This is a genomic window from Candidatus Aquiluna sp. IMCC13023, from assembly GCF_000257665.1.
Taxonomy (GTDB): Bacteria; Actinomycetota; Actinomycetes; order Actinomycetales; family Microbacteriaceae; genus Aquiluna.
Map to the genome: position 1 here is coordinate 1 of NZ_AJKR01000001.1, position 172,269 is coordinate 172,269.

Below are 172,269 nucleotides of genomic sequence, written 5' to 3' on the forward strand. Positions count from 1 at the left end.
GGCATCCGCAGCCTCCGAAGCAGCCAGGGCATCCGCAGCCTCCGAAGCAGCCAGGGCATCCGCAGCCTCCGAAGCAGCCAGGGCATCCGCAGCCTCGAGCGCAGCCAAATCCAAATCCAACGCATCCTGAGCCGCCTGAGCGGCAGCAGCTAGCGCCGCAGCCCGACTAGCGGCATCCGCGGCGTCCGCGGCATCCGAAGACCGACTAGCTGCATCCGCTGCATCCAACGCATCCTGAGCCGCCTGAGCGGCAGCGGCTATCGCGGCAAGCTCGAGCGATGAATCTACCCGAGTCACGCTATTGGAGGATAGGGCGACAGTTCCTCCTAGGGCCAGGAGGCGACCTGTAACGGTCGCTCCCGCAGCCACGTTGATGGCGTCTTTTGCTAACACCGTTCCCGCGAAGACTGACCCAGCGGCCAGGTTTGTTGCACCGGTTACCTGCCAAAAGACGTTGCCAATGTTGCCACCATTGATCACAGTAACGTTGCCGCCAGCTGCAACGTTAAGTGCGCCGGAGACTTGAATCAAAAACATCGCGTCTGAATTTCCCTCGGCGTCAAAAATTAGATTTCCTGTCAACGACAAAGCGCCTGCTGACTTATAAGCGCCAGCGGTCAAGGTAAGACCGATCAAATCTCCGCTAATTGGCGTGGTCGTCGAGACTGATTTGGCTGCGTCGTAAGCAACCTGAAGATCAACCTTGGCCTGAACTGCGGCCGCATCAGCTAGGTGGAGATTACCCGTGTGAGTAAGGGTGTCCTGCCCGGTGAAGGTGGCCGCCGGGTTCGAACCAATGTCGCCAAGCACGCTGCTAACACCGGCAGCGTTTGTAATTCCTGTGCCCGCCAGGATCGCATAAGTGCCGGCGGTTGCAAGATCTATTGTTGAGGTGCTCAGGGTTACGACGGGCGCGTCATAGCTGTAGACATTGTTGTTGGAAAGAGTGACGGTCCCCCCAATGGCCAGGAGCCTCCCTCTAACCGAGGCTCCTGCCGCCACGGCTATGGCTGTGTTGACCAGAGCAGTTCCCATGAAGCTGGAGCCCGCAGCGAGATTTGCGGCTCCGGTTACTCGCCAGTAAACATTGTCAGCTGACCCACCGTTGATCACGGTTACGTTTCCACCGGCGGCGACATTCAGCGCGCCCTCTACTCGGAAAAGAAACACTGCATTGGCGTCCCCACCTGCGTCAAGGACTAGGTTGCCTGTGAGCGAGATGGCTCCAACCGACTCATAGGCCCCGGGAGTAATGGTCATACCGATTAGGTCGCCCGAAATAGGGGATACGACGGAAACCGACTTTGCAGAGTCGTATGCAGCCTGAAGGTCCGTTTTGGCCTGAATGGCGGCAGCATCGGCTAGATGAACCTCACCAGTTTGCGTTATCGAAGCTTGACCGGTGAGGGTGGCCGTAGGGTTCGTGCCAATGTGGCCCAGAACGTTGGTTTCGCCTGCGTTGGTAATTCCGCCGCCAGCAAGAACTGCGTAGCCTGCGGCTGTCGCTAGATCAACTGTGCTTGCGGTCAGAGTCACTATCGGCGGATCGTACTTGTGCACGTTGTTAGAGGAGAGAGTCACTGAACCGTTGATAGCAAGTAGTCTTCCCCGAACAGAGGAACCGGCAGCCATGGCAATTGTGGTCTGGGCAAGCACTGTGCCCAGGAGTTTTGCGTTGGCTGCGATATTGGCTGTGCTGCCAACCTTCCAGTAAACATGGTCCAACGAACCGCCATTAATCAGCGTGATTTCACTCGAGGCCGCCACGTCAAGAGTCGAGCCGGCCTGGAAAACAAAAACTGCGTTTGCGTCGCCACCCGCATCCAATATCAAGTTGCCAGTTATGGCAATGGTCGCTGCCGATGTGTAGACACCGGGACTAAGGGTGAGCCCGCCGAGATTACCTGCAATGGTGTTTGTTGAAGTCAGGGCGGAAGCCGCATCAAAAGCTGCTTGCAAATCCGATTTTGCCTGGATGGAAGTATCGTCCCCCAAGTGCAAGCTTCCGGTCTGAGTGATCGTTGCTTGACCGGATACTGTCACGGTTGGATTGCTTCCGATGTGACCTAGGACGTTTGTCTCCCCTGCGTTAGTGACCCCTGCGCCAGCAAGAATCGCGAAGTCATCCGCTACGCCGAGTGAAATCGGTTCGACCGCTTGACTCGAATCCGAGATCAAAAAAGTGGCAGGCATAACCAGAGTGAGAGCAACGACTGTGAACATTGCCAGCTTGGAGGACTTGCTTCTGCCCGGTAGGGCGTGAATTCTGATGAATTCTTTCTAGGTACATATGGCTAACTCGCGTAATTCGCGAATATCGACCTTGTTTGAAACCCTACAGTGTTTATCCCCACTTAAGGGGATATTTATCCCCCAACCAGTTGACAACTATCCCCCAACCAGTTGACGCCTGTCCCCCAAGTGTGGAAAAGGTCCATCTAGTCATCGGTTCGGCGGCGGCAAATAGCCCTGAAATTCCATGGTTTGTCCGATGGGGATTTTCCTATAAACTTTCCCCGCAACGCATTTGCCTCCACGCAAGTGCGTTGCACTGGCAAGTTACCCAAGCGGCCAAAGGGATCTGACTGTAAATCAGCTGTCATCGACTTCGTGGGTTCGAATCCCTCACTTGCCACCAAGGCCCAGTCTTGAATGACTGGGCCTTTGCCATGTTCCTAGCGGGCTTTAGGTCCGATGAATCCTCACATTTGAAGTACAAGCTTCCCTTTAATTAGAGGGGCTCAGGATCATCCAATGGAGGCTGTGGATTGGAAAAACGCATCCAGTTTTAGTGGATGTTATTGTTCATTTCACGCGTTCTGGTGTCGAAAGGGGTCCCAGTGAAAGCGACTAGGATCGGCGCACTCCGCGTTATCAGAGTGACCATTATTTCTGCACTCGCTCTTGCAGGTTGCTCACCTAGCGAACCAGCTGCAGTTGTTTCTGAAGTCGACTCAGAGGTCACAACCCAAGGCGAGGTTCTTACCGTTTGGTTAGACGAGTTCGAGGCGCTTGGTCTCGAATCAGTAGCACTGCAGTTTGAGGCCGATACCGGCACGCGGGTTGACCTTGTAATAAAAACAGACATAGTCAACGAGTTTTTGGGCGCTAGTGACAATGCCCCTGACATAGTGCTTGGCCCTCACGGTCTGCAGCGAGGATTTTTAGCTGGAGGCCTGATTGCACCATTTAGCTTGGAAGGTGCTGAGACAGGGTTCAACTCCGGAGCAGTTCAAGCCTTCAGCCATGTCGGGAAGCAGTATGGTTTGCCCTACGCCCAAGAGAGCATTGCGCTTGTGTGCACAGAGTCCGCGATGCCCAAAGCGCCCGAAACTTTTCAAGACGTAGTTGATGTCGGACTTGCGATTTCTCTAAACGATGGAACCGGCGACCCGTATCACCTGTACCCGCTTCAAACGTCTTTTGGCTCAAGTGTTTTCGAGGTCGATCCGACCAACTCTGGAATTTTGAATTTAGCTTTGGGCAATGAAGAGGGACTTGCCTTTGCAAATTGGCTGTCCAAAAATGCTTCTCTTTTTGATCTTGAGAGCAATACCGCCCTTATTCAGCAGCAGCTTATCGATGGCGAAAAGGGCTGCTGGATCACCGGTCCCTGGAGTGGATTGTGGTTCTCCGAGGTCTTCGGTGAGGAGGGCTGGAACGCTTATGAAGTTCCTTCTGCCGGCGGACAAGTAGCCAGGCCATTTCTAGAGGTTCGGGGAGCAATGCTGAGTGCCCGAGCCGGTGACCCAAGTGCGGCGACCAAATTCATTGTCGAATACCTAGGAAGCGACCCTGGTCAAATCGCCATGTTTCAAGCAACCGGGCGCACGCCTTCTAATTTGAAAGCTCTAGAAAGCGCCAAGGATTTCAAGATTCCCTATCAATTCGGCTTGAGCGGTTCTAGTGCGGTGCCGAGGCCGGTGTCATCAAAAATAGACTCCGTGTGGTTTCCGTTGGGAGAGGCCCAGATGGCAATTTTGCGCAAAGACGATGACCCAAACCTGCTTTGGAGAAAAATGTCTGACGAAATAGCGGAAGCAATCCGAGACTAAATACCGATTCCTTTGTGGGATTATCCCCACATTTTGGCACTTTCATTGTGCATATCCTCACGTCCGTTAGGCATTAGGCAGGGTAGCTTGTAGGCATGCCCGATCTAGATTTGCAGCCGCACCACGATGGCTCGGCACTTTATGTTGCAAATCAGCGCCCAAAGCTCGGCGACAAAATTAAGATTCGAATCCGGATTCACAATTCGATTGGAAAACTGAAGCAGGTACTTATTCGCCAAAGCGAATCAGGCCAATCGACATTCAGTCCGGCGCTCAAGCCTCTTATTCACCGTCACGGCTGGGATTGGTACGAGGGCTTACTTGTTATTCCGAACCAGGAAGTTAGCTACAGGTTTTTTCTAGAAACCACTGGCGGCGAGAGCTTTTGGCTAAACGCCACCGGACTACATGAGCTAGATCAACCGGACCGCGATGATTTCAGAATCAATGTTCACAACAAGGTCCCCAAGTGGGCTACCGGGGGCGTTCTATATCAGGTCATGCCAGACCGATTTTCTCGTTCGACCAAAGCAGATGAGCGCGAGATGCCGGCATGGGCGGAGCCTAAAACTTGGAATAGTGCCGTGAAGACCAGAGGCAGCGGAGTAAACGAACAGTTTTTTGGCGGTGACCTAAAGGGTATTGAAGATCGCCTGAGCCACCTGAAAAAAGTTGGCGTAACGATTTTGCAGCTCACACCTTTTTTCCCGGCTGGCTCCAGTCATCGGCTAGATGCGACGAGCTTCGACCAAGTTGACCCGGTGCTGGGTGGAAATGGAGCTCTTGCCAGCCTGGTTTCCAAGGCTCACGAAGCAGGCATCAAGGTAGTTGGCGATTTGAATTTGAATCACTCTGGCGAGACCCACGAGTGGTTTGCATCCGCGTTCAAGAAGCCAACTGCTCTAGAGAGTGAGCTTTATTACTTCTCCGAGGGCAACCTCAGCTATGACTCCTCGCGCGCAAACGAAACCCAACCTAAGTTCAACTGGGGTTCAGAGGAAATTAGAAAACGCCTCGTTGAGGGCAAGGCATCGATTATTGCAAAGGGCCTTTCGACACCGTTTCAGCTTGACGGCTGGAGACTGGCAGCGGCAGGAGCAATTGGTAAAAACCGAATGGATGACTACAACCATGAGGTTCTAAATCTTGTTCGAGACACCATGGACAACTCGAACCCAGATAGCTTGTTGATAGGCGATTTCGGCTCGGATTCGGTAGTCCAGGTTCAGGGGGATAACTTTTCATCGATCTTGAGTTATTCCAATTTCACCAAGCCAACCTGGAGCTGGCTTTGGAACACCAAGCAGAATAAAGAAGAAGCAAAGATGGGTCTTGGTCGCAAGTCGATTTCAGGAGACCAGTTTCGTCAAGCGCATAACTGCCAGTCAGGAACTACCCCTTGGCATTTGAGAATGCACGCTCTAAACGCTCTTGATACTTATGAGACCGGAAGGTTTAAGACCTTCGCCATTTCTGGTTCGCAGCGGGTTGCTGCAGGCTTGCAGTTCACCTTTCCTGGAATTCCGCATGTTTACGCGGGAGATGAACTGGGACTAGACGCCGAAACCGGTGAGGGCTCAAGAACTCCAATGCCCTGGAATGGCGAGCGGGAAACTGACCCTCACATGATTGAAACCTACGCCAAGCTTTCTCAAGTAAGAAAGCACCATCGGGCCTTGGCCGAAGGCTCAATGCGTTGGCTTTACTCGTCGGATGAAGCAATTGCTTTTGTTCGAGAATCAAAGACTGAGTCGGTGCTGGTAATTGCCTCCAGGGGCAGGGACCGGAAGCTTCAATTCTCGAGGGATGCCATCAGTGGTGCCGAAGGTGCCACCAATCTTTTTGGCAATGGTTTGCTTCGAGTAGTGGGCGGAAAAATACGCTACGACGCCGCAGAATTGGATTTACAGATTTGGCGTTTGCCTAGCGCTGTTCGCTAGTGCTAATCTTCTTCGGTTGCAGTTATGGCAGCGCCCCGATAGCTCAGTGGTAGAGCACTTCCATGGTAAGGAAGGGGTCGACAGTTCAAACCTGTCTCGGGGCTCGGTCTTCGGATCAAACGCGGCGGGGTAGCTCAGGTGGTTAGAGCGCACGACTCATAATCGTGAGGTCGCGGGTTCGAGTCCCGCTCCCGCTACCAAGGCATTACCCTTGTATCCATGGTTAACCCAAACATTCAAGGCAAGCGATATCCTAGGTCTGCCGCCTACCTAGTGGGACGAGAAAAAATTCGCGAGTTTGCAAGAGCAACGTTCGCATCCGAGGAATCAATCGATCTGGCCGCAGCCAAAGCCTCCGGTCACAGCGACTTAGTCGCTCCTCCAACTTTCCCGATAGTCCTGCAAGAGTTTGGCCTGAAGCTTGTTATAGCCGACCCGGAAGCCGGGCTTGATTTTTCTAGGGTTGTCCACGGCGAACAGAAGTTTGTTTTCCAGCGGCCGATTGTTGCAGGAGATCTTTTGACGAGCGAATTATCCGTTGCAAGCGTCAAGTCCCTTGGGGGCAACCACATGGTGGTTTTCGACACTGAAATTTTCGATGACAGCAATTCGCTTGTCTGCACGGCGATTTCAACGCTTGTGGTTAGGGGTGAAGATGCCTGAAATCAGTGAATTAACTATTGGCGATGTGATAGCTGAAAAAAACTTCAACCTAGACCGAGATTCCCTGGTTCGATATGCGGGGGCCTCAGGCGATTTCAACCCAATTCATTACCGCGACGATATCGCAGCAGGCGTTGGATTACCAGGGGTATTGGCTCATGGAATGCTCACCATGGGCCTGTCAATTGACCCGGTGGTTAGTTGGCTTGGAGATGCTGGGAAAATTCTCGAATACGGCGTGAGGTTTACCAAGCCGGTCGTGGTTCCAGCAAAAGGGCGGGCCGTAATTACGGTCATTGCCAAGGTTGCCGAACTGGATTCAGAGGCTAAAAAGGCAAGAATTGATTTGCAAACAAGCTTCGATGGCAACAATGTTCTTGGCAAATCACAAGTTTGGGTTCAGCTTTGAGTAACGCTCCGGTAAGTCTTTCCACGCTCACCACGATGCAGGTTGGTGGAGTGCCAAGTCGGATTATTAGCTGCGGCAATACCCAGCAGTTATACGACGCAGCTATTGAGCTCTGGAGTAGCGACGAGCAATTTCATGTTCTGGCAGGCGGCTCTAACACCGTATTTGCGGAAGATCTAGAAGGTCTAACCATCCTTCACGTGACTAACCGCGGTGTGGAAATTGTCTCCGAGGATGCACAGTTTGTGACGGTTCAGGTTCAGGCAGGTCACTCTTGGGATGAGTTCGTGGCTTGGGCGGTAGCTAATGACTACGCCGGGATTGAAGCCATGAGCGGAATACCGGGTAGCGTCGGTGCCACCCCTGTTCAAAACGTCGGCGGTTACGGCCAGGAAGTATCTGACGTGATTACCCAGGTTGAGTTTCTAGAAAAAGGCTCAGATGAGTCCGTAATAAGGCCAGCCAGCTATTTCGAATTTTCCTATCGAGACAGCGCTTTGAAGCATGGGCTTGAGGGCTTAGTGGGCTGGGTCGAATTCAGATTGCAAAAACTAGCTGGCATGAGTGTCCCCATGAAGTCCGGTCAGATTACCGAGCACTTAGGCGCTGAATACGGATCTGCATTGCCCTTGGAGCAAGTTCGAAAAACAGTCTTAGAGCTTCGCGCCTCCAAAGGGATGGTCATAAGCGCTAACGACCCAGACAGCGTCGGATGCGGCAGCTTTTTTACCAACCCGGTGATTAGTGTCGAAAAGAGCCTTGAGTTTCCCGAGGAGATGCAGCGCTGGAGAATGCCAAATGAAGACCAGGTGAAAATCTCTGCTGGTTGGCTAATTGAGAATGCCGGCTTCCCCAAGGGTTACTCGATTCCTGGCTCGAAGGCCGCAATCTCCAATAAGCATGCGCTGGCAATCACCAACCGAGGTGGAGCAAGTAGTTCTGAAATTCTAGAATTAGCAAGACTGATTCAAGAGCGCGTTGCTGCCAGGTGGGGAATTAACTTGATTCCAGAACCTAATTTGGTTGGTTTTTAGAGTTAACTAAAAAGCTTTTGCATGCGCTGGATACCCTCTAGCAGTTGATCGTCACTAAGCGCGTAGCTCAATCGCAGGTAACCACTAGGACCAAACGCTTCCCCTGGAACTAAGGCCACTTCGGCCTGCTCCAGAATCATGTCTGCAAGCTCCAGGGAGCTTGTGATTTGTTTCCCAGCCCAAGTCTTACCAAGTAACCCACTGACATCTGGGTAAACATAGAACGCACCCTCAGGATTCGGTGTCATCATCCCCGGGATTTTGTTCAGTTCGGCGACGGCAAGTTTTCGCCTGCGGTCAAAGGCTGCCAGCATCTTTTGTATTGGCTCTTGATCGCCGGTTATGGCAGCGATAGCTGCACGCTGTGAGATGTTTGAAACATTCGAGGTCAGGTGTGACTGCAGGTTGCCCGCGGCCTTAGCGGCGTCGTCCGGGGCAATCATCCACCCGAGTCGCCAGCCGGTCATGGCGTAACTCTTAGCAACGCCATTGACCATGATGGTGCGGTCTTGAATCTGGGGCACTAGCTCAGTTATTGAGTAAGCACGAATGCCGTCGTAGACCACGTTTTGATAAATCTCGTCACTTATTACCCAAAGATTGGGCTTGGTCGCGACCCAGTTGCCAATGTCTGTCAGCTCTTGCTTGGAGAACACTGCTCCAGTTGGGTTTGACGGTGAGCAAATTAGCAACGCTTTGGTCTTCGGCGTGTAGGCCGCCTCTAGCTGCTCGACGGTTACTTTGTAACCCTGGTCAGATCCTGCGAAGACATCGACCTGCTTGCCCCCGGCAAGCTTGATGGCCTCCGGGTATGTCGTCCAGTAAGGAGCAGGCACCAATACTTCGTCACCGTCATCGAGGATGACTTGAAATGCCTGGTAGACAGCCTGCTTGCCACCGTTAGTGACAATGACTTGGCTCGGAGTTATTTTCGTGCCACTGTCCTCAAGCGTTTTTTGAACAATTGCTTCTTTCATTTCCGGAAGTCCTGCTGCCGGGGTGTAGCGATGATTTTTCGGGTCTCGAACCGCAATTGCGGCGGCCTCAACAATGTGCGTGGGAGTCGGGAAATCGGGCTCGCCGGCAGCGTATGAGATGACCGGGCGTCCGTTGGCAATTAGGGCCTTGGCCTTGCTGTCGACCTTCAGGGTCGCAGATTCTGCAATGGCGCTAATTCGCTTTGAAATTCTAGAGTCAGACATCCTTCAAGAATAGTTGCGGAATGTGAAGACGGTGGCTGATTCCCCGTTGCAATGCTTGAAATAACCCTCTAGACTTACTCAAGTTGACATCTGCCGATAACTATTCTGGCGAAATTCACTTAAATAGATTCAATCTATAAGTGTGTCTTTCCCAGATGGCACTTGAAACCAAGCCTTGTGCCAAGTAACGGTTGGTGGCGATGTCACACACAGGGCGGTGGCTCAATTGGTAGAGCAGCGGTCTCCAAAACCGCAGGTTGCAGGTTCGAGTCCTGTCCGCCCTGCGAAGAAAGAAGGTTAAGTTGGCAGAAGAGAACGAGAAGGCTTCAGAGGACTTAGTAGAGAAGGCGCAAGCCGACGCTGCCAAGGCCAAGAACCCTATCCAGAAGGCGACGCTATTTATTCGCCAGGTACTTTCTGAGCTAGGCAAAGTAACAACGCCTACTCGCAAAGAGTTGATCAACTACACCGGAGTCGTTCTTGGCTTCGTAGCGGTGGTAATGGTCATCATCTCCGCTCTTGACTGGGTTTTCCTAAACGTCGTGACCTTCATGTTCGCAGGATAAGAGGTACAAAATGTCAGATCTAAATTTCAGTGACGTCTCAAGCGACGCCAAAGCCTCAGAAGAAGTCGAAGCGGTTGAAGCGGTCGACAGCCAGAACGTTGAAACCGACGAAGCCGACTTGAACGAAGTTTCTGTAGAGCCAACTGATGATGCTCTAGAGGCAGAAGCCGAGGTTGTCGAAGCCGAAGCAGTCGAAGAGGCAGCAGTCGCAGTTGAAGAAGAGCCTGTCGTTGAAGAGGCCGACCCTTACTTGAAGTTCCGCGAAGAGCTTCGCGGTCTTGATGGCAAATGGTACGTTGTCCACTCTTACGCCGGTTACGAGCGCCGCGTGAAGCAAAACATCGAAACCCGTAAGGCAGCTCTTGCCGGTGGCGATGACATTCTGCAGATCGAAGTTCCAATGGAAGAGTCCATTGAGATCAAAAACGGTCAGCGCAAATTAGTTTCTAAGGTCCGCATTCCCGGTTACGTGCTAGTTCGCATGGAGCTCAATGAGGACAGCTGGACCCTGGTTCGTCACACACCAGCCGTTACCGGCTTTGTTGGCAACTCCCAGCACCCAACCCCACTTCGTCCGGCAGAGGCATTTGAAATGCTAAAGCCACTCTTCACTCCAGAAGAGACCGAAGAGGTAAAGAACTCCAAGGCTGCTGGAAACGGCCCTGGCGGCAAGGCAAAGTCAAGGTCTATCCCGGTCAACATCGACTTCAAGATCGGCGAAAGCATTTTGATCAAGGACGGTTCTTTTGCCGGCCTTCCCGGCACAATCTCCGAAATCAAGCCAGAAAGCGGCAAGGTTACGGTTTTGGTTTCACTATTCGAACGCGAGACTCCAGTGGAACTGGCCTTTGACCAGGTCGGTCCGCTGAACTAAGGAAAGATAGAAAAATGGCACCCAAAAAGAAAATCACCGGTCTGATTAAGTTGCAGATCCAGGCAGGCGCTGCTAACCCAGCTCCACCTATCGGACCTGCATTAGGTCAGCACGGTGTAAACATTATGGAGTTCTGTACTGCATACAACAACGCAACCGCAGACCAGCGCGGAAACGTTGTTCCAGTAGAGATCACCGTTTATGAAGACCGTAGCTTCACATTCATCCTGAAGACACCTCCAGCCGCCGAGCTAATCAAGAAGGCAGCCGGAGTTCCAAAGGGTAGTGGCACACCTCACACCGTGAAGGTTGGCAAGCTAACCAAGGAGCAGGTTCACTCCATCGCCGAAGTAAAGATGGCAGACCTGAACGCTAACGATATCGACGCAGCTGCGAAGATCATCGCCGGCACCGCCCGCTCAATGGGAATCACCACTGAGCTATAAGCAACAAAACAACTAGATAGTCGTGGGAGGGGTAGCACCCCATAAACCACTACTGTGACCGAAAGGAATAGCAGCATGGCAAAACGCTCGAAGGCCTACACAGAGGCCAAAGCAAAGATCCAAGAGGGCAAGTTCTACTCCACTGCGGAGGCTTCCGCCCTAGCAATCGACACCGCCGGCAAGAAGACCAACTCAACAATTGAGGTTGGACTGAAGCTAGGTGTTGACCCAAGAAAAGCCGATCAGATGATCCGTGGCACCGTCTCGCTGCCACACGGAACCGGCAAGATCGCCCGAGTAATCGTGTTCGCTAACGGAGCAGCAGCAGATGCTGCTCGCGAAGCTGGCGCTGACGAGGTTGGCTCCGACGAGCTAATCGCAAGGGTTGAAGCTGGCTGGACTGACTTCGATGCTGCGGTTGCAACCCCAGATCTAATGGGTAAAGTTGGCCGCCTTGGTAAGGTCTTGGGTCCTCGTAACCTGATGCCAAACCCTAAGACCGGAACAGTAACCATGGACACCGCCAAAGCTGTCACAGACATCAAGGCTGGTCGTATTGAGTTCCGCATCGACAAGCAGTCAAACCTTCACTTCATCGTTGGCAAGGCAAACTTCTCAGCTGAGAAGCTAACCGAAAACCTAAACGTTGCAATGGAAGAAGTTGTTCGCCTGAGGCCATCGACGGCCAAGGGTAAGTACCTACTAAAGGGTTCTGTCGCAACTACTTTCGGTCCGGGGATTCCATTGGATCTGTCGGACTACTAAAGAGTTCTTAACCACCTGGTCAGCGCCAGCGTGCTCACGCAATCGTCTTGGTTGTAGTCGAGCACCTGGCGCTTCAGTGTTTCTGCGGCAGTTGGGTCTGACTCGAGCTTCTCGAGGTAGGACTCGTAAGTGTCCATCGAACCCATCGCCTCTTTGACCGAGGATTTTCTTTCAAACTCGTAGTAATTCTCAAGTTTCTTTATTGAGTAACTTTCTTGAGACAGGACAAGCGAAGACTTCACGAGTAGATAAAGATCGACAAATACCCCATCGTTGATCAGTTGCTCCACCTCGTCGATAAAGCTATCGAAGCGCTTGGCAAGTCTGCGTAGGGCAGCCAGCTCGTAGTTCGCATAGTGGTAGACATTGAGATCGGGGTAGGTGGCTAGCCTGGCAAACAAATACCGAATAAATCCCTCAAAAGATTCTTTCTCGGCATCTCGATCATCAGCCCAGGACCAGTGAAATTGTGATCCGGAATCGATAGTCAAATACCCAAATAGGTACTCGAGGCCTCCGGCTGGTCCCGAAAACACGAACCCCTCAAGATCGAAAAACAGGTCTCCCTTGTTTTCTTGTGGCAGCGCTGTCAGCGGTGCGCGGTTCTTTACTTCGTAGACGTGCTCGCCAGAGTCATAAGTGTGCTGCTGAAGCCTGGCTTGTCTCGAGAGCACCGCAACTTTTTCCTGACCCATGGTTTCAGTGTTTCCCTCAAATGCACCAAGCTCCCGAACTGTGTTTACGCCGGTTGCCCGAAGGGACACAACCTGAGCCTTCGAGATTCCAGCAACCAGCTGCAGGCTATTAGTTTCGTATCTTTGGTGACTACAGAGCTTGGGGTATTCGCAAATACCGCAGTAACTGGTAGCGGTGCAAATCAGCTCTCCGCAGTCGGCAATTGAGGTTGGGCCGGAGTCTATAAAAGTGGCTACTTCATCGAGGTATTCACTGCGCTTCGATTTCATGTTTGCCACAAGCACATCGGCAGCAAACTCGTTGATTTCCCGGCTTCCTTGGATTAGACCATGCGTCCCGGGAGCATTTAGACCCATTGTTTCTAGGACATCAACATAGAGACCCACTTGCACCTGGTATTCAGGCTTTGGGGTTTTTGAAAGCTTGGCATCCCAGGCTGTGTAGCCGGCAGTTAGGTTGCCAGACTGTATTGCTGTCAGGCCAGTTTCGGTAAATTCAAATCGGTAGTCGGATCGCAAAAGGAAATCCGGGCGACCGGAAAACACCATGCTTCCTGAGCCTCCTTTGAGGCTTCCTTGGTAAATCACTGGAACATTTGCGAGCATGAGCTTCCGAGTATCGGCCGGATCGTAGCTCTCGGGTTTCTGGAGTAGATCGCCGAGATTCACAAGCAGCTCTCGCTCGAGAGCTTCCTCAAATTGATTTCCATATCGGATTGGAAGGTTATCGGGTCTCTCGTAAAAAGAATCGAGCAAAGTCTGTAGCTGGGGCAGCTTGAGTTCTCTGGCAACCGAGAGCTTCGTGCAGTGCGGGCACTGAGCTCGCATCAAATCTCTTGAGTCGAAACTCCAGGCTCCCTCGCGTAACTTCATTAGAACAAAGATTGCCACATTTTACGAATCAAGGAGTCACCCTGTGAAGGGTTCACGCCTGAAGCCGCGCTTCAACCTCGGCTCTTGTCGGAGGCTGGCAGCCAACCCTCTCACACACGATGGCAGCAGCAGCCGTGGCATACTCAGCGGCGCTGCGCATTTCATCCGGGGTTAGTTCGTTCAGTTTTGCCACAGGTTCGCTTCCGAGGGCGTCTAGGTCACTGAGTTTTGCCAAGAAATTTGCCATGAAAGTATCACCAGCACCAACTGTGTCCACCAGCATAATTTCCTGGGCTGGGACTTCGATGACCTGATCGTTTCGATAGACGAGCACTCCGTCGCCACCCATGGTTACGATCAACACCTTGCCGCCTCTGGTCCACTGCTCGGCGATGTTAGTCAGGTCGGCTCCAGCCTCCAGGTCAAATAGCCACTCGATGTCGGCATCAGAGGCTTTGATTATGTGGCTTGCCTTGTTCAGCGCCAGAACGCGGTCCAGCTCGACTGTTCGTTCAAAACCCAGTGACGGTCGAATGTTTAGATCATGCGAGAGCGTGATTTGCCTTGAAGCCGATAGCGTTGCAAGCCAATCCGCCATAACCCCACTTCCCGGCTCAATCGCGGCAGTTAGGCAACCAAATTGAACGGCCTTGGCACCGAGCTGGTTCACCGCCTCGATGGTTGGGAGCTCTTTAGGCTCCCAAGCCCAGTCCGCAGTTCCGTTTATATAAAACGAGTAGTTGGCGACTCCGGCAGAATCGATTGTTGCAATCGCCAGGGTTGTTTGCTCTGTGGCAGCAATCGAAAGCGATAGGTCAACCGTGTATGACTCGAGGTGGCCTCTAATCTTGTGGCCGAAGGAATCACCTGAGATCCTCGCCAAAAACCGGTGTGGAACATCTACCCTTGCAAGCGCCATGGCAACGTTGGCATTGGCTCCGCCAACGACCGGGTTGTAGCCCTGACTAGAACCTTCGTGTCCGATCAGGTCAATTAGTGCTTCACCTATAACTAGAATCATGGCGCTAAGTCTAGGCTTTAGCCATGAAGACCGCCTCGAGCATACAGACCGCAATTCGGCTTCCACTCATTGGCCTAGTAGCCACTTGGATTTTGTTTATGATTGCCGCCTACTCACAGTTGCTGGTGCAGCGGACCGTTTACCTTGACGACGGAACTTCGGTTTATCCGGACCCAAGATTTCAGCTGGAAATCTATCTTTTCTTCCTAGGAATTACCGCATTTGCCCTTGCGGCGCTGGCTGGACAAAAACTGGCGTTGAGAATCAGGACCGAATCTGATTCCGGGTTAGCCATAAGTGCTCACCGCCTAAATAACTTAGGTGTCGTGCTTTCCTTGGTTGCTGGAGCCGTCTTTGCCATCGCAAGCTTCTTCGGGGCTTGGGACTCTTATAACCCCTCGGACGATCCAGTCGGATTGCGATTCCTAAATGTCTATCTGCCAATAATCCTTGCAACAGCGCTGGTGGTATTTGTGATTTTGGCCGCATTCGTGTTTAGAAAAGATGCGCCCGATATCCCGGCGGGCGAAAAGGACGAAGATCGTAAAAAGTTACAGCGCGCAATTGGCCTTGCTTACGCAAGCCCCATTATCGGAACGGCAATAGCGATTATCTTTGGCCTGGTCGTTTACGATGTGACTCGTACGAGCCTTGATGTCTGGATCTGGGTGATCATTCAGGCGGTTATTGCGGTTTCCATAATCACCGGAACCCGCTTCGCTGCCCAAGCTAGGTCTTCAAAGCCACTACCCGTTAAAGAGCGCACTATTGGTTTAGCCGCTGTGAAGCTAAACCTTGTCTTGGCAATTGTGTTTGGTGCTGTCGTCACACTTATGGCTTTCACGATGGGCTTTCAAGCTATCTCTAGCCTTGAAATTTTCCCGGACTGGAGAGAAAACATGACCGCGGTGGAGCAGCAGTCAAGAATTATCGCTCCTTCAATCAGCTGGTTCTTCCGGCTCATGCTTCCGGCGCTAGTGTTACTTGCGCTGGCTGCTTTCGGTATTTACCGAACCACTACTTCTCGCCACGCTGATAAGGACTAGAAAGCGCATGCAAACACCTCTTAAAGGCTTGCTCTTCGATAATGATGGAGTCCTTGTCGACTCCATGCCCGGCGCATTGCAGGCATGGGTGTTGTGGGGCGAGCGTTACCATCCCGGATTCGATCTCAGTGCCGAATATCACGGCCGGCGAGCAAGCGACATCGTTGCTGAACTAGTTTCGGAAGACAAATTTCATGACGCGCTCGATTACATAAATCAACTTGAACTTGATCAGGCTCACTCAACTACCGCTCTTGTCGGAACCCTTGAGCTTTTGGTGTCACTGCCCGATGGCGCTTGGAACATTGTCACCGGAGCCAATCCGGAACTTGCCAGAGCCAGATTGTCTGCGGCGGGGATTGTGCCGCCTCAGGCTCTAGTGACCGCAGCAGATGGACAAAAGGGCAAGCCAGATCCGGAGCCTTATTTACTGGGAGCCCAAAAAATCGGCATCCCAATAGCCGAATGCGCAGTATTCGAAGATGCCCCCGCGGGCCTTACGGCCGGCAAGCTGGCAGGGGCGTCATTGCTGGTGGGAATCGGTGAACAGACCCTGGACTCGGTTGCCGATTTGGTCATTGTTTCACTTGCGGGATTGAATTACTCACAAGGTTTGTTGGAGATACCAGATGAAGTTAGGTTGAGGTAATGGCAGAAATAGAATTTTACTCCGCTGATTGGTGCAGCGACTGCAGGCGTTCAAAGTCACTGATGGACACTCTCGGGGTTGAGTACGAATTGTTTGATGTTGAACAGAGCAAAGAGAATGCCGATAAGTCACAGGCTATTTCCGGTCGTCACAACATACCGGTGATCAAATTCGCAGACGGCAATTTCCTAGTTGAGCCAAGTGATGCCATACTCCATGCAGAGCTTAAAATCCGCGGAATCATAGCCTAGGTCTATCTTTTTTTGCGTTCGGGTCGTAGGCTTTGAATATTGTGAGCTCGGGGTCTCCGGATTCACCAGATAAGGACTTCCCCGACGATGCCAAATAATAACTATTCGCCTGCGCCGACCAAATCAAATGGTCGAAAGGGCTACGCCTCAAAAAAAGGCGATTACCAATCAACCGATGGAGCTCGAAAGCCCCGTCATTCACAGCGACCTGACCGAGTTCAGCGCGAGGATTCTCGCGACAAGGACTTTTCAAATGCACGTGCCAAGACCGGCAAAACCTTCCAGGGCGACAAGAAGCTAGACAGGCTTGAGGCGACAGAGGTTGGCGAGAGCTTTGCAACTTTCCAAGAGATGGACCTTCCTGAGCGTCTGACCCAAGAGCTAGCGAAGATGGGTGCGGCAACACCGTTCCCAATTCAGTCCGCAACTATCCCTGCAGCAATGGCTGGTCGACACGTATTGGGCCGCGGAAAAACCGGTTCCGGTAAGACAATTGCTTTTGGTGTTCCGCTAGTTGCCTTCCTGGCAAAAGCTGGAAACCAGCCGAGAGTGCCGCTAAAGCCAAAGGCTTTGGTTCTTGCGCCAACACGCGAGTTGGCTCAGCAGATCGACCGCACTCTTTCGCAGCTTGCAAAATCAGTAGGTTTCTACACCACCACTATTTATGGTGGTGTGCCTCAGCACCGTCAGGTCGAAGCGCTAAAGCGCGGCGTGGACATTGCTATTGCTACCCCGGGTCGCTTGGAAGACCTAATGGCCCAGGGCAAAATTGACCTGTCTGGTCTAGAAAGAGTTGTAGTTGACGAGGCTGACCACATGTGTGAATTGGGCTTTGTTGAGCCAGTGAACCGCATTTTGGAGGCAGCAGGAGACAGCCAGAAGCTTCTTTTCTCTGCGACTTTGGACTCTGAGGTAGCTCAGCTTGTCAAGAAGTTCATGCCGTCGCCTTACGTGTACGAGGTACCGGGCGAAGTAAACGAGTCTTCAGACATCGAGCACCGCGTGCTAGTAATGGATCCAAAAGATCGCTCAGCAATCTTCCATCGCCTAGTTCAGGGCTCTGGCAAGTCAATCGTGTTCGTTCGCACCAAGCTAACGGCTGAGGCTTTGTCTTCCAGCCTGAATGACGCTGGTGTTCCAACCGCAAGATTGCACGGAGACCTAAACCAGGCTCAGCGAACCAAGAACCTAGAGCGATTCATCAAGGGGTCTGCTCGAGTTATGGTCGCGACCGACGTTGCAGCTCGCGGTATCCACGTCGACGACGTGAAACTAGTAATTCAGCTGGATTTGCCTGAAGAGTACAAGACCTACCTCCACCGAGCTGGCCGCACCGGCCGAGCTGGTCGCAGCGGAACAGTAATCTGCATGGTGCCATCGGGTCGCTCAAGAAAAGTAGAAGACCTACTCCAAAGAGCTGACCGCGAGGCCATTTACAGCAATGTGAGCCCGGGTCACGAGTTGCTTGAAGAGCTAGCTGGACCGATTGCACCACCAATGGTCATGGACTCAATTGACTTCGGTGATTCAAGATTTGCGACTGTAAACAAGAACAAAGTCAGAACTGACTTGCGGGCACGCCACACGCCTAATAAGATGGGCGGAGCCAAAGACCGCCGGTACAAGTCGCGCTAAAACCTAGAACTAGTTCTAGATCCGCCGCGACTGACGAAGGTTCACGAAAGTGAAAACCAGCGCAGGTGTATGAAGAGATTCTCTTTTTGAGTATTGCTCCGTGCGCCTAGCGCCGGAGCATTTTTTTTGATCCTCTTGTCACCGGCACTAAACAAACAAGGAGCGCCATGGCAGACAAGAAGGAAAAGGTAGCCGAGCTAACCGAAAGGTTTACAAGCTCGAACACCGTTATTCTGACTGAATACCGCGGACTCAGTGTGACGAAGATGAAAGAGCTTCGTCGTGCAATGGTTAATGACGCAACATACGTGGTTGCAAAGAACACCCTTCTGAGAATTGCTGCGAAAAATGCAGGAGTTACCACTTTCGACGACCAGCTGGTTGGACCATCAGCCCTGGCTTTCGTACACGGTGACCCAGTAACAACCGCCAAGGCTCTGAAGGACTTCGCAAAGGCTAATCCACTGCTTCTTATCAAGTCCGCCGTTATGGATGGAATTGACCTCGATGCAGCTGAGATTAATAAGCTCGCTGATCTCGAAACCCGTGAGGTGCTATTGGCTAAGGTCGCTAGCGCAATCAAGGCAACGATGTTCAAGGCCGCCTACACCTTCAACGCACTTCCTTCCGGGGCAGTTCGCGTTGTCGACGCATTGCGTCAAAAGCAAGAGTCCAACTAATTACCCAAACCAAATAGGAGATCAAAATGGCAAAGATGACTGCCGACCAGCTCATTGAAGCTTTCAAGGAGCTAACCCTTATTGAGCTTTCAGACTTCGTAAAGAAGTTCGAAGAAGTATTCGAAGTATCAGCAGCAGCACCAGTTGCTGTTGCAGCAGCCGGTGGCGCTGCCGCTGAAGCAGTAGAAGAGAAGGACGAATTCGACGTCATTCTTGACGCTGCTGGCGACCAGAAGATCCAGGTTATCAAGGAGGTTCGTGCTATCACTAACCTAGGCCTAGGCGAAGCCAAAGCCCTTGTTGACGCAGCCCCAGCAACCATTCTTGAGGGTGCAAAGAAGGATGTTGCTGAAGACGCCAAGGCAAAGCTTGAGGCCGCTGGTGGAAAAGTAACCCTAAAGTAATTTTCTTTACTTAGAAATTAACCCCCGCAGTCTGACTGCGGGGGTTTTTTCATAGCCTGAGCAAGACCAAGCTGGTTGCCATTACTGCCATGCCGGCAATCAGGCCGTAAACAGTCAGGTGACCACGGGCCGAGTTCTTGGCGGTCGGCAAGAGCGTATCTATGGCAAGAAATACCATCACGCCGGCGACCATGGAGAACACAAAGCCCAGTGAGAAATCTGTGAGGAATGGCCTCAAAATCAGGTAGCCAATAATCGCACCCGCTGGCTCAGCAAGCCCCGAAAGAAAACTTAGTTTGAAGGCTTTGCTTCTTGACTTTGTTGCGTAGTAAACCGGCACCGAAACCGCAATGCCTTCTGGGATGTTGTGAAGGGCCACTGCTACCGCCATCGCGATTCCAACTTCTGGGTCATCGAGTACCAGCAAGAACGTTGCGAGCCCCTCGGGAAAGTTGTGGATAGCAATTGCCAAAGCCACGAAAAGCCCCATTCGAAGCAGTGCCTTATTACTGGCAGTCTCCAGCATGTCGAGTTGGGTTTGGTCGTTGCCTATTAGTTCGATCTGTGTGTTCTCGTGGGGGTTTGCTGAGGAAGGCACCAGCGCATCTATGATCGCCATAACCACCATGCCAAGAACCAATGCGAAGGCCGCGTAGCCGGCGGCCTCAACGCTCGATACCGTGCTGGCCATGTAGGCGGTGGCCTTCGGAATGATTTCAACGAAGCTCAGGTAAATCATTACCCCCGCGGAAAACCCCATTGATATTGCAAAGAAGGTCTTATTCGTGGTCTTGGTGAAAAAGGCAAGGGCTGAGCCAATTCCTGTGGATAGCCCAGCCGCCAGTGTGACCCCGAAGGCCAATAGCAGCGTGCTGTCCATCTTGTTCCTTAGTGAGGTGACGAAAAAGCCGGGTAACTTATGTCACCCGGCCTGATCAATTTATCTAGTGCTTACCGTTGCAGTTGCAGCTATCTTTTGAGCAGTTGCAGTCCATTTTCGCCTCCTTAGAAGTCCCAGTCGTCATCAGTTGTCGACTCGTGCTTACCAATTACGTAAGAGGAGCCGGAGCCTGAGAAGAAGTCGTGGTTCTCATCAGCGTTGGGGGATAGTGCAGCAAGGATTGCTGGGTTCACGTCACACTCATCCTTGGGGAAAAGTGGGTCGTAACCTAAGTTCATCAGTGCCTTGTTGCCGTTATAGCGAAGGAACTTCTTTACGTCTTCGGTAAGTCCCATTCCGTCGTATAGGTCGGCCGTGTACTTGATTTCATTGTCATAAAGCTCAAGTAGTAGATCGTAGGTGTAGCTCTTCATCTCTGCTTGACGAGCTTCTGACTCTTCTGCAAGCGCAAGCTGGTACTTGTAACCAATGTAGTAACCGTGAATGGCTTCATCACGAATGATTAGGCGAATCAGATCAGCTGTGTTGGTTAGCTTTGCTCTGGATGACCAGTACATCGGCAGATAGAAACCGGAGTAGAACAAGAAGCTTTCAAGCAGAGTCGAAGCAACCTTGCGCTTTAGTGGGTCATCACCGTTGTAGTAACCAAGGATTATTTCAGCCTTTTTCTGCAAGTGAGGATTGTCCTCACTCCAGCGGAAAGCTTCGTCAATGTCGGCTGTTGAGCAAAGTGTTGAGAACACTGAAGAGTAGCTCTTGGCGTGAACTGACTCCATGAAAGCAATGTTGGTGATAACTGCCTCTTCGTGAGGAGTTCGGGCGTCTGGAAGCAACGCAGCGGCTCCGATGGTGCCCTGAATGGTGTCGAGCATCGTCAAGCCGGTGAAGACGTGCATGGTTAGCGTCTTCTCGTGTGGCTTTAGGGTTTCCCAGGACTGAATGTCATTGGAAATGGGGACTTTCTCTGGCAACCAAAAGTTGGAGGTCAGTCGGTTCCATACGTCCATGTCAATTGGGTCTTCAATCTTGTTCCAGTTGACGGGTCGGCTTACTAGCTTGATCTTTTCCATAGTTTTCTTTCCTGATTCCTAGAGCATGCAGCTGACGCAGCTATCAACCTCTGTACCTAACAGGGCCTGCTGACGAATGCGGATGTAATAAATGGTTTTGATGCCCTTGCGCCAAGCGTTTATCTGCGCACGGTTTACGTCTCTTGTGGTGGCGGTGTCTTTAAAGAACAAAGTAAGCGACAAGCCCTGATCTACGTGCTGGGTTGCAACAGCGTAGGTTTCAATGGTCTTATCTGGACCGAGGTCATAAGCGTCTTCGTAGTAGTCCCAGGTGTCTTCCGATAAGAACGGCGCTGGATAGTAAACCCGGCCCAATTTACCTTCTTTGCGAATCTCAATGCGAGATGCAATTGGGTGGATTGAGCTTGTTGAGTTGTTGATGTAGGAAATCGATCCGGTCGGTGGCACCGCCTGGAGGTTCTGGTTGTAAATACCGTGAGCCATGACCGAGGTCTTTAGTTTCTTCCAGTCAGCCTGAGTAGGAATCCTCGCTCCCGATTTTGCAAAGAGCTCCTTTACCTTCTCGGTTTTAGGCTCCCACACCTGGGTTACGTACTTCTCGAAGTACTCGCCACTTGCGTAGGTGGAGTTTTCAAAGTTACCAAAAGTGCTGCCTCGTTCGATAGCGATCTTGTTTGAGGCCTGGATTGCGTTGAACACCACGGTGTAGAAGTAGATGTTTGTGAAATCAAGGGCTTCTTCGCTGCCGTAGTGAATGTGCTCGCGGGCTAGGTAGCCGTGGAGGTTCATCTGTCCTAGACCAATCGCGTGACTCTTGTGGTTACCGTCGGAAATCGAGCGAACGCTAACGATGTCGGACTGGTCGCTCACAGAGGTCAATGCGCGGATTGAGGTCTCGATAGTTTTTGCAAGATCCGGACCGTCCATTGCCATGGCAATGTTTAGTGAACCCAAGTTGCAGGAGATGTCCTTACCAATCTGGTCATATGACAAATCAGCGTTGTAGGTGGTTGGTGTGTTCACCTGGAGGATCTCAGAGCAGAGGTTTGACATGTTGATGCGACCCTGGATTGGGTTGGCCTTGTTTACGGTGTCTTCATACATGATGTATGGGTAGCCAGACTCAAACTGAAGCTCTGCTATGCGCTCAAACAAGGTGCGAGCCTTGATCTTCTGCTTCTTGATTCTTGGGTCATCAACCATCTCCTGGTACTTCTCAGTAACTGAGATGTCACCAAATGGCACTCCGTAAACCTTTTCGACATCGTAGGGCGAGAACAGGTACATGTCTTCGTTGTCTTTTGCCAAGTGCATTGTGATGTCTGGAACTACTACGCCGATTGAAAGAGTCTTGATGCGAGTCTTCTCATCAGCGTTCTCACGCTTGGTGTCTAGGAAGCGAAGGATGTCTGGGTGGTGAGCGTTTAGGTAAACCGCGCCAGCACCCTGACGAGCACCAAGCTGGTTTGCATAGGAGAAGCTGTCTTCCAAAAGCTTCATCACCGGGATGATTCCGGATGACTGGCCTTCAATCTTCTTGATTGGAGCTCCATACTCACGAACGTTAGAAAGGTTAAGGGCAACGCCACCGCCACGCTTTGAAAGCTGGAGGGCTGAGTTGATGGCCCTAGAAATCGACTCCATGTTGTCTTCGATTCGAAGGAGGAAGCACGAGACAAACTCGCCACGCTGCTTCTTGCCGCAGTTTAGGAAAGTAGGAGTGGCTGGCTGGAAGCGTCCCGAAATGATTTCTTCAACCATTGAGATCGCAATGTCTTCTTTACCCTCGGCTAGCGCCAAGGCAACCATTACTACGCGATCTTCGAATCGCTCTAGGTAGCGCTCACCATCAAAAGTCTTTAGTGCGTATCCGGTGTAGAACTTGTAGGCACCCATGAAAGCGTCAAAGCGGAACTTCTTGGAGTAAGCAAGCTTCTCTAGTTCTTCAATGAACTCGAAGCGGTACTGGTCCAAAATCTCTTTTTCGTAGTACTCATTCTCAACCAGGTAGTCCAAGCGCTCTTTCAGAGAGTGGAAGAACACCGTGTTTTGGTTTACGTGGTCCAAGAAGTACTTGCGAACAGCGAGCTTGTCTTTTGCAAGCTGCATCTTTCCGTCTTTGTCCCAAAGGTTGATCATGGCGTTGAGCTCGTGATAGCTCATGGCACTTTCGATGCCAGTCTTGCCGGTTTCAACTCCGTTGTCGTCTAGTTCTATTACCTGGTTAGCCACAGCTTCTCCAGCCTCTCTTTTACTTGCTCGATATCGTCCGGGGTGCCCAGCAGTTCCGCTTTATAAATCATTGGAACTCCAAGCTTGGCGGCTACCAGGTCTCCAGCTAATCCATAGGAAGAGCCGAAGTTGGTGTTCCCAGTTGCAATCACGGCACGCACGTGTTTGCGGTTTGCAGGATTGTTCAAGAACTTTATTACCTGCTTGGGAACAGTGTTGTTGTCATCTCCAGAACCATAGGTTGGGACCACTAAAACACTTTCGCCCTCATGAATAAAGCTTGCAGCTTCATCGGTTTTGAGGGGGATTCGAATACTTGAGTATCCGAGTTTCTCGACAAATCGCTTAGTGTTCTCCGAAACCGAAGAAAAGTAAACGACGTCGAACATTTCTGGCTCCGCTCAGGCGCTAAGTGACTGAATGCGGTCCATGCGGAAACCACTCCAGTGGTCCTCGCCTGAAACAACTACCGGAGCTGCCGTGTAACCCAAGGTCTTCACCATGTCTAGAGCCACTGGATCCTGGCTCATGTCAACCTCGTCATACTCGATTTGGTTGCGCTGCATCATGCGCTTGGTGCTATCGCACTGCACGCAGGCTGGAAGTGTGTAAACGGTAACCGCCATGGTTGCCTCCTTAGGTTCCTGAAAGGGCCGAAATTAGCCCTTTTTTGACAAAGTTTTAGTGAATTTCTTACGAATTTCAGATTTCCTATAATAGCACTAAACCACTACATCTAGTGATGAATCGCTAAAAAATCCACTTATTTAGTTATTTCTCAAACATTAACCCACAACTTGAACTTTAGGGCGTTTGATTTGTCAGCGTGTCGCAGGAAGTTTTCAATATTGGTCTAATTCTTAGTTGTACGAGATGTACCCTTATCTCGTAACTGCACAAGAAAGTATGACTTCGGTCACTGACATCTAAGGAAAACCTTGCGCAAGTTGGCACTAATTCTTTCTAGCCTGCTGGTTTTAACCGGATGTTCGACCAAGACCGAAGTCTTAGCTACTGACATGTGGGTCAAATCCTCCGAGATTTCGACCGCTCAGGGCATGACCGCCGTCTACGGAACGCTCACAAACGACTCCGGTGATGACATCGTGCTAACCGGAGGTAGGACAGATTTAGCTGAAATCGTAGAGATTCACGAAATGGCAATGATCAGTGGCGAAATGAAAATGCAAGAAATTGACGGCGGCTTAGCGATTCCGGCCGGACAGAGCATTCAATTGGAGCCGGGCGGCAATCACCTAATGCTTATGGGCCTCACTCAGGACTTGTTAGCCGGCGACCAGATCACCGTGACCTTTAGTTTTAGAGGTGCGCCGGACCTTGTCGTCGAAGGGGTTCTTGCTAAGCCGGCCGAGGGCGGCGACGAGGAATACCACTCAACAAAAACAGACATGGAAAACTGACTTGGTTAGTCGCAGAGGGTTTCTTGGCGGCGGAGCGGCGGCAGCTGCCTCCGGCGTGCTTGGTGCTACCGGCGGAGCCTATGCAGCCGGCGCCGTTGGTGCAGAAAACCTCGAGACCTTTGCTGCCAAACGAGAGCTGGCTTTTCACGGCGACCACCAAATGGGCATCGAAGCGGATTTGCAATCCGTAACCAATTTCATCTCGCTTGATATCAAACCAGGCAGCAACCGAGCTTCAATGCTCAGATTTATGAGCCTGCTAACCGATGACATCTTCCGGTTATCCCGCGGCGAACCTGTGCTGGCGGACCCGGCACCGGAACTGGCAATTGGTGCGGCAAGATTCTCGGCCTACGTTGGTTTTGGCCCCAGTTTCTTTGAAAAACTAGGCCTGGAATCCAAGATGCCAACCGGCTTTGGAAAACTACCAAAATTTAAGGTTGACCAACTTCAAGATAAGCACTCCTCCGGAGATGTTTTGATTCACATAGCCGCCGATGATCCAGTCGTACTGGCCCACGGGACCAGAGGGCTTGTGAGAGATGCGATGCCATTTGCCTCGGTTCGCTGGGTCCAGTCTGGTTTTGCTCACACGCCGGGCATGGTTCCTCCCGGAATAACCCACCGAAACCTGATGGGTCAGGTTGATGGTACGGCTAATCCGAAGCTGGGTACAGCAGATTTTGACAAGGTCGTTTGGATAGAAGATGGTCCATCCTGGATTCAGGGCGGCACGCTATTAGCCTTTCGTCGCATAGCAATGCAGCTTGATACTTGGGATCAGCTTGGAACTTCTAGTAAAGAAGAAGTTATTGGCCGAAAGCTATCCAACGGCGCGCCACTAACCGGAGATATTGAAAGCGACATTCCGGACCTTGGGGCCAGGCACCCAAATGGACTGAGCGTGATTCCAGAATTCGCTCACATTAGAAGGGCTGCTCCAGAAAACCTTGACGAACGCATCTTCCGCAGGCCGTTCTCCTACGAAGCTGGTATTTCAAGTGCCGGATCAGTGGACGTTGGGTTGCTTTGGACTGCGTATCAGCGGAACATGGAGAACCAGTTCATCCCAATTCAAAGACGCTTAGACGAGCTAGACCTTTTGAATGAGTGGACTGTTCCAATTGGCTCCGCGGAATTTGCGATTGCTGGAGGAGTAAGGCCGGGCGAAGTCATCGCAGAGGCGCTATTCTCTTATGGTGTCAGAACCTAAGCCAAACCGGATTCGCGGCAGGGTTATAGATTCTGGAGATCAGCTTTCTAAAAGAATGCTGATTGGCTACGTTGTAATTTTGGCTCTGTCAATGAGCTTGGTGCCCTACGCAATTGACCCCTTCCTTCCGGCCTTCCCCGAAATAGCCACTTACTTTGGCGTTCCAAACGGAACCGTGCAAGCTTCGCTAACCGGTGTCACGGTGGGTATTGCGCTTGGGCAGCTGGTTATCGGGCCACTCTCTGACGCCTTTGGTCGAAGACCTCTGATCCTGCTTGCAACCGCTGGCTTTGGTTTGAGCGCGCTACTGGCATTTTTCGCACCGAACTTCGAAACCTTCTTGGGTCTTCGGTTTGCAATGGGGTTCTTTGCTGCTGGCGCTGACGTGGTGAGCCGAGCAATTGCTAGAGACCTCTACCGTGGGCATCGCATGCAGACAATGCTGGCAAAAATCTTTTTGATTCAATCGCTTTCACCGATTATCGGACCGATAGTCGGAGCCCAAGTTACTCAAGCAGGCAACTGGCAAGCCATATTTCTGATCTTCGGATTCGGCGGCATTATCTTGGCGCTTTTCTCATCTGGATTACTTGTTGAGACTTTGCCGGTCGCAAGGCGAAGAAGTAGCACGCCCATGGGGTTGGCGCGAGGTTACCGTGCGGTTTTGAAGGACCGGGTTTACATCGGCCTCATGATATTTGGAGCCTTCCAGATTTCAGCGCTGTTCGCCTATCTAAACAACGTCCCGTTTTTGTTTCAAGACAGTTTTGGTCTAAGCCCGAGTGACTTTGGGTTTTGGATTGCGGCTAATTCGCTGGCGTCATATGTTGGCGTTCAAGTCGGTGCTTATGCCGCAAGGCATATTAAGGGCCAGTGGCTACTGGCGATTTACTCAAGCATCGGAATATTTATAGGTGCCGGGTTATTCGCAACCGCCGGATCTGGGTTGGTTGTTGCAGAAGCCTTTTTTATGCTTCAGCTATTTATCTTTGGCGCTGGAATTACAACCATCCCGACCATCGCGCTTTATAACCACGGCTCCGAGGCCGGAACAGCAGCTTCTTTGCTTGGAGTGGTGAACTTCACAACAGCCAGCGTGGTTTCGATTGCCTATGGGTTCATGAATAATCAAGACACCCAAGACATTGGAATCTTGATTGGGCTGTTATTCGTTGTTTCACTTTCCAGCCTGATGTTTATTACGAGACCGTGGAAAGTTCCGGATCTAAGAAGCGGCAGTTAGCTAAGTCTTTTGACGCTTTAGTTTCAGTCGGCGCCCTTGAGCAAAGAAAGCGCCGGTTAGCACCAATATTGCCCCCGCCGGTTCATACCAGTGCAGTCCTTCTCCCAGTAAAAGCACTCCCCAAACGGTTGCAATTACCGGGTTTGTGTAGGTGACGGTTGCCGCCACTGCACTTCCGGCAGTTGCCACCACCTGATGAAACAGCCAGTAGGAAATTCCAGAGCCTAAGACCCCAAGCAGTACCAGTGCACCTGCGCTCTGAACGGTTGGTTCTGCGACGAACAACGGACCGGTAAACAGGTAAACCGGCAAGAGAATTACCGCACTGGTCAACACCTGGACGCTTGCCGTGACAGTTGCAGGCAGCTTCATCGGAGTTACATATTTTCTGATGTAGGGCGTTCCGATTCCGTAGGAAATTGAAGCGGCTATCAAAGCCAAGATTGCTATCGGCTCGCTCTCACCAAACCCTCTCCAAATCCCAAGAGTGATCCCCACGCCAACTAGGCCAACCAATAAACCGATGATGGCTGTCGGATTTTGCTTTTGGGCCCTAAAAAGAGTGAAGGTGGCTAGCAAGGTAAACATCGGTGTCGTGGCGTTCAGAATGGCCGCCAAGATACTCGTCGTGTATTGCTGGGCAAAGGCATACATGGTGAAGGGAAAGGCGGACATAAAAAAGCCCGCAACTAAAAGATGCAGCCACTGCTTAGCCTTGCCCGGAAGCCTGAGACCGAGGCTGTAGGTGATGATGATCATGGCAAGTGCACCCAGTGCTGTTCGCCAGAACGCGACACCAACGGCAGTTGTCCACTCGAGCGAAAGCTCAATAAAGAAAAAGCTAGAACCCCAAATTAGCGCTAGCGGAATGAACTTGATAACCCAGTTATCTCGCATCACTGGTTAGTCGGTCTGAATCTCGGATTTGTCTCCGGACCAAAGGGTATGGAAGGTTCCCGGCATATCCACTCGCTTATAAGTGTGGGCTCCGAAGAAGTCACGCTGGCCTTGCACAAGTGCCGCCGGCAAACGCTCGGCGCGCAATCCATCAAAATAGCTCAGCGAAGAAGCAAAGGCTGGAATCGGAATGCCGGCAAGTGAAGCTTTAGAGACAACTTGACGCCAGGCAGCAGCTGCATCTTCGATCGCCTGTATAAAGTAGCCGTCAAACAAGAGAGAAAGTAGCTTCGCGTCTTGCTTATAGGCATCAGAAATTCGGTTTAGGAACTGAGCTCGGATTATGCAGCCACCGCGCCAGATCTTTGCTACTTCTCCTAGGTTGATGTCCCAGTTGTTCTCGATTGCCCCGGCTCGAATTGCATCGAAGCCTTGGGCATAGGCCACGATCTTGGAGGCATAAAGTGCTTGCCTGACATCTTCGATAAAGGCGTCCTGGTCGGCAATCTCCCAGACGGTATCACCGGCTGAATATTCTGGCGCTCCAGCACGCTGAGCTGCTTGCGAGGAAAGCGAACGAGCGAAAACTGCCTCGGCAATACCAGAAACCGGGGTTCCCAGATCCAGCGCACTCTGAACAGTCCAAACGCCGGTGCCCTTGGAACCGGCTGCATCCAAAATCACATCGACCAGTGGTTCACCAGTTGTTTGATCGACCTGGGCCAACACCTCGGCGGTGATTTCAATCAAGTAGCTTTCAAGTTCCCCGGCATTCCATTCGGTTAGAACACTTGAAATCTCAATCGGGTTTAGACCGCCGGCTTGACGCAGGATGTCGTACGCCTCGGCTATCAGTTGCATGTCGGCATACTCGATGCCGTTGTGAATCATTTTCACAAAGTGTCCGGCTCCGTCGCTGCCAATGTGGGTAACGCATGCCTCACCCTCGGCAACGGCTGCGATTGATCTAAGAATCGGACCTAAGTGCTCATAAGCCTCTTTTGAGCCGCCGGGCATAATGGAAGGTCCGTTCAGTGCCCCTTCTTCGCCGCCCGAGATACCGGCGCCCACAAAGTGAATGTTTTTGGCCGAAACTTCTTTTTCTCGGCGAATAGTGTCTGTGTATAGAGCGTTCCCGCCGTCCACGATGATGTCGTCTTTTTCAAAGCGGTCGCTCAGGGCTGTAATCACAGCGTCTGTGGCAAAGCCTGCCTGCACCATGATGATCGCGATACGGGGCTTAGCCAAGGAGGCCACAAACTCATCTATTGAATCGCTGGCGATGAAGTTTGCCTCTGGGTGGTTAGCGACTAAATCATTAGTCTTTTCAACCGAACGGTTATAAATGGCAACCTTGTTGCCGGATCTGGAAGCCAGGTTTCTGGCGAGGTTTGAACCCATTACTGCCAAACCAACCACGCCGATGTTTGCAGTTGCACTCATGCTTAGATTTCCTGGTTCTCTAGATCTAGTTGACTAGATGCGATGCGAGGGCTTCTTTGGCCTGCGGAATTTCCCTTTAGATTAGCGCAAGGTGCAAATCTTTAGGGTTTTAGGGCCTCACTGATGAGCCCAACAAAACGCTCAACATCAGCCTCGGTAGTGTCAAATGCACACATCCAGCGCACTTCGTTTGTCTTCAGGTCCCAGTCGTAAAAGTGAACCTGCTCGCGAATCTTTGCGATCGCTTCAGCGGGAAGGCAGGCAAATACCGCGTTGGCATCGGTGGGGTTGGTAAACCTGAGTCCAGTTATTTCACCTTTTTCTACCTTGGCTTCAAGCAGGTGACGCAGGTGACTGGCCATCTTGTTAGCGTGAGCCGCGGAACGCATCCCCAGACCATTTTCCATCAGCGCCAATAACTGAGCCGAAGCAAAGCGCATCTTTGACATAAGTTGCATCGACAGCTTTCTTAGGAAAATCAAACCATCTACTGCCTCGGGGTTTATTACGACAACCGCCTCGGCGGCAATAACGCCGTTTTTGGTTCCGCCGAAACTAACGACGTCTACCCCGGTATCGGTAATCATTTCCTTGAACGTGACACCGAGCGACGCAGCCGCATTCCAGATTCTTGCGCCATCCAGATGAAGGAGCAGTTTATTTTCGTGGCAGTAGTCAGCTATCGCTTTAATTTCCGCGACAGAGTAGACGGTCCCGACCTCTGTGCTTTGGGTAATAGAAACCACCAAGGGCTGTGCTCGATGCTCAAAGTCAATGTCGTAAACCTGAGTGGCTATTGATTCCGGGGTCAGCTTGCCGTGCACGTGCTGAACATTGAATAGCTTCAATCCACTGACGCGCTCTGGAGCGCCACCCTCATCGGTTTCAATGTGGGCAAGGTTTGAACAAATGACAGCACCCCAGCGCGGCATCATTGCGGTTAGCGCCAGCACGTTAGCACCGGTTCCATTGAAAACCACAAACGTTTCGGCCTGCTGACCAAACTCATCACGCATCTTTTGCTGCAGGGCTTTGGTGTAATCGTCGTAACCGTAGGCGCTCTGATGCCCATCATTTGCACTAGCAATTGCGGTAAGCACCTCCGGGTGCACTCCGGCGTAGTTATCGCTCGCGAAACTGCGAAGCGATTGATCGTGAGTTACCAAGGAAGCTCCCAAAATTGCGTGTACTTGATTGAACCACATTTTGTTTATCGACAGTTAGATCCGGCCACCTTGGCAAGGCTATCCTTGAGCCATGGCCCGAAGTATATATCTTGCCTCAGTTGAAGGCCACACCGCCAAATCCGTCGTCGCGCTCGGAGTTTTAGAGGCGCTGAAGACAAAGCACAAAACCATTGGTGTTTTTCGTGCAGTTGTGCCATCCAGAGATAGTAAAGATCGCGTTCTAGAGCTTTTGCTGTCCCACCTTCCGAACAAGCTGGATTATCAGGCTTGCATCGGCGTGGGCTACCAAGAACTTCACGAGTCATCGGAGCGTGCGCTCGAGGTAATTTCGCAGCGCTACCAAAAGCTTGCCGCCAAGTGCGACGCGGTTCTGGTCATTGGTTCTGACTACACCGATGAGGCTGCACCTGCCGAACTGTCCTTCAATGCTCGGGTTGCTGCAAACATTGGTGCACCATTACTAATGGTCTTCAGCGGTCGAGAACTAGATGGGTCCGACACCCACCTAGGGCAAGCACCGGCAAGAACCCCAAAGAAATTAGCCCAGATTGCTGAGGTGGCCCTTCGGGAAATAAGGGACTATCACGCAACCCTTCTGGGCATTGTGGTGAACCGTGCTGAAACCCAGGACATGGCAAGGATTGAATCGGCTGTCATGATCGCCACAAAGACCAAAAACGTCTTTGTGGTTCCAGAGGATCCCTATCTAATGGCGCCAACGCTTAGTGAAATCCAAACCGCAATTAGAGGAAAGCTCGTACTTGGCTCCAAAGATCGGCTTGATTCAGCTGCTCTAGATGTTGTGGTGGCTTCGATGTCGGTACCAAACGTATTGACTCAGTTGATGCCGGGTGCAGTAGTTGCGGCCCCGAGCGACAGAACAGATGTGTTGCTAGCACTCCTAATGGCGGATAGCTCGGAGACGTTCCCCAAGCTTGCCGGCGTGGTAATAAACGGCGGCTTCGAGATGCCGGAGCCAATAACAAGGTTGATCAAAGGCTTGAAGTCAACCCTGCCGGTGATTTCGGTTCCTACCGGAAGCTTTGACAGCATGATGGGAATCATCCAAACCCGTGGAAACGTGTCCCTGAAGGACACTGAAAAAACCGCTAGGGCCCTGAGGCTCATTACCAAGCACCTGCCAAAGGCGGCGCTCGCAAAACTAGTGGAGGACTGCGTCATCAAGGTGGTGACCCCGCTGATGTTTGAGCAGCAGTTGGTGCTGAGGGCGTCACAGAACCTTCAGACCATAGTCTTGCCAGAGGGCTCCGATGACCGCATTCTTAGGGCGGCCGCCGAGGTGCTAGAACGAAAAGCAGCCAAGTTGATCATCCTTGGCTCCAAAGAGGACATCAAAAACCGAGCAGCGCAGATGAAACTGAATCTTTCAGCAGCAAAAATAATTGACATTGAGACTTCGCCCGAGAAAAAGCGTTTTGCGGAAAGTTATGCAAAATTGCGCAAGCACAAAGGCGTTACCAGTCAGCAGGCGCTTGAAACCATGAGCGATCTTTCATATTTTGGAACGATGTTGGTCCACGCGGGTCTCGCAGATGGAATGGTATCGGGCGCTGCACACACCACTGCCCACACAATCACGCCGGCCTTCGAGATCATCAAAACAACCCCCGGAGTAATGTCGGTTTCCAGCGTCTTCTTGATGGCTCTGGAAGATCGGGTAGTTGTTTACGGCGATTGCGCGGTCATCCCAGAACCGACCGTTGAGCAGCTTGCCGACATTGCAATTTCTTCGTCGGAGACAGCGAAACAGTTCGGGATCGAACCGCAGGTTGCGATGCTTTCTTATTCGACCGGTGAGTCCGGCTCCGGAGCTGAAGTTGATCGAGTCAGGCAGGCCACCAAGCTAGCAAAAAAGCTTGCTCCCAAGTTGCCGATAGAAGGACCCATTCAGTTTGACGCCGCCGTGGATGCCGCGATCGCTCTGGCTAAGCTTCCGGGGTCCTCGGTTGCGGGCCGCGCCACAGTGTTTGTGTTCCCAGATCTAAACACCGGCAACAACACTTACAAAGCTGTTCAGCGAACCTCCGGTGCTCTAGCTATAGGTCCGGTGCTGCAGGGTCTTAGAAAGCCAGTGAACGATTTATCCAGGGGCGCGACCGTGAAGGACATAGTCAACACCATCGCGATCACCGCAATCCAGGCTCAGGGTAAAAACCAATGATGCCAATCCTGGTTGTGAATTCCGGTTCAAGCTCGGTGAAGTACCAGGTTCAAGATGTCGATTCTGGCGATTCCTTGCTAGAAGGCCTTATTGAACGAGTTACGGATCACGATGAAGCCTTCAAGAAAATGCTTGCGGAGATAGCCGACTCCAAAATTGAACTAAGCGCTGTTGGTCACCGGGTCGTTCACGGCGGAGCAAAGTTTTCAAGCCCAACGGTCATCAGTGAAGAAGTATTGGCCGAGATCGAAGCCTTGGTTCCACTCGCACCACTCCACAATCCTGGGAACCTGGCTGGGATTCGTGCCGCCCGAGCAGCTTTCCCGGGGTTGTTACAGGTCGCGGTATTTGACACGGCTTTTCACCAGACCATGCCCGCCAGCTCCTATCGCTACGCAATTGATCAAAAGCTAGAAAAACGCTACGGGGTCAGAAAATATGGCTTTCACGGGACCTCTTATGCTTTCGTTGCAAACCAAAGCGCCAAGTTCCTAGGCATCGAACAGCAGGATCTCAATGCTGTTATTTTGCACCTGGGCAATGGAGCGTCCGCTTGTGCGGTGAAGTCCGGTAGATCCTTCAATACTTCGATGGGCATGACACCGCTTCAAGGTCTTGTGATGGGGACAAGGTCGGGAGACATTGACCCCGGCATTATTTTTTATTTAGGCAATGAAGCAGGGTTGTCAAATGCTGAAATCGACGAAATGCTCAATGCCAAATCTGGCCTCAAGGGCCTAACCGGGATCAGCGACATGCGAGACATTAGTGCTCTGGCAGCGGCTAAAGATCCTTTAGCCCAGGAAGCCTTAGAAATTTACACCCAGAGAGTTAGGCACTATTTAGGAGCCTATTTCGCAGAGCTCGGTCAGTTGGATGCGATTGTTTTCACAGCGGGTGTCGGCGAGAATTCGGCGGAAATTCGAAGCATGGTTTGTGCGAACCTCAAGGCACTCGGCATTGAGATAGACGATGATCTGAATCAGGCCAAAGCGAAAAATAATCGCGATATTTCCCTATTAGGGTCGAGGGTTAGAGTGTTAGTGATTCCCACTAACGAAGAGCTAGAAATAGCGAGTCAAACCGCAGCACTTCTCAGGTAAGGCAGGGCACGATTATGAGCGAACCGACTCCGTGGGTGATAGGCGCACCGGTTGCTGGCTATCACTGGAAGGCCAAGAATCCAAAGGCTCAGCTGTTATTGCAGCACGGCCTCGGTGAATACTCCGAGCGCTATGTGACTCAGTACTCCCAATTGATACCAAAGCTTGTTGCGAACGGTTTTGATGTTTATGCAATAGACCTTGAGGGTCACGGCAACACCGCCGGTATTCGCGGACTAGTAGATGTTGTGGCGGCGGTTGACGACCATTTGGCTGCTCGGGCTGCGATGCCAAAGAAGCTGCCAACTTTTTTGCTTGGTCACTCACTCGGAGGGATAGTTACTGCGGGCAGTATCCTTCGAGATCAAACCAATATTGAAGCCGCCATAATTTCAAGCTCTGCGATGCAGGCGCCCTCCAGTGCTGGTTTGAGGGTTCTGACCAAAGTGCTAGCCAGGGTTGCTCCCGAGGCTCCGGTGCCAGTTCCAAGGCCAGGCATCGAAGCTTTTACTAGAGATCAAGAGCTACTAAAAGTAATCGCCAAAGATCCTGAAATGTTTTTGGGCAAAGCAAGAAACCTAGTTGGCAGAACCACGCTGTTACTTTCCGATGAGGTTTGGTCCAAGGCCAGCCGCTGGAGTGTCCCAACGCTGTTTATTCACGGCGACAAAGACACATCAACAGAGTTTGAAAACTCCGTAAAGCTTCACGCGGCCATTTCTTCCAAAGACAAAACATTGAACGTTTACCCTGGCGGCTACCACGAGCTACTAAACGACATCGTTAGCCAAGAGGTTTTGACTGATCTTTTAGCTTGGTTGGATAAGCGCAATCCAGTTTCGAAATAATCCGAAACAATCCATGTCAAATCGATGATCGACTTGACATGGCGATTCTCTGCCTGCATACTTCTCAGCAATGAGTACTCGACCAGCATTGAACGCGCAGCCAAGCTGCGCAATGTTCTGCTGCTCGATGGCAATGTGCATGGGCTCGTGCCTTCGCTAATTAGCAACCCAATTAGCTCTTAGGCACCAGCACCCCGACAAACGCACGTGATTCGTGCACTAATCGATCGCAAACTTGCCAACTAAGGACTCATAAAATGACCGCAATTAAAACCAAATCAACAACCGTCGCAAAAGGATTCGCCCTCTACGTAGGCATCTCGGAACAAGACGCACAAGATGCTGGCCTCACACTTGCCCAGATCGCTCAGGCTTTGAAACAAACAATCGCCAGTCTGGTTCCAGAAAAAGCAAACGAGACATATGCCGCCATCGCTCTTGCTCCAGAGGGTTCGACCGGCAGAAATCTAGACATCACCAGGCTTGCTCTTCGGGAACCACGAGCTACAAATACTCCAACTAAACCTGAGGCTGACGAGAAGACTGCTGCCAAAGGGCTAGTGGTCGACTTGACCAGAAAACGACTCTTCGTTGACGGAGCCAATGCTCAGCTGACCTGCAAAGAATTCGAACTTTTCGCGTTTTTGATCGAGAACACCGGTCAGACCGTGAGTCGCAAGCAAATTGCAGATATTTCCGATCGTTGCGGAGAATCAACACCAAATGCTAGGACCATCGATGTTCATGTCCGCAGGCTGCGCGCCAAAATCGCAGGCTACGAAGACGTAATTCGAACCTCTCGGGGAGTCGGTTACCGCTTTGACAGACACCCGGATGTCCTAGTGCAGCAGTTCTAGATTTGTGGAGGCGCCCAGTTGTCGCAACTATCGTTTTATAACGACCATTGAGGCGCCGAACACCACCAGCACCGCACCCAGGTAAGTCAACGGGCCAAAGTTAGATTCAGTTATTGGTGCTACTAGATCAAGCACCAGTGACGCTACTACTTGCCCCAAAAGCAATGAGAGCCCCAGGGCTAGGACTCCGATCTGTCTGACCACCATCACCTGAATAAAAATGAATATTCCACCCACTAACCCACCCAGATAAAGAACTGGGTTCGTGGGCCAGCCGTTAGAAAGGTCTGGCACTCCCTCGAATGCGAGCACTACAACCGCGATAAGCGCGGTTCCGGTCACAAAGTTTATGAAGGTGGATATCAGAACCGAGTCGGTCTTGGTCGCCAGTCTTCCGTTGATTGCCTGCTGGAAACCGGAACCAAAGCCTGCGAGGAACGGCAGCACTATAAGGCCACTAACAGCTTGGATACCAAGGCCAGAGGAGAGAACCAGACCGATAATTGCGATGCCAGCGCCCGCTAAGCGCGCCAGGGATAGCTTTCGCTTTGCCAAACCAAGCATTCCAAAAGAATCAACCATTAGCGCGGCTGCTGCTTGGCCCGAAACGATAGCGAGCGTGAAAAGAGTCACTCCTATTACGGGCGCAACTAAACCCTGCATCATTACAAAGAAGCCACCGAAGAACCCACCCAGGGTCATCCAAATTGGCAACTGACGGCCAAGCGCCTTGGTCGAAACCAGAAGCTTGCTGCGCTCGCTTCGGCTGATGAAAAAAGGTATTGCCACCAGCACGGTTCCGATTCCAAAAGAAACTAGCGCTGCAAACAGGCCATCCTGAAGAGCAATCGCGAGCTCACCGTTTACACGGGACTGAACCGCGATTAGCGCTCCGGCAATCACGCTGAGCGAAATTGCGAGGGGTCTTGGCGTTGTTAGCTGCACTGTTATCCGGGCCTTAGGTTCATTGATTCGAAAAATTCTGCAACTGACAATTAATTCTTGTCGCAATCGCAATCGCAATCGCAATCGCAGTCTATGGCTGCTGGCGTGACTACACCATCAGTAACGAGGCGACTAACTCAATGCTGGACTAACCTTGAAGCACTATGACAAAACAATCTGAAGCCTTTTCCCCGAAGAATCTGTTTTCTTATTTCGCACTTGGCGAAGCCATCACCTGGGGTCTACTGATCGCAGGCTTGCTGGCAAGGGAGTTATTGCAGGCTCCGGGTATGGTCATCACGGTTGCTGGTGCCACCCACGGGTTTATGTTTCTAAGCTATGCGACAACGGCAGCTCTGGTCGGGATAAACAATCGCTGGAGCTTGGCAAAAACCGCCATTGGCGTCATTCTGGCAATAGTGCCGTTTGCGACAATACCTTTTGAGAAGTGGCTGCTAAAGCGCAAGATGTTAGATGGCCTCTGGCGCAGACAGACATCAAAAAACCCTAAAGATAAGACCCGTTCGGACCGACTATTCCGCTGGTTTATCAATCGCCCACGCACTTTGATTCTTGTCATAATCGCTTTTGTCGTGACGCTATTTTCAGTTTTGCTTTACCTAGGACCGCCGGATCAATGGGGCAACTAGAGCCACGTAGAGCCTGACTGGCTTTTTTTAGAAACACGCCTAAGCTAAGAGGCATCTGAATTGGGCAACAACTTAGTTGCTGACAGAAATCAAGGAGCGATACCCGTGCCCGCGACATTGACGTCAAAGCATGATTCCGCCGGATGGCGAAAAATACCAACATCATCAAAACCCATAAATCAAGATCGAGTCCAAGAACTTCTAGTTCAAGAGTGGGCCAGATTCGAGGAGAGCACCAGGGCCTCGGGTGTTCACAACAAAAAGGCTATGAAATCTCTGCCCATGGGCGTGACTTCTAGCTTTCAACACTGGGACCCATACCCAATTTCTATTGTTTCGGCAAAGGGTGCTTATCTCACCGACGTTGACGGTCGCAAGCTCTTGGATCTTTCCATGGGCTTCGGCGCAATGCTGGTCGGGCACCTTCATCCCAAGATAATTAAAAGAGTAAAAAAGGCGCTTCGCTCAACTGGAACGCTGTTTGTGACACCGTCGCCTACTGCGACCGATGTTGCCGAGAGGTTCAAGGCGAGATTCGGTCTTGAAATGCTTCGATTCACAAACTCCGGCACCGAGTCGACTATGTATGCCATAAGAACCGCAAGAGCGGTGAAAAAGAAAAATGGTGTTATCAAAATCGAGGGCGGCTACCACGGCGGCTACGACCCTTTGCAGGTATCGGTAAAGCCTGATTTGAAAGACATTGGGTCGCCAGATCACCCAACTGCGCAAGTGCCACCCGAGGTTGAGGCCGGCGATGTTTATGTCGTTCCCTACAACAACTTAGAACTCCTCGAAGAGATCATGAAAGATCACGGGCACAACATCGCTTGTTTCATGATTGAACCGGTAATCGAGAACCTGTCGATTATTTTGCCCGATGCTGGATATTTGCAATCGGTTAGGGACCTTTGTGACGAGTACAACATTTGCTTGATTTTTGACGAAGTCAAGACGGGCCTTACCGCCGGAGTCGCCGGAGCTGCAGCAAGAGTCGGCGTGAAGCCTGACTTGATCACCCTTGCAAAAAGTATCGGTGGTGGATTCCCGCTCGCTGCATTTGGTGGCAAGCTGGAGTATATGGAAGCCGTCGTCGACGGTCGTATGGCTCACTTTGGAACCTATAACGGTAACCCTCTAGTGATGGCAGCAGCGCTCGCCGTTGACGAAATCTGTACTCCAGCAGCCTTGGCGAAAGCAGAGGCAATCAACAATGCAACGCTTGCCAAGTTGGATGCGATTATCAACGAGTTTGAACTGCCAGCCCACACCATTGGGTTGGGGGTAAAGGGCGCAATGATTTGGTCACCGGATCCGGTTAGAAACTACCGGGACTACAAGGCAACCGACTTTGAAACAGCAGAGCTGTCATGGCTCTGGGGTATCAATAGAGGCGTGCTAACTCCTCCAGGCCTGGATGAGCAGTGGCTTGTGTCACTCGCGCACAACCAGAAGGATATGGACAAAATGGTCGAGAGCACCAGGCAGCTAGCAATGGCACTTCGGGCTTAAGGGCAATTTTTCAAACCAAGCAACGCAAGCCTGAATTTTTGCGCTTTTCTAAATAGATGAACTAAAGTTCATAGAAGTAATGTTCTGTAATTTAGATTACTTTGTTGGAGGAGAACGATGAGCGAACGATGGACCTTTCTAACTCATCATGCCCATCTAATGCTGATGCTACAAAGAGACCAAAGCGCCAAAATCGAGGACCTTGCCCAGGTGCTGGGAGTCACCCCGAGATATGTAGTCAGCATTTTGAATGACCTCACAGAAGGTGGTTATCTCACCAAGGAAAGAGTTGGCAGACGCAATCACTACTCAATAAATCGTGAAGCGGAGCTTCGGCACGAAACAAGTTTGCATAAGTCGGTTGGGGATCTAATCGATTCACTCGGAGTGGTAGGCAGGTAGGGCAATGGACATTTTGTCGGTGGCAGTTCAAAACCTAACCAGCGCCCCGGTGCTCGCTTTCGCTCTTGGCTTGCTCGCAGCAGCGATAAAGACTGATCTTCGGTTGCCCGAGCCGATTTACCAAGTAATTTCTATTTACCTATTGCTGGGAATCGGAATCAAGGGTGGTGTTGCCCTTTCAAATGCGGAGTTCCAAGAAGTAGGCCTGCCTATTCTGGGAACCTTGCTACTTGGCTTAACAGTTCCAGTGCTGGCTTTTTTCTTGCTGAAGTTTCTAAAAAAGCTCTCGGTGGTTGACCGGGGAGCACTTGCTGCCCATTACGGGTCAACATCGTTGGTGACCTTTACCGCAGCGGTTATCTTTTACGAATCAGTTTCGATTTCAGTCGAGGGTTACCTCACCACCTTGCTGGCAATTTTGGAAATCCCTGGAATTATCGTCGGTTTAATGCTGGCCTCTAGGGGGCTTCGCAGGGAAGTTTCCTGGGGCGAATCCTTCCGAGAGATTTTGACCGGCAGATCAATCTTCTTGCTTGCCGGCGGCCTAGTAATAGGCTTCCTGACAAAATCAACTGGATTCGCTGGAATCGAGTTTTTCTTCGTCGCGCTGTTCCCAGGAGTACTGACGCTGTTCTTGCTTGAGCTTGGAATTGTCGCCGGTAGAAGACTCAAGGATCTAAAAAAGGCCGGGATTGGAATAGTCGTATTTGGGATCGCATTCCCTCTTATTTCTGGCACCCTAGGAGTAATGACAGGACAACTAACGGGGCTTGGTATAGGCGGCGCTGCGACATTGGGCGTTCTAAGTGCTTCTGCTTCTTATATTGCCGCCCCAGCGGCGGTTCGACTGGCCCTACCTGAGGCGAGCCCAGGAATCTACCTGACTGCGAGCCTTGGAATCACGTTCCCGTTCAACCTAACCCTGGGTATCCCTATCATGTTGGAAATAAGTAAGTTCCTAGAAAGCGCAGGCCTTTGATGCTGAAAGATCGAAAACTAATTGTTGTCGTGGTCGAAGCTGCTCTCGAGCAGCGACTCTCAAAGGACATACTTTCCCAAGGCGCTAAGGGCTTCACGATTACTCACGCCAATGGACTAGGTCCGAGAAACCAGCGTGCGGGTGATTTGGAAGGCGGCAATATTCGTCTGGAGACAGTAGTGCCAGAAGAGACCTCAATGAAGATTCTGGAGCTACTAAAGACGAGCTATTTCCCGCACTATGCCTGCAGCGCTTGGGTGTCAGATGTCCAGATATTGCGTGAGGACAGGTACTAGTTCGATCCGGTAGCTGAGACAATTGCTATTGAGCAAACTTTAGAACGGATGGCTTGGGGTGAGTGAGCTACAGATCAACTATCCTCCAGACCTTCCGGTTGCAGCTAGACGAGAAGACATCCTTGAGGCCATAACCAACAATCAAGTATTGATTGTTGCCGGTGCTACCGGTTCCGGCAAGACCACGCAGCTTCCAAAAATGTGCTTAGAGCTTGGACGAAAATCCATAGCTCATACTCAGCCCAGAAGAATTGCTGCTCGGTCTGTAGCCGAGCGCATCTCCGAAGAGCTGAAGGTTGAATTGGGTGGCCTGGTTGGTTACCAGGTTCGCTTCACCGATCAGGCAAGCAAGGCGACCAGGGTGAAAGTCATGACTGACGGCATCTTGCTAAATGCTCTGCAGCGAGATCGAATGCTCAAACAGTACGACACCATAATCATCGATGAAGCCCACGAGCGAAGTCTAAATATTGACTTCCTGCTTGGCTTTTTGAAGCAACTATTGCCAAAGCGTCCTGAGCTCAAGCTAATAATCACTTCGGCGACAATTGACCCCGGCTCCTTTTCGAAGCACTTCAACGACGCTCCAATTATCGAGGTTTCGGGAAGAACCTTTCCAATTGAGATTCGCTATCGCCCCGTGACAAGAGACGGATCACAGGATGCTGACCCGGATGTTGAAACCACCGCAGCCGACTACCTGGACGGAGTGATTTCAGCGCTCAAAGAACTCGAGACTGAACAAGATGGAGACGTGCTGGTCTTTCTTTCTGGAGAATCAGAGATCAAAGATGCTCAGGATGCAATCGAGGGCAGCATCACTCAGGGCGCACTCAAGGGAAACTCCGAAGTATTGCCGCTTTATGGCCGACTGAGCTCCGCCGAGCAACATCGAGTGTTTGAAGTTAGCAAAGTTGCCGGACTGCGAAAGCGCGTGATTCTTGCCACCAACGTTGCGGAGACCAGCCTCACAATCCCGAATATCAAGTACGTGATAGACGCCGGCACCGCCAGGATTTCGCGCTACAGCCCCAAGGCAAAGGTTCAGCGGCTTCCGATTGAAGCAATTTCCCAGGCAAGTGCTAATCAACGAGCCGGGCGTGCTGGGCGAACCAGCCCGGGAGTAGCGATCAGACTTTATTCAAAAGAGGACTTTCAATCTCGGCCAGAGTTCACCGATCCAGAGATTCTAAGAACCAACTTGGCCTCGGTTATTTTGCAGGCCGCAACTATCGGACTTGGAGACCTAACCAAGTTTCCATTTCTTCAGGCTCCTGAACCCAGGGGAGTCAAAGATGGCATTGGGCTTCTCAAAGAGCTTGGGGCAATTGACCAGGATTCCAACGAGGTTGAGCTCACCAAGCTTGGTAAGCAGCTGGCTAGGCTTCCAATCGAGCCTCGATTCGCAAGAATGCTGCTGGAATCAAAACGGCATAATGTGGTGCGCGAGGTAATGGTTATCGTTGCAGGACTAACGATTCAGGACCCCAGAGAGCGCCCCCTTGAAAAGCGCGAGAAGGCAGATCTCCTGCATGCTCGCTTTCTAGACCCAGGCAGCGATTTTCTTTCACTAGTGAATCTTTGGAACCACGTTGAGGATCAGCAAGAAAAGCTGTCATCCTCTGCATTCCGCAGGCTTTGCAAACAAGAGTTTCTAAACTACCTTCGGGTCCGTGAGTGGCAGGATTTGGTCCGGCAACTAAAGAGCGTTAGCAAGCCGTTGAATCTTAATTTTGGTAATCGTAGGGTCGACCCCGAAGGAATCCACAAGGCATTGCTGTCTGGTCTGCTCAGTCAAATCGGGTTGCAGCAAGAAAATGAAAAAAAGGTTTTCAAAAACGGCAAGCTGCAGAAACAAAAGCGAGTGCAGAGTGAGTATTTGGGTTCCGGTGGCAAGAAGTTTGTAATCTTTCCAGGTTCTGCCCTGGCCAAGAAACCCCCCGAAGCTCTCATGAGCGCGGAGCTTGTCGAAACCAGTCGGCTGTTTGCCCGCATGAATGCTGCGGTCGATCCAGCATGGGCCGAAGAGCTTGCCGGCGATCTTGTTCGAAGAAGTGTTTCAGAACCTCACTGGGAAAAGAAGCTTGGAGCAGTCATCGGGCTCGAACGAGTAATGCTGTTTGGGCTGACATTAGTTGCAAACCGCAAGGTTCAGTACTCGCGCATTGACCCGATGCTATGCCGGGAGTTATTTATCAGGCATGCCTTGGTTTATGGAGAGTGGGACTCAAAGCAGGTCTTTGACCAAAAAAATAAGGACTTACTGTCCGACATGGAAGCTGCCGCCGATAGGGCACGCTCACCCCAGCTTGCAGCCGGTGAAGACGACGTCTTCCGCTTCTACAACAATCGGATTCCACTGGATGTTTTTTCTACCGGCAGCTTTGAGGGTTGGTGGAAAAAGGCCAAGCACGAAAAGCCGGAGTTTCTAACCATGACCAAGGCCGAGTTGCTGGGTGCCGATGAGACTCAACTTGATGAAGACGATTACCCCGGTCAAGTGGTTATCGACGGTCAAGAATTTGGCCTCAGTTACTTATTCGACCCCGGTAACGAACACGACGGGGTTTCGGTGGAGGTCCCGATTTCACTGTTGGCAAGCATCAAGCCGGAGGGCTTCGAGTGGCTGATTCCAGCGATGCGACTGGAGCTGATTACCGAGTTGATCCGGAGCCTGCCAAAGGCGGTTCGCAAAAACGTAGTTCCCGCCAAAGACTGGGCGGCAAAGGTTATGAGAAATCTACCCGCGGAGCCCACCGGCAAGATTACTGAAGTGTTGGCCACTCAGCTGCAGTCCTTGAGTGGCGTCAGGGTTACCCCAGAAGATTTCAGTCCTGAGGTGTTACCTGCCCAACTAAAGGTTTCTTATCGAGTTCTAGATTCCAAGGCGAAGCAGCTAGAAATCGGCAACGATCTAGCGGCACTTCAACAAAAACTTGCCCAAAGCTCGATCGACGCGGTGTCGAACATGATTCAGTTCGAGGGACCCTCGATAGAGCGAAGCAATCTACAAACCTGGGACTTTGACGAACTACCTAAACAGCTAGATACGAAGCAGGGCAGCAATAAAGTAAGCGCGTTTCCGGCACTGGTTTTAGATGAAAAAACAAACACCGTCGATTTGAAACTCCACTCCTCGGAAGCCACACAAGCGCTAGAGCATCCAGTGGGTGTGGTGGAACTTGTTCAGCTGAGCATTCCATCGCCGGTGAAGTACATTGAGGCGCATCTGACTCAAGCCGAAAAGCTCGCCATTGCAAGCCTGCCCTATCCAAGCCTCAGTGCTTTTGTTGCAGATGTCATCAGGGCGGGTGCTAAAAAACAGCTCTTCATTCTTGATCCACAGGGTCTAATTTTTACCGCCAAAGAATTTGAAAATCTCAGGCAGCTCGTTGAGGCCATTTCGATTGAGCTGATTTTTGACGTCGCCAAAATAATGCTGAAGATTTCGCAAGCGGCCAGTGAAGCCAATAAGGCAATTTCTAATGCCAAGGCGATTGACTTTCTAACGGTGCTTGCCAGTGAGAAGCTCCACATCCAACAACTGTTGATTCCAAAGCTCGTTTCCTCAACCGGTCTTGATCGGCTGTCGCGAATCGAAATCTACTTACGCGCTATCACGCAACGAGTGGTGAAGCTGCAGGAGAGCCCGGAGCGCGATCGAATTAGCGCGATCGAATTAGCAAAAGCAATCGAGGTCTTCGAAGTCGCAGGCGGAAGGTTGCCGTTGCCTCAAAAATCCAGCGAGAAACTTACTTCAGCAAGATGGTTGCTTGAGGAACTAAGAGTGAGCCTGTTCGCTCAATCGCTTGGAACTCAAGAGGCGGTTTCTCTAAAGCGAATACAAAAGCAGCTGTCTTAGTTTTGTGGAAAGCCTAGGTTCACGCCACCGTGGCTGGGGTCTAGCCAGCGCGAGGTGATCACCTTGGTTCTTGTGAAGAACCTAAAGCCTTCTTCGCCGTGTGCTCGGCTGTCGCCAAAGAGTGAGTTTTTCCATCCTCCGAAGGAGAAGTAAGCAACTGGAACTGGAATTGGCACATTCACACCAATCATTCCGGCTTCAACCTCGTTTTGGAATCGTCTTGCCGCGCCTCCGTCGTTGGTGAAAACAGCGGTGCCGTTGCCGTAGATTCCTCCGTTAATAAGTTCCAGCCCCTCTTCAAAGGAACTGACTCGAATCACGCTTAGCACCGGTCCGAATATCTCGTCCTGGTAGGCCTTGGAGCTTGTTGGCACCTGATCCAAGAGTGTTGGTCCAAGCCAAAAACCGTTCTTGTCGCCGTCTGGCACAACTGATCTACCGTCAACTACAACCTTGGCTCCGTCAGCCTCCGCGATTTCTATGTAGCCGGCAACTTTGTCGCGGTGTTCCTTGGTTACAAGGGGCCCCATGTCACAGGCGCGACGACCATCGCCCACTTTGATCTGAGAGATTCGAGACACAATCTTTTCGATCATTTCATCGGCTACGGGCTCCACGGCAACAACCACTGAGATTGCCATGCAGCGCTCTCCGGCGGAGCCGAAGCCGGCGTTTATTGCTGAGTCTGCAACAAGGTCTAGGTCAGCGTCTGGAAGCACGAGCATGTGGTTCTTTGCCCCACCTAGAGCCTGAACACGCTTGCCTTTTTTGGCGCAGTTCTCATAAATGTATTTAGCAATCGGGGTTGAGCCGACGAAGCTTATAGCCGCTACATCGTCGCTATTAATCAGGCCGTCGACCGACTCCTTGTCGCCTTGCAGGACATTGAAAACTCCAGCTGGCAAGCCAGCCTCAGTCCAAAGTTTTGCCATCCAAAGGGCCGCGGAAGGATCTTTTTCGCTCGGTTTTAGAATCACGGTGTTGCCGGCGGCAATAGCTATTGGAAAAAACCACATCGGCACCATTGCTGGAAAATTAAATGGGCTAATGATTCCAACGACTCCAAGGGGTTGCTTGGTGGAGTAGACGTCAACATTGGTTGATGCGTTTTCCGAGTACTCACCTTTTAGAAGATGAGGCATGCCGCAGGCAAACTCAACAACTTCTTGGCCTCTGGTTATCTCTCCGAGGGCATCGGATAAAACTTTGCCGTGCTCGGCAGTAATTATTGCTGCAAGCTCAGGCTTCCGCTCATTTAGTAGTTCACGAAATTTGAAAATTATCTGTTGGCGCTTAGCCAATGAAGAGTCGCGCCAGGCCGGGTAGGCAAGCTTTGCAGAGTCGATGGCAGCTTTGATATCTGTCTCATCAGCCAGAGCCACTCGGCCGGACTCTGTTCCAAGTGCTGGGTCATAAACCGGAGCCGTCCTTGTCGAAGAGGGCCTATGTTCGGCACCAGAAATGTAGTGGGAGATCAGGTTCATTTTGCATCCTTACTTTGATGCTGGTTGCAGGGCCTAGATGGCTTCAAAATTGACTTTCGAAATCAAGCTAACACTATTTATAGTCGCCCAGTTGCCCTTTTGATTAGCTCGACGATTCGAGCCTGAGCCATTTTGTCAATCTTTTTCAATGCGTATGAGGTTGGCCACATTTCACCGTCGTCCAGAGTGGCATGCTCGCTAAACCCAAGAGTTGCAAACCTCACCCTGAACTTGCCCGCGCTCTGGAAAAACAAAATGGTTTTGCCGTTGTGCCCCCAAGAAGGCATGCCGTACCAGGTCTTGGCATCAAGATCTGGGGCATGTGTCTTCACGAGCGCATGGACCGTTGATGCCATTTCCTTGTCACTGGCATCCATCTGTCCGATTTTGAGCATGACATCCGCCTCTGCGGCAATCTTGTCATCCTTACTCTTTAGCTCCTTGGCCCTCTCTCGCATCGCTTTTCGCTCATCCGCGGTGAAGGCAGTCATGTTGTCACTCATAGTTCTCCAGTCGATGCATCCTCGCCAAAAAGACTAGTGACAAAGGTCTCATGGGCGCGGGATGAATTTTGGTTACTGGGCTGTTGACCAGGGGGGCTCAGTTCGATGCCCAGCCATCTATCAGGCTGGACTTCTAACCTTAGGAAGCCCTCATATCCCGCACGTAGGCGTGCACCAAATGATTTAGGAACTAAATGGCCCAGCTGTTATACCGCCTTGGAAAATTCTCCGCTAAACGAGCGTTCGCTGTCATCGCCATCTGGGTGCTACTGATTGGAGCTGCAGGAGCCGCGGCGTTGCTCTCCGGAGGCAAGCTCGGAACCACAATGACTCTAGATGGCATTCCATCCCAGGACCTTGCGACCTCACTTCAGGAAACATTCCCCGAGGCCGCAAGAGCCGCCGGACAAGTTGTATTCCACAAAGCTGACGGCGTCGAATTTTCAGCGGCGGAGATTTCGGGTATTTCTAATGTCCTAGACAGAGTCAAAACTCTGATCACTGTGGACGATGTCGCTGATCCGTTTATTACTCAGGCAACCCTTGACAGTCAGCGTGCTGACTTGGCGGCTGGCCTAGTGGCCATTTCGGACGGCAAGGCTGAAATCAATAAAGGTCAAGCTTCGTTGGACGCCGGACAAGATCAACTTGATGCCGCTAAGTCTGATCTCGAGGCCCAGGCTGAAACATTGCAGCAAACTCTCGATGCGATGGTTGCCAATAATGCTCCCGGAACCGAGCAGGTCTTAGCCGGGCTAGCGCAGATTCAAGCTGGACTCGATCAGATTGCACTCCAGCAGACCGAGCTAACCAACGGGCAATCGAAACTTGATGAGGGCAAGACCGAGCTTGCAAGCAATGAAGTTCAGCTGGTAGCGGGCGAAAAGCTTCTTGGCACCGCAAATAACTTCCGCACGGTGTCAGTTGATGGTCAGACGGCTTTTGCCACAATTTACTTTGATCAGCCGACTGGTCAGCTAGACGAGGTGGCAGCCGCTGAAGTTGTGGACCTTATAGAAGCTCAGACTCCAGCTGGAATTCAGGTCGAGTACTCACAATCCCTAGTGTTCTCACTAGACGGCCTTCTGGGAATTGGAGAGATCGTTGGTTTGGCAATCGCAGCCCTGGTGCTTGCAATAATGCTTCGAACCTTTATTGGCGCCGGCCTTCCAGTGATTGCTGCAATCACCGGAGTCGCTATCTCTGCGGCTATAACTTTTGCTCTGTCCTCCGTGATTGAAATGACCAGCACTACTCCGCTGCTGGGAATCATGCTGGGTCTTGCAGTTGGAATCGATTACTCGTTATTTATCTTGAATCGTCACCGACGTCAGCTAAAAGCTGGAGTTGAACTTCAAGAATCAATCGGCCTTGCCAATGGCACCAGTGGCAACGCTGTTGTCTTTGCAGGGATCACGGTAGTTATTGCTCTTTTGGCCCTGAACCTAACCGGCGTGGGCTTCCTTGGCTTGATGGGTAGCGCTGGAGCGCTTGCAATTGTGGTTGCAGTTTCAGTTGCGCTGACTTTGGTGCCTGCGGTGCTGGGCCTAGCTAAGGAAAAAGTTCTTACTCAAAAAGAGCGCTTAGTGCGCGAGGCAACAGGCCTTTCGAGCACGCCAGAGCAGGTTTATGCCCTCGAAGAGGCAAACGCTAGCCATAAGCCTGTGTTTGCGAACAAACGTCCTTGGGTTGTCATCATTGGAGTAGTAACAGTTTTGATGATCGTGGCGGTGCCCGCCCTGAGCATGCGTCTGGCTCTGCCAGACGGTGGGGCTGAGGCCAGTGACTCAACCGCATTCAAGTCTTACACGTTGATTTCCGAAGCCTTTGGACCTGGCAGCAACGGAAGCTTGGTTGCAATAGTCGACGTTCCGGAAAACCTTGACGAGATTGCAGAGCTTCAGCTGCAAGCTGATGTTTCCGAGCGACTATTCGCTTTGGACAATGTTTCGGCAGTGCTGCCCGGAGGAGTTTCCACTTCGGGACTGGACCTGATGTTTGTGCTGGTTCCGGAATTTGGACCGACCAGTGCTGAGACCGAGCAATTGGTGTTCGATATTCGAGAACTTGAAAAAGTATTTCCAGCTGAGCTAAATGCAAACATTGAGGTCACCGGCATTGCGGCTGTGAATATAGATATTTCTCAGAAACTGGCAGATGTGTTGCCGCTCTACTTGGGCACAGTGGTTATTTTGTCGTTCTTGCTTTTGATTCTTGTATTTAGGTCACTCATTGTTCCTTTGGTTGCAACCGGTGGCTTCCTGCTAACCGTTGGGGCGACTCTGGGTGCGGTCGTTGCGGTCTATCAGTTTGGTTGGTTATCCGAGGTTTTGGGCGTAACTCAAGCCGGTCCAATACTTAGCTTCTTGCCAATTCTTTTGATCGGAATTCTGTTCGGTCTTGCGATGGATTACCAGCTCTTCGTGGTTTCCGGTATGCGCGAGGCATTTGTGCACGGCAAGAGTGCAAAGGACTCCATTGACTCCGGTATCCACTTGGGAAGGCCGGTCGTTATCGCTGCAGCCATCATCATGGTTTCGGTGTTCGGTGGTTTCGCCTTCTCCCACATCACAATGATTAAGCCGATGGGCTTTGGGTTAGCAATCGGCGTCCTTATTGATGCGTTCCTGGTTCGACTGTTGCTGGTCCCGGCCTTGATGAGCGTTATTGGAAAAGCAGCTTGGTATTTGCCCAAGTGGCTTGACAGGTTATTACCTGATGTCGATGTCGAGGGAGCAAAGCTCGAGCGTTTGCGTTCGCAGGCCTAGACTGAAGGCAACTTAGAACTAGGGAGTTCTCATAATGGCAAAAACAATAAAGCCGGCTAAAACACCGGACCAGCAAATTGGGGGACTACGAAAGTACAACGTAGTCGCAGGTTTCTTGCACCTAATCCAAGCGGTCGGGTTCTCATATGTTTTGACAATGCTCGACTACCAGATTCTGTATCCGGTAAAAATTGAATACCCAACGGGTCCTCCGGGAGTGGCCAGTCCAGTTGACGTGGTGACTCTATTTGACATCAACATCGGTGCTGGAATTGTTGGCTTCTTGGCGCTATCTGCGCTGTTCCACTTCATTATTTCTTCGCCGATGTTCTTCCAGCGCTATAAAGCTGGCCTGAAGGTAAACCACAACTATTTCCGCTGGGTTGAGTATTCACTTAGCTCCTCGGTAATGATCTTCTGCATCGCATTGCTAAACGGTATTACCGATATTGCCGCGCTGGTGGCAATCTTCGCGGTGAACGCATCCATGATCATGTTCGGAGCTCTTCAGGAGAAGTACGAAACTCCTGGCAGCGGCAAGGGACTGCCATTTATCTTCGGATCAATGACAGGAATCATTCCTTGGCTAATTCTCGTTCTCTACATCTGGCAGCCGGGTGCAACAAACGCATCAGAGATTCCAGGCTTTGTCTACGGCATCGTTGTTGCGCTGTTTTTGTTCTTCAACACCTTTGGTTTCAACCAGGCATTCCAGTACAAGAAAATTGGACCTTGGAAGAACTACCTATTCGGCGAGAAGAGCTACATCACTCTTAGCCTCGTTGCTAAGACCGTCTTGGCATGGCAGATATTCTCCGGAGCTATCATTCCGGCTTTGGTCAGCTAACCAATAATTACGCAAATAGCCCCGCTGGCCCCCTGGGGCCAGCGGGGCTATTTGCGTCTCTAGGCATCAGGCCTCCCTGCGCCGGATGAACTGCATGTGCGACGGCGAGAAACCGCTCGGACCAGGGAACAAAATATGGATGAGACAAGTTTTCTTTCTCTACTAATCAAAGGAAACTTTCATGCCCCAAGTCGCGACTAATCGCCTTGCCTTATCCGCGCTTTTATTGCTGTCAGCTCTTACTTTGGCAGGCTGCGCCGGAGTCTCTATGGCAACCATGAATCATGGCGGCACTCAAATTGAGTCTGCTAGCGGAGTGAACACGTCCGACTTTTCTGGGATGGACATAATGTTCGCCCAGATGATGATTCCGCATCACCAGCAGGCGATCGACATGTCCGCACTTGCGCAATCCAGGGCCTTGAGTCCGGAGGTGAAGGCGCTAGCCTCGAAGATTAGCGCTGAGCAAGGCCCTGAGATTGAGCAAATGCGCTCTTGGCTCAAGGCTGCAAATGCGCCGACCGAGATGGGTCATCAAATGTCCATGGATGGAATGCTCTCGGCTGCCGAAATGGAGCGGCTATCTAGCGCCAGCGGCGCAGAGTTTGATGAGCTGTTTCTCCTCGGAATGATTGCCCACCACGAAGGAGCCATCGAGATGGCTCAAATGGTGGTGGACTCTAAAAATCTTGAAGCTCGCGAACTTGGCGCTGCCGTTATCAAAGTGCAGACTCTAGAAATTGCGGAATTACAGGTCTTGCTAACCAATTAGTTGTGGATTGTGACTGGGTTATGGATTCCGCTTAGCAGGAGTGGCGAATTTTGTCGGGTCAGCAATTGCCTCTTGAAAAACCAACTCAGATGCGCCGATGGCCATTGAATTGGCTCCAAGTTCATTGACAAAAATCCGCATGCCTTCCAACGATGCTGGAATCGCGTGTTTTTTGATTACTCGGTGGAAGTAGTTCTGGTCGAATCGGTACAAGAATCTAAGGAAACCGGCCAGCACGAAGACCTCTGGATTAAAGATGTTCGCAAGGTTTGCTGTTGCGATTCCCAGCGCTTCGAGTTGCCTTCTGGCAAGGGCGGTTGATTCGGGAGTTCGGTTGTTTAGTAGCGCGATCTCGAGATCTTCATCGGAAACATTCTTCAATCCCAAGACAGCCTCCAGGTCATCTCTTCTGACCAGGGCCTCAAGGGTTCCTTGAATTCCCGAGTAGTCCAGCTCTTTGCCTGAACTGATTCTCATGTGCCCAAGCTCTGCTGCGTAACCGCGAAAACCCTTCAGCTCGGTGCCGTTCATGAACACACCCCCTCCGATACCGGAAGTGCCGTGCATATAGACAACATCTGTGGCGCCCTTGGCTGCCCCGTAGGCCATCTCGGCCTTACAGCCTAAAGACGCATCGTTTGCGACAAAAACCGGCATTGATAGCCGCTCCGTTAGTAAGTCACGAATCGGGAATTCGGACCATTGCAAATTCGGAGCCTGCCTAACAATGCCGGTCAGGGAGTTAATCTGCCCCGGCACAATTACACCAATTCCGAGAATTCGGTAGGGAGTGTCACTGGTTTCAAGCTGAGTTACGAGGCTGTCAATAACCTGAACCATGTCCTCGAGTGCTTGGTCTTGGCCGATTGGGTCATCGTAGAGCAGCTTTTCCGAGTGAACGATGGTTCCGTCGAAGGCAACGGCCTTGACTTCGAGGTAGTCAACTTCAGGGTGTACTGAGATTGCGAGCACTTCCTTGGAGGCGTCGACGCCCAAGCTGGGTCTGCCAACTCGGTCAAGTTGTTCGGCTCCGGTGTCCGAGGCAAATCCCAAATTAACTAACGTCGTTACAAGCTTGGCAACAGTGGATCGACTTAGGCCAGTGAAACTGCAAATCTCAGAACGAGTAATTGCGCGGTGCTCGTGAATCAAACCAAGAACAGTTGACAGGCTCGATCGTCCTGAGGCTCGGGCTTCAAACATTGGGGTCGCTTTGGAGGTCATCTTCAGAGCCTAATACTTTCATTTAGTTTGTCTAGGTAGTCTACAAAAAAGCCCATTAAATAAAGAGAGTGGCAGAAAATTCACTCGGATCGGCCCTGAAGAACCCAATTAAAAGCTAATTGTTACCAAATCTTGATAAAAATTATCCATTTTTATTTGTTTCGTGTGGAAACATAATGAAACCTACTTCAGCCGACTTGGCTCAAGCCGGGTAGAAACAAACTACTTAGAAAAATAAGGGGAAATATGAAGAAGTTCAGAATTGCTTCTCTAGCTGCAGTTGCAGCCGCATCTTTGGTGCTGGCCGGCTGTGCAGCAGACACTGCAACCGAAGAGACCTCCACTGCAGCTGCTGGCGAGACCGTGGCGGAAGCGCTACGCGCTTGCGTTATCCTCCCGGATGCTGACGCCGGAACTCGCTGGGAGCCGGGCGACCGTCCAGCTCTAGAGACCGGACTAACCGCTGCTGGCTACGACGCTGACATTCAGAACGCGCAGTCAGACACCGCAAAGTACGCAACCATTGCTGACGCTCAGCTAACCAAGGGTTGCGATGTAATGCTTCTAGTTGACTACCAGGGTGCTGGTGCAGCTGTTGCCGAGAAGGCAAAGGCTGCTGGAGTTCCAGTTATCGCCTATGACCGTCCAATTGCTGGAGCGGACTACTACGTATCATTCGACAACTTCACAGTTGGTGCCCTTCAGGGACAGATGATCGTTGACGGACTTGTGGCAGCGGGCAAAGACCCAGCAACCGCTAGCATCATTTACTCATCGGGTGACCCATCCGACGGTAACGCAGCTATGTTCTTCGATGGTGCCAAGAGCGTTCTTGACGCCGCTGGTGCATCACCTGCGTTCACCATGGAGGGAACCTGGGACGGCGCAAAAGCTGGAACATTGTTCGAGCAGGCTTTCACCGCAGTTGGTGGAAACGTTGACGCAGTTCTAGCTCCAAACGACAACAACGCAGCCTCGATCATCTCAATCCTGGACAAGAACGGCCTAACCGTTCCAGTATCAGGTCAGGATGCATCAACAGCTGGTCTTCAGAACGTTCTTTTGGGCAAGCAGTACGGAACGGTTTACAAGCCATTCCAGCTTCAGGTTGCCGCGGCTCTAGAGATCATTGCAGCGATCCTTTCGGGCGAAACCGTCACAGCTAACAAGACCCTTGACGACGGAACCCCATTCATCGCAATCGATCCAATCATCACAACCGCCGAGTTGGTCAAGGACGTCGTCGCCGACGGCCAGGCCACCGCAGCGGATCTTTGCACCGCAGAAGTGGCAGCAGCTTGCGCCACCTTCGGCGTAGAGTAATTAGCAACTAGTAATTAGTAACTAGCTCATTCCCGGGCGGTTTCCGCCCGGGAATGAGCTTCTAATAAGAGCAAGAGGCCCCACCATGTCGCAGGCACTCGTTCAGCTCAAGAACGTTAAAAAGAGCTTTGGTCCAGTAGACGTTCTAAAGGGCGTCGACCTAGAAGTTTTTGCAGGAAAAGTAACAGCCCTTGTCGGAGACAACGGAGCCGGCAAGTCAACTCTCATCAAAGGTCTGGCTGGAGTTCAGCCCTATGACGCCGGAGAAGTTAGATTTGATGGCGAACTGCAGGAGCTCCACTCACCCCGGCAGGCATCGGCACTCGGCATCGAAGTCGTGTATCAGGACCTAGCGCTCTGCGAAAATCTTGACATCGTTCAAAATATGTTTTTAGGTCGTGAGACCCTGAAGTCTGGAACCCTAAGCGAAGCCGAAATGGAAGCTGCCGCTGCAAGAGCTCTGCAGTCACTTTCAGTAAAAACCGTTAGGTCTGTTAGACAGACTGTTTCTTCGCTGTCCGGTGGTCAACGCCAAACCGTGGCTATCGCAAGAACTGTCTTGCGCGATGCCAGGCTGGTAATCCTCGATGAGCCGACCGCCGCTTTAGGTGTCGCTCAAACCGAGCAGGTTTTGAATCTAGTCCGCCGTTTGGCAGATCAGGGCTATGGCGTTCTAATGATCAGCCACAATCTCTACGACGTTTTCAAGGTAGCGGACGACATTGCCGTGCTGTATTTAGGAAACATGGTTGCACAGCTGGAAACCGCAAAGACCACCAGCAATGAGGTCATCGGTTACATCACGGGCATTGCAACAGATGTTAAGGAAGGCTAATCGTGGCTGAGAAGGTAACACTGCAAACCGGTCACGAGGGTGGAGTGAAAGGGCAGGTTTCTGCTTATTTCTCCAGGCTCAAAGGCGGCGACATGGGCGCGCTACCCGCGATGGCAGCAGTTATCGTCCTGATGGCGCTATTTGCTAACCTATCTCCTTATTTTTTGACTGAGATAAACATTGCAAACCTGTTTGTTCAGTCGGCAGTGCTGATGGTTACTGCCATGGCACTTGTGTTTGTTCTACTGCTTGGAGAGATTGATCTAAGCGCCGGCGTGACCGCTGCTACCGGGATGGCTCTGTTTGTGAAACTAACAAACACCGGCTGGGACTGGCCAGTGGCGTTAGCGCTTGGATTCTTGGTTGGGCTAGTAACTGGCTGGGTGCTAGGTATGTTCGTGGCCAAGATCGGTGTTCCATCTTTTGTGATTTCACTTGCTTTTTATCTTGGTTTTCCAGGTGTGATGTTGATCATCTTGGGTTCTGGTGGAATTCTTCGACTAGAGGTTGAGCCAATCAAGGCAATCATGAACGTGAACCTTCCGGTGTGGGGCGGTTGGGCCGTTCTGGCCGTCACCGTCATCGTTGCACTTGTGCTATCAGTTTGGGATAGGTCCCGCAGGCTAAGAGTCGACCTTCCGGTTCGACCAATGATTTTCCTGGTCGCCAAAATTGCGGCCTATCTGGTTGTTGGCGGTGGAATAATATTTATGCTCAACTTGCCTCGCAGCTTGGTTGCGGCTAATCCAATTCGTGGTGTTCCCATCGTGGTTCCTATCGTGATTCTCTTGATGTTCGCCGGAACCTTCGTACTGAACAGAACACGGTTCGGCCGATATTTGTATGCGGTGGGTGGAAACCCAGAGGCTGCAAGACGTGCCGGAATCAATGTTGCTCGCATCCGCATCTACGCCTTCATGATCACCTCGACACTCGCCACAATGGGTGGGCTGATGCACATCAGTCGAATCGGAGCCGTTGAGGCAGCTGCCGGAAAGATTATCGTTCTATCGGCTGTCGCGGCAGCTGTGGTGGGTGGCGTTAGCCTCTTTGGTGGCAGAGGAAAACTATTCAATGCGGCCATTGGAGCCATTGTGATTTCAATAATTGATAATGGCTTGGGCCTAATGGGCTTCCCTGCTGGAGTTAGCTTTATTGTGACCGGAGTAGTGCTTGCACTGGCCGCGACCGTGGATGCTTTGGCCAGAAAACGAGCCCCTGGGATGCGAATCTAATAGCCATAAAGTTGGATTTGGTTTTGCAGTCTGACTAAGTGGGTTTCCTTTTTTTATAGCCCGCGCTTATTGCTAGAAACCGGCCTTATTGAAGAATTTTATGATTAGCCTTTATAAATGAATGCAACCCTAAAGCTAGGCAGCTTGGATGACCTAAGGGCTTTTAGGCGCCTGCTTTTGGTTCCTTTCGACCATCTAAATTTCGACCGCGGAGTCCTCAAGGACGCTGACCCGGCAACCGATATCGTGCTTTTTGTTCAGAGCGAACGAATGGTCACCGGTCGGCCATTTCATAAAGAGCGGCTATTTTTCTTGATCTCTTCCGCCAGGCACTTCGCGGCGGAACTTGAAAAGTCTGGATTCACTGTTTTGTTTATCGAGGCAGAGACAACAACCGCTGGAATCACTGAGGCAAGAAAGGCCGTTGGGGAATTACCGGTCTTGTGTGCAGAGCCGTCTTCTTTTAGGCAGCGATCTCAGCTTGCTAATTTCGGTGTCGAGTTTGTGGAGAATGATTTCTTCTTGACGCCAAGAAGGTTATTTCAAGAGTGGGCCGGTGGCCAAAAAAGCTTTGTAATGGAGAACTTCTATAGGGCCCAAAGAGTTCGTCTTGACCTGTTAGTTACGGACGGTAAGCCGGAACAGGGTCGCTGGAACTTTGATGCCGATAACCGGCTGCCACCACCTAAGAATTACACCTGGCCAGAAAGGCTCACCCACGCTCGCGACAAAATCGATACTGATGTAGCAAAGAGCCTGAATTACGAACCGACTGACAGTTGGGCCACCACTCGGGATGGAGCACTTAGGCAGCTTGAACACTTTTTGAATAATCACCTTGCGGGCTTCGGGCCATACGAAGATGCCGTGACACTCGATGAATGGTCTCTGCACCACAGTCTTTTGAGTCCCTACCTAAATAATGGCCTGATCACACCTGCCGAAGTGGTGGCTGCCGCCATCGAGCGCTACAACGAGGGCCACGCTCCGATTGAGTCAGTGGAGGCCTTTGTTCGGCAAATTATTGGCTGGCGCGAATACATAAATGGCATGTACTGGTTTTTGGGCGAAGACTACAAAGAGCTAAATGGCCTTAGTGCGACCCGAAAGCTACTGCCACTGTTTGCGGATTCATCGAAAACCAAAATGAACTGCGTTAGCCAAGTCGTTTCACACGTGGAGACGCGAGCTTGGACCCACCACATCCCAAGGCTCATGATTCTTAGTAACTTGGCCCTTGTCACCGGCACCAATCCACAGGAGTTTTTAGATTGGATGCGAGAGCAGTTTGTCGATGCAGCCGAATGGGTAATGGTGCCGAACATCATCGGCATGGGAGTTCATGCCGATAGCGGCCGCCTTATGACCAAGCCCTATGCGGCCGGTGGGGCCTATATCAATCGGATGACGCAATACTGCAAGGGCTGCGCATACGACCCTAAGAAGCGAGTGGGCGACGATGCCTGTCCATTCACCACTTTGTATTGGGATTTTCTTGACCGACACAAAGAAGAATTCAAGAAAAATCACCGCATGAGTCAGCAGGTGTTTGGGTTGAATCGACTATCGGACTTGCCCGAGCTCAAAACTCGTGCCGCGGAGGTTCTAAGTGGCTTGAGTGAAGGAAAAATCTAGGCCCAGGGATCGAGCAATTAGATGGCTGGAATGGCTCTCAAATCTCCCGACAAGGCCGCTGACTTGCTGCCTTGCTACTTTGCGCTGAGTTTCAAAAGAAACTGGCCGGCACCGGGGGTTATTTCGGTGAAGAACTTGGTGGTTGGCGCGAGCCTTGACAAGCGGTCCAATAGCCAGATGGACGCCTGTTCGGCATCTTCGTTGGTTGCGCAACGGCCGACGGCTTCCCTGCCGCCTTTTTTTGCGAGGCGTTCGACCGATTCAAATATTGCTGCTGGGTCAAAGACAAACAGCTCCTTTGACCAAGGAACAACCGGCGCAATCTTGCCGCGCATAGTGTTGCAGGAACGGTGGGCCAGTCGTTCAACGGTCGTGGCTCCCTTTTTGGCCTTTGAGGCTGCGTAGCTGTCGGCACTTGGTCCTTGGTCAGAATTCACAGAACCATCTGGGTCTACTGGCTCATCGCATAGCCAACAGCGCCAGTTATCATTTTGGCCAATTTGATTTAGATCGCTCATTATTACCGCCCTCAAAGTGAACTTTAGTCAGGCTAAGAACAGGCCGCTGAGATAACAGGAACGTGATTGATATTCTTGTTGAAATTTAATTAGTTTTTGCTTGGTTTGATTGAATCCGGGCAAGTGCGATTGGATAAAAAAGTGAGTAATCAGAAAACTACGAGGCTTGACCTGAGCCTGATTGTTGAGGCTGCCAGATGCCAGTAATGCCAATGTTTCCGTTGGGCCTAGTTCTTATGCCCCACCTGCCGCTTGACCTAAGAATCTTCGAGGAGCGCTATCTAAAACTGCTTGGCGATTTGCTCGGAGATGAAAACCCAGAGTTTGGTGTTGTTCTCAACGGTCGTGGTGAGGATGAGCGTGGCAAGGAAAAGCGCTTTGACATGGGCACGGTGGCTCTCGTGACAGACATTGGCACCACCGAGGAGTTTTATGGTTTGCAATCAGTTGGGGGATCTAGGTTCAAGGTGAATGCTTGGCTTCCGGATGACCCATATCCGATCGCCGATATCGATTTCTTGCCTGATCTAGTTTGGGACAATGGTCTTGAACCACTTCGGCAGGAACTCGAGACAAAGGTCCGAAAGCTATTGTCTTTCGCAAGCGAGTTTGCTGATTTACAGTATGGGGCGGACACGATTTTGAGTGATGACCCCATGGAGGCCTCCTGGCAACTTGCGGGAGTATTACCGGTTGGTCAGTTAGATCAGATTGACTTGCTGCAGTCGCAGTCCACCGAAGAGCTATTGACGAGGGCACAGCACATCGTGGATAACGCCGATGACACCCTCCACGCCATGATCACGGACCAAGAAGGCGTTGGCCTGACTGACGATGAGGACTAGATCGTAGGTGAGGTGAGTGCCTTGGCACCGTTTTTACGCTGCGGTAGATAAAGTTCAAATCAGAAAGATTTTGACGAATCGACTCATTATTGGGCGACCGAAAATCATTTCGCCTAGTCGGATCGGGAACTCTTCGATTCATTGCCATCAGTCGGACAGGCATCACTGGTTCCAAAACGCGAGCTAAGACCCATAAAAACCGATAATGTGATGGGGAATTATGAGCAATTTATCTGAGTTGGCTAGAAGATTCGATAGGGAAGACTTATGTCAGTAATTGGAGTAGTGACCGAGCAGTCACAAGAATCTAGAGTTTCGGCCACCCCAGAAACCGTAAAGAAGCTTCTTGCACTGGGATATGAGGTCCTAGTTGAAAAGGGCGCGGGAGCCAAGGCAGCATTCCCGGATTCCGCCTATAAAGAGGCAGGCGCCAAGGTAGTTGCAGGAGCCTCCGCATGGAAAGCAAACATCGTCTTGAAGGTCGATGCACCCACAGACTCCGAAGTAAAGAAACTCCAGGCTGGAACGGTTCTTGTCGGCCTGTTGAGCCCTGCTTTTAAGCCTGAGCTCCTCGAAGCTCTTGCCAAGCGGAAGGTTACCGCGTTAGCAATGGACGCAGTGCCAAGAATTTCCAGAGCTCAGTCCATGGATGTGCTCAGCTCAATGGCGAACATTGCTGGTTACCGTGCGGTGGTTGAAGCCGCTCACGAATTTGGTCGCTTCTTCACCGGTCAGGTTACTGCCGCCGGAAAAGTGCCTCCGGCGAAGGTTTTGGTTGCCGGTGCTGGAGTGGCGGGGCTTGCAGCAATTGGTTCTGCATCGAGTCTCGGAGCTATCGTCCGAGCAACCGATCCGCGCCCAGAGGTTTCCGACCAGGTTCGCTCAATCGGAGGCGTCTACTTGCCCGTTGAGGTTGAAGAGAAGATGGAGACCGGCGACGGTTACGCGAAGGCCACAAGTGACGCTTATAACAAGCGCGCTGCAGAGATGTATTCGGAGCAGGCTGCGGACGTTGACATTATTATCACCACCGCTTTGATCCCAGGACGACTCGCTCCAAAGCTAATAACTGCAAAAGACGTCGCCCTTATGAAATCCGGAAGCGTGATTGTGGACATGGCTGCGGCCCAGGGCGGCAACGTGGCGGGTTCAGTAGCGGGAAAAAAGGTCGTCACCAAAAACGGTGTCACCATCCTTGGTTACACCGATCTACCAAGCAGGCTTCCAGCTCAGTCTTCACAGCTCTATGGCACCAACCTGGTAAACCTTTTGAAGCTGCTAACCCCAGCGGCAGATGGCAAGCTAGTGCTTGATTTCGAGGATGTTGTTCAACGTGCCGTGACAGTAGTCAAGGCCGGTGAGATAACTTGGCCGCCACCACCAATTCAAGTTTCTGCAGCCCCACAGGCTGCAGCTCCTGTTGAAGCTGTTGTTGAGAAAAAGAAGATGTCGGCGCAGACCAAGAGCATCTTGATTGGTTTGGGCTTCGCTGCAGCTTTTGCCGTAATTTCATTCGCACCTCCCTTGTTGCAGCAGCACTTTCTAGTCTTATCCCTGGCCGTAGTGGTCGGGTTCTATGTCATCGGCAAGGTTCACCACGCTCTTCACACTCCGTTGATGAGCGTTACCAACGCAATCTCTGGAATCGTGGTGGTTGCAGCCATCTTGCAGGTCACCGATTCCAATGGTTTGATTCAGATACTCGCTGCAATTGGTGTGACGCTTGCGAGCATAAATGTCTTTGGAGGCTTCGCGGTTACCCGCCGAATGCTCAAGATGTTCACGAAGGGTGAGAGCCGATGAGCGCCGTCGCACTAGCAAACTCCGCATACATTGTTTCAGCACTGCTTTTCATCATGAGCCTTGCAGGTCTCAGCAAGCATGAGACCGCAAGAACCGGTTTGGTTTATGGAATGGCAGGTATGGCCATTGCCATCTCTGCAACCATTTGGCTCACGTTGTCAGGCGAGTGGAACGACTCAACCTCCACCGGCTTTGTGCTTTTGGTTGCAGCCCTGTTGGTGGGAGCTCTAATTGGGCTCTGGCGGGCCCGAGTGGTCGCAATGACAGGCATGCCTGAACTCATTGCCCTTTTCCACAGCTTCGTTGGTCTAACGGCCGTGTTGGTTGGTTGGAACGGTGCTCTACACACAGCAGATGTCACAGCTGAGATGATCGGTGTTCACCGTGCAGAAGTGTTCATCGGAGTCTTTATTGGTGCCGTTACCTTTACTGGTTCGATCGTTGCCTACCTAAAGCTCTCGGCAAAGATTTCCTCCAAGCCACTTATGCTCCCGGGCAAGAACCTGCTAAATCTCTCGGCATTGGTTGGCTTTTTAGTTCTAACGGTTTGGTATGTAATCACACCGGATCTGTGGCTTTTGATATCAGTAACAATCCTTGCACTGGCTCTTGGTTGGCACTTGGTTGCATCAATTGGTGGTGGGGACATGCCAGTGGTTGTCTCGATGCTAAACAGCTATTCCGGTTGGGCAGCAGCTGCAACTGGATTCTTACTAAGCAACAACTTGCTTATTGTTACCGGTGCCCTAGTCGGTTCCTCCGGTGCTTACCTTTCTTACATCATGTGCAAGGCAATGAACCGTTCCTTCATTTCGGTGATCGCCGGTGGCTTCGGTATTGAAGCCCCTTCCTCTGAAGAGGAAGAGCAGGGTGTTCACACCGAGATAGATGCTGGATCCGTGGCTGAACTTCTTAGCAATGCCAGCAGCGTGGTTATTACTCCCGGCTACGGCATGGCAGTAGCTCAAGCTCAGTATCCGGTTGCAGATCTTGCAAAGCGCCTGCGCGACAAAGGTGTGAATGTTCGATTTGGAATTCACCCGGTCGCAGGGCGTCTTCCAGGACACATGAACGTGCTTCTTGCTGAAGCAAAGGTTCCCTACGACATCGTGCTTGAGATGGACGAGATCAACGACGAACTTTCTCAGACCTCAGTGGTTCTAGTCATAGGCGCCAATGACACCGTGAACCCAGCCGCCACCGACAACCCAGGCAGCCCAATCGCCGGCATGCCGGTGCTGAAGGTCTGGGAGGCTGAGAGCGTGATTGTCTTCAAGCGCTCAATGGCCTCTGGTTACGCAGGTGTTGCAAACCCACTGTTCTACAAGGACAACGCCAGAATGCTCTTTGGCGATGCCAAAGATCGGGTTGAGGACATTCTCAGAGCTCTTTGATGTTGCGCTGGCTTATTGCTCTGCCTGAGCCACTGTCTGAAGCTCACTCCTAAGGTTTGGGCAACATCCAATGGCGCAATTATCGGCCCACGGACCTAAGGGTGAGAGCGCCTTCTTGTCAGATCCCTTGATGCGCTCGAGTATCAAATCAGCAATGCCGTCGACGAATGCGTGATGATCAGAAGCGGTAGCGGCTCTTAAGAAGTGCATACCTAGCTCCTCTGCGGTTTCCTTGGCCTCATTGTCTAGATCCCAGACAACCTCTACGTGGTCACTCACAAAGCCAATAGGCACGACCATAACTGCGGTTTTTCCAGACTCATGGGCAGAGCGGATTGCATCGTTCACATCTGGCTCAAGCCAGGGCGTCTGCGGACTGCCGGACCTGGACTGGTAGACAACTTCCCAATTTGGAGATTCTTGCTCAAGTCGCTTGGTGACGGCATCGATTACTAGCCCGCCGGCAACTAGGTGTTGTGCCTCGTAGGCACCACCGGGAGCGGTGAACTCATCCCGTCTTGTTGGAGGGCCACTGGTTTCGCCCATGGTGTTCGGGATTGAGTGAGTGGCAAACATGATTTGGATGTCTTTGTCTTCGATGCCCTCGCCGCGGAATTGAGTTAGCTTTCTAGCAACATCTTCAATCACTGGCTCCAGGAAGCCGGGGTGGTCAAAGTAGTGGCGAACCTTATCGATCTTCATCTTGCCAACCAGGTCATTATCATCGAGAGCTTTATAAAGGTTCTCTCGATACTGGCGGCAGCCTGAGTAGGAGGAGTAAGCGCTCGTCACCCACGCCAAAACAGTGCGGTGGCCATCCTCGTACATTTGCTTCACAACATCTGCGAAATACGGCTCACTGTTTCGGTTCCCCCAGTAAACCGGGATGTCTATGCCGCGATTTGGAAAGTGCTCTTTTAGCTTGGCAAGCAACGCACGGTTCTGGTCATTGATTGGGCTCACGCCACCAAGTGCCATGTAATGGTGAGAGACCTCAACCAGGCGCTCCTGTGGGATACCGCGACCAGCTGTTACGCGCTCAAGGTATGGCATTACTTCTTCCGGGCCTTCCGGGCCTCCGAACGAGGTCAATAAAATTGCATCGTAGGACATTTAGTTTGTTCCGATCTGGCTAAGTTGTATTTTTCTTCCTGTGTAAAACGGGACCTCTTCGCGCACGTGCAGTCGGGCCTTGGTGTACCGAAGCTCGCGCATCATATCCACGATCTCGTGTAAATCATCTGACTCAAGCGCCAACAGCCACTCGTAGTCACCTAGAGCAAAGGCCGCGACTGTGCTCGAGAGAATGCCCGGGAACTCTTGGCCGGCTTTACCGTGCCCAATCAGCATCTCGCGACGTTCTGCCTCCGGCAGCAGGTACCAGTCGTAAGACCTTACGAATGGGTAGAAGCAAAGCCAGTCTTTGGGTTCCTTACCCAGCATGAAACCGGGCACGTGGCTTCGGTTGAACTCCGCTGGCCTGTGAAGCCCCATTGCACTGAAAACGCTCTCGTAGTAAGCGCCTAGGTCGGTTGCTAGAAACGACTTGATCGCACCCTGCACCTCTTCAGCAGTCTCAGCGTGAATCCAAAGCAGTAGGTCTGCATCACCCCTGAAACCTGTTAGGTCATAGGAGCCGCGAAGCTCAATCCCTTCTTTGGTCAGAGTCTCCTCGAATTCCGCGACCGGAGTGCCGGCGTTTGTCCTTGGCACGCTTAGTCTTCTAAGTGCGGTCCAGTTCGTGTAGCGAACCGTTCTGTTGATTTCCTCTACCTTAGTTTCCTGTTCCAATGAGATCTCCTTCTCTAGTTGCTAGCTCGTGTTTTAAAATTCCCAACAGGCCATTTCCTGACATGTATGCGCCGCGCAGCTCTACGCCCAAAGGTTCAACAAGGCGTCTAATCCGCTCAATTCTTCTGAGGTGCCCGGCGGATGCTTTGACTAGAGAGTCTTCCCAAAGCACTTCGACTTGACCAAGCAGCTTTGGACTTTTCACTCCGTAGATCAAGTCGAATGCCGCGAGGATGGCGGATTTTTGTTGGGCGCTGTCTAACCGCGTTGGACTTCTAAAACTAAATCGGACTAGATGCTGATCTTTTTTTAAATTGCCGTTTAGCCATTCCCACTTTGCATTTAGGTGGGTGGTCGCCTTTACTGCAAGCCCTAAATCTTCTGCTACAAGAGCGCCGGTGCCAATCGGAAAACTATTGAGCTCCGGTGACTCAACCAGCACTGTCACCAAAAGTGTTTCTAAGGACTCGATCTCCTGAAGGGCTATCGACAGCTCATGAAATTCGAACAACATTCTTGCTGCAGCGCTTGCCGTTGTTGCGATAACTAAGTCATTTGCGTAAATGGTTTCTCCCGCTTCAATCTCAAATTGGCCATTGCTCAACTTTGATACCCGAGTGACGTCGGTGCCTAGGCGCAAGGTGCCACCAGATTGCACAAACTCGTGGACCAGCTTTTCGATGAGCACATGCATGCCACCCTCAAAGCTCGCAACTGCTGATCCAGGGGCAGGCTTATCTCCTCGAAGCGTCTTGGCGGCTTCAACTATCGAACCTTTTGCCTTGAGTTCTTTTACAAGACCGCCAAGCACGGACCTGGCCTCGAGATGCTCTGGTAAAGATCCATGAACCCCTGAGATCACGGGACCCACAAGTGAATTTGTAAATGCTGGGCCGAGTCTCATGTCGATTAGCTCCCGCACTGAAAGCTCATCGAGGTTTTCAGGAAGTGGTTTGGCGTCAAGCGTTCTGGCAAGTGCAAGCGCTGGAGCACCAAGAAACTCAAGGTCCGAGTCAGCAAGGCTCACTGGAACACCAAATACACCTTGGGGTATTGGGTGGACGCCTATTTTCGAGACAATAACCGGAGCTTTGATATTCGGCTTAACAACGAAAGAATCAAGACCAAAATCTGACAACCAATTTTCAAACTCAGGGGTCACATTCGAGAAAGCTTCTGCTCCGGAGTCGAACTTGACGCCGTCAATTTCCTCAGACTGAATCAAACCGCCAGGTGTTTGGTTTTTCTCAAGTAGCAGGACTTGCTGACCGGCTCGAATAGAACTCAGTCCGTGCAACAGACCTGAAAACCCAGCACCAATGATCACCTTGTCGATGCTCATTTTGTTAGCTCGTGCACTAGCGAGACAATCTTGGTGAGAATTTCTGGGTCAGTGTCCTTCGGAACCCCGTGGCCCAGGTTCACGATGTGTCCCGGTGCTCCCTGGCCAGAAGCAATGACATTTTTAACTTCTTGCTCTATTACTTCCCAGGCTTCGGTCAACAGCTCTGGGTTGATATTGCCCTGAAGTGGAACCGATGGCCCCAAGACTTCAGTAGCAAAAGAAAGTGTCGTGAAGTGATCGACCCCCATCACCGTTGCACCGGTCTGATGCATTTCAGACAACATCTCTTTGGTCCCAAGACCAAAGAGGGTCCTAGGAACTGCAATACCCGCCTCGTCTTTGAGGTCTTCGAGAAGAGAAAATAAGGTCTTGGTGTGCGGGGCAGCAAACTGTTCGTACTCGGAAACTGTAAGTTTCCCGGCCCAGCTGTCAAAGACCTGCAGGGCACTTGCGCCCGCCAAAACCTGGGCCCTGATGAATTCCGCAGTGATCTCTGCGCACCAGCCAAGAACACTGTTCCAAAGCTTGGGATCGCCATGCATTATTGCTCTGGACTTTGGGAGATCCTTGGAGGGGCCACCCTCAAATAAGTAAGACGCCAGCGTAAATGGAGCCCCACCAAATCCAATTAGGGGTGTGCTTCCAAGTTCTGCAACAACCTTTTGTACTGCTAACCGGATTGGTTCAAGACTCTCGGGCGTTATTCGCTTGAGTCTGGCAAGGTCTTGAGTTGTTGCGATTGGATCCTTAATCACTGGACCCACTCCGGCCACAATCTCAACGTCTATGCCCGCAAGTTTGAGTGGGATCACAATGTCTGAAAACAGGATTGCAGCGTCCGTTTGGTGCCTACGAACTGGCTGCATTGTGATCTCAAAAACCATGTCCGGGTTGAGGCAGCTTTCCAGCATTGTTGTGCCCAGACGAATCTCGCGATACTCAGGTAATGACCTGCCTGCCTGACGCATGAACCAAACTGGAAGCGGTGCCGTGCGCTCGCCACGCAAGGAGCTGACCAGTGCAGATTTTGCAGTCAGGCCGGTGTTCAAGGGATGGCTCGCGCTTAGGATCACCTCAATATCCTCCGGAGCGCGCTCTTAGATCCTCTGACAAAGTGTCAGGAGGTCGGTTGATACCTTTTGAGTTGTGGGACTTGTATTTATTGGTTCAAACTTTAGAGATAGCGAACTGAGCTGGCTTGAGAGGCTTGAGGCTGCCAGCTCGGCTATAAGAGCCAGGCTTGACGACGAGTCAAGCCTGATTGACTCACATGTTTCTTTGGCCACCTGCAACCGCTTTGAGCTTTATTTCGAAACCGATGATTTTCACCGCAGTTTAGATACTGTCGTTGACGCCATTGCAGAAGAGACGAATGAAAACAGGGATTCTGTCTCTCAGTCTCTTCAAATTCTCTCCGGCGACAAAGTTGCACAGCATCTTTTTAGCGTCACCTCTGGACTGGACTCGATGATAGTCGGCGAGAGTGAGGTCACCGGACAGGTTCGCAGGGCACTCTCCCGCGCTCAACTAAGTGGTCCCTTAGCCCCATCTGTTCAACAGCTATTTCAAACTGCGCTTCGGGTCTCAAAGAAGGTTAGCCAGACCACTGGAATTGGCTCTTCCGGCAAGTCCGTTATTACAACGGCCCTAAAACTCTCTGAGCCGATGATGCCTCAGGGTGGACCAAAGCAGGTGCTCATCATCGGCACCGGTGCCTATGCACGAGTGGTGACAGCCTTCTTCAAAAAAACCGAGGCAGGTGACATAGCTGTTTACTCGGGCTCGGGACGTGCGGAAATGTTTGCCGAGACTCATTCAGTCAGGGCCGTCACTAATCAAGACCTAGTGGCAGAGCTGTCCCGGGCAGATATCGTCATCAGTGCAAGTGGCTCGATGGGCCACCTTCTAAACGAGGCCTTGGTGTCAAAGGCTCTTGAGCTAAGAAACGGAGAGCATGATTTGGTCATCGTTGATGTCGCTCTTTCCAAAGATGTAGCACCCGCCGTCCACGAATTGGCGGGTTGCTTCGTGTTGGATCTGGAACGCCTAAAAGAACTCACCCCGGAGGAGCATTCAATCTCGATTGACATTGCTCGTGAAATTGTGAAGGCGGCGTCTGAGGAATTTGAGCTAGAGCAACGCGCCAAAAGCATGGGCCCAATGATCACTGCGCTCCGAGACCACATCGGACTGAGGGTTGATCAAGAGATTGATTCTGTAAAGCACAGACTTGACCCTCAAACAGTGACTGAGATTCGAAAATCACTCTCCAGAGTGAAGGATTCGATTTTGCACACACCAAGTCTTAACGCGAGGAATTTAGCTGGGACGGGAAATCAAGCGGAATATGTCAACGCCATCAGGGTGCTGTTTGACATAGAAATCGGTGAAAATGGCTAAATTTCGCATTGGTACTAGGTCCAGTCTGCTTGCCCTAACTCAAACCAGGTGGGTTGTGTCTCAGCTGCAGCTCCACTTCCCCGGGCTTTCTATTGAAGAGGTGTTGATCACCACCGAGGGCGACCTCACAACCACACCGCTCTCGGAATCTAAAACACCCGGAGTTTTTGTTTCGGCACTGCGTAATGCACTTCACGACCGTGAGGTGGATTTCGTTGTTCACTCGATGAAGGATCTACCGGCAAAACTGGAGCCGGGAATCAGTTTGGCTGCAGTCCCGAAGCGCGAAGATGTCAGAGACGTCTTGGTGTCAAAGGGAAACCTGCAACTCTCAGAGCTGAAAAGCGGCGCCAGGGTTGGAACCTCTTCGCCTAGAAGGGCTGCGACTCTGAGGCAACTGCGACCAGACCTGGAGTTGGTATCAATTCGAGGCAATGTAGACACCAGAATCGCCAAGGTGCGAGAGGGTGATTATGACGCCACCATTTTGGCTCTGGCAGGACTCAACCGCATTGGTAGATCAGCGGAGGTCAGCGAGATCTTTTCAACGGAGGTAATGATTCCTGCTCCTGGTCAAGGTGCACTGGCAATCGAACTTAGGACTCAGGACAAAGAATTAGCTGCGGTATTAGGTGCAATCAATAACGCATCGGATCTGCTGGTAACCACAGCTGAGCGGTCGGTCCTGCGCGGTCTCGGCGCTTCTTGCGCAACCCCCATTGGGGCTAGCGCGCGTTTTGAAAACGGTGAGCTAATCCTGATTGCGGAACTAGCAATTGAGTCAACTGGCCAAGCCATAAGGGTTTCAAGGTCAATTGAATCTGATCTCCACAACCTTGAGCAGGCTGAGGAGATGGGTCTAAGTGTCGCGGCCGAAATGCTCAATAGCGAAATTGCGGATCGGGCGGCACTCAAGTGAAGATTTTGCTGATTAGGCCAAATCGTAACGAGGCCGACGCGGCGGCGCTCGCAGAATTTGGAATAGAAACCGGGATTGATCCGTATCTTGCGATTTCTCAGGTGAACAATGTTTTGGGTGCCCAAAAAATGCTAGACGCGTTGAGGTCTAAGAACGAAAAGTGGCTCATCTTAACCTCCTCAAACGGCCTGCAGTATTGGCAAAATCTTTTGGATCCGGGTGAGCTTGAGAAAGTGGTTTTTGAATCGGAGTCAATTCAATTTGCCGCCATCGGACAGCAGACCAGGAGGCAGCTTTTCGCACTGGGTGCCAATGAAGTTGCGGTTGCAGATCGGTTTGATTCTGCCTCTTTGGCTGAGACGCTTTCTGGAGGCAACCCAATACCCGTCGTGATTCCGGCCGGCTCAATCGCGATGCAGACCCTGGATAATTCGCTGTCAGGACTTGGATTTGATGTCATCTCGGAAGTTGTTTATCAAACCAACCCTGTCGTCACTTCTCCCAATTCTGTTGGCCAAATTGCCGCTGGCGTTTTTGATGCGGTTTTGTTGAGATCGCCAAGTGCCGCGAGAACGTTTTTGTCCATGAACCCAAGCCCCCGATTGAGCATCATCTGCGGCGGTAACACCACAGCCAAAGCCGTTCAGTCTCTGGGTGTGAAGCCCGATTTGATCTCGGCTGATCCCAGCCCCGAGGCGATCGCCAAGGCAGTTTCTGCATATTTTTTGGACAGGAGAAACTAATGCTAAAGCGTCCCAGAAGGTTGCGTTCCAGCGCTGCAATGCGGGAGCTGGTCGCCGAGGTGCGGCTTAGTCCGGAGAATCTTATGCTTCCACTTTTTTTGCGTGAAGGGCTAGTTCAGCCAAAGCCAATCGAAGGTATGTATTCAGTTCACCAGCACTCTCAAGAGACCTTTCTCCAGGAGCTCGATCGAGCACTTGCTGTCGGGATCAAATCAGTTATGGTTTTTGCCGTTCCAGAAAAAAGGGATGAGACAGGATCCGAAGCTTGCAATAGCGAAGGTGTGCTTTCAAGAGCCATCCGAAGTGCGCGAGCGCACGTCGGAGACAAACTGGTGCTGGTTGCAGACCTCTGCCTAGATGAATTTACTGACCATGGCCACTGTGGGGTTTTGGATGAAAAGGGCGAGGTTGATAACGACGAAACCCTGAAGCACTACCAGGAGATGGCCCTAGTTCTTGCTGATGCCGGTGCTGACCTTTTGGGCACAAGCGGCATGATGGATGGCCAGGTTCAGGCCATAAGGGAAGCGCTTGATGAGGCAGGTTTTATAAACGTCGGCATTCTTGCCTATGCGGCTAAGTACGCCTCTAGTTTCTATGGTCCTTTTAGGAATGCAGTTGAGTCAAAACTTGAAACTGACAGAAAGACATACCAGCAGGATTGGCGAAACGTCGTTGAGGCGCAGCGTGAGATTCAGCTGGATCTTGAACAGGGAGCGGACATAGTCATGGTTAAACCGGCCATGAGCTATCTAGATGTGGTGCGAGCCGCTGTTGAGATTAGCGATGTTCCGGTGGCGGCCTATCAGGTTTCAGGAGAGTATTCCATGATCGAGGCTGCCGCGAGCCTCGGGCATCTAGATAGAAAACACGCGATTTTGGAAAGCCTTCACTCCATCAGGCGAGCGGGCGCGACCATTATCTGTAGCTATTTTGCAATTGAGGCAGCCACTTGGCTAGGAGAGAAGAAATGATCACCACAGGTTCAAACAGTTGGCACGAGAGAGCAAAGCTCTCAATTCCGGGCGGCGTGAGCAGTCCGGTTCGGGCTTTTCAGTCCGTTGGGTCGCATCCGAGGTATTTTGTGCGCGGCAGTGGTTCAAAGGTCTTTGACATCGACGGAAACCAGTACGTTGACCTGGTTGGCTCCTGGGGTCCCATGATTTTGGGTCATGCGCACCCGGCAGTCGTGGAGGCTGTGGTAAAAACCTCAAGAGATTCCTTCTCGTTTGGAGCCCCTGGGCCTAACGAGGTTTTGCTGGCGGAGGAAATCATCGCCCGCGTTATGCCTGCCGAGCAGGTTAGGTTCGTATCCTCCGGCACCGAGGCCGTGATGACCGCTGTTCGACTGGCAAGAGCGGCTACCGGGCGCGATTTGATTGTGAAATTTGCAGGTTGCTACCACGGTCACAGCGATGCACTTTTGGTGGAGGCGGGATCTGGAATTGCCACTCTTGGACTTCCTAACTCCCCAGGCGTGACTGTTGGTGCGACAAAGGACACTCTAGTTTTGCCCTACAACGACGAAGCAGCGCTCCGAGAGCTATTTGCAACCCGGGGCCATGAGGTCGCCGCCATCATCACTGAAGCTGCCGCGGCTAACATGGGCGCAGTTCCTCCAGAGCCAGGCTTCAACAGACTGTTGGCTGATTTGACCAAGAGTCACGGCGCGCTTCTAATTCTTGACGAGGTAATGACCGGTTTTAGAATTTCTGCCGGTGGTTGGTGGCAGGCATTCGGAAAACCAGAAGGCTGGGAACCGGACTTATTTACCTTTGGCAAGGTCATCGGTGGGGGCTTCCCGCTCGCGGCAATCGCGGGTAAAAAAGAGGTGATGCAGCTCCTTGCACCAGTCGGAAGCGTTTATCAGGCTGGAACTTTGAGTGGAAATCCGGTTGCAACCGCATCTGGTCTTGCGACCTTGGAAAACTGCACTCTAGCGGTTTACGAAACCCTAAATCTAAGGGCAGCACAAATAGGGGAGGGCATAAGTCAGGCTCTCTCTGGTGCCGGACTAGAGCACAGTTATCAAACAGCGGGAAATCTATTTTCTTTCTTTTTTGCACCAGGTAGGGTGACCAATTACGCAGAGGCCAAGCTTCAAGACACCGCCCGCTTTGCAAGGTTCTTCCACGGTCTTTTAGAAAAAGGCGTATCGGTACCACCGTCTGCTTTCGAGGCCTGGTTTGTTTCTGCTGCCATCACTGATGCGGACGTCGACCAGGTTCTCTCCGCAGCTGAATATGCGGCAAAGATTACCTGAGAACTCTCAGGAGCCGAGAAAAAAACTACGTACAATTAAGGCAGATGAGATCTCAAACCCTTGATGCACGCCTAGAGGCGATACTTGGCGCAGCCGCTGAACTCATTACAGCCAATGGCGTGGAGTCCGTAACGATGGCAACGCTGGGAAAAAGAACCGGTCTGTCTCGACCCGCCATCTATCAGTACTTTGCCTCTCGAGATCACGTCTTGGGTGAGCTGTTGATCAATGAAATGGCTGACCTGAGCAACGAGATAGATCGTTTGATTTCAGAAATCGAAGATCCTCTCGAACGGGTCCGGGTTTGGATTCACTACTCCCTTGCTCACCTGGCCAGCGCGGAGCACCGAGTGGTGAGGCAGATCTCTATCGAGAACCTTCCTGCTGACCAACGCGGCATGCTCAAGGCAATGCACGGTTACTTCATGATAAGTCTGATCACTTCTCTGAAGGACCTAGGGGTTGATGAGCCAAGTACCTTGTCAGGCATGATTTTTGGTTCAATTGCCTCAGCCGCCAAGAGAATTGACGACGACGGCAATTTTGCCGCCGAAGCCAGGGCGGTTGAGAAATTTGTAATGGCCGGAATTCAGTCGGAAATTAGCTAGCTGGTTTCAGATTTAGTTACCCTAAAGCCTTCCAAAACAGTGCCCTTGTCTTCGCGAGATACTGACCGCCTTTGGTTTTTATTCCAAGTCCCTAGCTTCATTTGCATGAACGGGTAGAGATTAGGTGCGTAGCGAAGCTTTTCGCCTTTTTTACTCTGGAAATTTCGCGTCAACGATTACGGTTGGCATGTAGTCATGAGCGCAAAGAATGAGCAAGAGTCGGTCTGGGACTATCCCAGGCCTCCAAGAGTCGAGCCTGTGTCAGAGCACATAACCGTCACTCACCGAGGCAAGGAACTGGTTTCAACAAACCAGTCGGTAAGGGTGTTAGAGACTTCACACCCTCCCACCTACTACATACCGATTGCCGACTTTGCTACCGGGGTGTTGGTGCCTGTGGAGGGGCAGACCTATTGCGAGTTCAAGGGAGCCGCCAGCTACTTCGACCTTGTTGTTGGCAACAAACGCATCCCAAGGGCCGCGTGGACCTTCGAAAATCCAACCAAGGGTTTTGAATCGCTCTCAGGCAGGGTAGCTCTATACGCCAGCAGGGTCGATCGCTGCACAGTTGGTGAAGAAGTGGTTCAGGCTCAAGAGGGCGACTTTTATGGTGGCTGGATAACCAGCAAAATCGTTGGCCCCTTCAAGGGTGCTCCCGGAACCTGGGGCTGGTAGGACACTCTTACTTAGTCTCTAAATCAAGCAAGTAACTGGCGGAGAATAGGGGATTCGAACCCCTGAGGGCTTGCACCCAACACGCTTTCCAAGCGTGCGCCATAGGCCACTAGGCGAATTCTCCAGAACCCCGATTCTAGCTGCATTTTATGTGGTCTGGAAATTGGCTGTTTCTGGGTTTAGAATTGAGAACGACTCCTCGTGTGGCGTCACCTTGGCTAAATCCCCCAGGATCGAAAGATAGCAAGGGTAACTGAGCTCTGATGGGTGCACGGGGGGTCCTTTTTTATCAACCGCAGGCTTGCAGTGCTTTTTTTTGGCTGCGTACCGCTTCAATGAGCCAAGGATTTTCGAGTAATGGATGAACTGTTTTTGCGATTTGGGGACTTGCCGCTCCACCCGCTAGCCGTGCACTTTGCAGTGGTGCTTCTGCCGCTTAGCGCGATTGTTTTTATAGTCGCAGTTTGCTGGCCAAAATTTAGAGGCAAGTTTCTAGTTAGCTCGCTCGTCGGGCTGGGGGTTTCACTCCCAGCTGTCTATGTTGCTTCCCAGTCGGGCAAGGCATTCCAGGAGGTCGTTGGCAGCCCCGGCGTGCACGCTGAGCTGGGCGATTCGATGATGGCGCTTTCGATTGGCATGTTTGTGGTCGCATTTGCGTACTGGCTTGCCGTAAAGAGAGATCTAGCAAAGCCGATTGTCTACGCACTTAGTTTTATCGGCATCTCAGTTGCGATTGCCTCGATAGTAATGATTGTCCTTATTGGCCACTCTGGCGCTGCAGCGACCTGGTCCTCGGTCCTCGGCTAGCAAATGCCCGCAAGGCTGTGGAATTGTCCTTGCTTGTCTGCTGGCTCGGTTAGGCTTGGCGCGTGACCACAGCCCTATATAGACGCTATCGACCAGAGAGTTTTGCCGAGCTAATTGGCCAGTCTCAGGTGACCGATCCGTTGCGCTCCGCCTTGAGGGCGGACAGGGTGAATCATGCTTATTTGTTCTCCGGCCCAAGAGGCTGTGGAAAGACAACAAGCGCCAGAATTTTAGCCAGGTGCCTGAACTGCAAAGAGGGTCCCACCGACACTCCTTGCGGTAAGTGCGATAGCTGCATCGAGCTTTCACGAGGTGGACCTGGTTCTTTAGACGTAGTAGAAATTGATGCGGCCAGCCACAACGGTGTTGATGATGCAAGAGACCTTCGAGAGCGGGCCATTTTTGCTCCGGCGCGTGACCGCTACAAGATTTTCATTCTTGACGAGGCTCACATGGTTACCCCGCAGGGCTTCAATGCCCTGCTAAAGATTGTTGAAGAGCCACCAGAGCACGTGAAGTTTATTTTCGCAACCACAGAGCCTGAGAAAGTTATTGGAACCATTCGGTCCAGAACTCACCACTACCCCTTCCGGTTGGTGCCTCCGGGCGAGCTACTGGAATATCTAGGAACCGTTTTGACAGCCGAGGGTTTCAGCGCTGAGGCTGGTGTAATGCCGCTTGTGGTTCGGGCGTCGGGCGGCAGTGTTCGAGACGCTTTGTCCCTGCTTGACCAGCTGATCGCTGGCAGCGACACCAAAGAGGTTGCCTATCAGCGCGCGGTAAACCTGTTGGGCTTCACCCACGATGAACTTATGAGCGAGGTTATAGACGCCTTTGCTGAGATTGATGCGGCCAAAGCTTTTAGTGCGGTTGACAAGGTAATCCAGTCCGGCCAAGACGCAAGAAGATTCCTTGAGGACCTGCTTGAGCGCATCAGAGATCTAATGCTTGTCAGCTCTCTTGGAAACGATGCTAAGGCCATCTTGCGAGGTATTGGGCCCGAGCAGTTCGACATTCTTACGATTCAAGCGAACAGATTCGGTCTTTCTGATTTGACCGCAGCTGCGGAAGCCACTTCTAAGGCGCTCTCAGACACCAGTGCGGCCTCAAACCCAAGGTTGCAGCTCGAACTTCTTTGCGCAAGAGTGCTAGCGCCAGTTAGCCAGCGATCCATCGCTTCAATTCACCAGGAGCCAGTTGCGGCAGTTGCTGCTCCGGTAGCTGCGCCAGTAAAGACTCAGGTCACGCCAGCCAAGACCACAACTTCCGCACCAGCCACTCCAGCTACCCCGGACAAAAAGGAAGCCAAACCAGAGGCTGCAAAGTCAGTAGCTCCAGCAGTAGAACAGAGCCCGGAGCCTGAGGCAAAGTCCATTATTACTGCTCCAAAGCAGCCGGTTGTGCCTGCTCAAGACATCACCACGGCAACCGTCAAGTCAGCTTGGCCGATGATTCTAGAAACATTGGCAAAGCAATCCCGGTCTGCTTGGGCTGTTGCATTCACCACCAAAGTGATCGATTTCAAAGACGAAGTTCTAACCCTGTTGTTTCAAAGCCAGAACGATGTTGATGCCTTCAAGAGTTCGCAGGGAGCATCTGAAGTACTGCGCCAAGTTATTCGCGAGCAATTGGGCGTTGTTGTCAAATATCGGGCCAAGGTTGCCGAGGCGCCGGTGAAGCCCGAGACAAAAAATACGGTTGAACCAACGGCACCCGAAGAGTTCACGACCGAAGAAGAGATCGAAGCACAAGACGCCCCAGTTGAAGTTATTCAGGCTTCTGAACCAGAAGCCGAGCAAGCAGGAGAGTTTGTCCTCAGAGAGGTGCTTGGAGCCAAGCCGATAAAGGGTGAGCCTAACTAATGTATGACGGAGTGATTCAAGAACTAATTGATCAGCTTGGTCGGCTTCCAGGTGTGGGACCCAAGTCTGCCCAACGCATAGCCTTTCACCTGATTGAAACCGACAGCGAAGTTGCCCTTGAGCTTGCGGATGTGCTTCGAGAGGCCAAGGAAAAAGTTCGTTTTTGCATTACCTGCGGAAACGTTTCAGAAACCGAGCAGTGCTCTATTTGTTTAGACCCAAAGCGAGAGCTAACTTCCATTTGCGTTGTGGAGGATTCCAAGGACATCAACTCCATCGAACGAACAAGAGAGTTCAGGGGTAAGTACCACGTCCTTGGAGGAGCAATTTCTCCAATTATTGGAATTGGCCCAGACCAGCTGAGAATCAAGGATTTGCTAAAGCGCCTAAGCGACCCGGAAATTACAGAAGTTATCCTTGCGACCAATCCAAATCTGGAGGGTGAGGCGACCGCCACCTACCTGATTAGGCTCTTGGGATCAATGGAAATCACCGTTTCCAAACTCGCCTCCGGCTTGCCAGTCGGCGGCGATTTGGAATATGCAGATGACATGACTTTGGGTCGCGCCTTTGAGGGGCGCAAAAGAGTCAACTAGAATTGGCAAGATGCCAATGAGGGCATGATTCCCCAAATCCAGGAGCCTAAATTGGCAGTTATTGTGCAGAAATATGGAGGATCTTCCGTCCAAGACGCTGAGAAGATCAAACATATTGCTGCGCGCGTTTTACAGACTCAAGCCGAGGGAAACCAGGTTTGCGTTGTGGTTTCTGCCATGGGCGACACCACCGATGACCTAATCGATCTTGCAAATTCAGTTTCTTCCTCGCCCGCAGGTGGTCGTGAGATGGACGTATTACTAACCGCCGGTGAGCGCATATCCATGTCGCTACTGGCAATGGCTATAAAAGAGCAGGGTGGTCAGGCAAAGTCTTTCACCGGCTACCAGGCCGGTATTTCCACTGATTCGGCTCACGGATCAGCGAGAATCTGGAAACTAGAACCAATTCGCATCCAAGAGTCTTTGGCAAAGGGTGAGGTCGCCATTGTTGCCGGTTTTCAGGGCTTTAGTTTTGAAAATGGTGACACCACAACCTTAGGTAGGGGCGGGTCCGACACCACTGCCGTGGCATTGGCAGCAGCTCTTAAGGCAGATGTCTGTGAGATCTACTCAGATGTGGATGGCATTTATACCGCTGACCCAAGAGTTGTTCCTCGGGCTCATAAGTTAGCTCAGATAGACATCGAATCGATGCTGGAACTTTCATCCTCCGGAGCTAAAATCCTTTACATCCGTGCGGTTGAATTCGCACGCCGCCACAAGGTCCCAATCCGCGTTAGGTCCTCGTTTAGTACTGACCCCGGAACCCTCGTTTACACAGCTAGTGCAGGAGATGACATGGAAGAGCCAATCGTTTCAGGTGTTGCAACTGATGACACTCAATCAAAGGTGACCGTCGTTGGACTGCCCGACCGACCGGGTAAGGCAGCGGAAGTGTTTCAGATAGTGTCCGAAGCCGGTGCGAACATCGACATGATCGTGCAGAACGTCTCGACCGATGAAGATAAGCGCAGCGACATTTCAATGACGCTGCCTCACTCCGATCGACACAAGGTGGTTCAGGCCCTCAAGGACCGCCAAGAAGAGGTCGGCTTCGAGAACATTACCTACGATGACGAAATCGGAAAGCTATCGGTCGTTGGCGCTGGAATGAAGACCTCATCCGGAGTATCGGCAAGGCTTTTTGGAGCGTTAGCAAAAGCCGGAATCAACATCGAGATGATCTCCACCTCGGAAATCAGAATCTCAGTTGTAACTCGCGCCGACCAGCTAAAAGAAGCCACCAGAATCGTTCACTCCGCTTTCGAGCTGGACGCCGCCGATACCGCAATCATCTACTCCGGAACCGGTAGGTAAATAATGTCTAAGCCAAATCTTGCCCTTGTTGGAGCAACCGGTGCCGTTGGCACCGTAATGATTGAAATCATCAATGCACGGACAAACATTTGGGGTGAAATAAGGCTTATTGCATCTGCTAGGAGTGCCGGAAAGCAGATCATTGTTCACGGTCAGCCACTGACAGTTGTGGAGCTTTCCGAAGAGGCCTTTGATGGCATGGATATCGCATTGTTTGATGTTCCAGACGAGGTATCGGAAATTTGGGCACCAATCGCGGCTGCCAAGGGAGTTGTTGCGGTTGACAACTCAGCTGCCTTCCGCATGAACCCTGAGGTTCCTTTGGTGGTTCCTGAAGTAAACCCTCACATGGCTAAATCAAGGCCCATCGGCATTATCGCAAACCCAAACTGCACCACATTGACAATGATGGCAGCGCTTGGCGCCCTGCATCACAAGTGGGAACTGAGAGAGCTAGTCGTCTCTAGTTACCAGGCTGTTTCTGGAGCCGGCACGCCTGGCATTGACCGCCTCGCCAACGAAATCAAGGCTGCAGCCACGAACCCGGAAGCCGGACTTAGTTCTGACAGCGTTTCAAAGACCCTGGAGGCTCAATCAGTGCACCAGGCCGATTCGCCCTGGCCGCATCCGATTGCTTTGAACGTCATTCCTGCAGCCGGCGGCTTCAAAGATGGCGGACACACCTCCGAGGAGCTAAAGGTCAGAAATGAGTCACGCAAGATTCTTGGCATTCCTGGCCTCAAGGTTGCTGCAACTTGCGTTCGAGTCCCAGTCCAGGTTGGTCACTCCTTGGCCGTCCATGCGACTTTCGCCTCTTCGGTTTCTGCCGATGAGGTTAGAGATCTACTTTCCAAGCAGCCAAGCGTCGTTGTGATGGATGATCCAGAAAATGATCTATACCCAACCCCGCAACATGTTGCCGGACAGGACCCGACCTTTGTTGGTCGGATCCGCCAGTCTGAAGATTTCCCAAACACAATTGATCTTTTTGTGGTGGGGGACAATCTTAGAAAAGGCGCTGCCCTAAACACCTACGAAATAGCGGAGCTTGTAGCTCAAGAACTGGCTTAGTAGAAAACTAGCTGAGTGTAATAAGCGTTGCACTTGGTGGGCAAAAGATCCTAAGAGGCGCGTAGATAGAGCAGCCGATCCCATTTGACACATGCAACATTGCTTGATGGTTGTCATCTGACCAAGCCGACAATCCACTTGCGTACTTCGTAGGCAAATCACAGTTGGTAATCAATGCTTTTTGCCCCGGCAAGCACAGCTGACCGCCGTGAGTGTGGCCGGCAAACATGATTTCAACGCGCTGCTCCAAGAAGGCGTCTATGACCTCCAAGTATGGGGCGTGAGCCACTCCGATTGTGATGTCCACCTCTTTTAGTGAGGCGGTTTGCTTTGGTAGGCCAGCGAAATCCTCAAGACCTTCGTGGGCGTCATTGAGCCCAAGAAAACCAATGCGAGTGCTGTTGATTTCTAATTGACCTGCTTTGTTGTTGAGATTTAGCCATCCGGAGCCAATGAGCTCGTCTTCAAATCTTTTAGTATCTAGTCGAACCCCGGGTGTTGAGTTTTTTGAGGGCCCCATGAAGTAACGAAGTGGGTTCCTTGGTTTCGGTGCCCGGTAGTCATTGCTTCCGTTTACAAAAACCCCCGGAAACTGTCTGAGGGGTTCCAGGGCTAACAAGGCCGGGTTGATGGCATCTTTGTGTCCCAAGTTATCACCGGTGTTGATAACAAAATCCGGCTCCAGTTCAGCTAGTTTCGCAATGAAGTCAGCCTTGGCGGTTTGTCCCGGGGCAAAGTGCAAGTCTGAAATGTGAAGAATGCGTAAGCCCTTGCCGGCCGAGCTAGCGATCTCTATTTCATGAATCTTAAACGGGCCAGAGTTCCCAGTTATCCACATGCGTTGGGCTGCACAATCACTGCGGATGCGACGATCACTGATTCGCCGGCGGCAGGAATGGTCGAGTGAGCCGAACCTTCTGGAAGATTCGGATCACAAAGATTTAGCATCCAGTATTGACTTGGCTGAGGTGGGGTTGGAAAGAAGCCCATCACTTCAAGCGTGGTGTATGCGGCCTGAAGCTCTAGGCCCGAAACATCAGGCATTATTAGCTGACCACCGGATGAAATAAAGACTTCAATAATGGATCCCCTAGGCACTGACTCTCCTGCGGCGGGGAAAGTGTAGGCAACGGTGCCTACCTGTTGGGCCGAGGCCACTGGGGTTTCGACAAATTTGATGTTCAAATCGCTGGTGATTAACTGAACCTTCGCGCTATCGACGCTAAGCCCAGTTATTTCCGGAACGCTCAGCATGGTGGCATCGACATACCTGGGGTTTGCAGTTGGGAACTGGACTTCTTCGTAGTGCTTATTTACCTCGAGCATCACATCTTTCCAGACGGCATGACGAATGGTTGAAACTGCTCTATTGTTTACAGACTTGCCAGTTTGAGGGGTGAGTCCAACTACGTTTCCAACCCAAGTTGCGGTTGCCACCTCAGAAGAGAAACCTGCCATCCAGGTGTGTATACGGTCGTCTGTGGTACCGGTCTTGCCGGCCAAAGGTGTTCCGTCATTGGTATTTGCAGCCGAACCGGTTCCTCCGGAAACAACGCCCTTCATGGCGTAAATCATCGCTGCTGAAACTTCAGGAGACACCGACTGGTTACACAAACTCTGTGGAACGGTGAGTTCCTCGTTGGTGAGTCTCACAAGCACTCTGTCAATTGCAATAGGGGAGCAGTAGACACCAGCGTTTGCGATTCCGGCGTAGGCGGCGGCCATGGTCAGTGGTGCAATTTCGTTGGTTCCCAGGATTGCGGATGGGACATACAAAAGCTCATCGCCATCTGCTCTGTGGACACCAAAATCCTTGGCTGTGTCTCTGATTGCGCAGAGGTCTAATTGAGATGCCATTGCTGCAAAGGCAGTGTTCTGTGAGGTTACAACTGCCTGCTGAACACTTATGTCATCGATGGTTTGATCTCCGGAGTTGTTTACCTCCCAGAGTCCAACCACACCGCCACAACTAGCTTGGAAATCGTTGGAAACATCCCAAATCTTAACTTCGTCGGCTTCCCCATCAAGGTCGACATCCTCTCCGGTAAAGATTCGGCCGTCAACGTGGTCACCGAGGGTGTAACCATTTTTTAGCCATTCGGCCAAAGTGAAAACCTTGTATGTGGAGCCGGGCTGGAAGCCAGAAGATCCACCGTATGGCTTATCGCTGTTGAAGTTCACGCTGGTGCCACCCTCAACCGGGTTATCGCTCTGATCAAAGTAGCGGTTCTGAGCCATTGCAACTATTCGGCCGGTGCCAACTTCAACTGATACCGATGCGGTGCCAAAGCCCCACTCGTTTTCAGGAGGCAGGTTTGTCATTACCGCATCCCAGGCTGCCTGCTGAATGTCTAAGTCGATTGTGGTGAAGATCTCCAGCCCACCGCGTCGAAGTAGCATTTCCCGGTCCTCAGGCGCAACTCCAAATTCCGGAGAGTTTCTTATGGTCCAGACGGTGTAGTCGCAGAAGAAAGCGGTTACTTGGTTCTCTTCGCAGCCCTGCTTGTTCTTAGTAATTTTGGTCTGGATTGGAGATTTTTTGTAGGCGTCAGCCTGTTCCTGAGTTATGTAGCCCTCACTAGCCATGTTTTGAATGACGTAGTTTCTTCGGCTCAAGCCGCGCTCGTGATTTGCGGCCTCATCGGGCTTGTAATCATTCGGAGACTTGAGCATTCCAGCCAAGTAGGCTGCTTGCGGAACGGTCAGCTTGCTAGCTGAGGTTCCAAAGTAGTACTGGGAGGCAGTCTCGACACCGTTTATTTGGTTACCCAAGAACACCAAGTTCAGATAGCCGGCAAGAATCTCTTTTTTGGTAACTTCCTGCTCCAAAGCGATGGCGAGTCTAATTTCTCTAAGTTTTCTGGCAACGCTGACTTCGGTAGCGGCCTGAATGGCTCCCGTGTCATTCGAGATGCTTGCTGCTTCAACCATTGACTGCCGGACATACTGCATTGTGATCGTCGAGGCACCTGGTCCGTCACCGAAAGTGGCAAGGTTTGTAAGCGTCGCACGGATCAAAGAAATGATGTCCACTCCGCCGTGCTCGTAAAACCTAGGGTCCTCAGTTGCTACAACTGCGTTCACGAGGTTTTCGGAGATGTTCTCGAAAGGAACCTCGACTCGGTTTTCGTGGAAGAAGGTCGCAATCTGCTCTGGTTTTCCGTCTCGAAGCGCGTAAATCGCAGAGGACTGCGAGGAGTTCACGGGCTTGATATAAGAAGGTATTCCTTCAAACATTCCAATCGAAGTGGTCGTAACCACTCCGGCCACTGCGACCGCCGGCGCCAGCAGCGCCACCGACAATAGGCCGGCGACAACGCTCAGTAGGCCGAATTTTAGAAGGCTTACGAACGTGGAGGATTTAGAGCTGCCAGACATAGGCTCTAGGATACTCGCAATAGGCTGAAATGGAGCTGTGAAATGACCAAGTGGGAGTACATAACAACGCCGCTATTGATACACAAGGAAACTCAAATTCTAAACACCTGGGGTAACCAGGGTTGGGAACTAGTTCAGGTCACTAACGGCCCGCAGGGCGGACTCATAGCGTTCTTCAAGAAAGCTGTTGCCGAATGAGCAAGGTCGAACAAAGACTCAGCGAGCTGGGTCTTACTCTGCCTCAGGTTGCAACTCCTGCCGGCTCGTATCTGCCAGCGATGATCTCGGGAAACCTAGTGTTTACCGCTGGGCAAATACCGCTAGTTGAGGGCAAGCTCATGGCCACCGGCAAGCTTGGCGCGGAGATAACGGTCGAGTACGGAGCAGAGATTGCTCAGCGCTGCGCATTAAATGCCCTTGCAGCTGTTAAGTCTGTTATTGGGGATCTAGATCGAGTAAAGCAGATAGTCAAGATCGTTGGTTTTGTGTCATCGGTTCCGGAATTCACCAGTCAGCCTGCGGTCATCAATGGCGCAAGTGAATTTTTGCAGCAGATTTTTGGAGACGCGGGTCAACACGCCAGAAGTGCAGTTGGTGTGTCGGTGCTACCTCTTGACGCGCCAGTTGAAATCGAGCTGATTGTGGAGTTTTCCTAGAGGGCTTTTCGCATCCAAACCGAGTCTTCGGTTTCAAAGCCAAGGTGTTGGTAAAGCTTTCTAGAATTAGGGTTTTGGGCTTCAGTCTCGAGAAACACAGCCTTGGTGTTGTGTCTTCCTAGTTGAGTCATCACCTCGGACAGCATTTTTGCGCCGATTCCTTGGTTGCGGTGGTTCTTCAGGACAAAAACCTCATCAATCAGTGCCTCTTTGCCACCGGATTCAATTCCCCAACCCCAGCCGATGACCGCGTAACCGACTAGCACGATGTCTAATTCGGCTACAAACACAAGTCCCAGACCCTGGTTACTTAGCAATGGCTCAAGTCCAGCAAGCAAGTGCTCGCGACCGAAGTTAGTACCTGCCTCTTCAGAGAAGTTAGTCAATAGCCAGAGCAGTGCCTCTAAATCAGCGGGAACTGCTTGTCTAATCATTTAGTCGTTGGCACCAGAGTCGAGCTTTCGGCCGATGGTGTCCATAACCGAAGTGTCCGCAAGTGTGGTTACATCGCCTATAGGTCGATCCTCGGCAACATCTTTTAGAAGCCTACGCATGATCTTTCCGGAACGAGTTTTAGGTAGTTCGCTCACCACAAAGATTGACCTGGGCTTTGCAATCGGGCCTATCTGACTTGCAACGTGATCGCGCAGAATCTTTGAGGTGTCGGCTTCGCTACCTAGTTTGTTCAGTTCTTCTTGCATCAGAATCACAAACGCGACAATTGCCTGACCGGTGGTGTCATCGGCAGCGCCCACCACAGCAGCTTCTGCCACATATGGGTGAGACACCAGGGCCGACTCAATCTCTGTCGTGCTGAGTCGGTGGCCGGAGACGTTCATAACATCGTCCACGCGGCCAAGTAGCCAAAGGTCACCATCATCATCAAGTTTTGCGCCGTCGCCGGCAAAATAAACTCCTGGAAATCTGGACCAATAAGTTTCCTTAAATCGTTCCGGATCGCCCCATATGCCACGCAGCATCGAGGGCCAAGGCTCAGTGATCGCCAGGTAACCTGCGTGACCGGGACCAAGTTTTTCGCCGTCCTCATTGATCACCGCAATCTCGATTCCTGGAAGTGGCACTTGCGCACTACCGGGCTTGGTTTTGGTAATCCCAGGTAGCGGAGAAACCATAATGGCTCCGGTTTCGGTTTGCCACCAGGTATCGACAATCGGGGCTCGGTCATAACCAATCGCCTTTCGATACCAAAGCCAAGCCGCCGGGTTTATCGGTTCACCAACCGAACCAAGAACCCTTATCGAGCTCAGGTCGTAGTGGCTCACTACCGAGTCACCCAGCTTCATAAAGCTTCGAATTGCAGTAGGAGCGGTGTAGAAGATGCTGACATGGTACTTCTGAATGATGTCCCACCAGCGGCCCCAGTCTGGGGTATCTGGTGTGCCCTCGTAAATTACTTGCGTCGCACCGTTGGCAAGTGGCCCGTAGACAACATATGAGTGGCCGGTTATCCAGCCGACATCGGCCGTGCACCAATAAACATCCTGACCCTCGTGGAGATCAAAGACGTTTTTGTGGGTGAAGCTTGATTGAGTCAGATAGCCACCGGTTGTGTGCAGAATCCCCTTGGGCGTTCCGGTAGTTCCGGAAGTGTAGAGAATAAACAGCGGGTGCTCGGCGTTGAATCCCTTGGCAACATGCTCATTGTCAACGCTCTGCATTTGCTCTTCCCACCAAACATCGCGGGCCGAATCCCAGTCGACTTCTTGGCCGGTTCGTTTGACCACCAGCACGTGTTCGACGCTCGGGCAGTTTCCATCTTTGAGTGCCTGATCAACAGCCGGCTTCAGAGCGCTGGCTTTGCCTTTTCGATAACCACCGTCTGCCGTGATGACGACCTTGGCACCGGCATCTTGAATCCTGGAGGCCAGTGAGTCGGCGCTAAAGCCACCGAAGACAACCGAGTGCACAGCCCCGATTCTGGCGACTGCCTGCATAGCGATTATCGCTTCCGGAATCATCGGCATGTAGATAGCCACCCGGTCACCTGGCTCAACGCCCATTCTTATTAGGACGTTCGCTGCTTTTTTTACAGCCTTGAGCAAGTCTAAATAGGTATAAACCTGAGTGTCGCCCGGTTCTCCTTCAAAAAATAGCGCCACTCGCTTGCCCCAGCCGGCTTCAACGTGACGGTCAAGGCAGTTGTAGCTGACATTTAGCTCGCCGTCGGCAAACCATTTTGCAAACGGTGCGTTAGTAAAATCAAGGGTCTCAGTGAAAGGCTTGTGCCAGTGCAGCTCCCTGGCTTTCTCAGCCCAGAACTCCAAACGGTCTACCTTGGCTTGGTCGTAGATCCCAGGCTTAGCTATTGCGGCTTTAGCGAATTCCTTAGAAGGCGCAAATGAGTCAGTATCGGTCAGCAGGGACTCTATTTCGTGCTGTTCAGACAACTTTGCCCTCCAGGTGGTTTCTAGTTTGGTACCTAATCTTATTATCGGTTTTCGTTGCTGTTTCGGCTATCACGCTAGCGCTTTTCGTTATCGGCCATGTCGATACCTAAAGCGATCTAAATGTACTTACAGACAAAAAATATTCGTATTTTGCCCATTGTCCCGAAATGGGGGACAAATCTACAAAATCTTCTATAAGATTAAAGAGCTGATTAGTCAGTCGCGATGCCACATCCCCCATGTCGGCATCGCCGGCAGCAGGTTTCCCCAAACCTGCTGCCACCCTAATTTTCCCCAGCTTCGTCTTTTTTGACACGAAGCTTCCGGCCCACGAACGAACATGGGTTTGTGGAGATCAATCAACTGAGCATCTGGCAAGTGATTCAGACCCCTGGGGTCACTGACCTAGTTATCGATGGCGCCAGTTTTGCTCGGGCGGATTATGGGTCCGGCTTTCAGGATGTTGAATCGCCATTTATTACAGACCAGGATCTTTCCGAAGCTATCATCCAGCTCGCGCTAGATGCCGGATCAAGAATCGATATCGCAAAGCCGGTTGCCGATTTCGTTTATCGCGGAGCAAGGTTTCACGCCATCTTGCCATTCGGGTTATCTGCCAAGCCGTTGCTGAGCATTCGGGTTCACCCCAGTAAGCCCCAACCTCTTGAGTCGCTGCAGGCAGCTGGAATGTTCTCCAATCAACAGCTCGGTTGGCTTAGGCGGCAAATGTTTCATAAAAAGAACATCGTCTTTAGTGGTCCAACCGGTGTAGGCAAAACCACCTTGTTGCGTTCGCTCTTGAGTGAAGTCACTGAGCGAGTGATCTGTATTGAGCAAACACCAGAACTGTTTCTTGCGCCCCCTGCGATTGCCCTTACAGAGAGGGAAGCAAACCAAGAAGGTGTCGGTCAAATCGAGCTGGATGAACTAATAGTTCACGCCCTTCGCATGCGACCAGATCGCATAGTGGTCGGCGAAGTGCGCTCAAAAGAGTTCAGAGTGATGTTGCAAGCTATCAACAATGGGCACGAGGGCACCCTAACGACTCTGCATGCAAATAACTTGGAAAGTGTCGCGGAGCGACTATTAGTCCTTGGGTTGCTCGGGAACCTCACTTCCGAGCTCACCTCGAGGCTCGTTTCCCAATCGATCGATTACGTGGTTCAGCTGGGGAAAAAAGGAAACCAAAGAGTCATTTCGGGGATTGGTCAACCGATCATGACCCCAACTGGGCTAGTGGTTCAGAGGGTGGCAATCTAATGCGGCCTGCAATGTTGGCGGGGCTGTTGTCAGCGGGGGTTCCGTTTCCAAAGGCCATTGAGCTGGCGGACCCCAAGGATTTACCGGATAAGTTTCGAGATTTTATAGTTCTCGCTTTCGAACTGGGTGCCCCATTGGTTCCAACCTTGAGTCAACTTGAAGTGCAGATGCGGCACGAGGAGCGAACCAGTCAAGAAATCGACCAAGCACAGGCAGTTCCTCAGGCAACTAGAACACTCTTGATTTGGCTGCCCGTGGTTAGTTTCGTCCTGGCGCAAATAATGGGGCTTGGAACCTTCAGTGGAATTTTGCATCCTGTGGGAGCCTTGGCCGCATTGCTGGCAGGAGCGCTGCTGTTCGCGGGTTACAAAATTTCCGGGCGAATGCTCAACAGCTTTCTTGCCCCAAAACCAGACCCAACCTTGTCGCTGATGGTTTTGCGTATTTGCCTGTCCGCCGGAGAACCGTTGGAAAAAATTCGAAAAAGACTTGAAGGCTACCCAGACGGCGGAGCAAGTCAGCTGGTTGAAATTTCAAAACGCACTGGAGCAAGGCTGTCCTTTCTCATTGACTCTGAACTCGAGCAACTCAATCAAAAGCTTTTGTCCAGCCGGATTGAGGAGGCCAGAAAGCTTTCGGTTCGATTGCTTATTCCGTTGTCGTTGACAACCCTTCCTGCGTTCTTACTTCTCACCCTGCCGCCGATAATTATCGGCTTCACCCAATAAGAAAGGATAAAAAATGCAACTACTAAAATCCGAAGACGGTGCCATTACCGCCGAATATGCCATTGCGACCCTTGCCGGGGTCGCCTTCGCTGGGCTCATGCTGCTGGTGCTGAAATCCGAAGAGGTCAGGTCGCTGCTATTCAAGTTGATTGCAGGAGCAATTGGCCTTGGCTAGTAAAAGCCTGGCTAGTGATCAAGGGGCGGTAACAGCAGAGCTCATGCTGCTGTTACCGGCTCTGATAATGCTGTTTGCCACGGTGCTCGGCTCAGTGACTTTTGCAACTGATCGAATAGCGCTTGAGGCAAAGGGTTTTGAGGCAGCCAGGTCGCTCGCCATTGGGCTTGATCTTGTGTCCGAAGAAGGAATCGAAATTGAGAAATCTGTAGAAGGGGCTCTAACTTGCGCCAAAATTACCAAGCAGTCGCTCATGCCCATGAGCACCAAGCTCTGCGTAATGCAGGTTGGTCAGTAGATGCAGGATCCACGGCAGTGGTCTCACTGACATTCATGGGCACGCTCATGTTGTTGTTGTCGGCGGTCTCAATAGCAACGTCATTGGCTCTTGAGCGCACTAGGTTGCAGGTGGTCGCTGATCTTGGTTCGCTGACCGCTGCCGACACACTTCGGGGTCTGATTTCTGGAATTCCTTGCGAAAATGCGGAACTGATTGCGGTTTCGAATGGTAGTTTCCTAGATTCATGTCGTATTGTCGGAAGCGACGCGAGCGTCGAGCTAACTAAGCACTCCGGATTTGTAGAACTTTTTGCATTTTCGGACGCAGGTTCGCCAACTGACTAAATAGGAGTATTTTCTTGACGAAGAAACTGGTAATTGTTGAGTCGCCTGCAAAGGCGAAGACGATTTCCAAATACCTAGGAAACGATTACGAAGTATTGGCATCGGTTGGTCACATCCGAGATTTGGCCCAAGCCAAAGAAATTCCAGCAGAAAAGAAAAAAGGCTCGCTCGGCAAGTTCTCAATTGACGTAGAGAACGACTTCGAACCCTTTTATGTGGTTTCCCCTGGCAAAGCCAAGACCGTCAGTGATCTAAAAAAGGCGCTAAAAAACGCCGATGAGCTCTACCTTGCTACTGATGAGGACCGCGAGGGCGAGGCAATCGCTTGGCACCTTTTGGAAGTCTTGAAGCCAAAGGTCCCTGTTCACCGAATGGTCTTCAACGAAATCACAAAAGATGCAATCAATGCTGCCGCAAACAACACCAGGGAGCTGAACACCAACTTGGTTCAGGCTCAGGAAACCCGGCGGGTAGTTGATCGCTTAGTTGGCTATGAAATTTCTCCGGTGCTTTGGCGAAAGATAAATCGTGGACTGTCTGCCGGAAGAGTCCAGTCGCCTGCAATGCGAATGATCGTTCAGCGCGAGCGCGAGCGTATCGCCTTTGTCTCCGCTAGCTATTCCTCCATCACGGCAAGTCTTGAGGCCGACTCAATTGGCTTTGAGGCGAAACTCACAATCCTGGATGGACAAAAGCTTGCTGGAACCAAGAGCTTCGACTCTAAGGGCATACTGGTTCAAGAGGCCTTGGTGCTCTCGCCCGAACAGGCTGCAGGTTATGCGGCAAAACTCAAAGGACAAGCTCTTAAGGTTTCAGCCGTTGAAGCAAAGCCTTCGACCAGAAAGCCATTCGCGCCCTTCACCACTTCCACCTTGCAGCAGGAAGCATCTAAAAAGCTCGGCATGAGTGCCAAGCAGGCGATGGACACAGCCCAGATGCTTTACCAAGATGGTCACATTACCTATATGCGAACGGATTCACCTTCGCTATCTGGCCAGGCAAGCTCAGCGGCCATTGCTGCTGCCAAGGAGCTCTTTGGTGAGGAGTCGGTTGCTTCGGCGCCGCGTATGTATGGAGCTAAGTCGAAAAATGCTCAGGAGGCCCACGAGGCTATTCGTCCTTCCGGAGAAAAATTCGTTCACCCAGATGACCTGAAAAAGGTTTTGCAGGGAAAATCACAACTTTTATACGAGCTAATTTGGAGAAGGACAGTCGCTTCTCAAATGGCGGATGCCAAGCTTTCAACCACGACAGCCAAGCTGCAAACTGAGGTTGACACCAAGGTTGCTGAATTCTCAGCATCAGGAACCGTGGTGCTGTTCAAGGGTTTCATGGCTGTTTACCAAGAAGCCCAAGAAGAAGGCAAAGAACCAGAGAGTGCCAAGCTTCCGGCTCTTGAGGTCGGAACAACTATTAAAATTGATGAAATTGCATCCAAGGACCACTCGACTTCGCCACCAGCCAGATACACCGAAGCTTCATTGGTCAAGGCTTTGGAGGAGCAGGGTATTGGGCGGCCTTCAACTTACGCTGCCATTATTTCCACCATCATTACCAAGGGCTATGTAGTCAAGCGCGGTAGCGCACTGGTTCCCGAGTGGATCGCGTTTACCGTGACTAGGTTCTTGGAAGATAACTTTGGAGACCTGGTTGACTACGCTTTCACGGCCAAGATGGAGTCGGATCTCGACCGAATAGCCCTCGGCGAACTTGATCGCTCTGGTTGGCTCAAGAATTTTTACTTCGGGGAAACCGGATTGCAGTCAACCGTTGAGGGTCTTGGCGAAAGCGACCCCAGATCGATCAACACGTTCGAGATTTCCGAAGACATCAATCTTCGAACCGGCAAGTTCGGCCCCTACCTTGAAGTCGTGGAGAACGAAGAACGCAGAATTGTGAACATCCCTGCGGACCTAAGCCCAGACGAACTGACTGAAGCCAAAGCCATTGAACTTGTAAATGCTCCGCCGGCAAGCGACCGAGTCCTGGGCCAAGAGCCGGAATCGGGTTTGGACATCATCGTGAAAGATGGTCGCTTTGGTCCTTACCTAACGTTGGTTGATGAGGGCAATCCAAAGCCAAAGACTGCCTCTTTGTTCAAGACCATGGCCGTTGACACCGTCACTTACGAAGACGCCCTGAAGCTTATGTCCCTGCCAAGAGCCATCGGCATCGATCCTGAAACTGAAACTGAAATCACCGCTCAAAACGGGAAGTTTGGTCCGTATCTAAAGCGTGGAACAGACTCTCGCTCGCTTGATACCGAGGAGCAGATTTTCTCACTTGATTTGGCTTCAGCGTTGGAGATCTACAAACAGCCAAAGTATGGCGGGCGCCGCACAGCGGCTACTCCGCTTCGGGAGTTCGGCGAAGACCCAGCCTCCAAGCTGAATGTTGTGGCCAAGACCGGACAGTTTGGAACATACGTTTCCGACGGAATTGTCAACGCAACCGTGCCAACCGATGAGCCATTAGACGAGCTAGCCAACGACCGCGCCTTCGAGCTTTTGGCCATTAGGCGTGAAAAGCTAGGGGTAGAACCAGGCGAAACACCAAAGACTCAGAAAAAGACGACCAGAAAAAAGCGGTAGCCGTGTTTATTACTTTTGAAGGAATCGACGGAGTTGGCAAGTCCACTCAGTTGGATCTACTCGAGACCTGGCTAAAAGCCAGGGGGCATGGAGTGCTGCGCACAATGGAGCCCGGCGGCACGGAACTCGGTCAAGAAATAAGGCACTTACTTCTCCACCGCAAGGGAGATGTCGCTCCAAGGGCAGAGGCGCTTTTATATGCCGCAGACCGAGCCCATCACGTTGCCACGAAGATTAGGCCGGCCCTAGAACTTGGCACGATAGTGCTTGGGGACCGCTACTACGATTCTTCGATTGCCTATCAGGGTGCTGCACGGGAGCTCTCCGTAAAGGAAGTCCAGGACATCTCGCTCTGGGCTGTTGCAGGCCTCGAGCCTGACCTTACGTTTTTACTTGACATGCCAGCCGAGCAGGCGCTCGCAAGACGTGATGACACTGGAACTGCTCCGGATCGCCTAGAAAGTGAGCAGGTTGAGTTTTTTGCAAGGGCCAGGGATCAATATCTGAAGCTTGCGACCCAACCTCGTTTTGAAGTTATTGACGCGACCATGGCCATTCCCGAGATACATTCAGCGGTGATTGCCCGTATTGAAAAAGCGGGGCTCGGCAAATGACCTCCGGGGTCTTCGATCAGCTTTTAGGTCAGCCAGAAGCAATTGAGCAACTTCAGCGTACGGTTGCCGGCAAGCTAGAAGGTGTTCACCACGCGTGGCTATTTACCGGCCCGGCAGGTTCTGGCCGGTCTTTATTAGCCAAGGCCTTCGCTGCTGCGCTTCAGTGTGACAATGCTGGCTGTGGGCGCTGCCAGCAGTGCTCCTTAACAATTGCCGGAGCTCACCCGGATGTATTGACCCTTGCCACCGAGCGGGTATTGATCAGAATCGATGAGGTTCGTGAGCTGGTGCAAAAATCCGGGATGAATAGCACCATTGGTGATTATCGAATCGTGATTATCGAAGACAGCGATCGAATGACCGAGCGCACCTCAAACGTTTTACTAAAAGCACTTGAAGAGCCCCAAGACAAAACAATTTGGATTCTCTGCGCACCAAGTGTTGCCGACCTGTTGCCAACAATCCGTTCCAGAACTATGAATGTGCTGCTTCGACTCCCAAGTGTCGAGGAAGTTGCTGAGCTATTGGTCCAGCGGGACAAGGTTGATAGAGATCTTGCAATTAGATCCGCACGCCAAGCCCAGAACCACGTTGGCATGGCAAGAAGGCTGGCGGTTTCTCAGGACGCAAGATCCAGAAGGGCTGAAACCCTGCGGGAGATCGCGGGCATCACAAACCTTAGCCGGGCCATGGTTGCCGCTGAAAAGCTACTCGGCGTTGCCAAACGCGATGCCGAGGCGCTAGCTCAGGAACGAGATAAGTCCGAAAAGGAACACTTGATGCTCGCCTACGGGCTTGCGATTGACGAGAAGATCCCACCGAACTTGAGGCCGCAGTTCAAGGGCTTAGAGGAAAACCAGAAGCGAAGAAACACCAGAGCTCTTAGAGACGGTATCGATCGAATTTTCACCGACGCCGAGTCCTTTTTTAGAGATGTGCTTGCCCTACAGCTTGGTGCGAATGTGGAAATGACTAATCCTGAGCTCGCCGATGACCTTCAGCTGAGGCAGCTGGGCACAAACGCGGTTGCAAGCATCGCTGTTTTAGACGCAATCACCGAATCTAGAAAGCGCTTGGCTTCAAACGTTAGAGACCTGCTGGTCCTCGAATCGCTTTGCACATTGATGATCCTGAGACGCGACCTTGCGGCTTAGGGCAGCTGTCATCGCTGGCGTTTTGTTGCTTGCCGGCTGCACTCCCACTCCAGCTCCCGATCCTGTTGCTGAAATCGAAAGCGGAGCCTTATCTCTTTATGAGCAGGTAATCATTTGGGAAGACTGCGAAGACGGTTTTGAGTGCTCGGTTGTCGCTGCACCGCTTGACTGGCAAGCGCCCAACGGATCGTTGATCAGAGTCGCCCTTATGCGCAAGGCCGGAACCTCTTCGTTAGAACCGCTGCTTGTAAACCCAGGTGGACCGGGCTCCAGCTCGATCGAATGGTTGCTGGCTTCTTACGAGAGCCTCGGAAGTGATTACCTGCGATCAAATTTTCAAGTCATAGCCTTTGACCCAAGGGGGGTTGGGCAGACTTCACCGGTTGAGTGCAGCAACCTAGGCCTAAAGGATCAGCTTTTATACGGAAGCTCTCCCTACCGATTCGGAACCGAAGAAGACATTCAGTATTCGGCCGACTTGTCGTATCGCTTCGCACAGAGCTGCCAAGGGGAAATGAGCACCGGTTATTACAACACTCAGCAGACCGCCAAGGATATGGAGCTACTGAGAATTCTTCTTGGCAGCGAGAGGCTAAATTATCTTGGTTACAGCTACGGCACCGAGCTAGGAGCCACCTTTGCCGTTTTGTTCCCGGATCAAGTTGGTCTGTTTGTGTTGGATGGTGCAGTTGACCCAACAATTGATCCTGATCTGGCCCTACTGGGCCAGATAAAGGGCTTTGATAAGGCCCTCAGCGCCTATCTAGTCGACTGCTTCACCAGAGTCAGCTGCCCACTACCAAATGATATGGCTGAAGCTAAGGACACCATTGCTGGACTCTTGAGCTCGCTAGAAAATAGTTCGATGCCAACTGATTTTGATAGGGACCTGTCGCTATCGGCAGCCATCGCAGGAATGATTGTGACTCTTTACTCGCAAGACAGTTGGGAGTTCCTATCGATTGGGCTTGAAGAAGGTCTTGCAGGAGATGGAACGACCCTGTTACTACTGGCAGATTTTTATAACGACCGCGATGCCGAAGGCGGATATCTAACCAACTTGGTTGAGGCAAACTATGCCATTGCGTGTGCTGATGAAATTACTTACCCATTGCCAACCGCTGATCTGACAAAAGAAATAAGGGCTGCAAGCAAGGTATTCGGAAAGTACTTTGCCTATGGCGAGAGTTCTTGCGATGGTTGGGCAGCCGGTATTGGAAACCAGAAGCTCGATTACAGGGTTGATTTACCAAATCCAGTAATGATCGTAGGTACTACCGGTGACCCGGCTACCCCCTACGAGCAGGCCGTTACCCTGAGCTCGCTGATGCAGGGCTCTTACCTACTTACATTCGAAGGTGAGGGTCACACTGCTTATGGTTCCAGCGACTGCGTTGGCAGTGTCGTAGATGACTACCTTGCCGGCAAAGCGATTTCAGTAGATTCTCTTTACTGCAGGTAGTGCGCCTAAAGCCTTCTATCTGGCCCTCTATAGGTAAAGAGCTGCCATCAGTACTGCAAATATCACGATAAAGATTGCAGGGGTCACAAACTTCACAACCTCTAGCCATGGGCGAAAGCTGATTATCCGCGATCGAAGAGCCGACTGACCTGGTAGCGCAGCTAGGTCGTCAATGACGGCCTGGGCCTGGGACGCAGCTGAGTACTCGGCTAAAGCACCGAGAATCCCTGAGGCTAGTAAAATTAGGGCAAATCCATGAACCAAAAACATTTCGTATCCGGAAATGGTCGGAGTCGCAAAGGCGGCAAAGGCCAGCAGGGCCGTCGGCGCGAGCTGAGCCAAAATAATGTGGAGTCGGTTTTTTTGGAACTCGCGGATTAGTTCGGCTTCTGTCATGGTTAGTTCCTTTGATCGTATCTATAAGGTTAGGCAACACATTGAAAAATAATGCCCTGCAGGAGAGCCTGTCGCGCAGATTCCGGAAACTCCTGTCTGGTGCACCCGATGGCATTCCTCCGTGGCTAGAAGTTGTTGCTAAGGGCGATGAGCCGGGTTTTTATTTGCCTACCGATGCGCCCTGGGTAGTACACGGAAATTTTTCAACGTTGGTTGGCGGCGTCAGAGCACTACTCATGCAGGCTCTTCACCCGGGTTCCCTTACCGGGGTGTCAGAGCACTCTCGCTATGAGCAAGACCCGCTCGGCAGGCTCTCTGGAACAATTAGGTGGCTAACGGTTACCACCTTTGGTTCGATCGAAGCCATCAACGGTGAGGCCGGCAGAGTAAACCGCATGCACAAGACCGTGAGCGGCGAGTACCAGACTTCCACTGGCGAAACCAAAGGTTACCGGGCAGGAGACAAGGATCTGCTGCTTTGGGTTCACGTGGCTTTCATGGACTCATTCCTAAGAGCCCACCAGAACTACTCAAAGACCCCAATTCCTGGTGGAGCAGATTCTTACGTTGCACTGTGGTCAAAATCGGTTCAGCCTCTCGGGCTAAAAACAGCTCCGATGAGTGAAGCCGAACTTCTGGAAACCCTCGAAGATTTCAAGTCAAAGCTCACCGTCACCGATGACACTAAAGCAGTTATCAGCTGGATAAGAAAGGCACCGCTACCGCTTGTTGCAAAGCCGGTTTACGCGCTGTTGTTTCAGTCGGCGCTCGCCTCGATGCCGAAGGAGTACCAGTTGATGATTGGTATTAAACCTTTGCCACTTTGGTTCTTGAGGCCCGTCACTACATCGTTATTGAGTTTTATGCGGTTCGCTATCGGGCCAGAGTCTCCAATAGAAGACGCAGCTCTTGCCAGGCTCAGGCGAGCAGGCGCAATTACCGACTAAACTTTTGAAACGACACGCCACCCTAGCTCAGTTGGTAGAGCAGCTCACTCGTAACGAGCAGGTCAGGAGTTCGATTCTCCTGGGTGGCTCTCTACGAGATTCGCACCGCTAGGCGGATTTGAGACCAGGCCCCTCAACTACTGAGGGGCAAAATGTGTAGCTCAAGCAAAAACTCAAGCAAGCCGACATAGTCTGAACCACTGTGACAAATCAGTGCACAGTCTTTACCTGTGCTGCCAACAAAACAAAAACTACTTGTCGTCCCACTGTGGATTGTCGGCGTCGGGTTTGCTGCTCTCTTCCGGTTGATGCTTTTTGGATCTCACAACAAAAAGACTGAGCACAGTTGCGACCACCGCGCCCAGTACCAGTAGCACTAAAAGCGTTTCCAATACCATGGGCATTCTCCTTGTTTTAGACCTTACCAACTCAAGCAAAAAACTCAAGTAATTTAGCTGACACAACCTAACAAACTGGGACACATCAGGACACAGTATTTACTTATGCTTTTCGGGAAAACACTTTGTTCTCGGGGGTGTGAATCTCTTTCGTTGCGAGCAGCTCAGGAGTTCGATTCTCCTGGGTGGCCCTGCAGGGGCCCAAACCCTAGGCAAAACTTACTCAAGTGCTTGCCCCAATAGACTCGAGTCATGAAAAGGCCATTAGTCAAAGTCACTGCAACGGATTACCACACTGCTGGCGAGCCATTTCGAATCGTGAGTGTAGGGCTTCCTGACATTGCGGGAGCAACGGTCCTAGACAAGCGGGCAGGGGCTTCCTCAAACCAGAAACTAGAACAAATTAGAAAGCTACTTGTCAATGAACCCCGGGGTCATGCGGATATGTATGGCGGGTTTATCGTGGAGCCAAACGATGATGGCGCTGATTTTGGTGTGCTGTTTTGGCACGGAGATGGCTATTCAACCGCTTGTGGGCACGGCACCATTGCACTGGGCGCCTGGGCCGTAGACACCGGGTTAGTTGCTGCAGAACCCAATGGTGAAACAGCAGTCACAATCGATGTTCCCTCCGGCAGAGTGCAGGCTCTGGTCACTCAAGAAAATGGAATTACAACGAAGATTTCCTTTAGGAACGTGTTTTCCCACGCCATCGCCGAGGCGGTGCCAGTGGCTCTGGACGATGGCAGGACTGTCTTGGTGGACATTGGTTACGGTGGTGCCAACTACGCAAGCATTGAGGCCAGCAAGCTTGGCCTATCGGTAGAACCGAAGCATTTAGACGAGCTAATTCGAATCGGTAGGCAGATCAAATGGAAGTTGAATGAGACTCCAGAATCTAATTCGCAGGTCGATGAGCGCCTCAACGGCATCTACGGAACCATTATTTTTGATGAGGTCAATTCAACCGATTCCGAGCTGCATCAACGAAATGTAACCATCTATGCCGATGGCCGGGTCGACAGGTCACCTTGTGGTTCTGGAACCGCATCAAGAATTGCTCAGCTGGCCCATTCCGGCAAGCTAACTAAGTCAATGACGCTGATTCACGACTCAATTATCGGAACTAGGTTCTTAGGCCGAATTGAAGAAGCCCAAACCCACGGCCAAAGTTCCGGTGTTATCCCGGTGATTACCGGGAGCGCCTTCCATGTCGCAAATGTAGAGTTTTTGCTGTTCGAAAACGATGAACTTGATACGGGGTTCTCACTTCGATGAGTGCCCTAAGCCCGGCAAAGTGGATAAGTGACCAAGAGTTATTTATAAAGTTTGGTTATGGCAAGGCAATCGAAGCAATAAGCCAAGCTTTGACCGAAGGGTTTGACCCTGCAACGGACAAATCGCGCTCATTTGTCGAGTTTGCCTCTGGCCAAGGGCTTGTGATGCCCAGCGAGAATGCTGAGTTTGTAGGGCTGAAGTTCGTCACCGTCGCACCCAAGAACCCGGCTAAAAACATTCCAAGAATCCAAGGCATCTACACACTCTTTGATGCCAAAACTCTTACCCCTTTGGCTCAGTGCGATGGCGCTGCTTTGACGCTTCTTCGGACTTCCTGCGTAACGGTAGCCATGGTGCAAAAGTTAGCTTTGCCAGAAAGCCCAAAGCTGGTTGTCTTTGGCTCTGGGCCGCAAGCCCTTGCCCATATTCTTGCAATTTCAGCCGTGTCGACGCCAGATTCAATTCGAATCTTGGCCAGGAACACATCAGGTGTTGAGAAGCTGATTGTTGACCTGAGGGGCCATGGCATTGAAGCGGCTGCAGGTTCAACCAAGGCTCTTGCCGAGGCAGACCTAGTTATTACTGCAACCACAGCAAGAGAGCCCCTGTTTGCTCTAGAGCAAGTTCAGAAGGCCGTAATTGTTGCGGCTGTTGGTTCCCACGAACCAAACGCTAGAGAACTGCCCGGAAACCTCATGGGCATTGGAACGGTGTTCATCGAAGATCAATCGGCTGCGCTTAGAGAAGCAGGCGATGTCATCATGGCAATCAACGAAGGCTTTGTTGCCGTGGAAGATTTAGTGGAGGTAAAAAAGCTATTTACCTCTGAATACAAGATAGATAGTCAGGCATTGAGAATTTATAAGTCATCCGGAATGCCCTGGCAGGATCTTGCGATCTTTGGCGCGGCTTATAAGGCTCTGATCTAAGTTTTTATTTCGCGCGCAATGCGCTTATGAGCGCCAAGCCCCCGGCAATCAGGACCATGGCCGGCGGGATGAAGTTTAGAGGCGAGTACCAGTCGGTGGCGCTGTTGGCAATTACGAAAACTACTCCAGCCACACCAAGCGCAAGCAACAGCCATGCAATGACCTTGGTTGACTGAGGGTCGATCTTCTGAAGATCTTCCCTTGATTGGGCGGTGGTTTTACCGCAGCTTGGACAATTGAAATCAGACTCGGAAATATCACTCTGGCAGTTTTTGCATTTCATGCCTTTAGGTTATTGGTTATCTGAAGTCTGGGTTCACTAAATCAATAATCTGAGGACCCGCCACCAAGACGATTGCCAGCACAAAAAGCGCTAGACCAATTCGTTTCCACATTTTTTCTAGCTGGCTGGAATCCCTAGGTTCTTTTGGGTTCTGTTTATCAGTCATGTCCTCAGCCTACTTCTAGCCAGTAGCACGGGCGGGCTTTGACCTGCTGGCAGATACAATTGCAAAAAATGGGCAGTAGCAATTTAGCTGGAGTTTTATCCAGCGTCACTTTCTTTACTTAGATCGGAAAACCTTGAAGAACAATCTCGTGGCACTGGAGCCCAAGCAGTTTCCAGAATACGCTCAGGCGATCACCGATGCCGGCGGTCAGATGACTTCGGTAACTACCTCCACAAAGGCCCTTATCTGGACTGACTACTCGTCCCCTGAGGCTTTGCAAGCGATGCTCAATGCAAACCCGCAGCTCGAGTGGGTGCAGCTGCCATTTGCTGGGGTCGATGCTTTTGCTGAGATTTTGAAGAGTCCAATTATCTTTACAAGCGCCAAGCGGTCGTACTCTGAACCGGTAGCTGAGCACGCTCTCGCTCTTTGCTTGGCTTTGGCAAGAATCATTCCGGAGCGAGTAAGAACCAAGAGCTGGGGTAGGCAGTTTGCCGATTCTCTTTACGATCAGGATGTTTTGATTGTTGGAGGAGGCGGCATTGCCGAGGAACTTGCGTCCCTGCTTGCTCCTTTTCGTTCCAAAGTCACGGTTGTTAGGAACAGACCCAACGAGCCCTTTCTAGAGGGCTTCACGGGCAGGGTTGTTTCATTTAACGACTTTGACAAGGAGCTAGCCAAAGCAAAGTTTGTGATTCTGGCCTGCGCATTGACAGAGACCACGAGGTTCTTGTTTGATGCTCGAGTATTTGGGCTGATGCGCACCGATTCTTATCTAGTGAACATCGCAAGGGGAGAAGTTGTAAACCAAGAGGACTTGGTTCACGCCTTGAAATCAGGCAGCATTGCAGCAGCAGCAACCGATGTTACTTATCCAGAGCCTTTGCCAGCAGATCACGCAATGTGGCAGGTGGATAATTTGCTCATCACCCCTCACACCGCAGACACCAAGGAAATAGTTACGAAGTTATTTTCAGATCGACTTCGGGTGAACGTGGCAGCTTGGCTTGCAGACAAGCCGCTAGTCGGCGTTGTCGATGCTGAGCTGGGTTATTAGGTCAGGGTGGAGCTCTAGCCCCAAAGCTTTGGGCTAAACACTTCTACTTTTCCACCGGGCAGGTAGTTCAAGCCGTTTGGAATATCCTGGGCTATCAATAGCGGCCCATCGATATCTACAAACTCAGAATGCTGACCGATCACATAGGCCGGGGCCATCGACAGTGAGGTGCCGGTCATATTTCCAACCATTATCGACTTACCGTCTTTTTGGGCAACCTCAACAATTTGCAAGGCTTCGGTCAGGCCGCCGCATTTGTCCAGCTTTATGTTTATCACCTGGAAGTTTTTTGAATTGGCTTCGTATTCGCTGAGGTTTAGGACGCTTTCGTCCCCACCCAAAGGAATTGGAGAAACAAAGCCATCAAGTTCGGAGTCTTGGCCTCGAGCCAGCGGTTGCTCGATCATTTTTATGCCTAGATCGCTAAGGGCTGGAATGAACTTTATTAGCTGTTCAAATTGCCAGCCTTGATTCACATCGACAACCAGGTTTGCATCAGGCCTTGCTTCTCTTATCGCGGTTAGTTTTTCGACCGGCTGGTGATCATCGAGCTTGATTTTCAAGTTTGAAAAATCACTTAGTTCTTTTGCCCTTGTGGCCATCTGGCCTTCTGTGCCGATGCCTATGGTCGCAACGGTATTTAGTTGTTTGGGTTTTAGCCCAACCAGCTCCCAGATGCTGGCATCTCTAATTTTGCATTCCAAATCCCACATCGCCGAGTCAAGCGCGTTGCGGGCCCCATTGGGCGGCATGATTTCGTTGATGTCTTGACGTGTAGCACCTTGCTGAACCTGTGGTTTTATCTCTTCGAGATCTCTTAGCATCTTGGCTTGGTCGTCGCCCAAGTAATAAGCACCAACACCTTCGCCCCTGCCGGTAAAGCCGTCTTTTTCAAGAGTGACCCAAACCGCATTTAGCTCCAGAAAGGTGTAGCCGGTGATAACAAAGGGTGAGTGCAGCGGGAAATCCTTGCGCTCAATCGTCATCCTCATTTTTGGCCCAGAAGATTATCAATTACATCGTCGAGTCCAGTTACCAATGGGTCCATGGTGGGAAGGCCGTAGAGGGCGCTCAAGTTTGCAAGGTAGGCGGCTCGCTCATGATCTGGGATTGCGCTTGTGTTAACGCTTATTCCAACGCATCTAATTCCGGGGTTCACGCTTTTTGCAATCTCAATGGTCCGATCGATGACCGCTGGGATGCTCGGCAATTCAAAATCGGGCCAGCCTTTGATATGGGTGCGAAGTGCTTCGGTACAAACCACAAAGGCATCTGGCTGGGAGCCCACCAGTAGACCGGTGCTTACGGATGAGTAGCCTGGGTGAAACAAGCTTCCCTGACCCTCGATTATGTCCCAGTGATCCGGGTGGTTGTCCGGAGAAATCATTTCTGCCGCACCCGAAAGAAAGTCGGCAACAACGGCATCAATCGGGATACCGCTTCCGGCAATCATGATGCCGGTTTGGCCTGAGGCACGGAAGTCGGCATCCATGCCTCGTTCTTGCAGTCTGTTAGCGATTGCTAAAGCAGTGTATTTCTTGCCTAGTGCACAATCGGTTCCCACTGTCAAAAGTCTTTTTCCAGCTCGTTTTTTACCGGTTCCAACAGGGATGTCCTTTGGTGGCACCCGAATATCAACCAGCTTTGCCCCGGACTCGTTAGCTACCGAAACCAGCGCTGGAATATCATTCAACTTTGTGTGAACTCCTGCGACGATATCCATGCCTGCCTGCAAGGCGGCAACCAAGGTTGGCATCCAAGCCTCCGGAATCGCACCGCCCACAGCCGATGTTCCAATTACCAGTGATTTAGCCCCGGCTTCGGCGGCACTTGCCACGCTGTGCTTGGCAAGACCTAAATCAATTGTGCCGCCCGGAAGGCTCAGTTGGCCCATGCAGCTTTCCGGCCGCCACTTTGCAAGCCCTGCAGCGGTTTTGGCGTAGATTGGCTCAGTTTCGCTGCCAATGAATAAGAGGTAGGGGGTGCGCAGTGTGATTGTTGTCAATTGATCCTCGCCGGATTAGATATCCATATGATTCTTCACTCTAGCTAGGTTTGAGACTTGAAGTTTTGCTTGTTAGCTCTGCGGCAGCTGGCACTCTGGGGTACCTCCTGGGAGTCGATGCCGATTAGCCGCAACTAAGTAATAAATGGGCTTCGCTATGTTTCTTATAACCGGGAGCTTTAGGAACCAGCCAGCTAGAGCCCAAATGGTTTTGGATTGGATTAGTGCCTGGGCAATAGCTGCCGCCGCAACGAATCTCGTGCTGCCAGAAACAAAGTAGACCGCCTTTGAGGTGAGCTCAGTGGTTAGCCCCAACGATTCAAGATCTAATTTTTGGTAGGGCTCAATCGGAATTTTGTGTCGGGTCATCTTGCGAAGCAGCCTGGCACTTGAGCTGCAGAAAGCGCAGTCTCCGTCGAAGATAAGAACTTGTTTGCTTGCGCACATCGGTTAAGCCTAATGCGGTGTAATGTTTTGGGGTTGTATTGGTTTTACTACAGGAGGCGTAGGCTAAAAGCGTGAACCAATTAGGTCGCAAGCGATCCATGCACCCAACACAGATCGTAGTTATTGCGTTCGGTGCGGCAGCAATTGTTGGCACCCTGTTGCTTTTGCTGCCCATATCAACATCCGCCGGCAATAGCACAACACTGGTCACCGCATTTTTCACTGCCGTTTCGGCCGTTAGTATTACCGGCTTGACCGTTGTAGACACCGCAATCCACTGGTCTGGTTTTGGCCAATTCGTGATTTTGATTTTGATTCAACTCGGTGGTCTTGGAATCGTTGCCTTTGCGACTTTGCTTGGTTTGCTAATTTCTGGTCGTATCAGCCTTAGAGATCGAATGAACACCTTGTCCGAGGCCAAGATTGTTGGTGCAGACAACGTTTCTAAATTGCTCGGCCGAATTCTGCTGGTTTACTTTGGTTTTGAGCTAGTCCTAGCTACTTACCTAAGCATTCGATTGCACTTCAGCTACGGCGAGGAAGTCCTTCGTTCAATTTGGCACGGTACTTTTCACGCGATTTCAGCTTTCAATAATGGCGGTTTTTCGCTATACACCGACAGCATGATGGGCTTTAGTCAGGACATGTTCTTCATCGCACCGGTGATGTTGGCTGTGATTGTTGGAGGACTTGGGTTCCCGGTTCTAATTGAGCTTCATGAGCGGCTATGGCGCTTGCGATTGCAGCCGGGCGGAAAGGCAAAGCGCTTTAGCCTCCACACCAGGCTTACTCTCTGGATGACCATTTGCTTGATCGGCCTAGGGGCACTTTTCATCGGGCTACTTGAGTGGAATAACCCTGGAACCTTGGGAGGCTTGAACACCTGGGACAAAGTGGTCAACACCTTGTTTTCGGCCGTCATGCCGCGCTCGGGGGGCTTCAACTCGATTGACATTTCTATGATGGACCCAGCCACCTGGCTGGGTATTGACCTATTGATGGTTATCGGCGGTGGTTCAGCATCTACCGCCGGAGGCCTCAAGGTGACCACGATTGCCGTTTTGATCTTTATTGTTTACACCGAAATTCGCGGTGAGACTGCGGTGAACGTTGGAAACCGCCGGTTGCCCCGCTCGATTCAGCGTCAAGCTCTTACTTTGGTGGCACTGAGCACGACGGCGATTTTGGGCACGACCTTACTCTTTGCCGCGACGACTGACTTCTCACTCGACGAGATACTTTTCGATGTGGTGTCCGCTGCCGCGACGGTGGGACTTTCAACCGGTATCACCGCTGAGTTACCGGCCTTCCACCAGTTCTGGTTAGCATTTTTGATGTTTATTGGTCGGTTGGGACCGGTTGTTGTTGCGTCAGCACTTGCTCTTCGAATCACAAAGAGGCACTATGAATTACCAAAGGAAAGGCCCCTAATTGGCTAAAGAGAAAGCAAAGCGACGTATTCTGCACACAAACGTCATCGTTATCGGCCTGGGTCGGTTCGGGTCTTCGTTAGCAAGAGAGCTAGTCCGAACCGGACACGAAGTTCTAGGTGTTGATACCGACGAGAAGCTGGTTCAACAAATGGCGCAAGAACTTACTCACACCGTCAAGGCCGACTGCACCGATGAAGCCGTATTGTCCGAGCTTGGCATTCAGGAGTTTGACGCTGCCGTCGTGGCAATCGGCGCAGATATCGAGGCCAGCATTTTGACCACCTCGTTGCTGTTGCAGCTCGGTGTTCCAAACGTCTGGGCGAAAGCTAACTCAAAATCTCACGGTCGCATCTTGGAACAACTGGGTGCTCACCACGTTGTCTTCCCAGAGTATGAGATGGGCAAGCGCGTCGCACACATGGTTTCTGGAGAGTCCCTTGACTATGTCCCCATCGACAATGATTTTGTGATGATCAAGTCGAAGGTTCCGGAGTCATTTCACAACAAAAACTTGGCGGAGCTCAAAATCAGAACTAACTACGAAGTGACAGTGGTTGCGGTGACAAAGGGCGATGGTAAATATGCTCCAGCATTCCCCGAAACAGTTCTTGAGTCAGGCGATCAAATAGTTGTTGCCGGCCAGGTGGAGCCGTTGAACAAGTTCTGCCGGGTTATTTAGGCAGCGCTTGAATTCGTCAAAAGCTCTCAAAAGCTCACTTTTTTGGCTGTCCTTGTTGCTTGCCATGCTGGTCAGTAACTTTTTTTACCAGACTACTTACCCACTAATTTTCGTAGGGGCCGCACTGGCGCTTGGGCTTTCCGGGCTGACTATTTGGAGTGGTTCTAGAATCTCCGGCAGCGTCGTGCCGGTAAAGCTAATGGTGGTTGCCGGCGTTGCTGCGTTCATGTATGCGCAGGCTCTTGATGTTGCCTACTCCTTGGCCTTTGCACCGATGGGTAATCGCTTTGATATGCCAATTGAAGTACTAGTTTTTGGTCTTCTTTTCTGGGTCTTTGCGGTTATTGCCAGAACCTTTGTTTTTAGACCTCAGCAACAAAAATAGTCCGACTGCGGCCAGAGGTATTGATGCCCAGAGCAACCAATACAAATACCCAGGCGTCTTAGTCTCAACCGCTAGCAATTCTGGATCGTAGGGGTTGGCGCACTCCGTAAATAGATAGTCCGGGTCAGCGATGTAGCCGGAATTATTTTCAACTACGAAGCTGAAACTTCCCGAAATTGGATGCCCGTCCCCGGAGACTACTCGCCAGCCAACTTCGTAGGTGCCAGGGGTGTCAATATCGGCCCGGGCAATCGCGGTGCGGGCATCTATTACTGCGCAGCCGTTATTTACTGGATTCTGATTCGAATCAAGAATCACAATTTCGGAGCCTGCTGAGTTATCTAGAGATATCAGATCATCGCTGAAGGACAGCTTTACTTCAGCTATACCGGCTTCCAGAATCTGTCCGGGCTTGGGCTCTTGATCCACAAGCTGCTCGTGAGCGTTTGCCGGAAGAGCTGTCAAGGTGAGAGTGGTTGCTAGGGCCAACATGGAGGCTGCGAACAATCTAAACTTCATGGGTAAAGCTTAGGCGGTTGAGATGAAGCAAGCACTAATCGGGATCGGTTCGGGCCTAGTTGCAGGTTCCCTGGCGCTGGGTCTTATGTTTTTGGGTCCGCTTAGCCAGCCCAATGAGGAATCTGAGCGGATAGCCAGCCAAACTAACGCGCCAGAGGCGACGGTTTCTGCTATGCCAGTTGAAAGCGAGCCAGAACCCACTGTTCCTGAAATCATCCAGTGCTCGGTGTCGGAACTGGAGGATGCCGCTGAAATTTTGTTGCTACAGGCTCAGGTGATTGATGCTTCAACCGGTGAGGTGTTATTCGACCGCGGAAGCGGTTCTGCTGCTAGGCCCGCATCGGTTATGAAACTTTTTACAGCGGCTGCCGCCCTCGAAACTCTAGGCCCGGACTATCAAGTTACGACCAGGGTCTATCAGGACATCTCGGAGCCTGGAAAAATTTACCTGGTTGGAGCTGGCGACCCGACTCTTTCTAGGACAGGAATCAACCAAAATTCGGTTTATAAAAAAGCTCCAAAGCTTGTCGATCTTGCCGCCCAGATATTGAAGGTTTTGGGTCAGGAGCCAATAACGGAAATAGTGCTTGACGCCTCTTTGTATGGGGGAGCGAAGGGTGAATACCAAAGCGTTTGGGATTCTCGCGGCATCACCAATGGCTACATGTCGCCGGTTTCCGCTCTTCAGGTGGACGGCGATAGAGCGAACCCAGCCGCCAAGGAGTCTCAGCGCTCAATGGACCCGGTCATTAGGGCCGGAACTTGGTTTCAAGAAGCCCTTGGCGTAGCTGCGACAGATGCAGTGATTACCAAGGGGCTGGCACCAGCAGATTCAATACAAATTGCGGCCGTAAAATCTAGGCCAATCAGCGAGTGGATCGACTACATGCTAATTGTTAGCGACAACACCTTGGCGGAGGCACTTGCAAGATTGGTTTCTCTTGATGTCGGTCTAGATGGAACTTTTGATTCTTTGACTGAAAGCTACAAGCGAGCCCTCAGGGGCACCGAGCTGAATCTTCAAGGCTTAATAATTGAGGACGGATCAGGGTTGTCCAAGTACAACCAAGCCTCTCCCGAACAAGTAAATAATCTTCTAAAGCTCATTGATGCCGGCTACGGAGACTTTGAGATAATTCTCGACGGAATGCCAGTGTCCGGAACACCTGGATCATTAAGCTACCGATTTGAAGATGCGGTCGGATCAATCACGGCAAAGACCGGTTGGATCAGAACGGGGTATACGCTCGCTGGCTTCCTGGACACCCCGGATAAGTCGAGGCTTATCTTCACTGTCTACAACTTGGGTGATGTGACCGCCAGCAACCGTGAGGCCATGGACGATTTGGTCATGGGCTTTTATGATTGTGGCTCAACGCTAGTAAATAGATAGCTGGTGACAGATGTCCTCCGAACAGAGAAAAAGGTGACAAGAAAGCAAGATGGCTAAAGCATTATTGGTAATCGACGTTCAAGTCGATTTTTGTGAGGGCGGTGTCTTGGCCTGTGCCGGCGGGGCAATAACCGCCAAGAGAATTACCGAACACCTAGAAAGCAATAAAGGTGCTTACGACTATGTAATTGCCTCAAGAGATTGGCACAAAGCCAACAATGAAAACGGTGGCCACTTTGCGGCAAAAGACGAATCTCCTGATTTCAAAACCAGCTGGCCGGAGCACTGTGTTGAAGATGAACTGGGAAGTCAGTACCACGCGAACCTAGACACCAGCCTTATCGACATCCACATAAAAAAAGGCCAAGGAGCAAACGGTTACTCAATCTTCGAGGGCATCGATGATGCCGGCACCAGCTTCCCTGATCTGGTCAATGACCTTCAGATTACTCAGGTCGATGTTGTGGGGATAGCTACCGACTACTGCGTGCTCGCGTCCTCGATGGATGCAAAGAAATTTGGGCTAGCAGTCAGGGTCATTACCGGCCTCACCGCTGGGGTTTCTCAAGACTCCACTGAAAATGCGATCGATGACATGGTCGATCGGGGAATCGAAGTAAATCCCGTCTACGAAGCAAATTAGCTTTCTCTGGTTGCTCCGGCGCTCGCGGAGACCGTAAATACGTTTGGTAGGCCAAACCCAGCACCGGTGAAGGCAGCCTTGACAGCCCTTTCTAGGCTGGGTAACAGGTCTTTATTGATGGCTGCAATCGCAGCGCCTCCAAAGCCGCCACCGGTCATTCTGGAGGCGATTGCGCCAGTTTTTAGGGCAGTTTGAGCTGCCAGGTCTAGTTCTGGGATGGAAATCTCGAAATCACCTTGCATTAAGACGCGGCTTGCTTCAAAAATTGGGCCGATCTTGACAATCCTGCCCAGAGAATCCAAAAGCTACAGCTATGAAATTAGAAGTCGCTAGAGGCCAGATCTTTCTCGTCGGCTTCTAGGGCGGCAATCAACCTTGCAACCACGTGTTCAGTGGTCATTCCAGCTGGAAAGTTCGGAGCCTGTCCAGCAATCGCTCTTGATGCCAAACCGGTTTCGGTGTGACCGGGCCTTGCAGAAATTACTCGGATTCCTTCGCGACGCCATTCTTTACCGAGTGCGGTTAAGAATCCATGAACGGCGGTCTTTGAGCCGCAGTAAGCCGCCATGCCCATCATCGGGGTTTCTGCGACCACTCCGGTGATGTTCAGTACGAAAGGTTCGTTGCCAGCCTCCGAGGATTCTTTGAGTTTTCCAAACAGCTGAGAGATTAGCTGAATAGGCCCTTGGGAGTTCACAGCCGTTAGTCGCTTGCTGGTCTCGACTGTCAATTCACTGACTGGACCAAACGCAACCACACCACTGGCATTGATGATTCCGTCAACTTGGCTGGCAGCAACCAGGTAATCGGTCAAAGTTTGAATTGAGTCTGGCTCTTGATAATCAAGCAGCAATCTAACTTCAGCCTTGGCAGGGATAGCGCCCGCAGACTCGTTGTTAGTGGCAGTGCCAAGCACTTTTGCGCCCTTTGATGAAAGCACGTTTGTGAGTTCTGAACCAAGTGCACCTGAGGCACCGGTCACCAATATAGTTTTTCCTGAAAGTTCCATAGGGAAAGCTAACACCAATGCGGCTCGCGGTATTTCGATGAACCAGATGAATTTCTCACAGGGGCCTAAACTTGGGCGTCGTAGCACCGTTTCTAAAAAATCCTGAAGGGGATTTCATGTACAAATCAGTTTCGCTGATGGTGATAGCAGCACTTGCCTTGACTGGCTGTGCAGCGGCATCGGCATCGGAATTTGCGGCAGACGGCAGTTGCGATGGCGCTCGGGTGACGGTGAATTTTGCTGGCCTTGGCCAAGATGTTTCTAGCTGCGTCTTAATCAGTGGCGATGCGGCCACCGCTAAAGAAGTATTGTCCGCTGCAGGTGTCTCCACCGAGGGCACTAAGGCTTATGGCGATATGGTTCTTTGTCGCGTGAACGGTGTTCCAGGTAAGAACCAGCAGATTGTGATTTCAGGTGGCGAGCCATACGTGGAAACTTGCCAGGAGCTACCGGCAGCATTTGCCTACTGGGGTTTTTATCTCCGAGCATCAGGAACTACCGACTGGGTATTTGCTCCGGAGGCAGTGACAGATCTTTTGGTTAGACCTGGAGACTCGATTGGCTTGGCCTTTTCATTAGGTGGAACAGCGCTAAAGCCGACAGACTAGCAAGCACGGTCAAGTAAAGGAGTCACACATTGAGGCGAATCGGCATTTGGGCTTTGGTGGCAGCAACACTTGGTCCAATTCAAAACGTTCTTGGCTGGACCATTTCAGGTTCACTGGTTCCTGGCTACGACCCAATTGCCAAAACAATAAGCGACCTTGCGGCAGACGATTCTCCCGTGCAGATTATTCAGTCGAGTTTCTTTCTGTTTGGTTCGATGCTGACGCTCGTCGGTGCGTGGCATGCTAAAGCTTTTTCTTTGCCCGGACGGCTCGCTCTTGCCGCAGCTGGGCTTGCCGGCTTCGGTTACACATTCTTCTCAACCCCTTCCCAAGACAGCTCCTCTTATTTGCACGTGTTGTTTGCAACTTTTGCCTTTGTTTTATTTTCGGCGTGGCCACTTTTGGCAATGCGCTTTGACAAGCGATACCACTGGAGCATTAGACCGGTTGGTGCGATTCCAGCGACTCTAATTATGGGGATCACCACTTTGTGGTTCCTGCTTACGTGGCTGGAACCGGGGCAACCGATTGTTGGCTTATCGGAGCGTGTCATAGCAGTCATGCAGGTGCTGTGGTTGTCAGCTGCTATTTGGTTGCAGTGGTTGCACCAAAAAAAGGCTGACGCGCAGCTTGCCACAAGCTAGTTCTAATTGATTGAAAGCTGGCCTTAGTCTTTTACTGTGATAACCGCAGGAATCGACCTAGCCGCAGAACCAAAGGGCACCGCCTTGGCTCTCATTGAATGGAGCGAAGGCTCTGGCAAGCTACTAGACCTTCAGGTCGGTGTTGATGACAGAGTCATAGTTCAGGGCATTTCTAATGCCGAGAAAATTGGCATCGACTGCGCACTGGGGTGGCCAATGGAATTCGTAGATTTCGTCTCGAACCATAATGACCCAAACGCTAAAAGCCACCAGGTAGAGGGCGGCATGGATTGGCGTCGACGCCTTTCTTACCGAGAGACCGACAGAGCGGTTCGCGCTAGAACAGGCAGATGGCCACTGAGTGTTTCTACCGACCGACTGGGGCTCACTGCGATGAGGTGTGCGGGTCTTTTAGGCAGACTTGAAAAAACTGGAATACAGATTGACAGATCTGGTGCCGGTGTAGTGATCGAGGTTTACCCCGGAGCGACTTTGAGACTTTGGGGTTTTGACACCTCCGGTTATCGAAAGTCCATTGACGAACGTAAGAGACTACTGGGCCAAATTCTTGAGCAGGCCAATTGGCTAGACGCTTCTTTGTTTGAAGACCTAATGCTTGAATCATGCGACGCGTTTGATGCAGTGATAGCCGCCCTTGCAAGTAGAGCGGCGTTTCTGGGCCTATCCGAGCCTCCGACTCAAAGCCAGATGCCTCAGGCTCGTATCGAAGGGTGGATTGCGTTGCCGGTCTGCAATATAACGGAGCTGGTGGTACCTGGTCGGAGCTAAATAGGCGGCGTTGGATTCGAGCCGACGGACCACCCCGTTCGTTAGCTATCTAATGGCTTTTGAAGAGCAGGGAATTCCGTTCTAAGCGCCAAAGTTGACCCCCAGATGAAGATTGTTCGGCACCTGGCATACGCGATTCCCGTCCTTTTGCTGCTCGTCGGCTGCGTTCAACCCCAAGCAGCAATCGTTTCGGAGCCTGAAACACCCACGGCAGAAGCCCAACCCGAACCAACTCAGAGCGAAGCTCCCATGATTGAGGGCGGTCCCATTGAGTGCGATGCCAGCCTCCAGGAAGGCATCGAGTCCACTGTCAACACTCAGACCTCGGCCTTTGCAAGTGACGACTTTGAGCTTGCGTACTCGTTTGCCTCACCATCATTTCGGTCGAGCGTGACACTAGAGGGCTTCGTGGAAATTATTGCTGGGAGTTATGGGCCGCTAATCAAGTCTTCGGAGCTTATTTTTAGTGACTGTATGGTTGATTTAGGCTCCGGACTAGCGCTAATTGATGTTCGGTTTCTGCAAGCAGGAAATGACGTTTATGGCCTCAGGTATCTAATGATTGAAACAATGGATGGCTGGCGAGTCCAGGGCGCCAGCAACCTTCAGGTGGTTGGAGAGGGCACCTAGGAAGGTCAGCTCATGGTTGCACCGGCGGCGACTTCACGCAGCCGCCTGCACAAGTCCTCAAGGACTTAGTGAGAATCGGCTGGCTGAGAGACTAATTTGAGTTTTCAAAGCTAAGTTTGTTCGGGAGGGTTGTTATCGATAAGCCGATAACCCCCGTGAATAGAAGCTCAAGTAATTAAGGGAGAATGACAATGGCACAAAAAGCGCAAAAGCCCCAGAAAAACACCAAGAAGGCCCCTGCGAAAAACTTGAAGGAAAAAAGACTGGAAAAGCAGTCCAAATCAGAAAGCAAAAAGCGCTCCGAATAGAGCCGCTATTAGCCTCTTAGTGCCCATGTCGGGCATAAGGCACTGAGAATTCACCAAGTCTGGTAGGCCCCGTCGGATTCGAACCGACGACCCACGGATTAAAAGTCCGTTGCTCTAACCAACTGAGCTAGAGGCCCCTGCAGCTTGCAAGTGTAACAGCCGATTAGCTCAAGATGTCTTTAGTCGTGAACCTTGAATAGGCCAAAGCTCCAAAGACAGCGATGTATCCAAGTTGCAATAGGGAATTACTAGCAAGTGAACCAAGCTCAATCGGCTGTCTTAGCAGATCCGCGAAGCTCAGCCAATAGTGAGTAAAGAGCCATTCGTGGAGCCAAGAAAGCTGTGGCAAGTTATCAAGAATTTGGCTTACGCCCGCTAACACAACTGTTGCAGCCATTGCGCCGACTGGGACCGTGGTCAGAGTTGAAACAAATAATCCAATTGCCAGTAGCCCGCTCATTGAGATCGCGGTGTATATTGCGACAAGCGCCATGCGACCGATTGATTCCGCCAGGGAAATTTGATCGCCTGACAACAAGGTGACCGGGCCAATTGGGAACAGAATCGCCCCGATAATGCCTCCGGCGAGCATCAGCGTAAAGGTGCCGGCAAGTGCGAAGACGATTGTTCCTAGGTACTTGACTACGAGGAGCCTTAGCCGACCCACCGGAGCAATCAGCAGGTATCTGAGTGTGCCCAGGCTCGCCTCTCCGGCAATAGTGTCTCCGGCAACAACGGCCATGGTGAGTGGTAAAAATAACGGGAGTGCCAATAGGGTCGCGGTGAAGCCAGTGAAGAGACCGTTTTGGGTCACTCGATCAAGAAAAGGGGGGCCTTCGCCTGGAGCAAGCTGCTCAGTTGTTAGCGCAACCGCCACGGCCAACAAGATTGGTATTAAAGCAATTGCCGCAAGCATCGCCCAAGTGCGGCGTCGGGTGAACATGACTCTTAGCTCTGAGCGCATCAAAGAAAGACTTAGGGATTTAGCGAACAACTTCAAACCCCTCTCCGGTTAGGTTGACAAAGTATTCTTCCAAACTTGGTTGCTCTAGGCGGATCTCGCTGACCATAAATTTCTTCTTGACCAGCAGTTGGTTCAAGCTTGCAACATCAAAGTCACTTGGAACTGGAGCCACCACTCGATCCGGCTTCAGGGAGAGTTTTGTCAGTCCTTGAGTTTTTAGAAAATCAACCAGCTCGTCAATACGATCGGCCTTCAGGACCAGTCTGGTTTGGGACTCATTTCTCAGTTCCGCCAAACTGCCCTGCGCGACAATCTTGCCGGCAGTCATAACAGCCAAATGACTGCAAAGTTGTTCGATCTCACTCAATAGATGGCTCGAGACAAATATCGTGATGCCCTCGGCGGCCAGAGAGCGAATAAGGTTTCTAACCTCTCTGGTTCCTTGTGGGTCTAGGCCATTTGTTGGTTCATCAAGAATCAGAATCTCTCTTGGTTTTAAAAGTGCGTTGGCCAGGCCCAGGCGCTGCTTCATGCCTAGTGAGTAAGCATGAACTTTTTTCTTAGCGGCGTTGGTGAGACCAACCCGCTCCAAGGCAGCATCGACTCGCTGCTTCCGCGTGGATGCAGTTGAATTACGGTCGGCCGAATCAATTCTTATTAGGTTGTTGCGTCCTGACATGTAGGGATAGAAGGCCGGGCCTTCAACCAGGGCGCCAACCTTCGGCAGGGCGTGCTCTAGTTCTTTTGGAATCGGGTGACCGAGAAGTTCTATTTCACCTTTGGATGCAGCGGCCAGACCCAGAATCATGCGGATTGTTGTTGTCTTGCCTGAGCCGTTGGGACCCAAAAAGCCAAACACCGATCCCTTTGGGACGCTTAGGTCGATGCTTGCTACTGCTTTTTGGGAGCCGAACTGCTTAGTAAGAGAGCTGGTTTCTATTGCCAGCTCAACACTCTGGGGCATATCCTCTATTTCGAGACGCTGAGCAAGTACTCAATAGTGACGGCACCCATGTAGACCTCGCCGGAGTCAGTCAGAAGGACATTCACAAGCGCACTTGAGAATACTTTGCCGCCTGGAACCTCGGTTAACATGTCTGCAAATAGCTCAGTAGCCATTAGCTCTGCTGGGACATCCGCTGGAAGAGCTGGCAGGTAAACAACGCTTCGCCAGTCCTCACCAATAACTTGAGGCTTCGCTGCATCTTTAAATGTTGCCTCAAGCTCGGCTTCTAGGTTGCTACTGTCCTTATCGGCGTAGCCCTCTAGATCGCTTGAGTCCAAAGTTGTTACCACTGTGCCAGCCGGTGGAGCGAATTCAAATAGTGAAGCATCAATTGGGCCGAAGCTAATTGACTCAAAGCCTACGGAAAATGCAGCTTCCGACTGCTGAGTGGAGTAAATTTCAACCCGCAATGGAAGTCCGGTCTCAGAGTCAACCGAAATCTCAGCGCGCTCAACCAATGAAGCGTCTGCGTCTGGGCTAATCAATAGCTGGTAGGCCGAACGTCCCGCGACGCTGTGGTCCTTACCGACTTCAACCGTGCTGGTTTCATCAATCATGTCGACTAGGTAGTTCGCAATTGCCTCCGGGCTACTTAGGTCTAGCGCGATTGATTCTGCGTAGTCAAGAACTTCCTTTTCGGCAGTTGCCTGCTTCGCAGGATCGATTTCCATGTCTATGGTTCCAGTTGATGCGGTGGCGGTTTTGGCGTCATAAATCCAGAACTCATCGCCGTTGACAATCAAGTCTCGCTGAGACATTGGATCTAAAATCTGGGCCCGCATCTTGTCTTGGCCAGAAACATAAACTCTCACATTGTGAGTGCCGGAGACTAGCTCCATTGCCTGGGTCAAAGCATTTGATTCAATAACCGCTGGCACAAAATCGGCGAATTCAGCTGGCATCTTCTCTGCCATCTCATCCGCCATGTCCTCACTCACCATGGAGCTGAACTCCAAGGAAGGAATACCCATGTCGCTGACCTTCACGATTGTTCCGGAAAACTCCAGGACCTCGCTCTTTTGCATCAGCACCATAACTTCGGATGCGCTTAGGTCCGGAAGGTCAACAGCGTTGGCCTGAAGCGGAACCGCGACAGCACCCAGTGCAATTACAGCTGGAACCGCTACGGATGGTATCCATCGCTTTGAAATGCGCATCTCTAATCTCCCTGAAAGTTGGTAGTTATAACCCTAGGTTTTATAACTTGAAGTTAGCTGAGAGTGTTCCCAATTAACAAAGTTGCTTAGTTACTAAATTTTGAGTCATAACCCCAACATCAAGGCACGTTACGCCCAGTTGGCGTCAATTACACTCGGGTTTTCAGGGTTGCGGTCCTGAGAGCCCCAAGGCTGCTGGTATTCAGTGGACATTAGGTCCAAGAACAACTTGGCGTCGAATTCTTCGGGTCCACGAACTCCAGTGGCCTTCCAGTCACCTCGCGAAAGTAGCTCTAGAGCAACTACCGGAACCAAGGCGGTCTGCCAGACCACGGCTTGAGCGTTGTAGTTTTTGCCAGTCCAGCTGGTGTCTGCCACGTGGTAGAGGTAGGTAGCTCTTGGCTTACCATCGAGGCCCTTACCTGTAACCAAGGTTCCTGCACAGGTCATACCGGTCATCGAATCAACCAGGGAAGCTGGGTCGGGAAGTACTGCAGCCACTAGATCTCTTGGGGCAACTTCGACTCGACCGGATTTGGATCTGACCGAAACCGGCTCAGTCTTGTCGAGACCAAGAGCGTGCAGGGTCTGCAAGACGCCGATGAACTCAGTGCCAAGGCCGTACTTGAAGCGAACCTTTTGAGCATCCATGGTGCGGGGCAACATGTTTACTTCTTCGTGCTCAACGTTTACGCACTCGATTGGTCCGATGCCTCCTGGGAACTCGAACATTGCTGGCTCGCTAAATGGTTCGGTTGTGAACCAGCCGCGATCTTTCTCCCAGATCAGTGGAGGGTTCAAGCACTCTTCGATGACGGTCCAGATCGAGAACGATGGGGCGAAAATCTCTTCACCCTGCTCATTCTTCACAACTAAGTTGCCACCATCCAAGATGCAAATTTCATCAACTTCACTGAAGAGGTGATCCGCTGCGTAGCGCGCGAAAATGTTAGAAATACCTGGCTCTGCTCCGGTTCCGATTAGAGCCAGTAGGCCGGCTTTTTCAAACTCAGCGTGCTTGTCGTATTGCCAATCACCTAGTTTTTCGGCTGGGGTGTTGAACGGGTCTGTCTTGTGAACGTGGCTCAAGCTCATCGCCATGTCCATGTAGTTCACGCCTGCCTTTAGAGCTCCGTCAAAGATGCTCTGGACAAACTTGGGCTCGACCGCGTTCATGATGTGAGTTGCGCCGACTTCCTTGGCCAATGCGGCCACCTGGTCTGCGTCACTGGCATCAATCTGTGCAGTTTGGAACTTGTCTGCAGCTTCCGGTGAGTGCTCTTTTACCCAAGCAACGCTATTTTCAGCACGTTGAATGTCGTAGTCAGAGACGATTAGTTTTTCAAAGAAATTACGATCGGCAGAGATCTTGACGATTGCATCGCCAACACCACCTGCCCCTATGAGCAAGATACGCACGGATTTTCACAACCAAACATGACCGATTCGAAGATTCGGGCCCAGTCCTTGCCCTCATTCACCGGTAGGCGCAAGCCTCTGTGGCGTCACTGCTAGTAACTGCGCCTTCACCTAATGAACTACGTTCCTAATTATGGCGCTTGCTCTGAAAATAAGCGACTTTGATCAAAACTTTCTAAGCAAGCTGGCGAATTGGTATCACTAGTGGCGTCTTGCCGACCGGATCATCGATCACGCGAGCCAAAATCCTAAATGCATCAGCCAAGTTGTTTGGGGTTATGACCTCGTGTGGGGTGCCCTGCGCAACTATCGAGCCGTCCTTGAGGATAACGATGTGATCTGCAAATCGGGCCGCAAGGTTTAGGTCGTGAATCACAGCAACGACTGTCATCCCGCGTTCGCGCTTCAAAGAAGACAAAAGATTCATAACCTGAAGCTGGTGACTGTAGTCAAGGGAGTTAGTGGGTTCATCCAGTAGCAGCACTGCAGGGTTTTTCACCAGCGCTGCAGCTATCACGGCACATTGTCGGTAACCCGATGAGAGCTCTCCTACTTTTTTGTCTCTGACTCCACTAAGTGAGGTTCGCTCCAGAAGAGTTTCGATTTCTTCTTTGAGCCTTGGAGACACTCGTGAGATTTGGCGGGCTGCAGTTGCCGATCTTGCTACCAAATCAAAAACAGATTCCTGATTCCTAGCCGCCGGGATTGCGGCAAGAAACCCAATGCTTTGGTTTATCTCAGCCTTTGTGAGTGCAGTGATTGAGATGCCGTCCAGCAGCACAGCCCCGCTTGCGGCTGGGATTTTTCGAGCCAAAGCCTTCAGTAGCGAAGTCTTTCCGGCACCATTCGGTCCGATAATTGCCGTGACAGAACCCTTACTAATTTCTAGGTCAAGGTTTCGGATCACCTGGTCAGCGGAGTACCCAGCACTTAGTGCCTGCGCGGCCAACTTCGACTCTGGTTTATACATTCCTAAAGCTTAGTTTTTGTGGAACCATTCGGTCGCACCTAGGGCTCTAAGCCAGCTTGAATATTCGGCTTGACGATTTGTCCTTGGGCTGAAAGTTTCTTGAGTCGGATTCAAGTTTGCAATTTCTGATTGGCTTCTCCAAATTCCCGCCCCTAGTCCGGCCATCAAGGCAGCTCCAAGACCGGTGGACTCCAAGTTGCTGGCGCGCAGCACATCTTTGTTAGTGAAATCCGACTGGAGCTGCATGAGCAGATTGTTGGCAGCGGCACCGCCATCCACCTTTAAGGCAGAGATCTTTATTCCGATGTCCATTTCCATCGCATCCAGCACTGCCTTGACCTGAATGGCAATAGCCTCAAGGGTCGCAAACGCAACATGCGCATCAGTGGTCGCGCGCGTTAGCCCAAAGAGCGAACCACGGATGTCCGGCTGCCAGAAAGGAGCGCCCAGGCCCGTGAGTGCAGGCATAAGAATCACCCCATCGGATGATGAAACTTGGTTCGCGAGGTTTTCGATATCTGGCGATTTATCGATAATGCCAAGACCGTCTCTTAGCCATTGCACTGCCGCGCCCGCCGCGAACACGGGGCCCTCAATTGCGTAGGTGGCTTTTCCGCTGTCATCCTGCCACGCGACAGTTCCGAGCAATCCGCGAGTACTTTTCACAATTTTTTCGCCGGTGTTGGTAAGAACAAAAGCACCAGTTCCGTAGGTCGCCTTTGAATCACCTTCCTTGAAGGCTAACTGACCAAAAAGTGCGGCTTGTTGATCACCCGCGTTGCCAGTGATTGGAACGCCAAGGCCGAGAAAGTGCTCCGGGTCTGATTCGGCGAGGCTCCCCCAACTGGGCGTGATTGCTGGCAGGGCTTTTTCCGGTACATCAAAAACTGCGAGCAGCTCCGGATCCCATTCGCAGGTCTCTAGGGCCATTAGCTGGGTCCTGGAGGCGTTGCTTGCGTCAGTCACATGCGATTTTCCACCGGTTAGTCTTGCAATTAGGTAGCTATCGATAGTTCCAAGAGCGAATTGACCACCTTGAACACCAGACCAAACCTCTGGTAGGTTTCGCTGCCACCACAAAAACTTGCTCGCCGTGAAGTACGGATCAATGTTTAGGCCAGTGCGGGCTCTGATCCAGTCGTCCTGGTTTTGCTGGTCTAGCTCCTCTTTGAAAATACTGGTTCTTCGGTCTTGCCAAACTATTGCCCTTGTTGGAGACGTCAGGGCTTTTCGGTCCCAAATTACGGCCGTTTCCCTCTGATTAGTAATGCCGATGCATCGAATGACCTGATCAGTTTCAGACAGAGCTATTTTTGTGGCTGCAAGTGTTGCGGCCCAGATCTCTTCGGGGTTGTGCTCTACCCAGCCAGACTGCGGAAAGTACTGGTTAAATTCTTGGTAGCCGCGGGAAATTATCCGCCCCTCGTTGTTCACCACGAGGGCCGTTACTCCAGTAGTACCGGCATCAAGCGCCAAAATCGACATGAAGTTCCTCCATTCAGCCAATGAGCTTTCATAAATGACTCTATTTTTTTATGATTTTAGTGTGGGCAAACAAAAGCAAACGAAATCGAACAAAAACGATCATTACGATGTTGCGATTATTGGAGCAGGCATAAATGGAGCAGTCGCCGCTGCAGCCGCCAGCGCGGCTGGCCTTAGGGTTTTGGTTGTCGACAAGGGCGACATTGCCAACTTCACTTCCCAAGAATCTAGCAATCTAGTTTGGGGAGGTATCAAGTATCTGCAGACCTATGAGTTTGGTTTGGTTATAAAGCTTTGTTTGGCTAGAAATCGACTCATGCGGAATTACCCGAATCAAATTCGCCAGATTGGATTTCTTGCTTCACTTGGTCCAACAGCGCCGTTCGGGAGACTGTTGGGGACCTTCGGGACACTTTTTTACTGGGGTATTGGATTCTTCGGCACCAAAGCGCCGGCTAGTTATTCGGCAGTGGCAGCCAAGCGACTGGAGCCAAATCTCATTTCCGGTCGAACTGCAATTAAGTACTACGACGCTCAGCTTCCGGACAATGACTCAAGATTTGTTTTCGACTTTATTCGTCACGCCATCAAGCACGGCTCGGATGTGCGAACCTACACGACCCTTGATTCTGCAACTCATGATGGAACACTCTGGGCGCTAAAGCTATCCGGCTCGGGCGCGACGACCGTGAGCGCTACGACCGTGATCAATGCAACTGGCCCATTTGCCAAAGAAGTATCGGAGATCCTGGGCTCCCCTACTAAGGCGGGGCTAGTTATGTCCAAGGGTATACATCTTGTGCTTGATAGAAAGCTCACCGATACCTATCAAGCTCTTGCTTTTTGGGACGAGCAAGAAAGATTGTTTTATGTCTTACCAATGGGGGACAGGTCAATGGTCGGTACCACCGACACTCGCGTTAAAGATTCAAAAACCGTCGTAACCAAAGAAGATCGAGATTTTGTTATCAAGCAAATAAACGCCCAGATGGAGCTTGAAACACCAATCACTCCCAAGGACGTCGTGTCGGAAAGGTCTGGGGTTCGGCCACTCGTGGTCGCCGCCGGAGACTCGGGGGATGTTCAGGACTGGCACCAATTGAGTCGTAAGCATGTTGTCGAGGTTGATAAAGAGCTATCTGTGGTGACTATCTTGGGCGGAAAGCTAACGGACTGTCTGAATGTGGGGCAAGAGATGGTGCATGAGCTCTCAAGGCTTGGGCATAAGGTAAAGAAGCTAAAAAACTGGTTCGGAGAGGGCTCTCAAGTCCGAAAAGAAGAGTTTTATCAACTAGTTGAATCTCGGTCCGACCAAAAATCCTTCGAAAGGATTGCCGATGGGATCTGGCGGCGTCACGGCGCAGCTGGGTTTGAAATTGCTGGAGAAAGTCAGCTAACCGAGTTGATAGAGGGCCTCGGCATCACCGAGCAAGAAATTCGTCACATTGTCATAGCAGAAATGATAACCACGCGTGAAGATTTACTTCGCAGGAGGCTCCCGTTGAAGATGTCACGCTCAGACAAAGAGCTGGCAGCCAATAAGCCGCTAGAAAAACTACTCGTGGAGCTTGGCCTCTAGGGGGATTACCGGCTCAGTTTTCGTGGGCCACTCAACAATAAGCATTGCGGTCAGCATCACCGATCCACCGATGACCATCGCAGTTGTAAGGGGTTCTTGACCAAGCCCAACTGCCAATATCGCCGTGAAAATGACCTCGCTGGTAATTAGCAATGCCACTCGGGCAGGATCAATCAAAGTCTGGGCCCAAGTCTGAACCCAAAACGCGATCACGGTGGAAAGTAGGGCTGTGAAAAGAACTGCGAACCATACTTCCCAGTTCGGCGGCGGCTGGTAGCCATCGACAAGCGCAAAGCCCCAGCAGACAATTGCTGCGAAGCTGATTTGAATCATTGCGATTCTGTATGAGTTTCTTCCATGACCAAATTTGCCAAGAAGCAAAATATGAATGGCGAAGAATATTGCGCAAACAACTAGCCAGATTTGCCCAAGTTGAAATTCGATGTTGGTAGCCGCGCCCGAGAAAACGGCCAGTCCCACGACTGCGAGCAGCACTCCGACAATTACGCGGACTGGGAAGCGCTTGCGTGTGAAAACCCAGGCAATGATCGGCGTGAATACAACATACAACCCCGTGAGAAAACCACTGGTGGCTGCAGTTGTGAGGCTTAGACCAATAGTCTGGGTTATGAATCCAAAAGCCAGCACAATCCCAATTAGCGAGCCGAACTTCAGATCTCCCGGTTTCATGGCCAGCGAAAGTCTTGGTCTCATTGCGATCATGGCGATCGCAGCAATCGAAAATCTAGTTGCGAGAAAGTCCATGTATGGCTGTTGTTCAATGGCGTCCTTCATCAGAACAAAGGCAGCACCCCATACAAAACCAACGCCCAACAGGGCAATGACTGCTAGGCGGGTTTTAGGCACTAGCAAATCCTAGCTGGTGACGGGCTTTCTACTTTTGCCGCCACTTAGCTTCTTAGCCATGGAGGGGAACACGATGCCATGCATGAATGAAACGAGCCACCAGTAAGCGTGCCCAGCAAGTCCGTGCGGGTGATAGTAAGCCTTTTGAACGAGCAAAGTTTTGCCGTCGCCTAGTTCCGAGACTTCAAATTCCAACCACGCAAGTCCAGGCATCTTCATTTCGGCCCGAAGCCGAAGCAAGTGCTGTCTTTCAATCTTTTCAACTCTCCAGAAGTCAAGAGCCTCGCCCTCCATGAGAGTTTTTGGGTCACGACGGCCCCGTCGAAGACCAACTCCGCCAACCACTAGATCCATAAGCCCGCGTAGCTCCCAGGCCCAGGTGGCAGTTGAATATCCGTTCTTCCCACCGATTGCCTCGACTCGACCCCAAACTTCACCGACCGAGTCAGTGGATACAAATTCCCGATGATCAACATAAAGCGACCCGCCAGCCCAGCTCGGGTCCGTTGGAAGCGGTTCTGAGGGAGTGCCTGGAAAAGATGCGTTACTCCATCTGGTTTCCACCTCAAGGTCTTTTACTCGAGTTAGCGCGAGGCCAACAGCGCTCTTGAAGTCAGTCATGCCCCCCACGGCCTCGGGGATTAAATCCCGAATGCTGTTGTCTCTTGCAACCACATCGTGCTTTAGGGATGCCACCAGGCGCTTAGCGAGGGTTACTGGCACCGGGGTGACAAGCCCAACCCACCCCGATGCAAGCCTCGGGGTTAGAACTGGAAGCGGAATGATTATCCTCTTGCGCAATCCAGCCACCTGGGCATACACCTGCATCATTTCTAGGTAGGTGAAAATATCCGGACCACCGATGTCGAAGTCTTTGTTCAATTTTTTATCTAGGGTTGCAGCACCTACCAAATATCTAAGAACATCCCGGATAGCAATCGGTTGGATTTTATTTAGTAGCCACTTTGGAGTGACCATAAACGGCAAGCGCTCGGTTAGGTGCCGAAGCATTTCGAACGAAGCAGATCCGGATCCGATAACTACCCCTGCTCGAAGCTCAATTGTGGGAACCCCAGACCCTCGAAGGATTTCACCAGTTTCTTCCCTAGCGGACATGTGCGGCGAAAGTTCGAAGTCGTTTGAAATCATGCCACCCAGATAAATAATTCTGGTGACATTTTTTTCCTTGGCCACCTTGCCAAAAACCTCGGCTAGCTCGCGCTCCATAAGTTCGAAGTTTTTGTCGACCATTAGGGCGTGAAGTAAATAATATGCCAGGTCGATGCCCTCTAGTGCCTGAGCCAACACAGTCGGGTCGGTGGCGTCGCCCACCACAACCTCGACATTTTTCTGCCATGGGTAATCAGTAATGCGCCGAGGATCCCGGACTAACACCCGAACTTTGTAATCGTGGGCCAAGAGCTCGCGAATCAAGCGGCCGCCAATATATCCGGTTGCTCCGGTAACAAGTACCTTGGCCGGCTTCCCACTTTTATTCTTGAGGGTTGCAAGATCTGAGGTTACGGTTTTTATCATTAAAAAAACAACCTACTACCGACCGGTTTTGTTTCTAACCGAAGCGACCAGAAACGTAGTCTTCGGTCTGTTGCTCGGTTGGGTTGGAGAAAACCTTTTCGGTTTTGTCGTATTCGATTAGCTTGCCCGGCAGTCCGCTACCCGCAATGTTGAAAAACGCGGTCATGTCAGAAATTCTTGAGGCCTGCTGCATATTGTGAGTGACGATCACAACGGTGAAGTGTTCCTTTAGTTCTACCGCTAAATCTTCAATCGCAGCAGTTGAAATTGGGTCGAGTGCTGAAGTTGGCTCGTCCATCAAGATAACGTCTGGTTCCACCGCGATGGCCCTGGCGATACAAAGCCGCTGCTGCTGACCACCTGAGAGCCCAGAGCCTGGCTTTTCTAGGCGGTCTTTGACCTCATTCCAAAGGTTCGCTCCCACAAGCGCTTTCTCGGTAATTTCCTCTGCCTCAGCCTTTGACATCCTGGAATTATTCAGCTTGTATCCAGAAAGAACGTTGTCCTTGATGGACATTGTTGGGAATGGGTTTGGTCGCTGGAACACCATTCCGACTTGCCTGCGCACTCGAACTGGATCAACATCCGGTCCGTAGACATCTTCGCCGTCCATAAGTAGTTGGCCCTCAACCCTTGCGCCTGGGATCACCTCGTGCATGCGGTTCAGGGTTCTAATAAGAGTTGATTTCCCGCAACCGGAAGGACCGATAAAGGCGGTGATGGCTTTGGGCTCAATCACCATGCTCACGTCCTGGACGGCCAAGAAGGCCTTGTAATAGACGTCCAGTGACTTCAGTTCAATGCGTTTTGACATTCTTTATCCCTTCGGAGAAAAGTACTTGCTTATTAGTCGGGCAACGAGGTTTAGGACCATGACGATAAGCATCAACGTTAGAGCTCCAGCCCATGCCCTATCCAAATAGGCCTGCATGTCCACACCTTGGTTGGCGTAGGAAGTGTAGACAAAAACAGGAAGTGTCATCATGCGCTCATTTAGCGGGTTGTAATTCATGGAAGCCGTGAATCCCGCGATCAATAGAAGCGGAGCGGTCTCTCCGATTACTCGAGCGATAGCTATCATGATGCCGGTTGCAATACCCGCAAGCGAGGTGGGAAGAACAACTTTTAGAACTGTCAGCCACTTTGGAACCCCAAGCGCGTAGGCCGCTTCTCGAAGCTCGTTGGGAACGATCTTCAGCATCTCCTCGGTCGCTCTGATGACAACCGGAATCATCAACAGGCTCAGGGCAATAGCTCCGCCAAGACCCATTCTGACTCCAGGTCCAAAGAAGATTACAAAAAGCGCATAAGCAAAAAGCCCCGCCACAATCGATGGAACCCCGGTCATGACATCAACAAAAAAAGTGACTAAACGAGCGACTGTTCCGCGGCCATATTCCACGAGGTAGATGGCAGCCATGATTCCGATGGGCACTGAAATAAGGGTTGCTATACCGGTTATTTCGACGGTTCCGATGATTGCGTGAAGTGCTCCGCCACCTTCGCCGACAACATTTCGCATCGAGAAAGTAAAGAATTCAGCATCGAATCTTGCAACTCCCTTGGTTACGACCGTGTAGGCAAGAGACAAAAGTGGAATCAGCGCAAGTGAGAAGGCTGTGGAAACCATGATCGTCACCAGACGATCGGTTGCTTTTCGGACCCCCTCGATAACCCTGGAAATTACATAGATAGCAACTGTGAAGCCAAGAAGTCCAAAAATTGCAACCGGAATAAAGTTGATTGCAGCACTGTCACTATCCGATGCAATCAAGACCTGCAGGCCAAAAGAGGCCAAGAAAAAGCTGACTAATAATGTTGGAGACAGCCACTTTGGTAGGTCTTGGGTTCCTCGGAAGCTTGAATTTAGCTGCGTTGTCATTAGTTGGCCCCCGAGAATTCTGCTCTGCGGCTAATAACCCAGCGGGCAATCATGTTGACAACCATTGTGATCGCAAACAGGACCAGCCCAGTCGCAATCAAAAGGTTCGTGTAATTACCGCCAGCCTCTGGAAACTGGAGGGCGATGTTGGCGGCGATCGTGTTGGAGTTCGTCGAGGTCAAAACTGCGAATGAGACCACGGCCGCAGGTGACAAAACCATGGCGACCGCCATGGTTTCACCAAGTGCTCGGCCTAGGCCGAGCATTGCTGCTGAGATGATTCCCGGGCGACCGAATGGCAGCACTGCCATCTTGATCATTTCCCATCTGGTTGCGCCAAGTGCAAGAGCTGCTTCCTCGTGGAGCCTGGGGGTCTGCAAGAAGATTTCGCGAATGAGCGCGGCCATGATCGGAAGGACCATGATCGCTAGCACGATACCCACCGTCAGCATTGTTCTTCCAGTGGCAGACACCTGCCCAGCAAACATCGGAATCCAGCCCAAGTTCGCATTTAGCCAATTGAAGGTCGGGCTTAGAAATGGCGCCAGTACCAAGATTCCCCAGAGGCCGTAAACCACCGAAGGAATTGCTGCCAAAAGATCTACTGCGTAACCGAGAACCTGGGCAAATCTGCGATTAGCAAAGTGTGAAATATAAAGGGCGATTCCAACTGCCAGGGGAGTTGCAATCGCCAATCCAATAACCGAGGCATAAACGGTGCCAAAAACAAAAGGAAGAACGTAGCTAAAGAACCCCTCAGAGGCTGCGTCGATTGGCGGTCCGGTAAATGCCGGAACTGACTGTGCGAACAAGAAGGCTGCGACAGTGGCAAGAGTTGCAAGGATGCTGACACCTGCGAAAAAAGCTAGGTTCGCGAACACGACATCGCCGAGGCGTCGAACTGCCTTCGGCTTAGTGTCGGTCATTATTTCCTCTACTTATTTGTATGGGTACAAAGTTAGTAAATAAAACCCGGCCTAGGAGACCTAGGCCGGGTTCTATTAACCTAATGTTCAGTTACTTGATTGCGTCAATGATGGCCTGTGCCTTTGCACGAAGACCAGCAGAGATTGGTGCATTTCCAGCTGACGCCGCAGCTGCGTTCTGTCCTTCTTCTGAAACTAGGAATGAAGCCCAGGCGCGAACTAGTTCTGCCTGTGCGTCATCCGCGTAGTCGTTGCAACCCATTAGGTAGCTAACCAAAACGATTGGGTAGGCACCTGATGCTGTGGTGTTGCGGTCAATCTTGGTTGCCAAGTCGTATGACTCGCGTCCTTCGACTAGTGGTGATGCGTCAACTACTGCAGCAGCAGCTTCGGCTGAGTATGAAACGAAGTCAGTTCCGACCTTTACTGCAACGGTTCCAAGGTCACCGGCGCGTGATGCGTCTGCATAACCGATTGTTCCGTTACCACCGGTAACTGCCGAGACAACTCCCGAGGTGCCCTGTGCACCCTCGCCACCGTACTCAACTGGCCACGCTTCAATTGCACCCACGGTCCAGACGTTCTCTGCAACCTTTGCTAGGTAGTCAGTGAAGTTCTTCGAGGTACCAGACTCGTCAGAGCGGTGTACCGCTGTGATCTGTAGTTCAGGAAGAGCTACGCCTGGGTTTGCAGCGGCGATTGCTGAATCGTTCCACATTGTGATCTCGCCAGCAAAGATGCCAGCAACAGTTGCACCCTCCATGTTTAGGCTCGAGATACCATCAAGGTTGAAGATAACTGCGATCGGAGAAATCCAGATTGGGAACTCCCACGGCATTGTTCCAACTTCGCAGCTTGGGAAGGCTTCAAGTAGTTCTTCGTCTTTCCAGTACGAGTCGGAACCGGTGAAGGAAGTTGCACCCTCCATGAACTGAGCACGACCGGTACCAGAACCGGTTGGGTCATAGTTCACGGTCACACCCGGGTTTGCAATCTGGAAAGCGGCAATCCACGCTTCTTGACCAGCAGCCATTGAAGATGCGCCAGAACCGTTTAGGGTTCCGGTTAGCTCAACAACTGTTTCTGTTGATCCGGCGGCAGCGCTTGTTGGGGTCTCTACGACCGATTCGTTAGCTGCACAGCCTGCTAGCACCAAGGTGCTGGCAGCAGCCAGGGCACCAAGCTTGAGAATGTTGTTCATGTATTACCTTTCCTTATGGGTTTTGTTAGGCGAGAGCCAAGTTAGAAAGGGAATACAAACTTGGCTTGTAAACCAAGTAAACAGCTGATGAATTAGGCGCTAAGTTTTGCCTCTGATAATTCCGATTCCAAGTAGACGCGTTCGTAGGCAATAATTTTTGGCTTCGGCCCTGTGGTGACTCGCAGCACGAAAAACTCTCCAGGCGCCAAGGTTTTTTCGGCGGTCAGGGCAGGGGTGATTTCCTTGCTCGCATACTTGGAAAAGGTTTCGAGGATCGTCGGAAGCGCTGGACGATGTGAACAGATAAGAGCATTTTTGGTCTGACCAAAGGTGTCTTCAATGACGTTCTTGGTTTTTCTTGGACCGCGTTCGTTTGCAAGTTCAGTTAGTTGAGAACGTTCAATCAGGGTTCGCTTTGTTTTTTTGGAGTACGGAGCAACAGTCTGCTGGCATCTTGTCCAAGGGCTTGTGACCAATCGCTTTGGGCCGTAAGCATCCAGCAGACCAACCAACCGTTTTGCCTGCTGACGTCCTTCTGGTAGCAACGGCCTTTTAGCCTCTTCTCCGGCCCATGAGGCCCGCGGCGTTGCTGAGGTGTGGCGAAGAATTACTAGACCTCTGGTTTCGAGTTCACCCTGATCGTAAAACTCAAGGGTTTTTGCTAGTAGCTCACGGTCGTGGTCGTAGGTGAGCTGTTTCATGGCTTTTTTGGCTGTGAACCACTCGACTTTTTTGATTTCATCGTTGGGTGTGAACTTTGATTTTGCAATTGCGCTGTCTTTGACCTTGGAAACCCAATAGTGAACCTCTTTGGTCTCGCCGGAGTCCAGCTCATAATCGATGACCGCAAGCTTTCGACCGAGCCTGATTCTGATGCCGGCTTCTTCTTCAACTTCTCTCACTGCGGTTTCTGGCAGCAGTTCCCCCGGGTCAACCTTTCCCTTGGGAAAGGTCCAATCTTTGTGCTTGGTTCGGAAGACAATGGCCAGTTCTATCTCGCCCTTTGACATTCTCCAGCACACCGCACCGGCCGCGTAAACGGTCATTACCTAACCCTTTTTTTCAATAGAGTTCTCGCCATTACTTCGTCCTGCATGTCAATCAGGGGCTCCCCATCGTGATTCTTGGAATCCCTTCGCCAAATACCGCTGGACTCAAGTTCCCAGATCGCGACCGTGCCACTGACGGCAAGCTCCAAAAGATCGTTGAGTTCCTTTATTTGATCAGTTTGGGTTATCTGCACTAATGACTCGACCCGTCGATCGAGGTTTCGGTGCATCATGTCTGCACTCCCAATAAAGACATCGGGGTCACCTGCGTTTTCGAAGAAGAACACTCGGCTGTGCTCTAGATAGCGCCCGAGCACGGATACAACCTTTATGTTTTCGCTTAGGCCATCGATGCCGGGTTTTAGCGCACACATACCTCGAACCAGGATTTCGATGGGAACCCCCGCAATTGATGCAAAGTAGAGCTGGTCGATAATTTGCTCGTCTACTAAGGAGTTCAATTTCATTCGAATTTTGGCCGGCTTGCCATTTTCTTTGTTGGTGATTTCGCGCTGAATTCGCTCAACGAGTCCCTCGCGCACCCCAACAGGAGAAGTCAATATCGAGCTGTAGCCGGGCTCAGTTGAGAATCCCGAGAGCTGGTTGAAAAGCTGAGTCAAGTCTTTTCCAACTGATTCCCTGGAAGTCAAAAGCCCGAAGTCTTCGTAATACCTGGCAGTTTTTGGGTTGTAGTTTCCGGTTCCTATGTGGCAATAGCGCCTAAGTTGGTCTCCCTCTTGTCTTATCACCAGTGAGAGCTTGCAGTGAGTCTTTAGCCCAACAATCCCGTATACAACGTGGACTCCTGACGCCTCCAGTTTTCTTGCCCAACCGATGTTATTTTTTTCATCGAATCGAGCCTTGATTTCCACCAGCGCCAAAACTTGCTTGCCAGCCTCAGCGGCATCTATCAGGGCATCCACTATCGGAGAGTCTCCAGAGGTGCGGTAGAGAGTTTGTTTTATCGCCAATACCTGAGGGTCTTCAGCGGCCTGTTCCAAAAATGCCTGAGTGCTGGTAGCAAAGCTCTCGTAGGGGTGGTGAACTAAAACTTCTCGCTCGCGAAGAGCGGCAAAAATATCTGCGGCTTCGTCCTCGTCGGCCTCCAGGTAGGGGTTTGTGGTGATCGAATGCGGCTCAAAACGCAGCTCTGGCCGCCTAAGAAATGCGATTGCGGTTAGACCCCTAAGGTCCAGTGGCTCTGGAAGGTGGTAAACGTCGGTAGTGGAAATATCCAGTTCTCGCTGGAGCAGACTCAGAACCTGTGAGTCGATGTCCTCTGCTACCTCGAGGCGAACCGGTGGACCAAATCTTCTGCGAAGTAGTTCTTTTTCAAGCTGAACTAATAGGTTCTCGCCTTCGTCCTCATCGACCTCAAGGTCTTCGTTTCTAGTGACCCGGAAAATGTGATGCTGAGTAACTTCCATGCCTGGGAAAAGCTCGCCTAGAAATTGCCCCATTATCTCTTCAAGGGGCACGTAACTAGATTCTGATCCAGGGACCAGTACGAAGCGCGGCAATAGAGACGGTACTTTTACTCTGGCGAAGTGCTCCGAGTCAGTCTTGGGGTTCCGAAGGGCCACCGCGAGGTTTAGTGACAGTCCGGATATGTATGGAAAAGGATGTGCTGGGTCCACGGCGAGCGGCGTCAAAACCGGGAACACCTGGTTGGTGAAATATTCGTGAAGTGCGTCGTGCTCTGGCTCAGAAAGGGTCGACCACTGCACAACATCGATGCCGTTGACTCTGAGTTCTTGGGAAATCTCGGTAGCAAACAATTCGGCATGGCGCGACTGCAGGTCTCTGGTTCGGTCGGAGATGCGCTGCAAAACCTCCTGAGGGCTAAGGCCTGAAGCCGATTGAACCGCGATTCCGGTCGCGATTCTTCTTTTCAGTGAAGCGACCCGAACCATAAAGAATTCATCGAGGTTGGAGGCAAAAATACTCAAGAAATGCACGCGCTCTAAAAGCGGTAGTGATTTATCTTCGGCAAGCTCCAGGACGCGCTGATTAAACTCCAGCCAGCTCAGTTCGCGATCTAGAAAGCGACCCTGAGGTAAATCCGGTTGCGACTCCGGTTGAAAAATAATTTGTGTTTCTTCTGACATGGACCTAATCCTTACAGCTGCGGGTTAGCAGTAGGTGAACTTATTTCAGCTTCTTGACGCTCAGGGTCCAATCGGTAGCCGACGTTCCTAACGGTGCCAATCAAAGACTCGTGCTCCCCGAGCTTGGATCGAAGGCGCCTTATGTGGACATCCACGGTCCTCGTGCCACCAAAGTAGTCGTATCCCCAGACTTCGCTGAGGAGCTGCTCTCTGGTGAAAACCCGCCCTGGATTTTCGTTCAAGTGCCGCAGTAGTTCGAATTCCTTGAATGTTAGGTCTAGCGTCTGACCTGCCATTTTCGCGGTGTAGCTATCGAGGTTGATAACTAGTCCAGTGGCATGGCCTAGGTCCGGCGCTGTTGTCTGTTTTGCTTCCAGCAAAATTCTCAGTCTTGCATCAACTTCTGCCAGGCTCGCGCCTTCCAAAACAAAGTCGTGCAGCCCCCATTCGACGCTTACTGCCGCAAGAACGCTCTCGTTCGCAACCAGCATCAGGGGTTTGGTCCAGCCCGCGGCGCTCAAAATTCTTGCAACGGATTTTGCACCCATGAGATCATGTCTGCAATCAAGTAAAACTAAGTCGTGTCTGGGTGATTCGGCGAGGCTTTGCGGATCAAACGTGACTTGAATCAGCTGGTGTCCGAGGGCATCAAGGGCGCCCAGTGGGCTGGCACCCGCGGGTGAAATGCACAAGACAATAGCCATGTCAGCACCCTTCGTTTAGCCAAATAATAGTCCGAATTTACGCCTATTTGGGTAGAGTTTGAGGCGTGAGTAGGCAGTGGTTGCAGATTGCAGTGATTTGGACGGGTGTCCTGATCGCAGGCATTGTCGCCCTATTTAGTTATTCCGATGATCGTCTCTACACGGCATTCGCCGCCATAGCCGGAGCGGCTATTGCCCTTGTGAGCCTCGAGCACTTGTTCTCAAGAAAGTCCAAGGACACCGTAAGGCAGCAAATTTATGTTTCAACTGGCACCGTCACAATCCTTGGTGTTATGACGCTGATTGCATTGGTCAGATAGACTGTGAGTATGTTGTTGGCAATCGAAATATTTTTTACGGGCCTGTTGGTTTTGGCCACAATCGCTATCGCAGGTGTGTCCGCGCTAGTGGTCTTCAAGTTATTCAAGGGCCAGAGCTAGTTTGTTCGTTATCCCCGATGACTTACCAATAGCACTCACCCCATTTACGTTTCTGCTTGGCAGCTGGAGCGGCTCAGGTGTTGTTAGTTATCCGGTCGAAGGAGCTGCCACAACCGAAATCGAATTTTTTCAGAGGGTCGAATTCACTCCTCTTTCCACCGGGAAGCTTGAATACCGCTCAATCGTCTCAGACTCTCAAGGTGCTCTCATTACCCAGGAGCAGGGCTACTGGATGCTTGCGCAAATAAGCACCGCGGACCAACCTGGACCCGGCCTTTTGCCCGGAAGCGGAAAACCCATGATTGAAACTCGTGACGATTTGGAATTGCTTAGGAACAAAAACGATGGTTTTGAAATCGAAGCAATCATCACCAATTCTGACTCTGTTTCTGAGCTCTACTTCGGCCAAATAAAAGGTGCGAGAGTCGACATTGCGACCGACGCCGTTCTAAGGTCCCCTAATTCCAAGGAATACACAGCGGGCCAACGCATGTTCGGACTAGTAGAAGGTGCCCTACTTTGGGCATGGGACATGGCGGCCATTGGCAGCCCTTTGAGATCCCACGCATCGGCGAGATTGGAGAAGCAGGTTGACTGACCACTACGGCAACCCTCTTCTTGAGCAGCGAAAACTTTTGTCCCAGGATGCCTACGTGGAGCGCACCGACCAGAGCGTTTTTGAAGTAAATGGTCCGGATGCTAAAAGCTGGCTGCACTCGCTGCTATCGCAGAACATCATGAATCTTAAAGAGGGTGAGAGTGCTGAGGCGCTTTTGCTAACGCCTCAGGGAAGAATCGAGCAACAGCTAAAAATTATTGCCACTGAAGCTGGCGTTTCGATCATCACCGCCGCAGATCGCCTGGAGGTTTTGATTGCCTGGCTTCGAAAAATGGTTTTTCGTTCAAAGGTTGAGATTACTGAGCGCGCTGACCTAAGGGTAATCGGCGGGTTCTTTATTCGAGAAGGCTTGTGCTGGATCGACAAGTTTGAAAATGAGCCAGTGGGTTCCGTGCGTTACGCCGCAGAGCGGGCTGAGTTTCCATATCGGGAGTATCTACTCAAAGAAGCCCCAACGGACCTTACGCCAGCCGGGCTGTTAGCTTATGAGGCTCTTCGCATTAGCGTTGGTCGACCGGAGATAAAAGATGTTGACGATCGCTCGCTACCTCACGAGTTTGACTGGCTGTCGTCCGCTGTCCATTTGAGTAAGGGCTGCTACCGCGGCCAAGAGGCCGTTGCGAAAGTCCACAACCTAGGTCATCCGCCTAGAAGGTTGATTATCCTAAATCTCGAGCAGGGCGATGTTTTGGCCAGCAAAGATGACAAAGTTTTTTACCAGGAAAAAGAAGTTGGCAAAGTTGTAGCAGGTGCCCTCCACTACGAAACCGGGTCGCTAGCACTCGCGCTGGTGAATAGAAATACTCCATATCTAGATTTGTTTATCGAATCCGGTAGCTTCCGAGTTTCTGCCATGCAAGAAGTCTTAGTGCCTCACGATGCAGGAAAGGCGGCGGATCTCCCAAGACCCGCAGCTTTCAAGCTCACCGGCCGGAAATGAACCGATTTGTAATTAGATTTTCCTTTGCAAGAGTCAGGGATTCGCTCTGGACAATCGGGCAAATAGTTCTTGCGGCGCTGTCTTCTTACCTTTTTGCCCGCTACATTCTCGGCCATCAAGTGCCCCTTCTGGCGGTCACGGTTGCGATCTCTTCGCTCGGCTTTAGTCGCGATACCAAGCCCAAGCAGGTCTTACTTACGGCCATAGCTATGTTCTCGGGAGTCGTTCTAAGCGAGACTCTTTTGCAAACTTTTGGCAGCGGTGCTCTGCAGTTAGCGATAGCAATACTGCTTGCTCTGATGATCGCAAGGCTCTTTACCTCCAACCCGGCCTTTACAATCACGGTTGCGATTCAGGCTGTTTTGGTCCAATTGATGCAAACCCCGGTTACCGGTATCTACTCTCGGGCGATTGATGGTTTGATTGGCGGCGCCATTGCACTGATATTTGTTTCACTCATGCCACGCAACCCAATCAAGTTGGCAAGACAAGACTCAAAGGCATTGTTTCTGGTTTTTAGAAACACGCTTTCAACCGTTGCGGCGGTGCTGAGGTCCCCAAATGTAGATTTGGCCGATCAAGCTCTCACCGAAATTCGTAAAACTCAGCCCTTGGTCGACAATTGGAAAAGCTCGCTGGAAAGTGCGCTTGCGATCAGCAAAATTTCTCCCTTTTATCGCTGGACCACAAAAGAGATTAGTCAGCAGTGGCAGGTTGCAGAAGGCATGGATTTGGCTACCAGGAATCTAAGGGTGCTTACTAGGCGAGTGCATTTTCTAGTGAAAGACGAAAAACCTCGGCCTCAGCTTGCTGACCTGGTGGGAAAAATAATCATTGCTACCGAGTTACTTGAGCAAACCTCCGATGATTTTTCGGTAATTCAAAAGGCGAAAAAATATCTTAGAAAAATTCCAGCTGGATTGAGCCCAAAGGTTTTTGACCCACCGCTGACAATCTCTGAGAGTGCCCTGCTGCTTGAAATTAGGCCACTCTTCGTGGACCTTGCTGTCGCAGCTGGCATAGGCGCGGATCAGGCCAGGTCGCTGCTTCCTAAGGTTGACTAAGCTTTCCCACATGACTTATGACTTGATCCTGCTGCGCCACGGCAATTCGACATGGAACCAGAAAAACCTCTTTACCGGATGGGTGGACGTTGATTTGACCGACCAGGGGAGGCAGGAAGCCAAGAAGGCCGGAGAGCTCATCGAAGCTTCTGGACTCAAGCCGGACATTCTCTACACTTCGGTTCTAAAGCGAGCGATAAACACCGCCCACATTGCCCTGGATCAAATGGACCGCAATTGGATCGAAACGCTGCGCTCATGGAGATTGAACGAGCGGCACTACGGTGCCTTGCAGGGCCTAGATAAAGCCGAAACCTTGGAAAAGTATGGACCGGAGCAATTTCAGATCTGGCGAAGAGGCTTCGATTCTCCTCCGCCGGCGATTGCTGAAGATTCTCAATATTCCCAGGCTTACGATGAGCGTTACAGGGACCTCGGACAAGATTTACCCGACACCGAGTGCCTCAAGGATGTCCTGGTGCGCATGCTGCCCTACTGGGAACGCGAAATCGCTAAGTCTCTTAGAGATAACAAGACGGTTTTGGTCACCGCACACGGTAATTCGCTTCGGGCACTGGTAAAGCACTTGGATGGCATCGGCGATGACGAAATTACCGATCTCAACATTCCAACCGGAGTTCCACTTCACTACAAGCTTGATGAAAACCTTCAGCCACTAGAAAAAAGCGGCCGTTACCTGGATCCTGAAGCGGCTAAAGCCGGAGCGGATGCAGTTGCATCGCAGGGAAAGCATTAACTAAGTTCTTGCCAGTCTCCAGTTTGGAGGAAGCTCACCTTGGATGAAATATCCACAACGTGGTCGGCAAATCTTTCGAAGTAGCGCGAAGCCAGTGTCACATCGACCGTGAACATGGCATTTTCGGACCAATCTGGACCCAGCACAATGTCGAATACTTTTCTGTGGAGTAGATCCACTGCTTCGTCCTCTGCCTGAATCTCACGGGCCAAGTCAACATCGGTGTCGCGAAGCAAGATAATGACCTTGTCGGCAAGCTTTAGGTTTAGTCTTGCCATCTCTTCGAAGGTGCCACGAAGAGAATCGGGGATTGCGGAGCCAGGGTAACGGTATCGGGCAATTGCGGCGATGTGTGAGGCAAGTGAGCCCATTCGCTCTATGGAGGCGCTCATTCGAAGTGCCGAAACCAAAATTCTAAGGTCTCGTGCAACCGGGGACTGGGTCGCCAAAATCTTAATTACTAGTTCATCTAAGTCCAAAGCGCGCTCTTCGTTCGCGTCCGTCAACGCAAGCGCTTCATCAGCTAGCGAAACATCGCTGGTTAGAAATGCTGACGAGGCTTTTTGCATGATTGTGCGGGCCTCTTTACCCAGTTCGACCAGTCGGGTCTGGACTTCAATTAGTTCTTGCTGGAATACTGCGCGCATTTTTTCCTAACTGCTTGCTAATTTCTTGAAAGATGCCCGAGTGTCCCACCGCTATTCAAATTTCAGATTAACTTCGAACTAACCGGCGGAAAACTAGCGCTTATAAATACAAATTTACACCTAGTCTTGTTTCAAAGGCACTTGTTTACTTGGTAAACACGAGATTAGGAAAAGTTCTTGGGCATTCTTAGCAACAAAAAAGCGAATCAAGCTGACGCTCGTCAGGTTGATGCTTTCGAGATTGTTGCAGCTCAAGTCGTCGATGTCCTGGCAACCGCAGGTGTGGTTTTAGATGAGCGGAACTTGGTTTTGCGGGCATCCCCTGGTGCAATTCAATTCGGCTTGGTTCAAAATAGACACCTGATTCACTCGGCTCTTGTTCGTTTAGTCGAAGATGCCAGGTCAACATCGGGTGCGGCTGAACAAGAGCTTCAAATCGAGGCCGGTCTCCAGCGAGAGCAGCTTTGGGTCCATGCCCGTGCCGCTAAGTTCGGTGACCGCTACGTGATGCTGTTAGTAGACGACCGGACAGAGGCTAAACGACTAGAAGTAACCAGAAGAGATTTCGTAGCAAACGTGTCTCACGAGCTCAAGACTCCAATTGGTGCAATAAGCCTGCTAACCGAGGCGATTGCTGGCGCTCATGACGACCCGGATACCATCAGGAAATTCTCGGCCTCTCTTCAGAAGGAAGCGGCACGGCTTGGCAGCCTAGTTCAGGAGCTGATGCAGCTTTCCAGGGTGCAGGGCGCAAACCTTTCTGATACGGCAGTCGAGCTTGATCTTGCGCTGGTGATCAACGATGCGGTAGATCGCAACCAGGTGCTTGCCGAGCAGCGTGGGGTGAAGCTAGTGACCAGTGCCATAAAGGGCTCTCGAATGGTTGGAGACTACGAAATGCTCACCACTGCGGTTCGTAACTTGGTCGAAAACGCCATCGCTTACTCTGACAAGGGTTCTCAAGTCGGAATTGGGCTGAAAGAAATCGGTGGAGTAGCGGAGATCGCTGTCACCGATTCTGGAATTGGTATTTCGGAGGACGAACAAGAGCGCATCTTTGAGCGCTTTTACCGCGTTGACCCATCGCGGTCTAGAGATACCGGTGGGACAGGACTCGGGCTGTCAATCGTCAAACACGCGGCGTCGAACCACAAGGGTGAGGTCAGGCTATTTTCAAAAGAGGGTGTCGGAAGCACTTTCACGCTTAGGTTACCTATCCAGAACAGGGAGACAAATTGACCAGAGTTTTAGTTGTTGAGGACGAGCAAAACCTTCGGGAACCTCTTGTGTATCTTTTGCAAAAAGAAGGCTACGACGTTATTGAGGCTGAAGACGGCCGAAGTGCCATCGACATCTTTTTCAGCTTGGGTGCCGACTTGGTGCTTCTGGATCTTATGCTCCCGGGGGTAAACGGCAACGAGGTCTGCAGGGCAATCAGGGCAGAGAGCCAAGTCCCAATAATCATGGTCACCGCAAAGGATTCGGAAATAGACAAGGTTGTCGGGCTTGAAATTGGTGCTGATGACTACGTTACAAAACCTTATTCATCTAGAGAGCTACTCGCCAGAATGAAAGCTGTCCTTAGACGTGGGACCGAAACCGCCACTGTTTCTTCAAGCTTGATTAAAGCCGGACCGGTCGAAATGGATCTCGAGCGCCACACGGTGACCGTCAACGGCGAACGAATTCAGATGCCTTTAAAGGAATTCGAGCTTCTGGAGCTACTGATGGAAAACGTGAACCGAGTACTAACCCGGGGTCAAATTATTGACCGAGTTTGGGGTTCAAATTATTTTGGTGACACCAAAACTCTTGATGTTCACGTGAAGCGGATTAGATCAAAGATCGAAGAAGATCCGGCCAGGCCAGTTCATCTGACTACCGTAAGAGGTCTGGGATATAAGTTCGAGGCTTAGGTTCGCTAGTTCAAAAGTTCAAGAAATGGGCGGTACTCAGCAAGAGAACCGTCGAGCACCGGAACTGCCATCTGTATTGGGTTCATGCCGTCGCTCACAAAAATAGTGTGCATCGAACCCGGTCCCTCCGCAATCTCTAGCAAAATACCGACATTGCCGCCATAGCCCAGGTCGTACTTGGCTTTCGGGCCAACTTCGAACTTGTAAATCGTTCGATTGTTATCCTGATCAACGGTCTGAATATTTGCGCTGATAGCGGTATCTGAGCTGTTCACGAAAGAGCCAATTAGAACCGCCTGGGGCCCTTCGGATTTTATAAAGAGTAGATTTCTTGCCTTCAAGCTCCCAATGTCACTAATAACCCCGTCGCTAGGAGAGTAGGGATCCAGCGAGGACACGTTTCGGCTCAACGAGCAACCAGAAAGTGCAACGACTGTCAGGGCTGTGACCAAAAGGGCAGTTAATTTCTTGATTTGCAAGGGTCCTCCGCTTTAGCTAACACCGAAAGTCTAGCCTAGGTAATTGGCGGGAACTGTGGTAAAATAAGGGTTTTGAAGCCGAAAGAAGTGTATGAAGTTTGAAGTTGGCGAAACAGTTGTTTATCCTCACCACGGTGCCGCAGAAATTATCGAAGTTTCGAAAAAAACTGTTCGCGGTGAAACTCAAACCTATCTAAAGCTTCGAGTGGCTCAGGGCGATCTGATTATTCAGGTTCCAGCCGCAAATGTCGAAATGGTTGGGGTTCGAGACGTAATCGACAAGAAGGGCGTCAAGCAGGTCTTTGATGTGCTGAGAGCCGAGTTCGTGGAGGAGCCAACTAACTGGTCCAGGCGATACAAGGCAAACCTAGAAAAACTCGCCTCCGGTGATGTTGTTAAGGTTTCTGAGGTAGTTCGAGACCTGTGGCGTCGTGACCAAGACCGTGGCTTGAGTGCCGGTGAGAAGCGTATGCTAGCCAAAGCAAGACAGATTCTTATTTCAGAGCTTGCTCTTGCACGCAAGGTAGACGAGGAAAAGGCATCTGCTGAGCTTGACAAGGTATTGGCAAGCTAAAAAATGACCGTAGCGGTGGTGTTGGTCTCTGCCGGCAAGGGCGCAAGGCTTGGGGCGTCAGTTCCGAAGGCCGTGGTGTCGGTAGCCGGAAAAACCTTATTAGAGCTTTCTTTGATGAACATTTCAGAATTCAAACCAGACCAGTTGATTGTGGTCGCGCCCGAGGGCCTGACGGCGGAGTTCGAAAGACTAACCGCTAAATTCTTCCTAGATTTCAAGGTTGTAACCGGTGGCAGTACGAGGCAAATGTCGGTAGCCGCTGGCATGAACGAAGTGACATCCGATTTTGTTCTGGTACATGATGCTGCTCGGGCCTTTGCTCCAAAAGAAGTATTTGACCGGGTAAAAGGTGCGCTCGAGTGGGCAGATTGCGTTGTTCCAACTATTAAGCTTTCAGACACCGTGAAGCGGGTAAAGGACAACTGGGTCGATAAGACTGTTGATCGCAACCAGCTGAGGCTTGCCCAAACGCCTCAGGGGTTTCGGGTTTCGACTCTCAGAGACGGCTTGGCCAGAGCGACTGCGGACTTTACGGATGACGCGGCTCTCCTAGAGTCAATGGGTGTGCCCATCGCGATAGTCGATGGCCACGAGCACGGCTTTAAGGTCACTACTCCATCAGATCTCGAGCGGGCACGAGCAATCTTTGCCGATGTTCGCTCTGGAATTGGCGTTGATGCGCACCAGTTCAGTGATTCGGGGACGCTGATGCTGGGATGCATAGAGTGGCCTGAATATCCATTACTTTCTGGGCACAGCGATGGAGATGCAGTTGCCCACGCGATCGTAGATGCCCTTCTCGCTGCAGCCAGCTTGGGGGACATCGGCTCTAATTTTGGAACTGACAGGCCCGAGTACCAGGGTGCTAGCGGTGAGCTGTTCTTGCGAGCAGCACTTGGTTTGCTGTCCGACGCTGGTTTTGAACCGGCCAACGTTTCGGTGCAGGTGGTTGCAGATGAGCCAAAAATCGGTCCGCGGCGATTAGAAATTGAGCAACACTTAAGTCAAATAATTGGGGCTCCCGTCTCTGTCTTGGCTACCACGACCGATGGGCTTGGTTTCTTGGCCGACTCAAGGGGAATAGCCGCTGTGGCAACTTCCCTTGTGAGAATGCGTGGCTAGGCTTTTGAACATGAAGCTCTATGACACAAAGGCCGGCGAACTAAGGGATTTCGAGCCCCTGGTTGCAGGGCGGGTTTCTATGTACGTTTGCGGTCCAACCGTGCAGTCCGCACCTCACATTGGACACTTAAGGTCCGCGCTTGTTTATGACCTGATGGCAAGGTGGTTTACGCACCGAGGGCTTGAGGTTCAGCTAATAAGAAATGTCACTGACATTGATGACAAGGTTTTGGAAAAAGCCGATGAGCAGTCGGTGACCTGGTGGGAACTTGCCTACAAGAACGAGCAACTGTTTGCGAACGATTATCGCCGCCTCGCCATTGGACTCCCTGCGCATGAGCCAAGGGCCACCGGGCACATTCCTCAGATGATTGCTTTCATTGAAAAACTTGTGGGGCTTGGTTACGCCTACGAGAGTCTCGATGGTTCGGGGGACATGTATTTCAACACCGCAAAATGGTCAAATTACGGCGAACTTACTCACCAGAAACTCGATGACATGGAAGGCGCCCACTCAAATCCGGCGAAGATAAATCCTCAGGATTTCGCTCTTTGGAAAGCGGCAAAGTCCACGGAGCCCGAATCTGCCAGTTGGCCTTCTGTTTTCGGGAGCGGCCGCCCAGGGTGGCACATTGAGTGCTCAGCCATGGCCGCCCACTATTTGGGGGAGAGTTTCGACATTCACGGAGGAGGCTTAGACCTTCGGTTCCCTCACCATGAAAATGAACTTGCGCAATCCACTGCAGCCGGCCACAGTTTTGCCAACTACTGGGTCCACAACGGCCTGGTGAGTGTTCAGGGTCAAAAGATGTCCAAGTCACTCGGGAATTCTGTATTGTCGGAGGATCTATTTGACAAGGTGAGTGACAAAGCCGTCCGCTATTACCTAGCTAGCGCTCACTACCGCTCAGTGCTGGACTACCAACCTGAGGCAACCGTCGAGGCTGCCGCTGCGCTTTCTAGGCTCCACGGTTTCGTTGTTCGGGCGTCCAGAGAGCTAAAAGAAACCAGGTTTAGTGAGTTCGCAGCAGTTGAGTTGCCCGATGAATTCACTATGCAAATGAATGACGATTTAAATATTCCCGGAGCACTTGCTGTTATCCACGAGAGCGCAACTGCCGGCAATACTGACCTAGACGAGCAGCGATTAAGCCAAGCGCATCAGCGCTGGAGCGAGGTAGTCGGTATGCTCGAGGTTCTAGGTCTTTCCTTGGATTCATCAAACCGGACCAATCAAGAGCATCGAGCGCTGGATCAATTGATTCAAACTTTGATTGCCGAGAGAAATAAAGCTAGAGAAGACAAGAACTATCAACGCGCTGATCAGATACGCGACCAGCTTATAGAAATTGGTATCGAGCTATCTGACTCGACATCTGGAACACATTGGAGTTTGAACTAATGGCAAAAATTGGAAGACCCGGAGCTGGTAAGTCTAAAAAAGGTCCGCTCAAGGGAACCGGTGGGCACGGACGCAAGTCCCTAGAGGGCAAGGGCCCAACCCCCAAGGCCGAAGATCGTAAATATCACAAGACCTATCGCTCTCCAAAGGCTACGACTGAAGTTCGTCAAACCCCTAAAAAGGGTCAGTTTGTGGCATCTAAAACCGGCAAAGCATCGAAGGCTAATGCCACCGAAGTTCTATCCGGTAGAAACTCTGTGGTTGAAGCGCTGAAGGCAAGCGTTCCCGCTACCGCCTTGTTCATTGCCCAGCGCATCGAGGTTGATGACCGAGTTCGGGAATCAATGACCATTGCTAACAAGCGCGGAATAGTCATCAACGAAGTCACTCGAGTTGAGATTGATCGGATGACCGGCGGCGACAGCGTCCACCAGGGAATTGCTCTTCAGGTTCCTCCATACAACTACAAAGACCCGAACGAACTCTTGGACCGAGCTTTGTCTCAATCCTCCCTTCCGCTATTGGTCGCGCTAGATGGGATAACTGATCCTCGAAATCTGGGTGCGATAATCCGGTCGGTTGCGGCCTTTGGTGGCAACGGAATTATCTTGCCGCAGCGTAGAAGCGTCGGCGTGACCGCAGCGGCTTGGAAAACAAGCGCTGGAGCAGCAGCCAGAATGCCGGTTGCTCTGGCAGCAAACCTCAACCAGACAATCAAGGAATACAAGCGTCGAGGAGTCTTCGTGGTGGGGCTCGATGGCGACGGAGACGTTTCGCTTCCTAATTTTCAGCTCTTTGACAAGCCACTTCTAGTTGTTGTTGGTTCCGAGGGCAAAGGACTATCTCGCCTGGTGCAAGAAAACTGCGACCAAGTCATTTCGATACCAATTTCCGAGGTTACTGAATCGTTGAATGCTGGAATTGCTGCAAGCGTAGCTCTCTATCAAATTGCAGCGCTGAGGGCCTAAACCTTAATCTCGCCAGTCGCCAGTTTCATCATCGCTCACAACTATTGGCTCGAAAACCTCGCTGAGCCACTTGTGAACCAAAACTTCTTCGTCGAAGCCAAGGCGAGCATTGGATAGCGAGTACTGGTCGATGTCGTTCAACAGCCCCTTGGTAAGGCTGCAATGTTTTCTTTAGACCAATCCTCCAAAGGCAAATGTCACGACAGATGCAGTAGCTCAGGTTCTGCCGCGGCAGCCGTAATGCTTATCGAAGATGGCATTGAAGCCTAGTTAAGGCGCTCACCCGACTCGGTGTCAAAGACGTGAACGGCTTCTGTGTCAGTCTGAAGGTGGATCTTGTCTCCAGCCATCGGGTGATCGATTGGGTGCACTCGAACTACGATGTTCTGCTCTGTGCCATCTAGTTGAACGCGGCCATAGAGGTAGCCATCGCTTCCAAGTTCTTCGATCACGTCAACGTCAACAAACAGACCCTTGGTGGCAACAGTCAGCCTTTCAGGCCTGACACCAACGGTCACTCGGTTGCTAGTTGCCTTCGCAAGGATCTCACGGGAAATCGGAAGAACTGCATCTCCGAACTGAACACCACCGTCAATTATTGGAAGCTGAACAAGGTTCATTGCCGGAGAGCCAATAAAGCCGGCCACAAAGATATTCTGGGGACGATCGTAAAGATTTCTCGGCGTGTCGACCTGCTGCAGTAGCCCGTCTTTCAAAACTGCAACCCGGTCACCCATGGTCATGGCTTCTACCTGGTCGTGTGTCACGTAAATCGTGGTTACGCCAAGACGGCGCTGCAGCGAAGCAATCTGAGTTCGAGTCTGAACTCGGAGTTTGGCATCCAGGTTGGAAAGCGGCTCATCCATCAAGAAAACCTGTGGCTGTCGAACAATGGCTCGACCCATCGCAACCCTCTGTCGCTGACCACCGGACAGAGCCTTTGGCTTGCGGTTTAGATATGGTTCCAAGTCCAATAGCTTGGCAGCTTCTAGAACTCGCTCTGCGCGCTCATCCTTGTTCACGCCAGCGATTTTCAGGGCGAAGCCCATGTTCTCCGCGACGGTCATGTGAGGGTAGAGGGCATAGTTCTGGAAGACCATTGCAATGTCTCGGTCTTTTGGCGGCACATCGGTGACTTCTCTGTCTCCGATGTAGATTCCGCCCTCGTTGACCTCTTCAAGCCCGGCAAGCATTCGCAACGATGTTGACTTACCGCAACCCGAAGGTCCAACGAGCACTAAAAGCTCGCCGTCTTCAACTTCGAGGTTTAGTTTGTCCACCGCGGGCTTATTTCCGCCCGGGTAGATCCTCGTTGCATTTTTAAATGACACTGTTGCCATGATTTACTCCTTCACCGGCAGGTACGTGCCGAACGATCCTTAGTGATGGATGTTTGCCGAAGCGAACAACATAAGCATGCCACTGGAATTAGACTTGTCCGGCACTGCAATAAAGTTTATGACAAAGGACAAAGATGACCCCCAACGAAAAGCCGACTCGTTCAGAGCAACGTGACGCAGCCAGAGACAAAGCGCGCGAGCTTCGGAAGCTAAGCGCCAAGAAAGAAAAGCGCAACCGTTTGTTGTTGCAGGTCTCGGTGGTTCTTGTCGCCCTTGGAATCATCGGTGGCATCGGGGCGGTAGTTCTTGTTGATGCGGCGAATCGTGCGGATGCACCGATTGTTGGTGAAACGCCGGACAACTTGACCGATCTTGGTGGGCTAAAAATTGGTGTTGGGCTTCAAGCCTTCACTCTTGGCAACACTCCAACTCCTGATGCGGCTGAGCAGACTCCTAAAATCGAGATTTACGTTGACTACCAGTGCCCAATTTGTCAGGCTTTCGATGTTCCAAACTCCTCTCAGGTTCGCTCTTGGGCAGACGTTGGTGCAGCAACGGTTGAAATCAGGCCGATTTCTTTTCTTGATCGCGCGTCCTTGAATGCCTATTCATCAAGAGCCGCGAATGCTGCTTTTTGTGTTGCCAACTTTGAGCCAGATTCTTTCTACGATCTTCACGAACTCTTGATGGCTGATCAGCCGGAGGAGGGCACTCAAGGACATGATGATGATCAGCTGTTTGCCTACGCCGAAGAGGCTGGTGCTGGAACTGAAGAGGTAAAGGGCTGCATACAAGCTAAGAGCTTCGGGGACTACATTGAACAGCACACTCAGGCAGTGTTGTCCTCTCCCCAGAACGGAGTCAGTGTGACTGGGACTCCAACCATATTGGTTAACGATAAGCAGTACACCTGGGCAACCGGCGATGACCTAGTCTCCGCTGAGCGCTTTGCTCAGTTTGTACAGTTGGCAACCGCTGAGTAGTCGACCGGGTTAGTTACAGGGGGCCTGCTGTTTTGAGTGGGTGAGGTTGACTGGCCTAATTCAGCTGTCTCAAAATAGGGGGAGAATCCCCCTAAATCCAAGGGAAATGCTTACAACTAGATGGCAATAAGCGATTATCCATTAGGCTATGGCGGGGCTAAAACCCCAAGCCGACCTGGCGCAATTGGTAGCGCACCACTCTTGTAAAGTGGGGGTTACGGGTTCAACTCACACTCACTTCGTATCGCGTATTGCTTCGCAATCCCGCGTCGGCTCTAGGTTCTATCAACTAGCTGGTTACAGGGGCTTTCTATGGATAGCCCAGGAAATGCTGGAATTGGTAGCAGCTGGTAGCAGCGAGTGCTTTTTATGCAGAACTTCCTCCAAATAAGGAGGAAAAGATGACAGAGATTATTCGCCGTAAAGCAACCGTATTTCCCTACCGAGGTAAGTGGCGGGTTCAGTACCTGGATACTTTTGGAAGACAAAGAACTCAGACTGCTGAAACCCGCAAAGATGCCTACCTGCAGCTAGCCGAAATAGAAGGCCAGGTTCGTAAAGGTTTTCTGAACCTCACCCCAGATGAAATACCAAGTCTTGGTCAATACCTGGGTTACTGGTTGCAAAAGCGGGAGCCAGAACTAAACCCCACTACTCACTGGTGCTATCAGTCTCATGTTGCTAATAACTTGAAGCCGCTAATGGGAAATTTACGGCTAGATACTGTTACCGCCAGGCAAATTCAGGACCTTTATAGCTACCTTGCAGAAGAGCGTGGATTCAAAAGCGGGACTGTCAGGAAAGTGCACTCTATTTTGAGTTCAGTATTCAAATTGGCCGTAAAACAAGGTCTAATTACCCACTCACCAGTTGCTGGTGTTAGTCAGCCAAAGTTTGAACAAAAACAGATAGAAGTCTTCACAAAACAAGAGATGGAATGCATCCTCAGACATGCCTCTTATAAGCCTCCAAAGGCCTATCTGAGGTGGTTACTAGCCCTTCGTTATGGATTACGACAAGGCGAAGTTTTAGGGCTTAAATATGGCGATTTTGACCTTGTTTCTAGCACCTTGAAAGTCAACCGAACTGTCAATTCTCTACCTGGCAAAGGTGTAGTTGAACTACCTCCCAAGTCCAAACAATCGGCAAGAACTATTCCGTTGGATGCTGAAATCATTCAACTTCTAAGCCAAATACAAGATGGCCGCGGTTTCGTGTTTGCTGCAGAGGACGGGACGGCCCTGGAGGCAACCGTTGACCAGCGAAGATGGCGAGCATTATTGATTGAATCTGGGATTCGGCACTTGCCACTTCATTCAGCAAGGCACTCTGTTGCGACCCATTTGGTAAATGGGGGAGTAAACCCTCGGATAGTCCAATTGCTACTTGGTCATTCATCAGCGGCTTATACGTTGGCGACTTATGTTCATCCGAATACCCTGGATATCGCCAATGCTCTGGGTTTCAGTGCACCCAGACCAGCCCACAAGCTTGAGGTTGGGTATCAAGCAACATTAGAGTGGGGTCAGGATTTGATGGGGGATTCAAAATGAAAAAGATAATCACAGTAATTGCAGCAGCCACAATGTTGGTCACATTTGTTACACCTGCGAACGCGGCACCTGCGAAGTATTCGGTTTATCAAAAGACTCTTGCAACCTTTAGTTCCAGCGCAACAACATTGACCAGTCAGCAAAAAGCGCAGGTGCAAGTCGCTGTTGAGGCTAACCCCGCTGCAGAAAAGTTCATTTGCACGGGCATCAGGTATTACTCGCAGCCAATGAGTGTAAATATCATGGTCCGCAAGCGAGCAAAAGCGTCCTGCGATTATGCAAAGCAGCTAAACCCTGCTCTTTCAACTTGGTTCCAAAATAAGCCGACTCAAGCCAGAAGCTATGCGGGCAAGGTTCTCCTGACCGTAAAGAGCCAGGATGTTGCAAGCCTGGAAATGACCCTGGACATCTACGAGCCGTCTCTGGTGGCCGCTAAGTCTCAGGCTCTGATGACCGAATACCTGTCAAAGCAGACAGGAAAGAACGAAATTGAGATTCGCAATGGTGCAAATGTTACCCAGGCCGAATCTGATTTGCAGCTGGCCCGCCTTCAGGATTCCCTAAAGTTTTGGAGCCCTTTTTACGAACGCAAAATCATCGTTATTTTGTATACGGGAGAGGACGCATCCTGGGCATCAGCGCAGCTAAGTGCCGCTGGATATCAAAACTCTTCTCTCTTGAAAAGACTCGGTCCAGATGGGGTTTGCATGCAGTCACTCGCCTACTCCTCAGCAACGAATGACTATTTTGCGCATTGTATTCGCCCCAGCTCCTCAGGAATCAGGGAGTCCATAATTGCGGCACATGAGTACGCTCACTTGCCTCTTTTGAGCCGATACAACAAACAAGGGATTCGCAATGCAGCCGCAAACCCAGTTTGGGCCAATGAGGGCGGCGCTGAATTTTTAGCGATGGGACTTACCAGCGAGTCAGGCGGTGTCGGTGCAACCTATTTCTATAAGGTTCATTGGACCATGCTGGGGCGTGCAGAAGTAGCACCAAGTGCGGGCCTCAAGGACACGATTAAATCCAAGTTGGCAACGATTACCAGCGAGGAAGTTGTCGCAATGATGCAGGACATGGAAACGCGTCCCGCATTGAGCAGCCAATCTCCGTATGCAACTGGGAAATGGGCAACCGAGCTCTTGGTTGCTGTCTATGGGGTGGATGCTTACCTTGCATATTTAGACGCACTTAGCCCTCAGGTGTTATGGAAGACTGCCTTTGAGAACACCTTTGGCGTGAGTGTGAATGCCTTCTACGAAAAATTGACACCTCATTTTCAATGGATTGGCAAAACATACGGCTAAAGAGCCAAATGGAGAGACGCTGCTCAGCCCAACTGTTATCTGATAACAAGGGCCAAGTGTGAATGCCTAAAAGCGGAAATTGACGCTCAGCTTCTACTAACAGTGATGAGCTAAACGGAAACAAGTTTGAGCCTCTGTTAGCCGTTAACCGCAGAACTAAAGGGTTGTTCAGTTGGTGGTTCACGCTGTTAGTAGATAAGCGCTGAGGCAGTAGCCCGCTCTGAGTGCCCACTGGCTAAGTTGCTGGGTATAGAGTGAAAGCGCGTCTAGTGACTAAGGCTAGAACGAAAAATTTGTGGGGGAGTTCAGATGCGTAAATTCTTGTCCTTAGCTTTGGTTCTTACGATGCTGTCTGGATGCGCGTCACCTTCAGCGGAAGAGGCCAGCGAAACTTCGGATGCAGTTGCGCCTGTGGCGACTGAGTCACCAACCGAAGTCCAAGCCGAGGAAGAAGAAGTTGTTCAGCTGACGGTAGCTGGGTCACTCTTGAACCAATTACAAGCTGCGTATCCGCAGTGTGGATACAACGACGACTTTGACCGCGGACCAACCTTCTACGAACAGGTATGTAGAAATCATTATCCACTGCCGACTTCAGAGGAGCCTGGGCTTAACCTTTACTCTCAGCTACCAAGCCCACGAACACCAGTTGGACTCCAGGAGCACCTTCTAAAAATTTACCAATTTGCCAAAGAACTGAAGCCAATTGAGAGAGAAAACGTAGTTTTACCGAGTGCCGACGTTCAAATGCAGCAAATCATCACGGAGATTGAAAACAGACTCTTGGCGATTTGGCGTCCTCTAGGTATTACAGAAGTCGCAGGTAAGCGAATTTGGGTCAATGAGACCGATTGGGATGCTTGGCAGGCCTGGGCTAAAAGTAATGGGGCGAATAGCCAACAGCTTGCACTCTGGGACAAGCAATCTGGATTCTTCGGAATCCATTGCTGGGTAACGGCAGAGTCATACTGTGTTTCAAGTGACTTTTATAACGGAGTAAAGCATACGACTACAGTCCTCGGCAGCAATTTCAGCGGTAATAACACCTACGAGACTGCTGCACACGAAATGCTGCACACGCTGCAGGGCGAGATTCAGTTTCGTGACAAGTGCTGGTGGACTGAGGGAACAGCACAGGTGTTCAGCAACGTCATTGGATACTCAGGGCGAGTTGAGCAGGTCAGGCTCCTAAACGAGCGAACAGGAATTCAGAAATATTCTGAATCTGAAGTGCAAGCTATGTATTCAAAAGGCACAATTTGTGACTTTGACAATTTTGACGATGAAGCAAGATATTCGGTAGGCCAGTTCGCAGTGGAGTACTTGCTGCTGAATTGGACGCTGGAAACTTTCTTTGACTTCTGGTTGGAAGCTGACAGCGTTGGCTGGGATGATGCCGTCAGAAATGTGCTCGGCACCGAGCCAGATGCTCTAGACGCCGCATTTGCAAAGCACCTTCTTCAAACTGCAAAGGGTGAGGTCGCGGATGCTGACTACCAAAGGCCTTGGGATAAGAAATGGGTTCAAGAGCTATTGGCTGAAGAACCTAAAAGAGTTGGCCTAAAGATAATGCTTGAGGTTGTAAATGGAGCCTCCTACCCACAATTTTTGGTGGAGGCCAACTCCGATGACCAGACTGAAGGGGCAAAGTGGCTCAAAGCCAGCTTGACCTCAGGCAGAGTCCGACTCAACTTTGGAACTTTTCGTCAATATCAAGTGGTCCAAAATGCATTCATTGCCTGGCCCATGGGGCAACAGGGCGACTCGCCATCATTCAACATTCCACTGCAAATACCACTTATTTATGACCCAACAGTAGACGAAGTGCTAATTGTGATCGACCAAACCAAGATGACTGTTTCAGGCAAAGCAATCTATGGCGGTCAAGTGGAGTTCAAGCTGGACTGAATTGAGACTTATTGGGCAGCCACGCCCCTCTCGTCCCTGAACTGCGAGAAAGAACCAACAGCACTGCTCCATAGCAATAACCCTCCTCAGCCTTGAGCCTTCACGGTTAGGAGAACTTTTCCTGCGTAGCTGCGAGCCTGTGTCGGTTTGTTCTGATACCAGGTGGACAATGATGGATTGAGCTGTCTGGCGTAATCGCAGGCGGCCTTAGCTCTCTTGCGAACCATGATGTTCACGCTCATGGGTTGCGAATAGTACCGAATACCTGTGCAAATAAATTTCTCTGCATCTGGGTTGGCATCAAGGATGGCTTTTACTTGCGTCTTTTGCAGAGTTGTCAGTCCAGTCACGCTTGACTTGAATGTCGCAAGGGTCTTCTGACGAGAAGCCGCTGCAACGTACTTTTCCGCTGCTCTAATTATGTCCAGGCCCAAATATGCAGGAAAGATACCGACTGTCGCATCGGACCCATCAGGAGTTCCACTGGCGGAGCCCATCCAGCCATTGGGTACTGACGAATCATTGCCATAGCAGTTCTTGATGCCGAGCGGCCAATTTGTCACGCCAAAGTACTTGAAGTCATCGCCGTCCCTTAGGTAATAGCCAGACCCTGAGTCGCCGTCACAGGTCTGCGGACCATTTTGAGGTTGAGCAACCGAAAAGAGATTCGTTGGGTACGGTACGCCTCTGGACCACCGGAGGTGCTGCCTGATTCTCTGACTTGCTTCGGCTGGTGTAAGTAGACTGAAAGCAGTGGTCTTGGGGAGCACCGCGCGAGGATTCTTTTTAGAATCAACTCTTTCCTCATAGCTTTGATGCCCATAACCTGTAAACATCAGCTCTGCATTTGAGTTGGAAAGAGACAAGGCCTCCTGCTCCGAGACCAGCGACGCGGTAGTGACATCCGACAATGGCTTTTCCAGCACCAACACCCCGAAATCATTTAGGTCAACTGAAACGCCAGGAACTCGGTAGGCATAGTTTGGGTGGTAAAAACGCTTAATGACCCTCGCTGAGTTGCTATCCGTTAGTCTCCATGTTGTTCGGAATCCAGGCTTGAGAGCGCGAATTTCACCCTCAACGCCTTGGTAGCTCAGGCAATGACCAGCAGTCAACACAATCCTTGGGGCGTAAAGAAAGCCCGTACAGCCGCCCAGTGAAACAACCCTAGGGTTTCCAGGGTCCTCCTGGCCTCCATCAAGTGCGCTGGCAGGTGCAACTCCTGCAAGTACCAGCGTAAATATTGCAACAAACCAAATCGGTTTTCTCGCCCAGTTCTTAGATTTCATGTTCCCTGCACCCCAATCAGTCAGCCTCCCCCAATGAAGGCTAATTTCAGGCTACCCCTAGAACGCCCCCGTATCCAAGTAATGCTGTCCCCGAAAGGTGGTAGCAGGTGGTAGCAGGATTTGTCGTAGGGGTCCATTAATGTATAAAGCAACAACTAAACAAGGAAGTTCTGCACGCGGCGCTCGCTGCGATGCAAGAGGGGGTCATAGGGGGAGAATCCCCCTAAATCCAAGGGAAATGCTTACAACTAGATGGCAATAAGCGATTATCCATTAGGCTATGGCGGGGCTAAAACCCCAAGCCGACCTGGCGCAATTGGTAGCGCACCACTCTTGTAAAGTGGGGGTTACGGGTTCGAGTCCCGTGGTCGGCTCTGTGTTTATTGCTAGTTTCTAGGTCGAAGTTCCGCAACCATTGGGCAATTGAATGGGTTCACGTTGTTGCTAAGACCCACCTTGTTCAAGTGCTTCATGATAGCCAGGTAGCTAGAGAACAAGTTCATCTCAACCATTGTGACGTCATTCTTGCGGCAGAACTCAGAAACCATCTCGTGGGTCCTGCGAAGGTATGGCCTTGCCATTGATGGAAACAAGTGATGCTCAACCTGGTAGTTCAAACCACCCATTAGGTTGTCCTTCAACCAGCTGCCGCGAATGTTTCTAGAGGTAAGAACCTGCCTAGAGAAGAAATCCAGCTTGCTGTCTTTTTCAATAAGGGGCATTCCCTTGTGGTTTGGGGCAAAGGCTGCTCCCATGAAAAAACCAAACGTCATCATCATTGCGAACCAAAGTGCGATCGCCCAAAGCCATCCGAACATCCAGGCCATTACGAAGTAGGGCGCCGTCTGGCGGACCATCATGAGGCTGAATTCCAAAATCTTTATACCTACGGACCTGTCCTTGCGGCCAAGACCGGCAAAGGAGTCAACTAGCAAATCAAAACCTGTGAAAAGAAGAAGGAATGGGAACAGGTAGCCCTGGCGATCAGAAAGCCAACGCTCCGGTCCTTTTTTTGATTCTTTAGATTCGGTAGTGAAGCTTAAAACCCGGATGGCAATGTCCGGATCTTCTCCGATTTGATTTGGGCGCTGGTGGTGCTTATTGTGCTTTTTTAGCCAGAAGCCGTAGCTCAGGCCCGCAAACAGGTTTGCGAGTATCAAGCCGAGCCAGTCGTTGGCTTTGTTGTTTTTGAAGACCTGACGGTGCGATGCCTCATGGGCAATAAATCCATACTGCGCGCTCATGATTCCAAGGAGGCCTGCGAGAACGAAACCGGCAACTATCCACCATTGGCTCTGCTGCAATGCGTAGCCGGTAAAGCCAGCACCTACCCAAAGAGCTGATGCAATCAAGCTGATAACTACAAGCCGCATTATATAGAAGCTTGGACGCTTAGTAAGCAGGCCCGCTTCTCTAACTTGCTCGAGAATTAGGCTGAAGTTAGTTGGGGTTCTGGTTTCGGAAGCAATGCTCATTTCCTAAGTCTACGTGTCATGGCTCAAGTGTTGCTGTGAAACGCAATAACAATAAGTGTCATACTGATGAAGTGAAAGCGACGCGGCTTGAAAGTGACCTGCTTGGCGGTAGAAATATCCCAAATGAGGCCTACTGGGGTGTCCATACCCTCAGAGCAGTAGAGAATTTTCCAATCAGTGGAGTCCCGATCGGCCACTACCGATCACTAATAAGAGGCCTTGGCTTTATAAAAGAAGCTTCGGCGTCAGCCAACCTAAAACTTGGAGTCATAACTGCCGAAATCGCAGATCCAATAATCAAGGCTTGCATTGAAGTTAGAGACGGCAAGTTTGATGATCAGTTTGTAGTGGATGCGATTCAAGGCGGTGCCGGAACATCAACAAACATGAATGCAAATGAAGTCATCTGCAATCGAGCTTTAGAAATTGCCGGCTTTGAAAAAGGCGAGTACCAGCACATTCACCCGCTGAACCACGTGAACGCGTCTCAATCAACCAACGATGTTTATCCGACTGCAATAAGGGTTTCGATGATCATTGAGATAAGGGCATTACTGGAGGAGATTGCATTCCTTCGTTCGACCATCGATAACAAGGCAGAAGAGTTTTCTGAAGTCCTGAAGATGGGTAGAACGCAGCTTCAAGATGCAGTCCCGATGACTCTTGGTCAGGAATTTGCCGCTTGGTCTCAGACGCTTAGCGAGGATGAGGGCCGTCTACAGGAAATGATTCCTTTGTTGAGTGAGATAAATCTTGGCGGCACAGCCATCGGAACAAAGCTAAACACTCCTACCGGTTACTCGCAGCTGGTGACAGACGGGCTTAGTGAGATTTGTGAACATAAGTTCTTTCCTGCTGTGAACCTCATCGAGGCAACCAGTGACACCGGAGTTTTTGTGTCGGTCTCAAGCACCTTCAAGCGCTTTGCCACCAAGATGTCCAAGATCTCAAATGACCTCAGATTGCTTTCATCAGGTCCTAGGGCTGGCATCAACGAGATAAACCTTCCTGCGAGGCAAGCCGGGTCTTCGATCATGCCCGGCAAGGTAAACCCGGTAATTCCTGAGGCGGTAAACGAGATTGCCTTCACGGTGATCGGAAACGACCTAATAGTTACGATGGCGGCCGAAGCTGGTCAGTTGCAGCTCAACGCATTCGAGCCAATTATCGCAAGGTCGTTGATGATGAGTGTTGTATACCTTCGTCAAGGCTGTCACATTCTTGCCAAGTTCTGCATCAGCGGAATCACCGCCAATGTTGAGCACCTCAGGCTTACGGTTGAAAACTCAATTGGCCTCGCCACCGCACTTGCTCCGAAGCTCGGTTATGAAAAGACCTCTTTGATTGCCAAGCACGCGGCCGAGATGAACATGTCGGTCCGGGAAGCAGTGATGGATCTGGGTCTAATGACCGAAGAAGAATTCAATGCGCTTCTAGGTGACGTTAGAAAGCTAACAGGCCAGGACTAATTTCGCCGCCAGCTAGATAAAGCTGGCCACTGCCCAAGTTATTAGGGGCGCAAGGACTAGAGCGGGCAGCATGTCTGCGACCGACACCATTCTGATTTGCAAAACCCTGAGTCCGGTTCCTAGCAGTAGAACCCCACCGGTGGCAGTAATTGACGCCACAAGCGCATCGCTCATGAGAGCTCCGGCGCTCGCAGCTAATAGGGTCAATAGCCCCTGCCAGATACCGACTGGAATCGCTGCAAATGCAACGCCCCACCCAAGTGCTGCCGCGAAGGCAACCGAGGTCAAACCGTCCAGGGTGGATTTCAGAGCTAGGACATCAAAACCTTGCCCTAAGCCATCCTGAAGTGCTCCGAGCACAGCCATGGGTCCAATTGTGAAAAGCAAAGAGGCATTGACAAAGCCCTCTATGAATTTTTCTTTATCTCCGCCTCGAGAGGCTTTTAGCTGGAGCCAAGTGCCGAAGTGGGAAAGGCGTTGCTCAATCCTGAGCATTGAACCAAGAACGCTGCCAAGCACCAAGGATGCCAAAACCACTAGCAGGGTTCCTGCGGAACTGACCGCAGCTACAAAAGAAGTATCCGTGAGGGCTATCAGGTTGAGGCCACCGATAACCAGCACCACCAAACCCAGGGCATCGGTCAGCGTGCGGGAAATGTTTGCAGGAAGTCTGTGACCAAGACCTACGCCGATGCCTGCGCCAATCAAGATGGAAAAGACATTAATGATTGTTCCCAAGGTCACCTTTTCTTATGATTCCGGTAAGAATCAAAAGACTACTTAATAGCTGACTAGTCTTTTTTCTCCTGGAAGCTAATCGATACAGAGTTGATGCAATAACGGTTACCCGTTGGAGTTTGTGGCGCATCGTCGAAAAGGTGGCCTAGGTGGCTACCGCACTTCGCACATCTGACTTCAGTTCTCACCATGCCGTGAGCGCGATCCTCCAGGTACTCAATAGCCTCGTTCTTGAGAGACTTATAAAAAGAAGGCCAGCCGCAGTGTGAATCAAATTTTGCTTCTGCTTCGAAGAGCTCAGCGCCACAACCTCGGCAGCTGTAGGTGCCCACTCGCTTTTCTTCCAGGAGATCTCCGGTGTAGGCGCGTTCGGTTCCTGCCAAGCGCAAAACCTGATATTCAAACTCGGAAAGCTCTTCGCGCCACTGCTGGTCGGTCTTGAAAATTTCGTATTTCAATCAAAATCACCTCTTCAATACTTTATAACCGTTGGGTAACACATTCCATACCGAGAAATATCGCTGTCTTTTTTGTGTGGAATCCCCTAGAGTGGGTCAGGTCGAGCTGTGACCGAGGTTAAGCTTGATGCATTTGTGAGTTACGCAAATGGAACAAGCAACAGGAGCAGCAAAAATGGCACAAGGAACCGTAAAGTGGTTTAACTCTGAAAAGGGCTTTGGATTCATCACTCAGGATGGCGGACCGGACGTATTCGTTCACTTCTCCGCAATCGAGTCAGATGGATACCGCGAACTTCGTGAGAACCAGCGAGTTGAGTTCAACGTTAAAGATGGGGACAAGGGTCCTCAGGCTGAAAACGTAGTTCCAGTCGCATAAGTAGTAAAAAATTCGAACACCGGTAGCTTTTGCTGCCGGTGTTCGCTTTAACCTGAGGTAACTGTTTTTAACCTGAGGTAACTGTTTTCCTCGATTTATTTGCACTCAGAGCATTAGAGTGCTAAAACTTTATTAGCACTCTCGAACCGGGAGTGCTAATCCCAGTCTTGAATTCAAACGGAGAAGCCCAAATGGCAAAAATTATTCACTTCAATGAGGAGGCCCGTCGCGGTCTCGAGCGCGGCCTGAACATTCTGGCCGACACCGTCAAGGTAACCCTTGGACCACGTGGTCGCAATGTTGTGTTGGAGAAAAAGTGGGGCGCACCTACTATCACCAACGATGGCGTTTCAATCGCCAAGGAAATTGAGCTAAGCGATCCGTTCGAAAGAATTGGTGCTGAGCTAGTAAAGGAAGTTGCCAAGAAGACAGACGACGTGGCCGGAGACGGAACTACCACAGCGACTGTTCTAGCTCAGGCGCTTGTTAAAGAGGGCCTAAGAAACGTCGCAGCAGGAGCTGACCCAATCAGCCTGAAGCGCGGCATCGAAAAGGCTTCTGACGCAGTTATCGAAGCCTTGATCAAGATGGCCGTACCCGTAGAGACCAAGGAGCAGATTGCGGCAACCGCGTCTATCTCCGCTGGTGACTCAGTCATTGGTGACATCATCGCCGAAGCAATCGACAAGGTTGGTAAAGAGGGTGTAGTAACCGTCGAGGAGTCAAACACCTTCGGTATTCACTTAGAGCTAACCGAGGGAATGCGCTTTGACAAGGGTTACGTTTCTGCATACATGGTCACCGACCCGGAGCGCCAAGAGGCAATCCTGGAAGACGCCTACGTATTGATCGTAAACAACAAGATTTCTAACATGAAGGACTTGCTTCCAATCGTTGACAAGGTCATGCAGGCTGCAAAGCCACTTTTGATCATCAGCGAGGACATTGAAGGCGAAGCTCTTGCAACTTTGGTAGTAAACAAGATCCGCGGAATCTTCAAGTCAGTCGCCGTCAAGGCTCCGGGCTTCGGAGATCGTCGTAAGGCTATGTTGCAGGACATCGCGATTTTGACCGGTGGCCAGGTTATCGCCGAGGAAGTAGGCCTAAAGCTTGAGAACACAGAGCTTTCAATGTTGGGACGCGCTCGCAAGGTCGTAATCACCAAGGACGAGACCACCATTGTTGAAGGAGCTGGCGACAGCGACCAGATCAAGGGACGCGTCGAGCAGATCAGACGCGAAATCGCAACAACGGATTCTGACTACGACCGTGAGAAGCTTCAGGAGCGCTTGGCGAAGCTTGCCGGTGGTGTTGCAGTCATCAAGGCTGGAGCGGCCACAGAGGTCGAGCTCAAGGAGCGTAAGCACCGTATTGAGGACGCCGTTCGCAATGCTAAGGCTGCAGTCGAAGAGGGCATTGTCGCCGGTGGTGGAGTAGCACTACTTCAGGCTGGAAAGCTGGCTCTAGACAAGCTAAAGCTAAAGGGCGATGAGGCAACCGGAGCAAACATTGTTCGCGTTGCAATCTCTGCTCCTCTAAAGCAGATTGCCATCAACGCTGGCCTAGAGCCTGGTGTCGTTGCCGAGAAGGTCGCTAACTTGCCAGATGGTGAAGGACTAAACGCTGCAACTGGCGAATACGTCAACATGCTAAAGGCCGGTATCAACGACCCAGTCAAGGTAACTCGCTCTGCTCTGCAGAACGCGGCCTCAATCGCTGGATTGTTCTTGACCACCGAGGCGGTTGTGGCGGAAAAGCCAGAACCAGCAGCGGCAATGCCTGCTGACCCAAGTGGCGGCATGGACTTCTAAAGTCAATCAGTACTAAAAGTAACGGGATGGCCTAGGCCATCCCGTTACTTATTTAAGCTGATTAGTTACTTGATTGCTTCCTTGGGAGCTCAAGTACGAAAGTAGAGCCACCGTCTGGAGTTTCTTTCGCTCGAATTTCTCCGTGGTGAGCAGTAACGATTGATTGCGCGATTGCCAGGCCGAGTCCAGATCCTCCGGTGCTGCGGTTTCTGGAACTGTCTGCTCGATAAAAGCGCTCAAACACCTTGCCTCTAAGCGGTTCCGGGATGCCCTCACCGTGGTCGATTACCTTGATGCTCAAGTTCTTGCCGCCTGCGTCAATCTCGAGGCTGACTTCCGATCCGGCTGGAGCAAAGCGCGAGGCGTTGGCAACAAGGTTTGTTAGCACCTGCTTTACGCGGTCAGAATCCACCTCGGCCACAAAGTCCCTACCCGATCTGACAACGCGGAAGTTGACATCCTGGTTTGCAACCGAAGCATCTTTTATTACTAGATCAGCAAGCTTGGCTAGGTCGGTCTCCACCAGATCCAGATTCCCACTTTCATCCATGCGAGTGAGGGTAAGCAGGCTCTCGACGAGGCCCGTCATGCGTACCGCTTCACTTTCGATGCGCTGCATGGCTTCAGCAACATCCTGTTTTTTGGTAATTGCCCCCATTCGGTAAAGCTCCGCGTAGCCTCGAACCGTTACTAGCGGTGTGCGAAGCTCATGGCTGGCGTCCGAGACGAACCTACGCATTTGCTCAAGCGTTTTATCCCGGCCGGTGACAGCGCCCTCGATGCTGTCAAGCATGCTGTTGAGGGCATTATTCAATCTGCCAATCTCAGTCTTTCCGTGTTTAGAGAGTAGACGAGATGAAAACTTTCCTGCCTGAACCGCCTCAGCCGTTCGCTCGACTTCTTTTAGCGGCCTTAGCGCTGAGGTGATTGTCAGCCATATACTGAAGCCCGAAAGCACAACCAAGAAGATTCCAAACCTGCCGCCAATCACTGCGTACTCGGCCAAAATCTCTTCGTTTGAATTTGTTGGCAATGCAATAACCACTGAGCCCCTTGCAAGCTGGAGAGGGACAGCAACCATTCTCCACTCGGTTCCCATGCGTCTTGAGCTTTCGACATCAATGTCAAAGGGGGCGCCTTGGGTTGCCATGACGGTTTCAAGCGTGAGGTTTGAAAAGTTTGGAATTGCTCTACCACCACCGGTCGAGGATATAAGCCCAAGAAATTGATTGCCGTCTGCATCCAAAATGGCGATGTAGTAGTCGCTGGGTAGCGAGGGAAGAGCAAGCTGTCCTGACGAGACCATCGCTTCAAGCTTGAGAGGGTCCTGAGTTCGCAGCTCGTTGGCTGTTGTGATCAAAAGAGTGTCAGTGCTTTGTTGCAGGTAGGTGCCTAAAAGCGCGATTGTCCCTGCGCTCGAGACTGCCAAGAGCATGCCTATTAGGCCAACCGATAAGGATGTTAGTTTTGCGCGAAGCGAGATTCGCGCCCAGCCTGAAAGAAACTTCTGCTTCACGAATTAGCCCTTTGGCCCCTTGAGCATGTAGCCAACACCACGCTTGGTGATGATCAAAGGCTCCTGGCTAAGAGGATCTAGCTTCTTGCGAAGGTATGAAACGTAGCTTTCGACGATTCCCATCTCACCATTGAAGTCGTATTCCCAGACGTGGTCAAGAATTTGTGCCTTGGTTAGAACGCGATTGGGGTTGGTGGCTAGATAACGAAGCAATTGGTACTCGGTGGGGGACAGGTCCACTACCTGCGCTCCAACGGTTACCTCGTGGGCGTCTTCGTTGATTGAAAGCTCTCCGACCGTAATCATCGAACCGTCTTGCCCGTCCTTACTGGTTCTTCGAATTATTGCCGAGATGCGTGCCATGATCTCGTCCAAGCTAAATGGCTTCGTCACATAGTCATCGCCGCCGACCGTAAGCCCGGTGACTTTATCCTCGGTGTCATCGCGAGCGGTCAAGAACAGAATAGGGACTTCAATACCCATCCCTCTGATTTTCTTGGTGACACCGAACCCGGAAATATCTGGAAGCATCACGTCGAGTAAGACTATGTCGGGCTTGGTTTCGGTAATCATATTGATTGCGTCGGTTCCGTTAGCCGCAGTGGCAACTTGGTGCCCGGCGAAACGGAGACTTGCTGAGAGCAAGTCACGAATGTTCGGCTCATCATCTACAACTAGAACTTTTAGTATTTCCATGCTCCTAAGTGTGTGATAGTTTGCTGGAAGTTGTCTGGGAGTTGCCTCTTACAGGTTTTCCGCGTCAATAATCTCGTAGGAGTAACCCTGCTCAGCCAAAAAACGCTGGCGGTTTTGAGCAAAGTCTTGCTCGACGGTGTCGGCCGCAACGATTGTGTAGAACGCAGCAGACCTGCCGTCTTGTTTTGGGCGAAGCAACCGGCCTAGTCTTTGAGCTTCTTCCTGCCTTGAGCCAAAGGCGCCCGATATCTGAATTGCAACTGATGCTTCCGGCAGATCCACTGAGAAGTTTGCGACCTTTGAAACTACCAACGTGCTAATTTCACCGTTCCTGAAGCTTCGGAAAAGTTCCTCACGAACATCAACTGGCGTTTCGCCTGTTAGCTTTGGGACCCCCAAGCCCTCTGCCACTTCGGCTATCTGGCTCAAATATTGTCCAATTATTAGAGTCGGCTCACCCTTGTGCTTCTTAAGAATCTTGCGCATTATCTCGAGTTTGGCGGTTGCCGTCGAGGCGATGCGGAAGCGGCTTTCTTGGTCGGAGATTGCATATTCCATTCGCGCTTCATCGGGCAATGAAACCCGAACTTCAAAGCAGTTCGCTGGTGCAATGTAGCCTTGCGCTTCAATGTCTTTCCAAGGAGCGTCGAAACGCTTTGGACCAATTAAAGAAAACACATCGGACTCTCGACCATCTTCTCTAACCAATGTGGCCGTTAGCCCAAGCCTTCTTCTTGCCTGAAGGTCGGCGGTCATTTTGAAAATTGGCGCGGGTAGCAGGTGCACCTCATCGTAAATAATCAGACCCCAATCGCGCGCGTTTAGTAGCGCCAGGTGGGTGAATTCATTTTTGCGCTTGGTTGTCAGGATTTGATAGGTGGCTATTGTCACTGGGGCAAGATTCTTACTACTGCCTGAATACTCGGCGATGTCCTCGTCGGTGAGGCTGGTTTTTTCAAGTAGCTCGTCACGCCACTGTCTGGCTGCGACGGTGTTGGTTACCAAGATCAGAGTGTTGGCCTTCACGTCCGCCATGATGGCCGCGCCAACCATAGTCTTGCCGGCGCCACAGGGCAGCACTACAACCCCCGAACCTCCAATCTCGAACTTGTCTGCGGCTTCTCGTTGGTATCCGCGTAGTGACCAGTTTTGTTGGTTGAGTTCGATTGGATACGGTGCACCTTTGGTGTATCCGGCGTTGTCGTTGGCGGGCCAGCCGAGCTTGAGTAGCTGCTGCTTTAGTGCTCCTCTAGCCCAATCTCTGACCCGGTAGCCATTTTCGATTTCGCCTTCTAAGAGCTCGGCGACTTTTGAGTTGGAACTTACTTCGGCCAGAACTACCCTGGAATCTGAGGTGAGGATAAGGCCCTGGTCATCTCTGGCGATCTCGAGTTTTCCAAAGCGTGCAATGGTGTTTTCAATTTCCGAGGACACCAGCTGAGGTATGTCAAACTTTGACCATTTTTTCAAGGAGCTGAGAATGTACTCGGCGGTGTGTCCGGCTGCCCTAGCGTTCCAGAGACCAAGTTTGGTTATTCGATATGTGTGAATGTGCTCTGGAGCACGCTCTAGTTCTGCAAATATTGCGAGCTCATGACGAGCTGTTGTGGCATCCGCGTGGTCGGTTTCCAAAAGCACGGTTCTGTCGCTTTGAACAATCAGGGGTCCTTGAGACATCCTTAAACTCTAAACCAGCAGCACTGACTGGATACGCGATATCGGAAGGGTGCGCTCAGCATCTTTGAGCTGGTCCTTGCCCCTAAGCCGACCTGCTGCAACGCCCAATACTGAAAGCGTGAACTGTTTCGCGTCACCATCCTGCATCTCAACCGAAATCTGAACCATTATTTTGTTCTTTTGGGCGAACAACAATTGACGCATCACGTCATCACCGCCCATTTGGTTCTTTTCTCCGGAGATTAGCGAGGCAACCCTTGAGGCAATTTCGTCTTCCTTGGGGATTTCTGGCGTGGCCGAAACTGGCACTCTGGGCGATTGAACGTTTCCCTTGTCATCAAACATCACTGCCGCATATCCGGCGTCCCTTAGGTTGAAGTAGACAAGATCCGCGCCAAGCCTGCTGCCGAGTTGCCCGCTGGCAATTGGCTGAAGCATCAGCCCGCGAAGTGATTGCTCGTTTGAAATCTGCGTCAGCAAGATGGTGTCGGTGGCCTCGACAATGGTGCCTTCTTTTCTAGACAAGATTTTGAGTTGTCCAAACCGGTCACCGGTCTGCTGAAGAACATATTCAACCGGCTGAGGCAAGCCTTTGCTTCCGGACTTTAGAAGTACCTCCGTAATCTCGGCAATGCTCATGCCAGTTTCCATGGCGTGCGAAATGCTAAGGCTTGAAATCCGGAATCTGGATGCTAATCCAAGGTCCTCAGAATCCGCAAAGGTGTCTAGCTTTCGATGAAGACTTGTTGAAATTGGACCAGGTGAAACAATGCTTAGATCCGCTTGCACCAATAGTTTGTCCTGAATTTCCGGCAAGTTCTTGGCTATGTCCTTGGCTGCCTTTTCGACAGAGCCAAGAGTTAGCGGGTAGAGGGCGTTGTCGAAATCAGTCAAACCCAAGTCTGCTCCGTACTCGAGCAGTTTGATGTTTGCCAGGTTTGCTAGCGGGTAAGCCGTGGATATTTGTTCTGTGATTGGTCCTTCATGAATCTTGAGTACCGGCAGGTCCCAGCAAGACTTAGCAAGCATCAGCCAAGCCTGGCTTCTCTCTAGCTCCAGCCACTCCATGCCAAGCGTTGTTGCCACCCAGCGAGACTCGTTCTGACCAATAAGACCGGCTTCGAGGGCTAGCTGAAAGATACGCTGAACGTCTTTTGGTGCAATCTTTAGTTTGAGTGCGATTTCTTTTGCGTCTTGAGAGCGGATGCCTGCTCTAATGACATCGAGCCAGTGGCGTTCGCACGCGAACAATAACTCTGTAATGCAGATGAGGCTCTCATAGGCAGTTAGGTAAGAACCGTGACGATTTGCCGGCTTGTACTTCGCGATCTCAAGTTCCCTACCTAGGCTCGCGGCCTCAGGAAGCGCCGATTTGGTCGCTAAATTTTGAGACCTCAAGTGGGCGGTGGTCTTTTCGCTTCTCAGCGCCTCTAGTTCTGAGGCTGGGAGTGCGCGAATTTTCGGCTCCAGCTCTCTTCTGGAAAGCAAGACCCGACTCAGATCAAAGTAGTCATCGCATCCATGGCCATGACCGAGTGAGTTTTCCAAAGTATGGCTAAGTTCTTCAACATTTTTTGCTCTTAGCTGTGATGCAAGTTCGAGTATCGAAGACACTAATCCCTATTTTCTTTCGTACGTCGAATGATTGACACAATCAGCATGCTGATGATTATCAGAAAACCGACGGGCAATCCGATGAGCGGCAATTGGGCGAAAAACACTGGGAAACTGTTGAAGCCAAGGGCGCTTAGGCCCAAGGTAAGTAGCATAAATACAATTGAGACACCAATCACACCAACAGCCATATAGGCCAAGGTAGTTTCGATTTGGGGTCGCTTTTGATTTTTAGCCATCAGATAACTCTAACCTTTCAGATACACTAAACGCCGACCAGTTGAAAGTAGGAAGCATGCCGACCGGCAAAGTAAAATTTTTTGATGACGAAAAAGGCTTCGGCTTTATCGCGGGCGATGACGGCACCGAGGTCTTTTTGCACGCCAGTGCTCTTCCGGCGGGGACCGAAACAATTAAGCCCGGGAGTCGCGTCGAGTTTGGAATAGCCGACGGTCGCAAGGGTGCTCAGGCTTTATCCGTCAGGGTTCTAGAAGTGCCGACGCTAACATCGCCAAATCGCAAGCCAGCCGAAGACCTGGCAATCATTACCGAGGACCTAATTGGTCTTTTGGATCAAGTCGGCGGAAACCTCAAGCGAGGCAAATATCCGGAGGCTGCTCACGGCAAAAAAGTAGCGCAATTATTGCGCAGGGTGGCGGAAGAGCTTGAAGGCTAAAAACCAAGAGATGGCCATTGAGCTTTTGAAGGCCGAGCTTCCAGAATCAAGCTACGGCGAATTCATAAGCGAGACCGAGCCGACCAAGGGTGTCATTGAACTTCGCTACCTCTGCAACATGCGCGGGTATAGCGGTTGGCACTGGCTTCTTACTCTCACTCAGATCGATAAGCGAAAAGCGGCAACGTTTTCAGAGCTCAATTTGGTGGCTTCGGAGGACGCTCTTCTGGCGCCAGAATGGGTGCCGTGGTCAGAACGGCTGAGCGAGTTTAGGAAGCAACTACGTGCAGAAGGTAAGGCTAAGACTGACGCCGAGGCCGACGAGCTAATTAAGGCCCTAGTCGTTACGGATGATATAAAGTCCGATGACTCCGAGGGAAATTCCGACCGTGGAAGTGTGCAGCCACCACTGAAGACCCGCGTCCGTCAACGCCGGATAAAACACAGCGAGCCCGACGAAGACTAAGAGCCAAATTATTAAACCCGCTCTGATGATCGGCTTTGAATCCAAAGCCTTAGGGGTTGGCTCAGCTTCTCGCTCGCTCAGTTTCAGGTAGAAACGCATTTAGATTCTTTCTAGCACGTATTCAATTGATGCGATTAGTCTTTCGACTTCCGATGGTTCCGTGGAGACAAAAGTTGCCACCCGAAGCTGATTCTTTCCAAGCTTTCGATACGGTTCGGTATCGACAATGCCATTATCTCGAAGTATTGAAGCAATCCCGAGGGCATCGATCGAATCATCAAAGTTGATAGTTGCCACGACCTGAGAGCGATGTGCTGGGTTTTCAACAAACGGCTTGGTCACTTCGGTTTTCTCGGCCCAGTTATAAAGCAGGTCGGAGCTTTGTCTAGTTCTACTATCCGCCCAAGCCAAACCGCCGTTGTCATTTATCCACTGAACTTGATTGTTGGCAAAAAATATCGTCGCGAGCGATGGGGTATTCAGCGTGAAATTTTGCCTTGAATTTTCAAGTGCTAATGCCAGGCTCAAAATGTTTGGGATGTAACGTCCGGATGAGGCAACCGCTTCAATCCGACCAATAGCCTTGGGTGAAACAAGAGCAATCCAAAGGCCTCCGTCAGAGGCCAAGTTCTTCTGCGGTGAAAAGTAGTAGACGTCGGTTTGCTTCGGGTCAAAATCTATTCCGCCAGCAGCACTTGTGGCATCGGTGAGCATCAGGGCGTTTTCGTCAGCACCCTTTACGCGCTTGACATCAGTAACAACCCCCGAGGAAGTTTCGTTGTGCGGGTAGGCGTAGACATCGACACCCTCTTCGGCGATGAGGTCACCTCGAGATCCAGGGTCAACCGAGATGACGGTTGGGGCTTCCAGCCACGGTGTGTTGAGAATATTCGCAAACTTATTGCCGAACTCACCATGAACTAGGGCCTGACCCTTTTGTTCAACAAGCGAGAAGGTCGCGGCATCCCAGAATGCGGAGGCGCCACCGTTGCCCATAATTATTTCGTAACCTGCCGGAGCGTGGAACATGTCCATTAGGCCCTGCTTGAAATCTCCAACTAAGTTTTTTATTGGCCCTTGGCGGTGACTGGTTCCCATGAAGTGCTGGCCGAAATCCTCAAAAGCTCTGAGTTGCTCGGGCCGCATCCGAGACGGCCCACAACCGAATCTTCCGTCTAGGGGTTTGATTGAGTCTGGGATTACGATATCTGACATAGCCTCAAGTTTAGTATTGCAAGTAACCGACCAGGTTTAGCGACGAAGAGGGATTGATGACTGACCTCATTGACACAACCGAAATGTACCTCAAGGCAATTTATGAGCTCGAGGAAGAGCACATTCCGCCAATGCGAGCAAGAATTGCCGAACGCCTAGACCACTCCGGCCCAACTGTTTCGCAGACTGTGGCCAGAATGGAGCGAGACGGTCTTCTTCGCTTATTGGATGACCGCCAACTGCAGTTCACTGATGTTGGGCGCCTCACCGCTGTCGAAGTTATGCGCAAGCACCGTTTAGCTGAGCAACTTTTGCTCGAGGTAATTGGGCTCGAGTGGTCAGACATCCACGACGAGGCTTGTCGCTGGGAGCACGTCATGAGCGAGTCAGTGGAGAGAAAACTTATCGGTCTTCTAAAAAACCCAAGTGTTTCGCCCTTTGGAATGCCAGTTCCGGGCCTTGAACTTTTAGGGCTGCCACCCGCTGACATCAGGGAGTGCTTCGCACTATCTTCCCTAGAGCCGGGGGAGTACGAGATTGTGAGAATTGGAGAACCGCTACAGCTGGACGGATCGTTTTTGAATCAGCTGGCTGAGTTGTCGCTTTTGCCGGGAGCCAAAGTCACGTTGTCCACCCAGGAGCAGGGATGGCTTTTGGTCTCAACCGGCCTGAGCGAAGGGTTGCTAGTTGACACAGGGATTGCACAGCATCTGTTTTTAGGTGTTTCTAAAGTTTTGTAGTTAGAATTTGGGCAGTAGAACCAAAGAAAGTTTTTCAGAGGACCCCTATTGATTTCAACCAGTGCTGACGATTTGCTCAGCAGTCGTAGAAACCTGCGACTCAGCGAACGAAAAAGAACTGCAAAAGTGCAGCGACACTCGCTGCGAACGTTTATGACAATGCTTGCCTCCACGGGCCTCATGGCAACCGCAGCACTTCCCTCTTACGGTTTCGCACCTGAAGTAACGGCCGCTTCCGGTCTTGCCAGAGAATCCGAGATGGTTCAAATCTCAGCCCCGAGCCAAGGCCTATCGGTTGCGACAGTCAGGGCTGTTGAGTTCACTCGAGGAGACTACGCTCCGGCAGAAGCCTCCGAATTCCAGGTTGCATCAAAATCAAGGATTTATTATTACGAAGGCCCTAGGGCCGCAGACTACTTGGCTAGTCCACGATTTACGGACATCTCCAGCGCGAACCTGATGAAGTCTTCGGCTGAACTAGTTGGGACCCCTTACGTATTCGGCGGTCAGACTCCCGGAGGTATTGACTGCTCTGGTTATGTGCTTTTTGTTTACTCTCAGTTTGGTGTTGACCTCCCGCACAGCGTTTACCAACAAGCAAAGTTGGGAACCAAAGTTTCAGCCGAGGAAGCTCTTCCTGGTGACCTAGTTATTTTCAATGACTTCTCTCACAACGGCATCTACGCTGGCAATGGCAACTTCTATCACGCCCCTCAGCCCGGCGACCGCGTGAAGTTGGCCCCAATTTTCACTGATCGATATCACTTCATCCGAGTTGCGGAAATCCAGAACTAGAAAATTAGCTAATTTCCACTTTTCCGCCTAAGCGTTTCTAACCAAAAAATCCTCATATCCCGCATAATGTTTTTATAAAGTATTGATTCTTGATCTTCGGGGAAGGAGTGCAGATGCCAGCGAGCATGCCAGCCACGTATGGCAACTGGATACATCTGTGCCAGCACCCCTGTATATCTATCTGGGAGAACCTACGCGTCGCATTATTGCGGCGCGTTTTTTATTACCCGGGGTCAATTCGGATGCCAGCAGGCCGTGCTGGCGATTTCGATCGGAGATAACCATATGCGCACCCTTGTTCTAAATGCAGGCTACGAGCCGCTGGCTGTTGTGTCTTTTAAGCGAGCCTTAGTTTTAGTCCTAAATGAGAAAGCCACCGTCTTGGCGGGAATAGATAACGAAGTAGTTCGAAGCGCCAGCCAAGAATTTGAGATGCCCTCAGTTATTTTGCTTTCGAGATACGTCCGAATTCCCAACGCTAGAAGGGTTCCAGTTTCTAGAAGGGGAGTGCTAAGGCGAGACTCTCAGCGTTGTGGATACTGCGCCGGTCCCGCGAACACCATCGATCACATCATGCCAAAATCTCGAGGAGGCAAGGACACCTGGGAGAACCTGGTGGCTTGTTGTCTCGAGTGCAATAACTCAAAGGGAAACCGCACTCCGGCAGAGATCGGCTGGAACTTGAAGGTGCTACCAAAGATGCCAACTGGAACAGTTTGGAGCGTCAGAGGATCTGACAGGCCGCTGCCACAGTGGAGTGAGTTCTTGGCTCTGCAAAAGCAGGCTGCCTAACTAAATTTGACAATGTCAAAAATCTTTTACATAATGTAAGAAATTCTTTACATTGGAGCGAAATGAATCATCAAGAAAAAACCGTCTGGGCGGAACTCTTTGCAAACTTCGCAGTGCTTATTGGCTACTCGGCTTGGCTTTTGGGTCAGCTGGCACAAAAAGATGTAAGTGAGATTGAGTACGGCTGGGTGCTGGTCTCAGTTTTCTTGCTGAACATTTTGTTTTCTATCGTGACCCAAATTGTTCTAGTTGTTTCGGCGCACGTCGCCCCAGTGATCGCTGCTCACGTCGGTCCGGTCATCGCAGAAAGGACCGGCAGGCCGATGCCCCTTGAGGTTCCCGCAGTTCAGAACGACACTCGAAGTCCTGGCCTAGTGGATGTGCGGGACAAGGACATAAGAAGCCGCTCTAATACAACAGGCATGAACATAATGAGCCTGGTAGCCCTAGCAGCTCTAGCCTTGGCCGCTTTCGAAGTTGGCTTTTTTGAAATTGCACACGTTCTGTTCTTCGGCGGCCTAATGGCGAGCGTCGCGATGAACATCGCAAAAATTTGGTTTTACCGCAAGGGTGTCTAGGTGACTCGTCCAACGAAAATAACCAATCAGGTTCGCCTGCACCGCGTGGCCAAAGACCTGACTCAGGAGCAACTTGCAAGTCAGCTTGGAGTATCGAGGCAAACCCTGATAGCCATAGAGAACGGAAAGTATTCGCCGTCATTAGAGTTCGCATTCGCGCTTGCAAAAGCGCTTGAGGTTCAGATCGGTGAGCTTTTCAGCTATCCGGGATAATGTTGCGCCATTTACTGAGCACTGGTGACAGCCAACTCGGGTTCGCCCAAACTCATTTAATCGTCTCGCAAAGAGCTAGACTTTTTTTGTGGTGAGACACGCAGCACTCAAAGTCAAGCGGCCAAACAAAGGAAGTCAAAATGGACTCAACTGCACTTGTAGGAACCTGGAACACCTTGAGAAAAAGCATCATCAACTCGCAAATGTCATCGGTTATCATGCTGGCGGTCGCTCTTTATTTGGTAGCAACCGGAACATTTATTGGAGCAAGCACTGAAGTAAAGCTGTTCGCAGTAACGGTCTTAGTTACCACTGGCGCGCTGTCTTTGATAAATCAGTTCGCAGCCATTCGAGAGGGATCAGCGTTGATCAAGGACATGAAGGCTTCGGGTTCCGCACTCGAAACCGCCATTGCCTCCTCGGCCCGCTTCGTTAGCCTGACTCAAGCAGCAATGGCAGTTTTCGCTGCAGCAACAATCGTTTTGTTTGTAGTGGCTATTTACTAACCACTAGACAAAAAGCTTTAGGGCGTGATGACCTTGCGGTTGTCACGCCCTTTTGCATGGTCAGTATTTTTTTAGAAAAAGTGGCCCCGAGGTGAATCGAACACCCGACACACGGTTTAGGAAACCGTTGCTCTATCCACTGAGCTACGGGGCCAGCAGCCGTAATAGGTTACTAGCTATTAGACAAGACCAAATTTCTTGGTCTTGAGGTGCAACGGGCTTGCTGTAAAAAATCCTGTTGGAATTAATGGATCCTGGCCGTCAGGTTCCTAAATTCCTTCGTTAGCAGGCAGTTACTGCTTAGCGGGCAAGGCAACCCTGTGTTTCTTGGGTTCGCTTCTAGTATTTTCCTCGTGGAACGCAATGAGTTACTAGAGCTTTGGCATAAGCAGCGACTGAGCATTGGCGGTACTAACCCGCTGGTTCAGTTCGAATTATCTAGCTTCGGGCAAGTTGATCTGAGTAGGGCGCACCCGGGGGGACTGGCTCAATTGGCTTCGGCCAGAAGCTCTACTATTTCTAACTTGATGAGAGACGGGGTTGCTCAGTCTCGGGCCCTGACAACTTCTCGAAGAGTTCTAAAAAAAGCTCAGAGAATCGAGCGTAATTTTGGGATTGATGCTCTGTTTATCGCCGGGGGTATGGTTTCTATCGGCCAAACCAAGATGCCAATCTTGTTATGGCGCAGTCACCTAATACCAAAGGGCGAAGATTTTGAATTGCGAGTGGACTCAACACCGAGGGTAAATCCAGCTTTGGTAAACGTGATCAAGACTTATAGAAGTGATTTTAGAATCTCAGACCTGATAGCCGTGAGCCAAGGTCAAACTGACCTGATCCCAACCGGTGTTCTTTCTTTAGTCTCCGAATTGATTCAGAGTCCAGATGTTGAAATAGAAAAGCTTTTGGTGCTGGGAAACTTTGTGCCAGACCTAACCTTGGTCCAGCAGCTTGAACTAGAAGACTCATCTGCTTCGATTTTGCGTCTTACGGGCAAGGAACCTGCGCCTGCCATTGAGAATCTGACAAAGCCCGCCACCTTGGTTCTGAATGCGGATGCAGACCAGCAGCAAGTGCTGGAGCGTGCACTAGCCGGCAACAGCTTTGCGGTGGAGACGCTTCCGGGCTGTGGTTATCTTCAGACCGTAGTGAACCTGATTGCTAACCTCGCGGTATCCCAAAAGCGCGCTTTGATTATTGCCCCTCGTCAGCAGACGCTTGATGAAGTTGCGGAGCGACTAAGCGCTTCGAAGCTGCCGGGCTTAGCGGTTCGGCAAAGTGATAGTTGGAGCGACACCGTTGCGGCAATTTCAAGAAACGAAAAAGCTACCCCGGGCAATCTCAAATCGGCCAGAGACTTGGTTGCTAGCAGACAGCTGGATGTCGAGCAGTACTTCTCGGTGGTTCAGTCCAAGGAAAACAGCCTTGGCGTGAGCGTTATCGAAGCTCTTGAAAATTTAGCGACTTTAGCTTTGCTTCCTTCAGCCCCAGTCAACAACGCCAGAATTAAACCCGAGATTTTGCCGACGATTCGCAATGATGCGGCTGAGCTTCTCAGCCGTGCGCATGAGGCCGGATTGTTTGCAACCTCTCCTCAAGACGGGCCGTGGTTTCAGGCGAAATTCGATTCTGAAGCGCAAATCAGTGATGCTTTGGTTGCAGTCAGATCGATTGCGGGCGAAGAGTTTCGAATACTTAGGTATCAAATAAGCCTTTACCTGTCCGACTTGAACCTTTCGCCGAGCAAAAAGGTTGAGGATTGGTCCCTCAGGCTGAATCTACTAATTGGAATTCGAGAGACGCTAGATAAATTTAAGCCAGAAATATTCGATCGGTCTCTCCAGGAAATGATCAGTGCGACCGCCTCAAGGTCGGAGCGAGGCGAGCTCTCCGGAGCGCAGCGCAGGAGATTTAGAAAGCTGGCAAAGAGTTACCTTCGACAAGGGGCCGCGGTTGCGAATCTGCACCAGGCCCTGGTCGAAGCCGAAAGACAAAGAGCTACCTGGTCACAGCTGAATCTAACTCAGGCCCCACCGACTGTTCCGCTCGGGCTAGGCGATGTGCAGTCAAAGTTCCAGCAAATCTATAGAGTGCTTGAGGTTTTGCAGCGACACCTGAATCCGGACCCGGACCTATCGCTTTTGACCCGAATGGACTTAGATCAACTGGCTGTCATGCTTGAAGATTTAGCGACCAAAACTGAGTCCCTAGATCACTACATGCAACGGCTGCCAATTTCTAAAGAGTTGGTGGAGATAGGTTTGGGGCAGTTCACCAAAGAAGTCAGCAAGTCCAGGCCAGAATTCGAACTGCTTCAGAAGGAGTTCGAGCTCACCTGGTGGCAGTCTGCGCTGGAGGCAATCATTCAGTCTGACTCAAGAATTTTGGAATACACCGCCGAGGCGATTGCATCGCTGGAGAGTGACTTCGAGAAAGCAAACGAAGACCTTATCGCTCAGGGGCTTTTGGATGTGAGGCATCAATTGGCAGAGGCTTGGCACGAAGTAATAGCTAAGCAACCTGCGCAGGCCGATGCCCTGAGGGCTCAACTCAGAACCAAAAAGCTAGAACTCAAGGCCGCCTCTCAGGTGGGTGGAGATTTGTATAGGACGCTTGTTCCAGCTGTTTTGGTCTCACCTTACAAAATTCACGAACTTGACCCAGCTGAAAAATTCGACTTGGTTATAGTTCTGGATGCATCTTCTACGGGGCTGGCTGAGTCTCAACAGGCGATATCCATAGCCAATCAGGTGATTGCTTTTGGAGACCCAGTTATTGCCACTCCCGAGAACTTTGACACCGTGGCAAGGGCGAACCAGGCTCACGTTGAAGCGGACCGGGGATCAGTATTTGATTTGGTGTCGGAAGTATTCGGCTCCTTGGCGATCAGTCGGAATTATCGAATCGAAGGCCAAGTGCTCGGGAAGTACTTGAACGATAATTTCTATGATTCTCGTCTGGTGCTAGAGCCTGCAGCTGGGCAACTTTCTGGATCCCATAATTTCGAGCAGATAGAAGTTACCGAGGATGCCAACGCGTCAAGCACAATTGAGGGATCTACTGAGTCCATAGATTCTGAGGTTAGCAAGGTCGCCGAGTTGGTAATGAGCCACGCTAGATGGACTCCGGAAGACTCCCTCATGGTCGTGACCGCATCTCGAACTCATGCTGAACGCATTGACCAATTGGTTCGTCAAGAGACCCATAAGCAGCCTCAGCTTGCCGAGTTTTTCGATGCACACGGGAGAGAAAAGTTTGAGTGCATCAGCATGAGCGAACTGACTCACCGGCTGGCTGATCGAGTGATCTTCTCGGTCGGGTTTGGCCGCACGCCAGAAGGCAAAATCTCTGGAACCCTGGGGGATTTCAATTTCCAAAATGTCAGTGGCTGGATGGTGAATCAGATTGTCTCGGCCAGAAAACGCATGACAGTTGTTTCTTGCTACAACTTTGAAGACTTTGCCGCCGGGGGACTGCCGGAGAATCAGCGTTGGCTAAAGGATCTGATCGCACCGAGCTTTATGAGTGATGTTTCCGAGGGCCAAGCAGACCCGTTGCTCAGGGATTTGGCTCGCAGGCTTGAGAAGCTCGGGCTAAAAGTCGCACTGAATTTTGGCGGTCGCATTGGTTTGGCTGTTTCGTTTGGCACAAAAGCAGCGGTTGTCGACCCGGACTGGGCGCTCGTGGGAGACAGCTGGGACGAAAAGCTTCGAGTAAGACCCGGGTTACTGAGAGCCATGGGCTGGGACTACCAGCGCATTCACGCTCTTGAGATCTTCGCTAAGCCCCAGGATGTGGCGAACCGAATTGCAATGTCACTTGGGGTCGACCTTATTAGTCGGGCTCAACCGCTATTTGAAGATCGAGCCTTTGAGGACACCAGCGGTGCATGGGGTCATGAAAACGACTCGAATGATGACAGGCTAAGAGACGATAAGCCTCCGCACTGGGGTTAGTTCGACTGCTTAGCTGTCGGTGGAACTGGGTCTCGCGGGGGCAGAGTCGTTCTTATAAAACCCCGAACCCTTGAAGCTGACCCCAAGGTTTCCAAATTGCTTCCTCAGTTCCCCTGAGCACTTCGGGCAATTCTCTAGCGCTTCCTCAGCAAAAGTCTGATGCATCTCGAAGGTATGCTCGCATGCCTTGCATACGTAGGTGTAAGTCGGCATTTGTCCTCCGCATAGATTCTAACCAGACTAAATTGCAATCAACCTGGTTGGGGTGACAATCCCGTTGACTTTCTTGTCGTGGGGGTCGTTGGGAACAAGCTCCAACACTTCTGAGTCAAAAACAACAGCGAAAATATTTGTGCTGGCGACATTCTCGAGCCATCGGTCATAAAAGCCCTTACCTTTGCCGAGCCTGTTTCCAAGAAAGTCCGCCGCAAGAGCTGGAACAAGAATTAGATCAAGGTCGCTAGAAAGTATTGCCGAGCCCGTTGGTTCCATGATTTTAAACTTGCCTGCCCTAAGTGGTTCTTGAGCAAATTCAAGCTTGTCGTGGACCACTCTTGGAAAATAAAGGCTTGAGCTTTCGGCCGCCCAATCATTGAAGGACTTTAGATCAGGCTCGTTTTCAAGAGGGCTGTAGCTTGCAATTTTTGTGGCGTCGGTCTTTTTGGCAAGTCTTTGAAGTTGTTCGAACAGTCCGATGGATGACTGTGGGCGTTGTGAGTTGATGATCTTTCGGAGTTCCGACTTGGCGCTTGCAGTATCCATAGCGGTAATCTTGCCAGCGTGCAGAGATTTCCTCCATTGACTCACGGTGATATCACGCTTCGGGCTCTAGCCAAGCGAGACTTTAGGGTGCTTCGAAAGCTACTGATAGCCGACAGGGAATGGCTGATTCCCTGGGAGGCCACCACGCCAGGGATTCGCTACCCGCTGGACGTTCGCTGGATGATTCGTTCCTTGATGTCGCAGGCCAAAAAGGGAGCCGGGTTGGCGCTAGTCATGGAGCATGAAGGCAAGGTCGTTGGGCAATTGAATGTGGCCAACATTCTTTTCGGCTCAGTTTCTTCGGCGACCATTGGCTACTGGATAGCTAAAAACTCTGCCGGTAAGTCAATTGTTCCGATATGTGTGGCTATTGCCATAGATCACCTCTTCACCGAATTTGGTCTCCATCGGGTCGAAATAGATATTCGCCCCGAAAACACGGCATCGTTGAGAGTTGTTCAGAAGTTGGGCCTTCGACAAGAAGGAACCAAAGAGCGATTTATTCACATCGATGGTCATTGGCGCGACCATAATATTTTTGCCATCACATCGGAAGAAATAAAAGGCTCTTTACTGTCTAGAGTTCAAAACACGGGCGGTCAATAGCCTGTTTTTACCAACCGGGACATATCTTGGTACTCATGGAAAACTCGGCGGGACTAGGTGGCATAACTCTTGTTGTCGCAGCCGTGGTCTGGTTGTTTATCTTTGTCCCAGGATATACAAAGCGCTCTCAGATCAAAGAGACGACCAAACTCATTCAAGCCGCTCGGCGCACAGAGGAAAAATCTAGAGTGCTGACCGATGATGATCGACTCAGAAGACTGATCTCAACTCAGCGTGGTTTTTCGATCATCTTTATCTTGGCAACACTCGCCGCAATAGCCTCCGTGGTCGCAGCGACTGCTCAAAATTCATGGTGGTTTGGTTTTGCAATCGCCTTCCCTCTGAGCTTGGGTTCCTTGATCATTCAGCGTGCAGCCGCCAGCCAGGCCGCAAAGCTAGCGGGAAACATTCACCGAGCTAGACAACGAGTCCGAGCTAATGCCTCCAAAAGCCAGGCGCAAATGGCGAAGGACAGGCAGTGGAGTCCTAACCCGCTACCCGATCCAATGCCAGAGGTAAAGAGGGGCGAACTCGTCCAGCCTTTGGCGGAAGTAATCGAAATTTCTGCACCAAAAAAATCGTTGGCTTCAAAAGAAATCGACGAGATTCTGGCTCGTCGTCGGGCAATCTAGTCAAAGACCTCTAAGCTTTCAATCGTCCATCCCAACCAAAACGGAGACCCTCATGAGCCTGCTTGACTCAATCAAGAATCTTTTCACACGCACCGGCAAAGCTGCTTCCAGCTCCGCTGCAACCGTCGCACACGAAGCTCGTGACGCCGCCAAAGAAGTAGCTGCAGAGGCATTGGCCGAGGTTGAAAAAGTCGCCACAAGGGTCGCGAAGACCGCCGCAACCGCCAAGAAGCCAGTAGCCAAGAAGCCAGTAGCTAAGACCACTGCTGCAAAGAAGCCAGCAGCTAAGACCACTGCTGCTAAGAAGCCAGCAGCTAAGACCACTGCTGCTAAGAAGCCAG

General features: G+C 51.3%; 170 protein-coding genes, 9 tRNA genes, 1 other RNA gene and 1 pseudogene. 112 read left to right on the forward strand and 69 right to left on the reverse strand.

The window, feature by feature from the left end:
- A partial coding sequence (locus IMCC13023_RS06920) for an ice-binding family protein (protein WP_157775941.1) occupies positions 1–2,223 on the reverse strand: 2,223 nt, incomplete at its 3' end.
- 330 nt (positions 2,224–2,553) lie between these two features.
- On the opposite strand from IMCC13023_RS06920, the gene IMCC13023_RS00020 reads away from it, so the two are divergent.
- From IMCC13023_RS00020 to IMCC13023_RS00055, 8 genes are all read left to right on the forward strand, one after another.
- Positions 2,554–2,638: transfer RNA gene (locus tag IMCC13023_RS00020), tRNA-Tyr, on the forward strand.
- 202 nt (positions 2,639–2,840) lie between these two features.
- Positions 2,841–4,055 (forward strand): sugar ABC transporter substrate-binding protein, encoded by a 1,215-nt coding sequence (locus IMCC13023_RS00025; protein ID WP_040324693.1) that lies wholly within the window; start codon positions 2,841–2,843, stop codon positions 4,053–4,055.
- 95 nt (positions 4,056–4,150) lie between these two features.
- Positions 4,151–5,995 carry an alpha-amylase family glycosyl hydrolase gene (locus IMCC13023_RS00030; protein WP_007539922.1) on the forward strand — a complete coding sequence of 615 codons (1,845 nt, stop codon included), beginning with the start codon at positions 4,151–4,153 and terminating at the stop codon, positions 5,993–5,995.
- 32 nt (positions 5,996–6,027) lie between these two features.
- A tRNA-Thr gene (locus IMCC13023_RS00035) sits at positions 6,028–6,099 on the forward strand.
- Positions 6,100–6,118: 19 nt separating this feature from the next.
- A tRNA-Met gene (locus IMCC13023_RS00040) sits at positions 6,119–6,195 on the forward strand.
- Positions 6,196–6,214: 19 nt separating this feature from the next.
- A complete protein-coding gene (locus IMCC13023_RS00045; protein ID WP_007539924.1) occupies positions 6,215–6,658 on the forward strand; it encodes an FAS1-like dehydratase domain-containing protein in 444 nt (147 codons plus the stop codon).
- Positions 6,651–7,067 (forward strand): MaoC family dehydratase, encoded by a 417-nt coding sequence (locus IMCC13023_RS00050; RefSeq protein WP_007539928.1) that lies wholly within the window; start codon positions 6,651–6,653, stop codon positions 7,065–7,067. Before IMCC13023_RS00045 ends, IMCC13023_RS00050 begins: the two co-directional genes overlap by 8 nt.
- A complete protein-coding gene (locus IMCC13023_RS00055; RefSeq protein ID WP_040324694.1) occupies positions 7,064–8,101 on the forward strand; it encodes a UDP-N-acetylmuramate dehydrogenase in 1,038 nt (345 codons plus the stop codon). The genes IMCC13023_RS00050 and IMCC13023_RS00055 overlap by 4 nt, the downstream gene beginning before the upstream one ends.
- A 2-nt stretch (positions 8,102–8,103) precedes the next feature.
- Here IMCC13023_RS00055 and IMCC13023_RS00060 read toward each other — a convergent pair whose 3' ends face one another.
- Entirely contained in the window at positions 8,104–9,303 is a 1,200-nt protein-coding gene (locus tag IMCC13023_RS00060) for a pyridoxal phosphate-dependent aminotransferase (RefSeq protein WP_007539932.1), read from the reverse strand.
- A gap of 211 nt (positions 9,304–9,514) precedes the next feature.
- Here IMCC13023_RS00060 and IMCC13023_RS00065 point away from each other — a divergent pair.
- The 5 genes from IMCC13023_RS00065 to rplA all read left to right on the forward strand — a co-directional run bounded on the left by IMCC13023_RS00065 (position 9,515) and on the right by rplA (position 11,954).
- Positions 9,515–9,587 (forward strand) — tRNA-Trp (locus IMCC13023_RS00065).
- 18 nt (positions 9,588–9,605) lie between these two features.
- The gene (gene secE, locus IMCC13023_RS00070) at positions 9,606–9,869 is read left to right on the forward strand and encodes a preprotein translocase subunit SecE (protein WP_040324723.1); all 264 of its coding nucleotides are present in this window, start codon (positions 9,606–9,608) and stop codon (positions 9,867–9,869) included.
- Positions 9,870–9,879: 10 nt separating this feature from the next.
- Entirely contained in the window at positions 9,880–10,743 is an 864-nt protein-coding gene (gene nusG, locus IMCC13023_RS00075; RefSeq protein ID WP_007539938.1) for a transcription termination/antitermination protein NusG, read from the forward strand.
- Between the two features lie 14 nt (positions 10,744–10,757).
- Complete coding sequence (gene rplK / locus IMCC13023_RS00080) at positions 10,758–11,189, forward strand: 50S ribosomal protein L11 (protein ID WP_007539940.1); 432 nt, start codon at positions 10,758–10,760, stop codon at positions 11,187–11,189.
- A gap of 75 nt (positions 11,190–11,264) precedes the next feature.
- Positions 11,265–11,954: a 50S ribosomal protein L1 gene (rplA, locus tag IMCC13023_RS00085; protein WP_007539942.1), complete on the forward strand. Its 690-nt coding sequence runs from the start codon at positions 11,265–11,267 to the stop codon at positions 11,952–11,954.
- Here the strand turns inward: rplA and IMCC13023_RS00090 are convergent.
- Together IMCC13023_RS00090 and IMCC13023_RS00095 are read right to left on the reverse strand one after the other, a co-directional pair.
- On the reverse strand, positions 11,951–13,522 hold the full coding sequence (locus IMCC13023_RS00090) for a TM0106 family RecB-like putative nuclease (RefSeq protein ID WP_157775942.1): 1,572 nt from the start codon (positions 13,520–13,522) through the stop codon (positions 11,951–11,953). The two genes, rplA and IMCC13023_RS00090, sit on opposite strands and share 4 nt — an antisense overlap.
- 52 nt (positions 13,523–13,574) lie before the next feature.
- Positions 13,575–14,543 (reverse strand): carbohydrate kinase family protein, encoded by a 969-nt coding sequence (locus IMCC13023_RS00095; RefSeq protein WP_007539946.1) that lies wholly within the window; start codon positions 14,541–14,543, stop codon positions 13,575–13,577.
- A gap of 23 nt (positions 14,544–14,566) precedes the next feature.
- Here IMCC13023_RS00095 and IMCC13023_RS00100 point away from each other — a divergent pair, with 23 nt between their 5' ends.
- The 6 genes from IMCC13023_RS00100 (at position 14,567) to rplL (ending at position 19,208) form a co-directional block, all read left to right on the forward strand.
- Positions 14,567–15,589 carry a hypothetical protein gene (locus IMCC13023_RS00100; protein ID WP_007539949.1) on the forward strand — a complete coding sequence of 341 codons (1,023 nt, stop codon included), beginning with the start codon at positions 14,567–14,569 and terminating at the stop codon, positions 15,587–15,589.
- 7 nt (positions 15,590–15,596) lie between these two features.
- On the forward strand, positions 15,597–16,238 hold the full coding sequence (locus IMCC13023_RS00105) for an HAD-IA family hydrolase (protein WP_040324695.1): 642 nt from the start codon (positions 15,597–15,599) through the stop codon (positions 16,236–16,238).
- Positions 16,238–16,489: a glutaredoxin domain-containing protein gene (locus IMCC13023_RS00110; RefSeq protein WP_040324696.1), complete on the forward strand. Its 252-nt coding sequence runs from the start codon at positions 16,238–16,240 to the stop codon at positions 16,487–16,489. The genes IMCC13023_RS00105 and IMCC13023_RS00110 overlap by 1 nt, the downstream gene beginning before the upstream one ends.
- 87 nt (positions 16,490–16,576) lie before the next feature.
- Positions 16,577–18,124: a DEAD/DEAH box helicase gene (locus IMCC13023_RS00115; protein ID WP_007539955.1), complete on the forward strand. Its 1,548-nt coding sequence runs from the start codon at positions 16,577–16,579 to the stop codon at positions 18,122–18,124.
- Between the two features lie 167 nt (positions 18,125–18,291).
- Complete coding sequence (gene rplJ, locus IMCC13023_RS00120; RefSeq protein WP_007539957.1) at positions 18,292–18,804, forward strand: 50S ribosomal protein L10; 513 nt, start codon at positions 18,292–18,294, stop codon at positions 18,802–18,804.
- Between the two features lie 26 nt (positions 18,805–18,830).
- Positions 18,831–19,208: a 50S ribosomal protein L7/L12 gene (gene rplL, locus IMCC13023_RS00125; RefSeq protein ID WP_007539959.1), complete on the forward strand. Its 378-nt coding sequence runs from the start codon at positions 18,831–18,833 to the stop codon at positions 19,206–19,208.
- Positions 19,209–19,257: 49 nt separating this feature from the next.
- Here the strand turns inward: rplL and zupT are convergent, their stop codons facing one another.
- The 5 genes from zupT to nrdH all read right to left on the reverse strand — a co-directional run bounded on the left by zupT (position 19,258) and on the right by nrdH (position 23,998).
- Positions 19,258–20,088: a zinc transporter ZupT gene (gene zupT / locus IMCC13023_RS00130; protein WP_007539961.1), complete on the reverse strand. Its 831-nt coding sequence runs from the start codon at positions 20,086–20,088 to the stop codon at positions 19,258–19,260.
- Between the two features lie 125 nt (positions 20,089–20,213).
- Positions 20,214–21,179, reverse strand: a complete 966-nt coding sequence (nrdF, locus tag IMCC13023_RS00135; RefSeq protein ID WP_007539963.1) for a class 1b ribonucleoside-diphosphate reductase subunit beta — start codon at positions 21,177–21,179, stop codon at positions 20,214–20,216.
- Between the two features lie 18 nt (positions 21,180–21,197).
- Positions 21,198–23,303 carry a class 1b ribonucleoside-diphosphate reductase subunit alpha gene (gene nrdE, locus IMCC13023_RS00140; protein ID WP_050816690.1) on the reverse strand — a complete coding sequence of 702 codons (2,106 nt, stop codon included), beginning with the start codon at positions 23,301–23,303 and terminating at the stop codon, positions 21,198–21,200.
- Positions 23,304–23,356: 53 nt separating this feature from the next.
- The gene (nrdI, locus tag IMCC13023_RS00145) at positions 23,357–23,761 is read right to left on the reverse strand and encodes a class Ib ribonucleoside-diphosphate reductase assembly flavoprotein NrdI (protein WP_007539968.1); all 405 of its coding nucleotides are present in this window, start codon (positions 23,759–23,761) and stop codon (positions 23,357–23,359) included.
- 12 nt (positions 23,762–23,773) lie between these two features.
- Positions 23,774–23,998: a glutaredoxin-like protein NrdH gene (gene nrdH, locus IMCC13023_RS00150; protein ID WP_007539970.1), complete on the reverse strand. Its 225-nt coding sequence runs from the start codon at positions 23,996–23,998 to the stop codon at positions 23,774–23,776.
- Between the two features lie 312 nt (positions 23,999–24,310).
- Between nrdH and IMCC13023_RS00155 the strand changes: the two genes are divergently transcribed.
- Genes IMCC13023_RS00155 through IMCC13023_RS00165 form a run of 3 tightly spaced genes read left to right on the forward strand, consistent with a single transcriptional unit; the run spans position 24,311 to position 27,249 of the window.
- Positions 24,311–24,793, forward strand: coding sequence for a copper chaperone PCu(A)C (locus IMCC13023_RS00155; protein ID WP_040324697.1), 483 nt, complete (start codon positions 24,311–24,313; stop codon positions 24,791–24,793).
- A gap of 1 nt (position 24,794) precedes the next feature.
- Positions 24,795–26,006, forward strand: a complete 1,212-nt coding sequence (locus IMCC13023_RS00160) for a Dyp-type peroxidase (protein ID WP_007539974.1) — start codon at positions 24,795–24,797, stop codon at positions 26,004–26,006.
- Positions 25,993–27,249 (forward strand): multidrug effflux MFS transporter, encoded by a 1,257-nt coding sequence (locus IMCC13023_RS00165; RefSeq protein ID WP_162097420.1) that lies wholly within the window; start codon positions 25,993–25,995, stop codon positions 27,247–27,249. The genes IMCC13023_RS00160 and IMCC13023_RS00165 overlap by 14 nt, the downstream gene beginning before the upstream one ends.
- On the opposite strand, the gene IMCC13023_RS00170 is transcribed toward IMCC13023_RS00165, so the two are convergent.
- The 3 genes from IMCC13023_RS00170 to IMCC13023_RS00180 form a co-directional block, all read right to left on the reverse strand.
- The gene (locus tag IMCC13023_RS00170; protein WP_007539978.1) at positions 27,250–28,146 is read right to left on the reverse strand and encodes a DMT family transporter; all 897 of its coding nucleotides are present in this window, start codon (positions 28,144–28,146) and stop codon (positions 27,250–27,252) included. It lies immediately after the preceding gene.
- 6 nt (positions 28,147–28,152) lie between these two features.
- Positions 28,153–29,589: an NADP-dependent phosphogluconate dehydrogenase gene (gene gnd / locus IMCC13023_RS00175; RefSeq protein ID WP_007539980.1), complete on the reverse strand. Its 1,437-nt coding sequence runs from the start codon at positions 29,587–29,589 to the stop codon at positions 28,153–28,155.
- Between the two features lie 101 nt (positions 29,590–29,690).
- On the reverse strand, positions 29,691–30,794 hold the full coding sequence (locus tag IMCC13023_RS00180; RefSeq protein WP_007539982.1) for a threonine aldolase family protein: 1,104 nt from the start codon (positions 30,792–30,794) through the stop codon (positions 29,691–29,693).
- Positions 30,795–30,846: 52 nt separating this feature from the next.
- Here IMCC13023_RS00180 and pta point away from each other — a divergent pair, with 52 nt between their 5' ends.
- The 4 genes from pta (at position 30,847) to IMCC13023_RS00200 (ending at position 35,766) form a co-directional block, all read left to right on the forward strand.
- Positions 30,847–32,958: a phosphate acetyltransferase gene (gene pta, locus IMCC13023_RS00185; RefSeq protein ID WP_007539984.1), complete on the forward strand. Its 2,112-nt coding sequence runs from the start codon at positions 30,847–30,849 to the stop codon at positions 32,956–32,958.
- Positions 32,955–34,061 (forward strand): acetate/propionate family kinase, encoded by a 1,107-nt coding sequence (locus IMCC13023_RS00190; RefSeq protein ID WP_007539986.1) that lies wholly within the window; start codon positions 32,955–32,957, stop codon positions 34,059–34,061. Before pta ends, IMCC13023_RS00190 begins: the two co-directional genes overlap by 4 nt.
- Positions 34,062–34,075: 14 nt before the next feature.
- Complete coding sequence (locus IMCC13023_RS00195) at positions 34,076–34,909, forward strand: alpha/beta hydrolase (RefSeq protein ID WP_040324698.1); 834 nt, start codon at positions 34,076–34,078, stop codon at positions 34,907–34,909.
- A 257-nt stretch (positions 34,910–35,166) separates the two neighbouring features.
- Positions 35,167–35,766, forward strand: a complete 600-nt coding sequence (locus IMCC13023_RS00200) for a winged helix-turn-helix domain-containing protein (protein WP_007539992.1) — start codon at positions 35,167–35,169, stop codon at positions 35,764–35,766.
- Between the two features lie 27 nt (positions 35,767–35,793).
- On the opposite strand, the gene IMCC13023_RS00205 is transcribed toward IMCC13023_RS00200, so the two are convergent.
- The gene (locus IMCC13023_RS00205; RefSeq protein WP_007539995.1) at positions 35,794–36,711 is read right to left on the reverse strand and encodes a DMT family transporter; all 918 of its coding nucleotides are present in this window, start codon (positions 36,709–36,711) and stop codon (positions 35,794–35,796) included.
- Positions 36,712–36,875: 164 nt separating this feature from the next.
- Between IMCC13023_RS00205 and IMCC13023_RS00210 the strand changes: the two genes are divergently transcribed.
- The 6 genes from IMCC13023_RS00210 to hrpA all read left to right on the forward strand — a co-directional run bounded on the left by IMCC13023_RS00210 (position 36,876) and on the right by hrpA (position 44,412).
- Positions 36,876–37,361: a DUF3817 domain-containing protein gene (locus IMCC13023_RS00210; RefSeq protein WP_007539997.1), complete on the forward strand. Its 486-nt coding sequence runs from the start codon at positions 36,876–36,878 to the stop codon at positions 37,359–37,361.
- A gap of 60 nt (positions 37,362–37,421) precedes the next feature.
- Entirely contained in the window at positions 37,422–38,873 is a 1,452-nt protein-coding gene (locus tag IMCC13023_RS00215; RefSeq protein WP_007539999.1) for an aspartate aminotransferase family protein, read from the forward strand.
- Positions 38,874–38,990: 117 nt separating this feature from the next.
- Positions 38,991–39,275, forward strand: coding sequence for a helix-turn-helix domain-containing protein (locus tag IMCC13023_RS00220; RefSeq protein WP_040324699.1), 285 nt, complete (start codon positions 38,991–38,993; stop codon positions 39,273–39,275).
- Between the two features lie 4 nt (positions 39,276–39,279).
- Positions 39,280–40,254: a sodium-dependent bicarbonate transport family permease gene (locus IMCC13023_RS00225; RefSeq protein WP_007540003.1), complete on the forward strand. Its 975-nt coding sequence runs from the start codon at positions 39,280–39,282 to the stop codon at positions 40,252–40,254.
- Positions 40,254–40,550, forward strand: coding sequence for a P-II family nitrogen regulator (locus tag IMCC13023_RS00230; RefSeq protein WP_007540005.1), 297 nt, complete (start codon positions 40,254–40,256; stop codon positions 40,548–40,550). Before IMCC13023_RS00225 ends, IMCC13023_RS00230 begins: the two co-directional genes overlap by 1 nt.
- Before the next feature lie 58 nt (positions 40,551–40,608).
- Positions 40,609–44,412, forward strand: a complete 3,804-nt coding sequence (gene hrpA, locus IMCC13023_RS00235) for an ATP-dependent RNA helicase HrpA (RefSeq protein ID WP_007540007.1) — start codon at positions 40,609–40,611, stop codon at positions 44,410–44,412.
- On the opposite strand, the gene IMCC13023_RS00240 is transcribed toward hrpA, so the two are convergent.
- On the reverse strand, positions 44,409–45,896 hold the full coding sequence (locus IMCC13023_RS00240) for a CoA-acylating methylmalonate-semialdehyde dehydrogenase (RefSeq protein WP_007540008.1): 1,488 nt from the start codon (positions 45,894–45,896) through the stop codon (positions 44,409–44,411). The two genes, hrpA and IMCC13023_RS00240, sit on opposite strands and share 4 nt — an antisense overlap.
- 77 nt (positions 45,897–45,973) lie before the next feature.
- Positions 45,974–46,399 (reverse strand): DUF1801 domain-containing protein, encoded by a 426-nt coding sequence (locus IMCC13023_RS00245; protein WP_007540010.1) that lies wholly within the window; start codon positions 46,397–46,399, stop codon positions 45,974–45,976.
- Positions 46,400–46,593: 194 nt separating this feature from the next.
- Here IMCC13023_RS00245 and IMCC13023_RS00250 point away from each other — a divergent pair, with 194 nt between their 5' ends.
- The 3 genes from IMCC13023_RS00250 (at position 46,594) to IMCC13023_RS00260 (ending at position 50,786) form a co-directional block, all read left to right on the forward strand.
- A complete protein-coding gene (locus tag IMCC13023_RS00250) occupies positions 46,594–49,167 on the forward strand; it encodes an MMPL family transporter (RefSeq protein ID WP_007540012.1) in 2,574 nt (857 codons plus the stop codon).
- 34 nt (positions 49,168–49,201) lie between these two features.
- Positions 49,202–50,014: a heliorhodopsin HeR gene (gene heR / locus IMCC13023_RS00255; protein WP_007540014.1), complete on the forward strand. Its 813-nt coding sequence runs from the start codon at positions 49,202–49,204 to the stop codon at positions 50,012–50,014.
- A gap of 181 nt (positions 50,015–50,195) precedes the next feature.
- Positions 50,196–50,786 carry a DUF305 domain-containing protein gene (locus IMCC13023_RS00260; RefSeq protein WP_007540017.1) on the forward strand — a complete coding sequence of 197 codons (591 nt, stop codon included), beginning with the start codon at positions 50,196–50,198 and terminating at the stop codon, positions 50,784–50,786.
- 18 nt (positions 50,787–50,804) lie between these two features.
- On the opposite strand, the gene IMCC13023_RS00265 is transcribed toward IMCC13023_RS00260, so the two are convergent.
- Positions 50,805–52,010, reverse strand: a complete 1,206-nt coding sequence (locus tag IMCC13023_RS00265; RefSeq protein WP_007540018.1) for an ROK family transcriptional regulator — start codon at positions 52,008–52,010, stop codon at positions 50,805–50,807.
- A 246-nt stretch (positions 52,011–52,256) separates the two neighbouring features.
- Here IMCC13023_RS00265 and IMCC13023_RS00270 point away from each other — a divergent pair, with 246 nt between their 5' ends.
- The 4 genes from IMCC13023_RS00270 to IMCC13023_RS00285 all read left to right on the forward strand — a co-directional run bounded on the left by IMCC13023_RS00270 (position 52,257) and on the right by IMCC13023_RS00285 (position 57,038).
- Positions 52,257–53,333, forward strand: a complete 1,077-nt coding sequence (locus tag IMCC13023_RS00270; protein WP_007540020.1) for a substrate-binding domain-containing protein — start codon at positions 52,257–52,259, stop codon at positions 53,331–53,333.
- An 85-nt stretch (positions 53,334–53,418) separates the two neighbouring features.
- A complete protein-coding gene (locus IMCC13023_RS00275; RefSeq protein WP_007540022.1) occupies positions 53,419–54,168 on the forward strand; it encodes an ATP-binding cassette domain-containing protein in 750 nt (249 codons plus the stop codon).
- Between the two features lie 2 nt (positions 54,169–54,170).
- Positions 54,171–55,403, forward strand: a complete 1,233-nt coding sequence (locus tag IMCC13023_RS00280) for a sugar ABC transporter permease (protein ID WP_007540024.1) — start codon at positions 54,171–54,173, stop codon at positions 55,401–55,403.
- 117 nt (positions 55,404–55,520) lie between these two features.
- Positions 55,521–57,038 carry a cryptochrome/photolyase family protein gene (locus tag IMCC13023_RS00285; RefSeq protein ID WP_007540026.1) on the forward strand — a complete coding sequence of 506 codons (1,518 nt, stop codon included), beginning with the start codon at positions 55,521–55,523 and terminating at the stop codon, positions 57,036–57,038.
- 74 nt (positions 57,039–57,112) lie between these two features.
- On the opposite strand, the gene IMCC13023_RS00290 is transcribed toward IMCC13023_RS00285, so the two are convergent.
- Positions 57,113–57,556: a hypothetical protein gene (locus tag IMCC13023_RS00290; RefSeq protein ID WP_007540028.1), complete on the reverse strand. Its 444-nt coding sequence runs from the start codon at positions 57,554–57,556 to the stop codon at positions 57,113–57,115.
- Positions 57,557–57,753: 197 nt separating this feature from the next.
- Here IMCC13023_RS00290 and IMCC13023_RS00295 point away from each other — a divergent pair, with 197 nt between their 5' ends.
- From IMCC13023_RS00295 to pntB, 3 genes are all read left to right on the forward strand, one after another.
- On the forward strand, positions 57,754–58,401 hold the full coding sequence (locus IMCC13023_RS00295; RefSeq protein ID WP_007540030.1) for an LON peptidase substrate-binding domain-containing protein: 648 nt from the start codon (positions 57,754–57,756) through the stop codon (positions 58,399–58,401).
- A gap of 267 nt (positions 58,402–58,668) precedes the next feature.
- Positions 58,669–60,204: a Re/Si-specific NAD(P)(+) transhydrogenase subunit alpha gene (locus tag IMCC13023_RS00300; RefSeq protein WP_007540033.1), complete on the forward strand. Its 1,536-nt coding sequence runs from the start codon at positions 58,669–58,671 to the stop codon at positions 60,202–60,204.
- Positions 60,201–61,598, forward strand: a complete 1,398-nt coding sequence (gene pntB / locus IMCC13023_RS00305) for a Re/Si-specific NAD(P)(+) transhydrogenase subunit beta (RefSeq protein ID WP_007540035.1) — start codon at positions 60,201–60,203, stop codon at positions 61,596–61,598. The genes IMCC13023_RS00300 and pntB overlap by 4 nt, the downstream gene beginning before the upstream one ends.
- Positions 61,599–61,610: 12 nt before the next feature.
- Here pntB and IMCC13023_RS00310 read toward each other — a convergent pair whose 3' ends face one another.
- The 4 genes from IMCC13023_RS00310 to hemE are packed head-to-tail and all read right to left on the reverse strand — an operon-like array spanning position 61,611 to position 65,807.
- Positions 61,611–62,711, reverse strand: coding sequence for a ferrochelatase (locus tag IMCC13023_RS00310; protein WP_007540038.1), 1,101 nt, complete (start codon positions 62,709–62,711; stop codon positions 61,611–61,613).
- Complete coding sequence (gene hemQ, locus IMCC13023_RS00315; RefSeq protein WP_007540040.1) at positions 62,712–63,389, reverse strand: hydrogen peroxide-dependent heme synthase; 678 nt, start codon at positions 63,387–63,389, stop codon at positions 62,712–62,714.
- Complete coding sequence (locus tag IMCC13023_RS00320) at positions 63,373–64,731, reverse strand: protoporphyrinogen/coproporphyrinogen oxidase (protein ID WP_007540042.1); 1,359 nt, start codon at positions 64,729–64,731, stop codon at positions 63,373–63,375. The genes hemQ and IMCC13023_RS00320 overlap by 17 nt, the downstream gene beginning before the upstream one ends.
- On the reverse strand, positions 64,728–65,807 hold the full coding sequence (gene hemE / locus IMCC13023_RS00325; RefSeq protein ID WP_040324701.1) for a uroporphyrinogen decarboxylase: 1,080 nt from the start codon (positions 65,805–65,807) through the stop codon (positions 64,728–64,730). The genes IMCC13023_RS00320 and hemE overlap by 4 nt, the downstream gene beginning before the upstream one ends.
- 73 nt (positions 65,808–65,880) lie before the next feature.
- On the opposite strand from hemE, the gene IMCC13023_RS00330 reads away from it, so the two are divergent.
- The 7 genes from IMCC13023_RS00330 to IMCC13023_RS00360 all read left to right on the forward strand — a co-directional run bounded on the left by IMCC13023_RS00330 (position 65,881) and on the right by IMCC13023_RS00360 (position 72,342).
- On the forward strand, positions 65,881–67,134 hold the full coding sequence (locus IMCC13023_RS00330; RefSeq protein ID WP_007540046.1) for a glutamyl-tRNA reductase: 1,254 nt from the start codon (positions 65,881–65,883) through the stop codon (positions 67,132–67,134).
- Positions 67,127–68,053, forward strand: a complete 927-nt coding sequence (gene hemC, locus IMCC13023_RS00335) for a hydroxymethylbilane synthase (RefSeq protein WP_007540049.1) — start codon at positions 67,127–67,129, stop codon at positions 68,051–68,053. The genes IMCC13023_RS00330 and hemC overlap by 8 nt, the downstream gene beginning before the upstream one ends.
- Positions 68,050–68,796, forward strand: coding sequence for a uroporphyrinogen-III synthase (locus IMCC13023_RS00340; RefSeq protein WP_007540052.1), 747 nt, complete (start codon positions 68,050–68,052; stop codon positions 68,794–68,796). The genes hemC and IMCC13023_RS00340 overlap by 4 nt, the downstream gene beginning before the upstream one ends.
- On the forward strand, positions 68,796–69,770 hold the full coding sequence (hemB, locus tag IMCC13023_RS00345) for a porphobilinogen synthase (RefSeq protein WP_007540054.1): 975 nt from the start codon (positions 68,796–68,798) through the stop codon (positions 69,768–69,770). The genes IMCC13023_RS00340 and hemB overlap by 1 nt, the downstream gene beginning before the upstream one ends.
- On the forward strand, positions 69,767–71,059 hold the full coding sequence (hemL, locus tag IMCC13023_RS00350) for a glutamate-1-semialdehyde 2,1-aminomutase (protein WP_007540056.1): 1,293 nt from the start codon (positions 69,767–69,769) through the stop codon (positions 71,057–71,059). Before hemB ends, hemL begins: the two co-directional genes overlap by 4 nt.
- Positions 71,060–71,103: 44 nt before the next feature.
- Positions 71,104–71,667, forward strand: a complete 564-nt coding sequence (locus tag IMCC13023_RS00355) for a TetR/AcrR family transcriptional regulator (protein ID WP_007540058.1) — start codon at positions 71,104–71,106, stop codon at positions 71,665–71,667.
- A gap of 195 nt (positions 71,668–71,862) precedes the next feature.
- Complete coding sequence (locus IMCC13023_RS00360; RefSeq protein ID WP_007540062.1) at positions 71,863–72,342, forward strand: DUF427 domain-containing protein; 480 nt, start codon at positions 71,863–71,865, stop codon at positions 72,340–72,342.
- Positions 72,343–72,378: 36 nt separating this feature from the next.
- On the opposite strand, the gene IMCC13023_RS00365 is transcribed toward IMCC13023_RS00360, so the two are convergent.
- Positions 72,379–72,466, reverse strand: a tRNA-Ser gene (locus tag IMCC13023_RS00365).
- Between the two features lie 66 nt (positions 72,467–72,532).
- Between IMCC13023_RS00365 and ffs the strand changes: the two genes are divergently transcribed.
- From ffs to IMCC13023_RS00390, 6 genes are all read left to right on the forward strand, one after another.
- An RNA gene (gene ffs, locus IMCC13023_RS07120) (signal recognition particle sRNA small type) lies at positions 72,533–72,629 on the forward strand.
- 70 nt (positions 72,630–72,699) lie between these two features.
- Positions 72,700–73,149: a DUF2231 domain-containing protein gene (locus tag IMCC13023_RS00370; RefSeq protein ID WP_007540065.1), complete on the forward strand. Its 450-nt coding sequence runs from the start codon at positions 72,700–72,702 to the stop codon at positions 73,147–73,149.
- A 62-nt stretch (positions 73,150–73,211) separates the two neighbouring features.
- The gene (locus tag IMCC13023_RS00375; protein WP_050816687.1) at positions 73,212–75,011 is read left to right on the forward strand and encodes a DNA polymerase III subunit gamma and tau; all 1,800 of its coding nucleotides are present in this window, start codon (positions 73,212–73,214) and stop codon (positions 75,009–75,011) included.
- Complete coding sequence (gene recR / locus IMCC13023_RS00380; RefSeq protein ID WP_007540069.1) at positions 75,011–75,607, forward strand: recombination mediator RecR; 597 nt, start codon at positions 75,011–75,013, stop codon at positions 75,605–75,607. Before IMCC13023_RS00375 ends, recR begins: the two co-directional genes overlap by 1 nt.
- Before the next feature lie 51 nt (positions 75,608–75,658).
- Positions 75,659–76,927, forward strand: a complete 1,269-nt coding sequence (locus tag IMCC13023_RS00385; protein ID WP_040324702.1) for an aspartate kinase — start codon at positions 75,659–75,661, stop codon at positions 76,925–76,927.
- Between the two features lie 3 nt (positions 76,928–76,930).
- Positions 76,931–77,998, forward strand: coding sequence for an aspartate-semialdehyde dehydrogenase (locus IMCC13023_RS00390; RefSeq protein WP_007540073.1), 1,068 nt, complete (start codon positions 76,931–76,933; stop codon positions 77,996–77,998).
- A 7-nt stretch (positions 77,999–78,005) separates the two neighbouring features.
- Here the strand turns inward: IMCC13023_RS00390 and IMCC13023_RS00395 are convergent, their stop codons facing one another.
- Together IMCC13023_RS00395 and IMCC13023_RS00400 are read right to left on the reverse strand one after the other, a co-directional pair.
- On the reverse strand, positions 78,006–78,836 hold the full coding sequence (locus IMCC13023_RS00395) for a metallophosphoesterase (RefSeq protein ID WP_007540075.1): 831 nt from the start codon (positions 78,834–78,836) through the stop codon (positions 78,006–78,008).
- Positions 78,827–81,376 carry a transglycosylase domain-containing protein gene (locus IMCC13023_RS00400; RefSeq protein ID WP_007540077.1) on the reverse strand — a complete coding sequence of 850 codons (2,550 nt, stop codon included), beginning with the start codon at positions 81,374–81,376 and terminating at the stop codon, positions 78,827–78,829. The genes IMCC13023_RS00395 and IMCC13023_RS00400 overlap by 10 nt, the downstream gene beginning before the upstream one ends.
- Positions 81,377–81,418: 42 nt before the next feature.
- Between IMCC13023_RS00400 and sp36 the strand changes: the two genes are divergently transcribed.
- Together sp36 and IMCC13023_RS00405 are read left to right on the forward strand one after the other, a co-directional pair.
- Positions 81,419–81,574 carry a Sp36 family protein gene (gene sp36, locus IMCC13023_RS07340; protein ID WP_007540079.1) on the forward strand — a complete coding sequence of 52 codons (156 nt, stop codon included), beginning with the start codon at positions 81,419–81,421 and terminating at the stop codon, positions 81,572–81,574.
- Positions 81,571–82,032 (forward strand): RidA family protein, encoded by a 462-nt coding sequence (locus IMCC13023_RS00405; RefSeq protein WP_007540081.1) that lies wholly within the window; start codon positions 81,571–81,573, stop codon positions 82,030–82,032. The genes sp36 and IMCC13023_RS00405 overlap by 4 nt, the downstream gene beginning before the upstream one ends.
- Here the strand turns inward: IMCC13023_RS00405 and IMCC13023_RS00410 are convergent.
- Together IMCC13023_RS00410 and acs are read right to left on the reverse strand one after the other, a co-directional pair.
- Entirely contained in the window at positions 82,029–82,466 is a 438-nt protein-coding gene (locus IMCC13023_RS00410; RefSeq protein WP_007540083.1) for a GNAT family N-acetyltransferase, read from the reverse strand. The genes IMCC13023_RS00405 and IMCC13023_RS00410 overlap by 4 nt on opposite strands.
- Positions 82,467–84,440 carry an acetate--CoA ligase gene (gene acs, locus IMCC13023_RS00415; RefSeq protein ID WP_007540085.1) on the reverse strand — a complete coding sequence of 658 codons (1,974 nt, stop codon included), beginning with the start codon at positions 84,438–84,440 and terminating at the stop codon, positions 82,467–82,469.
- Positions 84,441–84,788: 348 nt separating this feature from the next.
- Between acs and IMCC13023_RS00425 the strand changes: the two genes are divergently transcribed.
- From IMCC13023_RS00425 to IMCC13023_RS00460, 9 genes are read left to right on the forward strand one after another with little or no spacing between them, the layout of a single operon-like run.
- Complete coding sequence (locus IMCC13023_RS00425; RefSeq protein WP_007540086.1) at positions 84,789–85,700, forward strand: ATPase, T2SS/T4P/T4SS family; 912 nt, start codon at positions 84,789–84,791, stop codon at positions 85,698–85,700.
- A complete protein-coding gene (locus IMCC13023_RS00430) occupies positions 85,700–86,428 on the forward strand; it encodes a hypothetical protein (RefSeq protein WP_040324704.1) in 729 nt (242 codons plus the stop codon). Before IMCC13023_RS00425 ends, IMCC13023_RS00430 begins: the two co-directional genes overlap by 1 nt.
- Positions 86,429–86,441: 13 nt before the next feature.
- A complete protein-coding gene (locus IMCC13023_RS07125) occupies positions 86,442–86,603 on the forward strand; it encodes a DUF4244 domain-containing protein (RefSeq protein ID WP_007540090.1) in 162 nt (53 codons plus the stop codon).
- Positions 86,596–86,901: a hypothetical protein gene (locus IMCC13023_RS00435; RefSeq protein WP_157775943.1), complete on the forward strand. Its 306-nt coding sequence runs from the start codon at positions 86,596–86,598 to the stop codon at positions 86,899–86,901. The genes IMCC13023_RS07125 and IMCC13023_RS00435 overlap by 8 nt, the downstream gene beginning before the upstream one ends.
- Positions 86,829–87,227, forward strand: coding sequence for an Rv3654c family TadE-like protein (locus tag IMCC13023_RS00440; RefSeq protein WP_157775944.1), 399 nt, complete (start codon positions 86,829–86,831; stop codon positions 87,225–87,227). The genes IMCC13023_RS00435 and IMCC13023_RS00440 overlap by 73 nt, the downstream gene beginning before the upstream one ends.
- A 14-nt stretch (positions 87,228–87,241) precedes the next feature.
- Positions 87,242–89,818, forward strand: a complete 2,577-nt coding sequence (gene topA / locus IMCC13023_RS00445; protein WP_007540097.1) for a type I DNA topoisomerase — start codon at positions 87,242–87,244, stop codon at positions 89,816–89,818.
- A 2-nt stretch (positions 89,819–89,820) separates the two neighbouring features.
- Complete coding sequence (gene tmk / locus IMCC13023_RS00450; RefSeq protein ID WP_007540099.1) at positions 89,821–90,432, forward strand: dTMP kinase; 612 nt, start codon at positions 89,821–89,823, stop codon at positions 90,430–90,432.
- Positions 90,429–91,586, forward strand: a complete 1,158-nt coding sequence (locus IMCC13023_RS00455) for a DNA polymerase III subunit delta' (protein WP_007540101.1) — start codon at positions 90,429–90,431, stop codon at positions 91,584–91,586. The genes tmk and IMCC13023_RS00455 overlap by 4 nt, the downstream gene beginning before the upstream one ends.
- The gene (locus IMCC13023_RS00460) at positions 91,576–93,048 is read left to right on the forward strand and encodes an alpha/beta hydrolase (protein WP_007540103.1); all 1,473 of its coding nucleotides are present in this window, start codon (positions 91,576–91,578) and stop codon (positions 93,046–93,048) included. Before IMCC13023_RS00455 ends, IMCC13023_RS00460 begins: the two co-directional genes overlap by 11 nt.
- Before the next feature lie 27 nt (positions 93,049–93,075).
- Here the strand turns inward: IMCC13023_RS00460 and IMCC13023_RS00465 are convergent, their stop codons facing one another.
- Complete coding sequence (locus tag IMCC13023_RS00465; protein ID WP_007540105.1) at positions 93,076–93,444, reverse strand: hypothetical protein; 369 nt, start codon at positions 93,442–93,444, stop codon at positions 93,076–93,078.
- Between the two features lie 41 nt (positions 93,445–93,485).
- Here IMCC13023_RS00465 and IMCC13023_RS00470 point away from each other — a divergent pair, with 41 nt between their 5' ends.
- The 4 genes from IMCC13023_RS00470 to IMCC13023_RS00485 all read left to right on the forward strand — a co-directional run bounded on the left by IMCC13023_RS00470 (position 93,486) and on the right by IMCC13023_RS00485 (position 96,996).
- The gene (locus IMCC13023_RS00470; RefSeq protein ID WP_007540107.1) at positions 93,486–94,391 is read left to right on the forward strand and encodes an oxygenase MpaB family protein; all 906 of its coding nucleotides are present in this window, start codon (positions 93,486–93,488) and stop codon (positions 94,389–94,391) included.
- A 16-nt stretch (positions 94,392–94,407) separates the two neighbouring features.
- Positions 94,408–94,480, forward strand: a tRNA-Thr gene (locus IMCC13023_RS00475).
- Positions 94,481–95,041: 561 nt separating this feature from the next.
- Entirely contained in the window at positions 95,042–96,067 is a 1,026-nt protein-coding gene (locus tag IMCC13023_RS00480; protein WP_007540112.1) for a proline racemase family protein, read from the forward strand.
- The gene (locus IMCC13023_RS00485) at positions 96,064–96,996 is read left to right on the forward strand and encodes an ornithine cyclodeaminase family protein (RefSeq protein WP_007540114.1); all 933 of its coding nucleotides are present in this window, start codon (positions 96,064–96,066) and stop codon (positions 96,994–96,996) included. Before IMCC13023_RS00480 ends, IMCC13023_RS00485 begins: the two co-directional genes overlap by 4 nt.
- A 4-nt stretch (positions 96,997–97,000) precedes the next feature.
- Here IMCC13023_RS00485 and IMCC13023_RS00490 read toward each other — a convergent pair whose 3' ends face one another.
- Both IMCC13023_RS00490 and IMCC13023_RS07275 read right to left on the reverse strand, forming a co-directional pair.
- Entirely contained in the window at positions 97,001–97,279 is a 279-nt protein-coding gene (locus tag IMCC13023_RS00490; RefSeq protein ID WP_007540116.1) for a hypothetical protein, read from the reverse strand.
- A gap of 16 nt (positions 97,280–97,295) precedes the next feature.
- Complete coding sequence (locus IMCC13023_RS07275; RefSeq protein ID WP_007540118.1) at positions 97,296–97,445, reverse strand: hypothetical protein; 150 nt, start codon at positions 97,443–97,445, stop codon at positions 97,296–97,298.
- Between the two features lie 133 nt (positions 97,446–97,578).
- On the opposite strand from IMCC13023_RS07275, the gene IMCC13023_RS00495 reads away from it, so the two are divergent.
- A complete protein-coding gene (locus tag IMCC13023_RS00495) occupies positions 97,579–98,502 on the forward strand; it encodes a D-isomer specific 2-hydroxyacid dehydrogenase family protein (protein ID WP_157775945.1) in 924 nt (307 codons plus the stop codon).
- A 14-nt stretch (positions 98,503–98,516) separates the two neighbouring features.
- Here the strand turns inward: IMCC13023_RS00495 and IMCC13023_RS00500 are convergent, their stop codons facing one another.
- The 3 genes from IMCC13023_RS00500 to IMCC13023_RS00510 all read right to left on the reverse strand — a co-directional run bounded on the left by IMCC13023_RS00500 (position 98,517) and on the right by IMCC13023_RS00510 (position 100,954).
- Complete coding sequence (locus tag IMCC13023_RS00500) at positions 98,517–99,488, reverse strand: dipeptide epimerase (protein WP_007540122.1); 972 nt, start codon at positions 99,486–99,488, stop codon at positions 98,517–98,519.
- Positions 99,489–99,490: 2 nt separating this feature from the next.
- Positions 99,491–100,507 (reverse strand): N-acetyltransferase DgcN family protein, encoded by a 1,017-nt coding sequence (locus IMCC13023_RS00505; protein WP_007540124.1) that lies wholly within the window; start codon positions 100,505–100,507, stop codon positions 99,491–99,493.
- 72 nt (positions 100,508–100,579) lie between these two features.
- Positions 100,580–100,954: a thiol-disulfide oxidoreductase DCC family protein gene (locus tag IMCC13023_RS00510; RefSeq protein WP_007540127.1), complete on the reverse strand. Its 375-nt coding sequence runs from the start codon at positions 100,952–100,954 to the stop codon at positions 100,580–100,582.
- A 71-nt stretch (positions 100,955–101,025) separates the two neighbouring features.
- Here IMCC13023_RS00510 and IMCC13023_RS00515 point away from each other — a divergent pair, with 71 nt between their 5' ends.
- The 3 genes from IMCC13023_RS00515 to IMCC13023_RS07130 are packed head-to-tail and all read left to right on the forward strand — an operon-like array spanning position 101,026 to position 103,451.
- Positions 101,026–102,393: a TrkH family potassium uptake protein gene (locus tag IMCC13023_RS00515; RefSeq protein WP_249859666.1), complete on the forward strand. Its 1,368-nt coding sequence runs from the start codon at positions 101,026–101,028 to the stop codon at positions 102,391–102,393.
- The gene (locus IMCC13023_RS00520) at positions 102,386–103,066 is read left to right on the forward strand and encodes a potassium channel family protein (protein ID WP_007540131.1); all 681 of its coding nucleotides are present in this window, start codon (positions 102,386–102,388) and stop codon (positions 103,064–103,066) included. Before IMCC13023_RS00515 ends, IMCC13023_RS00520 begins: the two co-directional genes overlap by 8 nt.
- Positions 103,067–103,073: 7 nt before the next feature.
- Positions 103,074–103,451: a hypothetical protein gene (locus IMCC13023_RS07130; protein WP_040324707.1), complete on the forward strand. Its 378-nt coding sequence runs from the start codon at positions 103,074–103,076 to the stop codon at positions 103,449–103,451.
- Here IMCC13023_RS07130 and IMCC13023_RS06925 read toward each other — a convergent pair.
- Positions 103,374–103,970 (reverse strand): copper resistance CopC family protein, encoded by a 597-nt coding sequence (locus IMCC13023_RS06925; protein ID WP_007540133.1) that lies wholly within the window; start codon positions 103,968–103,970, stop codon positions 103,374–103,376. The genes IMCC13023_RS07130 and IMCC13023_RS06925 overlap by 78 nt on opposite strands.
- 22 nt (positions 103,971–103,992) lie before the next feature.
- Here IMCC13023_RS06925 and IMCC13023_RS00535 point away from each other — a divergent pair, with 22 nt between their 5' ends.
- Together IMCC13023_RS00535 and IMCC13023_RS00540 are read left to right on the forward strand one after the other, a co-directional pair.
- Positions 103,993–105,363: a D-alanyl-D-alanine carboxypeptidase/D-alanyl-D-alanine-endopeptidase gene (locus tag IMCC13023_RS00535; protein ID WP_007540135.1), complete on the forward strand. Its 1,371-nt coding sequence runs from the start codon at positions 103,993–103,995 to the stop codon at positions 105,361–105,363.
- A 49-nt stretch (positions 105,364–105,412) separates the two neighbouring features.
- Positions 105,413–106,006, forward strand: a complete 594-nt coding sequence (locus IMCC13023_RS00540) for an isochorismatase family protein (protein WP_007540137.1) — start codon at positions 105,413–105,415, stop codon at positions 106,004–106,006.
- Here IMCC13023_RS00540 and IMCC13023_RS00545 read toward each other — a convergent pair.
- Positions 106,003–106,308: a hypothetical protein gene (locus tag IMCC13023_RS00545; protein ID WP_040324708.1), complete on the reverse strand. Its 306-nt coding sequence runs from the start codon at positions 106,306–106,308 to the stop codon at positions 106,003–106,005. The two genes, IMCC13023_RS00540 and IMCC13023_RS00545, sit on opposite strands and share 4 nt — an antisense overlap.
- A 17-nt stretch (positions 106,309–106,325) precedes the next feature.
- Positions 106,326–107,015 carry an SDR family NAD(P)-dependent oxidoreductase gene (locus IMCC13023_RS00550; RefSeq protein ID WP_007540142.1) on the reverse strand — a complete coding sequence of 230 codons (690 nt, stop codon included), beginning with the start codon at positions 107,013–107,015 and terminating at the stop codon, positions 106,326–106,328.
- Between the two features lie 116 nt (positions 107,016–107,131).
- On the opposite strand from IMCC13023_RS00550, the gene IMCC13023_RS00555 reads away from it, so the two are divergent.
- The 4 genes from IMCC13023_RS00555 to IMCC13023_RS00570 all read left to right on the forward strand — a co-directional run bounded on the left by IMCC13023_RS00555 (position 107,132) and on the right by IMCC13023_RS00570 (position 109,686).
- Positions 107,132–107,623, forward strand: coding sequence for a hypothetical protein (locus IMCC13023_RS00555; RefSeq protein WP_007540143.1), 492 nt, complete (start codon positions 107,132–107,134; stop codon positions 107,621–107,623).
- A 29-nt stretch (positions 107,624–107,652) separates the two neighbouring features.
- Positions 107,653–108,267: a DUF998 domain-containing protein gene (locus IMCC13023_RS00560; RefSeq protein ID WP_007540145.1), complete on the forward strand. Its 615-nt coding sequence runs from the start codon at positions 107,653–107,655 to the stop codon at positions 108,265–108,267.
- A 36-nt stretch (positions 108,268–108,303) separates the two neighbouring features.
- Entirely contained in the window at positions 108,304–109,056 is a 753-nt protein-coding gene (locus tag IMCC13023_RS00565) for a DUF429 domain-containing protein (protein ID WP_007540146.1), read from the forward strand.
- Between the two features lie 105 nt (positions 109,057–109,161).
- Positions 109,162–109,686, forward strand: a complete 525-nt coding sequence (locus tag IMCC13023_RS00570) for a DUF4864 domain-containing protein (RefSeq protein WP_007540147.1) — start codon at positions 109,162–109,164, stop codon at positions 109,684–109,686.
- Positions 109,687–110,054: 368 nt separating this feature from the next.
- Here the strand turns inward: IMCC13023_RS00570 and IMCC13023_RS00575 are convergent.
- The 7 genes from IMCC13023_RS00575 to IMCC13023_RS00605 form a co-directional block, all read right to left on the reverse strand.
- Positions 110,055–110,131 (reverse strand) — tRNA-Lys (locus IMCC13023_RS00575).
- A 26-nt stretch (positions 110,132–110,157) separates the two neighbouring features.
- Positions 110,158–110,988: an ABC transporter permease gene (locus IMCC13023_RS00580; RefSeq protein ID WP_349643720.1), complete on the reverse strand. Its 831-nt coding sequence runs from the start codon at positions 110,986–110,988 to the stop codon at positions 110,158–110,160.
- Positions 110,978–111,922, reverse strand: coding sequence for an ABC transporter ATP-binding protein (locus IMCC13023_RS00585; RefSeq protein ID WP_007540150.1), 945 nt, complete (start codon positions 111,920–111,922; stop codon positions 110,978–110,980). Before IMCC13023_RS00585 ends, IMCC13023_RS00580 begins: the two co-directional genes overlap by 11 nt.
- 5 nt (positions 111,923–111,927) lie before the next feature.
- Positions 111,928–113,121, reverse strand: coding sequence for a LolA family protein (locus tag IMCC13023_RS00590; RefSeq protein ID WP_007540151.1), 1,194 nt, complete (start codon positions 113,119–113,121; stop codon positions 111,928–111,930).
- 129 nt (positions 113,122–113,250) lie between these two features.
- Positions 113,251–114,540, reverse strand: coding sequence for a saccharopine dehydrogenase family protein (locus tag IMCC13023_RS00595; protein WP_007540152.1), 1,290 nt, complete (start codon positions 114,538–114,540; stop codon positions 113,251–113,253).
- Positions 114,541–114,715: 175 nt separating this feature from the next.
- A complete protein-coding gene (locus IMCC13023_RS00600) occupies positions 114,716–115,510 on the reverse strand; it encodes an ABC transporter ATP-binding protein (protein ID WP_007540153.1) in 795 nt (264 codons plus the stop codon).
- A 9-nt stretch (positions 115,511–115,519) separates the two neighbouring features.
- Positions 115,520–116,995 (reverse strand): FGGY family carbohydrate kinase, encoded by a 1,476-nt coding sequence (locus IMCC13023_RS00605; protein WP_007540154.1) that lies wholly within the window; start codon positions 116,993–116,995, stop codon positions 115,520–115,522.
- Positions 116,996–117,056: 61 nt separating this feature from the next.
- On the opposite strand from IMCC13023_RS00605, the gene IMCC13023_RS00610 reads away from it, so the two are divergent.
- Positions 117,057–118,574: a glycerol-3-phosphate dehydrogenase/oxidase gene (locus tag IMCC13023_RS00610; RefSeq protein ID WP_040324745.1), complete on the forward strand. Its 1,518-nt coding sequence runs from the start codon at positions 117,057–117,059 to the stop codon at positions 118,572–118,574.
- Here the strand turns inward: IMCC13023_RS00610 and IMCC13023_RS00615 are convergent.
- From IMCC13023_RS00615 to IMCC13023_RS00655, 9 genes are all read right to left on the reverse strand, one after another.
- Positions 118,551–119,441, reverse strand: coding sequence for a DMT family transporter (locus tag IMCC13023_RS00615; RefSeq protein WP_007540156.1), 891 nt, complete (start codon positions 119,439–119,441; stop codon positions 118,551–118,553). The two genes, IMCC13023_RS00610 and IMCC13023_RS00615, sit on opposite strands and share 24 nt — an antisense overlap.
- 9 nt (positions 119,442–119,450) lie before the next feature.
- Positions 119,451–120,977, reverse strand: a complete 1,527-nt coding sequence (locus IMCC13023_RS00620; protein ID WP_007540157.1) for an SDR family oxidoreductase — start codon at positions 120,975–120,977, stop codon at positions 119,451–119,453.
- 34 nt (positions 120,978–121,011) lie between these two features.
- Complete coding sequence (gene pstB, locus IMCC13023_RS00625) at positions 121,012–121,791, reverse strand: phosphate ABC transporter ATP-binding protein PstB (RefSeq protein ID WP_007540158.1); 780 nt, start codon at positions 121,789–121,791, stop codon at positions 121,012–121,014.
- Positions 121,792–121,794: 3 nt separating this feature from the next.
- Positions 121,795–122,859 (reverse strand): phosphate ABC transporter permease PstA, encoded by a 1,065-nt coding sequence (gene pstA / locus IMCC13023_RS00630; RefSeq protein WP_007540159.1) that lies wholly within the window; start codon positions 122,857–122,859, stop codon positions 121,795–121,797.
- Complete coding sequence (gene pstC / locus IMCC13023_RS00635; protein WP_007540160.1) at positions 122,859–123,785, reverse strand: phosphate ABC transporter permease subunit PstC; 927 nt, start codon at positions 123,783–123,785, stop codon at positions 122,859–122,861. The genes pstA and pstC overlap by 1 nt, the downstream gene beginning before the upstream one ends.
- A 91-nt stretch (positions 123,786–123,876) precedes the next feature.
- Entirely contained in the window at positions 123,877–124,986 is a 1,110-nt protein-coding gene (pstS, locus tag IMCC13023_RS00640; protein ID WP_007540161.1) for a phosphate ABC transporter substrate-binding protein PstS, read from the reverse strand.
- Between the two features lie 92 nt (positions 124,987–125,078).
- Positions 125,079–126,032: an NUDIX hydrolase gene (locus IMCC13023_RS00645; protein WP_007540162.1), complete on the reverse strand. Its 954-nt coding sequence runs from the start codon at positions 126,030–126,032 to the stop codon at positions 125,079–125,081.
- Positions 126,032–128,143, reverse strand: a complete 2,112-nt coding sequence (locus tag IMCC13023_RS00650; protein ID WP_007540163.1) for an RNA degradosome polyphosphate kinase — start codon at positions 128,141–128,143, stop codon at positions 126,032–126,034. The genes IMCC13023_RS00645 and IMCC13023_RS00650 overlap by 1 nt, the downstream gene beginning before the upstream one ends.
- Before the next feature lie 11 nt (positions 128,144–128,154).
- Complete coding sequence (locus IMCC13023_RS00655) at positions 128,155–128,847, reverse strand: winged helix-turn-helix transcriptional regulator (protein WP_007540165.1); 693 nt, start codon at positions 128,845–128,847, stop codon at positions 128,155–128,157.
- 65 nt (positions 128,848–128,912) lie between these two features.
- Between IMCC13023_RS00655 and IMCC13023_RS00660 the strand changes: the two genes are divergently transcribed.
- From IMCC13023_RS00660 to IMCC13023_RS00680, 5 genes are all read left to right on the forward strand, one after another.
- The gene (locus IMCC13023_RS00660) at positions 128,913–129,167 is read left to right on the forward strand and encodes a hypothetical protein (protein WP_157775946.1); all 255 of its coding nucleotides are present in this window, start codon (positions 128,913–128,915) and stop codon (positions 129,165–129,167) included.
- Between the two features lie 121 nt (positions 129,168–129,288).
- Positions 129,289–129,885 carry a heme-binding beta-barrel domain-containing protein gene (locus IMCC13023_RS00665; RefSeq protein WP_007540171.1) on the forward strand — a complete coding sequence of 199 codons (597 nt, stop codon included), beginning with the start codon at positions 129,289–129,291 and terminating at the stop codon, positions 129,883–129,885.
- On the forward strand, positions 129,878–130,846 hold the full coding sequence (ygfZ, locus tag IMCC13023_RS00670) for a CAF17-like 4Fe-4S cluster assembly/insertion protein YgfZ (protein ID WP_007540173.1): 969 nt from the start codon (positions 129,878–129,880) through the stop codon (positions 130,844–130,846). Before IMCC13023_RS00665 ends, ygfZ begins: the two co-directional genes overlap by 8 nt.
- A complete protein-coding gene (locus IMCC13023_RS00675) occupies positions 130,843–131,910 on the forward strand; it encodes an FUSC family protein (RefSeq protein ID WP_007540175.1) in 1,068 nt (355 codons plus the stop codon). The genes ygfZ and IMCC13023_RS00675 overlap by 4 nt, the downstream gene beginning before the upstream one ends.
- A 10-nt stretch (positions 131,911–131,920) precedes the next feature.
- A complete protein-coding gene (locus tag IMCC13023_RS00680) occupies positions 131,921–132,667 on the forward strand; it encodes a phosphoglyceromutase (protein ID WP_007540177.1) in 747 nt (248 codons plus the stop codon).
- Here IMCC13023_RS00680 and phoU read toward each other — a convergent pair.
- On the reverse strand, positions 132,664–133,314 hold the full coding sequence (phoU, locus tag IMCC13023_RS00685) for a phosphate signaling complex protein PhoU (protein WP_007540179.1): 651 nt from the start codon (positions 133,312–133,314) through the stop codon (positions 132,664–132,666). The two genes, IMCC13023_RS00680 and phoU, sit on opposite strands and share 4 nt — an antisense overlap.
- A 177-nt stretch (positions 133,315–133,491) precedes the next feature.
- Between phoU and IMCC13023_RS00690 the strand changes: the two genes are divergently transcribed.
- Positions 133,492–134,553 carry a sensor histidine kinase gene (locus IMCC13023_RS00690; protein WP_007540182.1) on the forward strand — a complete coding sequence of 354 codons (1,062 nt, stop codon included), beginning with the start codon at positions 133,492–133,494 and terminating at the stop codon, positions 134,551–134,553.
- The gene (locus IMCC13023_RS00695; RefSeq protein ID WP_007540183.1) at positions 134,550–135,230 is read left to right on the forward strand and encodes a response regulator; all 681 of its coding nucleotides are present in this window, start codon (positions 134,550–134,552) and stop codon (positions 135,228–135,230) included. Before IMCC13023_RS00690 ends, IMCC13023_RS00695 begins: the two co-directional genes overlap by 4 nt.
- A 5-nt stretch (positions 135,231–135,235) precedes the next feature.
- On the opposite strand, the gene IMCC13023_RS00700 is transcribed toward IMCC13023_RS00695, so the two are convergent.
- On the reverse strand, positions 135,236–135,709 hold the full coding sequence (locus tag IMCC13023_RS00700) for a hypothetical protein (RefSeq protein WP_007540186.1): 474 nt from the start codon (positions 135,707–135,709) through the stop codon (positions 135,236–135,238).
- A gap of 91 nt (positions 135,710–135,800) precedes the next feature.
- Here IMCC13023_RS00700 and IMCC13023_RS00705 point away from each other — a divergent pair, with 91 nt between their 5' ends.
- Genes IMCC13023_RS00705 through rlmB form a run of 4 tightly spaced genes read left to right on the forward strand, consistent with a single transcriptional unit; the run spans position 135,801 to position 139,775 of the window.
- A complete protein-coding gene (locus IMCC13023_RS00705; protein ID WP_007540188.1) occupies positions 135,801–136,283 on the forward strand; it encodes a CarD family transcriptional regulator in 483 nt (160 codons plus the stop codon).
- Positions 136,284–136,286: 3 nt separating this feature from the next.
- Complete coding sequence (gene ispD, locus IMCC13023_RS00710; protein ID WP_007540190.1) at positions 136,287–137,405, forward strand: 2-C-methyl-D-erythritol 4-phosphate cytidylyltransferase; 1,119 nt, start codon at positions 136,287–136,289, stop codon at positions 137,403–137,405.
- A gap of 4 nt (positions 137,406–137,409) precedes the next feature.
- Positions 137,410–138,807, forward strand: coding sequence for a cysteine--tRNA ligase (gene cysS, locus IMCC13023_RS00715; RefSeq protein ID WP_040324751.1), 1,398 nt, complete (start codon positions 137,410–137,412; stop codon positions 138,805–138,807).
- Positions 138,807–139,775: a 23S rRNA (guanosine(2251)-2'-O)-methyltransferase RlmB gene (gene rlmB / locus IMCC13023_RS00720; protein ID WP_007540195.1), complete on the forward strand. Its 969-nt coding sequence runs from the start codon at positions 138,807–138,809 to the stop codon at positions 139,773–139,775. Before cysS ends, rlmB begins: the two co-directional genes overlap by 1 nt.
- A 3-nt stretch (positions 139,776–139,778) precedes the next feature.
- Here rlmB and IMCC13023_RS07135 read toward each other — a convergent pair whose 3' ends face one another.
- On the reverse strand, positions 139,779–139,916 hold the full coding sequence (locus tag IMCC13023_RS07135) for a DUF4032 domain-containing protein (protein ID WP_007540197.1): 138 nt from the start codon (positions 139,914–139,916) through the stop codon (positions 139,779–139,781).
- Between the two features lie 125 nt (positions 139,917–140,041).
- The gene (locus IMCC13023_RS00725) at positions 140,042–141,115 is read right to left on the reverse strand and encodes an ABC transporter ATP-binding protein (protein ID WP_007540199.1); all 1,074 of its coding nucleotides are present in this window, start codon (positions 141,113–141,115) and stop codon (positions 140,042–140,044) included.
- Between the two features lie 134 nt (positions 141,116–141,249).
- On the opposite strand from IMCC13023_RS00725, the gene IMCC13023_RS00730 reads away from it, so the two are divergent.
- The 4 genes from IMCC13023_RS00730 to IMCC13023_RS00750 all read left to right on the forward strand — a co-directional run bounded on the left by IMCC13023_RS00730 (position 141,250) and on the right by IMCC13023_RS00750 (position 146,869).
- Complete coding sequence (locus tag IMCC13023_RS00730) at positions 141,250–142,098, forward strand: DsbA family protein (RefSeq protein WP_007540202.1); 849 nt, start codon at positions 141,250–141,252, stop codon at positions 142,096–142,098.
- 401 nt (positions 142,099–142,499) lie between these two features.
- Entirely contained in the window at positions 142,500–143,651 is a 1,152-nt protein-coding gene (locus IMCC13023_RS00740) for a tyrosine-type recombinase/integrase (protein WP_007540203.1), read from the forward strand.
- Positions 143,648–144,961, forward strand: a complete 1,314-nt coding sequence (locus tag IMCC13023_RS07345; RefSeq protein WP_007540204.1) for a hypothetical protein — start codon at positions 143,648–143,650, stop codon at positions 144,959–144,961. The genes IMCC13023_RS00740 and IMCC13023_RS07345 overlap by 4 nt, the downstream gene beginning before the upstream one ends.
- 309 nt (positions 144,962–145,270) lie before the next feature.
- Positions 145,271–146,869 carry a hypothetical protein gene (locus IMCC13023_RS00750; protein WP_007540205.1) on the forward strand — a complete coding sequence of 533 codons (1,599 nt, stop codon included), beginning with the start codon at positions 145,271–145,273 and terminating at the stop codon, positions 146,867–146,869.
- Between the two features lie 86 nt (positions 146,870–146,955).
- Here the strand turns inward: IMCC13023_RS00750 and IMCC13023_RS00755 are convergent, their stop codons facing one another.
- Positions 146,956–148,158 carry a trypsin-like serine protease gene (locus IMCC13023_RS00755; RefSeq protein WP_007540206.1) on the reverse strand — a complete coding sequence of 401 codons (1,203 nt, stop codon included), beginning with the start codon at positions 148,156–148,158 and terminating at the stop codon, positions 146,956–146,958.
- Positions 148,159–148,459: 301 nt separating this feature from the next.
- On the opposite strand from IMCC13023_RS00755, the gene IMCC13023_RS00760 reads away from it, so the two are divergent.
- A tRNA-Thr gene (locus IMCC13023_RS00760) sits at positions 148,460–148,532 on the forward strand.
- Between the two features lie 12 nt (positions 148,533–148,544).
- On the opposite strand, the gene IMCC13023_RS00765 is transcribed toward IMCC13023_RS00760, so the two are convergent.
- Positions 148,545–149,633: a fatty acid desaturase family protein gene (locus IMCC13023_RS00765; protein WP_007540207.1), complete on the reverse strand. Its 1,089-nt coding sequence runs from the start codon at positions 149,631–149,633 to the stop codon at positions 148,545–148,547.
- A gap of 35 nt (positions 149,634–149,668) precedes the next feature.
- Between IMCC13023_RS00765 and IMCC13023_RS00770 the strand changes: the two genes are divergently transcribed.
- Positions 149,669–151,102, forward strand: a complete 1,434-nt coding sequence (locus tag IMCC13023_RS00770; RefSeq protein WP_249859667.1) for an aspartate ammonia-lyase — start codon at positions 149,669–149,671, stop codon at positions 151,100–151,102.
- A gap of 12 nt (positions 151,103–151,114) precedes the next feature.
- On the opposite strand, the gene IMCC13023_RS00775 is transcribed toward IMCC13023_RS00770, so the two are convergent.
- Both IMCC13023_RS00775 and msrB read right to left on the reverse strand, forming a co-directional pair.
- Entirely contained in the window at positions 151,115–151,846 is a 732-nt protein-coding gene (locus IMCC13023_RS00775; protein WP_007540209.1) for a DUF554 domain-containing protein, read from the reverse strand.
- Positions 151,847–151,893: 47 nt separating this feature from the next.
- Positions 151,894–152,298, reverse strand: a complete 405-nt coding sequence (gene msrB / locus IMCC13023_RS00780) for a peptide-methionine (R)-S-oxide reductase MsrB (RefSeq protein ID WP_007540211.1) — start codon at positions 152,296–152,298, stop codon at positions 151,894–151,896.
- A gap of 175 nt (positions 152,299–152,473) precedes the next feature.
- Between msrB and IMCC13023_RS00785 the strand changes: the two genes are divergently transcribed.
- Both IMCC13023_RS00785 and groL read left to right on the forward strand, forming a co-directional pair.
- Positions 152,474–152,677 (forward strand): cold-shock protein, encoded by a 204-nt coding sequence (locus IMCC13023_RS00785; RefSeq protein ID WP_040324712.1) that lies wholly within the window; start codon positions 152,474–152,476, stop codon positions 152,675–152,677.
- Positions 152,678–152,868: 191 nt separating this feature from the next.
- Positions 152,869–154,488, forward strand: a complete 1,620-nt coding sequence (gene groL, locus IMCC13023_RS00790; RefSeq protein WP_040324752.1) for a chaperonin GroEL — start codon at positions 152,869–152,871, stop codon at positions 154,486–154,488.
- A 61-nt stretch (positions 154,489–154,549) separates the two neighbouring features.
- Here the strand turns inward: groL and IMCC13023_RS00795 are convergent, their stop codons facing one another.
- From IMCC13023_RS00795 to IMCC13023_RS00815, 5 genes are read right to left on the reverse strand one after another with little or no spacing between them, the layout of a single operon-like run.
- Entirely contained in the window at positions 154,550–156,004 is a 1,455-nt protein-coding gene (locus tag IMCC13023_RS00795) for a sensor histidine kinase (RefSeq protein WP_007540218.1), read from the reverse strand.
- A 3-nt stretch (positions 156,005–156,007) separates the two neighbouring features.
- Positions 156,008–156,700: a response regulator transcription factor gene (locus IMCC13023_RS00800; RefSeq protein ID WP_007540220.1), complete on the reverse strand. Its 693-nt coding sequence runs from the start codon at positions 156,698–156,700 to the stop codon at positions 156,008–156,010.
- 48 nt (positions 156,701–156,748) lie between these two features.
- On the reverse strand, positions 156,749–158,377 hold the full coding sequence (locus IMCC13023_RS00805; protein ID WP_007540222.1) for a DNA repair helicase XPB: 1,629 nt from the start codon (positions 158,375–158,377) through the stop codon (positions 156,749–156,751).
- 9 nt (positions 158,378–158,386) lie between these two features.
- Positions 158,387–159,991, reverse strand: a complete 1,605-nt coding sequence (locus tag IMCC13023_RS00810; RefSeq protein ID WP_007540224.1) for a helicase-associated domain-containing protein — start codon at positions 159,989–159,991, stop codon at positions 158,387–158,389.
- Positions 159,991–160,230, reverse strand: a complete 240-nt coding sequence (locus IMCC13023_RS00815; protein WP_007540226.1) for a hypothetical protein — start codon at positions 160,228–160,230, stop codon at positions 159,991–159,993. The genes IMCC13023_RS00810 and IMCC13023_RS00815 overlap by 1 nt, the downstream gene beginning before the upstream one ends.
- Before the next feature lie 56 nt (positions 160,231–160,286).
- Here IMCC13023_RS00815 and IMCC13023_RS00820 point away from each other — a divergent pair, with 56 nt between their 5' ends.
- Both IMCC13023_RS00820 and IMCC13023_RS00825 read left to right on the forward strand, forming a co-directional pair.
- The gene (locus tag IMCC13023_RS00820) at positions 160,287–160,667 is read left to right on the forward strand and encodes a cold-shock protein (RefSeq protein ID WP_007540228.1); all 381 of its coding nucleotides are present in this window, start codon (positions 160,287–160,289) and stop codon (positions 160,665–160,667) included.
- Positions 160,668–160,677: 10 nt separating this feature from the next.
- Entirely contained in the window at positions 160,678–161,133 is a 456-nt protein-coding gene (locus tag IMCC13023_RS00825; protein ID WP_502685258.1) for a DUF3027 domain-containing protein, read from the forward strand.
- On the opposite strand, the pseudogene IMCC13023_RS07440 reads toward IMCC13023_RS00825, so the two are convergent.
- Positions 161,077–161,232 (reverse strand): annotated as a pseudogene (locus IMCC13023_RS07440) (hypothetical protein); the annotation flags it as partial. The gene IMCC13023_RS00825 and the pseudogene IMCC13023_RS07440 sit on opposite strands and share 57 nt — an antisense overlap.
- On the reverse strand, positions 161,233–162,348 hold the full coding sequence (serC, locus tag IMCC13023_RS00830; protein WP_040324713.1) for a phosphoserine transaminase: 1,116 nt from the start codon (positions 162,346–162,348) through the stop codon (positions 161,233–161,235).
- Between the two features lie 56 nt (positions 162,349–162,404).
- Here serC and IMCC13023_RS00835 point away from each other — a divergent pair, with 56 nt between their 5' ends.
- From IMCC13023_RS00835 to IMCC13023_RS00860, 6 genes are all read left to right on the forward strand, one after another.
- On the forward strand, positions 162,405–163,088 hold the full coding sequence (locus tag IMCC13023_RS00835; protein WP_007540231.1) for a metal-dependent transcriptional regulator: 684 nt from the start codon (positions 162,405–162,407) through the stop codon (positions 163,086–163,088).
- 126 nt (positions 163,089–163,214) lie between these two features.
- A complete protein-coding gene (locus IMCC13023_RS06930; protein ID WP_249859669.1) occupies positions 163,215–163,883 on the forward strand; it encodes a C40 family peptidase in 669 nt (222 codons plus the stop codon).
- A gap of 285 nt (positions 163,884–164,168) precedes the next feature.
- Positions 164,169–164,675 carry an HNH endonuclease gene (locus IMCC13023_RS00845; RefSeq protein ID WP_040324714.1) on the forward strand — a complete coding sequence of 169 codons (507 nt, stop codon included), beginning with the start codon at positions 164,169–164,171 and terminating at the stop codon, positions 164,673–164,675.
- A 62-nt stretch (positions 164,676–164,737) separates the two neighbouring features.
- On the forward strand, positions 164,738–165,253 hold the full coding sequence (locus IMCC13023_RS00850; RefSeq protein WP_007540234.1) for a hypothetical protein: 516 nt from the start codon (positions 164,738–164,740) through the stop codon (positions 165,251–165,253).
- Complete coding sequence (locus IMCC13023_RS00855) at positions 165,254–165,466, forward strand: helix-turn-helix transcriptional regulator (protein ID WP_040324715.1); 213 nt, start codon at positions 165,254–165,256, stop codon at positions 165,464–165,466. It abuts the gene before it with no gap.
- 140 nt (positions 165,467–165,606) lie between these two features.
- The gene (locus IMCC13023_RS00860) at positions 165,607–165,972 is read left to right on the forward strand and encodes a hypothetical protein (RefSeq protein WP_040324716.1); all 366 of its coding nucleotides are present in this window, start codon (positions 165,607–165,609) and stop codon (positions 165,970–165,972) included.
- Positions 165,973–166,053: 81 nt separating this feature from the next.
- On the opposite strand, the gene IMCC13023_RS00865 is transcribed toward IMCC13023_RS00860, so the two are convergent.
- Positions 166,054–166,126 (reverse strand) — tRNA-Arg (locus IMCC13023_RS00865).
- A gap of 199 nt (positions 166,127–166,325) precedes the next feature.
- On the opposite strand from IMCC13023_RS00865, the gene IMCC13023_RS00870 reads away from it, so the two are divergent.
- Positions 166,326–169,928: a hypothetical protein gene (locus IMCC13023_RS00870; RefSeq protein WP_007540238.1), complete on the forward strand. Its 3,603-nt coding sequence runs from the start codon at positions 166,326–166,328 to the stop codon at positions 169,926–169,928.
- Positions 169,929–169,937: 9 nt separating this feature from the next.
- Here IMCC13023_RS00870 and IMCC13023_RS07145 read toward each other — a convergent pair whose 3' ends face one another.
- Positions 169,938–170,141 carry an FmdB family zinc ribbon protein gene (locus IMCC13023_RS07145; RefSeq protein ID WP_040324718.1) on the reverse strand — a complete coding sequence of 68 codons (204 nt, stop codon included), beginning with the start codon at positions 170,139–170,141 and terminating at the stop codon, positions 169,938–169,940.
- Positions 170,142–170,168: 27 nt separating this feature from the next.
- The gene (locus tag IMCC13023_RS00880; protein ID WP_007540239.1) at positions 170,169–170,690 is read right to left on the reverse strand and encodes a 5-formyltetrahydrofolate cyclo-ligase; all 522 of its coding nucleotides are present in this window, start codon (positions 170,688–170,690) and stop codon (positions 170,169–170,171) included.
- Between the two features lie 18 nt (positions 170,691–170,708).
- On the opposite strand from IMCC13023_RS00880, the gene IMCC13023_RS00885 reads away from it, so the two are divergent.
- From IMCC13023_RS00885 to IMCC13023_RS07280, 3 genes are all read left to right on the forward strand, one after another.
- Positions 170,709–171,296: a GNAT family N-acetyltransferase gene (locus IMCC13023_RS00885; RefSeq protein WP_007540241.1), complete on the forward strand. Its 588-nt coding sequence runs from the start codon at positions 170,709–170,711 to the stop codon at positions 171,294–171,296.
- 35 nt (positions 171,297–171,331) lie between these two features.
- Positions 171,332–171,928, forward strand: a complete 597-nt coding sequence (locus tag IMCC13023_RS00890) for a hypothetical protein (RefSeq protein ID WP_007540243.1) — start codon at positions 171,332–171,334, stop codon at positions 171,926–171,928.
- Between the two features lie 52 nt (positions 171,929–171,980).
- Positions 171,981–172,269: hypothetical protein (locus tag IMCC13023_RS07280; RefSeq protein ID WP_081478815.1), on the forward strand; the 289-nt coding region annotated here is incomplete at its 3' end.

What these genes read in the sequence shown, in the direction of transcription:
- IMCC13023_RS00410 (WP_007540083.1), bottom strand. Translation starts at nt 82,466, where the DNA reads ATGATTAGACAAGCAGTTCCCGCTGATTTAGAGGCACTGCTCTGGCTA.
- IMCC13023_RS00265 (WP_007540018.1), bottom strand. Translation starts at nt 52,010, where the DNA reads ATGACCTCCAAAGCGACCCCAATGTTTGAAGCCCGAGCCTCAGGACGA.
- pntB (WP_007540035.1), top strand. Translation starts at nt 60,201, where the DNA reads ATGAGCGCCGTCGCACTAGCAAACTCCGCATACATTGTTTCAGCACTG.
- IMCC13023_RS00605 (WP_007540154.1), bottom strand. Translation starts at nt 116,995, where the DNA reads ATGTCGATTTTGGCGCTTGATGCCGGTACTACTGGAGTAACGGCCCTC.
- IMCC13023_RS00805 (WP_007540222.1), bottom strand. Translation starts at nt 158,377, where the DNA reads ATGTCTCAAGGACCCCTGATTGTTCAAAGCGACAGAACCGTGCTTTTG.
- IMCC13023_RS00860 (WP_040324716.1), top strand. Translation starts at nt 165,607, where the DNA reads ATGGACTCAACTGCACTTGTAGGAACCTGGAACACCTTGAGAAAAAGC.
- phoU (WP_007540179.1), bottom strand. Translation starts at nt 133,314, where the DNA reads ATGCGCGCAGTATTCCAGCAAGAACTAATTGAAGTCCAGACCCGACTG.
- IMCC13023_RS00405 (WP_007540081.1), top strand. Translation starts at nt 81,571, where the DNA reads ATGAGCAAGGTCGAACAAAGACTCAGCGAGCTGGGTCTTACTCTGCCT.
- IMCC13023_RS00370 (WP_007540065.1), top strand. Translation starts at nt 72,700, where the DNA reads ATGGATGAACTGTTTTTGCGATTTGGGGACTTGCCGCTCCACCCGCTA.
- IMCC13023_RS00845 (WP_040324714.1), top strand. Translation starts at nt 164,169, where the DNA reads ATGCGCACCCTTGTTCTAAATGCAGGCTACGAGCCGCTGGCTGTTGTG.
- IMCC13023_RS00600 (WP_007540153.1), bottom strand. Translation starts at nt 115,510, where the DNA reads ATGTATAAACCAGAGTCGAAGTTGGCCGCGCAGGCACTAAGTGCTGGG.
- IMCC13023_RS00240 (WP_007540008.1), bottom strand. Translation starts at nt 45,896, where the DNA reads ATGAACCTGATCTCCCACTACATTTCTGGTGCCGAACATAGGCCCTCT.
- IMCC13023_RS00725 (WP_007540199.1), bottom strand. Translation starts at nt 141,115, where the DNA reads ATGGCAACAGTGTCATTTAAAAATGCAACGAGGATCTACCCGGGCGGA.
- IMCC13023_RS00225 (WP_007540003.1), top strand. Translation starts at nt 39,280, where the DNA reads ATGGACATTTTGTCGGTGGCAGTTCAAAACCTAACCAGCGCCCCGGTG.
- IMCC13023_RS00540 (WP_007540137.1), top strand. Translation starts at nt 105,413, where the DNA reads ATGGCTAAAGCATTATTGGTAATCGACGTTCAAGTCGATTTTTGTGAG.
- nusG (WP_007539938.1), top strand. Translation starts at nt 9,880, where the DNA reads ATGTCAGATCTAAATTTCAGTGACGTCTCAAGCGACGCCAAAGCCTCA.
- IMCC13023_RS00490 (WP_007540116.1), bottom strand. Translation starts at nt 97,279, where the DNA reads ATGAAATGCAAAAACTGCCAGAGTGATATTTCCGAGTCTGATTTCAAT.
- IMCC13023_RS07125 (WP_007540090.1), top strand. Translation starts at nt 86,442, where the DNA reads ATGCAACTACTAAAATCCGAAGACGGTGCCATTACCGCCGAATATGCC.
- IMCC13023_RS07145 (WP_040324718.1), bottom strand. Translation starts at nt 170,141, where the DNA reads ATGCCGACTTACACCTACGTATGCAAGGCATGCGAGCATACCTTCGAG.
- IMCC13023_RS00705 (WP_007540188.1), top strand. Translation starts at nt 135,801, where the DNA reads ATGAAGTTTGAAGTTGGCGAAACAGTTGTTTATCCTCACCACGGTGCC.
- IMCC13023_RS00430 (WP_040324704.1), top strand. Translation starts at nt 85,700, where the DNA reads ATGCGGCCTGCAATGTTGGCGGGGCTGTTGTCAGCGGGGGTTCCGTTT.
- IMCC13023_RS00765 (WP_007540207.1), bottom strand. Translation starts at nt 149,633, where the DNA reads ATGAGCATTGCTTCCGAAACCAGAACCCCAACTAACTTCAGCCTAATT.
- IMCC13023_RS00095 (WP_007539946.1), bottom strand. Translation starts at nt 14,543, where the DNA reads ATGATTCTAGTTATAGGTGAAGCACTAATTGACCTGATCGGACACGAA.
- IMCC13023_RS00260 (WP_007540017.1), top strand. Translation starts at nt 50,196, where the DNA reads ATGCCCCAAGTCGCGACTAATCGCCTTGCCTTATCCGCGCTTTTATTG.
- IMCC13023_RS00550 (WP_007540142.1), bottom strand. Translation starts at nt 107,015, where the DNA reads ATGGAACTTTCAGGAAAAACTATATTGGTGACCGGTGCCTCAGGTGCA.
- rlmB (WP_007540195.1), top strand. Translation starts at nt 138,807, where the DNA reads ATGGCAAAAATTGGAAGACCCGGAGCTGGTAAGTCTAAAAAAGGTCCG.
- IMCC13023_RS00270 (WP_007540020.1), top strand. Translation starts at nt 52,257, where the DNA reads ATGAAGAAGTTCAGAATTGCTTCTCTAGCTGCAGTTGCAGCCGCATCT.
- IMCC13023_RS00210 (WP_007539997.1), top strand. Translation starts at nt 36,876, where the DNA reads ATGACAAAACAATCTGAAGCCTTTTCCCCGAAGAATCTGTTTTCTTAT.
- IMCC13023_RS07275 (WP_007540118.1), bottom strand. Translation starts at nt 97,445, where the DNA reads ATGACTGATAAACAGAACCCAAAAGAACCTAGGGATTCCAGCCAGCTA.
- IMCC13023_RS00100 (WP_007539949.1), top strand. Translation starts at nt 14,567, where the DNA reads ATGAAGACCGCCTCGAGCATACAGACCGCAATTCGGCTTCCACTCATT.
- IMCC13023_RS00890 (WP_007540243.1), top strand. Translation starts at nt 171,332, where the DNA reads ATGGAAAACTCGGCGGGACTAGGTGGCATAACTCTTGTTGTCGCAGCC.
- IMCC13023_RS00190 (WP_007539986.1), top strand. Translation starts at nt 32,955, where the DNA reads ATGATGCCAATCCTGGTTGTGAATTCCGGTTCAAGCTCGGTGAAGTAC.
- IMCC13023_RS00360 (WP_007540062.1), top strand. Translation starts at nt 71,863, where the DNA reads ATGAGCGCAAAGAATGAGCAAGAGTCGGTCTGGGACTATCCCAGGCCT.
- pstS (WP_007540161.1), bottom strand. Translation starts at nt 124,986, where the DNA reads ATGAACAACATTCTCAAGCTTGGTGCCCTGGCTGCTGCCAGCACCTTG.
- rplL (WP_007539959.1), top strand. Translation starts at nt 18,831, where the DNA reads ATGGCAAAGATGACTGCCGACCAGCTCATTGAAGCTTTCAAGGAGCTA.
- IMCC13023_RS00465 (WP_007540105.1), bottom strand. Translation starts at nt 93,444, where the DNA reads ATGACAGAAGCCGAACTAATCCGCGAGTTCCAAAAAAACCGACTCCAC.
- IMCC13023_RS00800 (WP_007540220.1), bottom strand. Translation starts at nt 156,700, where the DNA reads ATGGAAATACTAAAAGTTCTAGTTGTAGATGATGAGCCGAACATTCGT.
- IMCC13023_RS00850 (WP_007540234.1), top strand. Translation starts at nt 164,738, where the DNA reads ATGAATCATCAAGAAAAAACCGTCTGGGCGGAACTCTTTGCAAACTTC.
- IMCC13023_RS00395 (WP_007540075.1), bottom strand. Translation starts at nt 78,836, where the DNA reads ATGTGGATAACTGGGAACTCTGGCCCGTTTAAGATTCATGAAATAGAG.
- IMCC13023_RS00620 (WP_007540157.1), bottom strand. Translation starts at nt 120,977, where the DNA reads ATGATAAAAACCGTAACCTCAGATCTTGCAACCCTCAAGAATAAAAGT.
- IMCC13023_RS00815 (WP_007540226.1), bottom strand. Translation starts at nt 160,230, where the DNA reads ATGGCTAAAAATCAAAAGCGACCCCAAATCGAAACTACCTTGGCCTAT.
- gnd (WP_007539980.1), bottom strand. Translation starts at nt 29,589, where the DNA reads ATGAGTGCAACTGCAAACATCGGCGTGGTTGGTTTGGCAGTAATGGGT.
- IMCC13023_RS00200 (WP_007539992.1), top strand. Translation starts at nt 35,167, where the DNA reads ATGACCGCAATTAAAACCAAATCAACAACCGTCGCAAAAGGATTCGCC.
- IMCC13023_RS00115 (WP_007539955.1), top strand. Translation starts at nt 16,577, where the DNA reads ATGCCAAATAATAACTATTCGCCTGCGCCGACCAAATCAAATGGTCGA.
- IMCC13023_RS00060 (WP_007539932.1), bottom strand. Translation starts at nt 9,303, where the DNA reads ATGTCTGACTCTAGAATTTCAAAGCGAATTAGCGCCATTGCAGAATCT.
- IMCC13023_RS00650 (WP_007540163.1), bottom strand. Translation starts at nt 128,143, where the DNA reads ATGTCAGAAGAAACACAAATTATTTTTCAACCGGAGTCGCAACCGGAT.
- IMCC13023_RS00500 (WP_007540122.1), bottom strand. Translation starts at nt 99,488, where the DNA reads ATGACGATTGAGCGCAAGGATTTCCCGCTGCACTCACCCTTTGTTATC.
- IMCC13023_RS00535 (WP_007540135.1), top strand. Translation starts at nt 103,993, where the DNA reads ATGAAGCAAGCACTAATCGGGATCGGTTCGGGCCTAGTTGCAGGTTCC.
- IMCC13023_RS00170 (WP_007539978.1), bottom strand. Translation starts at nt 28,146, where the DNA reads ATGCGAGATAACTGGGTTATCAAGTTCATTCCGCTAGCGCTAATTTGG.
- IMCC13023_RS00835 (WP_007540231.1), top strand. Translation starts at nt 162,405, where the DNA reads ATGACTGACCTCATTGACACAACCGAAATGTACCTCAAGGCAATTTAT.
- IMCC13023_RS00510 (WP_007540127.1), bottom strand. Translation starts at nt 100,954, where the DNA reads ATGTGCGCAAGCAAACAAGTTCTTATCTTCGACGGAGACTGCGCTTTC.
- IMCC13023_RS00230 (WP_007540005.1), top strand. Translation starts at nt 40,254, where the DNA reads ATGCTGAAAGATCGAAAACTAATTGTTGTCGTGGTCGAAGCTGCTCTC.
- IMCC13023_RS00050 (WP_007539928.1), top strand. Translation starts at nt 6,651, where the DNA reads ATGCCTGAAATCAGTGAATTAACTATTGGCGATGTGATAGCTGAAAAA.
- IMCC13023_RS00310 (WP_007540038.1), bottom strand. Translation starts at nt 62,711, where the DNA reads ATGTCCTACGATGCAATTTTATTGACCTCGTTCGGAGGCCCGGAAGGC.
- IMCC13023_RS00680 (WP_007540177.1), top strand. Translation starts at nt 131,921, where the DNA reads ATGACTTATGACTTGATCCTGCTGCGCCACGGCAATTCGACATGGAAC.
- IMCC13023_RS00655 (WP_007540165.1), bottom strand. Translation starts at nt 128,847, where the DNA reads ATGGCTATTGTCTTGTGCATTTCACCCGCGGGTGCCAGCCCACTGGGC.
- IMCC13023_RS00275 (WP_007540022.1), top strand. Translation starts at nt 53,419, where the DNA reads ATGTCGCAGGCACTCGTTCAGCTCAAGAACGTTAAAAAGAGCTTTGGT.
- IMCC13023_RS00485 (WP_007540114.1), top strand. Translation starts at nt 96,064, where the DNA reads ATGAGTGCCCTAAGCCCGGCAAAGTGGATAAGTGACCAAGAGTTATTT.
- IMCC13023_RS00755 (WP_007540206.1), bottom strand. Translation starts at nt 148,158, where the DNA reads ATGAAATCTAAGAACTGGGCGAGAAAACCGATTTGGTTTGTTGCAATA.
- IMCC13023_RS00045 (WP_007539924.1), top strand. Translation starts at nt 6,215, where the DNA reads ATGGTTAACCCAAACATTCAAGGCAAGCGATATCCTAGGTCTGCCGCC.
- serC (WP_040324713.1), bottom strand. Translation starts at nt 162,348, where the DNA reads ATGTCAGATATCGTAATCCCAGACTCAATCAAACCCCTAGACGGAAGA.
- IMCC13023_RS00785 (WP_040324712.1), top strand. Translation starts at nt 152,474, where the DNA reads ATGGCACAAGGAACCGTAAAGTGGTTTAACTCTGAAAAGGGCTTTGGA.
- IMCC13023_RS00820 (WP_007540228.1), top strand. Translation starts at nt 160,287, where the DNA reads ATGCCGACCGGCAAAGTAAAATTTTTTGATGACGAAAAAGGCTTCGGC.
- hemC (WP_007540049.1), top strand. Translation starts at nt 67,127, where the DNA reads ATGGCTAAATTTCGCATTGGTACTAGGTCCAGTCTGCTTGCCCTAACT.
- IMCC13023_RS00740 (WP_007540203.1), top strand. Translation starts at nt 142,500, where the DNA reads ATGACAGAGATTATTCGCCGTAAAGCAACCGTATTTCCCTACCGAGGT.
- IMCC13023_RS00730 (WP_007540202.1), top strand. Translation starts at nt 141,250, where the DNA reads ATGACCCCCAACGAAAAGCCGACTCGTTCAGAGCAACGTGACGCAGCC.
- IMCC13023_RS00030 (WP_007539922.1), top strand. Translation starts at nt 4,151, where the DNA reads ATGCCCGATCTAGATTTGCAGCCGCACCACGATGGCTCGGCACTTTAT.
- IMCC13023_RS00180 (WP_007539982.1), bottom strand. Translation starts at nt 30,794, where the DNA reads ATGTGGTTCAATCAAGTACACGCAATTTTGGGAGCTTCCTTGGTAACT.
- zupT (WP_007539961.1), bottom strand. Translation starts at nt 20,088, where the DNA reads ATGGACAGCACGCTGCTATTGGCCTTCGGGGTCACACTGGCGGCTGGG.
- IMCC13023_RS00245 (WP_007540010.1), bottom strand. Translation starts at nt 46,399, where the DNA reads ATGAGTGACAACATGACTGCCTTCACCGCGGATGAGCGAAAAGCGATG.
- IMCC13023_RS00880 (WP_007540239.1), bottom strand. Translation starts at nt 170,690, where the DNA reads ATGGATACTGCAAGCGCCAAGTCGGAACTCCGAAAGATCATCAACTCA.
- IMCC13023_RS00570 (WP_007540147.1), top strand. Translation starts at nt 109,162, where the DNA reads ATGAAGATTGTTCGGCACCTGGCATACGCGATTCCCGTCCTTTTGCTG.
- rplK (WP_007539940.1), top strand. Translation starts at nt 10,758, where the DNA reads ATGGCACCCAAAAAGAAAATCACCGGTCTGATTAAGTTGCAGATCCAG.
- rplJ (WP_007539957.1), top strand. Translation starts at nt 18,292, where the DNA reads ATGGCAGACAAGAAGGAAAAGGTAGCCGAGCTAACCGAAAGGTTTACA.
- nrdE (WP_050816690.1), bottom strand. Translation starts at nt 23,303, where the DNA reads ATGAGCTATCACGAGCTCAACGCCATGATCAACCTTTGGGACAAAGAC.
- hemB (WP_007540054.1), top strand. Translation starts at nt 68,796, where the DNA reads ATGCTAAAGCGTCCCAGAAGGTTGCGTTCCAGCGCTGCAATGCGGGAG.
- nrdI (WP_007539968.1), bottom strand. Translation starts at nt 23,761, where the DNA reads ATGTTCGACGTCGTTTACTTTTCTTCGGTTTCGGAGAACACTAAGCGA.
- IMCC13023_RS00105 (WP_040324695.1), top strand. Translation starts at nt 15,597, where the DNA reads ATGCAAACACCTCTTAAAGGCTTGCTCTTCGATAATGATGGAGTCCTT.
- hemL (WP_007540056.1), top strand. Translation starts at nt 69,767, where the DNA reads ATGATCACCACAGGTTCAAACAGTTGGCACGAGAGAGCAAAGCTCTCA.
- IMCC13023_RS00400 (WP_007540077.1), bottom strand. Translation starts at nt 81,376, where the DNA reads ATGTCTGGCAGCTCTAAATCCTCCACGTTCGTAAGCCTTCTAAAATTC.
- IMCC13023_RS00390 (WP_007540073.1), top strand. Translation starts at nt 76,931, where the DNA reads ATGTCTAAGCCAAATCTTGCCCTTGTTGGAGCAACCGGTGCCGTTGGC.
- sp36 (WP_007540079.1), top strand. Translation starts at nt 81,419, where the DNA reads ATGACCAAGTGGGAGTACATAACAACGCCGCTATTGATACACAAGGAA.
- pta (WP_007539984.1), top strand. Translation starts at nt 30,847, where the DNA reads ATGGCCCGAAGTATATATCTTGCCTCAGTTGAAGGCCACACCGCCAAA.
- IMCC13023_RS00585 (WP_007540150.1), bottom strand. Translation starts at nt 111,922, where the DNA reads ATGCCCCAGAGTGTTGAGCTGGCAATAGAAACCAGCTCTCTTACTAAG.
- pstA (WP_007540159.1), bottom strand. Translation starts at nt 122,859, where the DNA reads ATGACAACGCAGCTAAATTCAAGCTTCCGAGGAACCCAAGACCTACCA.
- heR (WP_007540014.1), top strand. Translation starts at nt 49,202, where the DNA reads ATGGCAAAAACAATAAAGCCGGCTAAAACACCGGACCAGCAAATTGGG.
- IMCC13023_RS07345 (WP_007540204.1), top strand. Translation starts at nt 143,648, where the DNA reads ATGAAAAAGATAATCACAGTAATTGCAGCAGCCACAATGTTGGTCACA.
- IMCC13023_RS00285 (WP_007540026.1), top strand. Translation starts at nt 55,521, where the DNA reads ATGAATGCAACCCTAAAGCTAGGCAGCTTGGATGACCTAAGGGCTTTT.
- IMCC13023_RS00455 (WP_007540101.1), top strand. Translation starts at nt 90,429, where the DNA reads ATGACCTCCGGGGTCTTCGATCAGCTTTTAGGTCAGCCAGAAGCAATT.
- pstB (WP_007540158.1), bottom strand. Translation starts at nt 121,791, where the DNA reads ATGTCAAAACGCATTGAACTGAAGTCACTGGACGTCTATTACAAGGCC.
- IMCC13023_RS00195 (WP_040324698.1), top strand. Translation starts at nt 34,076, where the DNA reads ATGAGCGAACCGACTCCGTGGGTGATAGGCGCACCGGTTGCTGGCTAT.
- IMCC13023_RS00300 (WP_007540033.1), top strand. Translation starts at nt 58,669, where the DNA reads ATGTCAGTAATTGGAGTAGTGACCGAGCAGTCACAAGAATCTAGAGTT.
- recR (WP_007540069.1), top strand. Translation starts at nt 75,011, where the DNA reads ATGTATGACGGAGTGATTCAAGAACTAATTGATCAGCTTGGTCGGCTT.
- IMCC13023_RS00645 (WP_007540162.1), bottom strand. Translation starts at nt 126,032, where the DNA reads ATGACCGTTTACGCGGCCGGTGCGGTGTGCTGGAGAATGTCAAAGGGC.
- IMCC13023_RS00250 (WP_007540012.1), top strand. Translation starts at nt 46,594, where the DNA reads ATGGCCCAGCTGTTATACCGCCTTGGAAAATTCTCCGCTAAACGAGCG.
- groL (WP_040324752.1), top strand. Translation starts at nt 152,869, where the DNA reads ATGGCAAAAATTATTCACTTCAATGAGGAGGCCCGTCGCGGTCTCGAG.
- IMCC13023_RS00320 (WP_007540042.1), bottom strand. Translation starts at nt 64,731, where the DNA reads ATGAGCATCGACAAGGTGATCATTGGTGCTGGGTTTTCAGGTCTGTTG.
- IMCC13023_RS00675 (WP_007540175.1), top strand. Translation starts at nt 130,843, where the DNA reads ATGAACCGATTTGTAATTAGATTTTCCTTTGCAAGAGTCAGGGATTCG.
- IMCC13023_RS00825 (WP_502685258.1), top strand. Translation starts at nt 160,678, where the DNA reads ATGGCCATTGAGCTTTTGAAGGCCGAGCTTCCAGAATCAAGCTACGGC.
- IMCC13023_RS00480 (WP_007540112.1), top strand. Translation starts at nt 95,042, where the DNA reads ATGAAAAGGCCATTAGTCAAAGTCACTGCAACGGATTACCACACTGCT.
- IMCC13023_RS00555 (WP_007540143.1), top strand. Translation starts at nt 107,132, where the DNA reads ATGTACAAATCAGTTTCGCTGATGGTGATAGCAGCACTTGCCTTGACT.
- IMCC13023_RS00220 (WP_040324699.1), top strand. Translation starts at nt 38,991, where the DNA reads ATGAGCGAACGATGGACCTTTCTAACTCATCATGCCCATCTAATGCTG.
- IMCC13023_RS00290 (WP_007540028.1), bottom strand. Translation starts at nt 57,556, where the DNA reads ATGAGCGATCTAAATCAAATTGGCCAAAATGATAACTGGCGCTGTTGG.
- IMCC13023_RS00750 (WP_007540205.1), top strand. Translation starts at nt 145,271, where the DNA reads ATGCGTAAATTCTTGTCCTTAGCTTTGGTTCTTACGATGCTGTCTGGA.
- IMCC13023_RS00090 (WP_157775942.1), bottom strand. Translation starts at nt 13,522, where the DNA reads ATGAAGTTACGCGAGGGAGCCTGGAGTTTCGACTCAAGAGATTTGATG.
- rplA (WP_007539942.1), top strand. Translation starts at nt 11,265, where the DNA reads ATGGCAAAACGCTCGAAGGCCTACACAGAGGCCAAAGCAAAGATCCAA.
- nrdH (WP_007539970.1), bottom strand. Translation starts at nt 23,998, where the DNA reads ATGGCGGTTACCGTTTACACACTTCCAGCCTGCGTGCAGTGCGATAGC.
- IMCC13023_RS00590 (WP_007540151.1), bottom strand. Translation starts at nt 113,121, where the DNA reads ATGCGCATTTCAAAGCGATGGATACCATCCGTAGCGGTTCCAGCTGTA.
- pstC (WP_007540160.1), bottom strand. Translation starts at nt 123,785, where the DNA reads ATGACCGACACTAAGCCGAAGGCAGTTCGACGCCTCGGCGATGTCGTG.
- IMCC13023_RS00110 (WP_040324696.1), top strand. Translation starts at nt 16,238, where the DNA reads ATGGCAGAAATAGAATTTTACTCCGCTGATTGGTGCAGCGACTGCAGG.
- IMCC13023_RS00355 (WP_007540058.1), top strand. Translation starts at nt 71,104, where the DNA reads ATGAGATCTCAAACCCTTGATGCACGCCTAGAGGCGATACTTGGCGCA.
- IMCC13023_RS00295 (WP_007540030.1), top strand. Translation starts at nt 57,754, where the DNA reads ATGCCAGTAATGCCAATGTTTCCGTTGGGCCTAGTTCTTATGCCCCAC.
- ispD (WP_007540190.1), top strand. Translation starts at nt 136,287, where the DNA reads ATGACCGTAGCGGTGGTGTTGGTCTCTGCCGGCAAGGGCGCAAGGCTT.
- IMCC13023_RS06925 (WP_007540133.1), bottom strand. Translation starts at nt 103,970, where the DNA reads ATGAAGTTTAGATTGTTCGCAGCCTCCATGTTGGCCCTAGCAACCACT.
- nrdF (WP_007539963.1), bottom strand. Translation starts at nt 21,179, where the DNA reads ATGGAAAAGATCAAGCTAGTAAGCCGACCCGTCAACTGGAACAAGATT.